Genomic DNA, 227467 nt, shown 5'->3' with positions numbered 1-227467 from the left:
CACATGCGCCGCAACCACTTCTTTCGACGGTGTTCGCACGTCTAGCCACCACTGCGCCGTCATCGACACCATTCCGACCAGCGCCTGGGCGTACATCGGCGCGAACTCGGGATCGAGTCCGCGGCGTGAGAAATCCCCGGCCAGCATGTGCCCGACGCGACCGATGGCCTCGTTGAGCAACGACGAGTACTTGCCGTCCTCGGCAGCCGCAGGGGAATCGCGCACGAGAATGCGGAAACCGTCGGTGCGGTCCTCGATGTAGGTGAGCAGTGCAAGTGCGACGCGTTCGACGCGAATCCGCGAGCGGTTGAGGTCGAGTGATTTGGTGATCATGCCGAGAAGCGTCGACATCTCCCGATCAACGATGACGGCGTAGAGACCTTCCTTACCGCCGAAGTGCTCGTAGACGACCGGCTTGGACACGTTCGCTCGTCCGGCGATCTCCTCGACCGACGCGGCCTCGTACCCGCGTTCGGCGAACAGCGTGCGCCCCACCTCGATCAACTGCTCGCGCCGCTGCGTCCCTGTCATTCGGACTCGAGGTGAGCGTTCCTGCTCCGAGGCTGCGCCTGTCATCGAAATCCGCTCCCGTTACCGACCCTGCATTTTTCGACGCCGGAATCGACGCCTCCCCCACACTAACGATGTCCGATCCATCCGTTTGTCCCTGCGGGAGTGGAGCCTGCAGGAACGACCCGGAGGGCGGGAGTGGAGCCTGCAGGAACGACCCGGAGGGCGGAATCTTCATCGCGGTTCGACTCACCACCACCTCGCGTGCGAGGATCGTTGCGCTCAGTGGGAGCGCAGCGGCAAACGAATGAGTCGTTCGATTCGTCGGCCACTGGCGAGACCGCTGGCCGTTTATCCGCCGTGGTGTAATGGCAGCACCTCTGATTTTGGTTCAGATAGTTCAGGTTCGAGTCCTGGCGGCGGAGCGAGCAACATCATTCGTGCATACCGTCTTCGCGTTACCGCCTGAGGAGCTCAATGCCTGTGCAGACCGCCGTGGTCGTTCTCGCTGCGGGTGCAGGTACCCGAATGCGGTCGAAGACTCCGAAAGTTCTGCATCCCCTCGCCGGCCGCACCATGCTCGCGCATGCCCTCCACGCGGCCGCCGACCTGGGTCCCGACCACCTGGTGACCGTCGTCGGACACGATCGCGAACGAGTGACCGAGGCCGTCCAGGACCTCGCGGCCACCTTCGGGCGCACGATTCACACCGCAGTCCAGGATCGCCAGCTCGGCACCGGACATGCCGTGCAGTGCGGCCTGGCCGCATTGCCCGACGATTTCGAGGGCACGATCCTCGTCACCGCCGCCGACGTGCCCCTGCTCGACGGTCACACTCTCAAAGCTCTGCTCGACGAGCACCTGAGTGCCCCCAGGCCCGCTGCCGCCACGGTGCTGACCTTCGTCCCCGACGATGCCAACGGCTACGGCCGTATCGTCCGCACCGACGACGGCGAGGTGGCCGAGATCGTCGAGCACGCCGACGCCACCCCGGCCCAGGTGCTGATCGGCGAGGTCAACTCCGGCGTCTACGCGTTCGACGCCGTGGCGCTGCGTACCGCCCTGGGCAAACTCAGCACCGCGAACGCCCAGCACGAGCTGTATCTGACCGATGTCGTCAAGATCAGCAAGGCCGACGGCAAAGCCGTCTACGGCACCCAGCTCGCCGATCCCGATCTGGTGGTGGGCGTCAACGACCGCGTCCAGCTGGCGCACGTCACCTCCGTGTTGAACCGTCACATCGTCGAACGACACATGCGGGCCGGCGTCACCGTCGTCGATCCGTCGACCACCTGGATCGACATCGACGTCACCCTCGGCGCGGACGTCCGCATCGAACCCGGCGTCCAGCTCCACGGCAAGACCCACATCGCCGACGACGCGGTCGTCGGACCGGACTCGACCCTGCGTGACGTCGAGATCGGCGAGCGCGCGTCGGTCGTGCGCACCCACGCCGAGCAGGCCGTGATCGGACCGGATGCCACCGTCGGACCGTTCACCTACCTGCGTCCCGGCACGGTCCTGGGCGAGGGCGGCAAACTCGGTGCCTACGTGGAGACCAAGAACGCGACGATCGGCCGCAACACCAAGGTCCCGCACCTCACCTACGTCGGCGATGCCACGATCGGCGACCACAGCAACATCGGTTGCTCCAACGTCTTCGCCAACTACGACGGTGTCAACAAGAGCCGCACGGAAATCGGATCCCATGTGCGGACCGGTTCCGACTCGACGTTCGTCGCTCCCGTTCATGTGGGCGACGGCGCTTACACCGGTGCAGGAACAGTGGTTCGGGACGATGTTCCTCCCGGCGCGCTGGCCGTCTCCGGTGGCAAGCAACGCAATATCGAAGGCTGGGTCATCGACAACAGGCCCGGAACCGAAGCTGCGAAAGCAGCGGCGCTCGCAGATCGTGATCGGCAAGAACAAAAGGACGGCGAAGAGCAGTGACCACCCCTAATTGGATCGACAACCAGAAGAACCTGATGTTGTTTTCTGGTCGAGCACATCCGGAGTTGGCCGAGCAGGTCGCCAAGGAACTCGGGATCGACGTCACCCCGCAGACCGCGCGTGACTTCGCCAACGGCGAGATCTTCGTTCGCTTCGAGGAGTCGGTCCGCGGATCGGACGCCTTCGTGCTGCAGTCGCATCCGTTCCCGCTCAACACGTGGCTGATGGAACAGCTCATCATGATCGACGCGCTCAAGCGCGGATCGGCCAAGCGCATCACCGCGATCCTGCCGTTCTACCCGTACGCGCGTCAGGACAAGAAGCACCGGGGACGCGAGCCCATCTCCGCTCGTCTGGTCGCGGATCTGCTCAAGACCGCCGGTGCCGACCGCATCATCACCGTCGACCTGCACACCGATCAGATCCAGGGCTTCTTCGACGGCCCCGTCGATCACATGCACGCACACAGCCAGCTCGCCGATCACATCCGGGCGACCTACAGCCTCGAGCACATCACCGTGGTCTCCCCCGACTCCGGCCGCGTGCGCGTCGCCGAGAAGTGGGCCGACTCGTTCGACGGTGCGCCGCTGGCGTTCATCCACAAGACACGTGACCCGTTGGTGCCCAACCAGGTCAAGTCCAACCGCGTCGTCGGTGACGTCGAAGGCCGCACCTGCATCCTCATCGACGACATGATCGACACCGGCGGCACCATCGCCGGTGCCGTGAAGGTGCTCAAGGAAGCCGGAGCCGGTGACGTCGTCATCGCCGCCACCCACGGAGTTCTGTCCCACCCGGCCGCCGAGCGGCTCGCGAACTGCGGTGCCAAGGAAGTCGTCGTCACCAACACCCTGCCGATCAGCGACGAGAAGCGCTTCGCAACGCTGACCGAGCTCTCGATCGCGCCGCTGCTGGCTCGCACCATCCGCGAGGTCTTCGAAAACGGCTCCGTCACAAGCTTGTTCAACGGCAGCGCATAGCCTTTTCGGGTCACTCCGCAGGCTCCACTGCCGACCTTCGGGTCTGTTTCACTCCGCCCCGCCCACTCTCCGTCCGCTCTGCATGAACTACGTCACGTCCGTGACCGGAACCTGCAGCTCGCGAGACGGGGGTGTGCGGGGCGGGTTTCGTTGTCACCTAAGATGACTCGTCGTGATCGACGCAGACTCTCCCCACGGCCCGGCTGGAACTACTACGGTCAGAATTGCCCGATGGACGCCGGGCGGGTGCGTCTGGTGCGGTAGCACCGACAGCGTCGAGGACTTCCGAAACGAGCCGCGCTGTGGTCTGTGCCGCGAGAAGGAAGCCGTCATCGACGAGGCCAAGCACTTCATCGGGATGTACGGCCTGCGGCCCCTGGGCGGCACGCTGGCGTCCGAGGACGAGGAGGAGCGCGAGTACCGCGTCACCGCTCGGGATGCGCGTGAGGTGCTCAACCGCATTCGGCTCGAGAAGCTGCCCGATCCTGCCGCCGTCCGCAAAGCCTTGCGCCCCAGGGCCGCTGCCGCGGGCAACGCACCGGCCTCCACGACGTCCGGAACGCCCGCGAAGGCACCGACGAAGAAGTCGCAGGCCGGCGTCACCGGGATCGATGCGATCGAACTGCAGTCCCGTGTGCAGAAGTTGCTCGGCCAGCTCACCTCCGTCGACGAGCAGATCAGCGCGCTCGACGGCGTTCAGGGCCTGCCGGCACGTGCGCGCATGAAGGATCTCGAACGGCAGCGCACCACTGTCCTGTCGACTCTGGCCGCGCTCGAGAAGGCTCGTCGCCGCACCAACTGATCCACGTAGTCTGATCGAGTGCTGCGCAAGCGTTCGATCTCACGGCAGGTGCTCGACGTCGCCTACGCCGTCGTCTTCGTTCTGCTCATGATGCCGTCCACGCTGGACGGCCCGTACGGTTCCGCAGGCTTCGGCGTCCTGGTCGGTTTCGGCGTCGCGCTGGCAGTTCGGCGACGGTCACCGCGACTGTCGTTAGCACTGGCCTGGGTGCTGGCCGTCGTGCAGATGATCAGCGGGGTACTCCCCCTCTCGGCGGACATCGCAATCTTCGCGATTCTGTACTGCTCGGCCGCGTACGGCGACAACGTGCTTCGACGCCTCGGGCTCGCTTCGGCCGTCGCCGGTGGCGTGATAGCGGCTCTGTACCTGGCGTTCGTGGACGGCAATCCGTTCGGCCCGGCCACGGAAGAGGGCTTCCAGGAACCCCGACTCCTGCAGTTCGCCTTCCTCCTCGTCGGCCTGTGGGCGATGCTCGGGTTGTCCTGGGCCCTGGGTCGCTTGGCCTATGCCCGGCGCACCGCCATCGAATCCGCACACGCACGTGAGCTCGCCGAAGTGCATCAGGCCCGCGCCGAACACGAAGTGGCAATCGAGCAGGAGCGCAACAGAATTGCCCGCGACATGCACGACATCGTGGCGCATTCGCTCGCCGTGGTGATCGCGCAGGCCGACGGTGCACGCTATGTGCGCGCCGTCGACCCCGCTGCCGTCGACACTGCCCTGACGACCATCTCCGACACCGCGCGCGAGGCGCTGTCCGACGTTCGGGTGTTGCTCGGACAGCTGCGCCACAGTCAGGGCGATCTCCCGAACCCCACCCCCGACGATCTCGAGCGTCTGTTCGATCAGATGCGAGCCACCGGCCTGACCATCGACTCCTCGATCGACCCCACCGAGGTGTCGTTGGGCGCCGGGACGCACTTGGCGCTGTATCGCATTGCCCAAGAATCGTTGACCAACGCCCTGCGGCACGGTGATCCGGACCGACCGGTGACCGTGACCATCGAATCCGATTCTGCCGGCATCGAACTGACGGTGCGCAACAGCGTTCTCCCCGGGCGTTCGAGCCCCGAATCCTCCGGTCACGGTGTCGCAGGAATGAAAGAACGCGCCAGCCTCGCCGGTGGCATGTGCACCGCGTCCGGCGACGGCTCGTCGTGGACCGTGACTGCCTGGCTTCCTGCCGCCGGATCGTCCACGAAGGGAATCGACTGATGGCCGATCGAATCAAGGTGGCACTGGTCGACGACCAGCAACTGTTCCGGGCGGGCATTCGCATGCTCATCTCCTCGCAGGCCGATCTGGAGTTCGTCGGTGAGGCGGGCAACGGGAAGGAAGCCGTCGAGCTCGGCGCGTCGGCACGTCCCGACGTGATGCTCATGGACGTCCGGATGCCTGTGCTCGACGGTATCGCCGCGACCGAGCAGATCGTGGCCGGATCCGATACTCCCCCGCGGATTCTGGTGCTGACGACGTTCGACCTCGACGAGAGTGCGGCGCGAGCGATTCGTTCGGGGGCAAGCGGATTCGTACTCAAGGATGCCGACCCGGAATTTCTGCTCGCGGCGATCCGGACGGTTCATGCAGGCAACTCGGTGATCGCCGCGTCGGCGACGACGGGTCTGCTGGCGCATTTCACGCCGACACCGGTGGTGCCGAAGGTGCCGGCCGAGTTCGCCACCCTCACCGCGCGGGAGAAGGAACTCTTCCGACTCACCGCCCGCGGGCTGAGCAACTCCGAGATCGCCGAGATGGAATTCCTCAGCGAGGCGACGGTGAAAACGCACATCAGTCGCATCTTCGCCAAGCTGCACCTGCGTGACAGAGTGCAGTTGGTGGTCTACGCATTCGAGCACGGACTCACCGGAGACTGACACCGAAGTCATCCTGTAGATGTACGACGCAGAGACTCGCGCCTGATTACTCCGGTCCTGCGAATTCATAGCGTTGTGGGCATGACGATCACAGCAGGCCCTGTTGCCCGGGCATTCCAAGTCAGCAAACATTTCGGTGACTCGACCAATCCGGTGAGCGCCCTCGACAACGTCTCTCTCGACATTCACGGTGGCCAGTTCACTGCCATCATGGGGCCGTCCGGTTCCGGCAAATCGACCCTGATGCATGTGATGGCGGGATTGGACAACGCCAGCTCGGGTCATCTGATGCTGGCCGGTGCAGACATCACCTCGGCCAACGACGACGCTCTGACCACGCTGCGACGCAAGCAGGTCGGCTTCATCTTCCAGTCCTTCAATCTCGTTCCCACCCTCGATGTTCGGGGCAACATCCTGCTGCCGTTCGAGCTCGACGGCCGTGCACCCACCGCCGAGGAGGCGGCCTGGATCGAGCAGCTCATCGACACCCTGGGGTTGCAGGCGCGGGTGAACCACCGGCCGCATCAGCTCTCGGGTGGGCAGCAGCAGCGCGTCGCGATCGCCCGCGCGCTGGGGACCCGTCCACATCTGATCTTCGCCGACGAACCCACCGGCAACCTCGATTCCCGCACCGGCCGTGAGGTTCTCGGCCTTCTCGCCGCGGCGGTGCGCGAGTACGGCCAGTCGATCGTGATGGTCACCCACGACCCCATCGCGGCAAGCTACGCCGATCGCATCGTCTTCCTCGCCGACGGTCACATCGTCAACGAACTGGGACGTTCGAGTGCAGAACAGATTTCGAGCTACATGCTGGGAATGGAGCACGCATCATGAAGGCAGGTGGGTTGACGTCGGCTCAGGCGTCGAAGGAGCACGGTGCCAGTCTGCTGGTGACCTCGCTCGCGTCGTTCTTCGGTGTGGTGTTGATTCAGGCCACGGCCTTTCTGGTCGACATCTTCGGGGATACCGACGGTGCTGCCGTCACTGCGCTGTACAGCGTGGCGCTGGTGTTCATCGGTCTCGCACTGTATGTCGCGGCGGTGGTCACCTCGAACACGTTCGCGACGATCGTCGCGGGCCGCACCCGCACCATCGCTCTTCTGCGCTTACTGGGTGCACGGGCGCGTGACCTGCGTCGATCGGTGGCCAGGGAAGGCTTTCTCGTCGGATTGTTCGGTGGTGCACTCGGTTTGGTTGTCGGTATCGGAGCGAGTCATCTGGCCCGGGCCGTTGCGGTCTCGGCGGGGCAGCTGCCGGATGTGCAGTACACGTCCGTCCAACCGTTGGTGAGTCTGCCGGTGGTCATCGTGGTGCTGACGACGACCCTCGCCTCTTACGTCGGGTCTCGAAAGGTGCTGGACGTGACTCCTGTTCAGGCAACCGGGGGTGCCGTGGACACGGGAGTGGAGGCTCCGCGGTCGCGTCGAATCAGGACGGGCATGTCGATCGTGCTGATCGCCGGCGGAGTGGCACTGCTCGGGCTCGGAATCCTGATCGGGATGGTGAACCCGACGGGTGTGCTGGTCGCGTTCCTCGGCGGCGTCGCCTCGTTCACCGGCATCATGGTCGGTGCCTATCGAATTCTGCCCGCAACGCTGAGGCTGGTCGGAAAACTGTTCGGACGCGGACCTGCAGCAAGACTGGCCTCGGCCAACGCAATTCGCTATCCGGATCGCAGCACCCGTACCGCGGTTGGATTGCTGATCGGGGTGACGCTGGTGACCACGTTCGCGGTCGCGATGTACAGCTACCGGTCGATGCTCGTCAACGAGTTCGACGAAGCCTCCGTCGACCAGGTCCTCACCGTGACAGTGGGAATCATGACCGGACTCATCGGCTTCTCGGCCGTGATCGCGGCGGTCGGGATGGTGAACAACCTGCTGCTGAGCATTCTGCAGCGCACCCGGGAGATCGGTCTATTGCGTGCACTCGGATTCACCCGCAAGCAGATTCGGTCGATGATCGTCTCGGAGAGCAGCCAGATGGTGGTCGCCTCGATGGGCTTCGGGCTGATCCTCGGCATCGGATACGGCTGGGCCGCAGCACAATCGCTGCTCGGCTCACTGGATTCACGCGGACTCACGGCCCCCACTCTGCCGTGGGCCGTCATCGCCGGAACCGTGCTGTGCGGTGGCCTCCTCGCACTCGGGGCATCACTGACTCCGGCACGACGGGCTAATCGAATTTCGCCGGTGGTCGCGTTGGCGGATGCCTAGCCTCGTGTTCGACAGTGCTGGGTGATGCCCGCCGGGCAGGGTTGCGCACTATCGCCGCCGATCGACGGGATTCCGTCGATCGGCGATCGTTGTGTGCACTGGTGCCCACTCTGCCGGGCACTGCCTGTGGATAACGTCATCGAGGTATCCACAATTGCGAGATTGCCACTGTTGCAGAGGCTCCCCAGACGCAACGGTGTAGCCATGGGGGTTTACACAGTGCAGCAATTGGTGGCGCAAGGGCTCAGTACGAGCGGCATTTCGAGACGATCGCGGTCGGGGGAGCTCGTGTGCCTGCTGCCGAAGGTCTACGCGACGGAGAAACCGGACTACCTCGGACTGTGCACCGGTGCGCTTCTGTGGAAACCGGACGCCGTGTTGAGCCACGAAAGTGCGGCCTGGTTGTGGGGACTGATCGACTACGAACCGCGACTCGTCTCTGTCACGGTGGCCCCGAACGTCCAGTCGAGATCGGTGCCGTGGGTTCGAGTTCATCGCCGACGCCTCGTCGAGGTCCAGCTCCACCGAGGCCTGCGAGTGATGTCGCTGGAGCAGACGTTCGTCGACGTCGCGACCTCGTTGTCGACGCCCGATCTCGAGAAATTCTTCGACGACGCCATCGACCATCATCTGCCGTGGCGACGGGTTGCCGCACTGTGTGACACGTCGAAGGGAATGCACGGGATGGCTTCCGTCCGGAAGCAGCTTCGAACGTGCTGCCCCAGAACACGATCAGAGCCGGAGCGCGTGGTAACGCGGGCGTTGACAGCCCGCAACTTCACGATGGAGATCAATGCGCGCGTCGGAAAGTTCTACGGCGACCTGGTCGACTTTTCCGCACGAGTGATCGTCGAAATCGATGGCCGAGAGTTCCACACGGATCCCGCCACGTTCAACAACGATCGTCGACGCCAGAACGAGTTGGTGCTCGATGGATGGTTGGTGCTGCGCTACTCGGCGGCCACAGCGCTTGCCGACCTCGATCGCGTCGTGGACGAAATCATCGCCGTGGTGCGGCGTCGTCGGAAGTCGATCGCAGCAACGGACCGTCGACTCCCGTGAATACGCGGCTGCAGCGGGCAGGGTTGCGCACTATCGCCGCCGATCGACGGGATTCCGTCGATCGGCGGTCGTTGCGTGCACTGGTGCCCACTCCGGTGGACCCGCTACCCGTCCTTGCGCGCAAGAATGAGTGCGAAGCGGGAATCGGCGTCGGACCAGAGATGTTCGACGCCGAATCCCGCCGCAGCGAGTTCTTCCGTGATTCCCTCCGGCCGGAATTTCGCCGAGATCTCGGTGCGCAGATCCTCACCGGCGTCGAAGTGCACGTGCAGATCGAGGTCGGCGAGGTACACCTCCTGCGGCGCGTTGGCCCGTAGCCGCATCTCGATCCACTCCTGCTCGGCATTCCAGAGCGCGACATGCTCGAAGGCATCGGGATCGAAGTTGCCATCCAGGCGAGAGTTGATCACCGACAACACGTTTCGATTGAACTTCGCGGTCACCCCTGCGGCGTCATCGTAGGCCGGAACGAGAACCTTCGGGTCGATCACCAGGCCGACACCGAGCAGCAGGTGCTCACCGGAATCGAGGGCGTCGGCGATGGCTCCGAGAAACTCCCGGCGTTCCTCGGGGATCAGGTTGCCGAGCGTTCCGCCCAGGAATGCAATCGTACGAGCCTGGCCGCTGGGCAGATTGTGCAGCGTGTCGGTGAAATCGCTGACGATGCCGCGCACCTCGAGCGCCGGGAATTCGTGCGAGATCTGCTCGATGGCACCTTCGAGGGCCGTGACGGATACATCCTGCGGTACATAGGTTTCGAGCGACCCATGCTTCACCCCGGCAGAGAGCAGGATTTTCGTCTTCTCCGACGAGCCGGAGCCCAGCTCGATCAACATCGTCGATCCGGTTGCTTCGGCGACGTCCAAAGCATGCTCCTCGAGGAGGGCGCGCTCGGTCCGCGTCGGGTAGTACTCCGGCAGCACCGTGATCTGCTCGAAGAGCTCGCTGCCCAGCGCGTCGTAGAAGTACTTGGGCGAGAGCCACTTCGGGTCGGCAGTGAGACCGTCCCGCACGTCCTTACGCAACTCGTCGAGCAATGCTGTGTCGGCCAGATGTACGTCCACCGTGCTCATGACGCTCCTTTATGATTCCAGGCTGGAAATGGTGAGATCGGTTGTCGTGGCGACGACCATGCGTCGGTCGTCGATGAAAATCCAGTCGGGTCGATCGTCGAGGGGTTCGGAGGCGATCGTCACCGAATCCTCGGTCCGCAGAACCGACAGCGAATGATGCACCGCCGTGGCGTACATGCTCTCGCCGTCCGACAGCAGAAAATTCAGGCGCGCCCTGGGCGAGGTTGCGAAAACCCTGCAGACCAACATGCGCAGTGCCGACTCGGGATCGTGGGTGCGCAGCAGGGTCTGCAGCACGACCCACAGAGCGGCGGCATCGGTCGGCGCAGGTAACGCAAGCGCGTCGACGGGCGGCACCTCCGACCACAGGTCGGCCATCGACTGCGGCCAACCGAACACCACACCGTTGTGGCTGAACGCCCAACGGCCGTCGGTGAAGGGTGCGCATGCGGTGCGCTCCACCGGCATTCCCACGGTCGCCGATCGCACCGCCGCGATCACCGACGTCGAATCGATCTGCGACAGAACATCGTCCACCGCCGGATCGGTCCAGATGGGCATGGGATTTCGGTAGCTGTGCGCGGCTGCGTCGCCGTCCCACCACGCGACACCGAACCCGTCGGCGTTGATGGTGCCGCCGCCGCGCATGTCGCTGGGGGCATACGCCTGCACACGGAGACTGTGTTCACCGTCGGTGAGCACTCCCCCGACGGACGTGCGGGGGCCGAGATACCCGAGATGACGGCACATTCAGCTGGACTCGACGTCGCGGGCCAACCGGAATCCACTGAAGATCTGGCGGCGGATCGGGTGGTCCCAGTTACGGAACGTGCCCCGGCACGCCACCTCGTCGGTGCCGAACGACCCGCCGCGCAACACCTTGTAGTCGCCGCGGAGAAACACCTCGGAGTACTCGGCGTACGGGAAGGCCTCGAAGCCGGGGTACGGCTCGAAATCGGAGGAGGTCCACTCCCACACGTCACCGATGAGTTGGTGCACGCCTGCTGCAGAGGCACCGTCGGGATACGCGCCGACGTCTGCCGGTTCCAGATGCCGTTGATTCAAATTGGCATGTGCCGCAGTGGGTTCGGCGTCGCCCCACGGGTAGGCGTTGCTGGAGCGGGTCTCGGCGTCGAATCGCGCAGCCTTCTCCCATTCCGCCTCCGTCGGCAGACGCTTGCCTGCCCACCGCGCGTAGGCGTCGGCCTCGAACCAACACACGTGCACGACGGGCTGATGCGGTCGCACCGGACGGCGCACTCCGAAACTCCGACGCCACCAGGTGCCGTCGGAGTCGGACTCCCAGAACTGCGGCGCGGTCAGGTTCGCGTCGACGCGATGCTGCCACCCCTTGTCGGTCCACAGCTCGCGGCGTTCGTAACCGCCGTCGGCAATGAACTCCATGAACTGCGCGTTGGTGATCGGGGCCCGATCGATGGCGAACGTCGGTACGTGCACCGTGTGAGCCGGTCGCTCGTTGTCGAGGGCCCACGGGTCGAGCGAGGTCCCCATCGAGAACGGGCCTCCGGCAATGACGGCCTCACCCGACACCGGGGTGGCCGAACTGGGAGGCGCAGGAGCGGTCAGAACCGCTGGTCCCGAACGTAGTTGATGGGTCGCGAGCATGGTCTCGTCGTGTTGCTGCTCGTGCTGGGCGATCATGCCGAACGCGAAGCCATGTTTCTCGACCGGTCTACCCTCGAAAGTGCTGTGGTCGAGCACATCCCAGGCCTTGTCACGGACGGTCTGGACATAGACGCGTGCCTCGTCCGGAGTGAGCAGCGGAAGCGACGTCCGCGAGGAACGAGAGTGTTTGAAGGCGTCGTACAGCTCGTCGATGTCGGGACGCACCGGATCGCGACCACCGACATCACGGACGAGCCAGAGCTCTTCCTGGCTACCGATGTGGGCGAGATCCCAGACCAGCGGGCTCATCAACGGCGAATGCTGCGACATCAGTTCGGTCTCGTCCACGCAATCGGTGAGCGCCGCACTGCGGGCTCGGCTGCGCGTGAGTACCGTTTCTATTCTGCTCCTGAGTTGTTCGGCGCTCACACCGATTCCTTTCGAGTCCGAAGTTCCCGTGCCGCCGTGTCGAGTTCGCTCGGCGTCTCGCCGGCACTGCATCGTCGAGACGCTGCCGACAGGTGGTCGGAGAACTCGCCACCGACCTCCGCTGCGAGGTCGAGCAATTCGGTTGCGGCTCTGCGGAGCTCGCGGTCTGCCAGCCCTACGCGGGCCGCGTCGAGCCACCGTCCCGCCGTCCCGCCGCCGATCTCGGTGGCTCGGGCCACCAGCTCGGGTGTGGACAGCAGCGCCTCGAACGCCGCCGCCGGAACCACCCACTGCCCGTCCGGCTGCGCGTCGAGATAGCGAATCTCGAAGTGCCCGCAGGCACGCACCTGAGGGAACAGGGTAGTCAGGTGGTAGTCGAGATCGCTGTAGGTCGGCGGGCGTCCGACGATGCCGGGATTGTCCACCCACTGCGCGAACGTGGTGCCCTGCGGCGCTTCCCAGTTCTGCGTGACGCCTTGGATGCAGAGCAACGGAACGTCGAGCGCCCACCGGGCGTAGTCGGTGATCGGGTCGCCGGTGTTGGGCACCGACGTTCTGCTGGAATCGGTTCTGCTGGAATCGAGTTCGAGCCAGGTCCGCATCCGCTGGGATGCCCAGCGTCCCGCGGGTGCGCCGGAAAGTTCGGGAGAGCGAGCGAACGCAGCCACGAAGGCAGGACCGATGACATGAAGCATGTGCCAGCGCGAGGCGACCTCGGCACGATCACGACCCGCGTCGACGCTCACTTGAGCCGCTGCGGTGTTGCACATCATCAGCTTTCCGAAGGGGCCGATGGTGGTGAACCGATTCTCCATCGCGCAGTACCGCGGTAGCACGAGGAGACGTTCGGGTGCCCGAGCAGTATCGGCCGGAACGGACGCGATGTCGATGCCGGCCTTACCGAGAATGTCCCGCAGCAGCCGCGCATCGGCGTCGAGCATCGGTGCGAGTTGGGAAACGGATAGATAAGGCGAACTGGACAATTCGACCTGACCGCCGGGTTCGACGGTGACGATACTGCCGCCCGGCAACGACAGGGCGGGTGACTCGGGATCGATACTGCGCGGGGAGTGAACACCGAGCGCAGCGGCCAGAGCTGGGAGGGTCGGACGCGTTCCGTCGTCGAGGGCGGTGAGCCACTCGAGTTCGGCACCGATGAGAGCCGGTGGCCCCAGCTTGAAACACACCTTCGATACATATGCCTCTGCTGCCGGGCGCGAGCTCAGCCCGAGAGACTTCTCGTTGGACGACACTCATTCCTTCTTTCCGCACTCAACACGTTCTCCGCTCGGAGTACGTACCCAGCCGCGGGGATCGAAAACGCCGCGATCCCTCGTCTGATCGAGGCTACCGATTGTGGAACTCTGGTGCCCGAGAGTTCGCTACCGAAAGGACGACCGATGCTCGATCACGACCGCATTCGACGCGACACCCCCGGTGCGTCGGGCCGGGTCTTTCTCGACAGCGCCGGATCGTCTCTACCTCCGAGCGTCGTCCTCGATACCGCGATCGCGCACCTGCGCCGGGAAGCGGAAATCGGTGGCTACCGGGCCGCGAACGAACGACTCGATGATCTCGCCGCGGTCAAGACCTCGATCGGAACCTTGATCGGAGCCCCGGCGTCGAGCATCGCATTGAGCGATTCTGCGACCCGGGCCTGGACAGACTTCTTCTACTCGGTGCCGCTGTCTCCCGGTGACCGAATACTGCTGTGCGAGGCCGAATACGCCAGCAACGCGATCTCCGCCCTCCACCGCGCCGAGGTCACCGGCGCAACGGTGGAGATCGTCCCGAGTGACGAATCGGGACGTATCGACGTACACGCACTGGAATCGATGCTCGACGACCGGGTGAAACTGATCTCGGTGGTGCACGCCCCCACCAACGGCGGACTGATCAATCCGGCCCGTGCCGTTGCCGATCTCGCGCACCGCCACGTCGCACTGGTCCTGCTCGACGCCTGCCAGTCCATCGGGCAGATGCGCATCGACGTCGAGGAATTGGGAGTCGATGCCCTCTCGGCCACCGGCCGCAAATGGCTGCGCGGCCCCCGCGGAACCGGCTTCCTCTATCTGCGACCGGGATTGGCGTCGACGCTGCATCCGCCGGCCCTCGACCTGCACAGCGCTCAATGGGTGGACCGACAGACGTATCGAATGGCCGACGATGCCACGCGATTCGAGTTCTGGGAATGCGACGTCGCGGCCAGACTCGCGCTCGGGGCGGCCGTCGACTATCTCCTCGAGCTCGGTGTCGACCAGGTCGAGGAAGCCGTTGTCGAACGTGCCGAATACCTGCGGGCCGGGCTCCGGAAGATCCCCGGAGTGACCGTGCACGACCTCGGCGACCGCAAGAACGGCATCGTCTCGTTCACCGTGGACGGCGAAGATCCCGTGGCCGTGCGCGACCGACTCGGGGAGCGCGGGGTGACCGTGACCGTCAGCCATCGCAGCTCGACGCGCCTGGACATGACCGGCCGGGGACTCGACGCGGTCGTTCGTGCATCTCCCCACTATTTCGTCACGTTCGCCGAACTGGACACGATGCTCGCTGCGCTCGCACGTGCATGAGACTTCGTCGCAGGGGTCGAAGTTTCGCTCACACGGGTTTTGCGGAGATACAGCCCGACGCCGACCGCTGAGACCGCGAGTCCACCGATTCCGAGCCAGGTGATCGCGTCGTCGAACATGAGCCAGGCCCACAGCATCGTCGTCGGCGGGGTCAGGTAGAGCAACACACTGGCGCGGGTGGGCCCGTTGCGACGCACCACGAACAGGTACGCGCCGTACGCACCGAAAGTCGAGAGCACGACCGTCCACGCGACAGCTGCCCAGAAGCCCGTCGTCATGGGCGGTGCGACATCACCGGCCAACGCGCTCCATGTCATGAAACCGGCTGCGCTGATAGAACATTGGATGGCCATCGCCAGCGCGATCGGCTCCTTCGGTGCCAGCACTCGTTGACCGATCGTGCCCATCGACAGAGCCAGCATCCCGGCCGCCGGTAGTAGGTAGACGGGCCAGGCGAGGTCGGCACCGGACATATCCCCCAGCACCACCAGCGAGACACCCGCGATGCCGACGACGAGCCCCAGACTCTGCCGCCCTCCGACTCGTTCGCCGAAGATCCGGCTCGATGCCGTCGCGACGACCAGCGGCTGCAGTGCGGCGATCAATGCGGCGACTCCCGGTGGCACTCCCATCCCGATCCCGGTGATCGTGGCACCGAGGTAGAGGAACTGACAGAAGAGGCCGAGGACCGCGTGGATTCGGATGGCATGCCAGGTGGGGGTCAGCCGCCGGTACCGGCACCAAGCGATCAGTAGCACCGCAGCCGCGACATAACGCCAGGCCAGCAGAGTGTGCGCGGGGGCTTCGGCTGTACCGAGTTCGGCTCCGATGAAGCCCGAACTCCACAGCACCACCAGGGCCGTACCTGCAACGGCGTCGACATTCGCTTTCATGCTGCGATGTAAACATACAGGTCTGTATACTTGCAGTGCACCTGCTTCTCACCAGCGCTTTCGGAAGGCAACCATGCTCGACAAGCCCCTCACCCCCGCCGGAGAACGCATCCTCGCCGTCGCCAGCGAGCTGTTCTACGCCCGCGGCATCCGAGCTGTCGGAGTCGACCTGATCGCGGAGGAGGCCGGCACCACTAAGAAGACCCTGTACGACCGATTCGGCTCCAAGGACGGCCTGGTGCAGCGATACCTCACCCGTCGATACGCTCTGTGGTGCGATCACGTGACGGAATTCGTCGATGCCCTCGAACCCGGCGACGCCCGCATCCTCGGGGTGTACGACGCCCTGGACGTCTGGATGCGCGACAACCATCGCGGCTGCGGATTCGTCAACGCCTTCGCCGAGTTCGGCGGCACCGACAGCCCGGTGCTCGCGATCATCGAGTCCGAGAAAGCCTGGACCAGATCGTTGTTCGCGCGACTGGCCAGCGAAGCCGGATATCCCGATGCCGAACAGCTGGGAACCCGGCTGTCGGTGCTGCACGAGGGCGCGGTGGTCATGGGGACGGCAGGAGCTCGCGATGACGCCATCGTGGTCGCGCGGGGCATCGCGTCGGATCTGCTCGCTGCGCTCGCAGGTGCACGACAGTAACTGCGGTCGTTACGCCGGCTCCACTCCGGGCTCGTAGCAGGGGTCGAGCTTCCACGCACGTGACGTGGTCGTGTATTGTTTCCCAGGTTGTCTCGGCGAGGGTAGATCCGAATAGTTCCGGATCCACCGTTATCGACGCGGCTCGGCCCCGTTGGCCGCGCTCGTTCGTGTCCGCCCCGACGAGCTTGACCGCCCGACGAAGTACGCCGCACGAACCACATTTATCAGGAGCATCCAGCACCATGGCATCGAAGGTAAACAATCTCACCGCGCTCGTCCGCACCGAATTCGGCAAGGGCGCTGCCCGCCGCACCCGTCGCGACGGCCTCGTTCCCGCCGTTCTGTACGGACACGCCACCGATCCCCAGCACCTCGCTCTGGACGCTCGCGCGTTCGCAGCCGTGCTGCGTAACGACGGCACCAACGCCGTGCTGACCCTCGACATCGACGGCAAGTCGCAGCTGGCGCTGACCAAGTCGATCGTCGTGCACCCGATCCGTCGCAGCATCGAGCACGCCGACCTCCTCGTCCTGAAGAAGGGCGAGCGCGTCACCGTCGAGGTCAACATCATCGTCGAAGGCGATGCAGCTCCGGGCACCCTGGTCGTCACCGACTCCACGTACATCGAGATCGAGGCCGACGCCCTGGAGATCCCGGAGAACTTCGTCATCTCCGTCGAGGACAACCAGATCGACACCCAGTACTACGCAAAGGACGTCGAGCTGCCCGAGGGCGTCACCCTGATGTCCGACCCCGAGCAGCTGCTCGTCAACGTCGTCGAGGCACCGTCCGAGGAAGAGCTCGAGGCAGACGGCGAAGGCACCGAGCCGATCACCGAAGAGGGCGAGGCCGAAACTCAGGAAGAGGCCGAGAGCCACGAGGATTCGGACGACGAGGAGAGCAAGGACAGCGACAGCTGATCTCTCTCCACCGACCGCGTACGACGCGCTGCTCCCACATCGGGAACAGCGCGTCGTTCGTTTCGAAGGCGTGATGCGACAATGACGAGCGTGAGTGTTGACCCCGTGAGTGCCGAAAGTACAGCGCCTGCCCTGATCGTCGGCCTCGGCAATCCCGGCCCGCAGTACGAAAAGACCCGCCACAACGTCGGTTTCATGGTCGCCGACGCCCTCGCCGGACGCATCGGCGGGGCGTTCTCCTCGCACAAGAAGTCCAACTCCGACGTCGTCCAGGCCCGCCTCGGTTCTCGCTCGGTGATCATCGCCAAGCCGCGGACGTTCATGAATCTCTCGGGCCAGCCGGTGGCTGCGTTGGCGCGATTCTTCTCGATCGAACCGGCGAACATCGTGGTGGTGCACGACGAGCTGGACATCGACTTCGGCGCTCTCCGACTCAAACTCGGCGGCGGCGAAGGCGGCCACAACGGGCTGCGCTCCATCTCCCAGCACCTGAGCACCAAGGACTACCTGAGGGTTCGCGTCGGCGTCGGACGGCCTCCGGGGCGAATGGATCCGGCGTCGTTCGTACTCAAGCCGTTCTCGGCTGCCGAGCGCAAGGATCTGGGCGTGGTCGTCGAAGAAGCAGCGGACGCCGCGGAACTCCTGCTCTCGGCCGGCTTGGAAGCAGCGCAGAACCGGGTGCACCCGCGCTGAAGCTCACACCCCTGTTGCACGGTGAGCGCCTGTTCTCACCTCCGAGCACACGCGCGCACCCCACAGAAAGGGTGTGAGGTCCCCGCCGTTCGTGTCAGTTCAACAGCGACGCCGAATTCGCCCGTCGCAGTTTGCCGCTCGACGTCTTCGGAATACTGCCCGGCCCCAACACCGCAACTGTTCGCGGTCGCACACCCACCTCCGAGTGCACCGCGTGGATCACCTCCCGTTCGATGCGTTTGACCTCGTCCGGCTTGTCGATGTCGTTGGTTTCCACTGCCACAGCGAAGCTTTCGCGCTTCTCACCGGCATCGAGCCGGATGGCGACGGCATTGCCCGGCCGCACACCGGCAACAGTGCCCGCGGCCCGTTCGATGTCGGTGGGATAGATGTTGCGACCACCCATGATGATGACGTCCTTGATACGTCCGCAGACGACCACCAGTTCGTCCTCGGTGATGTAGCCGACGTCGCCGGTATCGAGCCAGCCGTCCGCGTCGAGCGTCGACACCGGTCCTTCGACGGTGATGTAGCCGGGGGTGACGGCCTTGCCCCGCACCTCGATGATGCCCACGCCGCGGGCGGTGAGCACCTGTCCCTCTTTGTCGACGACGCGTCCCTCCAATCCGGGAACGAACTTGCCGAGCGTCGCGAGAGAACGGGTGTTGCCACGGGTCGACGGGACGGCGCGACCGAGGGTCTCGAGCAGGTCCGCGTCGACCACATCGATCACCTGCCCCTGGTCGGGATCCGGAATCGACACTGCGAGAGTCGTTTCCGCCATTCCGTAGACCGGAGCCAGAGCGAGTGGGTTGAGCTTGTACGGGGCCCCGGCCTCGGCGAGCGCGATCATGGTGTCCGGGTCGACCGGCTCGGCTCCGTTCCAGGCATAGCGCAGAGTGGACAGATCGAGATCCAGATCGTCCTCGGCCTGACGCAGCCGCCGCGCCAGCAGCGAGTACGCGAAGTTGGGTGCTGCGGTGACGGTTCCGCGGTACTTGTGAATAAGCTTGGCCCACAACAGCGGCGAGCGCAGGAAGTCCAGTGGAGTGATGCTGACGACCTCGGCACCGACCTGCATCGGCACCGACAGAAAGCCCACCATCCCCATGTCGTGGAACAGGGGCAGCCAACTGACCATAACATCGGAATCGACATCGAATTCGATGCGATCGATCATGGCGTAGGCATTGACGTAGAAGTTCTCGTGTGTGATCCGCACGGCCTTCGGCGAACCGGTCGAGCCGGACGTCAGTTGCTGCAGCGCGATGTCGGACTCGGCCGTCGGCACCGGATCGATATCGCGACCGGTCTTCATGTCCTCGATCTTCAGCACGGTGATGCCGCGCTCCTCGAGCACGGGTGCGGCGATATCGAACGGTGCCCCGAGAATCACGGCCTTGGCCTCGATCATCCGCACGACGGTCTCGGTGTCCTCGCCCCAGACGGCGAGGTCGGTCCGCGGAGTGGGCTGGTGCAGCATCGTCACCGATCCCCCGCGCATCCACGTCGCCTGGCACGCAGGCGCGATGTCCACCGGCTGACCGGCCAGAATCCCGATCGCGTCCCCGTGTTCGACGCCTGCGTCGGCCAGAGCCCCGGCCATTCGCCGCGCCTGCTCGTGGATCTCACCCCAGGACTGCCGAAGCGCCTCGTCGGGCTCGCCGGTGACCAGACCGTGCTTGCTGGTGCTCGCGGTCTCGAACGTCTCTTCGGTGAACTTGCTCAACGCACGTCTCCTCGTGAGGGATCTCCCGGCCTACCGTTCACAGTAGGCACTCCCGCCCCGACCGAGGGGAACAACGGGCCGCGTATCCTTTGATTTTGCCCCGGCCACTCTTTCGGTGCCGCCCTTGCTACGAGAATGAGGTCTTCGTGAGTACCCCGTCCAGCACCCCCGACGTCGACGCAACGCTCGAAGGGTCCGGACCGGCTGCGCTCGACGAGTCCGGGACCACCCGAGGCCAGGCCAAAGAGCTCGAGACCGAGGTCGCGAGGCGTCGAACATTCGCGGTGATCTCGCACCCCGACGCCGGTAAGTCGACGCTCACCGAGGCCCTCGCCCTGCATGCCCGTGTCATCTCCGAGGCCGGTGCCATCCACGGCAAGGCCGGCCGCCGCTCCACCGTCTCCGACTGGATGGAGATGGAGAAGGCTCGCGGGATCTCGGTGAGTTCGACTGCGCTGCAGTTCAATTACCAGACCTCACCCGACGCAGAGATCACCAACGTCATCAACCTCGTCGACACTCCCGGCCACGCCGACTTCTCCGAGGACACCTACCGCGTGCTGACCGCCGTCGACGCGGCCGTGATGCTGATCGACGCCGCCAAGGGACTCGAACCGCAGACGCTCAAGCTTTTCCAGGTGTGCCGGCAGTTCGGCATCCCGGTCATCACCGTCATCAACAAGTGGGACCGCCCGGGCCAGTCGCCGCTCGAGCTGCTCGACGAGATCGAGTCGCGAATCGGCCTGACGCCGACGCCTCTCTACTGGCCAGTCGGGATCGCCGGCGATTTCCGCGGCCTGCTCGACGTGCAGGACGGCAGCTACATCCGATTCACCCGCACCGCCGGTGGCGCGACCATCGCTCCCGAGGAATTCATGACGGCCGAGGCCGCCGCCGAACGTGAGGGCGTCGACTGGGACACCGCCGTCGAGGAGAGCGATCTGCTGATCTCGAGCGGTCAACAGCACGATCAGGAGATGTTCCTGGCCGGCCAGACGTCGCCGGTGATCTTCGGCTCCGCGATGCTCAACTTCGGCGTTCGACAGATTCTCGACACCCTCGTGGCCCTCGCGCCGTCACCCGGCCCGCGTGACGACGTCTCCGGCGGCGTACGCGAGGTCACCGACCCGTTCAGCGCCGTCGTGTTCAAGGTGCAGGCGGGCATGGACACCGCGCACCGCGACCGACTGGCATTCATGCGCGTGGTGTCCGGAGTGTTCGAGCGCGGCATGGTCGTCACCCACTCGCAAACCAAGAAGCCGTTCACCACCAAGTACGCGTTGACGGTGTTCGGTCGCGATCGTACGACCGTCGAGAACGCCTACCCGGGAGACATCGTCGGCCTGGTCAACGCGACCGCGCTCGCCCCGGGGCACACGCTCTACACCGACAAGAAGGTCGAGTTCCCGCCCATTCCGTCGTTCGCACCCGAGCACTTCTCGGCACTGCGCGTCGACAGCGCCGACAAGTACAAGAAGTTCCGCCGCGCCGTCGAGCAACTCGATTCCGAGGGCGTCGTTCAGGTGCTGCGCAACGACATTCGCGGCGACGCGTCCCCCGTGCTCGCCGCCGTCGGACCCATGCAGTTCGAGGTGGTCACCGCACGCATGAAGACCGAGTTCGGCGTCGACGCTCGAATGGAACCGCTCGGATACTCCCTTGCTCGACGCACCGATGCAGCCTCGGCCGTCGAACTGGGTCGCCAACGCGGTGTCGAGGTCTTCACTCGCACCGACGGCGCGCTGTTGGCACTGGTGAGCGACAAGTGGCGTCTGCAGTACATCCAGAAGGAAATGCCCGAGCTCACCCTCGAACCTCTCGTCGCCGCGGGTGATCAGTAGCAACCCGTGCTGATCGATCTGCTCGACGCAGAATTCTCCGTTCTGGGGCACCCGATTCTGTGGCGTGAGGTGGTCGGCAACGGTTTCGGCTTGCTCTCGGCGATCGGGGGGATGCGACGCGTCGTGTGGGCGTGGCCGGTGGGGATCATCGGAAATGCACTGCTGTTCACCGTTTTTCTCGGCGGCGTGTTCCATACTCCGCAGGCACTCGATCTGTACGGCCAGGCCGGGCGTCAGCTGATGTTCATCGCCGTGAGCGTCTACGGGTTGATGCGCTGGCTGCGCGATTCGAAGCGGTCCGGGGCCGCGGTTCTGCCGCGGTGGGGCACGGCGCGGGAGCGGACGGCGATGCTCGTCGTCGCGATCGTCGGCACGGTGGTGTTCGCGCAACTGTTCGGCTACCTCGGCTCGTTCGGCAAGTGGGCCGACGCGTGGATCTTCACCGGATCCATGCTGGCCGCCTTCGGAATGGCCCGTGGACTCACCGAGTTCTGGCTGATCTGGATAGCGGTGGACATCGTGGGTGTTCCGCTGCTGATCGTCGCCGGGTTCTATCCGTCCGCGGTTCTCTACCTCGTGTACGCCGCGTTCGTGGCCTGGGGATTCATTGTGTGGTTCAGGATCCAGAACAAGAACTTCGGTCAAAAAATGGCGTCGTAAACAATCGTGATGCTACTCTCAGCCTGTCCGAACAAACTTCGAGTACGTTTCTGCGTGCTCGACGCCGAGTAGCCCGTCCTGATCGATACCCGATCGTGACATCTCGGCGCGGAACCACCTGGGAATCACGATGAAGTGGAAAACGACATGACAAAGGGATCGAACTACCCATTGGCCGGGATCAAGGTCGGTGGCGCTCCCGCGCATCGTTTGGCGACGCCGCCGAAGTCCGACTCCGCTTCACCCGCCGGTGGCCGCACCGATTCTTCGGCGGCAGCGCCCGCCGAGAAGGCGGTCGAGACCCTGTCCACCGAGAAGTCGGAGGCAGTGGTCACGTCCACCGAGAAGGCGTCCGCAACAACGCCTGCACCAGCAACGTCGTCCGACACGGATTCAACGACCCCCCGCGCGGATCGACGTCGTCCAGAGAAGCCCGCCACGGAATCGAACGAGGTTGAAGTGACTACAAGCGATCAGATCTCAGAACACGGCCTGCCCACCAACGGCCGCTCCACGTCTCACGGCTCCACCGCCTCGCCGTCGCTCGGGCGTGGCCAGGGACCCGACCGTCGCACCGCCATGGGTGTCGCCTCGGTACGCATCGCGGGACGCTTGACCCAGAACGAGCTCGGCAGCCGCACCGGCGACATCCGCACCCCCGACACCTCCGTCGGCCCCGACGAGCTGCTCCAGCTCCTCGGCGAATACCTCGTCTCGGGTGGCCTGCAGAACCCCGAGATCCACGTGCGCTCCAACGGCCAGACCATCGTGCTGGACCTGCAGAACCCCGCCAAGGGCTACCGCTGACCCGTACCGGTCACAGCAGCTGCTGGAATGCCTCTGGTCGCACCATCTCGAGCACCAGAGGCTTCCATTGCGGCGCGCGGTCCTTGTCGACCAACACTGCACGAACACCCTCGGCGAAGTCCGGTTCGGCGATGATCCACGTCGCCATCCGCAACTCCCGATCGAGGCATTCACGCAACGTGCTGTCTGCTCCGCGTGCGATCAGCGCGTCGGTGGCCATCAGGGATGTGGGCGACAGCGTCGCCAACTGAGTCTTCGTCGTCCGAGACCACGGTGTGTCGCACACCAGTGCGTCGATGATGTCGACGAGCGATTCCTTCTCGAACACCGCTGCCACCGCCTCTGCGTCGAACGACAGCTCGGTCGTCGACGGCGCGGTGGTGTATCGATTCAACACCTCGTCGACGGCAATGCCGGCGAGGATGTCTGCCTTCAAACTCTCCACCGAGTCACTCGGGCAGAAGTGCGTCGCCAAATTCAGTGCGAGCGCATCGGATCCGGAGATACGAGTTCCCGTCAGCGCCAGGTACCGTCCGACATGGCCCGGCAGGCGCGAGAGAAAGTAGCTCGACCCGACGTCCGGCACGAACCCGATCGCCGTCTCCGGCATGGCCAACACGGCGTTCTCGGTGACGATGCGGATGCTGCCGTGAATCGAAATGCCCAGGCCACCGCCGAAAGCCGCGGCTTCGATCACGGCGATGTACGGCTTGGGGTAGTTCGCGATCAGTTCGTCGAGGTCGTACTCCGCCGCGAAATACGCCGGGCCGGCCTCGTGGTCACCGTCGACTACGGCCTGCCGAATCGCCTTGATGTCCCCGCCTGCACAGAATGCCCGGGGTGAACTGCTCGTCACCAGAACCGACGTGACCGCATCGTCGTCTCGCCACGCGTCGAGTGCGGTGCGGATGCCCTCGATCATCGCACCGTTCAACGAGTTCAGAGCCTCCGGCCGGTTCAGGACGATATGCCCTACGCCGCCCACGATCTCGGCTTCGACAACGGCCACTGTTGACTCCTTCACACGCAGATAGCTCGACGCGTAACAGTAGCGCTATTCGCGAGACTCGACCGACCGCGGACGCGCGTCATCGGGAATGTCGGCGGCGAGACAGGGCCGCTCTTCCGCAGTGAACCACCCTCGATAGAGAAACAGCTGTCCGATCACCGGACTCTTCACCTCGATCTCGATGCGATGCCGCTCCTCGGCCGCATCCCACCACTCCCGACCGATCGTCACTGCCGACGCCACCTTGGGCAACTTCGGCGCGAGAGGGCCGAGCAGGAATCGCGGCACCTCGCTCTCGAGGATCAGCCCGCCATCGGCATCGACCTCACACCTGGTGTGCACCACCATGTCCGAGGAGAAGCCCAAGTAATCGAGGGCATACGCGTCGGACTCGGCGGAGGACACCATCACCGAATTCATCCCCTGCGGCCGACCCGCGAAAGCGAAGCGACGCACGAAAGACATTGTCTCGCGGCCCAATTCGTCGACATACGCATAGTTGGCAATGGTGAACGGCACGTCCTTGCCGACACCGGCGGGAAAGAGACCGCGCTTGCGTCCGGCCCACAGCAACGGCGGCGGCACCAGTCGAGAATGCGTCATCTCCTCCATCACGCCCACTCCGAACTGAGCGAGATCGTCCGAGGACTGCAATCCGAAGCGCCACTGAACCTTGGGATGCAGACGGGCAAAATCCGAACCGAGTACTTCCGCGACGACCGATGTCATGACCCCAGTATGCGCTGCGTGCACGTGCACGAAACTTCGTAGCAGGCTACGAGCCAGGAGTGGAGCCTGCGGAACGACCCATCACTCAGCTAGTCACATGCGGCTCCGCCGCACTACTCCAACTCGGCGGCCAGTTCCATCCATCGTTCCTCGGCGACATCCTTGTCGGCGAGGACCTGCTTGAGTTCGGTGTCGAGGGCGACGAGCTTGCCCTGCTCGGTGGACGCGTCGACGAGTTCGGCGTGCAACTCGACCTCACGCTTGGAGAGCCGGAGGACGAGCTTCTCGAGCTTGCTGAGTTCCTTACGGGCCGCGCGCTCGGAGGCCGCATCACGGGTGGCCTTGCGCGGTGCACTTCCGGTGGTCAGCGAGTCCGGCGTCGCGTCGGCGGCGAGCACGGCCCGCCTGCGCAGGTACTCCTCGATGCCGCCCGGCAGGTTGGTGAGCTTGCCGTCGCCGAACAGTGCCCACGTCGAATCACAGATGCGCTCGATCAGGTACCGATCGTGACTGATGACGACGAGAGTGCCCGCCCAGCCGTCGAGGATGTCCTCGAGCTGTTGGAGGGTGTCGATGTCGAGATCGTTGGTGGGTTCGTCGAGCAGCAGCACGTTCGGCTCGGCCATCAACACGCGAGTGAGCTGCAGCCGACGACGCTCGCCACCGGAGAGATCTCCGACGGGGGTGCGTTGACGCGCCGGGGTGAAGCCGAGCCGCTCCGCGAGCTGCCCGGCAGAAATCTCTTTGTCGCCCAGGGTGATCCGCTCGGCCACTTCCTTGACCGCGTCGAGAACGCGCAGCTTCTTGGGTAGGTCGTCCAGTTCCTGCTTCAGCCAACCGATCTTGACGGTCTGGCCCTGGATGCGCTTGCCGGCAGCAGGCTGCAGTTCACCGGCGAGCGTCCGGAGCATGGTCGTCTTGCCCGAACCGTTGACGCCGACGAGACCGACGCGCTCACCGGGAGCCAGACGCCAGGTGAAGTCCTTCACCAGTTCGCGGCCGTCGGGGGTCTCGAGGCGCGCGTCCTCGAGTTCGATGACGACCTTGCCGAGACGGCGCTGAGCGAACGAGGACAACGCGACGGAGTCGCGTGGGGCGGGAACGTCGGCGATCAGAGCCTCGGCCGCCTCGATGCGGTACTTCGGCTTGGAGGTACGGGCCGGGGCACCGCGGCGCAGCCACGCCAACTCCTTGCGCGCGAGGTTGCGTCGACGCTCCTCGGACGCGTCGGCCTGACGGGACCGCTCGGCGCGCGCGAACACCCAGTCGTTGTAGCCACCCTCGTAGGCCTCGACGCCACCGCCGACCACTTCCCACGTGCGATTGGCGACGGTGTCGAGGAACCAGCGATCGTGGGTGACGACCACCAGCGCACTGCGACGGCTGACCAGGTGTGCGGCCAACCACTGCACGCCCTCGACGTCGAGGTGGTTGGTCGGCTCGTCGAGCACCAGCAGGTCCAGATCCTGAACCAGGGCCGCTGCCAACGCAACTCGTCGACGCTCACCGCCGGAGAGGTTGTCGATCGGCGCGTCGAGTCCCGAGCTACCTGCAGGCCCGAGGTCGGCAATACCGATGCCCGTCAGGATATTTCGCACCCGAGAGTCACCCGCCCACTCGTGCTCGGCCATTCCGAGCGGGTCGAGGACCACCTGGCCGACGGTCGAACCGGGAGGCAGCACGCCGCGCTGCGTGACCACTGCCATCCGCAAGCCGTTGACCCGGCTGACGCGTCCCGAATCTGGCGGCTCGATGCCGGCGAGAACCTCGAGGGTGGTGGTCTTACCGCCGCCGTTGAGGCCGACCATGCCGATGCGTTCGCCCTCCTGCACGCCGAGGGAGACACCGTCGAGCAGCGGCTTGACGCCGAAGGACTTACTGACGTTTTCGAGATTGACGAGATTGACCATCAGGAAAAACCAATCGATTCGCTAGTGACAACACGAGCACCGGGAACCGGTCCACTCGCAACACGGACGGTGCGGCACACGCCTGCACCGGACAGTTCAGCGCTCACCGACACCGCCGCGTCGGCGTCGGCGCACAGGAACGCGCAGGTGGGGCCCGAGCCTGACACGATGCCCGCCAACGCCCCGGCGGTGACTCCCGCACGCAGCGTGCGACGCAACTGCGGCATGAGCGACACCGCAGCGGCCTGCAGGTCGTTGCCGAGCAACGGCGCGAGTGCACGCGCATCGCCGGACGCCAACGCATGCATCAGATCCTCGGTGCCGCCGAGGCGAGGCGGATCACCCTTGGCCCGCAGTTCGTCGAGCTCGTTGTAGACGGCAGGCGTCTGCAGACCGCCCTTCGCCAACGCCAGTACCCAGTGAAAACTGTTGCGCGAGAGCACCGGAAGCAGCTTCTCCCCGCGACCGGTTCCGACCGCCGTTCCGCCGTGCAACGAGAACGGCACGTCGCTGCCGAGTTGAGCCGCCACCTCGTCGAGCTCGTCGCGCGAGAGATCGAGGTGCCACATCGCGTTCAGTGCCACCAGAGTCGCGGCTGCATCGGCACTTCCGCCTGCCATCCCACCGGCCACCGGAATTCCCTTGTCGATGGTGATCTCCACCGACGGCTCTCGCCCGACGCGATGCCCCAGCAACTCGGCGGCCTTCCACACCAGATTCCGTGAATCGGTGGGAACCACCCTCGCGTCGTCGCCGCGCACCCGAACCGAGAGCGTCTTGGCCGGAACCACCGACAGTTCGTCCGAGAGCGAGAGCGCCTGGAACACCGTCGTCAGCTCGTGAAAGCCATCGGGACGCAGGTCACCGACCGACAGATGCAAATTCACCTTCGACGGGGCCCGAACGACGACGGGTGTGGGAACGACAGACAGCACGAGTAACCACAGTAGTGGAGAAACAGCGACCGAGTTCACCACCAGGGTCGACACCTGTCGAGCCTCGCGCACCCCAGTTCGAGCAGCGGTCGACGATTCCATCCGGCTCTGCGGTCCGGCCACGGCACCTCCTTGCCGGTCCGCTCCGATTGCTATACGTTCGTACTATACAGTCGTACAGACGAGGAGGATTCATGAACAAGCACGACGGGGCACTTGTTGTCGGAATTGCCATGCTCATCGGGGGACTAGTTCTGTTCTTCGCCTTCAGAGACGTGGAGACACCCGTCATCGGCCTCCGCCAGGCCGGTGCCGTCATCGCGATTCTCGGTGTGATCGATATAGCGGCGACTGTCGTGTCGAAGATCGGGTCGACGCGACCGCAGGATCGATGACCGACAACCGGCTACTCGAGGGTGTACTGACAGTCCTGGCGGAGCAGGGCGTCGGTGCCCTGAGCGTTCGCAGTGTCGCCGCCGCAGCGGGGGTCTCACCCGCACAGGTGCAGTACTACTACCGCACGAAGACGGAGTTGGTGCGCGCCGGCTTCGAGTACGCGGGCACCCAGTTCCTGGAGGATGTAGCGGCCGCACAGCCCAACACGCTGATGGATGTCGTGCGGCAGTGGCTCCCACTCGACGACTCACGCGAACGACGCGCGCGCGTCTGGCTGGCCTACACAACTATCTCGGCAGTCGACCCGGAACTGGCTGCCGCCTCGGCACAGCTCGACGAAGAGCTTCGCCGATGGTTTGTCGACCGAGGCCTTTCCGCTACCGCCGCCTCGCAACTCTTCGCACTGATCGACGGCGTCACCGTCCAGTGCCTCATGATGCCTCGATCGGCACGACCATCGCTGGTCGAGCGAACAATAGTGCCGTTCATCTCCGGCCTCGAGGCAACTTCGTAAAGGTCACCCGATCGATGCGGACCGAATATGTCCGCAATGCGTGGCATCGTGACGTCATGAAGGAAACATCGGCTCGGCTGCTGCGGCTGTTGTCTCTGCTGCAGACGCGTCGTGATTGGGCGGGCGCGGAACTGGCGGAGCGACTCGACGTCACTCCTCGGACGCTGCGGCGCGATGTGGACAAGCTGCGCGACATCGGTTACCCGGTCAATGCGACGCCGGGAGTCGGTGGCGGCTATCAACTCGGTCCCGGTGCCGAGATGCCGCCGCTGTTGCTCGACGACGACGAGGCGTTGGCGGTGGCGTTCGGGTTGCAGTCGGCGGCCGGTGGCTCGGTGGCGGGCATCGGCGAGGCGTCGTTGCGGGCGTTGACGAAGTTGCGGCAGGTGATGCCGTCGCGCATCCAGCATCGGCTCGACGCGTTGCGGATCGACGTGGTGGAGCAGACCTCGCGTTCGGCGGTGGATGCGTCGGTGCTGTCCGCGGTGGCGGCGGTATGTCATGCCCACGAGCGGTTGCGGTTCGATTACCGCAAGCACGACGGTTCCGAGTCCAGGCGCGAGGTGGAGCCGTACAGCCTGGTACGGGCGGGGGCACGCTGGTATCTGCTGGGTTGGGATGTGCTGCGGGAGGATTGGCGGTCGTATCGAGTGGATCGCCTGATTCCGAAAATTCCGACGGGTCCGCGGTTCACTCCGCGGGAGCTGCCGCCGGGCGGTGCGGCCGCGTTCGTCTCGAAGGGAATCGATCGTGCGTTCACTCAGGTTCAGGCGCGGATCGCGTTGCACGCCCCGATCGAGCAGATCGCCCCGATGATCGACGAGCAATGGGGCACACTGGAATCCATCGACGAGGGCACCTGCGCGGTGGTGTTGGCCGGAGATTCGCTGCCCTCGATCGCGCGGTGGCTCGCAGCGTTCGACACCGATTTCACAGTGCTCGATCCACCGGAACTACGCGAGGAATGCCGCATCGTGGCCGAGCGGCACGCGAGACTGAACGAGCGATACCTGGCGGCGGTTCACCCTCCGGTAACCGGTACGTGAGTCAATGGGCAGATGACGACACCACTCGGTTTCGACCCGAAGTTCCTGGCCGACATCGACGTTCCCTTGCCCGATCGCGCCGATGTGGTGGTTCTTCCGTACACGCACTTCTCGGTGTCCATCGACCCTGCCCGACGCCTCGCCGCGGTCACCGGCGTCAACATCGACGGCGCGAGCCTGCAGGATGTCGGACGCGGAGACAACTGGCGACTCGACGATCGACTACCGCCAGCGCAGCAGGCCGGCAACGAGTTGTACCGGAACAACGACCTCGATCGCGGGCATCTGGTTCGCCGGCGAGATCCGGTGTGGGGTGAGCGTGCAGTGGCCGAGCGCGCCAACGAGGACACGTTCCACTACACCGTGTGCGCTCCGCAGACGGCCACGCTGAACCAGTCGAAGACACTGTGGCTGGGGCTCGAGGATTACGTGCTGGGAAACGCCGAGCAGTACGACCGAAAGCTCTCGGTCTTCAGCGGCTGCATCTTCGCCGACGACGATCCGATCTACCGGGGCGTCGCCATTCCGCGGCAGTTCTTCAAGATCGCGGCCTGGTCGCAGGATTCGGCTCCAGCATGCACCGGATACGTTCTCGACCAGTCGCCGTCTCTGGACCCGATCCTCGACAAACCGCTGCGGCTCGAGACCGATCCCCCGCCTCTCGGCCCGTACCGGACCTATCAGGTTCCGGTGGCCGACATCGCGTCGATGACAGGCCTGGACGTGGGCATTCTGATCGACGCCGACCGCTACGCGCCGGTGGCTGCTGCCCGCGAGGGCGCGTCGACGTGGACCGAGCTGACTGCCCTGACGGACATCCACCTGTAGAGAGAGGGCCTCAGGCTTGGGCCTCAGGCTTCGGTGGCGGCCAAACGGACGAAGGCTGCGGCGTCGATGGTCTCGCCGCGAGCAGTGGGGTCGATCCCGGCCTCACGCAACCGCCGTTCGGCGGCAACCGGGGAGCCTGCCCACCCGGCCAGGGCTGCTCGTAGGGTCTTGCGTCGCTGCGCGAAGGCGGCATCGATCACCGCGAACACGGCCTTGCGATGCGCGGTGTCGGTCGGCCACGGCGGCTCGGCGTACCGATCGATGCGGACCAGCCCCGACTCGACCTTGGGTACCGGCCAGAACACCGAACGGCCCACTGCGCCTGCCCTTTTGACGTCCCCGAAGAATCTGGCCTTGACGCTGGGGATGCCGTAGATCTTGCTTCCCGGTACCGCGGCGAGTCGATCGGCCACCTCGGCCTGGACCATCACCACGGCGACGCGAAGGCTCGGCAATTCCGAGAACAGATGGATCAGTACGGGAACGGCAACGTTGTAGGGCAGGTTGGCCACCAGAGCGGTCGGCTCCCCCGCAATGTCCGCGGCTCGTACGCGCAGCGCGTCGGCCTCGATCACCGTCAGCCGATCGGCCAGAGTGGGGGCCCGGTCGGCCACCGTCGTGGGCAATCGGTTCGCGAGCTTGGGGTCGATCTCGACGGCGATGACGGCCTCGGCGACATCGAGCAGCGCGAGTGTCAGCGATCCGAGGCCGGGGCCGACCTCGAGGACTGTGTCCTGCGGGCCCACACCCGCGGAGGCGACGATGCGTCGAACAGTATTGGCGTCGTGCACGAAGTTCTGCCCGAGCTGCTTGGTGGGGCGCACGTCGAGCTCGGCGGCGAGGGAGCGGACTTCGGCAGGACCGAGCAGAGCCGCAGATCCCCTCACATGTTCGGACACGGCGGAAACTCTACGGGGCCAGGAGTGGAGCCCGCGGAACGACCCAGAAACGCAGGAGTGGAGCCCGCGGAACGACCCAGAAACGCAGGAGTGGAGCCCGCGGAACGACCCGGGACAGTCAGCGGTAACCCAGGCGCGAGGTGCAGGCGGGCCATGCGCCCCAGCCCTGCGACTTCTGTGTCACCGACGCGATGGCGATCTGTTCCTCGCGGGTGGCGAGGTCGGCGCGCGGTGCGTACTTGAGTCCGCCCTGGCGTTCCCAGGTGTTCTGGTCGAACTGCACGCCGCCGTAGAAGCCGTTGCCCGTGTTGATCGCCCAGTTGCCGGTCGCCTCGCACTGCGCGAGCGCGTCCCAGATCGCACCGTTCTCCACCGGCGGCACTTCGGTACCCGGCTTCGCTCCGACGCGAACGGTCTTCGGCTGCGCGGGTACCTTGACCGTCTCGTCGACCTTCTCGCGACCGACCTCGACGCCGTTCACCATGTTGATCTTCCAGGTGATGTCGGAGACCCCCGGGGCACCCGGGTTCTCGACGACGGTGCGGCTCATGTTCATCGTCGGATCCTCGATGCGCTGCTCAGGAGCATCGGTGTCCGTGGTTTCGGTCTTGGTGACGGTGCGGTCACGCGTGACGACGATCTCGGCGCCGTCGGTGACGGCTGCGTCGGGATCGGGGCTGACGGTGTCGGCTTCCTCGAGCGGCGCACCCGCTGCTTCGAGGAATTCACGCACGGTCGGTGCGGCCAGGGTGACCGGCGCGGCAGGTGCTCCGCCGTCGACGAGCGAGACCTGCTTGGGCAGTGCCACATCGAGTTCGGTGCCGTCGAGCGGCAGCCGCTCGGAGCGCGAGGCGGAGACGTGCACGTCCTCGGCCAGACCGGTCTGCTGCAGAGCTTCCTCGACGGTCAGGGCGGTGGTCCAGATGTTCTCGGGCTGCCCGTCGACGTTCAGCGTGATCTCACGGGCGCGGCGCAGGACCACGGTGTCGCCGTCACTGAGATCGGAGTCCGGCGCAGGAACGACCAGATCCTTGTCCGACGGCGCGTAGCCGGCGTCGGCCAGAGCACTGTTGACGTCGGTCTTCATCGTGCTGAGCGAAATCATGTCGCCGTCGACATCGATGGTCACGGTCTTGTGACGGCTCACGGCCATGACGCCACCGGCGACGAGCGTCATCAACAGGGCCGCGACGACCAGGTAGAGCGTGGTCGAACGGGCGGAGTTGAGGCGTCTGATAGTCGACAAGTTTCGTATTCCTGGCGTTTGCGAGCTGACTTCGGCGTCGGAACGCCCGAGTTCGGTCACGGTACGGTAACGAATTAGTACCCACGCCGCAACTTCAGCAGCTACAGGCCGTACACGCGCTCCGCGTTGGCCGTGGCGTGTGCAGCGAGCTCCGCCGGATCCTGGCCACGAATCTCGGCTAGCGCCCGCGCGGTGTACGGCAGGCAGTACGACTCGTTGGGAGCACCGCGGAAGGGATGCGGAGTGAGGAACGGTGCGTCGGTCTCCACCAGCACCAGCTCGTCGGGCACCAGTACCGCGGCCTCCCGCAGCGCGTGCGCGTTCTTGAAGCTGACGGTCCCCGAAAAGCTGAGAACGTAGCCCGCGTCGACGCACGCCTTCGCGGTCTCGGGACCGCCGGAGAAGCAGTGGAAGATCACCGTCTTGGGAGCGCCTTCCGTCGTCAGCACGGCGAGCAGGTCCTCGTCGGCCTCGCGATTGTGGATCATCAGCGGCTTACCCAGTCGTTTCGCCAGATCGATGTGCCACCGAAATCCGTCGTGCTGCTCGGCCACCGTGGCGCACCCGTCGAGCTTGCCGGGCCAGTAGTAGTCCAGCCCGGTCTCCCCGACGGCAACCACGCGAGGGTCGGACGCCAATCGCTCGATCTCGGCCTTGGCCGCGTCGTCGAGCACGTTCGCGCGCGTGGGATGGATCGCAACCGCGGCCCACACCCGAGGATCCCAGGACGCCGCGTCGACCGCGAACCGCGCGGCATCGAGATCGTCGGCGATCGTGACCACGCGCGTGACACCGACGGACTCGGCCTTGTCCACGATCGCGGCCACACTCGCCGCGTCGGTCGCCCCACACGCATCGAGGTGGGTGTGCGCGTCGACGAGAGTGCCGACGGGCTCGGGCAACGGTGGTGCGGGACGGTCTCTGCTCACGCTAGTTAGAGTAGGCGCACCATGACTGCGCCAGCTGATGCCTCACGGCCACCCTTCTACGTCACCACGGCGATCGCGTACCCCAACGGCGCTCCGCACATCGGACACGCCTACGAGTACATCGCCACCGACACCATCGCGCGCTTCAAGCGCCTCGACGGCTACGACGTGCGATTCCTGACGGGCACCGACGAGCACGGCCTCAAGATGCAGCAGACCGCACAGACCGAGGGCGTGGACGTGCGCGAGCTCGCCGCGCGCAACTCCGACGCGTTCCAGGCTGCGCAGGACCTGCTGAAGATCTCGTACGGACGGTTCATCCGCACCACCGACGCCGATCACCACGCCGCCAGCCAGGAACTGTGGAAGCGGATGGAGGCGAACGGCGACATCTACCTCGATTCCTACTCCGGCTGGTACTCGGTGCGAGACGAGGCGTTCTACACCGAGGCCGAGACCACCCTCGCCGAGGACGGCTCGCGCGTCGCGACGGAGACGAACACTCCCGTCGAGTGGACCGAGGAGTCGTCGTACTTCTTCAAACTGTCGCAGTACCAGGACAAACTGCTCGAGCTGTACGACGCGTCGCCGGAGTTCATCGCGCCGAACACGCGCCGGAACGAGATCGTGAATTTCGTCAAGGGTGGCCTGCGGGATCTGTCGATCTCCCGAACCACGTTCGACTGGGGCGTTCCCGTCCCCGGCGATGAGAAGCACGTGATGTACGTGTGGGTCGACGCGCTCACCAACTACCTCACCGGTGCCGGCTATCCCGAGACCGAATCCGAGTCGTACCGGAAGTTCTGGCCTGCCGACCTGCACATCATTGGCAAGGACATCACGCGCTTCCACACCGTCTACTGGCCGGCATTCCTGATGTCTGCGGGCATCGAGCTACCCAAGCGGGTGTTCGTGCACGGGTTCCTGAACGTCAAGGGCGAGAAGATGTCCAAGTCCCTCGGCAACGTGCTGGACCCGAAGTCGTTGGTGGAGAACTACGGTCTCGATCCGGTGCGCTTCTTCTTCCTCCGCGAGGTCTCGTTCGGTCAGGACGGCAGCTACAGCCACGAGGCCATCGTTGCGCGCGTCAACGCCGACCTGTCCAACGAACTGGGCAACCTCGCGCAGCGTTCGCTGACGATGGTCGCCAAGAACCTCGAAGGAAAGCTCCCCACCCCGGGCGAGTTCACCGCCGAGGACGAGGCGATGTTGGCTCGCGCGGACGCGCTGCTGGAGATCTGCCGACGCGAATTCGACGTGCAGGCAATCCATTCCGCGCTCGAGGCGATCTGGTCGGTACTCGGCGAGACCAACCGCTACTTCTCGCTGCAGCAGCCGTGGGTGCTGCGCAAGACCGATCCCGATCGCATGGCCACCGTGCTGTACGTGACGATCGAGGTGCTGCGCATCGTCAGCATCCTGGCGCAACCCGTCATGCCCGATTCCGCGTCGCGCATCCTCGACCTGCTCGGGGCGTCGAACCGCGAATTCACCGACATCGCAACACGTTCGGTACCCGGCACTGCACTGCCGACCCCGACGCCGGTGTTCCCCAAGTACGAGTAGAGCGCTCCGCGCACGTGAGCGAAACCTCGACCCCCACTACGAGTTTCCGCTCACGTGCGGCGAAGCCGCACTCACAAGGTCTTCTCGAGCTCCTCCAACGTGTTCTCCAGATGCGTCAGCATGCGCTGCAGATGCGGCACACTGCGTCGGCATCCGATGAGACCGAAGTTCAACGAATCACCGTTGCTCGCGACGGTGATGTTGAGCGCCTGCCCGTCGGCCACGATCGACGCCGGGTAGATGCCGTCGAGTTTCGCGCCGTTCCAGTACAGGTCTTCCTTCGATCCGGGCACGTTGGAGATGATGACGTTGAACGGCGGCGGGGTGTAGTCGACGAATCCAGGCACCGGCCCGAACAGCAACGGGGCCATGGTGATCGCACCGACGGTGAGCGCTTCGAGGGTGTTCAACTCGCTCATCATCTGCTTGCCCTTGACGGTCGAATCCTTGATCCGCTCGAGCCGCAGGATCGGATCCGATTCGTCGGTTCCGAGATTGCACAGGATGGTCGTCACCGAGTTTCCGGCGTCCTTGTCGTCGCCCTCCTTGCGCAGCGAGACCGGCACCATGGCGATCAGCGGTTCCTCGGGCAGTTCGTTCTGGTCGATCAGATACGCACGGAGGGCCCCGGCGCACATCGCGAGCACCATGTCGTTGAGCGTGGCGTCGAGCGCAGTCCCGACCGTGCGGATGCGCTCGATCGACCAGCTTTCGGCGGCGAAACGGCGGGCTCCTCCGATGGGCACGTTGAACATCGTCCTCGGCGCTTGCAACGGCAGTTGTGCGCCCTCTTTCTTCAACGCGCGCAATCCGATTCGAGCCGACGCCGGCGCAAAATCCACCAGGTCCCCGACGATCTTGCGTCCCATCGAGAGCCCACTGCCCAGCTGCGCCAACCGCCCGGGCTGCTCGACGGCGACCTGCTTCTTGCGCCTACCGAACAGCGACGGATCCCACGTTGCGACGCCGTTTCGATCGTCGGGATCGGTGGTGAGCGTGCGCTGCATCAGCTTCAGTGCACTGACACCGTCGACCAACGAGTGATGCACCTTGGTGTACAACGCGATTCGGCCGTCTGCCAATCCCTCGATGATGTGTAGTTCCCACATCGGCCGGTAGCGGTCCAGCGGTGCGCTGTGGTTGAGCGAAAGGAACTGGAACAGCTCGCGAATGCGTCCCGGTTGAGGCAACACGGTTCGTCGAACGTGGTACTCGAAGTCGACGTCCTGATCGAATGCCCACGCCAGGTTGCCCATGATCTGCACCGGACGCGACGGCCGCTTGCGGAAGAGCTCGTGCACCTCACCGGTGGTGAACTTGCGGTGCACTTCCTCGGCGAAGTCGTGCGGATCGCCGGGCGGGACGAACAACTCCAGACCGCCCACGTGCATCGGGTGCTCCCGTGACTCGGCGATCAGAAACATCGATTCGGTGATGGGCATGAGTGCCATGAGCTGTCCCTTTTCCATTTGTTTTAGGTCACGGTACGGCACCGAATGTGACTCAGAACACGACCTTACGTCTGGTCACGAAAAGCTACCCGCTATTGTCCGTTACCAGGGGTTCCAAATAGAGCGGGGTTCCAACGCACGGTGCACACGCGCCGCGCAACGACAACGGGGATGGAGGCGACGGCTATGAATCCGGCGCTCACCGTAGTGAAATCGACCGACCCGACAGCCACCGCACGCAGGCGCGATATCCGTGGCGCGAGTGTGCAGTCACAGATTCTGTCCAAGTCCCTGCAGTTCACGGTGCGACCGTTCCTGACCGTCTGGGCACAGGCACCGTCGCTTCCGTGGCCGATGGGGCTGGTCGACTACGCAGGCCTGCTCGTTCCGCAGATCAGCGGTACCACCCGCAGCCGGGTCATGTTGGCCGAGTGCGAGGCCGAATGGATTCGCGCCGAGGGCACCGGAAGCGATCGCGTCGTCCTGTACATGCACGGCGGCGCATTCGTCTGCTGCGGCCTGCGCACTCATCGCCGGATGACCTCGCGCGTCTCCGAGAACATCGACGGCGCGGTGCTGTCGGTGAACTACCGCATGATGCCTCGCAATCCGATCAGCCACGCGGTCGAGGACGGCGTCGACGCGTACCGCTTCCTGCTCGACTCCGGTTACCGCCCGGAACAGATCGTCCTCGGCGGCGATTCGGCGGGCGGATATCTCGCGTTCATGGTCGCTCTGGCGCTGCGCACCGTCGATTTGCCCGCCCCCGCAGGGATCTTCACCATGTCTCCGCTGACCGACATGGACCCCTCCGGCAAACTCGACCACGAGAACGCGTCGAAGTGTTCGATCTTTCCGCCCAACGCCGTTCCCGCACTGACAGCATTGGCCGATCGCGTCGATGCGCGCATCGTCGTCGAGGGCCAACGGGGCCCGCGGGTCTCACCCGTCGACAGTGATCTGGCCGGCATGCCGCCGGTGCTGATCCAGGTCGGTTCCACCGAAATGGTCTATGCCGACGCCGAACTCATGGCTCAGCGTCTCGCTGTCGCCGGAGTCGAGTGCGAACTTCAGGTGTACGAGGATCAGGTCCACGTGTTCCAGGCAGCCGATTTCGTTCCCGAGGCCCGCCGCGCGCTCAGAGCGATCGGCGAGTTCGCGCGGAACGTCAGCCCCCGCAGAGAAAGCTGAGATACCTTCTCCCCATGGCAGTCACAGCGAACAAGTCCGTCGACATCGACGCAGACGCAGCGGCAATAATGGAAGTACTCGCAGACGTCGAGGGCATCCCGTCGTGGTCCCCGGTCCACAAGAAGTGCGAGGTCGTCGATCGGTTCGACGACGGCAAGCCACACCACGTCAAGATGAACGTCTCGATCATCGGCGTCAACGACGAGCAACTCGTCGAGTACACGTGGTCGGAGAACGAGGTGTCGTGGACACTCGTCGAGAGCACTCAGCAGAAGGCCCAGGACGGCCGATACACGTTGACGCCCAAGGGCAACGGCACCCATGTCGAGTTCGAGCTGACCGTGGACCCGAAGATCCCGCTCCCCGGCTTCCTGGTGAAGAAGGGAACCAAGACGATCCTCGAAGCGGCCACCGAGGGTCTGCGTCAGCAAGTGGCGGGCTGAGCCCCTACTGCTCCTTACGTGCGGCGAGAACGGCCTCGTAGACCTCACGTTTGGAGACGCCGTCGACCGCCACCTGAGCGCAGGCGTCCTTCAACCGCATGCCCGACGCCACCAGCGTTTCCACGTCGGCAACGAGATCCTCGGACTCTTCGGCGACGGCGACGGCTCCTTCGAGCACGACGGTGATTTCTCCGCGCACCCCGTCCCTCGCCCATTCGAGCAACTCCCCCAGGCCGCCGCGGCGCACCTCCTCGTAGGTCTTGGTGAGCTCCCGGCACACCGCGGCGCGGCGGTCGGGGCCGAGGACGTGGACGGCGTCCTCGAGGCACGCGACGAGACGGTGCGGTGCTTCGAAGAAGACGATGGCACGCGGTTCGGCGAGCACGGTTCGGAAGTAGGTGCGTCGCTGTCCTTGCTTGCGCGGCGCGAATCCGTCGAAGCAGAAGCGTTCGACGGGCAGACCGGACAGCGCGAGGGCCGTGGTGACCGCGCTCGGCCCGGGCAGACAGGTCACCGGCAGACCGGCCTCGACGCAGGCTGCCACGAGGCGGTAGCCGGGGTCGCTCACCGACGGCATCCCCGCGTCGGTCACCAGCAACACCGTCTTGCCCTCGCCCACTGCCTCGACGAGAGCCGGAAGGCGGGCGGTTTCGACCTGGTCGTAGAAGCTGACCACTCTTCCTGCGATCACCACGCCGAGCGAGGACGCGAGTTGTTTGGTGCGCCGGGTGTCCTCGGCGGCGACGATATCGGCAGTGCCGAGGGCATCACGCAGGCGCTGCGAGGCATCACCGACGTCGCCCATCGGGGTGGCGGCAAGGATGAGCATGCCTCCAGTGTCCCGCACGCTGTGCAGCGGCGTGCCGGGCACTGCCGATCAACGCCTACGATCGGTACGTGACCTTGCTGACCTCTGAGCGCTCCGGCGACCGGTCGATGGTCAGTCCCGGGCCCACCGTTGCCGCGCGCGACTGGTTCCACGACACCGATGCCCGCCGCGGGTGGATCGTCACCATCGTCATCACCGTGATCTGCGCGATCACGCGCTTCACGATGCTGCGATACCCCACCGACGCCGGAACCCCGGTGTTCGACGAGAAGCACTACGCCCCGCAGGGCTATCAGGTACTCACCGGCGGCGGGCTCGAGGACAATCCGGCCTACGGGCTGGTGGTGCATCCGCCGGTCGGCAAGCAACTGATCGCCATCGGTGAGGCGCTGTTCGGCTACAACGGCTGGGGTTGGCGCTTCTCTTCGGCCGTGGCCGGAACCCTGTTGGTGCTGTTGGTCATTCGAATCGTGCGACGCCTCGCCCGATCGACACCGGTCGGGGCTATCGCAGGCATTCTGCTCATCGTCGACGGCGTGACGTTCGTCAGCAGCCGCATCGGCATGCTGGACATCTTTCTCGCGCTGTTCGTCACCGCTGCGCTGGGTTGCTTGGTCGTCGACCGCGACGACATCCGACAGCGTCTGTCGAGGGTGCGCGCCGAAGGTCGAATGGACGTCAGCGTGCTCGGTCCGCGAATGGGTGTGCGGTGGTGGCGATTCGGAGCCGGCATCATGCTGGGACTCGCCTGCGGCACCAAGTGGTCGGGTCTGTACTTCATCGCATTCTTCGGATTGTTGAGCGTGGCATTCGATGTGGCGGCACGCCGCGCATACGGAGTTCGACGCCCGTGGCGGGGAACGGCGTTGCGCGACATCGGGCCTGCCCTGTACGCGCTGGTGGTCGTTCCGATTGCCGTGTATCTGATGACCTGGTGGGCGTGGTTCACCTCCGAGACCGGCGTGTATCGACACGAGGTCGGCAGTGGCGTCGGAGCGGGAGGTCCGTTCTCGTTCGTGCCCGACGCGTTGCGGTCCCTGTGGTTCTACAGCAGCAGCGTGCTGCAATTCCATGAGGGACTGACGAACTCGGCGGGCAACCGACACCCGTGGGAATCGAAGCCGTGGACCTGGCCGATGGGTCTGCGCCCGATGTTGTACTACTTCGCCGACGGCGAGAACGTGTCCGGTTGCTCGGCGTCCTCGTGTGTCAAAGCGATCATGCTGATCGGCACGCCCGCGATGTGGTGGCTGGCCCTACCGATGCTGGCCTGGGTGATCTGGTCGGTGTTCGTCCGACGCGACTGGCGTTACGCCACAGTGCTCGTCGCGTACTCCGCAGCACTGCTGCCGTGGTTCACCACACTCGACCGACAGATGTACTACTTCTACGCGGTGGCTCTGGCACCGTTCATGGTGATGGGCTTCGCGTTGGTGCTGGGCGACATCATCGGCAAAGCCACCGCATCGGCCGAACGGCGAGGTACGGGACTGCTACTGGTGTCCCTGTACCTCGCCGTGGTGATCGCAAACTTCGTGTGGCTGTGGCCGATTCTGACCGCAATGCCGATCACGCCGGAGATGTGGCAGCAACAGTTGTGGCTGCCGAGCTGGCGCTGAGCGTTTATGCAAGCAGCGCAGTCTTGCCCTTGGTGAGTCCGTCGATGCTGATGCGTCCGGCACCGAAAGCGGCGAGCAGCAGCGCGCCGACCCCGAGAGCGACGACCAGTTCGTAGCCGTTGTCCGCAGCGAACACGCCGTTCTCGAAGTGCACGAAGACGGCCGCACCGAGCATGTTCAGAAACAGCAGCAGGCCGGCGACCGGAGTGAAGATGCCCAGCACGAGCGCGCCGCCGCCGACGAGTTCGACGAATGTGGCGAAATAGGCGGACGCCGTCGGCAGCGGAATGTTCATCATCTCGAAGCTTGCTGCGGTGCCGTCGAGGCCGTAAGTGTTGAGCTTCTGCCAGCCATGGGCGATGAAAACGATACCCAGGCCGATTCGAGCTACGAGGGCAACGACGTCGCGTACGACGGTGGAGTTCATGAAACATCCTTCTGACAGGGCTACACGGGCAGCCCTACCCTGACAGAAGTAGGTTGAAGCGTCAACTTAACTGCCGTTCGCACCCTTGAGGGCAGATTCGAGGAACGATCGAGCCTGATCGTCGTCCAGCCCGATGGACCGGACCGTCCTGACGAACTCCGTCGCCGCCCGGGCCGCGATGTCGCGCGACGGATCGCCGCCCGACGCGACGAACGAACCGGACCGGCCCCTCGTCTCGATGATTCCCTGCTGCTCGAGCTCCCGGTAGGTCTTCGCCACCGTGTTCGGTGCGATCTTGAGTTCCTCGGCCAGACCCCTGACCGTCGGGATCTTGGTACCGGCGATGAGATCGCCCGATCGCACCAGCCCCAGAATCTGCATTCGTAGCTGCTCGAACACCGGGGTGGTGTTCGACGAATCGATGTGTACGCGCACGGTCGATGCCCTATCCGAGCGCGTCGACTGCGTCGACGATCGAAGTCGGCCCGGACGTCAACATCAGCGTCTTGCGCACGGCCGAGCCGGTATCGAGCAACTGCGCGATCACCGCGGCCACATCGGCGCGGGTCACCTCACCCGAGTCCAGCGGCGGCTCGGTCAGCGATACCGAGCCGGTGGGGTCCTCATCGGTCAACTTGCCCGGACGCAGAATCGTCCAGTCCAGTCCACTTCTTGCCGAAACATCCTCTTCCGCAGCAGTTTTGGCCTCGATGTACGCCTTCCAGCCGGCATCGAGATCCTCGGCGACCGGCTCCCCGGCACCGAACGAGCTGATCAGCACGTAGCGCCGAACGCCTGCCTTCTCTGCCGCATCGGCCAGCAGCACTGCGCCGGCACGATCGACCGTGTCCTTGCGCTCGGGACCGCTGTTCGGGCCCGCACCTGCAGCGAACACCACCGCGTCCGCGTCGGCGAGCAGGGCAGCAACCTCGTCGACGGAGGCCGATTCGAGATCGATCACCTGCGGCAGCGCGCCCAGCGCGGTGACGGCATCGACGTGGTCGCTGTTACGAATCAGCGATACCGCACGATCTCCGTGCGCCGTGAGCACCTGAGTCAGATGTTGCGCGATCTGGCCGTGGCCACCTGCAATGACAATGCGCTTGTCGGTCATAACCACTCCCGTTCCTGACGTGAATCTGTCGGGGTGGCTACCCGCGTGGCAGGATTGCAAACATGACTGGCTCGGCGACCATCTACCACAATCCCCGGTGCAACACCTCTCGTACGGTCCTCAAAGCAATCGAGGAAACCGGTGTGGTGCCGCGGGTGATTCGGTACCTCGACTCGCCTCCCACCGAGGAGGAACTGCGCGCTCTGCTTGCCGACGCCGGACTCGAACCGCGTCAGGCCATTCGAACTCGCGAGAGCATCTACAAGGAACTGGGGCTGGCAGGCGCGGACGCCGACACGCTGATCGCGGCGATGGTCCAGCACCCGATACTCATCGAGCGCCCGATCGTGGTGACCGACAAGGGCACCGTGCTCGCCCGCCCGGCCGACAAAGTACAGACCGTGCTGTAGAGCGCTACAACCTCTCGCGCGACACTGGGCACGACATGCATCGGGGGCCGCCTCGCCCCGAACCCAGTTCCGATCCGGAGATCCGCAGCACCTCGATGCCCGACGCCTCCAGCCGTGCGTTCGTTTCGACGTTGCGCTCGTACGCGACGACGACTCCCGGCGCAATGGCGAGCGTGTTGTTGCCGTCGTCCCATTGTTCGCGCTCGGCGGTGACGTGATCGAGTCCGGTATCGATCAACCGCAGCTTGCCGATGCCCATCGCATCGGCGGCCGCCTCGAGGAACGGGTCACCGCCGCGGATGGTGACCCCTGCATCTTCGCGGTGAATGGTGAACGCGGACAACGTGTCCTGAATCGCCGGGTACATCACCACCGCGTCGGTATCGACCATGGTGCACACCGTGTCCAGATGCATGGACGCGCGCTCCTGCGCGATCGGCACCACCAGCACACTGTGCGCCAAATCGTCCTCGAACAGGCTGCGCGCCAACGCTTCTGCGCCTGCGGGTGTGGTGCGCTCGCCGACTCCGACTGCCACCACACCCGGAGCGAGCAACAGCACGTCGCCGCCTTCGACCGGAGCGGTCCGCGACTCGTACGCGCGCCGCACGCCGCGAAACATCGGATGGAATGCATAGATCAGATCGGTCAGCGACGTCTCCCGCACACGGGCAGGCAGCGCCAGCGAGGTGATCGCCACTCGGTCGTCTATCCAGAACGACGAGTCGCGGGTGAACAACAGGTTCGGCAGCGGGTCGATGACGAAGTCCCCACCGTGATGCATTCGCCGAACCAGCGATGCCCCGCTCGGTTGCGGGTCCCCCGTCTCCGCCTCGAGCAACTCGTCGAAAGTCATTCCTGCCATGAGGATCTGCGCCAATTCGGCCGCGGGCACACCCCGCAGATGTTGGGCGAGGTCCTCGGCGAGCGACCGGCCGAGCCGTCGGGCATCGACGGCGGCGGAGATACCTTGCATTCGCGCTGCGCCGCTGACCGTCATGGCCTCGGTGAGAAGTTCGCCGAGGAGCAGCACCGTGACCCCTCGACCTCGCAGGAGATCGGCGAACGCGTCGTGCTCGTCCTGTGCGCGATCGACCCACGGCAGACCGTCGAACAGCAGCTGATCGTTGTTGCGCGGTGTGAGGCGTCGAAGCTCGTCTCCCGGCCGGTGCAGCATGACGGTGCGCAGCACCCCTACCTCGGAGTCGGCACCCAACGGGCCCGCAACCGCATCGACACTCATGAACGAACGGTAATCCCATTCGCCTGCCGCCGCTGGGATCAGGACCTGAAGTATTGTCGAGGTCGTGCCGATGCCCGAGTGGAACGTCCGAGAACTGACTCCCGGCCAGCTGTCCGAGCGCAGCGGAGTTGCGGTCTCGGCCTTGCACTTCTACGAGAAACAGGGGCTGATCAGCAGTCGCCGAACCTCGGGAAATCAGCGCCGATTTCATCGCGAAACTCTGCGCCGGGTTGCCTTCATCCGGATCTCGCAGAAGGTCGGGATCCCACTGGCGAACATCCGGCAGGCGTTGAGCGAACTACCGGACGAGCGGACTCCGACACGCGAGGACTGGGCCAGGCTCTCGACGCAGTGGCATCGCGAACTCGACTCTCGGATAGAGCAATTGATCCGGCTTCGGGACAACTTGACCGGGTGCATCGGGTGCGGTTGCCTGTCGCTGGCCGGCTGCGCATTGGTCAACCCACACGACGAACTGTCCTACTCGGGGCCCGGTGCGCGCACACTGGACGTCGATTTCGACGAACCCTCGACTCGACGCGGCTCGAGCAGCTTGGAGAACTGATCGTTCGCCTTCTGCAGTACGAATTCGTAGGGCGGGGCGAATTTTCTGGCGACCCAGTACCCGAACCGGATGTCGTTGGAGGAGTAGACGAGGTACTTGCGCTTGGCAATTCCGGCGAGAATGGCATCGGCGACAACCGAGGGTTCCACGGCACGCTTCTCGAACCGGTGTTGCAACTTCTGTACCCGCGGATCGTCACGATCGACGCCGGCGATCTGAAGCGTCTGCACCAGCCCGGTCTTGACGCCACCGGGCACCACCAGGCTGACGCCGATTCCGTGGCGCTTGAGGTCGTATTTGAGTACTTCGGAGACTCCGCGCAGGCCGTACTTGCTGGCGCTGTAGGCAGCGTGCCACGGAAGGGGAATCAATCCGGCGGCGGACGAGACGTTGACCAGATGGCCACCCCGTCCGGCGTCGATCATCGGAGGTAGGAACTTCTCGATGATGTGAATAGGCCCCATCAGATTGACGTCGACCATCGACTTCCAGTGCCGGTGTTCGAGATTCTCGACGGTTCCCCATGCGGAGATGCCGGCAACGTTCATCACGACGTCCAGGCTCCCGAACTCGGCGTGAATGTCGTCCGCGAACGCGGTGACGGCCTCGAAATCGGACACATCGAAGGGCAACGAGTGACTGACGGTACCGCCCGCGCGACCGACCAGGTCCACCGTCTCCGCCAAACCGGTGCCGTTGATATCGGTCAGGAAGAGTTCCGCTCCCACTCCTGCAGCAGCGATGGCCGTTGCCCGACCGATTCCGCTGCCTGCTCCAGTGATCAACGTCTTCTTACCGCGCAGATCGTATGTAGCCATCGAAGCTTGTAACCCCCACCGGTTGCCACGTGTCAGTTCGATTTCGACCCTACGCGGTGACGACCGGGAGGGTTGTCACAATCTTTGCGACATCTCGTCTCGGTAGTCGGCGATGGTGCGCTCGATTCGCGCAGCATCGTCGTCGGCACCCTGTTTGCGTGCGTCGTCTGCGCGCTGCTGCAGGGTTCCGATCGCTTTCCGGAGTTCGTTGTCCGACATCCGAGGCCGGTGCACAGTGTGTTCCATGTCACACAGTGTGCCCGGCAACCGGGTGTGCGGCAAGCACCCCGAGATCACGGAATTTCTCAGACTGTGACAGATGCCGACGTGATGCTCTCGCGCACGAAACTGGACAGACTCCGCGCCGCGAATTCGCGGAAGTAGGCAAGTTTGTCAGCGGGCACCAGCGACGGGAGGACCGTGTTCCAGACCTTCTCCATGCGCGAGGGGGCATCCTCCAGCCGGGACTGCGCCTCGGACACCATCAGAACTCCGGCGAGCATCTCGCACACCAGCAGCGCCGCGTTGCCCGCATCCAGATGGTCGGCGACGTCACCGTGCTCGATTGCCCGCTCGAAGAGGTGCTCGAAGATGTTTCCCCAGGTACCGAACACACTGCCGCGGGCGGTGTCGGATCCGTCGATCTCCATCTGCAACCGGTACATGACGCGCACCAGGGGATCCGATGCGGCGAGTTCGAGTACCGAATACGAGATTCCGATGACGGACTCGAGAGCCGGGCTGCGACTGTCGACCAAGCCGGCGCACGCAGTGGACACGCGATCGTGCCCCTCGTCGACGATCGCACGCGCCAGTTCTTCCTTGGACGCGAAATGGAAGTACAACGCACCCTTGGTCACACCGGACTGCGCTGACACCTGACTCAGCGTGGCATTCGCATGCCCCACCTCGAGGAAGAGATCTGCTGCAGCGCGCAGTGCGGCCGCTCGTGTTGCTTCTGCCCTGAGTTGTCGCACCATGTTGGAACACCCCTGCTCTGTCGACCTTGCAATGACATCGACGCTCTGTACGCGCTGGCCATCCGTCGGCCGATCGAGGTGAACTGGAATTCACTTCGCCATATCGGACTGTCAGCGCTCGCCTATAGTAACCGGTTCGGTGGCGACTTTGTGATTCGAAAGTGACAATTGCATGAAGAACGGCTCGTTTACAAAACGATTGAAATGAAAAGTTCCACTTCTCCAGCATTCGTAACGACTTCGACTTCCTCTTTGTAGGCGCGAAATATCGATCCGGACATAACGCACTCGTCGACCTGAGCCCACACGTCCTCGATCGGATCCGCCAGAGCGCCGCTGGGCACGAACACTGCGAACACGCCGGTCGGTACCGAGACGAACACATCCCCGACGGCGACGTCCCCGGGCGAGTCCACCGAGACGGCGACCACGGCATTGACGGTGCCGTGCGGATCCGGGACGTACACCGTGCTCACCTGGGTTGCGTCGATATGCTTCTCGCGCACCCGATCTCGTAGGAATCGCATCCACTCGCTGCCACTCGATTCCGCGCCGGGCTCCACGCGCGGAGCCACCAACCCACTGAACAGCTCTGCGCTGCGTGCCGTGACGCGGAAGGTCATCACGAACCGCCGGGCGTAGTGATCGCCAGATAGAGGTCGATCTTGTACGCGTGCGGATAGCACTCGTAATCGCCGGTGAACGATCGCACGATATCGCCCTGCTCTTCGGCATGATCGATCTGAGTCCACAATCGGGTGAGAACCTCGGGGAAATACCCCACCGCAGAAAAACGCGCATATTTCGCCGCGGGCACTTTCGCAACCAGATGTCCGCGCGCGACTTGACCGAGCGAAGAACACAGATAACCGACTACCTGCGTATTGTAAGAGCCGATACCGGGGGCGAAGTCGGTGTAAATGGAAGCGAGCGGACCGGAGGTCTCCTGATTGAGAACTGCGGACCACGCTTGATCGAGTGCCGGGTCGTTGAGGCGTCCCAGCGCCCGTTTGGGGCTGCGAACGGGAAGACCCGCGACCCACGTTTCAGCGAGGTCGACGATCTCGAACGACATTCACACTCCGTAGAGAAGTTGCAGGGGCAGATCCTGTGCTCGGAACCGGCCCGTTCACAATATCGCCCGTCAATCTACCGGCGCGACTGGTAGGTGGATCGTCAATCGATCAACCATACTTCGCACCCGTTTCGATCGCCGCAACAGCTGTCGCCGACGGTTCCTCCTCCCGAGATCACGAGGTGGCGTCGGAGCGCCCCGACTGCCCTACCTCGTCGTACGTCCTGTCGTGCACACTCGATTTCAGCACCGGTAACTCGACCCGTGCCTGCACCTGTCGAATACCCGAAACACGAAAACCGGTACGGACCGTCGATCCCTCGAAAGACCCGTTTCCGTGGCCTTGCATTCCCTTGCGACAAACGGATGAATTGTCTACGAATTCATTTTCCGCGCGCCGCGGCAGCATAACTCTCGTCGCGAATACCTGACAGATCGCGCATGGATGTATCGCCCGCTCAGGAATGCGAGACCGGGAGAATCCGAGATTCGCACGAGGACAGAATTCGTGTCAGTGGCCAATGCGCCGTGTGCAGAACCAGGTCCGAGATCAGCAATCTGCGCAACCAACCACCGGCCAGCCCATGATGGGCCCATGTGCGATACGAGCTCTGGACGTAGTGCCGGTATTCGAGCGGCGGAGTCAGTAGCCGACGCCCGGACACCTTCACGCGCATGGGCTCGATCTCCGCGATCCGCAGACCGACCTTGTTCAGACACAGCGACAGATCGATGTCCTCGTGCAGGTCGGTACGCAGGCTCGTGCGACCGCGAACGGCTTCCCACGCGGATCTGCGGACAGCGAAATTGTTGCCCGATGCGGCAGAAACCCACCGCTCGGAGGGCCTGTTTCGCACGGAACGGTCGACGAACGCCCGGTACGGTCGCGCCCACGGGGAGTCGTAGAGGTAGATCGGCCCGGTGACTGCGACATAGTCGAGTCGCCGATCGAAGAAGTCGAGTACCGAGTCGACCCAGCCGGCCTCGACTCGGGTATCGGCGTCGATGCGGCCGATGATCGATCCGCAGGCGTGATCGAAACCGGCGTTGCGTGCGTGCACGACGCCACGCTCGGACTCCCTCAGCAGAATCACCTGCGGAAATCGCCGCGCGTATTCTTCGACGATGACTGCGGTGTCGTCGGTCGAATTGTTGTCGACGACAATGATTTCGTGAATGCGTTCGCGCTGAACGAGCAATGCATCCAGGCATTCGCGCATGTGAGCCGACTCGTCGAACGCAGGCACAACAATGGAGAGAGTATTCACAACGCCAACCCCCGACACATTTTTGGCAATCGTGTAGCTCGACACCCTTACACGGTGAACGCATTCGATTTCGAGCCGCGGACGTTCACGATGCTACATCATTACTTCAAGAAAAGAACCCGTCGAATTATTCGGACTTTATGAATCAGAATTCAGAATTCGGAAGAAGTATCAATCTCTGCATTGCCTCCCGATCACGAAAATCGGCGTTGTCCCCGATCCACTGCTCCGCTGCGGGAAGGTCGTTCAACTCTCGGCGACGGCGCGCCGGAGACCCGACGTACACACCGTCCGGTTCACAATCTTGCGTCACCAGCGAGTTCGCCCCGATGATGCATCCGGCACCGATGTGCACGCCCGGCATGACGACCACGCCGGACCCGATCCACGCTCCTGGACCGATCACCACCGACTCTCCTCGCAATGCGCCTGCTCGATGATGCGACGGCCCGGTCTCGTGAGTACTGGTGAGGATGCGAACGTGATCCGCGATGAAGACGTGATCACCGATCACGATGTCGGCGACGGTGTCGAAGTAGCAGCCGAAGTTCACGAACACACCGGTGCCCATCCGAACCGATGCGCGTCCCTGAATCATGGAACCGCCGTACATCAGGCACGGACCGGTTGTCCGCAGCCCCGCAGGCCGCAGAACGGATGCGCGCAGCACCGCAGGTAGCAACGGCACGTTCGCCAACGAGACGATGGTTGCCTGACGCATCTGAAACAGTGCCCAGCGGACGTCCGACGGGTTGCGCATCCAACCGCGGATACGCGAGTCGGCCGTCACGCGGCGGCTCGCATCCGTTCGTCGGACTCGGCACGATCGTCGACCGGTAGAGCACGGCACGGCACTGCTGCGAACAGTCGCGAGATCGGCCACCGCAGTGTGTGCATCAGCCAATCCATGGTCACGATGCGACCGAGTTTGCGCGATGCGAGACCGTGCGCCTGGTACGAGCGATACCCCGCCAACGCGTAGTGGACGTATTTCACCGGCGATGTCGTCGCGCGCCTACCGGACACTGCGGCCTTCATCCACCCGTTCTGGGCGACAGGCAGATGCTCGGCGGCCAGGCACAGGCACAGGTCGATGTCTTCGTGGACGCAGGTTCGTTCACTGACCGCACCGCGAACCGTGCGCCAGGCGGATGCGCGGATCGCGAAGTTGTTGCCCGATACCGCCAGGGCCGAGCGCACCGACGGCTCACGCCGTTCGGCGCGCGAGTGCATCCACGCCAGAGGTCGAGCCCAGGGTGATTCGTACAGGAACGTCCGGCCACCCGTGGCAGCGACGGTGGCGTGCTCGTCGAAGAAATCGACGACCGAGCGCGCCCACCCGGGTCGAACACGGGTATCGGCGTCGATTCGACCGATGATCGACGAGTCGACCAGGTCGAATCCGGTATTGCGAGCATGGACAACGCCGCGATTGGGCTCGTGCACCAACACGACCTTGTTCGTCATCGCGCGAATGTCGTTCACCAGCTCGAGCGTGCCGTCGGTCGACCCGTTGTCCACGACGACGATGCGGTCGATATCGTCGCCCTGATCGAGTAGCAACGTCAAGCATTCGCCCAGATGATCGACCTCGTCGAGCACCGGAATTACCACGCTCAGAGTGTTCATTTCGATCCCCTGACAAATATCGACAATCCAATTCTGCACAGCAACGTCTTCGAACCTACCACATGTTCCGGTAATTGCCTAAAGCTGTCCGAATTGCATATCCGCAGCTCACCGCCCTGAAAGATTCCCGAAGTCGAGTCGCGCCGCCCCAAGCAATCGAATCGCAGGTTTCGCGTGGCAATTCTGCAATCGGGGTTTATCGGGTCGCGACTTCGAGAATCGAATCCCGAACCGACCACCTAGTTCGGTCGATCCAAATGCATTCAGAATTCACTTGGCGGTCACATTCGCTCCGCCGTTGCCGGACAACAAAAAACCGCCACTCGCAATGAGTGACGGTTTTCGTAACGGTGGAGCTGAGGGGAATCGAACCCCTGACCTTCTCGATGCGAACGAGACGCGCTACCAACTGCGCCACAGCCCCTTTGCCGTCATGCCGACCGGCTGGGTAACTCTAGCAAAGCCGCTCCGGGCGGTAGCTACGCGCCCTGGGCTCTGCGCATGTCCCGGTCCTCGTCACGACGTGCCTGGAACGGCTCCTCGTAGTGATCGAGATGCTCGAATTCGGGATCCTCGTCATCGATCTCGAGTACCACCGCGCCGGGGCGACGCAATCGTTGCGGGACGAGCTCGAGCTCGTCGTCGGTTTCCGATTCCACGCCCAGACGGGATCGGCCCATCCGGGTGAGCCGACGGCGGCGTACCTCTTCCTCGATCTGCACCTGACGACGCAAGTAGTACAGGTAACCGACGAGGACGGCGACGGACAGTCCACACAGCCACCAGACCGTCGGGGAGATGATGAAGGCCAGGGCGGCGGTGGTGATCGCCGCGAACACCAGCCCCAGCACTGCGCGCTGCCGAAATGCGTATCGCGCGGCCCGGGCGATCGCGTCGGCCTCGGGATCGAAGCCGCCGCGACCGCGTCGGCGAGGGACGAAATCGTCGTCGACGACACCGGGTTCGTGCGCGGGCGAGCTTCCACGCGGTGCATCCGTGTCCGGTGCCTCGCGATCGAGGTCGCTGTCTGCTGCGTGAGTGTCCATCGGGTCCTCCGCGGTACCGGGTAGATCGGGTGAGTCTGGACGAACAGTCGCAATCGTGGGACCGAAGATCTCGCGGGCCGGCGCGGAGACTCGCAGGTCGTCCTCCGGTCGCCAGTCGGGATCACTGCGGTGCCCGGTCGCGGGGCCGCGCTGCTTTCGCTTCGTGCCACCCCGATGCAGCACGCGCGTGGCGAGCGCAGCGTCCGTGGTCTGCATGATCTGCGGACGCTTGGTCATCAGCATGGGCAGAAGAACGAAGAGCCAGACGGCAACGAGACCGATCCAGATGATCGAGTTCGGCATCGGCGTTGTTCTCCTCCCTTGGGCGACGGCGACAGTGAAAGACGTCCTCAGGCTATGCGGAGGAGGTACGAGAACGATGCAGACGCGCCGACCCGAATTACACTCCTGTCACTTTGACAACACGAGTGCCCGTGCCGCAGCAGCGGGAATCAGGCCCACGCAGCCCGACCCGCGCGAACCAACCGATCGACGACGGTTCCCTGCACCTCACCCGAGGTGATCGCGACGAGCTTGTGATCGCGCCATTCGCCGTCGACGTCGAGGTACTTGTAGAGCAGTCCTTCTTCGCGGAAACCGACATTGCGCAGCACCGCCTGGCTGGCAAGGTTCTCCGGTCGCACCGTCGCTTCGACGCGATGGAGTCCGACGGGACCGAAGCAGTGATCGAGCCCGAGCGCCAGAGCCGCGGTCGCCACGCCCTTGCCGTTGACTTCCTTGGACACCCAGTACCCGATCCAGGCCGATCGAAGTGCGCCCCGCACGATGTTGCCGGTGGTGATCTGGCCACAGAATTCGCCGTCGACCTCGATGACCAGCGGCAGCATGTGTCCCTTGCGCGCTTCGGATTTGAGCCCCGAGCACAGGCTCGGCCACGAGGAGATGTGATGCCGTGAGTTCCAGCTGCCTTCCCCGCTGGGCTCCCAGGGTTCGAGGTGGGCGCGATCCGCGGTGCGAATCCGACTCCAGGCGGCCGCGTCGCGCATCCGCACCGGCCGCACCGTGACGGTTCCGCCGGCCACTCTCACTGGACCCAATTTCGCCGGCCAACCTGGGTGGCTCGACCACGTTCGCGGCATCCGTCGATCGTATGCGCTCCGCCCAGTGGTGCGCTTAAGTGCCCAGGCGGCACTCGACCGCACCACTGGCGTCAGCCTCGTTGAGCGAGGAACGAGACCTTCACTTCTTCGCCGGTTCGGATTTCGGTGACCTCGGGATCGATGACGACCAGGCAGTTCGCCTCGGCGAGTGTCGCGAGCAGGTGCGAGGACGATCCGGGTGCACCGCCGAGCGCCTGAACCAGGTATTCACCGGTTCCCTCGTCGCGCATGAGCTGGCCGCGGAGAAATCCCTTACGGTCCTCGATCGAGGTGATCGGCGCGACGGTTCGTGCGGTGACGGTCCGACGCATCGGCTGCCGTCGACCCAGAGCGATGCGAATCAGCGGACGCACCATGACCTCGAACACCACGAGCGCGCTGACGGGGTTGGCCGGCAACAGAAAGGTGGGTACCTCGTCGCGTCCGAGTTGACCGAAGCCCTGGACGGATCCGGGGTGCATGGCAACTCGCTCCACTTCCATGTCGCCGAGTTCGCCGAGCGCCTCACGCACACCGTCCGATGCACCGCCGCCCACCGCTCCGGCGATGACCACGATCTCGGATCGAATCAGCTGACCCTCGACCACCTCGCGCAGTCGCTTGGGATCGGTGCTGACGATCCCGACGCGGTTGACGTCGGCTCCGGCGTCGCGCGCCGCGGCGGCCAGAGCGTAGGAGTTGACGTCGTACACCTGACCGGGCCCCGGGGTCCGATCGGTGTCGACCAATTCGCCGCCCACGGAGATGACCGAGAGCCGCGGCCGCGGATGCACCAGCACCTTGTCGCGCCCGACGGCAGCGAGCAGACCGACCTGAGCTGCGCCGATGATCGTGCCTGCGCGAACCGCCACGTCACCGGGCTGCACGTCGTCGCCGATCTTTCGGACGTAGTCGCCCGAGCGCACCGGACGGAACACCTTGACGCGGGCCCGACCGCTATCGGTTCTGTCCAGGGGCAACACCGCGTCGGCCAGTGTCGGCAGCGGCGCGCCTGTGTCGACTCGCACTGCCTGACGCGGTTGCAACCGGATGGGTTGACGCGAACCGGCGGACACCTCGCCGACGACGGGAAGCGTCAGATCGATGCGTTCGTCGTCCTCGTTGCGCAGGTCGGTGCCCGCGGCGGCCACATCGACGCTCCGTACCGCGTAGCCGTCGATCGCTGCCTGGTCGAAACCGGGAAGGGGACGCTCGGTTACCACTTCTTCTGCACACAGCAGGCCCTGTGCTTCCGAGATGGCGACCCGAACAGGCCGTGGAGCCACCGCCGCGGCGGTCACCCGGGTCTGCTGATCTTCGACCGAGCGCATCTGGCCCTTCCTCTATGGCATCGACCCGCGATGCTATTCGTACGTGGTCAGTTCCGGTGCCCAGCTGTCGCTCAAGCGTTCGTTCAGCCATTCGCGCAGGGCTGGGCCGTAGTCGTCACGTTGTAGAGCAAAGTCAACCGCAGCGCGCAGGTATCCCCCGGGATTTCCGAGGTCGTGTCTCGATCCGCGGTGCACCACCACGTGCACGGGATGGCCTTCTTCGATGAGCAACGCGATGGCGTCGGTGAGCTGCAGCTCGCCGCCGGCACCGGGCTTTATCCGTCGCAGAGCGTCGAAGATCGCACGGTCGAGCAGGTAGCGGCCCGCCGCGGCCAGGTTGGACGGGGCGTCCTCCTGCTTGGGCTTTTCGACCATTCCGGTGACCTTGAGGACGTTCGGGTTGACCGCGTCGGGCACGATCTCGACGGAGAAGACGCCGTAGGAGGAGACCTTGTCGTCGGGAACTTCGATGGCGCACAACACCGAGCCACCGCGCTTGGCGCGCACGCGGGCCATGACGTCGAGCACACCGCGGGGCATCACCAGATCGTCGGGAAGCAGAACGGCGACGGAATCCTCGTCGTCGTCGAGGACTTCCTCGGCACAGGCGACGGCATGCCCGAGTCCGAGCGGCTCGTGCTGAATGACCGACTGGACGTCGAGCAGACCGGGGGCGACCCGCACCTTCTCGAGCATCTCGAGCTTGCCGCTGGCCTCGAGCTTGTTCTCGAGGACGAGATCCTCGACGAAGTGGGCGACGACGCCGTCCTTGCCGGGGGACGTGACGATCACGAGTCGCTGCGCGCCGGAATCTGCGGCCTCGCCTGCGACGAGCTCGATACCGGGAGTGTCGACCACCGGAAGCAGTTCCTTCGGAACGGTTTTCGTGGCCGGCAGGAACCGGGTACCCATGCCCGCTGCGGGAACGATGGCCGTGCGGAAATGCACGGGCGTGGCGGCGGTCGTCGCTGTAACGGCTTCTGTCATGGTGCTCACCCTATCCATGGTTTCTGGTGATCTGCTCGCCGTGTGCTGCGTTTTACCCCCGAGTGCATATCGTTGAACGACTGCACACGAAGGGAGGACGAATCGTTGTGACCGTTCCCGAATTCACGGAGAACACGCCCAAGGATCGATGGCGAAAGTATGTTCTCGCCGAACGCCGACTGCTCGACGGTGCGCAACGCGCAATGGAGTCCTCTGCACTCTGTCACGTCCTCGGCGAATTGGCTGCCGAACACCCCGTCGTCGCCGCGTACGTTCCGGTCGGCCGGGAGCCGGGTTCGATCGAGATGCTCGACGCGATGGCCGCGGCCGGGTCGGTCGTTCTGCTTCCGAGTGCGCACGAGCCGGGGCTGTTGCGCTGGGTTCGATACGCCGGGCGTGAGTCGTTGGTGACGGCACCGTTCGGGTTGTTGGAACCGTCGGGACCGACGCTCGATCCCGACGCGGTGTCGGAGTGCACTCTGGTTCTCGTTCCGGCGCTGGCCGTGGACCGGAACGGAAACAGGCTGGGCCGAGGCGCAGGCTTCTACGATCGAACTCTCGACCTGTGCAGACCCGACGCGATGCTGGTCGCGGTGGTGCGCGAGAGCGAAGTGGTCGATCGTCTACCTGCCGAATCGCACGACAGACCGGTGACACACGTGCTCACCGCCGGCGGGCTCGTACGCTTGAGTACGGAATAACGCTAGGATTCGATTCGTTGGCACTCCTGACTGTAGAGTGCTAATGCTCTCCCCAGTTTCGACAGTTTCGACGAACAGACAAGACACCGGCGGTGTTCGGCCTCGGCCAGCAGAGCGGCGAATTTCCTCGGTGACCAGCGCGGAGGAAACACGATGCCCACTTACTCATACGCATGCACCGAGTGCGACAACCGCTTCGACATCGTTCAGTCCTTCACCGACGACACACTGACGGTGTGCCCCGCGTGCTCGGGCAAGCTTCGCAAGCTGTTCAACTCCGTCGGCATCGTCTTCAAGGGCAGCGGCTTCTACCGCACCGACAGCCGCGGCGGCTCCAGCACCTCCAGCGAGGGCGCAGGCGAGAAGAAGTCCGATGCGGCAGCCACGAAATCGGACAGCAAGACCGACTCGAAGCCCGCCGAGAAGAAATCTTCGGATTCGTCGTCGTCGAGCAGTTCCTCTTCGTCTTCGACCACGAAAGCTGCTGCCAGCCAGTAGTTTTCCGCTTCATCCACAGGCCGGGCCGTTATCCACAGCCCGGCCTTTTCGGTGCCTGTTCCGGCTCGGGCAGCGATACCGTTTGCGCCATGGCTGCCGGCAAGAATCGACTCGACTCGACGCTGCTCGATCGCATCACCCTGCGTCCGGCATGGGTCGGATCCACGAAATTCAGGCGGATCGCGGCCGGGGTTCTGGTCGCGGTTGCACTGGTGCTGTTCCTCGACGACGCCGCCGGCGACGACCGAGTGCGGGTGATCACGGCCGGACGCGACCTGACACCCGGCACCGTACTGACGCAGGCCGATATCGCCGTCGCTGAGTGGGACGGGGCGAACGTCCCCGAGGGCGCACTCGTCGAATCCGAAGCCGTGGACGGCCAGACCCTCACCGGGCCGGTCCGAGCGGGCGAACTGCTCACCGACGTGCGACTGCTCGGATCTCGGACCGCCACGACGACGCTGGGGACCGAGGCACGCGTCGTACCGGTGCATCTCGCCGACGCTGCGGTGACCGACCTGCTACGTGAAGGTGATCGCGTCGACGTGTTGACGGTCGAGTCTCAGGACGACCCGAATGCGGTGCCCGCGGCACGGGTGCTGGCGTCGGGAGCGATGGTTGTGCTCGTCTCCGCCGACGCCGGTGGCAATCGGCAGCGAGACCGAGTCGTCTTGCTGGCCCTACCGACGAACGACGCGACGACGGTCGCGGCAGCCTCTTTGGTCAGCGCGCTCACGGTCACCCTGCACTAACGTCTTTCGAGACAGAACAAACCGAACGTTGGGAGAAGGGCTCATGCTGAAGGGCTTCAAGGACTTTCTACTCCGCGGCAACGTGGTGGACCTCGCAGTCGCCGTCGTCGTCGGCGCAGCATTCACCGCAATCGTCACCGCATTCACGACGAACGTCATCAACCCCCTTGTCGCTGCCCTCGGTGGCAGCAACGAATACGGGTTCGGGTTTCAGATCACGTCGTCGCCGGAATCGTTCGTCAACGTCGGTGCCGTCATCACCGCGATCATCAACTTCGTCATCATCGCGGCGGTCGTCTACTTCGTGCTGATCCTCCCGGTGAACACGGCGAAGAAGCGCTTCGTGAGCCAGCCGGAGAAGGAACTGAGCGACGTCGACGTGTTGGTGCAGATTCGCGACATCCTCGCGGGAGGAACCGCAGCGGGACAGAAACTGTCGACCGCGGCCGACACCACCGGCGGTAGCGGCGAGGCCATGGACGCAGCCCCGGACCTCGGCAAACATTCCAAGGACTGACGCCGGTCTGCTTCACGAATGAATGCGCCAGTGACGCAATCTGATTGCGTGAATGGCGCATTCATTCGTTGGTGGGGCGGTGATGGGACAGGCCAAGCGGGCCGGCACGCGATCAGTTGGTGAAGGTGGTAAGTGGCAACGCGTCGAGGGTGATCGTCGTGCCGTCGGCCTCGCACGCCGACTTCACGGCTGCGCCATTGTCGACGAACGCCTTGCCGGATGCGCTGTCGGTCTCCGACAGTTCGAGGGTGTCGTCGGGTAGGGCTTCCACGAACGTGGTGGATGCGGACGCAACATCACCGGAAGCCGTTCCGGGCACCGACTTCAACGCGTCGACGGCAGCCTGCTTGTCAGCCGTCCACTTCTCGATGTTGGCTGCCGATCCCGGTCCCGCGGTCACCAGGCCGACAAACGTATTGTGGTCGGCAGCGAAAGTGTTGCATGCATCGGTGTTCTGACCGGTGGCAGCCTCGTCACTGCTACTGCAGCCGGTGACCAATCCGAGAGCTGCAACGGCTCCTGCTGCGAACACTGTGAGCCGGGCTTTGCGATGCATCACTACTTCTGAGCCTTTCCGTAGCGTCGAAATATGCTTGTCTCGAACATAGTTCAGGCCCGCACGGAGTATCCGTGCGGGCCTGAACCGGAGGAACTAGCGAACCAGAATCAACCGAACGAGATCAGTTGAGGCGAGTTGCCGGGCCGTAGGTGGTGATCGAGTCACCCTTGGCGCTGAGCAGGGTGACGTACGGACGGACCGTGACGTTGCCCAGGATGCCCGTTGCGGTGCCGTGGACGCCAGCGAGCTGGATGGAGCCCTGTGCCCCTGCTGCGTCACCCTCGGTCTTGGAGATGTTCGCCTCTTCGTTGAAGGTGGCGATTGCACTCTCGGACTGAACGACGCCGCCGCCGGGAGCGAGATCGATGGTCGCAGTTGCCTGCGGGATCAGCTGGACGCCGACGTCGAGTCCGCTGCCCGAGGTGGCCTCGCTCGCGATGGGCAAAGAACCGAAGTCAGGAAGCTCGCCATCGGCACCCGGGAGCAAGTCTCCCAGCTCGCCCTCGAAGCCAACAGTGGACTCGTTGCCGCTGCTGATGCCGAGGTTCGCGGAAGGCGAAGCCCACTCGATGGACACGCCACCGTCGAGGCTCAGCGGGTAGCCGATCTGCAGGCCAGCGGTGAGGGTGCCCTCGAAGTCATCGGCTGTCGGTCCCTGAACATCGAAAGTCGCGCGGCCGTCGTAGAACCATTCGCGAGTCAGCGGGTTTCCATCGAGAGGCGCAACGCCGCTGACGAAGGAGTCGGACAGTGTCAACACCACGGTGTTTCCGTCGGCGTCAACGATCGACTTGGAGCTATCGACAGCGGCGGAAGCGGTTCCGGTACCGAGCACCAGGCCGACTACCGAAGCGCCGGCAGCAACTGCAACGCTCATGGACTTGAGTCCCCGGCTGCGCCGCGACTTCTGGATCTCCGTCATTTATTCCTCATCATGTTCAGTCCCAGTGCGGTGTCGCACGGGGAAGCTTGTGGCTTTCACCCTCGAACTAGATCGGACGCAACGATGCGTACGAGCCCGAGCCGGATGGAGCCGTGAAGGCCACATCCTCGATCCTGCAGTCCCGTGGTTGAGGGCGCGGTACCGGTCGGTCCCACGCCCTCGTTGTCGGAAGCTGAGGGGAACATTAGAGGAGATGCCTGATCGTGACAATCCCTACGGTTGCGAGCGGAATGTTGCTGTCGCGTGATGTGTTTCGGCGGCGTGAACAACTTTCACACCCGAATTGATGGTAACCCGCGTCACACCATCTCTCGATGACGCCAAACCGTTACACACGGGATCTCTGAGTAAAACTGCCCTGATATGGGCCGACGGTGATCTGAGCCTGACCGATACGGGCAAATCGTCGTACTTGCGAGCAATCGAAACGGGCGAAAATCATCCCCGCACACGGAGTCGACGCCCCGCTCGGCCGCTAACGACAGGTAAACGAGTGACTAACAAGTCTGTGATTCCGGACCGTAAAATGTGTTGTGGATCACATCAGAAGTAATGAGGTGGTCGCTGTTGCTTCAACCATTCGTCCGAGGACGGGCCGCCGGATTCGGCACCCGCACCGTCGCTTCGCTCGTCTCCGGTCGTCTCCGGCAGAACTTCACCGAAGATACGAGCGAGCCGGGCCCGTTCTGCTCGGGCCCGGCTCGCGTCGTCTTCGGCCGATCGATCGTCGTTCGGCTTTTCGCTCATCGCTATCGCTATGCGTCCAATCCGGACAGCTCGGCGATGACCTGACTCGCCAGCGGCGTCAGCGTCGCCATTCCGTCGCGAATCGCAGCCCGCGACGAGGCCAGATTGACCACCAGCGTGCTTCCGGACACACCGACCAGTCCACGGGACAGACCGGCGTCCAGCGAACCGGCTGCCAGTCCCGACGAGCGCAGTGCCTCGCTGATACCCGGAATCTCGCGGTCGAGCACCTCAGCGGTGACGTCGGGAGTGACATCGCGCGGCGAGACACCCGTGCCACCGATGGAGACCACCAGGTCGACACCGCCGATCACCGCGGTGTTGAGTGCATTCCGCACATCCACCTCGTCTGCCGTCACCGCGACGACACCGTCGACGAGGAATCCTGCCTCGGTCAGCAGTTCCGTGACGAGCGGGCCCTTCGAGTCCTTCTCGGTGCTGTGCGCTGTTCGGTCGTCCACGATGACGACCAACGCGCGCCCTGCCAGTGGTGCGTCGAGTTCCATACCGCTCACCGTAGTAGTAAGGCCTCCACCCGGCTCACGCTGTGCGTAAATCGTTGCAACCGTTCCGTGCCTGCCTGGTTCTCGTAACATCAGCGACCGCCCGGGAACGACGGAACCTGGAAGGGCAGTTGCTGTTCTTGCTGTTGCGTCTGAGTCTGGGCCGGGGCGGGCTCCGCGGTACCGAGCGTCACCGTCGCCGTCTTCTCGCTGCCGCCCTCGCTGTAGGTGACGGTGACGGAGTCTCCCGGAGCGTGCGAGCGCACCGCGGCGATCAACGCGTCACCGCTCGAGATGACGCGGTCGTCGAGCTTGGTGATCACGGCACCCGTCGGGATGCCTGCCGATGCGGCGGGGCCACCCTCGGTGACCTCGACGACGGTTGCGCCGTTGGCGTCGTCCTGCGACGGCACCTGCACCCCGATCATCGCCTGAGTGGCCTTACCTGTGGTGGTCAACTCGTCAGCGATGCGCTTGGCCTGATCCACCGGGATCGCGAACCCGAGCCCGATGGATCCGCTCTGGGCTCCGGATCCCTGGCTGCCGCCGATCGTGGCGATCGCAGTGTTGATGCCGATCAGCTGTCCGTCGGTGTTGACGAGCGCGCCGCCGGAATTACCCGGGTTGATCGCAGCGTCGGTCTGGATGGCGTCGATCACCGAGTTCTGGTTGCCGGACTCCCCCGAGGTGGACACCGGCCGATTCAGCGAGGACACGATGCCCGTGGTGACCGTTCCCGCGAGGCCGAGCGGAGAGCCGATCGCGACGACCTGCTGACCCACTTCGAGGTTCGACGACGAACCCAGCTCGATCGGCGTCAGGTTCGACTTGCCCTCGGCCTTGATGACGGCCATATCCGAGACCGAGTCGGCACCGACGATCGTCGCGTCGGCCACCGATCCGTCGGAGAACGCGACGGTGAGTTTGCCGTTGGCACCTGCACCCGTCGCGACATGGTTGTTGGTGAGGATCAAGCCGTCACTGCTGAGAATGACGCCCGACCCCTCGCCTTCCTCCTGCGAACCCGTCACCTGGATCTGCACCACACTCGGCAGGACCTTGTTCGCGACGGCCTGGACGGAACCGTCGGGGAAGTTGGCGGCCGGCTCTGCGGCGGTGACGGTGGAGTTCAACGAGTTGGTCACTCCCCCGCCGCCGTTGGCGTTGTTGGTCGCGATGGCACCGACTGCGCCGCCGATTCCGCCGCCGACCAGTACGAGGGCGATGGCACCGGCCACCAGCGCAGAACGACCCGAGCGAGTCTTCACCGCGGCAGGCGCAGAGTTGGATTGCGGTGCAACGTGTTGCGGCTGGGCGTGGGTGTGCTGGGCGGTCCGTGGGTCGCTCTGTTGACCGTACGGCCCGTAGCCGGGCTGGTAGGGGTTCTGTCCGTAGCCGGCGTACTGCTGCGGATAACCCTGCTGCGGGGGTTGTGTGCCGGCGTGCTGGGGGTTTACCTGCTGGGGGTTGGCATGCTGGGGGTTTACCTGCTGAGGCGGGTGCTGCTGGGTGGGGTAGCTCTGCTCGTCGCCGCGCGAAGCCCGGTCCGCCGGATGCTGCTCGCCACCGGCACCCTGTCCGGTCTGTTCGGATTCGTTACGGTCGTCGCTCATCGTTGTTGCTTCCTTCAGTAGAGACCTCGTCGTAGAGGTCCGCCCGCCTTCTTGCTACTCACTGTGCAGGGCGGTACTGAGAGGTCGCTGAGATCCGGCTATCAGTTTGCCGAGAGTGTCGTGGGATCGGGAGCACCCTCACCGGGCAACACGATTCGAATGAGGGCACCGCCGCGCTCGGACACCTCGACCCCGATGGTGCCGCCGTGCTTGACGACCACCTGTCGCACGATGGCAAGGCCCAGGCCACTTCCGGGCATGGAGCGTGATGCCGTGGAGCGGTAGAAGCGCTCGAACACCAACTCGCGATCTTCCTCGGGAATACCCGGTCCTGCGTCGTCCACCGTCAACTCGAGCAGACCATCGCCGATCTGCCGCATGGCGATTCGCACCTCACCGCCGCTCGGGCTCCACTTCGCCGCATTGTCGAGCACGTTCAGTACGGCCCTCGACAGTCCTGCTTGATCGCCGTAGACGAACCACGGCATCAGCGTCGCATCGAAGTCGATTTCGTTGCGACGGCGGCGTGCTCGCTCGAGACTGCGTTCGACGGCATCGGCCAGGTCGACTCGCTCGAACACCGTCTCCGGCGCATCCTCGCGCGCCAGATCGACCAGATCACCCACCAGGGTGGACAATTCCTGGATCTGCGCCACCACGTCGGTTCGGAGCTCGGCCATGTCCTCGTCCGGGATGGACGGGGCTCCGGGGCGTCCGGCCGCGATCAGCAACTCCATGTTGGTCCGCAGCGAGGTCAACGGCGTCCGCAGTTCGTGGCCGGCGTCGGCGACCAATCTGCTCTGCCTGCCTCGAGATTCGGCGAGCGCGCGGAGCATCGTGTTGAAACTCTCTGTCAGACGCGCCAACTCGTCGTCACCGGTCACCGGAATCGGTGTCAGGTCGTCGGTGCGCGCCACTCGTTCGGCGGCAGCCGTCAACCGGGCGATCGGGCGTAAACCGGTGCGTCCCACGGCCATACCAGCTCCAGCGGCCAGCACCACTCCGCACGCACCGACGATCAACAGCACCCATGCCAGACGGTCGAGTACTTGCCCGGTCGGCAGCAGTCTTTGTGCGACGACGAGAGTGCTGCCATCCTTGGTGCGTAGTGCGAGCACCCGTTGATCGTCGAGTGTGCGCAGAGACGATTCCTGTTGTCCGCTCACGACAGCGAGTTCGGCGTCGCCGATCGGCACCTTGGGCCCGGGCGGGTTGTAGCTGGACATGTCCGGGTAGATCAGCGCCACACTCACATCGGTGCTGTACAACGTGGCACCGGCAACGAAACGCGGGTCGTAGGACACCAGAGTCGACTCCGCCAAAGCCGATGCACGAGAACGCAATTGAGTGTCCACATCGCCGTACAGCGCCCGCGAGACAACCGTGTATGCGGCAATGGCCATGACAGCCACCGCAATTGCGACGACGGAGGCCGCGAGCAACGTCACCCGCCACCGCAGCGACACCGACCGTGTCAGGGGCATCGGTGGTCGCATCCCCGTCGGCGAGGAGCCGACACCGTCGGTCGACTTGCGCCCGAACGAAGCGACCATCACGGAGGCGTCTCGCGCAGGACGTAACCCACACCGCGAACGGTGTGGATCAGCCGCGACTCCCCCTCCGCCTCGGTCTTGCGCCGCAGGTAACCGACGTACACCTCGAGGGCGTTGCCCGACGTCGGGAAGTCGTAACCCCACACTTCCTCGAGGATGCGACTCCTGGTGAGCACCCGTCGCGGATTGGTCATCAGCATCTCGAGCAACGAGAACTCGGTCCGGGTGAGGCTGATCGAGCGTTCGGCGCGCGAGACCTCACGGGTGACCGGGTCCAACGACAGGTCCGCGAACGTCATGGTCTCCGAGTCGATGCCCGCTTCCATCGCGGTACGCCGAAGCAGTGCCCGCAGTCGAGCCAACAGCTCCTCGAGCGCGAACGGCTTGGGCAGGTAGTCGTCGGCACCGGCATCGAGGCCGGCGACGCGCTCGGACACCGAGTCCCGTGCCGTCAACACGAGAATCGGCAGGTCGTCGCCGACACTGCGCAATCGACGACACACCTCGAGACCGTCGAGCCGAGGCATCATCACGTCGAGCACCAGGGCATCGGGCCGCGCCGCCGCAACCTGCTCGAGCGCGTCGAGACCGTCGACCGCCAGGTCCACGGTGTACCCGTTGAACGTCAGCGACCTGCGCAGCGACTCACGCACCGCTCGATCGTCGTCGACCACCAATATCCGCATCCGTACAGTTTGTCCTGGTCGACTGAGATATGTCTGAGAGGGGTGCCCAATCCGACTACGGAGTGGGTAGGTGCTTGGCCAGCGGGAGGTTCCACTTTCGCCACAGCGCGAGCAGACGCAACCCCGTCGCGAGCAGTGTTCCCACGATCAGACCCACGTTCTCCGGCAGACCCGCAGCGTCGGCCAACACGACGGCCGACGCACCGAGCAGAGCCGGCAGCGCATAGAGGTCGCGGTGTAGCAGCAGCGGAACTTCGTTGACCAGAACGTCTCGGATCACGCCGCCCGCCACGGCCGTCGTCGTGCCGATGAGAGCTCCGGCCAACGCGCTACCTCCCGAAGCCAAGGCAATCGTCGCGCCGGTCGATGCGAACAGGCCCATGCCGAATGCGTCGAGCACCAGAACTCCGCGTCGCACCTTGCCCATCTGCCGATGCGCGACGAACACGACCAGCGAGGCCAGGAAGCCGACGGTGAGGTTCGGCCACGTGTCCAGGGACGTCGGCGGGTGGATGCCGAGCAGCAGATCGCGAATGATGCCACCGCCGATACCCGTCGTGATTCCGACGACGCACACCCCGAACAGATCCAACCGGCGATGCACTCCGATCAACGCACCGGAGGCCGCGAAGGCCGCGATACCGATCAATCCGAGCACGTCGAGAAGCATCGGACCAGCATGTCACGGCGCTGACAGGGATCTGACAGCAACATCCGAGGCCCGCCCCAGCATCGGCGAGCAGCTTTGAGACATAACCGATCACGACAACGAGGAGCACATCATGCGCAGTGGATTCAAGAAGTCGATCGCAGCCGTCGCAGCCGCCGCGGCACTCACGCTCAGTGGTGGAGCCGTCGCCAACGCGTCGACACCCGACAGCCGGATCGAGATCCCGGACGTCTACGACATGACCGCGACCGCAGCCGAACAGACCCTGGAGGATCTGGGCTTCACGACCGTCAACATCAAGGGATCCGACATCGACGGAACTGCGATCGGAACCAACTATCAGAAGGGCGTGGAGGTCGACAAGAACGCCGCCATTCTCGTGATCACAGGAAAGACCAGCTGACTCGACCGCGCGGTCCCGTCGTCGTCGGCGGCGGGACTGTCCGCGTTGTGGTTGCAGGCGATAGTCTCGGTGCGCAGCAGAATTTCGCAGAACCGAGGTGAACGAACAAGTGCCGATCATCGACAACGCCGTCTACGTGAACGGAAAACGCACTGCCAATCCCGAGAGCCTCGATATCACCTTCGAGGTCATGCGCGAGCGGCACGGAATGGCATGGATCGGGTTGTACCGACCCGAGGTCGCCGAAATCATGGCTGTGGCAGACGAGTTCGGCCTGCACCGGCTCGCCGTCGAGGACGCCATCGCAGCCCACCAGCGGCCGAAACTGGAACGGTACGCCGAGCAGCTGTTCGTCGTTCTCCGGCCCGCGCGATACGTCGACGAGACCGAAAAGGTCGAATTCGGCGAATTGCACATCTTTCTCGGTCCGGACTTCGTCGTCACCATTCGCCATGCCGAATCCCCCGACCTGGCGATGGTGCGAAAGCGCCTCGAAGGATCTCCCGAACTGATCGAACTCGGACCCGAAGCGATCCTCTACGGCATCCTCGATCAAGTGGTCGACGAGTACGTCCCGGTGGTCACCGGACTGCAGAACGACATCGACGAGATCGAGGATCAGCTGTTCACCGGCGATCCGTCGGTCTCGCGTCGAATCTATTCGCTGCTCCGTGAAGTGTCCGAATTCGACCGTGCTGCAAAGCCACTCGTCGAGATGATCGAATCGCTCAAGCGAGGGTCGGACAAGTACAACGTGGACGTGGAACTGCAGCGCTACCTGCGCGACGTTCACGATCACGCGATCCGAGTCTCCGACCGCATCGAGTCCTTCCGATCCAACCTGCAGAATGCGTTGACCGTGCACTCGACCATCGTCGCGCAGCAGCAGAACGAAGAGATGCGCAACATGACCGAAGCCAGCCTGGAGCAGAACGAACAGGTCAAGCGCATCTCGTCATGGGGTGCAATTCTTTTCGCGCCCTCCCTGATCGCCGCCATCTACGGCATGAACTTCGACGACATGCCGGAATTGAAATGGCAACTCGGCTACCCGATGGCACTGCTCGCCATGGCGATCTGCTCGACTGCACTGTTCGTGGTGTTCAAGCGTCAGAAGTGGTTGTAGTGCGGCTCCGCCGCAGTGGCGTGCTCGAGTGCCTCAGGGGGCACTCAACCGCACCACTGCCGCAGGCACTCAGGACGAACCGGACCTCGGGCCGATCGGGATGTCGCGGGTGAAGGTCAACCTGTCGAACTCGTTGCCGTATTCGTCGATGGCACCGATCGTCATTCTGCTGGCGGTGATGCCCGGAATGCCCGGCACCACATCGACTCTGACGAACGAGTAGTTCAGGAACCGCACCCTCGACCAGGTGATGGACTCGGCCGACTTCGTGCCGTCCGGCGCCCAGACGTAACTGTTGGGAACTGCGGTGTCGGGCAACTCGTTGCCGCGGTAGCTCACGCCTTCGCCGTCCTGGAACGTATAGCGGGGACGACCACCACCGCCGACGGTGTAATACACGGTGCCGTCGGTCTTTCCGTCGACCGTGGCGTTGTCACCGGCGACCCGCGTCGCACGGTTGCCGCGAATGGGATCGGTGCGTTCGAAGACGTGGTTGTGAGCCTGGAGCACCACATCCACCTCGTACCTGTCGAACAACGAAACCCATGCGTCGCGCACGCCGCCGTCGCTCGCATGCGTCGACGTGGTCGAGTACGCGCAGTGATGGAAGAAGCAGACGATGAAGTCGATGTTCGGATCGGCACGGTACTTCGCCAATGTCTGCTCCACCCAGGTGTTCTGGGCCCCACCGCTGTACCCGGTATTGGCTTTGATCTCGTAGCTGACGTCGTTCGCGTCGAGCGAGAGCACCGCGGTGTTGCCGTAGACGAACGAGTACGCCGACGGGCAGCCCTTCGGGCCGTTGCTCGGCTGATCCAGACGCGCCGCATGGCCGCCGTATCCGTTGGGGCTGTACAGCGCTTCCATGTCGTGGTTGCCAGTGGCGAACAACCACGGCGCGGTCGACGCACTGGCTTCGATCGCCTGGAAATAGCCGTCCCAGACGAAGGGGTTGAACTTGTCGAATCCCTTCGGCGGCGTCTGTCCGTGCTTCGCGAACTGCGGCGGCAGACCGGCACCCGACGGGTCCGCATACGCGATGTCACCGGCGAGGATGTGGAAGTCCGGGTGCGAGGCCTCGATCTGCCGATTGATGTTGCGCGCGTGCTTGACCGACGGTTCGTTGTCGGCCTTGTAGTACTGGTCGTCGTAGTCGCCGGCGACCAGGCCTTCTGGTTGCGAGGGTGTTTCGTCGACGCCCTGATCGCCCATCATCGTGAACCTGAACGGTGCGATTCGGCCCGACGGCAGCGCCGGAGATGCGCTGCGAATATCGCTCACGAAGCCGTCGGCGGTGCGCCAGCGGTAGTAGTGCGGCAACTTCGGCGTCAGATTGTCGACGGGAACATGCACGTAGTACTGCTCTGCCGACAGAATTCCGCCGTCGGTCTGCGGTACCTGGCTGATCAGGTTGCGCACCTCGGCAGAGGTCGTCGCGCCCAGCGCCGGCGTGGGGCCGTGGTCGAGAAAGACTCCGGTGAGCCCGGGGTTCCGAGAAAGCTGAGCGGAGAACCGCAACTGCGTCGCCGGGTCGTTTCCGAATCCCATGTGCCGACCGGCCACAGCCAGTGGAGCGTCCTGCGCATAGGCGGTGCGCGCGAACACCGAATTCCCGACGCCTATCGCGGCAGCCGTCGCGGCGGCTCCCACCAGGAAGTTTCGACGACTGACCGGGTGCCGCCGCAGGAATGACCGATGCCAATCGTGCTGCTCGGCCATGGTCATGTTCTCGGCGAGCGTGCCCGGGATACCGGTCGCGACGGTCTCGCCTGCGGGATTGAGCGTCATGACTCGATCGTGGCGGTGACGCCCGCTCTATCCGTTAACCAAGCGAAGCACTTGAGTGAACAGCACGAGAACACCGATGCACAACGGGACGAACGAGGACAATCCCGTCGTGCATGGAAGTTCGTGACCCACTACGAATTTCCACGCACGACGGGAGGTGAACTCAGGTCCCCTTGACGTTGAGGATCTGCCGCAACTCGTGCTGGATGGTCACCAGGTCCCGGGCATCCTCCATCACGACATCGATCGACTTGTAGGCGTCGGGAATCTCGTCGATGAAGTCGGCACCGGGGCATCCCAAGCACATGCCGTACTTTTCAACCGAGAAGTGCGCCGCGGCCGCAGTCCCCTCAAACATCGGTGCCGTCCGCATGCCGCAGTCTCCAGCGACGGATGACTACGGCGCTCTCCGTTCGGCCGAGCACTCTGGCTGCCTCCTTCACGGTCGAGGACAACGCAATAGCGTCCTCCTCCGCCGACCACGACCTTCTTCCTAGGAGTGGGCGAGCACGCATTCCCGGTGGCCTCATCCAAGCGGCGACTGACTCTGCCGCCAATCGCTTTCGATCCAGCGCGAAACAACCTGGAGGGTAGGCCCACTCAGCCAGACGCGCCGCTGGGTCGTTCGCGACAATCAACGAGAACACGTCGTCGCGAGTGTTGCGTTTCGCGGTGCGAAGAGCCCCGCTAACTGTGCGTACCGTCGAGCAGAAGAAGTCCGCCAAGCTGGACGAGGCCGTAACAAAACCTACGAAAGGCACACCCGTCCGAGTGAATCCGACACTGCCATCGCCATCGAGCAATCCTCGGAAGTATCCCCGATGATGAAACGGGCCGACAGGCGGAGCCACCTGGTTGGACTTGCGACCGGCCGGAACTCCGCACAATTCCAGTTCGCGTCGGAATGCGAGGTTGCAGACACGCCAGGTGGCACTTGTGTACTCAGAAGAAAAGTTCGTCGTGCGCGTTCTCGTGGATACGGAAGATCTGACACCATCGAAAAGTTGTGGAAGCCGCGTGAGCAAGTCGACGTCGACAGCCGATAGTTCGATGGTTGCTTTCCCTTTTTGCCCTTTCCCGCTTTCGAGATGACCGTCGGTTTGAAACAGTCCGATGAAGTAGGCGTGATCCTCGCGAGTCAAATCGATGATGGGCATATCGACATTGTCGGCCGACCCACCGACAAGGACAGGTTGTCGGGATCCTCGACCTTTAGCCAGAACCTACACTCCCCCACCGAATGCGAGTCCCAGTAGATACGTCGCCCCAGCCGCGCCGTAGCCGATGGCCAACTGTCGCAGAGCACGTTTGACCGGTGGCCCGCCGCTGAGCAGTCCCACCACCAAGCCGGTACAGATCAATGCGATTCCGACGAGGACGGCGGCAACGGCAAGTGCCACATAACCTTCGAGGCCGAACAGATACGGCAGCACCGGGATGACGGCACCGGAGGCGAAGAAGCAGAAACTGGCCCCGGCGGCACCGAGGCCGGTTCCGATGGACTCGTGCTGATCGACGTCGGGGGCCATCTCGTCGGCAGGTAGTACTCGCAGCACTTCGGCGGCTTTGGCGTCGGCTTCCTCGTGGGTCATGCCCCGCGCCCGGTAGACCAGCGCCAGTTCGTTGGCGTCGACGTCGAGGTGTTGGACGGCATCGCGCGCGGCACTGTCCGGCGACGACGCCTCGAGCAGTTCGCGTTGCGAGCGGACCGAGACGTACTCGCCCGCGCCCATCGACAGTGCGCCGGCGAGCAGTCCTGCCAGTCCGGTGACGAGAACGATCTGATTGGACACACCGGATCCGCTGATGCCCAGGACCAGAGCCAGGTTGCTCACCAAGCCGTCGTTGGCACCGAACACTGCGGCCCGGAACGTGCCGGACAGTCGATTGCGACCGCGGGCAGCGAGTGCCCTGATGACCTCGGCATGGATCTGCTCATCGGCCGTCATGGCGTCGGTGGCATCGGAGTCGGTGGCATACGGAGAGCGCGTTTCGGCGCGCTGCGCCAATGCGAGCACGAACACCGAGCCGAACCGACGCGCCAGCACACCGAGGATGCGGGTGCGGATGTCGCCCTTGAGCGGCATGCCGACCCGCTCGCCCAGTAGGTTTCGCCAATGCTGCTCGTGGCGGCCCTCCGCATCGGCGAGTGCGAGCAATATCTCGCGTTCCTCGCCGACGCGTCGGCCTGCCAGATCGCGATAGACGGCAGCCTCGGCCCGCTCGTCGGCGAGATACTGCCGCCACCGCTTCACATCTCGCGCATTGGGTCCGTCGTTCATGAAAGTGAAGATAGACCCGTCGAGGGTCAGCTCGGGTCGTACACCCCGGTCTGCACTGCTTTGACCAATCTCCGTGGCACTCGGAACTCGCGACCTTGGAACCGCACGGTCACCAGATCGGGAGCAACGGCTTTCCATTGCGCACGACGGCTCCTGGTGTTCGAGCGCGACATCTTTCTCTTCGGAACAGCCATGGTTCAGGCGTCCTTTCGGCTTCGTCGACCGTAACGCTTCTCGAATTTCTCGACGCGTCCCTGCGTGTCCATCACGCGGGCGGCTCCGGTCCAGAAGGGGTGCGATTCGGACGAGACGTCGACGACGATCAGCGGGTAGGTGTTGCCGTCTTCCCATTCGGTCTCGCGCGCGGACGTGACGGTGGACCTGGTGAGGAACTTGTTGCCGGTGCTCGAATCCTGGAACACGACCGGGTGGTAGTCGGGGTGGATGCCTGGTTTCATTCTGTAGCCTCTCGTGATTGTTCTGCGTACGGGGATTCGCTGCTGTCGCAGGGGTCTTCGTGCCACTGGCCGAACGGATCGGTCCAGCCGGACCACGCCGAGGGGTCCGTCATCTCGTCGTCGGATACCAACGCCCACTGCAGGGTTCGGTCGATCTCGGTGGGGTCGGCCTCGTGCACGAGGATCACCAGAGAGGTGTCACGGTCGCCGAACTTCTCGTCCCATCGCAGCGCCGCCATTGCCCGACGGGTGGCGTCGACGCGGTCCTGCTGCTCCGGTTCCATTGCGGCAAGCCACTTTCCGGCGCTCGCAACACGAAGACCGCCGCCTGCCGATTCGATCCACAGCGCTTCGTCGGGCTGAGTGGCGACCCACGCCCGCCCTCGTGCGGTCACGACGCCGTCGAGCAGCACGTCGATGGCCTCGTGCAATCGCTCGGGATGGAACGGCCGCGTTGCGGTGAACTCGACCAGGGTGACGCCGCAGTCGACGGCCAGCGGCGGCTGACCGCGCAGCAGTGGCGAATGCGCGTCGGTGATCGCGCCGCGACGGGCATCGGCGGGCACGGACGCGAGAAGCGCTGGGGCGTCGACCATTGCGTCCCGGGACACCCAGACGACGGGCGCATTCGGTGCCAGCCGCGCGAGGACGGCAGCAAGCCGGGCCCGTTCCCACGCGTCGACGTCCGGGCCCGCGGTGACGACGAGCGCATCGGCGTAGTCGACCTGCCCCACCACCAACTGCGCGACGGTTCGGTCGTCGTCCCCACTGGCGACGATCCCTCGGTCGGCCATGGCGTCGTCGCCGGTGGCGTCGGCCAGCCAGGTTGCGGCATCGAGGCAGTCGACTACTGCCTCGATGCGGACGTCACGCGAGGCCGGGCCGTCGATCTGCCCGACGACACCCGCCACGACGACGTTGTCCACGGCCCAGCACAGCGCCTCGGGCTCGAGCGCGGGGTCCATGGCGAGCACGATGCGATCGACGTTGCTGCGAGCGGACAGTGCGCGCAGCAGCGGCAGCAGATCCTCCCGAAGCGTGCACGAGACGCATCCGTGCGCCAGCTCCAGAATGGTCTCGCGCGGGTTCTCCCCCAGTACGGAGAGTGTGCGACGCACGACACCTTCGGCGACGCGGCTCAGATCGTGGCGGACCGCTACTGTCCCCGGCGCGAGCAGCGATGTCACGACTGCGTCCATGGCTCCGGTCCAGCCGGAGACGAGGACCATCGGGGTTCGATCGTCCGGTGAGTTGTTCACGAGCACCCTTCTTCTCGACAACGATTGTCATTCTCTGAGGATGCACGCTACATTCGAGATCACGCTTTGTCGAAAACGATTGTCATAACGGAAAGAAAGGAGTGCTCGTGTCCGCGCACTGCCAAGTCACCGGCCGCACCCCCGGCTTCGGAAAATCCGTCTCGCACTCCCACGTGCGAACCAGCCGTAGGTGGGACCCCAACATTCAACGCAAGACGTACTACGCACCCAGCCTCGGCCGACGCGTCACTCTCACGCTCTCGGCCAAGGGCATCAAGACCATCGACCGCGACGGCATCGATGCCGTCGTCGCCAAGATCCGCGCACGTGGGGAGAAGATCTGATGGGCAAGAGCACGGACGTCCGTCCGATCGTCAAGCTGAAGTCGACCGCGGGGACCGGCTACACCTACGTCACTCGCAAGAACCGTCGCAACGATCCCGATCGACTGGTGATGAAGAAGTACGACCCGGTCGTGCGCAAGCACGTCGATTTCCGAGAGGAGCGGTAGCCGTGGCGAAGAAGTCGAAGATCGCCAAGAACGAACAGCGCAAGGTCGTCGTCGCCCGGTGGGCAACCCGTCGCGCCGAGCTCAAGGAGACCATCCGCAGGCCCTCGAGCAGCGACTCCGAGCGCGCACAGGCCCAAGCAGCACTGCAGCGTCTGCCGCGCGATTCGAGTCCGGTACGATTACGCAATCGTGACGCTGCGGATGGACGTCCGCGCGGTTATCTACGGAAATTCGGTCTGTCCCGCGTGAAAATGCGCGAGATGGCTCACCGTGGGGAGCTGCCAGGCGTCCACAAGTCGAGCTGGTAAAGGGAAAAGGTTTCAGATGGCAGTCAAGAGAGCACCGTCGAAGAAGGTCCGCGCAGAGGCAGGCCGTCGACCGAAGAAGAACCCGTTGAACGCCGCCAAGGTCACCACGGTGGACTACAAGGACATCAACCTCCTTCGTCAGTTCATCTCGGACCGCGGCAAGATCCGCAGCCGTCGGGTCACCGGGCTCACCCCGCAGCAGCAGCGCCAGGTCGCTGTTGCAGTGAAGAACGCTCGTGAGATGGCATTGCTGCCGTTCACCAGCCGCTGATCCAGACTTTCGTTCAGAGAGGCCACGTAGCCATCGGCTACGTGGCCTCTCTGTCGTTCCCGATCCAGAGATGAGCAGTCCGTAGATGTCCGGCGTCCTCGAGGGCTTCACCGTCATCTTCGTCGTCATCGCACTGGGTTACCTGCTCGCCCACCTGAAAGTGCTCGGCGAACACGGCCAGTTCGTACTGAGCCGACTCGTGTTCTTCGTCGCGACGCCCGCGCTGCTGTTCGTCACGCTGGCGAACTCGGATCTGTCGGTCATTCTGTCGCCTGTACTGGCCGTAGCCGGCACCACGGCACTGCTCGTCGGCGCCGTCTATTTCGTCATAGCCAAGCTGGCTCTGAAACGAACCGTGCCCGACGCGACCGTCGGCGCACTTGCGAGTTCGTACGTCAACGCCGCCAACCTGGGTATCCCGATTGCCGTCTTCGTGCTCGGCGACGCGAACTTCGTCGCTCCCCTGCTGCTGTTCCAGATCATGGTCTACACCCCGATCGCGGTGACGATTCTCGACGTCTCGACGGAGATAGAGAAGGTCTCGGTGCTCAAGACCGTCACCACACCGTTCCGGAATCCGATCGTGCTGGCCGGCGCTGCAGGACTGGTTCTGTCCATCACCGGCTTCGAGCTGCCCGAGGCGTTGATGCAGCCGTTCCAGCTCGTCGGGAACGCGTCCGTCCCGGGCGCGTTGCTCGCCTTCGGCCTGTCTCTCTACGGTGCCCGAGTGCTCCAGAAGGGCATCAGTCCACGACGGGACGTAGCCCTGGCCACGGTGTTCAAGATGGCACTGCAACCCCTGCTCGGCTACCTCATGGCCCGGTTCGTGTTCGGTCTGGACGGACACGATCTGTTCGCCATCGTCGTCGTCTCGGCGCTGCCGACCGCACAGAACGTGTTCGTCTTCGCCAGCCGCTACCAGCGCGGGGTGGTACTCGCCCGAGACACTGCGTTCGTGACCACGCTCGTCTCGATCCCCGTCATCGCGCTCGTGACACTCTTCCTCGCATGAGCCGAACACAAAGGTTCTCCTCAGCTCACGCCGGTTTGGTTTCATGAGGTTTCTCGCTGCAGGAGTCATGTTGTGCCTGCTGCTGGTCGGCTGCAGCACCGCCTCCGGCAGCGACGACGAGACGACGCCGACGGTCGGATCCACCACGCCGGTCGGTCTCGCTCAGCAACCCAGCGCACCTCCGGTTCCTCACGAAGTGCCCGTCGGCGACGTGGGCACGATGTTCGAGCCCACCCCCGATCTGATCCGCGCCACCACCACTCCGTTCGAGTCGTGGAGCCAGGTCTCCCCCAACACCATCGCGGTCCACTTCGTCACCGGCACTCCCGAGTGCTACGGAGCCGACGCGTCGGTGACCGAGACCGACACCACCGTCACCATCGAACTGCGTACCGGGACCAAGCCCGACGCCGCCGACAAGTCCTGCATCATGGTGGCCGTCTACGCCACCATGCAGATGACTTTGGCCTCTCCCCTCGGGAGCCGCACCATCCTGAATGCGGCCTGACCCTCACGCAGGTAGGGTCCGGGCGGTGAGCGATCATCTGCCAGACCGAGGTCGAAGCCGGATTCGCGCGGCCGACGCGGACAGAAATCTGGTCGCGCAGCTGCTGAGCGACGCCTTCGCGAACGGCCAACTCACCGTCAGCGAGTACGACGAACGCACGGCAGCGGTGTACCGGGCGAAGACCTACGGCGAACTCGACGTACTGACCGGAGACCTGGTCCTGTCCCCGCCTCCCGCACGTGCACCATCAGGTGGCTCCGCGAACGACCGCGTGATCGCCATCATGAGTGGTGCCGTGCGCAAAGGAGAGTGGACCGCGGCGGCGCGCATCGACGCGTTCGCCTTCTGGGGTGGCATCGAACTCGACCTACGCCGTGCATCGTTCTCCGCCGAGGAAACCACCATCAACTGCGTGGCCATCATGGGCGGCATCGAGGTCACCGTGCCGCCCGGAGTGAGCGTCGAGGTCCGCGGCATGGGGATCATGGGCGGATTCGAGCACGTCAGCGCGGCCCACCCCGGCGCACCGCGCGTGGTCGTCACCGGCTTCGCGTTCTGGGGTGGGGTGTCGGTCGAGATCAAGGACCCCGACAAACCTAGGATCGCCGACGCTTGAGGTAGTCGGTCACCACCGCAGCACCGAGTCCGTCGAGATCCGGCGCGATGACGCGTCCGCCCACACGCTCGGCCATCTTGTCGACGACCCGAGCCAGGCCGGGATCGTCGCCGAGCCGAAAGATCGTCACCTGCGCCCCGAGTTTCGCGACGGTATCGAGCTCGCGGACGGTCAGTCCCAGGGTCTTCGACGACGGTGGGTAGTCGAAGTACGCGTGACCGTCCGGCTCGAGATGCGCCGTCGGCTCCCCGTCGGTCACGATCAGCACCACGGGCTGCGCATTGGGATGACGCCGCAGATGCCGCACCGCAAGCATCAGCGCGTGATGCAGATTGGTGCCCTGATCGTAGGCACCGTCCAACCCGGCCAACTCCGAGGCCGTCAATGTCTGTGCGTGCCTGCCGAATCCGATGAGTTGTAGGTCGTCACCGCGAAATCGGGTGCTGACCAGGTGATTGAGCGCCAGTGCCGTGCGCTTCATCGGCACCCAGCGGCCGTCCATCACCATCGAGAACGACGTGTCGACCAGCAGGGCGACCGCAGCCTGCGTTCGCGTCTCGGTCTCGCTGATCTCCACATCGGTCACCTGCAACTGCACCGGGAAGCCCGATCCTGTTGCCGCCGAGCGCAGTACCGCATTGTTGACCGTGCGGGTCACATCCCACGGCTCGGTGTCACCGAACTCCCACGCTCGCGACGCTCCAGTGGGCTCCCCCATCGCACCCGCCTTGCGGGTGTCTCGCTCGCCGCCGCGTCGGGACAGCTTGCCCGCGACGTCCTTGAGCGCGGACTGCCCCAGCTGACGCATCGCCTTGGGTGACAGACGCCATTGCCCGTCGGCACCCTTGTCCATGAAACCCTGCTGCTGCAGGGCCTTTTCGAGTTCGGCGAGCATTCTGGCATCGGCCGCCGCCTCGGGCCCGAGTTGCTTCAGCAACGCGTCGGCGTCGATGTCGTCCAGTGCGGCACCGTTGTACTGCTGCGAGAGCTGATTTCCCAGGTTCTCGAGATCGGCGATGTCCTGAAGCGCGCCGGTACCGTCGCCCAGGCCCATACCGTTCTCGCCGCGGAAGTTCTGCGAGCCGTCCCAATCCTCACCGGGCCGGGCCTGCTGCAGATTCTGATCGAGTTGATCCAGCTGATTCAGCAGATTCGAGTCGCCGAAGGCCTGCTGAGCCAACGCATCCAGCTCGGCCCGCTGCTCGGGCGTCAGAGAGTTGCGCAACCGCTGCGCCGCTGCCGCCCGCTGGGCGAGCGAGTCCAACAACTCGTCGACATTCTCGGGGTTCTCCGGGAAATGCTGACCGTGCTTGTCCATGAACTTCTCGAACTGCTCGTCGGTGTCCTCGCCCTTGTTGTGGGCGTCGAGCAGTTCGTTGAGGTCCTTCAGCATCTCGCTGATGGCCTGACGGTCCTCCTCGGTGGCACCTTCGAGAGCTTGCTTCATGCCCGCGAAACGCTGATCGAGCATTTCGCGTCCGAGCAGATCCTTGATCTTCTCGTAGTTCTCGCGCCCCTCGGACGAGCGCCAGTCGTAGTCCGAAAGTTCCTGCACTGCTTGGGCAGTGGACGGAGACAGATCGCCGATCTGCATCTCTTGGAAGCGAGCATCGTCGTCGAGGGCACGCGCCAACGCCTTGCGCTCCTCGAGTACTGCCTTGTCCAGCAGTTCACGTACTTCCTGCAGTGTGCCGTCGAGGTTGTTCTTCTTCAACAGATCTCGACGACGCTTCGCGGCCTGCGCGGCCAGGTCGTCGAGCCCGCGCATGTTCTTCGTCCCGCGACGCAGCATCTCCTGCAATGCCCGACGCGGTGACGCGCCCTCGAGCACGTCCTCGCCGATCGCGTCGAGCGCCTCGCGCAGATCCACCGGTGGCGCAAGGGGATCCGGACCGTCGTGATACCGCCCGTATCTGGAGCGACGCATCAGCTGTACACCGTCTGACCATCGTCGTCGGGGTCCTTGGAGATGCGACGCGCGAGGTAGAGGCCCTCGAGGGCAAGTTCCACGGCGGCCGCCTTCTCCCCGTCCGAGGTGGCGTTGAGCCGCTCGTGGATGTCGCCGATGACCTCGACGTCGGGCAGCTCGTCGAGCAGCGCTTTGGCGGTGATGCGGTCGCCGGTGACGATCGGTTCTCCGGTCTCCACTGCCGTCACCAGAGCGGCGAGGTTGATGCCGCCGAGGTGTGCTCGGACGGTGTCCGCAGTCGCGCGGCGCAGCATGTGTTCGAGCACCTCGATTTCGCGGCCTTCTTCGCCGGATTCGAATTCGACCTTGCCGCGCAGCACCTCGATGATGGTGCCGAGATCCACCGGCCGGGCCACGGGCTCGGCCTCCCCCAGGATTGCGGCTCGGTGAACGGCTGCGGCAGCGATGGTTTCAGCTGCGGCGATCGCGAATCGGGCGGAAACGCCGGAGCGCTGGTCCACCGACGGCGACTCGCGCAGCAGTCGGGTGAATCGGGCCAACACCTCGAGCAGGTAGGTCGGGACTGCGGCCTGCAGCTCCGCTTCCTGATCGATGACGGCCACCTCGGCGTCGAGTTCGAGGGGGTAGTGAGTCCTGATCTCGGCTCCGAAGCGGTCCTTGAGCGGGGTGATGATGCGTCCGCGATTGGTGTAGTCCTCGGGGTTCGCACTCGCGACCAACATGACGTCGAGCGGCAGACGAAGCGTGTAGCCGCGGACCTGGATGTCGCGCTCCTCCATGACGTTGAGCAACGACACCTGGATGCGCTCGGCAAGGTCGGGGAGCTCGTTGATCGCCACGATGCCGCGGTGGCTACGCGGGACCAGGCCGAAGTGAATGGTTTCCGGGTCGCCGAGGCTGCGGCCCTCGGCCACCTTCACCGGATCGACGTCGCCGACGAGGTCGGCCACCGAGGTATCCGGGGTCGCGAGCTTCTCGGCGTACCGCTCGCTGCGATGCCGCCACTCGACGGGAAGGTCGTCGCCGAGTTCCTTCACCTTCCTGATGCTGGCGGGAGTGATCGGCTCGTATGGATGCTCGCCCAGTTCGGCTCCGGCGATCACCGGCACCCACTCGTCGAGCAACAAATTCAGGGTGCGCAGCAGTCGCGTCTTGCCCTGACCGCGCTCGCCGAGCAGAACCACGTCGTGACCGGCCAGAATCGCGCGCTCGAACTGCGGCAACACCGTCGAGCCGAATCCGACGATCCCCGGCCACGGATCTGTGCCGTCGCGCAATGCCTTCAGAAGATTTTCTCGCAACTCTTCCTTGATCGACCGCTGCCGATGTCCGGATGCCTTGAGTTCGCCGAGAGTGGAGATGCCAGGTTTGGTAGAGGTCACTTCTCCACGCTACGAGCGTTTGCCGAAAGCTGCCATCGAGAGCGGGGTTCCCGTTCCGCCGAGCTCGAAGTTATGGACAGAAATCGGGCGGATTTCGTCCATAACTTCGAGTTCGGCGGTCGATGCACACTTCGGCCCAAGATCGATCACAGCGGCATAACTGTGGACAACTATTTAGTTCATCCACAGCCAGCGCTCGGCCACTTTTCGCGCGAATCCGATGCCACTCTGCGTACATGGACAGCGCACCTTTCGTCGGATCCGAGGCAGTGGCCAACGGGTTGGTCACGCGCCAACAGCTCCGGCAGCACTTTCGTCGCATCTATCGCGACATATACATCGACCCGAACAGCGATCTGGATGCGCCTACCAAGGCAAGAGCAGCGTGGTTGTACTCCCGAGGCAAGGCAGTGGTCTCAGGAATCAGCGCTGCGGCCGTGCACGGATCTGGCTGGATATCCGCCGACAGCGATGCCGAGCTCATCTGGGCGGAACACCGCCAGAAGATGGGCGGCCTTCGCATCGGCTTCGACGAGCTGCCAGCGGGAGAAATCGAGACGATCGACGGCTTGGTAGTCACCACAGCGGCGCGAACTGCATACGACCTCGGTCGACGCAGGCCGTTCGGAACCGCCGTGGCACGACTGGATGCACTCTGCCGAGCCACTGGAGTCGGCGTTCACGACATCGCCAGGCTTGCCGAGAACCATCGAGGTGCCCGTGGCATCGTTCAGCTCAGGGCCGTGCTCGCTGTGGTCGACGCGGGTTCGGAATCACCACAGGAGACACGCACCCGACTGGCCCTCATGGACGCAGGCCTACCCCGCCCACAAACTCAGATCGAGGTGGTGGGTCCGGATGGGAGAGTTTTCGCCCGCATCGACATCGGCTGGGCACGGTGGAAGGTCGCGGTCGAATACGACGGCGAACAACACTGGTCGGACGAGAAGCAGCGGGCCTGGGACATCGAGCGTCAACACCTGCTCGAAGCAATGGGCTGGACGGTGATCCGAGTCAGCGCGATGCAATTGCGCACCGATCCATGGGGCGTCGCGGCGAGAGTTCGAGACAAACTGCGTGCCGCCGGGGCAAAGGTCTAGCCGAACTCGAAGTTATGGACGGATTTCGCCGGAAATCCATCCATAACTTCGAGCTCGGCGTCAGGCACTAGTGCGCGAAGTGTCGCGATCCCGTCAGATACAGCGTCACGCCTGCATCCTGCGCCGCGGCGATCACTTCGTTGTCGCGTACCGAACCACCCGGCTGCACAACGGCTTTGACGCCTGCGGTCATCAGTACCTGCAAACCGTCGGGGAACGGGAAGAAGGCATCGGAGGACGCCACCGAGCCGACGACGCGATCCCCGGCTCGCTGAACGGCGAGGTGGGCGGCATCGACGCGGTTGACCTGGCCCATTCCGACGCCGACCGAGGCACCGTCGTGGGCGAGCAGGATCGCGTTGGACTTCACGGCCCTACCTGCGCGCCAGGCGAATTCGAGATCCTTCAGGGTCTGCTCGTCGGCAGGCTCGCCGGCAGCGAGGGTCCAGTTGGCAGGATTGTCGCCGTCTGCGTCGAGAACGTCGCGCTGCTGCAGCAGTGCGCCGCCGGAGATCGGCTTGAGTTCGACGCCCGAGGTGGACGGCGCCTCCGCCAGCAGCACACGAATGTTCTTCTTGCGCTGCAGCACTCCGAGAGCACCGTCGGCGTAGGACGGCGCGATGATGACCTCGGTGAAGATCTCGGCCACCTGCTCGGCCATCTCGACGGTGACCTCGCGGTTGGCTGCGATGACGCCGCCGTAAGCACTCACCGGATCGCACGCGTGGGCCTTGCGGTGCGCCTCGGCGATGTCGTTGCCGACAGCGATACCGCACGGGTTGGCATGCTTGATGATCGCGACGGTGGGGTCGGCATGATCGAACGCCGCCCGCCACGCTGCATCGGAATCGGTGAAGTTGTTGTACGACATCTCTTTACCGTGCAGCTGCTCCGCCCGCGCGATGCCGGAGCTTGCAGGATCGACGTAGAGCGCCGCAGCCTGGTGCGGGTTCTCGCCGTAGCGAAGCACGGCCGAGCGATCCCAGGTTCCGCCGATCCATTCCGGAAACGACGATTCGGTATCGGGGGTCAGCACATTGCTCATCCACGACGCCACCGCGACGTCGTAGGCGGCCGTGTGCTGAAAAGCCTGTGCCGCAAGGGAAGTCCGCTCGGCGAGGGTGAATCCGCCACCGGCCACGGCCGTGAGCACGTCCTCGTAGCGGGCCGGGTCGACCACCACGGCAACCGAGGGGTGATTCTTGGCTGCGGCGCGCACCATCGACGGTCCGCCGATGTCGATCTGTTCGACGCATTCGTCCGGCGTCGCCCCGCTGGCGACGGTCTCGGTGAACGGGTACAGGTTCACCACGACGAGCTCGAACGCCTCGATGCCCAGTTCCTCGAGCTGCGAAAGGTGTTCGGGCTTACGGGTATCGGCGAGCACGCCGGCATGCACCCGAGGATGCAGCGTCTTGACGCGACCTTCGAGGGTCTCGGGGAATCCGGTGAGATCCTCGACCTTGGTGACCGGGATTCCGGCGTCGGCGATCTTGCTCGCCGTCGATCCGGTGGACACGAGAGCGACGCCCGCACCGTGCAAGCCGGTCGCCAGTTCGATCAGTCCGGTCTTGTCGTAGACGCTGACCAGCGCGCGGCGCACTGCTTTACGTTCACTCATCGGATTATCTGAGCCTTTCGTCCATCGGAGGTGACACCTGTGGTGGCCACGGCTGCGATCACGTCGACCAGCAACCGTCGCTCGACAATCTTGATGCGTTCGTGCAGAGCAGCTTCGTCGTCGCCGTCGAGAACCGGTACGGCTTCCTGCGCCAGGATCGGCCCGGTATCGACGCCGGAATCGACCAGGTGAACCGTCGAACCGGTCAGTTTGACGCCGTGGTCGAGTGCGTCCCGCACGGCATGTGCGCCGGGGAACGACGGCAGGAGCGCGGGGTGAGTGTTGACGATGCGTCCGGTGAAGGCCCCGAGAAATCGCGGGCCGAGAATCTTCATGAAACCGGCGGTGACGACGAGATCGGGCTCGTGCGCCAGAACGGCGTCGGTGAGCGCGATGTCCCACTGCGCTCGATCGGCGTAGTCCTTCAATCCGACTCGAAAGTTCGGCATTCCGGCCTCGTCGGCACGGCGGGCTGCGTCGCACTCTCGATCGACTCCGACGGCGACGATGCGCGCGGGATAGCTCTCGGCAGCAGTCGCGGAGATGAGCGACTGCAGAAGCGAGCCGGTCCCCGATGCGAGGACGACGACCCGCGCGGGTGTCTCACGCAAGGCAGTCAGCGCACTACTCCTGAATTGTCGAGGCGGATCGTTCGAGCCAGCGGAAAGCCTAGTCGCTGCGCCGTCGAGCCCTACCGGGCAGGTCCGTCCCGGTCTCCTGGAGGTGCAACGACCTCGGCATCCAGCGGTTCGGCGGTAGCGGCCTCGACGATCGCGTCCGGTTCTTCGGCCGCTGGCATCTCGGCCGGGACGTCGTCGACGACCTCCGCCTCGACGACATCCTCGACCACCTCGGTCTGTTCGTCGTCCTCCGATTCGGACGGGGCGGTCTCGGACGGGTCAGGCTCGGATGGGTCAGGCTCGGATGGGGCCGGTTCGATCGCCAACTCGGCCACAGGTACCGGAGTCGGAGCGGGATCGTCGCGAGTCGGCTCGGGTTCTGCTCGACGCCACACGACGAAGGCTGCGGAGGCGGAACCGACGACGGCCAGCCAAGCGAACGTCAACAGCCCGAAGCTCCAGACGGTGACTTCGACGGTGCCGAACGTGCCGAGGTTTCCGCCCGCGGCGTAGCCGAGCAGTGCTGCGAGCGCTCCGGCCGCGGCCGCAACGACCCATACCGAGGACACTGCAACCTGGATGTCGGCGCTGCGGATGGCGCAGTCGCGGCCGAGCAGCAGTCCGGCGCCGATAGGGACGACGAGCATGACGACCCAGATCGTCTGGGCCGATCCTTCGGGGAGGACGGCCAGGATCGGCAGCGGAGGTAGCGGTCCTCCGGTGGTGGAGAACAGGCTGACCGACGCCTCGCCGAACCCGGCTGTGGAACCGGTGGCCATCGCGAGTGCACCGATGACGATGTTGGGGAGATAGAGCACGGACAGCACGGTCAGCCCGAGCATGCCGACAACATCGCCTCCGCTCTCGAGCAGTGCGCCGGCGGTCTCCCAGGAGACGAGCAGGGCGAGCAGTACGACCGCCGCCCCGCCTGCAGCGAGGATCGACAGCGCGCGCACGAAGGGCGCAACGAGCGCGCGAACCCAGTCCGGAAGTCCGCGGTGGATCACCACCGAGTCCCAGCACGCGAAGAGCAGACCGGTTCCGGATGCGGCCGCGTGCACGCCTGCGACCCAGGAGAAGGCCACGAGAGCATTGGGACTGGACAGTCCGATGACGGTGGACGCGTCCTTGGCGACGGCCAGAGCGATGGCGGTGACGGCGAGTGGGCCGGCCATCGACGCCGCGAATACCCACCGAAGCACGCGACGGTCGGTGTCGGAGTCCACCGCGTGGTGGACGGTACGAGCGACGGACCAGCCGATGATCAGGGTCGGCAGCAGCGGTGCGACACCCAGGGAGGTGCCGCCGATGCTCAGGGGCACCAGGTGCACGGCGAACCACGAACCGGCGATCGCTCCGAGCGTTCCGGTGAGGTCGCTGTTGGCCGCGACGAGGGTGACCAGAGCAAGGGTCGTCGCGATCACCACGACGAGTCCGGAGGTCTTGAAGGCCACTGCGGCGAGCATGCGCGACTGATCGGGCGTCGGGCCGGGGCGCGCGCGGGGCCCCCGGGCGCCCGCGCCCCGCGACACCGGGTCCAATCGAGCGCCCGCCGCCCCGAGTGGCCCAAATCCTGGGGCGCGCGCGGGTCCGGCGCGCCGCGAAGATGGGTTGTGATGCCTGAATCAGTCGTGCTTCTTCTCGTCGTCCACAGCAGGAGTGGCACCGAACGACTGCGTGGGCGCGCCGTACGGCGTCGACTGCTCGCCCGATTCGGGCTCGTCCGACTTCGCCGGAGGCTGGCCGTATCCCGAAGGCTGGCCGTACTGGTACTGGTTCGGCGGATAGGCCTGCCCGCTCGGACCGGTGTACGGCGGCGGTGCATAGCCGCCCTGAGGCGACGAGGGGTTGGGGGCGGACTGTCCGTACGGCGGCTGCCCACCCGGGTTGTAGGAATGCTGACCCGACGCCTGTCCGCTCGGTGCTTGACCGCTGAGACCTTGACCGCTGAGACCTTGACCGAAGTTCGACGAGGTTCCCTGAGGCTGACCGTACGACGGCGGGTTGCCGTAGGCCTGCGGTTGCGAGGGTCCACCGAACGACGTCGTCGGCGCGTTGTACGGGTTCTGCTGGCCGTATCCGGGCTGCTGATTCTGGTTGCCGTAGCCCGCAGGCTTGGGAGCCGGAGCCTTGACGATGCCCGCGTCGAGCAGCAGTGCCAGCACCGCGGCGGCTGCTTGGACGAAGCCGAGGACGAGCACCAGGATCGCACCGATACCGAGCGAGCTGGTGGTGCTGGCGAACTCGTTGCCCTCTGCGCTGGGCAGGCTGAACGACTGGAAGACCAGCACCAGCCAGCCGGCGATCGCCAGGGCGGCAACCACGGCCTGATTCCTGGCATCCTTCTGTATCAGCGAGGCACCGGCGATCAAGCCCGCTGCCAGCAGCAGAGCAACCGACACCGCGCTTCCGCCGGAGGCGAAGAAGGTGGTGCTGAACGACGTCTGGATACTGCTCGGCAGTTCCTGAGACGAGGTGACCTCCGCGGTGACGAGGTCCAGCAGGCCGAGCAGGAAAGTGACGACGCCGAGCCCGAGGATCACGAAGGTAAGAATCCTCGGCAGATTCGCCAGACCTGATCCGGGCGACTTACGTCCGGACGCGGCCGGCCCCGGTCCGGCCGGTGCCGAGGTGCCCGGCACCGGAGGGCCGAAGGGATTGGACACCGACGGCTGGTGAAAGGGCTGGTTCTGTCCCGGATGACCCTGCGGGTTGGACGACGGCTGATTCGGCGAGGACGACGGGCCGTAGGACGGGCCACCTCCGCCGTAGCCACCAGAGTTGGAGCCCCCTGTTTCAGGGCCGCCGGGCGAGTAGGTCATCGCGTCTCCTCATCTGAGATTGTCCGTACCCCAGGTCGGTCGGGTCCGAGAACTCACGCTACTGCACGGACCCGACCGATCACGGAACCGAAAGGTCAGCGGGCTGCCACCAACTCCTGGTCGTTCGCCTCGGCGGCCTCGAGTTCGCGAACCAGCGGCAGGACTTTCGCCCCGAAGTACTCGATCTCCTCCTGGAAGTGCAGGAAGCCGCCGAGAATCAGATCGACGCCGCGGCGACGGTAGGCCACGATGCGCTCGGCCACCTGCTCCGGGGTGCCGATCAACTGCGTCTTGAACCCGTCGTTGTACTGAACGAGGTCCTCGAACGTCGAGTCGGCCCACATTCCCTTCTTGTCGCCCGTCGAATTGCCGGCCTGTTGCACCGCTCCCTTGAAACCTTCGACGGCAGGCTTGTTGGCCTTCTCGATGATCTCGCGCAATGTGTCTCGCGCTTCCTTCTCGCTGTCTCGCGCGATGATGAAGCCGTTGAGCCCGAACTTGACCTCACGCTGATGATCACGCGCGACGCGTCGGAGATTGTCGAGTTGCTCGGTGACGCCGTCGAAACCTTTGCCGTTGCTGAAGTACCAGTCCGAGTACCGTCCGGCATTCTCCTGCGCTGCAGACGAATTGCCGCCCTGGAACAGTTCCGGGTTGGGGCGGTCGGGAGTGTTCAGCGGTTTGGGCTTGAGGGTGAAGTCGTGAATCCGATAGAAGTCGCCGCGGAAGTCGACGTCGTCCTCGGTCCAGATCTTGCGCAGCACCTGCAGGAATTCTGCACTGCGACGGTATCTTTCGTCGTGTTCGAGCCACGGCTCGCCGAGGTGGGTGAACTCGTCCTTGAACCAGCCACTGACGACGTTGACTGCGAAGCGGCCGTTGGACAAGTGATCCGCGGTTGCGCCGAGCTTGGCCAGTACCGCCGGCTGCCACAGCCCGGGATGCACTGCGGCAATGACTTTGAGCCGCTCGGTGGCCAACAGCAACGCAAGCGAGAAGCTGGTCGACTCGTGCTGGAACTCGGCCCCGTAGCTGGCTTCGTAGCGAACCTGACTCAGGGCGTACTCGAATCCGTTGTTCTCGGCCGTCTGCGCCAGCTTCTTGTTGTACTCGTAATCCCAGCTGGTGCGCTGTTCGATGGTGCTGGTGACCAGGCCTCCCGAGACATTGGGAACCCAGTATGCGAATTTGATCGCGTCGGTGATTTTTTCGGTGCTCATGTGTGCGTCATCCTTCGGCGGATCAATGTGCCATCCACGCGCTCAGATGGTGTGAATGGCACATTCATCCGGAAATCGGGGGTCGGATCGGGGCCAGAAAGGTGGGGACTACGAGTACCACGTGGGCTCGGGCAGCTCGCCCGTGAGAACCCAGCGCCCGACCTCGCGTCGCTTGTATGCGACCGGATCGTGCAGGGTGTGCGTACGTACGTTGCGCCAGAAGCGGTCGAAGCCGTACTTGCTGGCCGTCGCACGCGCGCCGAGCGCCTCGAACACCGTCGAGGTGATCTCCAGCGAGACCTCGGTGGCGCGAGCCTTGACGGCGGCGACGCGCACCTCGTGATCACCGCGCTCCTCGGCGGTGACGTTCCAGGCGTTGTCGTGAATCTTCTGTCCCTCCAATGCAACTGCGTCGGCGAGAGCTTCGACGGCCCAGAGCTTGGACGTCAGATCGCCGTAGATGTCGATGATGTACGGCTCGTCGACGGCCTTGTCCACGGCGCTGTGCAGCCAGGCACGGGTTTTGTCCTTGGTGTACGACGCGGCCTCCTCGAGTGCGCCCCTCGCGATACCGAGGTAGAAGTTGACGAACACCAGCTGGATGGTCGGAACGTTGAGGGTGTTGTAGACGCGGGGCTGAAAAGCTTTGTCCACGAATCCTGCTGCGCTGGCCCAGTCGACGCGAACCTTGTCGATGGTGACACTGCCGCTCTCGGTCTGACGCTGGCCTATGTTGTCCCAGTCGTCGTGGAAGGACAGACCCTCGATGTTCGACGGCACGATCGCGAACACATGATCGGTGCTGCCCTCGAGAGCACCTTCGAGCACGGTGACGTCGGAGACGCGGCTGCCGGTGGAGAAGGTCTTGGAACCGTCGAACACGATGGTGTCGCCCTCGTCGGTGACGGCGACGTCGTTGTCACGAGGGTTGACGGCACCGCCGAAGAACCACTTGTTCTTCGTCGCGTCTGCCTCGACGGCCTCGATCTGTTCGGGGGTGCCGACGAGTCGTGCGGCCCAGAACCACAGCAGGTGGTAGCCCAGCAGCTGACCGATCGAGCCGTCGGCCTTCGACACGGTGCGAATCACTTGATATGCCGTCGGCCAATCCTGTCCTGCGCCACCGTGTTCGACGGGGCCGAGCAGGGTGACGAGGCCCGCGTCCTTGAGCAGCTGCACCTCGGCGGTGGGGATCTCGCGGCCCTTGTCGCGAGCGACGGCATCGACAGCGAGGAGTTGAGCTACCTCACCGGCGCGGGAAATCCATCCGGCAGCAGTGGTGGGGGCGTCGGGCCAGGACTTGGTGAGGGCACGGTTCTCGGTGGTTGTCATGACGATCAGTGAAGTCCGGCTCCGAGCCCGGGACCACACTTCGAATCAGCGTGATTTCAACAGCACCCTCAGCTCCGCAGAATTTTCTCCATCTTCTTGCCCTTGGCGAGTTCGTCGATCAGCTTGTCCAGGTAGCGGATTTTCTGCATCAGAGGGTCCTCGACATTCTCGACGCGAATGCCGCAGACGACTCCGGTGATCAGGGTCGCGTTCGAGTTGAGGTCCGCTGCCGCGAAGAACTCGTCGAACGTCTTGTCGTCCTTCAGGTGGCGCTCGAGAGTTGGCTGATCGAAGCCGGTGAGCCAGCGGATGATCTTGTCGACCTCGGCTTTCGTCCGACCTTTGCGCTCGGCCTTGTTCACGTAGTGCGGATAGACCGAGCTGAAGGCGGTGGTGAAGATCCTGTGCACGCGCATCAATCTAGACCCCGCCGCGTGAATGTGACTTTGCCGCGCCCAGACGTGTGCAGTGGTCCATTGACGCGAACCGGGGCGCGCGCACGAAAAAGCCCGCCACCGAAGTCGGTGGCGGGCTTTTCACAGAAGCGAGTCCTACTTGACGGACAGCGATTCCAGGATTTCGCGCGCGAGGGCAGCGGTCTCGGACGGCGTCTTGCCGACCTTGACGCCTGCGGCCTCGAGTGCGTCCTTCTTCGCCTGCGCCGTTCCCAGCGAGCCGGAGACGATGGCGCCTGCGTGGCCCATGGTCTTGCCCTCGGGAGCGGTGAAGCCTGCGACGTAGCCGACGACCGGCTTGGTCACGTTGGCCTTGATGTAATCGGCTGCGCGCTCTTCGGCGTCGCCGCCGATCTCACCGATCATGACGATGATCTTGGTGTCGGGGTCCGCTTCGAATGCCTCGATGGCGTCGATGTGGGTGGTTCCGATGACGGGGTCGCCGCCGATGCCGATGGCGGTCGAGAAGCCGAAGTCACGCAGCTCGAACATCATCTGGTAGGTCAGCGTGCCGCTCTTGGAGACCAGGCCGATGGGGCCGGTTCCCGAGATGTTGGCGGGCGTGATGCCGACGAGAGCCTCACCGGGAGTGATGATTCCGGGGCAGTTGGGCCCGATGATGCGGGTCTTCTTGCCCTTCTCCACGTTGTAGGCCCACGCGTACGCGGAGTCCTGCACGGGGATGCCCTCGGTGATGACGACGAGCAGCGGGATCTCGGCGTCGATGGCCTCGACGATGGCGTCCTTGGAGAATGCCGGCGGGACGAACGCGATGGAGACGTCCGCTCCGGTCTTCTCCATGGCCTCGGCGACGGAGCCGAAGACCGGGAGTTCGATGTCGTTGCCGTCGGCGTCGACGTGCTTGACCGTGGTTCCGGCCTTACGTGCGTTGACGCCACCGACGACCTGGGTTCCGGCCTTGAGCATCAGGGCGGTGTGCTTGGTGCCTTCGCCGCCGGTGATGCCCTGGACGATGACCTTGTTGTCCTTGTTCAGAAAGATAGACATTGTTTCCTCTACTTCGCTGCCAGCTCGGCGGCCTTGTCGGCGCCCTCGTCCATGGTTCCGGCGAGCGTCACCAGCGGGTGCGCGGCGTCGGCGAGAATCTTGCGGCCCTCTTCGACCTTGTTGCCGTCGAGACGGACGACCAGCGGCTTGTTGGCGTCGTCGCCCAGCTTCTTCAGTGCGCCGACGATGCCGTTGGCTACTGCGTCGCACGCGGTGATTCCGCCGAAGACGTTGACGAACACGCTCTTGACCTGCTCGTCACCGAGGATGACGTCGAGGCCTGCGGCCATGACCTCGGCCGAGGCGCCGCCGCCGATGTCGAGGAAGTTGGCGGGCTTGACGCCGCCGTGTGCCTCGCCCGCGTATGCGACGACGTCGAGGGTCGACATGACCAGTCCGGCACCGTTTCCGATGATGCCGACCTGTCCGTCGAGCTTGACGTAGTTGAGGTCGTTCTCCTTGGCCTTGGCCTCGAGGGGATCGGCTGCGTCCTTGTCCTCGAACTCGGCGTGGCCGGCCTGACGGAAGTCTGCGTTGGCGTCGAGCGTCACCTTGCCGTCGAGGGCCAGGATCTGATCGTCCGGGGTGCGAACCAGCGGGTTGACCTCGACCAGGAGAGCGTCTTCGTTGATGAAGACCTCCCACAGCTTCTGGATGGTCACCGCAGCGGCGTCGAGCACCTCGGCGGGAAGCTTGCCCTTTTCAGCGATTTCACGAGCAAAAGCAAGGTCGACACCCTTGACGGCGTCGACCGGAATACGTGCGAGTGCGTCGGGGTTCTCCTCCGCCGTCACCTCGATTTCGACGCCACCCTCGACCGAACACATTGCGAGGTAGGTGCGGTTGGTGCGATCGAGCAGGAAGGAGATGTAGTACTCCTCGGCGATGTCGGAGGCTTCTGCAACGAGAAGCTTCTTGACGACATGGCCCTTGATGTCGAGTCCGAGAATCGCTTCTGCGTTCTCGGTGGCTGCTGCGACGTCCTTGGAGTACTTGACGCCACCGGCCTTGCCGCGGCCGCCGACCTTGACCTGTGCCTTGACCATTACTGGCTTGCCGATTTCTTCGGCAATCTGTGTTGCTCCGGCGACCGTGTCGGTGACACGACCGGCGGAGGTGGGTACGCCATGCTTGGCGAACAATTCCTTCGCCTGGTATTCGAAGAGATCCATCAGCTCACCGTCTCGTCTACGTTGACGCCCGCTCCAGGGGTGTGAGCGGGTCTGAGCATGGACTTTATCCAGGTGTCCCGACAGCGCATCGGGCGCATGCATGCTATGTGGCCTATCTCACCGCCACCGGCTCGATGAAGCGGCCGTCACCGATCGTCGCGGCGGGCCGAAAGTGCCGCGGCGACACCGAGAACGACGATTCCCGCCACCAACGGGAGCACCGCAGGCCCCATTTCCGGATCGGTGGCGCGTGCAGATGTCAGCGGCCACGACGCCAGATGGACGATCCCGGCGACGGCCGCTCCGCCGAGCAGGACGCTGCCGCGTGCGGCCCGAGCTCGCGCCGCGACGACGGCGGCCACGACCACTCCGACGGCGAGCAGCATCTGCCCCCAGGTGTCCCAGCCCCACGGAAATTCGGTGACGGTGGCGGCAGTGAAATCGCTGCCCCGATACAGCGGCAGAGCCAGGCCCACAGCGAGAAGCACTGCACCGAACAAGCCGGTGCCGAGCACCACGCCGTCGGTTGATGCGTCCGCGGACGTGTCGACGTCGTCGCGTTCGGCCGAGCCGGCGAACAGGGCCAGTAGTCCGGTGGCTGCCGCTGCGACGACACCCGCGATGATCGCCAGAGCGCCGATTCCGGCACCGACGCCGTCCACGTCCTCGGCGAGCACCACCGACTGCAGCACCGAGGCCGCAGCCGCCATCGCGCCGAGCCAGAAGATCGACACGAACGGCCGCGCAGCCGAGGCGAATTCGGAGAACAGCAGCGGCACCGAACCCAGAATCATCACGAACCCCGCGACCATCACCACACGAGTGGCCAATATCTGCGGCACGGCGATCCCCGAGTCGGTCTCCAGAATCGGCAACAACGATCCGACGACGAACAGCACACCTGCAAGAACGCCGATGCTGCCTGCCGCGGCATGCCACCTCGTCGATCCGAGGCCGGCGACACCGCGGACACCTCGCGCACCCGACTCACGCTGCTGCGCTCTCTCCAGCGCCCGACGGTCACGCGCTGCAGCGACGGGTGCAAGCACTGCGCCGCAGATCAGCAGTCCGAGCCCCGCAAGCGTTCCCAGATAGGCACCGAGCCCGGCGTCGACCCGAGCTCCGGTGCTCAGCCCAGCGAGCAGCCCGACCCCGGCGAAACCGAGTACGCCGAGCCCGGCACCGACGGACGCACCCGACGCCACCTGCGGCGACAGAGAGGCCAGGGCCGACGCAGCCACCACGAGCGCCGCGATACCGACGACCCCGGAGCCCACCGCGACGAACACCGGCGACTCCACCACCGCCGTCACGATCACCACCGGATCGGACGAGCGGTACAGCGAGGCAAAAGCCGCAACGGCCGCCAGCACACCGAACGCGCCGAGCAGCGCCGCGAGCAACGGCCCGACACGCCCCGCCGCCGCGCGCCCCACGTGTTCCGAATACACCGAGTGGCCGTACCCGTCACCGAGCCCGGCGCGGTGCACCGCAGACCACCCCGCAATACCCGCCAGCACCGACACAGCGTGACCGACGAGCAGAACATAGGCACCGGCGGTCGCGTCGAGCATCGCGGCGCTCAGTGGGCGGAAGAGCTCTAGCCGATTCGCGTCGATGGGATCGGACAGCAAGGCAACGTCGAGCAACGTGAGGCCGAGTGCCACTGCGCCGTATCCGGCCAGCAGGGCTGCGGCGAACTCGACGCGTTTGCCGACCACACCCGCCGCGGCTCCGAGGACAACGACGACGGGGACGGCACCGGCCAGGATCGCAGCCACCATTGCCCCGGTACCCACCGGCGAACCGTCGGCGCTGCGGACGACGCCGATCAGCTGGGCCACGACTGCGGCAACCGCAGCGATCAGAGCGAGTGTGACGGCAAGCGCGATGCGCGGAGTGGGCGACGGATCGTCGGCTCGGCCGAACTCTCCGTCCTGGGGTCGGATCCGCTGCGGTTCCGCTCGCTCGGAGCCGGGGGCGGACGAGTCGTCGAAGGAGGGAGTCGGCACTCGGATCACGGTATCGGCTCGATCGGTGCGAGAACCGTTACTGTCACCGTGTGCCGTCCACGTGTTCTCGTGTCCGATTACGAATGTGGCCCGTCACGCATAACCGCTGGTCGACTTGTGAGCCATCTCACATATGCCGCCGGTTTGGGCTGTTAACTTGCGCGCCCCGCAATCATTTCGTTACCGTCTGCCGAGTCTTTCAGTAACGGCCAGGTCACGGATAACGGAGGTTGTAGGTCTTGCAGCAACACCGTGCGTCCTTCACATCGAGCAGATTCTCTCGACCCTCGGCCGAAGACGCGACCACGGTCTACAGCTACGAGCCCGCCGCCGCGCCTGCCGACAACGGTGCATACGACGCGTATGCCTACCCCGCGTACCAGTACGCCGAGGCCGAGTACGTCGATACCGCCTACGTCGCAGCCGACGAGTCGCCGACCGTCGTCACCACATTCGTCACCACCGCAGACGCCACCCCCGTGGCCCGTCGCGGCGGCGCACACCGCATCCCCCTTCCCCCCACCGCACTCAAGGGCCGAGCTGCAGTTCTCGCAGTGGCCGCAGGTGCGGTAGTCGCGGCCGGCCAGGCCGTCGTCAACGACGACGCACCCACCGCGGTCGCCACCTCCGAGTACGCACTCGCCGCAGGTGAAGCACCCGCTGCGGCAGCAGTCGCGGCCACCACCGCTCCGCAGACCACCGAGGTCGAAGCCGACTCGACCAGCGCGACGCCGTCGGAGGCTCCGCAGATCCTCAGCATCGCTGCGCCGGTGGATCTGAGCCAGTTCAACGACCTGCTCGCCAAGGGCCAGCGCTTCAGCGAAGAGCGTGCCGCCCGCGAAGCTGCTGCGCGCAGGCCGCTGTTCGCACTGCCGGCGCAGGGCACCTACACCTCCAACTTCGGCACCCGCTGGGGCGTTCTCCACGCCGGCGTCGATGTCGCCAACGCCATCGGAACCCCGATCTACGCCGTCGCCGACGGCAAGGTGATCGACTCAGGTCCGGCCGCAGGCTTCGGCATGTGGGTTCGCGTCCAGCACGCCGACGGCACGATCACCGTCTACGGCCACATCGACACCTCGACCGTCACGGTCGGTCAGGACGTCATGGCAGGCGATCAGATCGCGACGATGGGCAACCGCGGCTTCTCCACCGGCCCGCACCTGCACTTCGAGGTCCACCTTCCGGGCGAGGTCAAGATCGATCCGCTTCCGTGGCTCGCTTCCCGAGGAATCTCCCTCGGCCCAGAGATGGACTGAGTACACCAGCTTTCGACTCGAAGCCGGACCCCGCTTTCGCAGGGTCCGGCTTTCGCGTTCTCGGCTCTGTTACAGCTTGGTCATCGGGACGCCGCCGATGAGCATCATCTTCACGCGACCAGCCGAACCGAAGTCGACCAATACCATCGCCTTGACTCCGGCACCGGTCGATTCCAGCACCGTACCCAGGCCGTACTTGTCGTGGCTGACTCGATCGCCCACGGCGAGAACGAGATTGGAGTTGCGCCCCTTGGCGGCACCGAAACTCGGCGTCGAACTCTGACCGCGATTCGAGGATCCGCCGTAGCTGCCGGAGCCGTAATTGCTCGAACCGTAATTGTTCGAGCCGTATCCGCCACCCGATCCGTAGCTGCCCGATCTGCCCCCGCCGATGGCTCGGCCTCCCCCGGTGCCCGGATCCTCGCGTCGCCAGTCGATCAGGTGCTGCGGAACTTCCTGCAGGAAGCGTGATTCCGGGTTAGCGATGGGCTGCCCCCATGCCGAGCGCATGATCGCGCGCGTGAGGTAGAGCCGCTGCCGCGCACGGGTGATCCCCACGTACGCCAGGCGTCGCTCCTCGGACAGTTCATTGGGGTCGCCGAGCGCCCGCATGTGCGGGAATTGGCCGTCCTCCCAACCCGTCACGAAGACGACCGGGAATTCCAGACCCTTGGCGGTGTGCAGCGTCATCAAGGTGACGACGCCGGTACCCGAATCGGGGATCTGATCGGTGTCGGCCACCAGGGAGACCCGTTCGAGGAACGCCGCGAGCGACCCCGGCTCGGCCAACCCGTCGACGCCACCGTCCGCGTCGCCGTTCTCGTCGTCCCCGGTTTCGAGAGCCTCTGCCGCCACTGCGGCCTGATTACGCGCTTCCGAGGTGAATTCCCGTGCGACGCTGACGAGTTCGTTGAGGTTGTCGAGGCGCGCGCCGTCCTGCGGATCACTGCTGGCTTCGAGCTCGGCGCGGTAGCCGGTGCGGTCGAGAACGGCTTCGACGACATCACCGATGTCGGCAATGTCGTTGCCGTCTCCGTCGGTGGCGGTGAGCACTGCACGTAGTTCGTCGAGCAACTCCATGAACTGCGCGATCAACTTCTGCTGCCGCGAGTTGAGCAACGCCACCTTGCCCGCGGCCGCGTCGTGCAATGCGCGCGAGAAGCTGATGTCGCGTTGCTCGGCGTGCACGGCGACGCAGGCCTCGGCACGATCGCCGATCCCCCGGCGCGGAGTGTTGAGGATGCGTCGCATGCTGACGGTGTCGTCCTCGTTGGACAGCACGCGCAGGTACGCGACGAGGTCTCGTACTTCCTTGCGTTCGTAGAATCGGACGCCGCCGACGACCTTGTACGGCAGTCCGAGTCGGATGAAGATCTCTTCGAGCGCACGCGAGGAGTTGTTGGTTCGATAGAAGACGGCCACCTCGTCGAAGCGCACGTCTCCACCGTCGACGAGCCGATCGATCTCGGAGGCCACGAACGACGCCTCGTCGTGCTCGTTGTCGGCGACATAACCGACGATCAACTCGCCCTCGCCGGTGTCGGTCCACAGTTTCTTCTCACGCCGGCCGATGTTGCGCGAGATCACCGCGTTGGCGGCCGAGAGAATGTTCTGCGTCGATCGGTAGTTCTGCTCGAGCAGGATGGTGCGAGCGTCGGGATAGTCGCGCTCGAATTCCTCGATGTTGCGGATCGTGGCACCACGGAATGCGTAGATGGACTGATCCGCGTCGCCCACCACACACAGCTCGCCCGGAGCGACAGTGCCCTCGAGTGCGCCGTCGGCGTCGGGGGTGCCGACCAATTCACGGACCAACATGTACTGGGCATGGTTGGTGTCCTGGTACTCGTCGACCAGAACGTGCCGAAACCGGCGTCGGTAGTACTGAGCCACCTGGGGGAACGCCTGCAGAATGCCCACCGTTTCGCCGATGAGGTCGTCGAAATCCATCGCGTTGGCGGCGCGCAGCCGCTGCTGATAGATGCCGTAGACCTTGGCCACCAACCGCGGGAGCTCGGCGGGATCGCCGTCGGCGTCCTCCGCTGCCTTGTCGGGGCCGATCAGCTCGTTCTTCAGGTTCGAGATGGCCGTCGACAGCAGCCGCGCCGAGAACTTCTTGGTGTCGATCTGCAGATCCTTGGAGATCATCGTCAGCAGTCGCCGCGAGTCGTCCGCGTCGTAAATGGAGAAGTTCGAGTTCAGACCGGGCAGCAGCGCAGCCTGCGCGCGCAGGATCCGCACGCAACTCGAGTGGAACGTCGACACCCACATGGCGTTCGCCCGCGGCCCCACGAGTCCGGCGACTCGCTCGCGCATCTCGGCAGCGGCCTTGTTGGTGAACGTGATGGCCAGAACCTGGCCGGGTGACACTCCTCGCTCGGCCAGCAGATACGCGATACGACGCGTCAGCACCGCCGTCTTGCCCGACCCGGCTCCGGCCACGATGAGCAGCGGAGATCCGGTGTGCACGACGGCCTCACGCTGCTGCGGATTGAGACCTTCCAGCAGTGTGTCGGACGAGGTGTTCTGTCGGGATTGGAGGCCCTGGAGGAATGTGTTCATCGTGTGGTCAGGTTACCGGCGCGTACCGACAAACCCACATCGCGTGGTCGTCGGCCGAACCGACGACTTTTCAGGAGGGTTGACCCGTGGCACACTGGATCGGTGATCGAAAAAACCGTACGTCATCGCCTGCATCGGGTCGGCCGTTGTTCGGCCACGCGTGCAGGAGCCTGTCGATAGACGCAACGCCCCTGGTTCCGGACGGGACCGAACCGACCGGCGATGCAGTTCCGAATACGAAAGGCGTAACGGTGACGGACGAGGCAGCGATCCAAGATGTGACCCGAGGAGAGACGATGGCCATGACGACGAAGATCGACTCAGAGACCGCAGTGCCCACGAGCGAAGCCGAGATCAACGACCTGCGCCAGGAAATCGATCGCCTCGATGCCGAGATCCTGACGGCCATCAAGCGTCGCTCCGAGGTGTCGCAGATCATCGGACGCACCCGCATGGCCTCCGGCGGACCGCGCCTGGTGCACAGCCGTGAGATGAAGGTTCTCGAGCGTTTCAGCAGCCTGGGCCAGGAAGGCCACACGCTGGCCATGCTCCTGCTCCGCCTCGGTCGCGGTCGCCTCGGCCACTGATCCACCCCGGTTGGGCGCGCGGTGCGCACGCCCAACCGTCAGTAGCTCACTTCAGAGCGATGTACTTGGTGTCGAGATACTCCTCGATTCCCTCGGATCCGCCTTCGCGGCCGAATCCGGATTCTTTGACTCCACCGAACGGCGCTGCCGCGTCCGAGATCACGCCGCGGTTGACGCCCACCATGCCACTGTCGATTGCGTCGGCCACCCGTAGCGCACGATCGAGACTCTCGGTGTAGATGTACGACGCCAGGCCGTACTCGGTGGCGTTGGCCGCGTCGATACCTTCCTGCTCGGTATCGAAGCCGACGATCGGAGCCACCGGCCCGAACACCTCCTCCTTCAGAATGCGTGCATCGGCAGGCACCTCGGTGAGCACGGTCGCCGGGTAGAAGTAGCCGTCCCCGCCCGGCGCGGTGCCCCCGAGCGCCACCGTCGCGCCCTTGGCCACCGCGTCGTCGACGAGTTCCTGCACGGTCTCGAGCTGATCGGCATTGATCAACGGTCCGAGCTTGGTATCGGGGTCGACGCCGGGGCCGAGCTTCATCTCGGCCATCTTTTCCACGAGTTTGGTGGTGAACTCCTCGCGCACGCTGTTGTGCACGTGCAAGCGGTTCGCGGCGGTGCAGGCCTCGCCGCCGTTGCGCATCTTGGCGAGCATCGCACCGTCCACCGCGTCGTCGATGTTCGCGTCGTCGAACACCACGAACGGTGCGTTGCCGCCCAGTTCCATCGACGTGCGCAGCAAGCGAGTCGCGGACTTCTGAACGAGAGATTTGCCGACACCCGTCGAGCCGGTGAAGGTGAGCTTGCGCATCCGCGGATCCTCGATAAGGGGGCCTGTGACATCACCGGACTTGGACGTCGTCAGCACCGACAGCACGCCTTCGGGCAAGCCGACCTCGTCGAAGATCTGCGCGAGCAGCAACATCGTCAGCGGGGTCTCACGAGCAGGCTTGACGACGATGGTGCAGCCGGCGGCCAGAGCGGGACCGATCTTTCTGGTGCCCATCGCCAACGGGAAGTTCCACGGGGTGATCGCCAGGACGGGCCCGACCGGGGCCTTGGTGACGAGGATTCGACCGTTGCCCGCCGGGGCCGGGGTGTAGCGACCGCCGATGCGTACCGCTTCCTCGGCGAACCAGCGGAAGAACTCGGCACCGTATTTCACCTCGGCCTTGGATTCGGCGAGGGCCTTACCCATCTCGAGGGTCATCAGCAGCGCGATGTCGTCGGCGCGTTCGGTGACCTTCTCGAATGCCGCTCGAAGAATCTCACTGCGCTCGCGGGCGGGCGTTGCCGCCCAACCCTTCTGCGCCGCCGCGGCGGCGTCGAGCGCCTTCATCGCGTCGGCGGGCGATGCGTCGGCCACCTCTGTCAGGGGCTTGCCGGTCGCCGGATCGTTCACCGGGAACGTCTTGCCTCCCTCGGCGTCGACGGCCTTGCCGCCGATCCACAGTTTTGCCGGAATCGAATCGATCAATGCACGTTGGTCCATACCTCCATGATGCCTCCGCAGCGCCCGATGCAAACGACAAACGACGCGCGCATGACTCGGCACCGGATTAGTGTTGGTTCGTATGAGCGTCGATATCACCGGCACGGATGCCTGGCAGAAGCTGACCGATCACTACTCCTCGATCGCCGATACTCATCTTCGGACGCTGTTCGCCGAGGACGCCGACCGAGCGCACACGTTCACGCTCGATGCCGCCGATCTTCATATCGACTACAGCAAGCACCGGATCACCCGCGAAACCCTCGAACTGCTCGTCGAACTCGCGCGCACCGCCGACGTCGAGGGCAAGCGCGACGCCATGTTCGCCGGTGAGCACATCAACACCTCCGAGGACCGCGCCGTACTGCACACCGCGCTGCGCCTACCGGCCGACGCGTCGTTGACCGTCGACGGCCAGGACGTCGTCGCCGACGTACACGAAGTACTCACTGCGATGGGCGAATTCACCGACCGAGTGCGTTCGGGCGAATGGGTCGGTGCCACCGGCGAGAAGATCGCCACCGTCGTCAACATCGGCATCGGCGGTAGTGACCTGGGACCGGTCATGGTCTACAACGCGCTCCGTCATTACGCCGACGCGGGGATTTCCGCGAAGTTCGTTTCCAACGTCGACCCAGCCGATCTCGTCGGTGCGCTCGACGGACTCGACCCAGCGTCGACGCTGTTCATCATCGCGTCCAAGACGTTCTCCACCCTCGAGACACTCACGAACGCCACCGCGGCCCGCCTCTGGCTCGTCGACGCGCTCGGTGAAGATGCCGTCGCCAAGCACTTCGTCGCCGTGTCCACCAACGCCGAACGCGTCGCGGACTTCGGGATCGACACCGCCAACATGTTCGGCTTCTGGGACTGGGTGGGCGGACGCTACTCCGTCGATTCGGCAATCGGGTTGTCGGTCATGGCCGTTGTGGGCAAGGAAGCGTTCGGCGAGTTCCTGGACGGCTTTCATCGCATCGACGAGCATTTCCGGTTGACGCCGCTCGCCGAGAACGCGCCGGTACTGCTCGGCCTCATCGGCCTGTGGTACAGCTCCTTCTTCGGCGCGGAAACCCGTGCGGTGCTCCCGTATTCGAATGACCTCTCCCGTTTCGCCGCGTACCTGCAGCAGCTGACGATGGAGTCCAACGGCAAGTCCGTCAAGGCCGACGGCTCACCCGTCACCACGCCGACCGGCGAGATCTTCTGGGGCGAACCGGGCACCAACGGCCAGCACGCTTTCTACCAATTGCTCCACCAGGGAACACGTTTGGTGCCGGCGGACTTCATCGGATTCGCCGAGCCCACCGACGATCTGCCGACCCGCGACGGCAGCGGATCGATGCACGATCTGCTGATGAGCAACTTCTTCGCCCAGACCAAGGTCCTCGCCTTCGGCAAGACCGCCGAGGAGATCGCCGCCGAGGACACTCCGGCAGATGTGGTGCCGCACAAGGTGATGCCCGGCAATCGGCCCACCACCTCCATCCTCGCCCCCAAACTCACGCCGTCGGTCGTCGGTCAGTTGATCGCCCTGTACGAGCACCAGGTCTTCGTCGAAGGCGTCATCTGGGGAGTGGACTCCTACGACCAGTGGGGCGTCGAACTCGGCAAGACCCAGGCCCTCGAACTGACGCCGGTTCTCACCGACGCCGAAGCTCCTGCTGCACAATCGGATTCATCCACCGACGCCCTGGTGCGCTGGTACCGGGCGCAGCGGGGTCGTTCGGCCTGAGTTGTGGCGCATCTACGGCCCTGGTAGGAATTTTCGCACCCTGCAGGCGGTGCGGATTCCTGGACGGGCCGTAGATTGCGCTCAGCGGATCCAAACAGGTCAACCGTGCGTCCAATTGAGCATGGACTTCGACCAACGTGGGCTATTCACCCGTGCCGATGCACTCGCGTCGGGCTTCACCGACGACGACCTTCGACGGGCACGCGCACACAAGTCCATCGTTGCAATCCGCAGAGGCTGGTTCGTTCGAGGGGATGTATTCGCAACACTGGACTCTGCGCAGCAGCATGCCCTCCTGGCGCAGGCGACCTATGCCGATTCCGGCGACGACGTCGTCCTCAGCCATGTGTCCGCAGCGGTGGTTCTCGGACTCGACGTGTGGAACTTGCCGCTCGACACGGTGACGATGACCACTCTTCGGGGCCACTCGGGCAAGCGCAGTCGACGCCGATTCCTTCACGGCACCGATCTACTGGACGACGAGTGGCTTCATCTCGACGGTATGCGGGTCACACGCCCAGCGCGCACCGTCGTCGACGTCGCCAGGACTCATCCACTCGAGGTAGCGGTGTGTCTCGGTGATCGGGCATTGCGGCATGGCCTCACCACAATCGACGAACTCGAGAAATGCTGCGATGCGGCGCACCACCGAAGCGGTGCCGGACGCGCTCGACGTGCGATCGGCGCGATGAGTGCACGCAGCGACAGTGTCGGCGAAAGTCGATCGCGACTGATCCTGCAGACAGTGTCGACTCCGCTGTCCAATCAGACGGTCTTCGACGAAGACGGTCGACGCATCGCCCGTACCGACTTCCTGTTTCCCGACCTGGCCGAGGTGATCGCCGAGTTCGACGGGGAAGACAAGTACGGTCCGCAGCCACGGCAAGCAATCATCGCAGAGAAGAATCGCCACAACCGACTCGCCGAGCAGGGCAGGACCGTCTTCAGATTCGACTGGCGGGACTTGTCGACTCCGCAGGTCATCATCGACCGGCTTCATGCTGCCTATCGGCGTGCATTGCTCCTCGGCACGCCGAGTGGACGGTACGCCGAGCTACCCCTCCCCGCAGCTACGGCGCTCGTAGGAATATGCGCACCCTACAGGCGGTGCGAATTCCCACGAGGGGCGTAGATCCGATACCCCTACACCCGCGCCAACACCGCCTCCGTATCGACGCCGACGGGCAGGGTGCCGAAGGCAATGCCCCAGTCACGGTCGAGTCGAGTGGCGCAGAAGGCATCGGCCACAGCGGAATTGCCGTGCATCACCAGCTGCGCGCCTTGGAAGGTCAGGGCCATCAGTTCGACGACTCGCCTGGCCCGGTATTCCATGTCGGAAGTATCGGAGAGTTCCTTGCCGACGCGGGCGATGGCGTCGTCCAGGCGAGAATCCACGCCCGACGCCTGGCCGATCTCACCGAAGAAGGCCTCGACACTGTCGGGTTGACGGGCCAGTGCGCGTAGGGAATCGAGTGCGGCGACGTTGCCGGAGCCTTCCCAGATCGACATCAGCGGCGATTCGCGGAACAACCGAGGCATACCCGATTCCTCGACATAGCCGTTGCCACCGAGACATTCGAGTGCTTCGGCGGCGTGGGCCGGTGCCCTCTTGCATACCCAGTACTTGGTGACGGCCAACGCGATTCGGCGCAGCGCACTCTCCTGCTCGTCGCCGCGGGCGGAGCCGTCGGTGGCCTGTGCCAGACGGATCATGGCAGCGGTGGCGGCCTCGGATTCGATGGTCAAGTCTGCCAGTACGTTTCGCATCAGAGACTGGTCGACGAGTGCAGCCCCGAACGCAGCTCGATGACGCGCGTGATGGACTGCGCGCACTGTGGCGTTGCGGATTCCGGCCGCGGACCCGATGACGCAGTCCAACCGAGTCATGTTGACCATCTCGATGATGGTGCGCACGCCGCGCCCCTCTTCGCCGACGAGCCAGCCGGTGGCCCCGTGATACTCGAGCTCACCGGATGCGTTCGACTTGTTACCGAGCTTGTCCTTCAAGCGCTGCAGCATCATTCGATTGCGAGTGCCGTCGGGCAGCACGCGCGGCAGCATGAAACACGAAAGCCCACCGGGAGCCTGCGCCAGGGTGAGGAACATGTCCGACATCGGCGCGGACGTGAACCACTTGTGGCCGGTGATCGAGTACGTGCCGTCCGACGACGGAGTGGCCGTGGTGGTGTTGGCGCGGACATCGGATCCGCCCTGCTTCTCGGTCATCGACATTCCGGCGATCAGTCCGCGCTTCTCGGACGGAACACGCAGCCCGAAGTCGTATTCTCGCGAGGCCAGCAGCGGCTCGTACTGCGCGGCCAGAGAAGGATTGTGCCGCAACGCCGGAACGACGGCATAGGTCATCGAAATAGGGCACATGTGCCCGGCCTCGGCCTGCCCCCAGACGTAGAATTTCGCGGCGCGGGCAACGTGAGCACCGACGCGATCGTCGGCCCACGGACTGGCGTGCAGCCCGTGCTCGACGGCAACGGTCATCAGATCGTGCCAGTGCGGGTGGAATTCGACTTCGTCGATCCGATTGCCGTATCGATCGTGAGTCTTCAGCACCGGCGGGTTCTCGTTGGCGATCCGGCCCCAGTCCTGTGCCGCCACTCCACCTGCGAGGACTCCCAGCTGCCGAATCTCGTCGAGCGCCCAGCCGCCACCGGTACGCGCCACGCCGTCGAGCAACGACGGGTCCGCGGACGTGTCGAACGGACTCAGGTCGACTGCCTGGTTGAATACCTCATGCGTGTCCATCTCGAACTCCTAACGTGCGCAACGACAATGCGACCAGACCCGGTATCACGTCCACCGAGTTCTGCGATGACAACGGACCTACCAGCACTTCGCCGACGGCACCGACCAGCCCTGCTGCCGAGATGCGCACGTCCTGCTCGGGGATCTCTCCCGCTGCGATGCCGGCCACGATGGCGTCGGCGAAGGCATCGGTGAATTTCTGCCGGAACACCAACCGCTCGGCGTCGACGGCCGGGTCCACCGGTTCGGCCAACAACGCGTACGCCATCGTTCGGTTCTTCAAAGCCCGTCCGGCGAAGGTCTGCACCACTGCCGTGACCCGCTCGGCGGTGCTGCCGTGCCCGGAAACGGCCACCACTGCAGCGACCTCGCGGCTGCAGACCTCGCGAAAGATGGCGACGACCAGATCCGACTTGCCCTCGAAATGCGTGTAGACGCTGCCTGCGGACACCCCTGCTGCCGCGGCGACCGAGGCGATCGACAGGCCTGCGTAGCCCTGGGTCGAGAGCACCTCGATGGCAGCGTCGAACAGTTTTTCACGACCGGCGTCGAGTCTGGCCTGCACCGCGGGCGTCCGTCGATAGGGCATGCAAGGATTGAAGCACTGATTCACTGCTTCACGCAAGAGAACTCGAGTAGGGTTCACAGACATGTCGGTACGGATCGAACGATCAGGCCCCGTCACCACAATCGTCCTGTCGCGCCCTGAGGTGCGGAACGCTGTCGACGGCCCGACCGCCCAGGAGCTGACCCAGGCGTTCGAGGAGTTCGACGCCGACGAGTCCGCGTCGGTGGCCGTGCTGTGGGGCGAAGGCGGCACGTTCTGCTCGGGAGCCGATCTCGAGGCACTCGGGACATCACGCTCCAACCACGCCACCGAACACGGCGACGGCCCGATGGGTCCGACGAGAATGCGGTTGTCCAAGCCCGTCATCGCGGCTGTCTCCGGGTACGCCGTGGCGGGCGGACTGGAACTCGCACTGTGGTGCGACCTTCGCATCGCCGAGGACGACGCGACGTTCGGCGTGTTCTGCCGACGCTGGGGTGTTCCCTTGATCGACGGCGGCACAGTGCGTTTGCCGCGCATCGTCGGAACCGGCCGGGCGATGGACATGGTCCTCACCGGTCGCGCAGTCGATGCGCAGGAAGCTCTGAACATCGGACTGATCACCCGAGTCGTTCCGGTGGGGCGAGCTCGCTCGGAGGCGGAGGCCCTGGCTGCCGAACTCGCCCTGCTACCTCAGACCTGCATGCGCGAGGATCGCCTGTCCGTCCTCGAACAGGACGGCCTCGACGAGGAGGCAGCGCTGAAGAACGAGTTTCGGCACGGAGCCATCTCGATCACCGCCGACGCACTCACCGGCGCGAGCAAGTTCGTCTCGGGCGCGGGACGTCACGGCACCCCGAGTCCGTGAAGTCCACGCGCCTGTCGGTGATCGACGAGATATTTCTCCGGACCCACCGCGGCTACGGAATTCCTATTGCACTGCAAGGTATCTGGCGCACGACCGAGAGGGTGAGCAGGGAAGAACTCGACAGGATCCACGACGAACTGGCCGTCGGGCAGCTCGGCCGTCGAGTCGGCAGGCCCCGCATCCCCGGGGCGCGACTTCGATGGGACATCTCGTCCGAATCGCTTCCCCTCGAGTACGGCACCGACGCGGTCGACGACATCATCGGCTGGGCCGACGCGCAGGCAGACGTTCGACTCGATCCGCAGTACGGACCCGGCTGGCGGTTGACGGCCGCGCCCGTTGCACACGGGGGAACCGTACTGTCCCTGGTGTGTTCGCACGCGATGGCCGATGCCCGTGAACTCATCGACGCGGCGGCACAGGCATTCTCAGGATCGGCACCGGTGCATGTGCTGCACCCGGGCTCGGACGTGAAGGATGCGCTCGCGATGATCGTCACCGTTCTCCTACGCTCCATCGCGGCGACGGCAAGATTGTGGGTCAGCAAGAAAGCCAGAGCCGAATTGCGAGCGTTCACCACCGCCGACAGCGGCGGTATCGCACCGCACCACGCGAACAGAATGACGTCGGTGATCGTGGATGTCGATGCTGCGGAGTGGGATTCGGCTGCCCGACGCGTCGGCGGATCGGCCAATTCGCTGTTCGTCTCCGTCGTCGCCGCCACGATGAACGAACTCGGTTCTCACGCAGTGACCGTCGACATTCCTTTCCGCACCGGGTCCGGTGATGCCAATGCGATCGGCATGGCCACCGTCGCCGTCCGCGGAGACGACTCGCCCGCCGTCATCCGAGCAGCCTGCAAGGAGGCGTTCGGCAAGCCGGTCGGAGCTCCGGCAGGCTATCCACCCGAGATCGTCCAGTTGCTCCCCCACCGCGTCGCCGCGAAGCTGACGTCGACCCCGGGGCGCGGAGAAGTGTTGTGCTCCAACATCGGCGACATTCCCGACGGCATCACTGCGCTCGGCTCGCACCGATCGTGCGGACTCGCGACCCGGGCGATCCATCCGAACCCGTCGGGCGCACTGTCGACGATCCGAATGTCCACCTATCTCTCCCGACTGGACGGCAACTACACGCTCTCGCTGGTGTGCACCGATGACGCCCTGGCCGGATCGCCGGCCGAGCTCACCGCGGCCCTGCAGCGAGCACTTGCGACGCGGAACCTGGCCGCCAAACCCTGGTAGGTCTAGCGTTGTCGCCATGAACGAGCACGATATCCACACAAAGATCCAGCAGCTCATCGCCACCGAGCACAAGCTCCGCACCGAAGCCCAATCCGGGGACGTCGACCCGGACACCGAGAAGGCCCAACTGGCCTCCCTCGAGCACGCCCTGGACCAGTGCTGGGACCTGCTCCGCCAGCGTAGGGCGCGTATCGATGCAGGCAAGAACCCCGACGCGGCAACCGCCAACAGCGTCGACCGGGTCGAGGGGTACCTGCAGTGAACCCCGGAACCTAGACCATTCGATCCGTCAGCACATTCGGTAGGAACCGAAGCGCCGCGTCGATGCCCCGCCACTTGAGTCCCGGTAGCGCGGCGCGGCGGGTTTCGCTCTCGATCGCGTCGACCATTGCCGACACTCCCTCGTCCAGAGTGGCTGTGAGAGCGGCACTGTCACCCGCGTTGGCCGACATGTCGGTGGCGATGAAGCCGGGCAGCAGTGTGGTGACGGCGATGTCGGTTCGCGACAGTTCCGTCGCCAACGATTCACCCAGCGAGGCCACTGCGGCTTTGCTCGCCGAGTAGGTCGCCTTGGCCCCCGGCAGTCCCCGGTCGGCGCTGACGGACGAGACGAACACCAGGTGCCCGTGTTTCTGTGCTCGGAAGATCGACAGCGCCGCCTCGGCCTGCGACAGCGCCCCGATGAAGTTCGTGTGGGCGGTCTGCAGGTTGGCCTCGGCTCGCCCGGTCCCGATCTTCGCACCCTTGCCGAGCCCGGCATTGACGATCACTCGATCGAGTCCACCCAATTCGTCTCGTAATTTTCCGAACACCTCACCGACCGCATCGTGATCGGTGACGTCGAGGGCCCGGACCGCCACGGTGATGTTCGGATTGTGGTGCATCAAGTCGGCACGAAGGTCGTCCAACCGCTCGACCCGACGCGCACAGAGCGCCAGATCCCGGCCCATGCCTGCGAACCGTCGCGCCATTTCCTCACCCAGCCCCGAGCTCGCTCCGGTGATCAGAATCTTGTTCCGAGTGGTCGCCATAAGCGGCGAGCCTATGTCACTGTGGAGCAATGGCCTCAGAAAGCTCGGAATTCGATGTCATCGTCATCGGCGGTGGACCGGTCGGCGAGAATGCCGCCCAGTACGCCATCGCAGGCAGCGACCGCACCGCGGCGATCGTCGAGCACGAACTTCTCGGTGGTGAATGCTCCTATTGGGCATGCATGCCGAGCAAGGCACTGCTGCGCCCCAGCGAGGTTCTCGACACCGCACGAAACATGCCGGGCGTCAAGGAACTGGTGGGCGATCAACCCCTCGACGCCGACGCCGTCCTGGCCCGACGCGAATCCTTCACCCACGGTCTCGACGACTCCTCGCAGGTGGCGTGGGCCGAGTCGGCCGGCATCTCGGTGATCCGTGGCCACGGTCGCCTCACCGGGGAGAGAACCGTCGAGGTCGACGGCCGCACACTCACAGCCCGTCACGCTGTTGTTCTCGCCACCGGAACCACCGCATCCGTACCGAACACACCCGGCCTGCGCGATGCCCTGCCGTGGATCTCCCGCGATGCCACCAACATTCACGAGACCCCCGGTCACATCGCCGTCATCGGCGGTGGCGTCGTCGCCACGGAGGCGGCCACCTGGTTGCTCTCGCTCGGCGCGAAGGTCACAATGATCGTGCGCGGATCGTCGCTGCTGGCCGGTTCCGAACCGTTCGCCGGTGAACTCGTCGCCGAGGCTCTGACGAAGCGAGGCGCGAAAATCATGCTCGACGCCTCCCTCGAGACGGTGTCACGAGAGAACCCGGCCGACACCGGCATCGGCCGAATCCACGGGGGCACTGTCCGTCTCGTCGTCGACGGTACCGAGATCGTCGCCGATGAAGTGCTCGTTGCTGCGGGACGTACTCCGGCGAGTTCCGACCTAGGACTGTCGAGCCTCGGACTCGAGGACGGGCGCTACATCGACGTCGACGATCATCTGACCGTTCCCGGCCACGACTGGCTCTACGCGGTGGGCGATGTCAACGGCCGAGCGCCGCTGACACACATGGGCAAGTATCAGGGCCGAGTGGCCGGTGACGTCATTGCCGCCAGGGCCGACGGCAAGCCGCTGGACAGCAAGCGATTCCGCGCATCAGCGGATCACGGCCAGATCCCCCAGGTGGTGTTCACGCCGGTCGAGGTGGCATCCGTCGGACTGACCGAGGCCAAGGCCCGAGAAGAAGGCATCGACGTCGAGATCGTGGCCCAGGACATCGCAGTCGCGGGTTCGTCTCTGCAACAGGACGATTACTCGGGGCGAGCGCAGCTGGTGATCGACCGCGCCACCGACACGATCGTGGGCGCAACCTTCGTCGGGCCGGGTGTGGCCGAGCTGGTGCATGCAGCCACGGTGGCTGTGGTCGGCAAGGTTTCGCTCGACGACCTGTGGCATGCGGTGCCGTCGTACCCGACGGTCAGCGAGATCTGGCTGCGGCTGCTCGAATCTCGACGCTGAGTACGCGCTCGGGCACAATCGCCTCGCGGATCGCGTGGCCGAGTAGATTGGACGGGTGAACACCGAGAGTGCGTCGAAGCAGCAACCGCTTCTGGTGCTGGGCAAGATCACCGAGATTCTCGACGCCTTCTCGTTCGACCGTCCGTCCATGACCCTCGGTGAGATCCAACAGACCACCGGCCTGCCGACCTCGACGGTGCAGCGTCTCGTGACCAACCTTGTGCAGCAGGGATTTCTGGATCGGAGCGGCGACCGCATTCGCATCGGGGTCCGCATGGCCTATTGGGCCGCAACGGCCACCAAGGACCTCGACGTGCTGTCGGTCGTCAACCCCGTGCTCAAGGACATGCGAGACCTGACGACCGAGACCGCATGCTTCTTTCGGCCCGAACAGAACTACCGCGTGTGCGTCGCCATCGCCGAGACGCGGCATGCCCTGCGCCGAGACATGTACGTCGGCAAGGTCATCCCGCTCAGCGCAGAATCGGCCAGCCGCGTCCTGCTGGCCTGGGACGACGAGCTCGCCGAGCGCGTCCTGTCTCGCGAACTCGAATCGTTGACCGAGCAGACGGTGACCGAGGCAGAGACGATGCGAACGCTGTTGGCGCAGACCAGAGCCGACGGGTACGCGATCACCACCGGCGAGCGCGAAACCGGTGCCTCGGGACTGTCTGCGCCGGTGTTCGATTCGGCCGCGGACATCGTCGGTGCCGTCACCATCAGCGGTCCGACGCTGCGGATGCCGCAGTCGCAGTGCGAGGACTGGGTGGATCTGCTGATCTCCCATGCCGAACAGATCACGAGAACCCTGGGCGGCCGCTACCCCGCGTGAGACCAGGCGTCGGGATTCACCGGATGCGGCGGCATCGAACCACCGAACATCGCCGCTGCATTGGTTGCGCACAGCCGCGCCATCTCCGAACGCACCGACACCGTCGCGCTCCCCACATGCGGAAGCAACACCGTGTTGGGCAGCTCCGCGAGGCCCGGCTCGAGGGCCGGCTCACGCTCGTAGACGTCCAATCCCGCTGCGGCAACGGCGCCCTCGCGAAGTGCGGTCACCAGAGCTGCCTCGTCGACCACCGGTCCGCGCGCGGTGTTGATCACGATCGCCGACGGCTTCATCGCCCCGAGTACGGCGGTGTCCACCAGATGGTGCGTGGAATCCGACAGCGGAACATGGAGGGACAGAAAGTCGCTGGAGGTGACGATCTCGTCCCACGACGCATGCTCGACGCGACCGGCGAACTCGCCGAGCTCGTTCTCGGAGACCTCGCGATCGCCGGGCGGGCGGGGGCAGAACTTGACCGTCATCCCGAAACCCAATGCCCGACGCGCAGTGGCGCGGGCGATCCGACCGAAGCCGGCCAGTCCCAGCACCCGGCCCGAGACATCGCTGCCGAGAAGCAGTTCGGGCTCCCAGCCGGTGAACGCGCCGGAACGGACGAACGCATCGGCCTCGACGGCGCGGCGGGCAGTCGACAGGATCAGCAACATCGCGATGTCCGCGGTCGAATCGGTCAACACCCCGGGGGTGTTGGCGACAGTGACGCCCCGCTGGGTTGCCGCCGCGATGTCGATGTTGTCGAATCCGACTGCGTAGTTGGATATTCCGACGAGAGACGCCGACTCCAGCAACTCCGCGTCGAACCGATCACGCAATTGAGAGACGACCACGGAGTACCCACCCGAGGCGCAGGCCTCGACCAACTGCTGGTGATCGACTTCCCGCAGGTCCACTTCTCCTGCGGCGCGCAGGATATCCATGCCCGGCGCGGGGATCTCGGTGGTGACGAGGATTCGACTCATGCGACCCACTCGAAGGCGGCAGGAGTGGAGCCTGCGGAACGACCGGTTCTGGATGAGCCCTTGGAACGTGCACCCTGAACGGTTTTCGAGCGCATGGGCTCGTTCAACTCGGTGAGCAGTTCCTCCGACAGAGTTGCCATGGCCGCCAGGGTTTTCGGCTCGAACCAGTCCGGCCGTGTCGCGAACAGAATGTCCTCCGACGAGGTGTTGCCGCTGGCCCCTGGCGCGAAGGGACACCCGCCGAGCCCGCCGAGGGAACCGTCGACCATCGTGGCTCCGGCCGAGATCGCGGCGAGTGTGTTCGCGACGCCCAGGCCCCAGGTGTCGTGTCCGTGGAAGACCACTCTGCGATCGGGAGTTTCGGCGCGCACACGCTCGATCAGCGACTGCACCTGCACCGGTACCGCCTGCCCCAGGGTGTCGCAGATGACGATATCGGTTGCGCCGGTTGCACGTTCGTCGTTGGCGATCTCGATGACGCGATCCGGCGGCACCTGTCCCTCGAACGGGCAGGTGAAGGAGGTCGCGATACACAGCTCGATCTCACCGTCCACCGATCGAGTGATGTCCACGGCGTCGGGCATCGCGGCCAGGGACACCTCGGTGGTCCGACCGATGTTGGCCTGATTGTGCGAGTCCGACGCGGAGAAGCAGTACTGAAAGTTGCGAGCCCCAGCGGCAGCGGCCTTCTCCACATGCCGTGGAGTGGCGACCCACACCCAGCATCGGGCGAGTTCGGCGGCGGTGAGCTCACCGATCACCTCGAGAGTGTTGGCCATCGGGGGCACCTTGTCGCCCCGCGCCATCGACCCGATCTCGAGCGACGGTACGCCGAGTTCGATGAGGGCCCTGATGATCTCGAGCTTGCGATCGGTGGGGAGCATCTTGCCGGTCAGCTGCAGACCGTCGCGCATCGTGACGTCGCGCAACTCTGCGGCGGGAGCGAAGCGATACATTTACAGGCCCATCTCTTCGTCGGTGCGGCCGAGCAGAGTCGAGAGTACTTCCCTGGTGTGTTCGCCCAGATCCGGTCCGACGGAACGAATCGGCAGGGACGCGTCGCCGATCACCGGGACGACGCCGACGAATCCGACGTCGGTCGGCTTGTCGCCTCCGGTGTCGACCGAGAAGTGCTGAATCATGTTGCGGGCGGCGTACTGCTCGTCGGCGACGATGTCCGCAGCGGTGTAGATCGGGCCCGACGGCACTCCGGCGTCGTCGAGAATCTTCAAAGCCTGCTCGCGCGAATGCAATCCGGTCCAGGCCGAGATGGCTGCGTCCAGCTCGTCGCGTCGACGCCATCGGCCGGCGTTGGAAGCCAGGTCCGGATCGGCTCCGAGGTCGGGGCGATCGATGGTCTCCATGTAGCGCTGGAAGATCGCGTCACCGTTGCCGGCGATGATGATCGAGTGACCGTCGTTGCACGGGTACGCGTTCGACGGGGCGATGCCCTCCATGCGGCCGCCCGTGCGCTCACGTTCGACTCCGTAGGCGAGGTAATCCGGAATCAGCGATTCCATCATCGACAGGATCGATTCGTTCAGCGCCACATCGATGGAACGCTGCGCCAACGTCAGCGGCGACTGCTCGTCGGGTGCCTGCGCCGCACGCTGTGTCTGCCGCTGGAACAGTGCCATGACGCAACCGAACGCGGCGTACAGTCCGGCGATCGAGTCGCCGATCGAGACTCCCACTCGGACCGGTGGCCGGTCCGGATCACCCACGAGATTGCGAAAGCCGCCGTATGCCTCTGCGACAGCGGCGAATCCGGGTCGCTGCGACATGGGGCCGGTCTGCCCGAAGGCCGAGATGCGCGTGATGATCAATTCGGGATTGGCTGCGCTGAGCACTTCCGGCGAGATACCCCATTTCTCCAGCGTGCCGGGACGGAAATTCTCCAACACGATGTCGCACTTGGCAGCGAGGTCGACGACGTCCTTGCGTCCTTGTTCGGTACGCAGGTCCAGCACGATCGACTTCTTGTTTCGATTGATCGTGCGATACAGCATCGATGTGGTGCCGGAGTAGAGCCGCCAGTTACGCAGTTCGTCTCCGGTTCCCGGCCGTTCGACCTTGATCACCTCGGCACCGAAATCGGCGAGCATGCGCGCCGCGGTAGGGGCGGCGATGTAGTTGCCGAGCTCGAGAACTCGAACTCCGCTGAGCGGCAATGCCATCGTGTTCCTTTCGATACTCACAAAATCAGGGCTCACAGGATCCAGCTCATCGGCACGATCAACGCGATGGCGATGACCGATGCCACCGAGACGCCCACCGAGCACGTCTTGAGTGTGCCCCTGGTCGACTGTCCCATCAAGGACTGCAGCAGCCAGAAGGTGTTGCTGGTGACGTGCACGGCGAACAGCGATCCGGCACCGGCGGCGAGCGCGATGAACACCGGATCGAGCCCGATCAACGGAGCGACCGGGGCGAGGATGCCCGCGGACGTGATGGCCGAGATCGTCACCGAGCCCACGGCGATGTGCAACGCGGCAGCGATGACCCACACCATCAACAACGGAGCCGCGGTGCTGGCGGTGAAGTACTGGCCGAGGATGTCGCCGAGACCCGCCTCGTTGATGACGGCCGCGAGCGAACCACCGACACCGGTGAGGATGAGAATCTGACCGCTCTCGGCGAAACCACGGGCGAGAGCCTTCTCCACCCGGGCCTGACCGACGTGATAGCGGCCGATGAGGCAGGTCCCCACCAAGCCGATGAGCAGCGCGATGACCGGGCTGGCGATGAATTCGACCACCGGAACCGATATTTCGGCGACTTCGAGAACCGCTCCGACTGCGATGAGAACGAGCGCGAGCAGCAACGGCGAGAGCAACACCAGCAGCGACGTCTGCTTCTCGGTGCGCACCTTCTGCGCCACGCCACCTCCGGTTTCGAGGGGCTCGTCGTCGGAATCGGCAGGCTCGGGAACCACAGGCTGCTCGACTACGGTGATCTGTTGCTCGTCCTTCTCCTCGTTCCACCAGCCGTGTCGGAAGACGAACGACATGATGGCCACCGACAGCACGACGACGGGAACGATCAGGATCAATCCGTAGATCATCATCTTGCCCAGGGGCACTCCGAGCAGTCCGGCCAGCGCGAGCGTCGCGACACCGGGGACCATGAACACGATGCCGCATTCGAGCGAGATGGCCAGTGCTGTAGCCATTCTCGCCGTACCGTACTTGCCGATCTTGGGGGCGAGGTTGCGGGCGAGCGGAGCGGAGATCACCAGCAAGACGTCGAGGAAGATGGACTGCAGCACGGTCGCGATGGTCAGCGACAACGCGTACGGGAGTCGTTTGGGCCCGAACGTTTTCAGCAACGTGCCGACGAGTCGTTGGATGGCGCTCATCTCCTGCAGCACCGAGCCCATCAGGACTCCGAAGGCGATGAGCAGCCCCACCTCGGCCATGATCTCGCCGAATCCGCCCGTGATGGTGTCGACGGTGGTCGACACTCCGAGCTTTGTCGCCAGACCCAGATACGCGGCCCCGAGAACCAGCGAGATCACCGGATTGAAGTGAAAACGAACGATGAAGACCACCACCGCCAGCACAGCGACGACGGTGTTGATCACGATCCACATGTCGGACATCGGCAGTTCTTCCCACCAGAGAGAGTGACCGTCGCCATCGAAGACGGACCGGTGTGATGCGTCGCACCATTGCTCACATTATGGGCACAGATTTACTTCGTGAGCAAGAGTGACCCCGACTTGGCGTCAGATGGGCTGTGCGCGCCGAACCGACAGCGCAGCTCGCGAGGCGTCGAGTTCGACCGGCGAGCGCACCGCCACCTCGCCGACCCGCAAGATCCCGTCGGACAACGGTTCCACGCGAAGCCCGCCGCGACCGATCAACGCTTTGCGGGCACCGTCGACGACCATCCGGTCCATCCACGCGCAGGGGTGGGCCGGTCGCCCACCGCGAAAGCGGATCCAGCCGTCACCGGAGTCGAGCTCGAATTCCAGACCTCGCAACGGGTCGAGCTCGAGCCCACGCACTACGACGTTTCTCCTGGCCACGGCCGGGTCGGGGACCTCGACGCCGAGCACATCCCCCACTGCCTCCCAGGCCTCGACGGCCAGAAAGCTCACCGCCGCCTCGGTATGCGCCCGCACGCCGAAGAACCGATCGCCCCGGATGCCCTTGTGGGCCACGATCTGGACACTCTCCGGCAGGTCCGTCGGTACGTCGGCCGGGCCGTCCTTGGATCTGCCGAAATAGGCGTGTGTGGGCGCTCGCAGCAGCTGCACGATCTCGGCGCGGTACTCGAAGGACATGCCTTCGAGTCTGCCGTGTGCCCGTCCCCCGCTGTTCTTACCCGCGGGTAAGGAGAGATCAGTACACTCGCGACATGGCTGTGACGACCCGCGTGACCACATCGGACGGCATCATCGAGGGAAAGCCGGTGGGTGATCTGACCACCTGGCGAGGCATTCCCTACGCCGCCCCGCCCGTCGGACCGCTTCGTTTCAGAGCGCCCCAACCCACCGAGCCCTGGTCGGGTGTGCGCGACGCCACCGAGTGGGGCAATGCCTCCGTTCAGCACAAGCGCGGCACGATGCTCGCAGTGGGCAAGTACCAACCGTCGAGCGAGAACTGCCTGACGCTCAACGTGTTGGCCCCGAGCACACCCAGCGCGAGCCCGCGGCCGGTCATGGTGTTCATCCACGGTGGTGCCTACACGCTCGGCACATCGGCGACCCCGCTGTACGGCGGCGGCTCTCTGGTACGCCGCTCGCTGAAGGACGGCGACGGCATCATCTACGTGTCGGTCAACTACCGACTCGGCGCACTGGGGTACCTCGACATGTCCCAGTTCTCCACTCCCGAGCGGCCGTTCGACTCCAACCTGGGCTTGCGGGATCAGGTTGCGGCGCTGGAATGGGTGCAGCGCAACATCGCGAACTTCGGCGGCGATCCGAACAACGTCACCATCTTCGGCGAGTCCGCAGGCGGCAATGCCGTCACCACTCTCATGACCGTTCCCGCCGCGAAAGGCCTGTTCGCGCAAGCCATTTCCGAAAGCTCTGCCCCGGGAATGACGGCCACCAAGGAGCGCGCCGATCAGTGGGCGCGCGAGTACGTCGGCTACCTCGGCGGCACGGTCGAGACCGCCACCGAGACCCTCGACAACGCCGAGGTGCTCCGGCTCGGCCGGGCGGGCACCAAACTCGGCCTCACCACCCTGCACCGCACCCCGGGGCTGCTCCCGTTCGGCCCGGTGATCGACGGCGACTTCCTCCCGGTCAGCCCGGTCGAGGCATACGCGAACGGAACGGCGCACCGCGTCCCGCTGATCATCGGCACCAATGCCCGTGAGGGAACACTGTTTCCGAAGTTCCTCGACGCTTTGCCCACCAACCCCGAGCGCATCACCAAGCTGTTCTCGCTCACCGATCCCGACGCCGAGGCCGTGGTCACTTCAGGCTACCGGGGCTATCCCAACGAGCGGGCAGCCATCGACTTCGGCGGCGACTTCACCTTCTGGAAGCCCTCGCTCGAAGTGGCCGAGGGACATTCGCGTCATGCACCCACGTACTTCTACCGGTTCGACTTCGCCCCGCGGTCGATGAAGCTGCTCGGATTCGACGCCACCCACGGCTTCGAGTTGTTCGCCGTGTTCGGCATCAGCGAAACACTGTTCGGCAAGGCGCTGACGCTGGCAGGCGGGCGGAAGGCCTTCGCCGAAGTCACCGAGCAGGTCCAGTCGAACTGGATTGCGTTCGCCACCAACGGAAAACCCCTCGAATCGTGGCCGGAGTACAACGAGACCGACCGCAAGACGTTGATCTTCGACACCCGCACGCGGGTACAGAAGGACCCACGGAGCGACCGTCGCAAGGCGTGGGAAGGCTACCGGGGCTACGACAGCCAGAAGCTCGAGCCCGTCACTTGAGCAGTCGCGACATGCGACGGTCGGCAAGAATCTTGCCGGCCGTCTGACACGTCGCGCAATACTGAAAAGAGCGATCGACGTAGGCGACTTCGCGGACCGGGTCGCCGCACACCGGGCACGGAAGTCCGGTCCTGGCGTGCACGCGCATCCCCGATCTCTTCTCCCCCTTCAGACGCGCCGCATCCTGCCCGGCCGAGCGGGCCACCGCGTCGGACAGCACCGAGCGCATCGCCGCGTACAGCGCCCCGACGGCCTCGGAATCGAGCTTGCTCGAGGATGCGAAAGGCGAGAGCTTCGCCACGTGCAGTATCTCGTCCGAGTAGGCATTGCCGATGCCCGCCAACAGCGACTGATCCACCAACGAAGTCTTCAGTCGCGCGGTGGTGCTGCTGAGGATCTCGGCGAATTCGAGTTCGGTGACGGTCATCGCGTCGGGTCCGAGCCGGGCGACACCGGGGACCTGTTGCGGATCGCGTACCACCCACACCGCCAGCCGTTTCTTGGTCCCCGCTTCGGTGAGATCGATCGCGGGCGTCGCTCCCTCGGGGGTGAAGAAGTGGATCCGCAGCGCGAGGGGCCCTTTGCCCGGCTTCGGCGGCGCGGCGCTGGGGTTGTCCACCCACCGCAGCCATCCTCCACGCGAGAGATGGGTGATCAGCCAGAGGTCACCGGCTCGGAGCGCCAGGTGCTTTCCGAAGCGGGCGGCATCGGTGACGTCCTTGCCCTGCAGCTCGGTGATCGGCGGATCGAATGTCTTGAGAACGCTCAGCGCAGCGATGTCGATTCGGCCGATCACGGCTCCGACGGCATGCTCGCGCAGAAAGCCGGCAAGGGCTTCCACCTCGGGTAATTCCGGCATGCGTCCAGTATGCAGCTACGATGACCGTCGTGATGGTTCCGACTCCGTACGAAGATCTGCTGCGCCGCATCCTCGATACCGGGACGGCGAAATCCGACCGCACGGGAACCGGCACCACCAGCGTGTTCGGGCATCAGATGCGCTTCGATCTGGCAGCGGGCTTCCCGTTGATCACCACCAAGAAGGTCCACCTGAAGTCGATCGTCTACGAGCTGTTGTGGTTCCTGCGCGGAGACTCGAACGCCACGTGGCTCCAGGAGCGCGGCGTCAGCATCTGGGACGAGTGGGCAGCTCCGGACGGCGAGCTCGGCCCCGTCTACGGAGTGCAGTGGCGGTCGTGGCCCACCCCGTCGGGCGAGCACATCGACCAGATCAGCCAGGTCATCGAGACCCTGAAGACCGATCCGGATTCGCGGCGAATGATCGTCTCGGCGTGGAACGTCGGCGAGATCCCGCGGATGGCGCTCCCGCCGTGCCACGCGTTCTTCCAGTTCTACGTGGCCGACGGAAAACTCTCCTGCCAGCTCTACCAGCGCAGCGCAGACATGTTTCTCGGCGTGCCGTTCAACATCGCCAGCTACGCACTGCTCACGCACATGGTGGCGGCGCAGACCGGCCTCGAGGTCGGCGAGTTCGTCTGGACCGGCGGCGACTGCCACATCTACGACAACCACCGCGAGCAGGTCACCGAGCAGCTCTCACGCGAGGCGTATCCATACCCCACTCTGAAACTGGCGCAACGGGATTCGATCTTCGATTACACCTACGAGGACATCGAGATAGTGGACTACCAGCATCACCCGGCGATCAAGGCCCCGGTAGCGGTGTGAGTGCACCGCACTTCGTCGGCCTGATCTGGGCTCAGACCACCGCGGGCGTCATCGGAGACGCGGGATCGATCCCCTGGCACGTCCCCGAGGACATGGCGCACTTCAAATCGAAGACGGCCGAGCATCCGGTGATCATGGGCCGTAAGACCTGGGACTCACTTCCTGCGAAGTTCCGTCCGCTGCCGGGCCGTCGCAACATCGTGGTCACTCGCAACTCCTCGTGGACCGCCGACGGTGCCGAGAACGCACCGAGTGTCGCCGACGCCGTGGCCCTGGTGGGCGAGAGCCCGGTCTGGATCATGGGGGGCGGCGAAATCTATCGCAGTGCAATGGATATCGCGACCCACCTGGAAGTGACCGAGGTCGATCTCGACGTGGAGGGCGATACGAAGGCCCCCGAGATTCCCGACGGCTGGGTCGCGACGGCAGGTGAGTGGCAGAGCAGCCGGGTCGACGGAACCCGATTCCGCTGGGTCGAGTACGGAAAGCCTACCCAACCTTCTTGAGCGCGTTCAGGATTCCCCCGTCGCGACTGCGAGCGGTGCGTCATACTGACGATCATGGACAAGAAGTCACTCACCGCCCTTGCCCGCCAACAGCTCAAACTTGCAGTCGGCGCGTCGAGTGGCCGCAGTTCACAGACGGTGTACGGCGGCCACCGACGCCACCTGCGGCAGACCGTGGTGGCACTGGCCGCCGGCAACAAGCTGGCCGAGCACGACCTCTCGGGCGAGTCCACCGTCCTGGTGCTCAGCGGCAAGCTCGAACTGATCTCCGGTGAGCGCTCCTGGAAGGGCTCGACCGGCGACCTTCTCGTCATCCCCGACGCCCGCCACAGCGTCGAGGCCCTCGAAGACGTGAGCTTTTTGCTGACCGTCGCTATGTGAGTGCTTTCCGCACGACCAGTACCGGACAGTCCGCGGTGTTGACGAGCGCGAAACTGGTGGAGCCCAACAGCATTCCACCGAATCCGCCGCGCCCCCGGTTGCCCACCACGATCAACGCCGCGGTTTCGGACAGTCCGCTCAGAACCCGCACCGGACGGTCCTGAGCGACGACGCGCTGCACCTCGACGTCGGGGAACCTCTCCTGCCAGCCGGCGAGGCTCTCTGCCAGCAGAACCTCCTCGCCGTCGGCGATGGCCTGCCAGTCCTTGGGCGCACGGCCGAACGACTGGGTGAGATCGACGTCGGACCACACGTGAACCGCGATCAGCACGGCGTCGCGAGCGGATGCTTCGACGAAAGCCCACTCGACCGCAGCCTGGTTGACGTCCGAGCCGTCGATACCGACGATCACCGGCCCCTCGGCAACCGGGCGGCCATCGATGTCGCGGCCTCGCACCACCGCGACCGGGGACACGCTGTGCGCGGCCAACGAGAGTGTGACAGCGCCGGTTTCGCTGGCCCCGATCACCAGCATCTCGGCCTGCGCCGAGACGCCGATGAGAACATCCATCACGCCGCCCTCGACGGCACTGGAGGTCACCTCGAAGGCAGGATCGTCGACGACCAGTGCGGCCAGCGTTTCTGCCGCCACCAACCTCGACTTGGCCGTGGCAACGAATTCGGTTGCTTCTCCTGCGAATTCGCTCAGGTCGACCACCCCCGGCATGTCGACGGCAGTGACGATGTGCAATCGCCGATCGCGTCGGTGAGCGCAGAGAGCCGCCCAGATCACGGCCTTGTCCGCTGCGGCGGATCCGTCGATACCGACGATGATCGGTCGAGAGCCTGTCACGTTTCGGGCCTCCGGTCTTGCGCGAGAACCAATCCTCGCGCGTATGACGAATAGGCGTTCAGGCTAGTCGATGGGGTCCGCCCGAGCGCCTCTTCGATTCGAATCGAATCGAAGAGGCACCGGTCCCACGGACCCCCCGGGGTATGTGGTGTCAGCTGGCGCGCAATGCGTTCGAGTATTCCCGGACTCGTGTGCGGCCGAGCTGGGTTGCGGCGTCCTGGGCGTCGAGATGATCGAGATAGTCGGCCAGTTGGTCGCGACTGCGGGCTCCGGCACCGAGATCGGTGCGCTCGAAGATGCGCCACTGCGCCAACAGGGGTCGTAGGACATCGTCGAGATGGCGGCGCAGATCGTAGATTCCGTCCCGCGAGATGAGCATCGCGCTGCGCGCGAACCCCGGCAGGTTGGTGCCCGGCAGCTGAAAGTTCATGACGACCTCGGTGATCGCCGTGACGGTGAGCGACGGTGCCACCTCGAGCGCCGCAGAAACAAGGTCCGAAAAGAAGCGGACATGCAGGTCCTGATCGGCGACGATGCGTCCGAGCAGGCGATCGGCCACCGGATCGTGGCACTGAACGGCAGTGTTGCGATGGCAGACGCTCGACACCGACTCGTCGAGGGCGACCTGGGCCAGAGACCGGAGCAGATGCGCTCCGTTCATCGGGGCGTCGAAACCCACCGTCATGCACTGCGCTCGGGCTCGACCGAGGGCGACCGGGTCGACGCTGCGGGTGACGACCAGGTAATCGGTGACGGCCACTGCATGCCGGGTTCGTTCGTCGCTCCACTCGGTCAGCCACGACGGCCAGACCCCGTTCTCGGAGGCTGCAGTATCCCGCCGATACAGCGGAATGTTCTGTTCGACGAGCAGGGTGGTCACCAGTGCCGCTTTGGCAGCTTCGGTCAGTGTCGAGGGACGCGAACCCCAGTACATCTCGGCTCGGACGTAGTCGGCCGGTTCCCACAGAACGGCCTCGGCGCGATGCCGAGCCAGGTTGGCCTCGATGGTCGGCAACAGTTCTCGCAGTACCGCGAATTGCCCGATATCTCTGCGCATACCCGCCCCTTCGTCGCCCGCCTACCCACTCCGACGGAGACAAAGGTAGATCCGCCGAACTCGCACCGTGGAGCGCTTGCAGATTGTTTAGGGCAAGTCGCAAGCGCCTGGGGCGCGCGCTCGAGACAGGTCACAACGAGTTTTGCCGAAATGGTGGATCACGCGTTGATAACAACCTATGATCGACCCTGTTAGAGGCCAGGAAACAAACTTGAAGTACGAAAACGCCGCGGTTTCGTCGGGAATTGCATACATTGAGCCGCGGAAGCGCATCGATACGCGCAAGTAAGTTTGCTCTCCGATGACCTGAAGATCCCAACACGAAGGGTTGATCTGTGACCGTTCACAACTCGACTAGCCTCGGAATCATGGTCGCGGGTCAGCCTGCGTCGGCTCCTCTTCGCGACTTCCGTGCGGTGGCGCGGCTCCTCGTGGGGCACTTCGCCGCCAACACCCCCTGCGGGTCGTTGCCGGGCGAACAGCTCCACGGCGACGTCACCGAATTCACCGTCAAGTGCATCAGTATCGCCGTGCAGATGCTCGACGAACGGCGCGCTCCGGCCGAGTCCGACCTGGCCGAACTTCGCGTCAAAGCCAGCCAGTGGGCACGCGAGGGCGTGCCCCTCGAGTCCGTGCTCAGCGTCTACCACGAGGGCATCCAGATCGGCTGGAATCTGGTGTCCAAGAGGGCAGGTGAGGGCGACGCCGCTCAACTGATCGAGGCCGCGCGGATGTTCGTGCTGCTGTCGGAGAAGGTGTCCATCGCCGCCAGCAAGAGCTACGTCGAGGAGCTCCAAGCGGTGGCAAGTGAGCACCACACGGCAGCGCACACCCTGGTGACCTCGCTGCTCAGCGGCCACAACGCGGTCTCGATGGCCCGTCAGTCCGGCATCGAACTCGCCGACAGCTACCTCGTGCTCGCCATCTCTGTTCCGCCGCACCCCGACGAGAACGATCCCAACATTCAGAAGACCGTCGCCGCCCGTAGAAAGCTGCGCCGCGTCCAGGCCGAGCTGGCCACGATCTGCGGCCGCACTCCCCTGTCTCTGCTCAGCACCGAGGGTGGCACCGTGCTCATCCCCGGTACCCACGACGACGAGTGGGTCGAGGCCTTGGTGCATCGCATCGGTACCGCCGCCGAGGTTCCCGTCACAGTCACCGCCGAACAGGCCGCAACCGCCGACATCCCCACCGCAGCCGATCAGGTACACGAACTGCTGTCGTTGGCACACCAGCTGCACCGACCGTCCGGCCTGTACCGCATGGACGACCTGGTGCTGGAGTACCAGCTCACGCGGCCTGGCCCCGGCCGTCGCCACCTGACCCAGATCCTCGAGCCCCTCGATTCGTCCCCCGAGCTGCTCGAAACCCTCGAGATCCACATCTCCCACGATCTGAACCGTCAGCGGTCCGCTCGCCAGCTCCATCTGCACACCAACACCGTCGATTACCGCCTCAAGCGGATCGCCCAACTCACCGGGTTCGATCCCACCCGCCCCTCGGGAATTCGGCACCTGCAGGCCGCACTGGTGGCCCGGCGGCTCGAATCCTCGCGCGGCGCAGCGTGATCTGAGAACTCCGACCGGTTTCTCGACCCGACGGCAGGTAGCGTCGGAAGTATTCGAGGAGCAGGGGATCGTTGCATGACCAATTTGAAGCTCGAGCTGTCCGGTGTGGTCAAGGAGTACCCCACCGGCGAGCAACCGGTACGCGCGTTGGACGGTATCGATCTCACGATCGAGGGTGGCCAGTTCGTCTCGCTCGTCGCGCCGTCCGGTGCCGGAAAGTCGACGCTGCTGCACATGCTCGGCGCTCTCGACACGCCGACGTCGGGTTCCATCCGGTTCGACGACGTCGAGGTCACCACCCTCGACGACAACGCCCAATCCGATTTCCGACGCCACCAGGTGGGGTTCGTCTTCCAGTTCTTCAACCTGCTGCCGACGATGTCCGCGTGGGAGAACGTCGCCGTGCCCAAGCTGCTCGACGGCACACCCATCAAGAAGGCCAAGACCGACGCGATGCGTCTGCTCGAGATGGTCGGACTCTCGAACCGATCCGAGCACCGACCGGCACAGTTGTCCGGTGGTCAGATCCAGCGCATTGCGATCGCCCGGGCGTTGATGATGGATCCGGCGCTGCTGATCGCCGACGAACCGACCGGCAATCTCGATTCGAAGACCTCCCACAACGTCCTCGAGATCCTCGCCGACGTGGCGCACGCCAGCAACGGTCGTCGAGCAGTGGTGATGGCGACCCATGACCTCGAGGCGGCACGGTCCACCGATCGCATCGTCAGCATGATCGACGGTCGCGTCGACACCGACACTCTGACGGCCGGCCTCGATCGGTGATAGGCACCGCGCTCAGCAGATTCAGAGTCATCAGCCTTCGCGATCTCCGCATGCACTGGGTGCGTTCGCTGGTCTCGGCCGGTGTCGTCGCCGTCGCGGCCGGGCTGCTCATCGCCGTCCTCGGCACGTACGGCTCCTTGACCGGCTCCGTCGAGCGGCTCGCCGTGTCGATCGCCGGTAACGCGAACTACGAGATCGTCGGTGTCACCGACTCCGGTTTCGATCAGAGCGAACTCGACGCCGTACGTGCTGTTCCCGGCGTCGAGACAGCGGTTCCACTGTTGCGCAGCACCGTTCGGTCCGATGTCGGAGACCTGACGATTCTCGGTGTCGACTCATCCATCACGGCACTGCAATCCGATCTGGAAGGTGCCGTCGGAAACGCGTCAGGATTGCTCACCGATCCGGACGGGGTGTTGGTCGGAGCCGCAACGGGTCTGACGCAGGGCGACACCGTCACCATCGACGATGTTCCGACCGCGGTGGTCGGCGTGGTCGACGGCCCCGGGACGCAGCGCATCGGCGGGGGCATGTTCGCGGTCGCGCTCGTCCCGACGGCTCAGGCGCTCACCGACCGCACCGATCAGCTCGATTCGATCTTCGTCCTCGGCAGTGGCGACTCTCTGCGCACCGACCTCGATGCCGCATTGGCCGGCCGGGTGTCGGTGATGAATCCGGACTTCCGGGCCGACCGCGCGAACCAGGCGATGAGCCTGACTCGCAATGCGACACTGATGGTCTCGCTCATCGCGTTCGTCGTCGCGGCGTTCCTCGTCTTCAACGTCATGAACATGGCCATCGCGAAGCGTCGACCCACCATCTCTCTGCTCCGGGCAGTCGGTGGCCGCCGCGGCGATATCGTCCGCGACCTGTTGTTCGAGTCCGTTCTGGTCGGTCTCGTCGGCGGTGCCGTCGGAGTTCCGCTGGGAATCGTGATGGGCCGCATTGCAATCGAAAGTCTGCCGCCGTTCCTCTCCCAAGCCTTCGATGCGCGAATCGAATACGTGCTGCCCGGCTTCGCGATACCGGTGGCGATCGTCGCATGCGTGCTGGCCTGCCTCGGGGCCTCTGCCGTCGCCGCCGTGCAGGTGTATCGCATCTCGCCGATCGAAGCGCTCGCAGTCGGCGGCGGAGAGACCTCGGGTGGCCCCGGTCTGCGATTCACCCTGGCCGCGACCGTGTTCGGCGTGTTCGCCGTCGCCGGATCCTTCCTCTTCGCCGTCAACGTCGACGGGCAGTTGACCCTCGGAGCCGGTGCGTTGTTCATGTTCGGCGTCGTCGCGCTGTGCGTCGGCGCGACCGGTCCGATCGTGTCCGTCACCGCAGCGGTCCCCCGCCGCTGGGGTGGTGCCGGACGCCTCGCGACCGCCACCATCGAACGCGCCCCGCGGCGTATCTGGGCAACCGTGATGACGATCGTGATCGCCGTGGGAGTCAGTGTGGGAGTGTCGGGTTCGCTGACCAACATGACCGACTCGGCAGCCGAATCGTTGTCGTCCTTGGCGAACACCGACCTGTACGTGTCGATGACCTCACCCGACGCCATACCGTCGGGCCCGATCGTTCCCGCCGAGGTGGAAGACGCTGTCCGGGCGACGCCGGGGGTCTCTCGCATCGTCGAGGGACAGTGGGCATACGCGACCATCGACGGCGAGACGGTATCCATCCAGGGGGTCGCCGACGGTAGCAACGCAGTGACGCTCGCATCGCTCTCCGACGACGTCCGCGCGGCGGTGCTCGCCGGCAAGGGTGTGGTGCTCTCTCAGGGGTTCGGCAGGACACTCGGTGTCTCGGTGGGCGACTCCATCGATCTGCCGACGCCGACCGGGGTGCAGACCGTGCGGGTGCTCGACCTGGTCGAGTACATCAACGCCGCCGGCGGCACGATGGCGATCTCGCTGGATTCGATGCAGCGTTGGTACGACCGACCCGGGGCTACCTACCTCGAGATCAGCGTCGACGGAGACGTTGCGGCAGTCCAGGATTCGCTGCGCGCGGCGGTGCCACCCGAGGCTTTCGTCTACACCGGCGACGCCGCGCTCGAGGGAACAAGCGCCGCTATCCGACAGTCCGGTGCACTGGCCATCGCGTTGCAGTGGATCGTCGCGCTCGTCGCTGCGGTCGCGTTGCTCAACACGTTGACACTGTCGGTACTCGAGCGTCGCCGCGAACTGGGGGTGCTGCGCGCCATGGGCGGTGGCCGCGGAACCCTGGCGCGAATGGTGCTCGCCGAGGCGCTCTCGGTCGGCGTCGTCGGTGGTGTGCTCGGCCTGATCATCGGTGCGGGTCTGCAATACCTGAGCACCCTGATCCTCGGAGCCAGCATCGGAATTCCGGTTGCCTACACCGCGAGCTGGTCGGTGCTGCTGTACGGACTCGTTGCCCTCGGCCTGTCGCTGCTGGGTTCGGCTCCGCCTGCCGTGCATGCCTCTCGACTGAGCATCGTGGACGCTATCGCGGCGGATTAGATGGTGGGCGGGGCTACAGGCCGCTGGTCTCGGGATCCGCAAATGCGCTCCGGCCTCGGGATCCGCAAATGCGCTCGCGTTTGTCAGGTGCGAGCGGAATAGACAGCCAGTGGCCGGCGACTCTGCGCGCGTTTGGCGAATGCGCGCGCGTTTGTCCAAGGATGACCGATGCCTTCGCCCGCGACATTCGGTGCTTCGTCGGCATCGAATCGGCTGCCGATCACACCGCTGACCAGCACCGCACTGCCCTTAACCTGATCGCATCGCCGACCGGGACGGCGAGGAGCAGCGGCAACCTGCTTCACGATCGGCACGGTGGGCCGCTAGACTAGCGAGCGCGATGTGGGCCAGCTGTACACCGTGGCAGCGAACCCATCCGCAACCGATTGTTCGATGGATCGAAAGCCGTTGCTGGACAATGACTTCGGATCAGCAGAACGGTCACCAGCCTTCGTAGCTCAGGGGATAGAGCAACCCTCTCCTAAAGGGTAGGTCGCAGGTTCGAATCCTGCCGAGGGCACCACGAGTCGACTTCGCGCTCCACCCTCCCCAATTGCTGGCAACTATTGCGCAGCCACAAAACTCCCCGTACTATCGAACATGTATTCGAGTACTGGGGAGGAACTCGTGGTCACAGCTGTACAAGATTCACCACTCACGCCCGATGAAGTGCTGCGCTTCGTTGCGCGTCTTCAGGCGTCCGATCTCGATGTCGACGCAGCAGCCGGCATCGATTTGATCTCCGCTCTCGAGACTGTCAAGTGCGCCAGCGTGGCAACGCAAGCCGTGGTGACCGATGCCGTTGCGACAGCCATCAGCAACGAACGCAGAGAGCGCGGCAAGCCGAAAGCCCAGTGGCACAATGGTATTGCGTCACAGATCGGACTGGCTCGGCGCGAATCACCGAACCGTGGGGGCACTCACCTGGGACTCGCTCGCGCGCTGGTGCACGAAATGCCGCACACCCTCGCGCGGCTGAAAGCTGGGGAACTCAACGAGTGGCGCGCCATGATCCTCGCTCGCGAAACCGCATGCCTCACCGTCGACGATCGCCGCACCATCGACGCACGACTGTGCGCAGACCCCGCCACCCTGGCCGGTGCCGGCGACCGCACCATCGAAGGCCGCGCCCGCGCACTCGCCAACGAGCTCGACGCCGCCTCCCAGGTGAAACGACGCGCCAAGGCCTACGCCGCCCGCCGCACCAGCACCCGTCCAGCACCCGAATCGATGGGCTTCTTCACGGTCCTCACGTCGATGGAAAAGATGGTCTGCATGTGGGCGACGCTGAGACGAGACGCCGACACAATCATCAACTCCGGCGGTGACACACGCACCCGCGATCAGATCATGGCCGACCTCGTGTTCGAGCGCATCACCGGCGCATCTGCAGCTCAGGGCCCGCCGGTGACCGTCGACATCGTGATCTCGGATTCCACCCTCCTCGCCGGCGGTGACACGTCCGCATACATGCACGGCTACGGCGACATTCCGTCCGATGTCGCACGGCAACTGATCCGAGACACACTCGACAGTGAGACGCACGTCGCATTGCGCCGCCTCTACGCGCACCCGAAGTCCGGTGCGCTGACGGCAGTGGAGTCCACTTCGCGCGCATTTCCCACCGCGCTGGGACGCCTGATCGATCTCCGCGATCGCACCTGCCGAACCCCGTGGTGCGACGCACCGATCCGTCACCACGATCACATCAGACCGCACTCCGCGGGTGGCAGAACGAGTGCCGAGAACGGCGCAGGCCTTTGTGCCGCATGCAATTACGCGAAAGAAGGTGAGGGCTGGACAGCCGAAGCATGGCGAGACAAACGCAACGCGCGACACCGCTACCGGCTCATCTCACCCACCGGGCACAGCTATGACTCGAGTGCGCCGCCGATGCCGGTGGTCGAGCTGTACAGCTCGACGATCGAGAACGTGATGATCACCGGCCTCTTCGACGACGACGCCGCATGACGGGTTGCGGCGGGAAGATACCGAGCACCGACTCGGTTACACTCGTCAACGGCGCGCGTAGCTGCACGCCAGACGTCGTGGAATGCTCCCGAACCTCCATGTGCACCCTGCACAGGCTTCTCTTACGGCGATCGAAACTGCCCACCGGCAGTCTCGCCACCTTGCATCTCGGCCCGAAGGCCCGCAGGTGCAACACCCTGCCCGAAAGGCACTTTTCATCACTATGACGACCCCACAGACTTTTTCTGCACTCGGCGTACCCCAGGCCATCGCGGATGTACTCGCGAGCCAGGGCAAGACCGAGGCATTCCCCATCCAGGCCGACACACTCCCCGACACACTGCAGGGACGCGACGTGCTCGGACGCGGAAAGACCGGCAGCGGTAAGACACTCGCATTCGCCATCCCGATGGTCGCTCGCCTCGCAGGCCAGCTTCCCGGCAACCGCAAGCCCGGCCGCCCCCGTGGCCTGATCCTTGCGCCGACGCGTGAGCTCGCCACCCAGATCGCCGTCGCGATCGAACCCCTCGCGTCCGCGTACTCGCTGAAGGTCACCACGATCTTCGGTGGTGTCTCGCAGGTCCGCCAGGTCTCCGCACTCAAGGGTGGAGTAGACATCGTCGTCGCGTGCCCCGGTCGCCTCGAAGACCTGATGAAGCAGCGCCACCTCACCCTCGACGGCGTTCAGATCACCGTCCTGGACGAGGCGGACCACATGGCCGATCTCGGGTTCCTGCCCGTCGTCACCCGCGTCCTCGCCGCCACCCCGGACAAGGGCCAGCGCATGCTGTTCTCCGCGACCCTGGACAACGGCGTCGACAAGCTGGTCAAGCGATTCCTGCACAACCAGATCACGCACTCCGTCGACGAGGCCACCTCACACGTCGAGGCCATGACGCACAGCGTGTTCGAGGTCGACGGCGTCGAAGCCAAGAAGAAGCTGGTCCACCAGCTCGCCTCCGGAACCGGACGCCGCATCCTGTTCATGCGCACCAAGCACCAGGCCCGCAAGCTCGCCAAGCAGCTCACCGACGCCGGAATCCCGTCCGTCGACCTGCACGGCAACCTCTCGCAGGCCGCCCGTGACCGCAACCTTGCCGCGTTCTCCTCCGGCCAGGCCCGTGTTCTAGTCGCCACCGACGTCGCAGCCCGCGGCGTTCACGTCGACGACGTCCAGCTGGTCGTCCACGTCGATCCCCCGGCCGAGCACAAGGCGTACCTGCACCGTTCCGGCCGCACCGCTCGCGCGGGAAGCGCCGGAGACGTCGTGACCGTCGTCCTGCCCGAGCAGCGCAAGGACACCGCCGTTCTGCTGCGCAAGGCCGATATCAAGGTCACGCCCGTCCGCGTCACCGCCGACTCGCCCGCAGTGGCGAACCTCGTCGGTGAGCAGGCTCGCTACGTCCAGCCGATGCCGAAGGCCGAGCCGGAAGTTCGCGCCGCGAACCCTCGCAACAGCAACAACGCCCGACGCGGCGGCCCGGCCCGATCCGGTGGGCAGCCGCGCTCCGGTGGACAGCCCCGCAGCGGTGGTCAGCCGCGTAGCGGTGGCGGCGGCCACAGCCGTCGTGCAGCAGGCCCCGCCACGAGCCAGCGCAGCCGCTGATCTCAGGCTGGCACACTGGAGCGGTGACCGTCAGCTCTTCCCACACGCCGAAGTCAGGGCCCCTCGGTCCGCAGGAAATGGCGACCGCTGCCGTCATGAGCAGCTTCACCGTCGCGTTGACGGTGATCGGTGTGCTGGTACCGATGGCGGCGATCCTTCAGGTCGTCGCGGCGATTCCCATGTCGGTGGTCGCACTCCGGTATCGGACCCGCGCACTGGTCACCTCCGCAGTGGCCGGCACCCTCGTCGGTTTCGTTGCGGCCGGAACCCAGACGGCCATCACCGTCGCCAGCGCCGCCCTACTGGGCGGCCTGGTCGGGCGGGCGAAACGCAGGAAGCAAGGACTGTTCGGCGTTCTCGTCACCTCGATGGTCGTCGGGCCGGTGCTCGGGGCGTTGACCGTGCTGATGCTGCTCATCCTCGTTCCGTTGCGCGAGCTGTTCCTCGAAACGCTTCGCAACACGATGGAGGGCATTTCTCGGTTGCTCGAGCGAACGTCGGCGCTGCAGGGTGCCGCGGACGTGCTCCGCAGCAGCAGCACGGCCGTGCTCGACAACTGGTGGTGGTGGGTCGGCGGATCGATCGCCTTCGGCATCGTCACCGGAACGTTGTTCGCGTGGCTCATCCTCACCGCGATTCTGGACCGTCTCTCCACCATCCCCACCCCCGAGCCTCTGGCCTCGAGCACCGACGACGAGATCGGGCCGCTGCCGGTCACGCTCACCGCGGTCGGGTTCCGGTACCCGGGAAGCACGACGTCCGCGTTGACCGGCGTCGACCTCCGCATCGACACCGGCGAATTCGTGGCGATCGTCGGCCACAACGGTTCCGGCAAATCGACGCTGACGCGGATCCTCGCCGGCCTCGAACCGTCGGAGGGCACCGTGGACAGGCCCGGCTCGACCGGACTCGGACGTTACGGCGGCACCGCGGTGGTGCTGCAGCGCCCCGAAAGCCAGATCCTCGGCACCCGCGTCGCCGACGACGTGGTGTGGGGACTGCCGCCCGGCGATTCACGCCCCGACGTGGAGGCCTTGCTCGACGAGGTCGGGCTCGGCGGTATGGGAGCGCGCGACACGGCCTCCCTCTCCGGCGGCGAAATGCAGCGACTCGCTGTCGCCGCAGCACTTGCTCGCCGTCCCGCACTGCTCATCGCCGACGAGGCAACCGCCATGATCGACGCCTCCGGGCGCGAACATCTGGTCTCGCTCCTCGCCGAATTGCCCCGCAGGCACGCGATGTCGGTCGTGCTCGTCACCCACCATGTCTCGGAGACCGTCGCCGCGGATCGCGTCGTACATCTGCACGAGGGTTATCAGGTGCAGCACGACTCGACGTGGATGCACGCTCGGACGGAGAACCCCGCTGCGCTGCACGACAATTCGAGCGAACGTCTTCTGGAACTGAGCAGCGTGGCGCACACGTACAACCGGCGCACACCGTGGGCGCAGGTAGCACTGAACGGCATCGACATCACTGTCAAACGCGGTGAGGGTGTGCTCGTTCTCGGTGGGAACGGTTCGGGCAAGTCCACTCTCGCTTGGATCATGGCCGGCCTCACCGGCCCGACCAGAGGCACCGCCCAGCTCGGCGGCAAGGCGATGACCGCACGTGTTGGCGACGTCGGACTCGCATTTCAGCACTCTCGCCTGCAGCTGCAGCGGCGCACCGTCTCCGAGGACATCGCTGCCGCTGCCGGTCCCGAAACAGGTTCTGCCACAGTGTCGGCCGCGATGGATGCCGTCGGCCTGGACAGGTCGCTGGCCGCTCGCGACATCGATTCGCTCAGTGGTGGTCAGATGCGACGCGTGGTGCTGGCCGGGCTGATCGCGCGTCGGCCTCGACTGCTGGTTCTCGACGAACCGCTGGCCGGGCTCGACCCTCCCGGCCGCGACGACATCATCGGCGTTCTCGCCGGACTGCGCGATCGCGGCGTCGCCATCGTCGTCATCTCGCACGACGTGGACGGTATGGACACCGTCTGCAGCCGCACCATCACGATGGCCGACGGCCACATCGTCTCCGATTCGATCCTGGGGAGCGTGCACTCGTGACCACCGTCGTACTGCGTCAGGTCCCGCGATTCTCACCGATCCACCGCCTGTGGGCCGGCACCAAACTCGTCGCCGTGCTGCTGCTGAGCATCACTCTCGTGGTGGCACCGACGTGGCCTGCCCTCGGAATCGTGTTCGCGCTGTTGGTCATCGCCGCGATCATCGCGCATGTCCCGATCACCGCAATTCCGCGTCCACCGTGGTGGATCTGGGCACTGTTCGGCGTCGGAGCTCTCATCAATCTGCCGATCGGCGGCGCGGCAGTGCTGGTGTATCTGCGCGCGACGCTGTTCATCTTCGTCCTGCTCGGCGCATCGATGATGATCGGCTGGACCACGTCGATGAGCGACATCGCGCCTGCGGTCTCCAAACTGGGCGCACCGCTGAAGAAGCTGAAGTTGCCGGTCGACGAGTGGGCCATCGCCGTGGCCCTGAGCCTGCGGTCGCTTCCGCTGCTGATCGAAGAGATGCGCACCCTCAATGCTGCCCGACGCCTGCGCCCCAAGCCGGTCGTCAACAGCGCGTCGGACAATTCTCTGGTCGACATCGTCACGACGGTGATGTCGGTGGCGATCAGGCGGGCCGACGAAATGGGTGGGGCCATCACCGCTCGCGGAGGTACCGGAATGATCACCGCCACCGACGCGCGGTTCAAGGCCTCGGACGCGGTGACACTGATCGTGGTGACTCTGGCGTGCGCCGCGGCGATCGCGATCAGCTTCCTGTTGGGCTGACCTACTCCCCCGCGAGACGTTCGGTGCGCGAGTTCAAGGCCTTGACGAACACCTCCGGGATGTCGCGTGGATCCTCGGCGACATAGCTCGTTCCGCCGGTCGCAGCCGAGATCTGCTGCAGCGCAACCGGATCTGCGTCACTGGTGACGCCGACGGTGATGATCACGATGGGGCGCACCGGATCCTGTTCCTTCTGCAGCGACGCCAGCAGCTCGTCGAGGGAGATACTGCCCTCGTCTTCGTTGGCACCGTCGGTCAGGATGATGACGCTGTTGACGTAGTCGGGGTCGTATCCCTCCTTGACCCGCCGGAATGCAGCCAACGTGGTGTCGTAGAGCCCCGTTCCGCCGCCGACGAGAGCCGGAAGCCCCCGGATCGAATCGAGAATGGCGTCGCGCTGCGATTTTCCGTTGAACGTTCCGTCGGCCTTACCCATGGGCACCAGTTCACGGTGGTCCTGCTTGCCACCACCGAGACCGATCGAGAACGCCCACAACCCCATCTGCGTCTGATCGCTGAAGAGCGAGTTGGCACCTACCGACGCGTCCACGGTCAGCGCGATGCGGGTGGAGTCGCCCGATTTCGCGGCCATCGAACCCGACACGTCCTCGACGACAAGGGTGCGCAACGGCAGTGCCAGCACGGCCCAGTCCCGCAGCGTCGTCTCGATGGACAGCGGGTTCTTGATCTCGAGCGACGCGACGGACCCGACGCCTCGACCGTCGGGAAGCGGTGTGCCACTCGATGTTCGGAAGCCGGCTGCGACCAGGGTCTCAGCGGCAGACGCGGTGGCGAGAACCGAGCCCAGAGCGGCTCCGGCCTGCTTGACGCGGTCGTATTCGGGGCCGGCAGGCGCGGTCACGGCCAGCGGGTAGTTGAGGAAATAGCTGCCGGTCGGCGGAACCGACTCGGTCAGTCCCGATCCCGGATTGTCGGCCTCGTACGCAAGCAGTGCCTGCTCGGTCGCCACGCTGGTGCCACCCTCGGCGGCCACCTGGGCCACCAGATCCGGGGTGTCGTGTGGAGTGTCCGCGATTCGTCCGAAGTCCTGAGCCATCGGGACCAGTGCCGCCGACACGGCCTTGGCGTCGGAGATCGCCACCTCGGATTCGGCCAGCGCACCGAGGATCGCGGCATTCGAGGCGCTGCTGGTCAGGGGATCACCGATGCGTTGCCCGGGAAGCTGGAGCACGCTGAGCCAGGTATCGGTCACCGGCGCGGCATCGGACTTCGAGACCAGGACCGGCAGCGTGTTCGCGACGGAGGCCTTGGCCAGCTCGGGAAGCGCACCGGTCGAGCGAAGAGTCTTGAGCAGCCACAGTGTCGAATCCGGTATCCACAGGTCCGGGCGATTTTCGGTTCCGGCGATCTCGGTGGCGGTGTCGGCGGGTCGTTCGGGGCGAACCTCGAAGTTCACGCAACCACGATCGAACTCGGTGGCCTGCGCGAGAATCTGCTCGACGGGCTCGGCGATGGAGGTGTCCACGGCGAGCGAGACGGTGTCGACGGAATCGCAGGAATCGGCACCGGACGCGCGGACGGCCTGAACGCCGAACCAGCCACCGACCACGACGACGACTGCCACCAGCGCAAGCACCGACCAGATCGCGGCCGAACCGAACCGCCGAGCACTACCGCTGTGACGTCCCGACATCGATGCAACCCCCTGCTCGGCCCCCCGCTGCACTCACAGGACGAGTGCAAGCGCACGCGCCCTCAGAAGTGACGCGACGCACAGCATAGTAGCCCTCTCAGCGACCGGAGCGACTTCTCAGCGCATTGACGAAAACGTTCGGGATCTCCGCGGGATTTCGTGCAACGAAGCTCGTACCGCCCGTTGCCGCCGAGATCTGTTGCAGCACACCGGCATCGGCGTCATCGGTGATGCCGATCGTGACGATGACGACCGGCCTGGACGGGTCCTGCTCCGCACGCAGAGTGGACAGCAGCTCGTCGAGCGCGATGCTGTCGGGGTCCTCGTTGGTGCCGTCGGTGAGGATGATGACGCTGTTGACCGCGTCGGGATCGTAGCCCTGCTGCACCGTGCGGAACGCTGCCAACGTGGTGTCGTAGAGACCAGTACCACCTCCGACCAGGGCCGGAAGCGTTCGAGTCTGCTGCAGCAGCACCTCACGCTGCGTGGTGTTGCCGACTTTTTCGTCCATTCGCCGGATCGGTGCGAGCTCACGGTAGTCCTGCGATTCGCCGCCGAGTCCGATCGAGAATGCCCACAACCCCATCGACGCGTTGTCGGGGAACAGTCGATTTCCGGTTTCGCTGGCCTGCACCGTCAGTGCGATACGTGAATCGGCCCCGGCGCTGTAGTTCATCGATCCGGAGACGTCCTCCATCACCAGCGTCCGCGACGGCAGCGCCAACACCTGGTACTGACGCAACGTCGACTCGGCGGCCTGCTGGTCGGCGATCGTCAGAAGCGTCACGTCACCGATCCCGCGATCGGAATCGAGGGGTGCGTTGTCCGCGGAGCGGAACCCGGCTTCGGACAGAGCCCGCTGCCCCTGTTCGGATTCGATGGCCGTGGCCAGTGCCGTCCCGACGGATTTCGCGGTCTCGTGTCGATCCCCTGTGGGCTCGGTCACGGCCAGCGGAAAGTTGAGGAAGATGCTGCCCGTCGGTGGCACCGTCGCGCCCAGTTCGACGCTGTTGTCCTGCTGGTAGGCCAGGAAGGCCTGCTCGGAGACCACTGCGACACCGCCATCGGCAACCAGATCGTCCAGCCGTACCGTCGGATCGGCCTCACCGCGAGTGGCGGCCTGGGCCTGAGCGATGGGGACGAGCGCCGCTCCGACCGAGTCCAGGGCGCTCTCGTCCGATCCGGCCTCGGCCACCGCCCCCAGGATGGCCGCATCGGACGTGGTGTTGGTCAGCGGGTTACCGATGCGCAGACCTTCGAGCTTCAACGCGGTGAGCCAGGTGTCGAAGAACGGCACCTCGTCCTTGCGGGCCGCGAGCACAGCCGGGGTGCCGGCCACCGACTGACTCGCCAGGTCGATCAGCGACGCGGTGGACCGCACGGTCTTGCCGATCCAGAGCGAGGAATCCGGAATCCAGAGAGAGGGAACATCGTCGCCCTTGGCGACCGCAGCCGAAACCTGACCGGATTCGGTTGCGGTGACCTCGATCCGAGCGCAACCGAGACTTTCCGTGGACGTCTCGTCGACGATCTTCTGCAGCACCGGCGCGATGGCAGGGTCCGCGGCCAGAGAGTAGGACGCGGGATCGCCGCACTCGGAACCGAAAGCCTTCTGCGCGACGACCACGCCGCCGCCCACCACGAGAAACAGGGCCACGGCCACGACGCCGTACTTGGCGAACCCTCTGTTGCTCGTCGCGGACGACGGGGCACTGTGTCTACCGGGCATCGCGGGCTCCTACTTCACTGGTCGTTCCACAGGCTCCACCCCTGCCGCGTCAGGCGTAGATCTTGACGAACGTCTTCAGCGAGTTCTCGATGTCGCCCTTGAGAGCGCGTGCGACGCCGGACCCGATCGGACCGAACAGCGGCGCGCCGCCGAGGTTGACGTCGATGGTGATCTCGGAGCCGTCACCCTTGGATTTCACGGACAGGTTCAGGCCGATCTTGACCCCGCCCTTACCTTTGCCCTCGAGCTCGAGCTTCTTCGGCGGGTCGTAGGACTCGATCTTCCAGGACACCCGGTTGCGCATGCCCTTCACGCTGGCGACGGAGTCCAAGGTGGTGCCCACGGCCAGCTGCTCGGGCAGCTCACCGCGCCACGCTTCGTGGATGGAGAGCCACTGCTCGTATCCGGACAGATCGGACGCGTGCGCCCACGTCTGCTCGGGGGTGAGTGGGACGTCGAGGGAAACCTTCAGCTTGGCCACAGCAGGGATGGTAACCGCTACACGAAAAATGTCCGTGTGAGGCCTTGCTCACACGGACATTTTCGGTGGAACCTGCTATCGACTAGTGAGCGCTGGCCTTCTCCGCACCGATACCGGTGAGGGAGCGAACCTCCATCTCGGCCTGCTTGTCGGTGTTCTCGGTGTCCTTCGAGATCAGTGTTCCGACGATGCCGAGGATGAATGCCAACGGGATCGAGACGATGCCGGGGTTGGAGAGCGGGAACCAGGCGAAGTCCGAGCCGGGGACCATCGACGTCGGCGATCCGGAGACGGCCGGGGAGAAGATGATCAGCACGATCGTCGAGATCAGGCCGCCGTACATGCTGAACAGTGCGCCGGTGGTGGTGAAGCGACGCCAGAACAGCGAGTACAGGATGGTCGGCAGGTTCGCGGCCGCAGCAACGGCGAACGCGAGTGCCACCAGGAAGGCGATGTTCTGCCCGTTGGCGAGGATGCCGAGGCCGATGGCCAGGACGCCGATGACGACGGCGGTGATCCGCGAGACCTTGACCTGCTTCTTGTCGTCGACCTTGCCCTTCTTGATGACGCTCGCATAGATGTCGTGAGCGAACGACGCCGAGGCGGTGATCGTCAAGCCGGCGACCACGGCGAGGATGGTCGCGAAGGCAACCGCCGAGATGACGCCGAGCAGGATCACGCCGCCGAGCTCGAAGGCCAACAGCGGAGCCGCGGAGTTCTGACCGCCGGCCGAGGCCAGGATGCGGTCGGGTCCGACGATCGCTGCGGCACCGTAGCCGAGCACCAGGGTGAACAGGTAGAACGCACCGATGAGCGCGATGGCCCACACGACGCTGCGACGAGCTTCCTTGGCGGTGGGCACCGTGTAGAAGCGCATCAGCACGTGCGGCAGACCCGCGGTGCCGAGCACGAGTGCGATACCGAGCGAGAGGAAGTTGATCTTCGAGGTGGCACTGCCGCCGTACTGGGCACCTGGCTCGATGACGTCACGGGCTGCGACAGCCTCGTTGGCCGATCCGGCCACCATGGTCTGGGCGCTGCCGAGCAGTTCGGAGAAGTTAAGGCCGAACTTGGCGAGAACGAGCACCGTCATGAACGCCGCACCCGCGATGAGCAGAACGGCCTTGATGATCTGGACCCAGGTGGTGCCCTTCATGCCGCCGATGAGCACGTAGGCGATCATCAGCACACCGACGATCGCGATGACGATGGACTGTCCGGTGCGGTCGGAGATGTCGAGCAGCAGTGCGACGAGTCCGCCGGCACCGGCCATCTGAGCGAGCAGGTAGAACAGCGAGACGGTCAGGGTCGACAGCGCGGCCGCGGTGCGAACCGGGCCCTGCTTGAGCCGGAAGCTCAGTACGTCCGCCATCGTGAATTTGCCGGTGTTCCTGAGCAATTCGGCGACGAGGAGCAGCGCGACGAGCCAGGCGACGAGGAAGCCGATGGAGTACAGAAAGCCGTCGTAGCCGTAGACGGCGATGGCACCGGCGATACCGAGAAAGCTTGCTGCCGAGAGGTAGTCACCGGCGATCGCGACGCCGTTCTGCGGTCCGGAGAATCCGCCGCCTGCGGTGAAGAACTCCGCGGAGGTCGCGTTCTTCTTCGATGCTCGAATGACGACGGCCATCGTGATGATGACGAACGCACCGAAGATCGCGATGTTGACGAGCGGTTCACCGACTGTTGTATCGGCGGCCTGGGCTAGTAGATGAGTGGAGCCTGCGGAATGAATCAGCGATGTGGTCACGACTTGGCTCCCTGGGAGGCTTCCATCTCGGCGCGCAGGGCTGCGGCGCGAGGATCGAGTTCACGGTTGGCGAACTTCACGTAGATGCCCGTGATGGCGAACGTCGTGACGAACTGGCCGAGGCCGAGCAGCAGCCCGACGTTGATGTTGCCCCACACCTTGGTCGACATGAAGTCGACCGCGTAGGTGCTCAGCAGCACGTAGATGACGTACCAGACCAGGAAGAACCCGGCCATCGGGAACACGAAGCTACGCAGACGACGCCGAAGTTCCTGGAACTCTGGACTGGCCTGCATGTCGACGAACGCTTGCGCGTCCGGTGGCGAATTGGTTTCCGGTGCGGTCACCTTGGACTCCTGAAGTAGATGTGAGCTGTAGCTGAATCGGAACAGTAATGAGAGTCAGGTCACAAAATCAGGAGGTGGTGTCGATCACACGATGGGAAGCGGGAGTGTGCGACGAGCGGTCGAGAATGGCAGTTGAGCGGCGGCGGGAGTGGAGCCTGCGGAATGACCCAGTGAGGGAGTGGAGCCTGCGGAATGACCCAGTGAGGGAGTGGAGCCTGCGGAATGACCCAGCGGTCTCAGAGTTCGCGCTCGCGATCTTTGCCCATGTCGAGGCCTTCGGGCAGGTGCAGTCGCGCGAAGATGCGGGAGATGTCGGACGGTACGGTTTTTCGGGTGGCGAGGCTGACGGCGATCATCGCGGCGAAGGCGACGGGCACGCTGACGGCGGCGGGGTAGCCGAGAATCGCTGCCGCCCAGCCGCCGAGGACGCCGTCGGAGATGGGGGTGACGACGGAGATCGACGCGGCGACGAGGGAAATGCCGCCGCCGAGGAACAGTCCGGCTGCCGCTCCAGCCGCGGTGAGTCCGCGCCACCAGATGCCCAGTACCAGCAGGGGGCACAGGGTGGACGCGGCGACGGCGAAGACGAGCCCGACGGTGCGCGAGAGGTCCAGGGAGACAACGCCGATCGACAGCGCCAACGGCACGGCACCGGCGAGAATCGCGGCGACGCGGAAGTCTCGGACCTTGCCCGAGAGAACGTCGGTACTGAGCACCCCGGCGATGCTGACCAGCAGACCGGATGAGGTCGACAGGAAGGCCGCGATGGCACCGGCGGCCACGAGCGCGGCCAGCAGTTGGCCCGGTATTCCGGACAGCACCGAGCCGGGCAGCAGCAGCACTGCGGCGTCGGATGCTCCGGTGATCAGCAATTGCGGCACGTACAGCCGGGCGAAGACGCCGAGCACCGTCGGGAACAGGTAGAACATGCCGAGCAACGCCAGGACGGTGAGCGAGGTCAACCGCGCCGCTCGGCCGTCCGGGTTGGTGTAGAACCGCACCAGCACGTGCGGCAGGCCGAGGGTTCCGAGGAACGTGGCCAGAATCAGCGAGTAAACCTGATAGAGCGGATGCGCTCCGCCCAGTCCCCCGCCGGGCATCGCCCACGCTCGGTCGGTGGTCGGCGCGCCTGCGACGACGGGAACGGGCGATCCGGCGTCGAGCGTCAGCAACGTGCCCGAGCCCAACCGATGTTCGCCTGCGTCCAGTAGGACTCGCCCGTCGACGCTCTCGTCGTCGAGGGTTCCCGCCACCGACACGACGATCGGCGAATCGACCTGCACGAGAACGTCGGTGGTGATGTCGACGACGGTCTGCTCGGACACGGTCGGTGGGGCGGGGCTGCCGACGCTACGGTCGTCGGCGAAGAAGTGCACGGCCAGCACCAGTGCCGGGATGGCGATCGCGGTCAGTTTGAGCCAGTACTGGAAGGCCTGGACGAAGGTGATCGAGCGCATGCCACCGCCGACGACGTTCGCGATGACGATGAGCCCCACCGCCAGGGCCCCGACCCACCCCGGCACCCCCAACAGAATGTTCAGCGTCAGGCCTGCGCCTTGGAACTGCGGCACCAGGTACAGCGCGCAGATGACCACGACCACCAGCATCGCCACGGTGCGCAACCATGGTGCGCCGAGCCGGAATTCGACGAAATCGGGCACCGTGTACGCGCCGCTTCGACGCAGCGGAGCCGCAACGAACAGCAGCAGACCCAGGTAGCCGGCGGTGAACCCTACCGGGTACCACAGCGCATCGGCTCCGTATTTCGCGATGAGCCCGGCAACCCCGAGGAACGATGCAGCGGAAAGGTATTCACCACTGATGGCGGCGGCGTTCCAGCGTGGACCGACGCTTCGCGAGGCCACCAGGAAGTCGGAGGTGGTGCGTGCCAACCGAACTCCGTAGATACCGATGCCCACGGTGGCCAGCGCGGCCGCGAGCAATGCGATCACCGTCGCGATCGGAATGGACCCGTTCACCGAATCCGCCCCTGCTCGCCATGCCCTGCACGGGAACGGCGCACTTCGCGGACGGTAGCGAAATCGACGACATCTCGGGTGGTGCAGTGGGACGATCTACCGATGCAGTGGACGAGCGCCACCTGATGTCCGTGACGGCAGCCGTCTCTGCGTGTCTTCCGTTGGCGGCCGGGGCGCTGATCGCACACCTGCCCACCACGGCAATGGCTGCCGCCCTGGCCACACTCAACACCGGTTCCGTGCTCGCTCGGTTCACCGCCGGATGGCTGGTCGGCGTCACGGTCGTCGCGACGGCGGGCTTGGTGGTCGTGGACACCGCGGTGGTGGCCTCGGACTCGTCCGCCTGGGTGCGGTGGTTGAGAATCGCGCTCGGCGTCGCTCTGCTGATCCTGGGTGCCCGCAAGCTGATCGAGCGCGTACGACACGGCCCGGCCCGCGAGGAACCGGGATGGGTGGACAGAGCACGTCGCCTCGACGGTGGCAGGGCATTCGCGACCGCGTTCCTCCTCGGATCGGTCAATCCGAAGAGTGTGGTCATCGCACTGTCGGCCGTGGCGGTGATCGTGGACGCATCCTCGGCCGTGGCCGTCCAAGCGGCGGCTCTCGTGGTGTTCGTGGTGGTGTCCAGCGTCGGTGTCGCGGCACCCGCACTCGCGTTGCTCGTCTTCCGCGACCGTGCCCGCCGGCCACTGAACGCGATCGTCGACGGATTCATTGCGCACAGTGGCCTCGTTCTGGCCGTGATCCTGTTGGGCCTCGGCACGTACATGACACTGAACGCCCTCTGATCCCTCGGCGACGTCAATCATCGGTCAAGGCGGTGAAGTCCTGCTCGTTGCGTTCGGCTCGACGCGTGTACACCCAGCCGACACCGAACAGCAATGGATAGATCGCCACCCCCAGCACCAACCACGGCAGACCGATACCGAACGGCGCGACGTCGGTGAAGCGGGCGAGGAGCATGCCCAGCAACGGAATTGCGAACAGAATCGACAGCGTCATCACCGCCAGGCGCACCGACAGCAACAGCTGCGCGCGAACCAGGCTGCGAACCAGGGCGTCGCCGACCTCGGTCTGCTCCTGCACTTCGACGCGGGTGCGCACCATCCGTGCGCCGCGACGTTGCGAGAGCACCACCCGTTGTCGGTGCGGCTGGCTCACTGCCGATCCCTCGTCACCGAGACGACCACGATTGCAACGGACCGCGGACCAGTCTGTCCTTGAGTTCTCTGGCGTGCCGTCGGCTCACCGGCAGTTCGCAGGCAGCAAGGTTCCCGCTGGCCCGCAGGCACACCACCAGACCAGAACCGACGCTGCGGATCCCCGTGACCAACCGCAGCGAGACCAGGTAGGAGCGGTGCACACGCAGGAATCCGGCATCGGCCCAACGACTTTCGAGAGCCGAGATGGGTATGCGCACCAGGTGTGAGCCGTTGGAGGTGTGCAGTCTCGCGTAGTCGCCGTCGGCTTCGACCCACGCGACCGACGACCGGTGCACCAGGGTGGTGGTTCCGCCGAGTTCGACGGGAATGACCTCGTCGGCCGAGGTGTCCGCGGACTCAGCGGGTCGACGCCGCGCGAGCAGCACCCGGCGCAGCGCCTCGGTGAGCCGATCCTCCCGCAACGGCTTGAGCAGATAGTCGACGGCACCGAGGTCGAAGGCAGCCAGTGCTCGGTCGTCGTGGGCGGTGACGAACACGACCGCGGGGGGCCGCGCGAATGCCGACAGGATGCCGGCCAGTTCGAGACCGTCGAGCCCGGGCATGTTGATGTCGAGGAAGACCGCGTCCACCACTGGTTGCCCCGGGGCGGCGGTGTTCTGGATCTGCCGTAGGGCAGTGGTGGCGTCCTGCGCTGTGAATACCTCGGCGACGGTCTCCTGCTGGCGCAGCAGAAACGCGAGTTCGTCCAGCGCCGGGCGCTCGTCGTCGACGGCGAGGACGACCAATCCGCGGCCGGGGTTGTCTTTGGCAGCCTGAGTCATGCCCGCACTCCCGGCCTGAATTTGGGCACCCGCATGCTCACTTTGGTGCCTGCGCCCGGTGCGGTGTCCACTACGAGACCGTAGTCGTTTCCGAAGGCTGCCCGCAGCCGATCGTCCACGTTGGCCAATCCGACATGGGCCGCGTCCTCGGTGTGCAGGCTTCCCGAGCGCAACACCTCGGGGTCCATCCCCACACCGTCGTCCTCGATACTGATCACCGCGTCGGTGCCCTCGTCGGCGGCGATGATCGTCACGCGGCCGCCGTCGGCCTTACCGGACAGGCCGTGCCGGACGGCGTTCTCGACGAGCGGCTGCAGCGCGAGAAACGGCAGGGCGACGCCCAACACCTCGGGCGCGACCTGCAACGTGACCTGCAGGGAGTCGCCGAAGCGGGCACGTTCGAGCGTCAGGTACCGATCGATGTTGCGCAGCTCGTCCGCGAGCACTGTGAACTCTCCTGCGTTGCGGAACGAGTATCGGGTGAAGTCGGCGAACTCGAGCACCAGCTCCCGCGCCCGATCCGGGTCGGTCCGCACGAACGACGCGATCGTGCCCAATGCGTTGTAGATGAAGTGCGGACTGATTTGTGCGCGCAGGGCCCGCACCTCGGCTCGGTCCAACCGCGCCCTCGACGCATCGAGTTCGGCGAGCTCGATCTGCCCGCACGCATAGCGCGCGACCTCGGCGATGGCACCGAGCATGCCGGGCCCGGGCTCGGCCACGACAGCGGCCCCCAACACCCCGACCACCGGAGACTCGTCGACGACCAACGGCTGCACCACCAGCGCTCTGACCTCGTGGATCGACCCGAGCGGCAGACGTACCAGGACGCGCCGCTGCCCGTCCACCGCCCGCTTCGCCGCCTCGACGAATGCCGGTGTCAGCTCGTCCCACGGCCCGTCCCAGGCCAGCAGCGAACCGTCGGGATCGCAGATGCCCAGTGCGTCCGCACCCGTCAGCACCCGCAGATGCGGCGCGGCGGCGGCGGCCGAACGAGCGTCGAGACCGTCGCGCAACGGCTTGGCCGCCAGCGAGGCGGTGTGCAGGGTGGCGTGGACGGCCCGCTCGGCAGGTGTGGTGAGGTCACGTCGACCGCGCAGGCTGATCACGGCGATCACCGAGACGATCACGGCCACGATCACCGCCAGTGCCGCCAGTGCCGCGGTCATCGCGCGCACGTGGTCGAGGTGGGCACGTTCAGGAAGCGTTCGACGAGCCAGTCGACTCCGATGCCGTTGGCGGCCAGTTCGGCATGGCCCTGCTCCGGTTCGGAGCGAAGCTCGACATCGTCGCCGAGTGCGCAGGCCCGCGCTACCGCGTCGCGGGTCCACCGGGGATCGATGAGGTCGTCGCGTTCGCCGACCAGGACCATCAGCGGTACCCCGGTGCGAGTGGTCGGTAGCGCCACCGATTCGAGCCACCGCGTCATCCGATCCGACGCCTCCTCGGAGTCCGGGAGAGCATCGGCCGGATCGAGGACGGCTCCGGCGTCGGCCTTGGAGAAGCCGAGCAGGTCACTGCAGGCGGTCAGTGCGGTCACGTTGTCGGCGAACGTGCCGCGGATGTAGTCGGAGCGTTCGGCACTCGGATCCGCGGTGCGCAGACCCTCGTAGAGATACGGCACCAGCAGCTGACGCGGCACGCTCTGCTCGGTCTCGGGCGCGAAGAATCGCGTCAGATCAGCCGTGGGCGAGAGCGCCGCGGCTCCGACCAGTTGCAGACCGCCGCCGTAGTTCTCGTTGCGCTCGGCTGCCGCCCAGACTGCTTGTCCGCCTTGGGAGGTGCCCACTGCACCCCACCTGGTGCCGACGTCGGGGACCACGTTGCGGGCCGCGCGGACCGCGTCGATGACGTCGTACGCTGCGGCGTCCCGGTCGAGGTAGGCGGGATCACCCGCCGTTCCGAGGCCCTGGTAGTCCGTCACCACCACCACTGTGCCGCGTTCGAGGAACGGCGTCACCAGGCCGATGGTGCCCAACAGATTCGGGTACAGCGAGGGCGCACACTCGTCGGTGACGCCGGTGGTTCCGTGCCCGACGGAGACGATCGGCCAGCCTCCAGGCGGCGCAGACCCTTTGGGCACGAACACCGTTCCCGAGGTTTCCGTTCCGCCTCCGGTGACCCCGTCGGTGGTGCGGTAGACGATTTTCGTGGCGGTCGCGCCGAGGTAGGCGACCCCGATGTCGACCTGACCGAGCAGCATCGACGACACGATCTCACCGCGTTCCGAGCCCTCGGGTGCCGGAGCGGAGCCCGCGGACTGCACGGGGGCCGGGTCGACCGATTCGGCGGCGGGAGTGCTGCACGCGGCAAGGGCGAACACCAGTGCCGCGGCGACCACCGGTCCGGTCGACCTCACTGTCTCTGCGCTCCTACATTGCGTTCGTCTACGTCGTGCGTCGTGCGATGCGGGCTTCCGCCGCAATTTCTTCCACGTCCAAGCCATTCAACACTGCCCGCAGAGCTTCGTCCTCCAACTCCCCCGAGTCGCGGGCCGCGATGAGCGCCGCCCGCTGCGCGACCAGGACGTTGTGCCGCAGCGAATCGAACAACGCCCCTGCCGCCGCGATCCGCTTCTCGCGATCCTCGGTCTCGTCTGCATCCAATCGAGCGCGCACCGAGCGTCGGACGCGCTCGATCACCTCCGCGACACGTTCGCTGTCCACTCCTGGAATTCCGTCCTTCGCCGCGCGCTGGAGATAGTCCTCCGCCGCGGTACGGGCGATGGCCTGCGAAAGCAGCCGCTGATTGTCGTTGCGCTGTTGCTCGAGTGGATCTGCGACGTCGAGTCGACGGATCAGCAGCGGAAGCGTCAGCCCCTGCAGCAGCAACGTCCCGACCGCGACGACGAAGGCCACGGCCTGAATCACTGCGCGACCGGGGAATTCGTCGCCTAGCACGGTGGTCAGCGGCACACCGGCCGCCGCAGCGAGCGTGACCACCCCACGCATGCCCGCCCACGAGAGCACGAGGTTCTGCTGCCACGTCAATCCGGCTTCACCGGTCGCAGATCGTCGAAACAGCTTACGAAGCAATATGTCTCGACCGGAGTTTGCGAAGATCCACGCTGGACGCACCGCTATGACCGCGACGAGCACCAGCACCGCAAAGGCGAACACGTGGTGGACCGGCAACCCCTCACGCTGAACCTCTTCGATGACGAACTTCAGCTGTAAACCCATGTAGGCGAACACGAATGCTTCGAGCAGAAGATCCAGAGTTGGCCACACCTGCCGTTCCTGAACCCTCGTGGACACCGAGACGTCGGCAGTGACGCGGCCCAGAACGAAGCCTGCCGTGACGACGGCGAGCACACCGGAGGCATGAATTTCCTCGGCCGCCAGATAGGCCGCGAACGGTAGGACGAGTCCGAGCACAGTCTCGAGCGCCGAGTCCGCGATGCGATTGCGGACGAAACGAACGAGGCGCGAGAGGACGAATCCGACCAGCACACCGCCGACGATCTCGTACAGGAAGAACAGCACCGGTGAGCCCAGTTCGATTCGACTGCCCGTCACCGACGCGACGGCCAGGGTGAACAGAGTCAACGCGGCCGCGTCGTTCACCAGGGACTCGCCGGTGAGGATCGCCATCATCCGCGCGGGCAGACCGAGCTTGCGGCCGACGGCGACAGCGGACACTGCGTCGGGCGGGGCGACGACGGCACCGAGGACCAGAGCCGCACCCAAGGTCAGCTCCGGGATCAGCAGATTGGCGAACCAGCCGACGGCCACCGTCGTCACGATCACCATGACCAGTCCGAGCCGAAGGATCTGACCGAGGTTTCGCCTGAACGTGACGAACGAGAAATCCAGCGCGGCGGAGTACAGCAGCGGCGGAAGCACCACGCCGAGGATCAGCTGAGGCGACAGGCTGACGTGCGGCACCCCGGGAACGAACGAGGCGATGGAGCCGACGGTGACCAGGACGAGCGGGACCTGCAGATCGATGCGCCTGGCGAAACCGGCGACTGCGATCGCGAAGATGACTACGAGAAGAAGAATCGGTCCGTCCACCCCGACGATTGTGCCGTCAGCCGCACCCCGGGGTACGACCGACGGCCACGATCACCGATGCGGGAGACCGAAAGGTCCTACTTGTCCGGAATCGCCTTCTTGACTGCGTCCTGAACCTTGTCGACCTTGTCGGAGTACTTGCCGCCGGTCTTGTTGTCGATGAAGTCCCCCGCCTTCTCCACGACGTCGTCGATCTTGTCCGAGTTCTCGGCCGCAAGGTCCTTGCCCTTGTCGACCATGCCCTTCAAATTGTCTGCGAAGCCCATGAAACTCTCCTGCCGGTCGGGTGCAACGGAACACCCGGAAGCCTACGTTTCGTTCTGCCGATTGCGTAGTACCGATCCGAATCGATGAGCCACCTCGACGAGCGCGATACCGATGCCGCCGATGATCAAGGCACTGGTGGTGGCTCCGACGTTCGACGGATCGAGCTTGAAGAAGGTGCGGCAGAACGGGATTGCGAACAGCAGCAGATAGCCACCGACCGACCCACCGAGCAGCAGGATCTTCCACCAGTTGTAGGGCCGCGCGACGACGGCCAGCACCCACAGCGCGATCATGATCAACGTGATCAGCGCGGTGGTACTGGCCTGCGTCACCTGGGTCTCGCTGGCGTTGGGGCCTGCGTAGACCAGCAGGTAGGAGACGAACGTGCACGAGCCGACGATCAGACCGGACGGGACGGCCAGCCGCATCACCCGCGAAACGAATCCGCTGCGCGCCCGCTCGTTGTTGGGCGCGAGCGAGAGAACGAACGCCGGGATTCCGATGGTGAACCATGCCGCGATCGTCACGTGCCGGGGCAGGAACGGATACGGAATCGGCTCGAAGTGGAAGATCTGGGAGAGCACACCCGAGAGCCCGATCAGAAACGCCAGCAACACCGAGTACACGGTCTTGGTGAGGAACAGATTGGACACACGCTCGATGTTGCCGATGACGCGTCGCCCCTCCCCTACGACGTAGGGCAACGTGGCGAACTTGTTGTCCAACAACACGATCTGCGCGACGGCTCGGGTGGCCGCACTCCCCGAACCCATCGAGACGCCGATATCGGCGTCCTTGAGTGCGAGCACGTCGTTGACGCCGTCGCCGGTCATCGCCACCGTGTGGCCGCGAGATTGCAACGCGCCCACCATCGCCCGTTTCTGATCGGGCCGGACCCGACCGAACGTGGTGGAGGACGCCACGGCGTCGGCCAGCTTCTCGGAGTCCTCGGGCAGATCACGCGCATCGATCGGGGCGTCGCCGCCAGGCAGCCCGAGCGAACCCGCGACCGCACCGACCGAGACGGCATTGTCGCCGGAGATGACCTTGACCTCGACGTGCTGGCTTGCGAAGTACTCCAACGTGTCTCGGGCATCCTCGCGCACCTTCTGCTCGAGAATCACCAGCGCACGCGGTGTCACCACACCGGGTGCCTCGTCGTCGTCGACCGAGCGGTCCGAGCTGGCGAGCAACAACACCCGTAGGCCACGCGAGCCTGTTTCCTCGGCGCGACGAGCGATGTCGGAGGAGGCGTCGAGCAACACGTCCGGTGCACCGAGCAGCCAGTTCCCGTGGTCGCCGTAGGACAGTCCGCTCCACTTCTTGGCCGAGGAGAACGGGGCCACGGCACTCTGCGTCCACCCGGGCGCGTCCGGATACGCTTCGCCGACGGCCTGCACGCTCGCATTCGGCCGCGGATCGTCGTGCGCCAGAGATGCGAGAGCCGCTGTGACGGAGTCGGAATCGTGCTCGTCCATCAGCATCAACTCGGACAGCCGCATACCGTTCTCGGTGAGGGTTCCGGTCTTGTCCGCACACACCACGTCGACGCGGGCGAGGCCTTCGATCGCAGGCAGCTCCTGGACCAGGCACTGCCGCTGACCGAGTCGGATCACGCCCACCGCGAACGCGATGGACGTCATCAACACCAGGCCCTCGGGCACCATCGGAACGAGCGCGGCGACCATACCGTTGAGGGCCGGCTTCAAAGCCTGACCGCTGGAGAACAATTGGTTGTAGATGATCAGCGCGCCCGCCGGAATCATCAGGTACGTGATGAACTTCAGGATCTTGTCGATACCGCTGCGCAGCTCGGACTTGACCAGCGTGAACTTGCTGGCCTCCTCGGCGAGCTTGGCCGCGTACGCATCTCGGCCCACCTTCGTCGCACGGTACGCCCCACTGCCTGCGACCACGAAGCTTCCCGACAGCACCTGCGTTGCTTCGAGTTTGTGCACCGTGTCGGCCTCGCCGGTGAGCAACGACTCGTCGACCTCGAGGCTGGCGCTCTCGATCACCTCACCGTCGACGACGATCTGATCACCGGGACCGAGTTCGACGATGTCGCCGAGCACGACCTCGTCGGGGGGAATCTGCTTCGAGACGCCGTCGCGTCGAACCTGAGGCTTGTTCTGTCCGACGATGGCCAGCCGATCCAGCGTGCGCTTCGCGCGAATCTCCTGCACGATGCCGATGCCGCTGTTCGCGACGATCAACAGCCCGAACATGCCGTCGATCACCGAGCCCGTCGAGAGCACGATGATCAACAGCACACCGAGGATCGCGTTGATTCGGGTGAACACGTTGCCGCGGACGATGTCGCGAACCGACCGAGAAGCACGGGCCGGAACGTCGTTGGATTTTCCCTCGGCCCTGAGCCTGGCGACCTCCGCCTCGGTCAGCCCGGTGTCCCGCTGAGCATCGGCCTCGATAGACATGCGTGCAGCTTAAACCCGCTCAGCCGAGCCGAGACCACCAGCGATCGTCGTGCAGGGTTCGGGTGCCGTCGATGCGCTGGCCCGGCATCGGCACTGCCACCTGCACACCGACGTCCTGCGCAGCGGCATGCAGCCGCACGATCGGCTCGGACCACGGATGGAAGGCGAGGTTGAACGTGGCCCAGTGAATCGGAACGAAGATGCCCGACGCCGTCAGGTCGATGTGCGCCGTGACTGCTTCCTCGGGATTCATGTGGATGTCCGGCCACCGGGCGTCGTAGGCCCCGACGGGCAGCAGCGTCAGGTCGAAGGGGCCGTAGTTGCTGCCGATCTCGGCGAACTTCGGTGTGTAGCCGGTGTCGCCGCCGAAGAAGACGCGTCGAATCGGACCGGCGAAGGCCCAGGACGCCCACTGCGTCGAGTCCCGGGTCAGACCGCGGCCGGAAAAATGCCGAGCCTCGGTGCACGTGACGGTGAGGCCGCCGATGTTCGTCTGCTCGTCCCAGTCCAGCTCGATGATGCGCTCGTCGGGCACCCGCCACTTACGCAGGTGAGCGCCGATGCCGAGCGGCACGACGAACGGAGCCGACTGTGTACTCGCCAGCTTCTGCACCGTCGCCTTGTCGAGATGGTCGTAATGATCGTGGGAGATCACGATGGCGTCGACCGTCGGTAGGTCGACCAACTCGACCGGCGTCGGATGCAGCCGTGCCGGGCCCACCACCGAGGACGGGGACACCCGGTTGCTCCACACGGGATCGGCGAGGACGCGATAGCCGTCGACCTCGACGAGCACACTCGAGTGGCCGTACCAGGTGACGGCCAGCTCGCCCGCGTCCACCGGCGCGATCGGCGGTGCCAACGGAATCGGGCGTTGCGGCCTGCCCTTGCCGCGTTCGGTGATCAGCGAGACGAACATGTTCTGCTGTCCCTTCTCGCCGCGCCCCGGTACGTAGCTCGAGCTCGGGTCGGAGTTGTGGAACCGGCGATCGCGGTATCGCGGAGACCCGGCGGCATACGGAGTGATGTGCACGCGTCGGGCACCGATGGCCGACGGCAGACCCCACAGCGCACGCGCCAACCAGGCCCCGCTCAGTGCTGCCGTTGCTCCCAGAACGAACTTCGTCTTCGTCACGGCCACCACAGTAGGCGGCGCCGACGTCTTCGCAGCTCACCCGTAGTCTTGCCGTAGAATATTCGCGTCGGTTTTGCTGCTAGAAGGGGAGACATTGAGTACCGAACAGCTCGAATTCCAGGCGGAGACGCGTCAGCTCCTGGATCTGATGGTGCACTCCATCTACTCCAACAAGGACAGCTTTCTCCGTGAACTGATCTCGAACTCCTCGGACGCGCTGGACAAGCTGCGCCTGGAGTCGTACCGCAACAAGGACCTGGACGTCGACGTCTCGGATCTGCACATCGAGATCGACATCGACGCTGCGGCCCGCACGCTGACCATCCGCGACAACGGCATCGGCATGTCGCGCGCCGAGGTCATCGACCTCATCGGCACGCTGGCCAAGTCCGGCACCGCCGAGGTTCGCAAGAAGCTCAAGGAAGCCAAGGACGCGGCCGCCTCCGAAGAACTGATCGGCCAGTTCGGCATCGGCTTCTACTCCACGTTCATGGTGGCCGAGAAGGTCACGCTGCTCACCCGCAAGGCGGGCGAGAGCACGGCCACCCAGTGGGAGTCCACCGGCGAGGGCACCTACGAGATCACCGACGTCGACGACGCCCCGCAGGGTTCGTCGGTGACGCTGGCCCTCAAGCCCGCCGACGAGGAGGACCACCTCCACGACTACTCGTCCGAGCGCAAGATCAAGGAACTGGTCAAGAAGTACTCCGACTTCATCGCCTGGCCCATTCGCATCGACGTCGAGAAGCGCGTCAAGAGTGAAGAAGAGGGCGGCGAGGACACCGTCACGATCGAGACGGAGACGATCAACTCTCAGAAGGCTCTGTGGACCCGCTCCAAGGACGAGGTGTCCGAGGAAGAGTACAAGGAGTTCTACAAGCACGTCAGCCACGCCTGGGACGAGCCGCTCGAGGTCATCCCGTTCAAGGCCGAGGGCACGTTCGAATACCAAGCGCTGCTGTTCATTCCGTCGCAGGCACCGTTCGACCTGTTCATGCGCGAGAGCCAGGCCGGCGTGCACCTGTACGTCAAGCGCGTGTTCATCATGGACGACTCGCAGGAACTGCTGCCCGAGTACCTGCGCTTCGTCAAGGGTGTTGTGGACGCGGCGGACCTCTCGCTCAACGTCTCTCGCGAAATCCTGCAGCAGGACCGGCAGATCCGCGCGATCCGTCGACGCCTGACCAAGAAGGTCCTCTCGACGGTCAAGGAACTGCAGAGCGAGCAGCCCGACAAGTACAAGACGCTGTGGTCGCAGTTCGGCACGGTCCTCAAGGAGGGCCTGATCTCGGATTCGGACAACCGCGAAACCCTCTTGGGCATCTCCTCGTTCGCGTCCACCAACTCCGAGGAGGGGCTCACCACCCTCGCCGAGTACGTGGACCGGATGAAGGACGGCCAGCAGCAGATCTACTACATGACGGGCGAATCCCGTCAGCAGATCGAGAGCTCTCCGCACATGGAGGCCTTCAAGGCTCGCGGGCTCGAGGTGCTGCTGCTCACCGATTCGGTCGACGAGGTGTGGGTCGGCAACGTCACCGACTTCGACGGAAAGTCGTTCCAGTCCATCGCCAAGGGCGAGGTGGACCTCGACACCGAAGAGGAGAAGAAGGAGTCAGAGGCCAAGCGCGAGGAGCAGGACAAGGAGTTCGCCGACCTGCTCACCTGGCTGACCGAGACCCTCGGCGAGGACGTCAAGGAGGTGCGCCTGTCCACCAGGCTCACCACGTCCCCGGCCTGCGTCGTCGGCGACGAGTTCAGCTTCTCCCCGCAGCTCGAGAAGATGTACAAGGCGTCGGGACAATTCGTGCCGACCTCCAAGCGGATCCTCGAACTCAACCCGACCCACGACCTGGTGACGGGACTGAAGAAGGCCCGCGAGGATCGCAGTGACGATCCGCACCTCGCCGAGACCGCCGAATTGCTCTATGCGACGGCCTTGTTGGCCGAAGGCACCGAGCTCAAGGACCCGGCGAAGTTCTCCCGTCTGCTGGCCGAGAGGCTGACGCGGACCATCTGAGTGCCTGCGGCAGTGGTGTGGTTATGTGCCCCAGGCGGCACTTAACCGCGCCACTGCGGCCAAGCAACGAAAGGCCCGACCGTGAGAGAACCTGTTCTTACCGAACGACAAGGCGACGTGGTCGTCTGGACGTTGAACAACCCCCAGGCCCGTAATCCCATCTCCGAGGCGGAGACCATCGACGCCCTCGAGGCCGCGATCGCCGACGCGAACGGGGATCCATCGATCAGGGTTGCCGTCCTGACCGGTGCCGGTTCGGCATTCTCGTCGGGCGGGAACGTCAAGCACATGCGGGACAAGCAGGGAATGTTCGGTGGTAGCCCGGCCGAGTTGCGGCAGGGCTACCGCCACGGCATCCAACGAATCCCGAAGGCGTTGTATCACTGCGAGATTCCCACGATCGCCGCGGTCAACGGCCCTGCCATCGGAGCAGGCTGCGATCTGGCCTTGATGTGCGATCTCCGAATCGCCTCGACCACTGCGACATTCGCCGAGAGTTTCGCCAAGGTGGGCATCATTCCCGGAGACGGTGGGGCGTGGCTGCTCCCCCGGGCCATCGGCATGGCACGGGCGAGCGAAATGGCGTTCACCGGCGAGGCCATCGACGCCGCTACGGCATTGGAATGGGGCCTGGTCTCTCGGGTCGTCGAGCCCGAGGATCTGCTCGACGCTGCCCACACACTGGCTCGGCGTGTGGCGGCCAACCCACCGCAGGTACTGCGTATGACGAAGAAATTGTTGCGCGAGGGCCAGCAGCAGAGTCTGGAATCCTTGCTCGAACTCTCCGCCGCCTATCAGGCCATCGCACACCACACCGAGGATCATTCCGAGGCTGTCGACGCGATGCTCGAGCGTCGCGATCCCGAGTTCCGAGGACGCTGACTCGCCAGGTGAGTGGAAACTCGGGCCCCACTACGAGTTTCCGCTCACCTGCGACGAAGTCGCTACTGCGGGGGCAGGATGTGCTCCCCCGTCTTGTCGGTGCTCAGCGACAGTGAACTGATGTACTGCTTCTCCCCGTTGGGCCCGGGCACGTTGGACGCGATCATGTCGGGTCGCTCGAATTCCATACCGCTGACGTGGCACATCACGAGTGCGTCGGACGGGTTGCCGTGCTCGTCGAACATCGGCAGATCGATGCCGTCGTCGGTACGACGCAGGTAGTACTTGCCCTTGGTTGCCACCGCCAGGATGGGCGGAAGTATCAGTGCCAGAACGAGGGCCACGATCGGCGAGTACGGTTTGATCGCCGGTCCGAATGCCCCGAAGAACACCAGAATCGACAGGATGGCCGACGCCGCCATCGATCCGAAGCCGACCGGATTGATGTTGTAGAGCATGCCACGTCGAAACTCGGGGACCTTGGGTGAGAGCTTCAGGATGTACTTGTTGAAGACGATGTCCGACGCCACCACGGCGATCCACGCGATACCGCAGTTGGCGTAGAAGCCGAGGATGTCGTTGAGGAAGCTGAACATGTTGGCTTCCATCAGGATCAGCGCGATCGCGAGATTGAAGAGCACGAAGACCATGCGCCCCGGGTAGGTCTTGGTGATGCGGGTGTAGGAGTTGGTCCACGCCAGCGACCCGGAATACGCGTTGGTGACGTTGATCTTGATCTGACTGATGACGACCAGGATCACCGCGAGGGTCATGGCGAGCCAGCCCGGCATGAAGTTCTCGTAGATCTCCAGGAACTGGTGCACCGGCTCGTTGGCTATGGTGGATCCGTCGACCACGTTGGCGATCAGGTACACGGCGAGGAACAGTCCGACGACCTGCTTGAGCGCACCGAAGATGACCCAGCCCGGTCCGGCGAGAAGTACTGCGGTCCACCAGCGTCGGGAATTCTCGGGAGTCTTGGGCGGCATGAAACGCAGGTAGTCGATCTGCTCGGCGATCTGCGCGATGAGCGACAGACACACGCCGGCCGCGAGCATCACCGATCCGATGTTGACCCCCTTGCCGTCGGCACCGTCCTGACCGCCGTAGGCGAGGAATTGGCCGACCGAATCGGGATTGCTGAACACGAGGTAGACGAACGGCAGCACCATCAGCACCAGCCACAGCGGAGTGGTCCAGACCTGAAGCTTGGCAAGGGCTTTCATGCCGTAGATGACCAGCGGGATGACCATGATCGTGGACACCGCGTAGCCGATGGGTAACGGGATGCCCAGGCCGAGTTCGAGTCCCTGCGCCATGATCGAGCCTTCGAGCGCGAAGAAGATGAACGTGAACGTCGCGAAGATGACGTTGGTGACGACCGATCCGTAGTATCCGAAACCGCTTCCCCGCGTGATCAGATCGAGGTCGATGTTGTAGCGGGCGGCATAGTAGGCGAGCGGAAGTCCCGTCAGGAAGATCACGACGGCGAACACCAGGATGCCCCAGAGCGCGTTGCCGGTTCCGTAGGAGATTCCGATGTTGGCACCGATGGCGAAGTCCGCGAGATACGCGATGCCGCCGAGCGCTGACGTCGCGACGACACCGGTACCCCACTTGCGGTAGCTACGCGGCGCGAAGCGCAGCGTGTAGTCCTCGAGCGTCTCTTTCAGCGCGGTGTCTGTCGGCGCAGGCTGTACGGCGGTCATGGTTCAACAACGTAGAACCGCCACGTTGCCGCTATGTCTTGGAAAGATGTAGCTACGGTTACTCAGTCCGGCGATTCGGACATTCGACCCCGGAGTCCCGCCGGCGAGGTTTGTCAGGCGACTGCGCGCGCCGCCAGCAGCGAGAAGTTCGACAGCTCGGCGCGCAGCATGTTCATCGCGCGATGCTGGGCCACTCGCACGGCTCCGGCCGTCATTCCGAGTGCTTCGCCGGTCTGCGGTGCCGTCATTCCCCACACGACTCGCATCAGGATGATCTTGCGGTACTTCGTCGGCAGGGTGTCCATCAATGCCTGGGTGTGGCTACGCAGTTCGTCGCCGAGCGCCAGCTGCTCCGGCCCGGCATCGGTGGACTGCTCCTCCGGCATCTCGTCGATCGAGAACGACTGTCGCAGAACCGATTTACGACCTGCGTCGGCCAGCTTGTGCGCGGCGATCCCGTACACGAACGCCATGAAGGGCTTCCCCATGTCGCGGTACTTGGGAATGGCGGTGACCAGTGCGAGGCAGACCTCCTGCACCACATCGTCCGCGGCGACGTCGAGATTCCCGATGCGAGCTGCGCAGTATCGGCGAACCGGTGGCTGGATCAACACCAGCACCTGTTCGAGAGCGAGTCGATCTCCCGCAACGGCGCGGGGCACAACGTCCTCGAGCCTGTCCATGCCGAAACTCATGGCCGATCTCCTCACTGGCAACGCGCGTCCTCTCCTGAACGCTCACCAGTACTTCGGTGCCGATTCCCACCCGGCTTGGTCCGAACGGGTACCACACCGAACAAAAATTGTGATTCAGGTAACACGGTGTGTCGACGAAGCGAAGTACCGGACAACACCGTCGTCGCAGCACGTGACACTCACACCCGCGGAGCGCCCATGATCACCAGCGAGCAGAGCCATCAGGTCGGTCGCCGCAGCACCGTCGCTGCCGGCGACGGCACCGCTCTGGCGGTTCGCGAGTTCGGGCATCCGAATGCACCGCTGACCGCGGTGTTCGTGCACGGACACTGCCTGCGGATGCAGTCGTGGACCGACCTGCGTGAGCAGGTGGAGCACGCCTGGGGAGACGACGTGCGGATCGTGATGTACGACCACCGCGGGCACGGGGAATCGAGTGCGGCCGCGCCGGAGAGTTGCACCATCGACCGACTCGGCGAGGATCTGGCCGACGTCATCCGTGCTGTGGTCCCGTCGGGACCGTTCGTCGTCGTCGGCCATTCGATGGGGGGAATGACGGCGCTCTCCTACGCCCGTCAGAACCCGGAGGCCATCGGCACGCGCCTGGTCGGAGTCGGTTTGATCGCGACGTCGGCGGGTGGAATCACCGACGACGGACTCGGCAGTGCCCTCGCGCATCCCGCGGTGTCGGTGTTCCAGGCCGCTGTTCGACGCGCCCCTCGACTGATGTCGGGTGCCAAGAGACTCAGTCGCGGCGTATGGGCACCCATCGTCAGGACTGCGGGATGCGGATCCCGAAGAGTCGGTCCGAGGGTGGTGACGCTGGCGACGGCAATGCTGGGCGAGACGTCCATCGTGACGCTGGCCGGCTTCCTCGGGGCATTCCGAGGTCTGGACGAGGTGGCCGGCCTGGCTGCTCTCGCCTCGATCCCCACCCTGGTGTTGTGCGGCTCGGACGACCTGATGACACCGATGCGTCACTCGGAAACCATTGCCGAACATCTGCCCGACGCTCGCCTGGTGTGCGTCGCGGAGGCCGGGCACATGGTGATCCTGGAACGGGCCCGCGAAGTGGCCGATGCCGTCGTCGAACTCGTGACGGCGGCTCGCCGTGCACACGTGCGAGATCTCGCGCTGGCTCGCTAGCGACAAGAACCTGCCGACGACTGTGGCCCGCAACGGAGGATCCGATGCGGGCCACAGCACTGCTGTACGAGAGTTACTTCTTGACGGCGGGAGGAGCGTTGAGGAGCTGGATGAACTGCCCTGCGTTGCCGGCGATGGCACCGAGACCACCGATGGCGGTTCCGGCGAGCGAAGCACCCGAGCCGAGAAGCAGTGCGCCGCCGACGCATCCGGCTACCGGTGCTGCACCGAAGAGCAGCAGGGCAGGCGCGGAGACGGTGCCGGCGGCGATGGCTCCGAGGAAGCAACCGGTGACCAGACCGGTTGCGGCTCCGAGGAATCCACCGACCGAAGCGGACAGGCTGATGTTGTCCTTGACGCCGGAGACTGCGGCGGGCAGGTCGACCTGCTGCAGACCCGGGAGAGAGGCGGAGACCGGGGTTGCCGCGGCAGGTGAGGCGTCGGCGGTCAGGGTGGCGTGGTTTCCGTCGATGACGGCTGCGACGGGGTGCGAGAAGCCGTCTGCGGCAATGGCCAACGGCACCGAGTCGACCAGCACACCGTTGGCGTCGCGGACGACGAGGTGGTTGTCCTCGTTGCTCAGGGTGCCGGCCGTCGTGTCGACGAGGACCTGGTTGCCGGCCTGGGTGACGTTCCACCCGACGGCAGCGGCGGGAGCCGGTGCCGGATCCGCGTAGGCGGTGCCCATGGCGGTCGTCATCGCTGCAATGACCAATGCGGACGTTGCCGCGAATCGAGTCAGCTTCATGTTCCTCAGTCTTTCGTCGTGTCCATCACTCGATGCGAGCAGCGAAAAACTATGGGTGGAACACGCGGGTCAGGAGAACCGAAGATGAACGATCGGGGTCGAACCGAACAACGATTGCGCGCATCGACTCATAAGGGACAGAACGGCTTTCGAAGTCCAAACCGTTCGTAAACGACACGCGCGGGTTGTCTCTACTTACCGAAAAGACCCGGCTTGTTGCTGCCTCCGTGGCTCACCCCGAAGTCGTAGGCGGACTCGGCGTGCTCGTGCTCGTCGAGACCGTCGGCTTCGTGTTGCGCGTCGGCGCGCACTCCCATGACAGCCTTGATCGCGAACGCGATGCCGGTGGTGACGACGGCGCAGTAGGCGAACACCGCAGCCACCGCGACCGCCTGTACGCACAGCTGGTGCAGCCCGCCGCCGTACAACAGACCGTCCACGCCTGCCGGCATCTGCGCACTGGCCACGAGTCCGATCATCAGCGTGCCGACGATGCCGCCGACGAGATGCACACCGACGACATCGAGCGAATCGTCGTAGCCGAAGCGGTATTTGAGGCCGATGGCCAGGGCACACAGCGCACCCGACGCGATGCCGATCGCCGCGGCGCCGATGGGGGTGACCGCCGTGCACGAGGGTGTGATGGCCACCAACCCGGCCACGACGCCCGAGGCCGCACCGAACGACGTCGCATGGCCGTCCCGCAGCTTCTCGACCACGAGCCACGCCGCCATGGACATCGCTCCGGTACCCATCGTGTTCACCAGAGCCACCGCGGCGACGCCGTCCGCGGCCAACGACGATCCCGCGTTGAACCCGAACCAACCGAACCACAGCAACCCGGCTCCGAGCATGACGGCCGGAAGGTTGTGCGGGCGCATGGGATCTCGCGGCCAACCACGCCGCTTGCCGACCACGAGCGCGAGAACGAGGCCGGCGACACCGGCGTTGATCTCCACCGCAGTTCCGCCGGCGAAGTCGATGGCACCGAGCTTGTTGGTGATCCACCCACCGAATTCACTGGTGAGCCCGTCGAGCGAGAACACCCAGTGCGCCACCGGAAAGTAGGCGAGTGTGGACCACAGCGCCGCGAACAGTACCCAGGGTACGAATCGCATTCGGTCTGCGACGGCACCGGAGATCAGCGCCACCGTCACCATCGCGAATCCCGCCTGGAACGCCGCGAACACCAGTGCTGGAACGGTTCCCACCAACGGAATCGACACCGTCCCTGCGGCCGAGGTGTACACACCACCCAGCAGACCCTCGAAACCGGCGAACTGCAACGGGTTTCCGATCCACCCGCCGATCACGTTGTCGCCGAACACCATCGAGAATCCGAACGCCAACCACAGCAGCCACACCACTGCGATCGCCGACAAACTCATCATCATCATGTTCAGCACACTCTTCGAGCGCACCATGCCGCCGTAGAAGAAGGCCAGGCCGGGAGTCATCAACAGCACCAGCGCGGTACTGGTCAGCAGCCACGCCGTATCGCCCGCATCGGGCGCGCCGACGATCACCTGCCCACGAACTTCGGCTTGCGCTTCTCGGATCGTGCGCGGCGCGCTTCTTTCATGTCCTCGCTGCTCCACGCGGCCTCGAACGCAGCGACCTGCTCCGGCGTCGGAACATCCTGTGCTCCATCGTCGTTGAAGACGAGCTTGAGGTGACGCAACGCCAAAGGAGCGAGTTCGGTGATCGACTGCGCCCACTGTATCGCGACGTCCAGGTCGCCGAGCTTGTTCGCCAGCCCGCAGGTGAACGCCTGCTCGGTGTACACCCGCTCACCGCCGAGCAGGATGGTGCGCGCAACACCTCCGCCCGCGAGCGAGGCCAACCGCCGGATGGTCCAGTTGCTCACCGCGATGCCGAGCCGGGTCGACGGTATTTCGAAGAAGCTGCCCGGCGCAACGACTCGCAGATCGCACGCGACAGCCAACTGTGTGCCGGCACCGACGGCCGGTCCGTTCACCGCGGCCACGACCGGAATCGAGGTCCGCTGGATTGCCGTCAGCATCTCTTCGAGGATCTGCCCGAAGTGCTCGGGAAACGCGTCCCCCGTCAGGTCTGCACCCGCACAGAAGCTGGTGCCCTGGCCGGTGACGACCACGACCCGCGCGCCGTCACGCTCGGCTTGTTCGACTCCGCGATGCACCGCCAGGCACAACTCGGAGTTCAACGCGTTCCGTCGATCCGGCCGCTGCAGTTCGAGGGTGACGACGTCGCCGTCACGAGAGAGTCCGATCACGAGAGCAGAGGTTACCCACCAGTACAGAAAATGACAGTGCGGGGCCTGATCTACTGGTCTCCATGATCGACACTCGGGTCGCCGTCATCGGCGCCGGCCAAGCCGGACTCTCGGCCGGTTATCACCTGCACCGCACCGGACTCACCGCAGGCGAGGGCTTCGTGATGTTGGATCGCTCCCCCGGGCCGGGCGGCGCATGGCAGTTCCGCTGGCCCTCGTTGACGCTGAGCACCGTCAACGGCGTCCACGACCTGCCCGGTATGGCCTTCGCGGACACGCTCGGAGACGAGCCGGCCGAGACCATCGCCGCCGCCGACGCCGTCCCCCGGTATTACCGCGAGTACGAGGAACGCTTCGAACTGCATGTTCGACGCCCCGTCACGGTGACCGTCGTGTGCGATCGGGAACCCCGATTCCGTGTCGAAGCCGGCGAGACCGTCGTCATGGCCGAGGGGCTGATCAATGCGACCGGCACGTGGGAGAAGCCGTTCGTTCCGCACTACGACGGAGCCGAGACCTTTGCAGGCAGGCAACTGCACACCAAGGACTATCGGACGGCCGACGAGTTCGCAGGCAAGCACGTCGTCGTCGTGGGCGGCGGCATCTCGGCCGTCCAACTGCTCGACGAGATCTCGCAGGTCACGTCCACGACATGGGTGACGCGTCGACCACCGGTGTTCCGGGACAGCGAATTCGATCACGATGCCGGCCGCAAGGCCGTCGCCATGGTCGAGGAACGTGTGCGGGCGGGCCTGCCACCCGGCTCGGTCGTCTCGGTGACCGGACTGCTGCTGACGCCGTCGTTGGCTGCCGCCCAGAAACGCGGGGCTCTGGAACGCAAGCCGATGTTCTCGTCCATCACGGAAGATTCCGTTGTGTGGGAGGACGGGTCGACTCAGCACGCCGATGTGATTCTGTGGGCCACCGGATTTCGGAGCGCCCTCGACCACCTCGCTCCGCTGCGTCTGCGCGGACACGGCGGCGGAATCGTCATGGACGGCAGGCTCACCACCCGCGTGGCCGCGAACCATCGCGTACACCTGCTCGGCTACGGGCCGTCCGCCAGCACGATCGGGGCGAACCGAGCCGGGCGAGCCGCGGTGACCGAACTGCTCGAGACCCTGGACTAACCCAGCCGCTCGGTCACGAATTTCGCCAGCGCGCCCAGTCGCGCCCGGCTCGGCATGGAGGTCGGAACACCCAACGCGTCCAACGGTGCCGACGTCACCGGCCCCACGCAGATCGCGGCGACGGGGCCTCGAAGCGCGTCGAGGAAGGCGTCGAGCATGCCGTTGTCCTTGGCGGTCGAGAGCAGGGACGCGACCGCGGGGGCGCTGGTGAACGTCACCGCGTCCACCCGATTCTCGATGATCTGTTCCAACAGGTCGACCAGTGGAGCCTGATCCGCGGGGCGAATCCAGCGGTACACCGGGATCGGTCGGACATGCGCGCCGAGTTCGGTCAGCGCATCACTGAGGTGAATGGTCGGCTCCCACTCGGTGATCACCCCGTGCAGCTGAACTGCGATGTCCACCCCGGCAACACCCTCGGCCTCGAGATGATCGGAGACTTCCTGCGAGGCCTCGGTGGCCGGCGACCACTCCTCGCGGAGCCCCGTGCCACGAATTGCCCCGCGCGCCTTGGGACCTCGGGCAAGGATTCGCGTGTGACCAAGCGCTGTCACGAGTTCTTCGCGCATACCCCAGTCGGCGGCCGCGTCGAGCCAGCCCCGGAAACCGATGCCGGTACTGATCACGACGATCTGCGGTGGGCGTTCGACGATGCCCTCGGTGGCGGACCTCAGATCGGAGTCGTCGATCAGGGGCAGAACGTGAATCGCCGCGGCGTGAACGATGTTCGCGCCGCGGCGTTCGAGCATGGTGGCCAGTTCGTCTGCACGTCGCTCGGCAGTGAGGGCAACGGTCTTGCCTGCGAGCGAATCGGACATGGGTACAGACTAGGCCCCCGGTGTCAGCTGCTGAACTTGTCCGGGTCCGGGCCGGTGCGGCCGTCTGCGGAGTCCAGCGCGTTGATCTGCTGAATCTCGTCGTTGCTGAGCTCGAAGCCGAACACGTCGAAGTTGCTGGCGATGCGCTTCGGGGTCACCGACTTGGGGATCACCACGTTGCCGAGCTGAATGTGCCAGCGCAGGATGACCTGGGCCGGGGTCACGCCGTGCGCGTCACCGATCTTCGCGAACACCGGCTCGTCGAGAATGGTGCCCGAGCCGAGCGGGCTCCAGGCCTCGGTGGCAATGCCCTTCGAGGTGTGGAAGGCGCGCAACTCCTCCTGGACGAACCGCGGGTGCAGCTCGACCTGGTTGATCGACGGCACCTCGTGGACGGCATCCATCAGCTTCTCCAGGGTGGGGATGGTGAAGTTGGAGACGCCGATGGAGCCGATGCGGCCGTCCGCCTTGAGCTTCTGGAAAGCCTTGAAGGTATCGATGTACTTGTCGCGATCGAGCTGCTGCCAGTGAATGAGGTACAGGTCGAGGTACTCGAGTCCGAGGCGATCCATGCTCGCGTCGAATGCCTTCAGAGTGGAGTCGTAGCCCTGATCGTCGTTCCACAGCTTGGTGGTGATGAACAGCTCGTCACGGGCGATGCCGGACTCTGCGATTGCGCGGCCGGTGCCGGTCTCGTTCTCGTACACCTTGGCGGTGTCGATGCTGCGGTAGCCGACCTTCAGCGCCTCGGTCACTGCGGCCTGCGCACCGTCGTCGGGCACCTGCCACACACCGAACCCCAGCTGGGGAATGGACGTGCCGTCGTTGAGCACGATGGTCGGGACAGTACTGGTCTCGGCTGAATACGTCATACGAATGGCAACGGTGGGTGGGGTGGTGTTGTTCCCGCCCCTTAGTGTTTCGGTGTGACCGCAACGCTTCGTATCGATGATCTCGCCGCTTTTCACGGCGATCGAACCCTGTTCTCCGGACTCGATCTGACGGTTGCCGAGGGTGATGTGATCGGGCTCGTCGGAGCGAACGGTGCAGGCAAGTCGACGTTGTTGACCCTGCTCGCGGGGGTGGGGACGGCCGATCACGAGGGCGAGATCTACACCAGCCCGCCCGACGCGACCGTCGGATATCTGGCGCAGGAGCCCGAGCGGATCGCCGGGGAGACGGTGCTGGACTTCCTCGGTCGACGTACCGGGGTCACGGCGGCCGAAGCCTCCATGAACGCAGCCGCCGAGGCGTTGGGCTCGAGTGACGAGGACCTCTACACCCCCGCGTTGGAGAAGTGGCTGGCACTCGGCGGCGCGGATCTGGCGGAGCGCACGGCGAAGGTTCTCGCGGATCTCGGTCTGGATGTCGACGGGTCTGCGCTGATGACGGCGCTGTCGGGTGGGCAGGCTGCCCGCGCGGGGCTCGCCGCGATTCTGCTCGCTCGCTACGACATCCTGCTGCTCGACGAGCCCACCAACGACCTCGATCTGGCGGGACTCGAGCAACTGGAGCAGTTCGTCGTCGCGACGCGGGCGGCGATCGTCGTCGTCAGTCACGATCGTGAATTCCTGGCGCGGACGGTGACGGGAATAGTGGAACTCGATCGGGCGCAGCGGCGCATCGATGTGTACGACGGCAGCTACCAGTCCTATCTGGCGGAACGGGAGATTGCGCGCCAGCACGCCAGGGAAAAGTACGACGAGTTCGCAGACACCAAGTCCGCGTTGGAGTCTCGGGCGCAGATGCAGCGGAACTGGATGGAGTCGGGGGTGCGCAATGCACGCCGGAAGGCCACCGACAACGACAAGATCGCCCGCAAGACCCGCGCCGAGTCGACCGAGAAGCAAGCCGCGAAAGCCCGTCAGACCCAGCGGCGCATCGAGCGACTCGAGGTGGTCGAGGAGCCGCGCAAGGAGTGGGAGCTGCGGATGGAGATTGCGGCGGCTCCACGCAGTGGCACTGTCGTCGCAGTTCTGGGCGGTGCCATTGTCCGGCGATCCGGGCTCACCTTCGGCCCGGTGACGACGCAGATCGAGTGGGGCGATCGAATTCTGATCACGGGGCCCAACGGCTCCGGCAAGACGACGTTGCTGTCGGTACTACTGGGCCGGTTGGACCCGGACGAGGGCTCGGCATCGTTGGGTTCGGGTGTGGCGGTCGGTGAAATCGATCAGGCACGAGCATATTTCGTCGGCGAGGGAACAGTGTCCGACGCCTTGAGCGCGGCCGTTCCCGAGTGGCCCGACGCCGAGGTCCGCACACTGTTGGCCAAATTCGGGCTACGCGGCGACGATGCACTGCGGCCGGCGTCGTCTCTCTCGCCCGGTGAGCGAACCCGCGCGGCACTCGCGCTGCTGCAGGCCCGCGGCGTCAACCTGCTGGTACTCGACGAGCCGACCAACCACCTCGATCTACCTGCCATCGAACAACTCGAACGTGCGATGGAGAACTTCGAGGGAACACTGCTGCTGGTCACCCACGACCGCAGAATGCTCGACACGGTCCGCAGCACAAGACACTGGACGATGAACGACGGGCAGCTGTCGGAACTGTAGACGCGGGGAGTCGAAATCGGGTGCAGCTGACCGCGGTGAGCGCGGTCAGCTGCACCCGATTTTCATCAACTGAGCAGAATTTCGTTGACCTCGAGTGCCGGATGCATCGGCAGCCCGTGGTGGGTGGCGTTCTCGAGCAGCACCGTCCTCGCCGTCGGCAGGACAGCATGCACAGCCGATTCGACACGAGCCGCGTTGTGCACCTTCGCCTTCCCCGCCAGGACCACAGTGGTGCGCACATCGAAGTTCTCGAATTCAGCAGGCTTCGGCCGCTTCGGAACGATGGTCTTTGCCGTCGGGAAATGTGCGGCCCCGAGCGCGAGGACGTCGAGCCAGTCGGAATCCATTTCCAGGCCATCGGTCTCCCACGCGACGAAGCGGCGCTGCCGGTTTTCGTTGGGCCGCAGCAGTATCGGTAGCGCATGCAGCAGGTACCGCGGGCTCATGGAGCCGAAGCAGGAATTGGGATCGAGGAGTGTGAGTGCGTCGACGCGGCTTTCGCTGCGCAGAGAGAACGCCAGGGCGATCATCGCGCCGTATGAATGTCCGCAGAGTGCCGCAGTTCGAAGGTCCAGTGCATCGAGAACCGCCGTCACCCAGTTCAGCAGCTCGTCCACGGAGTCGATGGACTGTTTTCCGGGAACGCTGCGCCCGACGTCGCCCATGAGGTCGACCCCGTACACCCGATAGTGCTGCGAGAGTGACTCGACGTTGGCGAACCACACGGTGGACGTCGCACCCGCCCCCGGTAGCAGGACCAGCGCCGGGCCGTCGGCGGGTCCGCAGGCGTTGATTCGCGTGGTGCCGTGCACCGTCTTCACGTCGATGGCGTGGGTATCTGCGGGCCACTTCAGCAGCACCCGGTCGTAGGCGGAGAAGAATTCGTCCAGCGACATTACAACCCTCTACTCTCTCGATGATCGAGATAGTAGACAATAGAGAGACCGCTCGTCCAGCATCTCCCGAGGGATCAGCACATGACCGAACCTGTCGCCGCCGTGCATCAGCTGCGAGCACTCACCGTCGAGCTCGATCTCCTCGGCGCAGGCTTCGCCCAGAAGCACTCACTTCACCCGACCGACATCCGCGCGCTGATCTGCCTGCTGGATGCAGACCGAGCCGGAACGCGTGCCACACCCGGCTGGCTCGGCGCGCAACTGGGTTTGGAATCCGCGTCCGTTACCGCCCTGATCGATCGAATGGCCAAGCACGAGTTGGTATCGCGTGAACCCGACCCAGCTGATCGGCGGCGCGTACTCCTGCACGTCACCGCACACGCAGCCGAACTCGGCACGACGTTCTTCGGCCCCGTCATCGGTCGGGCGGTCGACGAGCTCGCACGCTTCACTCCCGATCAGCGGGCAACGATCGACGAGTTTCTGACGACGATGCGCGCCATCGTCGCCGACGCCCGGGACCAACAGGCAACGTAGTCAACGGAAGCAATCTGTTATTAACCGTTGACAGATCGTTGGGTTTATACAACACTTCATTGTCATGAGCCCCGTCAAGCGCGGTACCGCGCTCCCGATCTTCAACAGGGTGGGTGTTCTGCGGGCAGAACGGAAGATGAGCCGCGCGCAACTGGCCGAACTCGTCGAAGTCAACCCCCAGACAGTGGGTGCCCTCGAACGAGGCGACCACTACCCGAGCCTCGACCTTGCGATGCGCATCTGCGACGTCTTCGATCTGCCGATCGAAGCAGTGTTCTCACGCACCGAACTCGGACCACTCTCCGCCGAACTCTTCCGAAGGGAGAAGGATCGATGAACACGCACAGTCCCAGCATCTTCAGTAGATATCAGGAAGCCCGGACGAAAGTGTTTCTGGAGAACGAAAAGACCTATGCGAACTGGCTGCCGGGATTGCGAGTCCAGAAACGCCGCCGAGCCTTCGTCACCATCCTCCTGGTGCTGCTCGCAGCTTCCGCGGGCTTCGCACTGTCGGACCCGCTGTTCGAGTGGGCGATCGGATTCTGGGGAATCTGCTACATCGTGTTCGCGTTCGCGACCATCGTCCTCGGCATCGTGTCCAATCGGCGCGCCGAAGCACCGGTGGAAGCGCTCGACGAGCTCGAAGTCCAGCTCCGCAACCAGGCCCGATCCATCGGCCTGACGGTTACTCAGGTGTTGGGCACCGCTGCCGCGGCGTACCTGTTCCTCGGATCGATTTTCGGGGCAACGAATCTCGGGATCTCCGGCGGCGCACTGATGCTGACCGCTTTGAGCACTGGAGGTGCTACTCCCGCAATGCTTCTCGCATGGACCACTCCCGACCCCGACCCCGAGGACGGCTGACAATGAGCGAACGACCCGACATCCTCACCCGCTATCAGGCCTATCGCACGCGGCGATTTCTCGAGAACGACGCCAAGACAAGGCACTGGCTGCCCGCCTGGCGGACACAGCATCGACGTCGAATCCTCGTTGTCGCGCTGTCCGTCGTTCTCTTCTCCTTCTTCGTCATCAGCATTACCAGCCTCTTCGTCGAGTGGGCAGCAATCGCATGGATACCGGCCGTTCTGCTGTTCCTTCCGATCTGGACGGCGCTGCAGACGGTCTCCGGAAGGCACGGCGACGCTCCGGTCGGAGCACTGGACGAGTGGGAAGTACAGCAACGCAACGAGGCTCGCTCCATCGGCCTCACCATCACGCAGACCCTTGTGATGGCGGCAGCGTTCGCGTCCATCTTCCTGTCGACGGCCAACGACGAAATGCCTCGCCTCGCCTACGCGGGTGGCGGCTGGACTCTCGCGGCATTGTTGGCCGGCATCTGCTCCCCCGCAATGATTCTCGCCTGGATCACCCCCGACCCCGAACTCGAAGACCCCGAAGATTTCGACCCGAAGTAACGACCGAAAGGGCACCATGAGCACCCTCACGATCGACTCCGTTTCCAAGAAGTACGGCGACAAGATCGCCCTGGACAACCTCAGCTTCGACGTCCGGCCCGGCGAGCTGTTCGGCTTCGTCGGCAGCAACGGTGCTGGCAAGACCACCACGATGCGCATCGCGCTCGGAGTCTTGTCGGCGGATTCCGGCCAGGTTCTGTTGGGCGGCAAGCCCGTCGACCTCGATGTTCGTCGCACCATCGGCTACATGCCCGAGGAGCGCGGCCTGTATCCCAAGATGAAGGTCGGCCCGCAGTTGGCGTACATGGCCGAACTGCACGGCCTGTCGTCCAAGGACGCGAAGGCTGCGGTGATCCGCTGGACCGAACGCCTCGGCATCGATCAGCGCGTCAACGACACAGTCGACGCGCTGAGCCTGGGCAACCAGCAGCGGGTGCAGTTGGCGGCCGCGCTGGTGCACGACCCCGCGGTTCTCGTGTTGGACGAGCCATTCTCCGGTCTCGACCCCATCGCCGTCGACGTGATGAGCGAGGTGCTGCGCGAAAAGGCCGCTGCCGGAGTACCGGTGGTGTTCTCGAGTCACCAGCTCGACCTGGTGCAACGTCTGTGCGATCGCGTCGGCATCATCGCCGCCGGCTCGATGAAGGCCGTCGGTACCGTCGACGAGCTACGCGGATCGGGAGATGCGCAACTGCGCGTCCATGCACCGCACGCGGCACCCGGATGGGCGTCGGGCATCGCCGGGGTGAGCACCCTCGGCCACAGCGACGGCGTCACAGTCCTGGGCTTGGCACCCGGGGCCGACGATCAAGAAGTCCTCCGAGCCGCACTGGTGACCGGTCCGGTACACGACTTCTCCATCCAGAAACCTTCCCTGAGCGACCTGTTCCGAGAGGCGGTAGTGGCATGAGCTCCCAACTGAACTCATTCAGCGCAGTGTCTTTGATAGCCAAGCGCGAGTTCACCGTTCAGGTGATGAAGAAGAGCTTCGTCATCAGCAACGTGATCATTCTCGCCGTCATCGTCGGCGGCATCATCGCGTTCTCGATCTTCTCCGGCAGCGGCGACGAAGAGCGCGACGTCGTCGGCATTGCCGGAGACCAATCCATCGCGGCCGTGGTGGAAGCAACCGGGGACGCCGTCGGATCTCCGGTCGAGGTGCGCGAAGTCGCCGACGCGGCAGCCGCACGCAGCGGCGTCGAATCCGGGGATCTCGACGTGGCGCTGGTTCCGGACGGAACCGCGGGTGCGTACACCGCCGTCACCGAGTCCGATCTGACCGGAACGTTGAGGGCCGTCGTCGAAGGTAGTGTCGCGACGCAGGCAACGAATACTGCACTGGCGCAACAAGGTGTCGATCAGAACGAACTCGGGGCAGCGACGAGTGCCGCGACGGTCACCGTCGACGCGATCGATCCGCCGGATCCCGAGGCCGGGCAGCGGACCGCTCTGGCGCTGTCCGCAGTGTTCCTGCTGTATGCCCAGATCATCGGCTTCGGCATGTACGTCGCGATGGGCGTCGTCGAGGAAAAGTCCTCACGCGTGGTCGAACTGTTGCTCTCCACCGTCCGCCCCCTGCAGTTGCTGTGGGGAAAGATTCTCGGTATCGGTGCGGTCGGCATTCTGCAGCTCGCCCTGTACGGAATAGCCGGTGTAGGAGCAGGATTGGGCACAGGCGTCCTGACGGTCACCGGTGCCGCGGTGAGCGTCTTCGCGGCAACGCTGGCGTGGTTCATCTTGGGATTCGCCTTCTTCGCGGTGCTCTACGCCGCCGGCGGGTCGATGGTCTCGCGGCAGGAGGACGTCAATTCGACGACCATGCCGCTACTCATCCTGATCATGGCGATGTTCTTCGCGGCCTTCTATTCCGTCAGCGATCCGGAGAGCACCCTGGCCAACACATTGAGCTGGATTCCCCCGTTCTCCGCGATCATGATGCCACTGCGTATCGCAGCCGGGGTGACCTCGCCGGTTCAGATCGTCGGATCGGCAGTCCTGATGATCGTCACCACCGCGATCCTGGCGATGGGTGCAGCGAAGATCTACCAGCGATCCATTCTCCGGATCGGCAAGACCGTCTCGTGGAAGGAAGCGTTTGCTCGCTAGGGTTCGCTGCGTAGGCTCCCCGACATGAGCCCACGGACATCCGCCGCCGAGATTCTCGATTCCGTTCTCGACGGCGGATCGTTCGTGTCCTGGGACTCCGAGCCGGTCGATGTGCACCCCAACGACTCCTATCAGCGCGACCTGGCGAAGGCGCGGGAGAAGAGCGGGGTCGACGAGTCGGTGCTGACGGGCGAGGGCACCATCGACGGCCGGCGGGTGGTGATGATCGCGTGCGAGTTCGCGTTTCTCGCCGGTTCGATCGGCGTTGCTGCGGCCGAGCGCATCACCTCGGCCATCGAGCGCGCCACCGCGGAGGGCCTGCCGCTCATCGCCTCCCCCACCTCCGGCGGCACGCGCATGCAGGAGGGAACGTTGGCTTTTGTGCAGATGGTCAAGATCGCCTCCGCCGTCACCGCACACAAGGCGGCGCACCTGCCGTACCTGGTGTATCTGCGCAACCCCACGACCGGCGGGGTGTTCGCGTCCTGGGGATCGTTGGCGCACGTCACCGTCGCCGAACCCGGTGCGCTCATCGGATTTCTCGGTCCGCGGGTCTATCAGGCGTTGTACGACAAGCCCTTTCCGGACGGGGTGCAGACTGCCGAGAATCTCTACCAGCACGGCGTCATCGATGGCGTAGTGCCGTTGGATCACCTGCGTCACCTACTGATTCGCACACTTCGAGTGATCCTCGACGCCACCGTGTGGCCCGATCTCACCGGCGATGAGCCGGCCGAGATACCGGAGCAGTCTGCCTGGCATTCGGTGCAGTCGTCGCGTCGCGCGGATCGCCCCGGCATTCGGCAGCTCATCGAACACGCTGCCAGCGAACATGTTCCGCTCAGCGGCACCGGTCAGGGCGAGGCCGACACGTCGATTCTGTTGTCGCTGTGCCGAATCCAAGGAGTCTCCTGCGTCCTGTTCGGTAACGACCGAAGCAGCAGCACCGCCACCGCCACCATGGGCCCGGCGGCATTGCGAGAAGCGCGACGCGGCATGCGCCTCGCCGAGGAACTGCGCCTACCGCTGGTGCTGGTGATCGATACCTTCGGCGCGGCACTGTCCAAGGAAGCCGAAGAAGGCGGCCTGGCACCCGAGATCGCCCGCTCGATCTCCGATCTGGTCACCGTCGACACCCCGACCGTCTCGGTGCTGCTCGGTCAAGGAACCGGCGGTGGAGCGCTCGCACTGCTGCCGGCCGATCGCGTACTGTGCGCCCAGAATGCCTGGCTCGCACCACTTCCGCCCGAGGGTGCCAGTGCCATCGTGCACCGCGACACCGCTCACGCTCCGGATATGGCCGAGGCCCAAGGCATCAGGTCGGTCGATCTTCTGCGCGATGGCATCGTCGACGCCATCGTTCCCGAACTCCCCGATGCGGCCGACGAACCCGCATCCTTCTCCGGCCGCATCGCCGACGCCATCGTCCGGGAACTGCATGCGCTGTCCACCGTCGATCCCGCCACCCGGACTCGAAACAGACTCGGTCGTTACCGCAATCTCGGATAGAGCGGCTCCGCCGCATGTGCGCGAGGTGCCTTCGGGTCGTTCCGCAGGCTCCACTCCCGCCTCGACCCCTGCTACGAGACCGGAGTGGAGCCTGCGGAACGACCGCAGGCTCCGCCGTGCACCTGCGAGGTCACGAGCGCCAGCACGTCGCCGGCACGCAGGTCGGCGGGCAACTCCACCGGACTGACGCAGCGTCGACCCGGGCCGTGCACGTCGACCTTGACCACCGCGCCCACCGAATGCCGGTTGACCACCACGGCCTGGCGCAGATCCCCGAACTCGGCATCGACGCCCACCTCCCCGGCGATCACCGAACGCACCCGCGTCACCAGAATCGAGCCCCACTGCACCGGAGTGCCCTGCGCATCGGCCAGATCCTCCAACGCAACGCCGTCGACGGTGATGCGGCCGCACACACAGTGCGTATCGGCAGGCCAGAGCGCTGGATCGCACCGCGCAACGTAGGCGGCACCGAGAGACGGAAGCATGTCGAGAAGTGTCATGAGAAGCAGTCTTGCTCCGCGCGGTGGCGTCGAACAGAGGTGTTGACGCAATCTTGACGGCACCGGCAGGAAATTTGACGACTTCGGCTCGCGATGCCCCCTACTGTACCCACTGGTACATTCAGTCGGGTGATTGCAGACGACGTCTACCGCCGCGGCCGAGCCGGCCTGCCCTCGTGGATCACCGATCACGACGGCCGCCGCACCGAACTTCCGATCGCGCGCTGGATGGGCGGAACCCATTCGACGATCGAAGACATCAGGGCGGACGAAGCCTCGATCGCTTTCTGCACCGGCCCTACCCTCGACCTCGGCTGTGGACCAGGGCGTTTGACCGAAGCTCTCACCCGAGCCGGCGTTCCCGCGTTGGGAGTCGATACGTCCTCGGTCGCTGTGGAGATGACGAACCATCGCGGCGGTCTCGCGTTGCAGCAGGACATCTTCTGCGCGATACCGGGGGCGGGCCAGTGGTCACACGTGCTGCTCGCGGACGGCAACATCGGCATCGGCGGTGACCCGGCTGCACTTCTGCGGACGGTTCGCTCGCTGCTGCACGAGACCGGCACGGCCGTCGTCGAAGTGGATTCCGCGTCGGGTGTCGACGATCGCAATCGAACGGTCCGATGGGAAACCGACGACTGCGTGGGCGAATGGTTCACTTGGGCCAGCGTGGGCGCGAGCGCGCTGTACGCGCTGGCGGTCACGGCGGGCCTGCGGGTCCGTCGGACTGTCGAATCGAACGGACGAGTGTTCATCGAACTCGCCGTTCACAGCATCGACCGAGGAGTCGGAGACCCGTGAGCAAGGAACTGCCGAGAACAGCCAAGGGCAGACGAACCAGAGCAGCGATCGTCGATGCGGCCGCGTCGATGATGTACACCCACGGCGTCGCCGGAACGACTATCGACGACGTACTCGCCGCGTCCGAAACCGGAAAATCGCAGCTCTACCACTATTTTTCCGACAAGTCGGACCTGGTGGAAGCCGTCATTGCACGTCAGCTCGAACGCGTCCTCGCCGCCCAGCCGCGCCTGGCCCACATCGACAGCCTCGAGGACATCGACGCATGGGCCGCCGAGATCGTCCGCAATCACGAACAGCCAGGGGGCCCGTTCTCGTGCCCCCTCGGTTCGCTCGCTGCAGAACTGAAGAACGACGCGGCGTTCGTCCCCAGCCTTCATGCCGCGTTCCGACGCTGGGAACAGCCGCTCGAACAGGGGCTACGCCGCATGGTCGACCGCGGGGAACTCGATGTGTCGACCGATCCGGCCGCAACTGCCACCACGCTGATCGCGTCGCTTCAAGGCGGAATGTTGATCGCCCGCATCGCGGGCGATGTGCAACCGCTGCGCGACACACTCGACGCCGCCGTAGCCGCAGTACGTCGCCGTCGGACTCGACGCTGACACCGACCCTGGCGAACGGGCCCGAAGTGCGCTAATCTCGACCTCACAGTTTGTACTAATGGGTACAAAATTGGAGACGGGAACCAGAATGCAGCGACTTCCCACGTTCCGTAGCCCGATCCGCGGCGTCTGGTTCACGTCGGTCCTGGCGTCCGTCCTGCTCGTCGCCCTGCCGATCGTGACGATCACCGGCTTCATCTCCTGGGCCGCATACGGCCCACAGTTCGGCCAGGCCATGCCAGGCGACGTCGGGTGGTTACGAATTCCGTCGTTCGACTGGCCGACCGAGCCTGCCTGGCTCTATCGGCTGACCCAGGGCCTGCATGTGGGACTGGGACTGGTCATGGTGCCGATCGTGCTGGCCAAGCTGTGGTCGGTGATCCCGAAACTGATCGAGATGCCCCCGGTTCGCAGTGTCGCGCACCTTCTCGAGCGAATCTCGTTGCTGGCGTTGGTCGGTGGCATCCTCTTCGAGATCATCACCGGTGTGCTGAACATCCAGTACGACTACATCTTCGGCTTCAGCTTCTACACCGCCCACTACTGGGGTGCCTGGGTGTTCGTCGCCGGCTTCGTCGCCCACGTGGCGCTCAAGCTTCCGACCATGGTGACGGCGTTGAGAACGCGGCCGTTCCTGGAATTGATGCGCATTCGAGTCGCCGATACGGTGCCCGACGCCGACGACGAATCAGGTCTTGCTGCAACCGATCCCGCTCCGGCGACGATCAGCAGACGCGGAGCCCTCACACTCGTGGGCGGTAGCGCACTGTTCGTCGCGGTACTCAGCGTTGGGCAGACGACGGGCGGACCACTGCGATCGGCGGCGATCCTGCTGCCTCGCGGACGCTCGTACGGCGACGGCCCCAACGACTTCCAGATCAACCGCACCGCGCAGTCCGCAGGCGTCACCGATGCGCAGACCGGCGATGCGTGGCGGTTGACCGTACTGGCGGGCGGTACCGAGGTAGTACTCACCCGAGCTCAACTCGAGCAGATGGACCTGCACACCGTCGAACTCCCGATTTCCTGCGTCGAGGGCTGGTCGACGGTGCAGACGTGGACCGGAGTTCCGCTCCGAGATCTGGCGGCACTCGTGGGTGTCGATGCCGTCGACACCGGTGAGGTGCGGTCGCTCGAACCCGTCGGGTCGTTCAACCGCGTCACCTTCGGAGGACACCAGATGATGCATCCGGATTCACTTCTCGCACTGAAAGTGAACGGGGCCGACCTCTCCCTCGATCACGGCTATCCCGCTCGCATCATGATGCCGGCGATACCCGGAGTGCACGCCACCAAGTGGATCGAATCCGTCGAATTCTTCGAGGAGCGAGCATGACAACGTTTCGAGCCAGGTACGGCGCAGGACCGATGCATCTCGCGGTCACGGCCGGCTGCCTCGCCCTGGCCGGCGCGGTCGTCCTGACGATCGGCTTCCCTGCACTGTGGAACACCGATACGTGGTGGCAGTCCATCGGACTCTGGTTCGTCGGGGCAGCGGTGGTGCACGATGCGATCCTGTTTCCGCTGTACGCCGTGCTGGACCGGACGCTGGTCGCTCGTCTGGGCAGGTTCGTCAACGCGGTCCGCATCCCCGCGCTCGGGGCGGGTTTGAGCCTGCTGCTGTTCGCACCGGGGATCTTCGCCCACGGGAGCGAAACGTACGAGGCCGCGACGGGTCAGACACAGGAGCCGTACTTGATGCGATGGCTGCTGTTGGTAGCGGGGATGTTCGCGGCCAGCGCCGCGTTCTACGGCGGCCGCGAAATACTCAGGCAGAGGCGTTGACGCGATCTTGACGTGCACCGGGCACGGTTGCACGCAACGACCGCCGGTCGACGGGATTCCGTCGGTCGTCGCCGGTAGTGCGCAACCCGGCCCGCACCACGCAGCCCCGAACTACGCTCCACAACATGAGTGGCGAGTATCGGCAGGCCTTCGACGACAGTATCGACAACCGTGAGCAATTCTGGCTCGACGCCGCGGCGGGAGTCGACTGGGACACCCCTCCCACCAGTGCGTTCGACGGCACTCACTGGTTTCCCGGGGCCCGCCTGAACACCTGCTTCAACGCGCTCGATCGGCACGTCGACGCCGGACACGGCGACCGGACCGCGTTGATCTACGACTCGGCGATGCTCGGACTCACCCGCAGCTACACCTACGCCGAACTTCTCGACCACGTCGCTCGATTCGCCGGTGTGCTGCGCGAGCAGGGCGTCGGACCGGGCGACCGCGTGGTGATCTACCTCCCGATGATCCCTGAGGCCGTAATCGCGATGCTCGCGTGCGCTCGACTCGGCGCGGTGCATTCGGTGGTGTTCGGCGGCTTCGCAGCCAAGGAGCTGGCAGCGCGAATCGACGACGCCGAGCCGGTCCTGCTGATCACCGCCAGCGGTGGGTTCGAGCCGGGTCGCGTCATCGAATATCTGCCGCTGGTGCAGCGCGCCCTGACGCTGACGACCGCGAAGGTACCGGCGGTGATCGTCAAGAGCCGCGAGGGAATCCCCGGCAGTCACGACTGGCTGGACTGGGACTCCCTCATCGCCGACGCCACCGCCGCACAACCGGTTTCGGTGTTGGCAACCGATCCGCTCTACATCCTCTACACCTCGGGCACGACCGGTAAGCCCAAGGGTGTGGTGCGCGACAACGGCGGTCATGCCGTCGCGCTGACGTGGTCGATGCGCAACATCTACGACGTGGGAGCCGGTCAGGTGATGTGGACCGCGTCCGACGTCGGCTGGGTGGTCGGGCACTCGTACATCGTCTATGCGCCGCTGTTCGCCGGTGCCACAACGGTTCTGTACGAGGGCAAACCCGTCGGGACTCCCGATGCCGGCGCGTTCTGGCGGGTGATCCAGGATCACGGTGTCCGTGCCCTGTTCACGGCGCCGACTGCACTGCGCGCCATCCGCAAGGTCGATCCCCATGCGGCCGAGCTCGAGAAGTACGACGTCTCGTCGCTCGAGACCCTGTTCGTCGCAGGTGAGCGTCTCGATCCCGATACGTACGAATGGATTTCGCGAACCCTGGACCGGCCCGTGGTCGACCACTGGTGGCAGACCGAAACCGGGTGGGCCATCTGCGCCAATCTTCGCGGTCTGGAACAACTTCCGATCAAATCGGGCTCGCCGACGGTGCCGGTGCCGGGGTTCCAGGTCGGTATCCTCGACGCCTCGGGCAATCCGGTGGACGCAGGCACCGAGGGCAACATCGTCGTGAAGCTGCCGCTGCCACCGGGCGCGTTGGTGGGGCTGTGGAACGACGAATCACGTTTCCAGCGTTCGTATCTGGATACGTTCCCCGGGTACTACCTCACCGGCGATTCGGGCTACATCGACGCCGACGGCTACGTCTACGTCCTCGGCCGTAGCGACGACGTCATCAACGTCGCCGGCCACCGTCTGTCGACCGGGTCGATGGAAGCCGTGCTCGCCGGTCACCCCGCCGTGGCCGAATGCGCGGTGATCGGCATCCACGACGACCTCAAAGGCCAACGCCCCAGCGGGTACGTGGTACTCAAGGCCGGCGAGCAGATCACCGAGGAACAACTGCGCACCGAACTGGTGGCCATGGTCCGCGATCAGATCGGTGCCCTCGCCACGTTCCGCGACGTGACGATCGTCGGAGCCCTGCCCAAGACCCGCTCGGGCAAGATCCTGCGGAAAACGATGCGGCAGATCGTCGCCGGTGAGGAATACGGCGTGCCGTCGACCATCGAGGATCCGGCAGTCCTCGACGCACTGGAGAAGCTGCTCGGCAGATAGGCGGCGGTAATACGAGCAACCATGGCCGAAACCCGCGCGCCACAGAAGGCTCCCGCGCGATAGCGTCGTCGACATGACAGATCTCGACACCCGTCCCGCGGTGGATTGGCTTGCGCTCGGAGCCGTCACCGTCACGGTGATTTCGTGGGCCTCGGCCTTCGTGGCGATTCGCGGCGTCGGCGAATCCTTCGGAGCCGGTCCGCTCGCATTGGGCCGGTTGCTGATCGGATCCGTCGCGCTCGGTGCGATCGTTCTGGTCAGAAGGCAGTGGGTCAAGCCGAACCGCACACAGTGGCTGCAGATCATCAGCATCGGCGTCTTCTGGTTCGGTATCTACAACGTCGCCCTCAATGCCGCCGAGCAACGCGTCGACGCCGGCACGACGTCGATGATCATTCAGATCGGTCCGATTCTGGTCGCCCTGTTCGCGGGTCTGCTTCTGGGCGAGGGCTTTCCGAAGTGGTTGGTGATCGGAGCGGGCATCGCGTTCGCCGGGGCAGTGATGGTCGGTGTCGTCACTGCCGTCACCACCACGTCCACGACCAAGACAGACGCTGACTTCCTGGGCATCGCACTGTGTCTGGTGTCCGCGGTGACCTACGCCATCGGAGTGCTCAGCCAGAAACCGGTGCTGCGCACGATCCCCGGACTTCAGGTCACGTGGATGGCCTGCACCATCGGCGCAGTGTGCACGCTGCCGTTCGCACCGGCGCTGCTCGACGACCTCGGGTCCGCTTCTGCCGGTGCCACAGGCGGATTGATCTACCTCGGCCTGGTACCGACAGCCCTGGCGTTCAGCACCTGGGCCTACGCGTTGACGCGAATGAACGCAGGCAAGCTCGGCATCACCACCTATGCCGTTCCGCCGATCACCATCACACTGGCCTGGTTGCTACTGGGCGAGGTTCCGCATTACCTCGCTGTGGTGGGCGGAGTGATCTGTCTCGTGGGAGTCGGATTGTCCCGCAGAAGATAGGGGTCACTCCGCAGGCTCCGCTCGAGCGCTGAACTCTTACAGCGCCTTGAAGCGGGCGATCGCCACTTCCCGCTCGTGCTTGTGGTCGACGATCGGCTCCGGATACTCCTTGGGCCGGCCGAACTTCAACGTGTGCACGGCTTTTCCTTCTTCGCCGCGCAGCTCCGGCACCCAGCGCCGCACGTAATCGCCGGTGGGGTCGAATTTCTCGCCCTGTGTGATGGGGTTGAACACGCGGAAGTACGGCGAGGCGTCGGTGCCCGTTCCTGCAGTCCACTGCCAGCCGTGCTGGTTGTTGGCCAGATCGCCGTCCACGAGATGCTGCATGAAGTAGCGCGCACCTCGCCACCACGGCAGGTGCAGATCCTTGACCAGGAACGATGCGACGATCATGCGGACCCGGTTGTGCATCCACTTCTCCGAGTTCAACTGCCGCATACCGGCATCGACGATCGGGAAGCCGGTCTCGCCCTTGCACCAGGCCTCGAACAACTCGTCGGCGTGCTTGCCCGAGTCGATCTCGATCTTGTCGAACTTCTTGACGTAGTTCTCTCGGGCGCTGTCGGGGCGCTGGAACAGGATGTCGGCGTAGAAGTCTCGCCAACAAATCTGCCTGCGATACGACGCTGCCCCTTCGCTGCGCAGCTTCCCGAGGTCGGCCAGCATCGTTCGTGGATGAATGGTTCCGTACTTGAGATGCACCGACATCCGGCTCGTCGAGTCGAGGTCGGGACGATTGCGCTCGTCGTCGTACGCCGAGACCTCCTCGAGGAATTCCTTCCACTGCTTCGACGCAGCCTTCTCACCCGCTGCCGCGTCGGACGCCTCTTTCTCGGTGGGAATCTTCGCCCGCCGAACGCCTTTCACCTCGTCCGGGTCGATCCATTCCACGGTCTTCGCGGACGTGTCGGCCGGTCCGCGCCACCCGTGCTCCAGCCATTGCCGGGAGTACGGCGTGAACACCTTGTACGGTTCGCCGTCACTCTTGGCGATCCGCCCGGGTGCGATCGCGTACGGAGATCCGGTCTCGACCAGGGTCACCTTCTCGCCGACGCGCTTGTCGCGGTCGCGTCCGTACGGGCCGTAATCGGCGCTGATGTGTACGTCCTCGGTGCCGATCGCCTTCGCGACCTTGGGGACCACGGTCTCGGGGTCGCCGTGCACCACCATCAACCGGCCGTCGAGCTGCTCGTTCAATGCTTCGAGCGAACGGAACAGGAAATCCTTGCGCGGCCCGCCCGAGGGCTTCAGTAGACGGTCGTCCAGTACGAACAGCCCGAGCACCGGATCTCCGGACTCGGCAGCGGCGGTGAGTGTGGGCAGATCCCCCAGACGGAGATCACGGCGAAACCATACGAGCGACATGGTTCCAGTCTTACCCACCGCCGCGGTCGGCAATCACAGCCCGCTCTCGGCCGAACTCTCAGAGAACCGCCAACGATGGCTCACCATCGCCGCAACATGGGGCTCTACCTTGGGAAACACAGAAGAGAAAAGGAGAACACCATGACGAACACACGCCCCTTCCCCGGCGCTCTTTCCCTGGTGGACAGCACCTGCACCTTCGAGAAGTACTACGAGCAGCTCTACGCCAAGGCACCTGCACTCGCCTGGTCACTCGATGCCGACACCGGCCGCCGCAGTGCTCTCGAGGAGTTCTTCGCCAAGACGCCTGCAGAACGCCGAAGCACCGTCGACAGCTGGGTTGCATAGCATTGGAACGGTGACCGAATCGTCGAGTGCCCCCGCCACCGTCCTCGTCGTCGACGACGATGTCGACGTGCTGTCGTCGTTGCAACGCGGACTGCGCCTGTCCGGGTTCACCGTCATCACCGCATCCGACGGCGCGGAGGCGCTCGGCGTGGTGTCGCGATCGATGCCCGACGCCATCGTGCTCGACATCAACATGCCGGTACTCGACGGCGCGAGCGTGGTGACCGCGTTGCGCGCCATGGGGAACGACATCCCGATCTGCGTGCTCAGTGCCCGCAGCTCGGTGGACGATCGCATCGCCGGGCTCGAATCCGGTGCCGACGACTACCTCACCAAACCGTTCGTGCTGGCCGAGCTGGTCGCACGGATTCGCGCCATGCTGCGTCGTCGCGGCACCGGTCCGGTTGTGCCGGTTGCAGATTCGGGCGCGCCGAACTCGGCCGTCGCCATCGGAACCCTGGTGGTCGACATCCCGGGCTACCGCGTTCATCGCGGTGGAACCGACATCGACCTGACCAAACGCGAGTTCGAGTTGCTCGCGATTCTGGCGCGCAACAAGGGCGTCGTCCTCACTCGTGAACGACTGCTCGAGCTGGTGTGGGGCTACGACTTCGTCGCCGACACCAACGTCGTCGACGTGTTCGTCGGATATCTGCGACGCAAACTCGAGGCCGACGGGTCGCCGCGCATCCTCCACACGGTTCGCGGAGTCGGCTTCGTCGTCCGGGACTCCGCATGAGCTTCTCTCTGCGCGCCCGCGTGGCCGCCGCCACGACCCTCGGTGCCACCCTCGTCGTCGCTGCCCTCTCGGTGGTCACCTCGGTCGCTATTTCGCGCAACAACGTCAACCAGCTCGACGAGCGGCTGACGACGGCATCTCAGGTGCTGATCCCGACCTCGACGACGCTTGAGGCGTTCCTCGATCAGCTCTCCGGCGCGTTCGCCGTCACCATTCGCAGTGGCGACATCGTCGTCGCGTCCACTCCGACACGGCTGCCCGCGCTCGAGACCGGGTCGCAGACCGTCGACGTCGACGGGCAACGCTTCCGGGTCTACACCGCCGTTTCGACCGCGGTGTCGTCCATCTCGATTTCCATCGGCGTGCCTGCCATCGAAGCGCAACAGGTCACCGACGAACAGCAGCGGCAAGTGATTCTGCTGGGACTCGCTGCGATCGCAGTGTCCACCGGCCTGGGCTGGCTCTTCGGTGGCAGAGCCGTCAAACCGTTGGTGACGTTGACCCGGCAGGTCAGCGCGCAACCACCGACCGCGCCCGAAACCCGCACCGGTGTCACCGAAGCCGATGCGCTCGCGGTCGCCATCGGCGGCATGTTGACCAGACTGAACGAAGCACAGGACCGCACCAATGCCGCGCTCGACACCGCACGCGACTTCGCGGCCGTCTCCGCACACGAGCTGCGGACCCCACTGACTGCGATGCGCACCGACATCGAGGTGCTCAGAACTCTCGACCTCGAGCCGTCGCAGCAGCAGGAGATTCTGGGAGATCTCGAGCGGACGCAGGGTCGAGTGGAGACGACCCTGACCGCCCTGGAACGACTCGCGTCGGGCGAATTGTCCAGTGAGGGCGACAGAGTCGAGACCGACATCATCGACGTCTGCGACGTCGCAGCCCAGGATGCGCAACGACTGCATCCGGGACTCGACATACGCGTGGAGTACGCCGCCGACTCCGAGATCACGATGCGCGCACTGCCGACCGGTCTTCGGCTGGCCGTCGACAACGTGATCGGCAACGCCGTTCGACACGGCAACGCGACGTCGATCGTCATCACCGCCGAGCGCGAGGGCAAGACGGTACGTGTCCTGATCGACGACAACGGATCCGGCGTTCCCCTCGACGAACGCGAGACGGTGTTCGGCCGGTTCGAGCGCGGCACCCGAGCCGCCAAGGGCGGCTCCGGGCTCGGCCTGGCATTGGTGGCGCAGCAGGCCGAATTACACGGTGGGCGTGTCTACTTCACCGACAGCCCGCTCGGCGGTGCCCGATTGGTGCTGGAGCTGCAGGACAGCTGAAGTTCGGCAGTCTTTACGCGGGAGAAACCTGCGGGCCCATCCGAGCCGTGGATCATGTACCCATGCACACGTTGTCGGATTTCTTCGTCCCCACCATCGACATCTCGCCGTACGTTCTGGGTGACGCCACCGCGGCAGGCGACGGAACTGCCCGACGCAGCGTCGCGGCGGACGTCGACTACGCCTGCAGCACAGTCGGTTTCATGCAGATTCTCGGGCACGGCATTCCCGAGGACACCGTGGCCGGACTCGCGTCGGCGATGGATTCGTTCTTCGGACTCGACCTGGCGAAGAAGCGAACCTACATCTGCCCACCCGAAGTGAATCGGGGATACACCGCTCCGAAGAGCGAATCGCTGAGCCTGAGCCTGGGAGTCGAATCGGCGTCGGGCATGAACGATTACTTCGAGGCCTTCAACGTCGGCACCGGAGAACCGAACACCTGGCCCGACTCCACGGAGTTCCAGCGCGCCGTCGACGAGTACTTCGCCGAGGCAGCACGCGTGGCCCGGACGCTGACCACAGTGTTCGCCGACGCACTCGGCGTGTCACCGAATACGTTCTCCGACATCACCGGTCGATCGCTCGATACCCTGCGGATGAACAACTACGCGCTCGAACCCGGCATGCATGTGCAGGACGCCGAGCTCACCGGGATGAGCGAACACACCGACTACGGATTGGTGACGGTGCTGTGGGCCGATCGAGTGCCCGGCCTGCAGGTTCTCGGAACCGACCGACGGTGGCACGACGTGCAACCCGCCGACGGAGCCATGTTGGTGAACCTGGGAGATCTGACGGCCCGACTGACCAACGATCGCTGGATGTCAACGCTGCATCGGGTGCGTCCACCGATCACCGATGGGACGATCCAGCGCAGGCGATCTGCGGCGTTCTTCCACGACGGCAACCTCGACGCGGTGATCGCGCCACTGCCGTCGTGCATCGAGCCCGGTGACGTGGCCCGGTACGAACCGGTGACGGTAGCCGGGCACATTCACGCCAAGCTCGCGGGTTCCCGAGAGGGAACTGCCAATCCCGCGGCAACCCGCGAAGCCGAGCGGGTACGCAACGCCGTCGGCGGCCCTGCAGTTATTTGACGTCGAGCAGATCGATGACGAACACGAGGGTCTTGCCGGAAAGACGGTGTCCTGCACCGGCGGGACCGTAGGCGAGCTCCGGCGGAATGGTGAGCTGACGACGTCCGCCGACCTTCATTCCGGGAATGCCGTCCTGCCAGCCCTGGATCAGTCCGCGCAGCGGGAACTGGATGGACTCGCCGCGGTTCCAGGAGGAGTCGAACTCTTCTCCCGAATCGAACTCGACGCCGACGTAGTGCACCTCGACGGTGCCACCGGCCACTGCCTCTGCGCCGTCACCCTCGACGAGGTCGACCGTCACCAGGTCCAAGGGCGCCGGTCCGGCCTGAAATTCGATCACTGGCTTCGTCACTGAAGTCTCCTGCGGTTGATGCCGGCCCGCCGACGCCGGCTGTCTATCTCTGGGCATATACCGCTTCGACCATACGTCGTGACGCTCAGCCGATCGGAGCTGGCATCAAATTCGTCTTGTATTCGCAGGTCAGAGTATTGCCGGTGGCGGGGTCGGTCATCTCGACCTTCCAGGCGTCGGAGAACTGATTCACCCCGTGGTGCATCGAGATGGTGCCCGAGATCAAAACCGTTCCACGCGAGAACAAGCCACGTTCGGTGAGCACATCGAGCCAGTACTGCGGCGCGAGAAGATCACCGAGCGTTCCGGTCTGGATGAGCGTGCCGTCGGCCCAGGCGGTCAACGTGATCTCGTCGAGTCGATCGGCCACCTCGGACAACCGCCACGCGCCGGTGCCCAGCACGTCGGGAGCGGCGTTCTTGCTCCACGCGACGCTGTGAACTTCCAGGTCACGGTCGGTGTGATCGCACGCCACGGTGAGCAGCACGTCGTCGATCGTGTCACCGAGGATCACCAGAGCCCACTCCGCCTCGCCCGACGTGCGACCGTGTTGGACGGCGACGGAATCGGTCTGCTGCGCCAGATACGGCGAGATGGGGTAAAGCGCCGGGGTCACCGTCGGAGCGGGGACACCCAGTTCGGCCAACTCCGCGATGTGCGACGCCACCTCGTCCTGGTTGCGCCCGGCATATCCAGCATTGAGCAGGGCGGTCACCTCGAGCGATTCGGTCGAGCCGTCGGGCAGCGTGAACGTGAGCATCAGTAAGGACCCTCTCCTCGTAAATTTTCTGTTTCCGATGCGCCGAAAGCCTTGCGCATACGTCTTGTATACAGCAAGTATGGAGCACGTACAACGGATAGAGTGATCCCAGGCACACGAAGGAGTCGTCATGACCGAACCTGTTTCGGTGGATAGAAAGGGCCTGGCCAAGGCCTTCGCGGCCAGCCTGACCGGAACGGCATTGGAGTGGTACGACTTCGCCGTCTACTCGGCCGCCGCAGCGCTGGTGTTCCCCCTGGTCTTCTTTCCGGACAGCGATCCGCTGACCGGGACACTGCTGGCCTTCTCCACCTACGCCGTCGGGTACGTCGCCCGGCCGGTCGGTGGATTCGTCTTCGGGCGCCTCGGCGATGTCATCGGCCGCAAGCAACTACTCGTCATCACGCTGATGCTGATCGGCGTCACCACGTTCGCCATCGGCCTGATCCCCGGATACGACACGATCGGCATCGCAGCGCCGATCATCCTCGTCACCATGAGGTTCTGTCAGGGTGTTGCCGTCGGCGGAGAATGGGGCGGCGCGGTTCTGCTCTCCAGCGAATACGGCGATCCACGCAAGCGCGGCTTCTGGTCGTCCGCCGCGCAGATCGGACCACCGGCAGGCAACCTGCTCGCCAACGGCGCACTCGCGATACTGACTCTGTCACTGACCGACCAGCAGTTCGAGTCCTGGGGATGGCGAGTGGCGTTCCTCTTCTCGGCCGTACTCGTCGGATTCGGTCTGTGGATCCGTTTGAAGCTCGAGGACACCCCGGTGTTCAAAGCGCTGCAGGAGAGCGGCGATCGCTCCGAAGCCCCGATCAGCGAGGTGTTCAAGACCGAACTGCGACCACTGGTGGCAGGCATCATGTCCCGCGTCGCACCGGACGTCATCTACGCACTGTTCACCGTTTTCTCGATCACCTACGGCACGCAGAAACTGGGCTTCGAGCGCAGCGAGGTGCTGACCGCCATTCTGATCGGATCGGCGTGTCAGCTCGGCCTGATCCCGCTCGCCGGGGCAGTGTCCGACCGCATCAATCGACGCCTCGTGTACGGAATCGCAGCGGTGGGCGGCGTTGCGTGGAGCGCGATCTTCTTCCTCGTCATCGGCGGCGGATCCCTGCCGCTGCTGATCCTGGGTGTCGTTGTGGGACTGGCGTTCCACTCGTTCATGTACGGACCGCAGGCTGCGTTCGTCACCGAACAGTTCAGCGTGCGACTGCGATCCACCGGCAGCTCGTTGGCCTACACGATCGCCGGTGTGTTCGGTGGCGCAATGGCACCGCTGATCTTCGTCTACCTGCTGGACAGAACGGACAGCTGGGTGCCGATCGCGGGATACATCGTGATCGTCGGTGCCGTGACACTCGTCGGTCTCGCACTCGGTCGCAACCCCGACCCCACCGAGGACGAGCACTACGTGCTGCTGGGCCAGGAGCGCGAAAAGGCTACGCGCGCAGCAGAGTCTGAAGTGTGACCTCGAGGTGAGCGTCGATCTTCGCGTGCACCAGGTCCTCGTCGCCCGCACCGAGTGCGTCGATGATGGCCTGGTGCTCGGCGCACACCCGGTGCTGACGGTTCGCCGCGGTGAACAACGCGCTCAACCCGACCCGAAGCTGGCGAGCCCGCAGTCCGGCGTACGTGCGCGAGAGCAGATCGCTTCCCGCCGAATCGATCAAACTCTGATGGAACGTGCCGTCCCAGTCGATGAACTGCTTGGGGGCATCTGCGTCGTCGGAGTTCATCAGCAGTTCCTGCTGCGTCAACGCGTGCCGCATCTGCGTGATCGGCGCGTCACCGGCTCGCAGCGCACGGGTGGCCGCGTGCCGCTCGAGAACTCCGCGCAGATCCATCAGTTCGGCGATCTGGCGTCCGGACATCGCCGGCACGTGCGCGCCCCGCTTGGGCACCATCTCGACCAGACCCTCGGACTGCAACATCAGCAACGCTTCACGAACCGGGGTACGGGATACTCCGATCTGCGTCGCGAGTTCCTGCTCGTTCAGAAAAGTGCCGGTGGCGGCCGGTGAGGACAACACCTGATCGCGCACGTACTGGTACGCCTTCTCCCTCCCCGACAGCGGCTGCATACGATATGTATACCTGTCTTCCTCCGACGAAACCAGGAGTCACACCGTGAGCTCGTCCATCCGCATCAGCCTCGCCCAGATCACCAGCGGCCAACTGCCCGCCGAGAACCTCGACCTCATCGCCACCCACACCCGTGCCGCAGCGCATGCGGGATCGGATCTCGTCGTGTTTCCGGAAGCGACGATGCGGTGCTTCGGCGGACCCATCCGAAAGTTCGCGCAGCCCCTGGACGGCGAGTGGGCGAACGCGGTGCGCACCATAGCGTCCGACGCGGGCATCACCGTCGTCGCCGGAATGTTCACCCCTGCCGCGGACGACAGGGTCACGAACACATTGCTCGTCACCGGGCCCGGTATCGACGCGAGCTACGACAAGATCCACCTGTTCGATGCGTTCGGATTTGCCGAATCCGACACCGTCGCACCGGGTTCGAACCCTCTCGTGGTGGACATCGCCGGCGTTCGGGTCGGCTTCGCCACCTGTTACGACATTCGATTCCCGGCACTGTTCCAGAAACTCGGTGATCTCGGCGCGGAAGTCGTCGTCGTCCCGGCGTCGTGGGGATCGGGCGACGGCAAAGTGGAGCAGTGGACCCTGCTCGCGCGGGCACGTGCCCTGGACTCGACGACGTTCGTCGCGGCCTGCGACCAAGCCGAACCCGCTGCCGCCGAGGGCAATGCACCGTTGGGCGTGGGACACAGCATCGTCTGCTCCCCCACCGGCGAGATCCTCGGGCAACTCGACGCGACGCCCGGCATGCTGACGATCGACATCCACACCGAACTCGTCGACGCCGTGCGTGCAAACCTGCCGGTATTGAAAAATCGCGTCGCCTTCGTGTGACCGATCCTGCTCGGTGCAGGTTCGGCCTTTCGTGAGACCTGGCGCGGGAACGCGGTTTCGAGTCACCTCCGCCGTGAAAACGTGGTGTGATGTCGCTTGTCGAATCGGAGAAGTGACGGGGCACTTCCATCGTTTCAGAAGGAGACGACGATGGTGCAGGTCAACCGACGGGATGCGTTACGACTCGGGTCGATCGCGGCGATGCTGGGTGGGTTGACGTCAGCGACGGCATGCTCGAGCAACGACGCCGCGAACAGCGACACCGTTACCGATCGATCGTCTTCACCCAAACGCGTACTCGTTCTCGGTGCAGGCATGTCGGGTCTGACTGCCGCACTTGCCTTGCACCGGCGCGGTCACGAGGTGACGGTTCTCGAGGCTCAGGACCGAATCGGTGGTCGCCTCATCTCCGTCGAATTCGAGAACGGCCAGTTCACCGAGGGCGGTGGAGGGCATTTCCGACTGAATATGCCGTTGGTCACCGGCTACGTGAGCACCCTGAAGCTCCCCATCGTCGCGATGAACGACGGCGCTCCCGAATATCTGATAGATGGCCTGCGCGGCAACAACACTCAGCTCGATCGTCGACCCTGGGACCTACTGGAGTCCGAACGTACCGTCGAACTGAGTTCCATGCTCACGAGCTACTTCGTGCCGCTCGGCGCAGATTTCACCACCGTCATCGACCCGGAGTGGCCCGATGCGGCCGCCGCCGACAAGTTCGACGGATTCACCGTTCGTGAATTGCTCGCCGACGCCGGTGCATCGGACGATTTCGCCAAACTCGTCGCAGCCCAGGCCGGCGGTTTCACACTGGAAGTCAGCGTTCTCGGTTTGCTTCCCGACTTCGCCTACCATTTCGGCGACCGCAACTTGTACCGCGTGCAGGGTGGAAACGAGCGGATACCGCGCGCCCTCGCCGAAAGGCTCCCCCAGGACCGCATCCACATGGGCTCTCGGGTGGTGGTCATCGACCAGAGCGGTTCGGACGTCAAGGTGACCACAGCGGACGGTCGCGAATGGACTGGGGACGAGGTCATTTCGACGATCCCCTTCACCGTCCTGAAGGACGTCGACATCCGACCGGCGTTGCCCGATCGAGCCCGTCAGGTGGTCGACGGCATGGTGTGGAGCGACATCGTCAAGGTGTATCTGCAGACTTCGAAACCGACGTGGCTCGATTCCGGTGTGCGGGGTTGGCCCGTGGCAGCTTCCGACCGGCCGTGGGAACGACTCATCGACATCACCGGCAACGAGCCGGGCGGGCGCGGGAACGCGTTCTTCTACCTTTCCGGTGCCAACGCAACTGCCTATCTCGCGCAGCCGAAAGAAACCCGCGCACGAGATCTCGTGAACACCTTCAACGCCGACATGTCCGGAATGATCGAGGACGTCGTGGAAATCGGCGAATTCTCCTGGCCCGATCAACCCTGGATCAAGGCCGCCTTCGGCGACACGCCTCTGGACGGCGGCTGGATGCTGGACGAGATGAAGAAGCCCGTGGACCGGCTGCACTGGGCCGGCGACTTCACCACGTTCAAGTCGGGCTGGGTCGAGGGTGCGATCGAGGCGGGCTACGCGCCGCACGCCACGTCGACCCCATGGCACCGGCCGAACACGAGGTCGTCTGAACGAGACCACGAGCCCCCATCCGCGATGACATACCCACTCTTTCTCTCGAACAAGGACTTTCGACGAGGAATCGACCACCACTTCCGGCGCGCCACGATGGAGCCACGCCGAAGTACGCCGCCTGCGGCGAGCAGTCATGACCGGAAGCACGCTTCCCGATACCGGTCACAATTCCTGGAGGCGAGGCCGACCGACGTGGGCGGCGTTGGACGCAGAGCCGTTGATCTACGGCACCGTGATCATCATGACCGTCATGGTGGTCGGGGCCGACGATACCGACGTCGATTTCGGTGACGCGACAGGAATGGTCCTCGGGCCGATGGTCGCGACCGCCGTCGCGCACCTGTTCTCGTCGTGGTTGGGGTACGTGAACAGCCACCACCGCATGCCCGACGGTGCCGACAGACGTCATCTGCTCTGGCACTCAGCGCATTTCCTACTGCTGACGGTGGTGCCGCTCATCATCATCGGGCTCGGACGTGTGAGCGGTCTGTGGTCGGCCTACGGCGCACTCGACACCATTTCCGATCTCGCATTCCTGTTCCTGCTCGTCCTCGGAGCCGCCAGCGGCTGGCATGCGAGCAAGAGACGATGGCGTGGGGCAATCCTCGGAGGTCTGGTTGCCATCGTCGTCGGTTTGATCGTCACAGTTCTCAAGGTCGTACTCGAGCATTGACAACCGAGGAAGAGGATCCGATCATGGTTCTCCGCTCCGCCACTGCGCCCCGCCGGCGCTGGGCCACAATGGCTTTCGCAGTCGCATTCGTGCTGACGGCGTGTTCTTCACCTCAGGAAGGGTTCACCGAGATGGACCCAGGCTCGGGCACGCTCGTGGCCTCGTCCGGCTTCGACGTCCGGCGGGACGGCTTCTCCTTCCCCAACTGGGGACCGCCGACAGCGGAGCATGGCCAAGGGCTCACACCGGCCTCGATGCAATCGCTGTTCGGGGATGCGGTGTGCACTCCGGGAACCGAGAGCGACCGATGCGTTCTCTCGCCGATGGGACGGGTGACCTCGGAGGTGTTCGAGAACGGAATGAACGGTGGTCATTGCTTCGGAATGGCCGCAGTCGCAGGGTTGGCCTACCGCAACTCGATCGACACCTCGTCCTTCGTCGCCCCCGGAGCAACACTGTTCGATGCACGTCCCTCCCCCGCGACCGATGCCGTGATCGCGCGCTACTTCAACACCCGGGAGGTCGAACCGACGGCCGACTCCGAGATGTCCGCACCTGTGGACGAGGTGATCGATCGACTCACGACCGCGTGGGCCGAAGGGCTGGACTATCTGCTCGCCTTCTACACCGAGGACGGAACGTCCGGCCATGCCGTGACACCGATCGCGATACGCGATCTGGGCGACAGCACACGCGGAATTGTCATCTACGACAACAACTATCCCGGCGTCGAGAAGATGATCGTCACCGATACGGCCGCCGATACGTGGTACTACACCACCTCGGCAGACCCCGCCGACGACAGCTACCTGTTCTCCGGTACCCCGGACAATCAGCTGAAGTTGTTTCCGCTGGCCGAGATGACCGGCGTTCATCAGTGCCCCTCGTGCACGGAGGTCGGTGCGCAGGACCAGGACTACCTGGTGCTGGTCACCGACAACACCAACGATCCGGTCGATCTGACCGATGTCGAATGGAGCTTGTCGGTGTCCGACAGTGACCGGGTGCGACGGTCCGCGTTCATCAACAACGACAACACAGCGTTGCTGGAGGCCTCGATCGATACACCGATGCGGCTGACGCTCTCCGACGTCGCGGACAACGAGCGCGATGCCTCGATCGACATCTCCATCCTGTCCGACGGTTGGGTGGTTCGATCGACCTCCCTTCGCCTGCCTGCGGGCGCGTCGATCGTCGCCGAGATCAGCCCTACCGAGCGATCGATGACGCTCACGACCGACACCCCCACCACGAGTGATTACACCGCCGCCACCGAGGATGCTCGGGGATCGCGGTCTGCATTCGTCAGCACCATCGACCTACCCGTCGACGGCGAGCTCGTGGTCGGCCCGACGGATACCGATACGTTGCGCCTCACCGACGGTGCAGGACAGGTGCTGCGGGAGGTAGCGATGACCTGACCACGAACTCGAAGTTGTGGAGTCCATAACTTCGAGTTCGCAGTTGTGCAGACGAAAACGCCCATTTCACCTACGTAACCGCGAACACGGCGCAGACACGACAACGCCGCCGGCTCCCCAGGGGAGCCGGCGGCGGCGTGCAGCGAGATCTAGCGGGAGCTGACGTCCTGGTAGTCGCGCTCGGTGTAGCCGGTGTAGATCTGGCGCGGACGGCCGATCTTGCCGGTCGTGTCCTCGTTCTGCTCGCGCCAGTGCGCGATCCAGCCCGGGAGACGGCCCATCGCGAACAGCACCGTGAACATGCGCGGCGGGAAGCCCATCGCGCGGTAGATCAAGCCGGTGTAGAAATCGACGTTGGGGTACAGCTTGCGCTCGACGAAGTAATCGTCGGTCAGCGCGGTCTCCTCGAGCTTGAGCGCAATTTCGAGGAGTTCGTCGCCGTTGCCGAGCTTGCCGAGGATCGTGTGCGCGGTCTCCTTGACCAGCGTCGCGCGCGGGTCGAAGTTCTTGTACACACGGTGTCCGAAGCCCATGAGCTTGACGCCGTCTTCCTTGTTCTTGACGCGACGCAGGAAGTCCGTTGCGTCGCCGCCCTCGGCCTTGATCTTGTCCAGCATCTCGAGCACGGCCTGGTTGGCTCCGCCGTGCAGCGGGCCCCACAGCGCGTTGATGCCGCCGGAGATCGAGGTGAACAGGTTTGCCTGCGAGGATCCGACGAGACGCACCGTCGACGTCGAGCAGTTCTGCTCGTGATCGGCATGCAGGATGAGCAGCATGTCGAGAGCCTTGACGATCTCGGGATCGACCTCGTACGGCTCGGCCGGGAAGCCGAACGTCAGGCGCAGGAAGTTCTCGACCAGGCTCTTGGAGTTGTCCGGATACAGGAACGGCTGACCGACGGACTTCTTGTAGGCGTACGCCGCGATGGTCGGCAGCTTGGCCAGCAAGCGGATGGTCGAGAGCTCGACCTGCTCCGGGTCGTTGGGGTCGAGCGAATCCTGGTAGTACGCCGACAGCGCGTTGACGGCACTCGACAGCACCGGCATCGGGTGCGCGTTACGCGGGAAGCCGTCGAAGAACCGCTTGAGGTCCTCGTGCAGCAGAGTGTGCCGACGGATCTTGTCGGTGAACTTCTCGAGCTGATCCTCGGACGGCAGCTCACCGTAGATCAGCAGGTAGCTGACCTCGATGAACGAAGACTTGCCCGCGAGCTGTTCGATCGGGTAACCGCGGTAGCGCAGGATGCCTGCGTCACCGTCGATGTAGGTGATGGCCGACTTGGTCGACGCGGTGTTGACGAACCCGCCGTCCAACGTCGTGTAGCCGGTGGTGGCCAGCAACTTCCCCAGCTCGATGCCGTTGTTGCCCTCGGAGGCCTCGGCAATCGACATGGAGTATTCGCCACCGGGATAGGTGAGGGTGGCTTTGGCATCATTCTCAGCGGGCACGAATGGTCCCTCTCGAACTCGTGTAACGGACACGTACTTGAAGCGGACAGTTCTAACGTCGATAGTGAAACTAGTCTCTCGACGCCTCGGACGCCCAGGGAGGGTCGGCACCGGGTCGAGAAACCGTGATCGCCGCTGCTTTCGCGGCGAACTCGAGCGCTTCTCGCCAATCTTCCTTGCTCATCTCTTTCACCGCGTTCGATGTGATAATGGTCTCCTCCTGCAGAAAGCTGAGCAGAGCTCCGTGCACGGTGTCACCAGCGCCGATCGTGTCCACGACGTCGACCGCGACACCAGGGACCGTAATTTCCTCGGATGCGGTGAAGACCGAGATGCCGTCGCCGCCGCGGGTCATGACCACCGCGGTGACCCCTGCCGCGAGCCAGTCGTCGACGGTGGTCCCCTGCGTTCCGAGGCCCAACCAGAACGAGTCGTCCTCGGACACCTTGAGAATGTCGATGCTGGGCAGCCAGGAACGGAAGCGGTCGCGAAACCCGTCGGCCGTGATGTCTCCGCTCGTGCTGTCGATGGCAGCGGGCCGAATGTTCGGGTCGAGCATCGTGAGCTTGCCCGCCGCCCGGGCCCGGTGCAGCAGGCCCGCGTACATCGACGCGCCGGGCTCGTACAGCAGCGACAGTGTGCCGAACGAGAGCACGCTGATCTCGTCGGGCAGATCGCCGGGATCGGCGACGAGGCGGTCGGCTGTGCCGTCGGCGTAGAACGAGTACTCGGCGCTGCCGTCCTCGGCGAGCGTGGTCATCGCCAACGTCGTCGGTTCGTCGCCGCGCTGCACCCACGTGGTGTCCACTCCCGCATCGCGCAGGCTCGCCAGGATCTGCTCACCGAACGGGTCGCGGGAGATCCTCGAAAGATACGCGACGGGCGAACCCAGTCGACCGATCGCGACGGCGACATTGAACGGCCCACCGCCGAGTTTGGGCGAGAGCAGCGGGCCCTCGTGCACCGGAACCAGGTCGACCAACGCCTCGCCGCACACCAGAATGGTCACTTCTCGTACCTCATTCCCCAGGTGCCCGACCAGGATTGCCCCGGATCCAGCACGATCAGATCGATCTCGGAATTCAACGCATCGGGTGGACAGGTCATCGGCTCGATCGCCAGTGCCCGCCCTCGATCGGGATAGGCCTGATCGTTGGCGGGATCGGCGGTGAACACCTGCACCCAACCGAAGCTGCTGTCGGTCCACAGCACCGTCGCGGTGCCGTCGGGACCACGCAGAACATGGCTCGCTCGGCCGTCGGCCTCGGGGAGCGACGCGCTGAACGGGGTGTCGAGCTGCACGCCCTGCAGCGTTCGCGGCTGCCGGAAGTCGTACTCGGTATCGGCAGTCGGCACCGAATTGCCCACGGGCAGATTGCGCACCGAGTCGAGCGGCAGCCGCGTCCCGGCCGAGAGCTCGAGCGTGCACTCGTCGAGCGGCGCGTCTCCCACCCTGACGAACGTGTGAAAACCCATCCCGTACGGCGCGGGTGAATCACCGGTGTTCTTCGCCGACGCGGTGACGGTGAGACCGTCCGCCGACAGCTCGTGCGCCACGGTCACCGTCAGCGAGAACGGCCAGCCCTGATGTGTCCCGACGTCCACGCTCTGCTCGACGCGAGAGTCGGTGTGCTCGTTCAGGGTCCACGCCACCCGCCGGACGAAACCGTGACTGGCGTTGTTGCGCGAAGGCTCGCTGATCTCCATCCGATGCTCGACGCCTTCGAACGTGAACGTGCCGTCGGCCGTTCGATTGGGCCACGGGGCCAACACCAGTCCCGCCGACAGCGGCGGCTTCGAACCCGCCTCCCAGGTCTCGGTGAGCGGTGCGCCGTCGTATTCGAGAACCCTCAGGCCCGCTCCGACGGCAGCGATGTCTGCCCGATACTTACCGCTCGTCAACGAGTAGGTCTGTGCGTCAGCCATGAGTGCCATTCTTTACCACCACACCCACTCGGTATCGGATGAATGCCGGAAGAGCCAACGCGGCGATCGAGACACCGATGACGACCAGCACGCCGCCGCCCGCCGCAGCGGCCGCCGTCCCCACCGACGCCGCTGCGGCACCGTGCAGCACGTCGCCGACGCGCGGACCTCCGGCGACCACCACGATGAAGACACCCTGTAGCCGACCACGCATCTCGTCGGTGGCGACCTGCTGCAGCATCGTGCTGCGGAAGGCCGCCGAGATCATGTCGGCTCCGCCGCCGAGGGCCAAGAACGCCAATGCGAACCACAGGGCGACGGTGGTGGCCCCGTCGGTGGCCGCGCCGACGGCCAGACCGAAGCCGATCATCGCCACGCCCCACACGACGATGCAGATCAGCACCGCCAGGCCCTGCCTGCGCACTCGTGGCAGCCAGCCGGAGAAGACTCCACCCACCACCGCGCCCGCGGACATCGCTGCGAACAGCATGCCCAGCACAGGACCGCCCGACGCCGGGTCGCCGAAGCTCTCGTGTGCGATCTGCGGGAAGAGCGCACGGGGCATACCGAACACCATCGAGATGATGTCGACGACGAACGAGGCCAGCAGCACCTTCTGCGTCGCGAGGTAGGCGAAACCGTCGAACACCGAACGCAATCTGGCGCGCTGACCCGACTTCGCCGGTGGAATCCCCGGCAGCCGGATCACTGCCCACAGTGTGGCGAACAGTGCGATGGTGTCGATCAGGTAGAGGGTCTCGAGCCCGATGTAGTAGATGAGGATGCCTGCGCTGAGCGGTCCGGCGATAGCGCCGAAGTTCATCACCGTCATGTTCAGTGAATTCGCGGCGGGCAGCTGCTCGGCGGGCAGGATTCGCGGGAGGATCGCGCTACGCGTCGGTTGATTCACCGCGAAGAAGGCCTGCTGAACGGCCAACAGCACCAAGATGATCCACACGTTGTTCAGGTCGAGGAACGCCTGCAACCAGAACAGGGCGGAGGTACCGATCAGACCGCAGGTGGTGATCATCAACAGCGTGCGGCGGTCCATCACATCGGCCAGCGCTCCGCCCCACAGACCGAACACGATCAGCGGCACCAGCGCGAAGACACCGGTGAGACCCACATAGGCCGAACTCAGCGTGATCTGGAAAACCTGTTGCGGCACAGCGACGATGGACAGCTGCGCCCCGATGACGGTGACGATGTTCGCCAACCACAGCCGCTTGTAGGCGGGGGTCCTCAGCGGAGTCGTATCGGCAAGAATGCCGCGCAATCCGCTCACGGCTGCAGACGCTCGATCACACCGCTTGCCACTCTCAGGCGAATTCGGTTGTGCATGCGGCTCGTTCGGCCCTGCCAGAACTCGACCGTCTCCGGTTCGACGCGAAAACCGCCCCAGTTCGGCGGAACCGGCACCTCGATGCCGTCGAACGTCGCGGTGACCTCGGCCAGTCGCGCAGCCAGATCCTCCCGCGAGCCGATGGGCCGCGACTGCTCGGACGCCCATGCCCCCAGCTGGGAGCCGCGGGGCCGCGTGCGCCAATAGGTTTCGGTCGTCTCGGCGTCGACCCTCGCCACCGGGCCTCGGACGGTGAGCTGGCGGGCAATTCCGATCCACGGGAACGTGATCGACGCATACGGCGTCGCGGTGAGCGCACGGCCCTTGTCGGAGTCGTAGTTGGTGTAGAACACCACCCCGTCCGCGTCGAAGTCCTTGCACAACACGGTGCGGGTGGCGGGTCTACCCGCCTCGTCGACCGTCCCCAACACGATGGCGTTGGGCTCGGGCAGATTCGCGGCTATCGCGTCGGACAACCACTGCTGCGCCAGCGAACACCACCCGTCCGCCAGAGCATCGACGTCGAGGTCCTCGGGCTCTCCGTAGTCCACCCGCATGTTCGCCAGGCGCTGTTCATCTGCAGACACAAGCCCAGACGCTACTCCCGCGTAGATCCCGGCTATGGTTCTGACGAAGTACGCCCGGATGCGGCGCAGAGCCGGGTGCAGTTGCGACGAGGGAGTCCACAGGCCATGGCTGTTCAACGAGTTCCCGAGGATTTCGTCTCCGGCCTCGAAGGTGTCGTCGCGTTCACCTCCGACATCGCCGAGCCCGACAAGGACGGTGGCGCACTGCGGTATCGCGGCGTCGACATCGAAGAACTCGTCGCACAGAACGTGACCTTCGGTGATGTCTGGGCACTGCTCGTCGACGGCGAGTTCGGTCGAGGACTTCCACCGGCCGAACCGTTCCCCCTGCCGATCCACACCGGCGACGTCCGAGTCGACGTCCAAGCCGGACTGGCGATGCTCGCGCCCATCTGGGGCTACCAGCCACTGCTCGACATCGACGACTCGACCGCCCGCGACAACCTCGCCCGCGCCTCGGTGATGGCTCTGTCCTACGTCGCTCAGTCCGCTCGCGGCATCTACCAGCCCGCTGTACCGCAGAGCCGCATCGACCAGGCCGCCACCGTGACCGAACGCTTCATGGTCCGGTGGAAGGGCGAACCGGATCCCGCCCATGTCGCTGCCATCGACGCGTACTGGGTCTCGGCCGCCGAGCACGGGATGAACGCCTCGACGTTCACCGCACGTGTCATCGCCTCCACCGGAGCCGACGTCGCCGCCTGCCTCTCGGGTGCCATCGGTGCAATGTCCGGTCCCCTGCACGGCGGCGCGCCCGCTCGCGTCCTGCCGATGATCGAGGAGGTCGAGAGAACCGGTGACGCACGCGCTCTCATCACCGGCATCCTGGACCGCAAAGAGAAGCTCATGGGCTTCGGACACCGCGTCTACCGCGCCGAGGACCCCCGCGCCCGCGTGCTGCGCGCCACCGCCAAGAGACTGAACGCACCGCGCTACGAGGTTGCCGCCGCGCTCGAGCAGGCAGCGTTGACCGAACTGCGCGAGCGCCGCCCCGACCGCGCCATCGAAACCAACGTCGAGTTCTGGGCCGCGGTGATCCTCGACTTCGCCGAGGTGCCGGCGCACATGATGCCCGCCATGTTCACCTGTGGCCGTACCGCGGGCTGGTGCGCGCACATCCTGGAGCAGAAGCGCCTGGGCAAGCTCGTCCGGCCGGCTGCCCTCTACACCGGCCCCGAACCCCGCAGCCCCGAGTCCGTCGACGGCTGGGACCTGATCCGGTAGTCGACGGTGTCATGGCACCCGACTAGCCTGTGAGTGCCATATTCCATCGACGCTAGGACGCGCTACTCCATGGCCGATTTGCCGATCATTCCCGCCGATCTCCTGCCCGCCGACGGACGCTTCGGGTGTGGCCCGTCCAAGGTTCGCCCCGAGCAGCTGCAGTCCCTGGTCGACGTCGGCGCTTCCGTGTTCGGCACCAGCCACCGTCAGAAGCCCGTCAAGGACGTCGTGGGACGCGTGCGCAGTGGCCTGAAGGATCTGTTCTCGCTGCCCGAGGGCTACGAGGTCGTCCTCGGCAACGGTGGCACCACCGCGTTCTGGGACGCTGCTGCCTTCGGCCTCATTCGCGAGAAGTCGCTGCACCTGACCAACGGCGAGTTCAGCTCGAAGTTCGCGTCGGTGGCCAAGAACAATCCGTTCATCGGTGATCCCATCGTCGTCAAGGCCGAGCCGGGCAGCGCGCCCGAGCCCACCTCCGACCCGTCCGTCGACCTCATCGGTTGGGCGCACAACGAGACCTCGACGGGCGTGGCCATCCCGGTCAGCCGTCCGGCCGGCTCCGAGAACGCCCTCATCGCGATCGACGCCACCTCCGGTGCGGGCGGTCTGCCGGTGAACGTCGCCGACTCGGACGTCTACTACTTCGCGCCGCAGAAGTGCTTCGCCGCCGACGGTGGCCTGTGGGTGGCGCTGATGAGCCCGGCCGCACTCGAGCGCGTCAGCGAGATCGCTGCCACGGATCGATGGGTCCCGGACTTCCTGTCGCTGCCGATCGCCGTCGACAACAGCAGCAAGAACCAGACGTACAACACCCCGGCCGTGGCGACCCTGCTGATGTTCGCGGACCAGATCGAGTGGCTCAATGCGCAGGGCGGCCTCGATTGGGCCACCAAGCGCACCGCCGATTCGTCCTCACGTCTGTACGACTGGGCCGAGAAGAGCGAATTCGCAACGCCGTTCGTGACGAACCCGGATCACCGCAGCCAGGTCGTCGGCACCATCGACTTCGACGAGAAGGTCGACGCAGCCCAGGTTGCGAAGATCCTGCGCGCCAACGGCGTCGTCGACACCGAGCCGTACCGCAAGCTCGGCCGCAACCAGCTGCGCGTCGGCATGTTCCCGGCCATCGAGCCGGACGACATCACCGCACTGACCAAGAGCATCGACTGGGTCGTGTCGACTCTGAGCTGATCAGCAGGGCAGGAGTGGAGCCTGCGGAACGACCATTCCCAGCAAGCTCACAGCTACGGCGCTCCCTTCGCGGCCTACACTTGCTATCAAGTAAGCAAGCGTAACGACCTCGGAGGGAGCGCTCGTATGTACAGGCTCCTGACATTTGCGCTGCGCATTCGCGTGACCCTGCTGTACATCGCTCTTGCGGTGGCGGGCACCGTCGCACTGGGCCGGATCGGCCCGCACGATCGCTGGCACGTGCTGCATGCTGCGAGCACCAATCTGCACAATCTGGGCGACGGCCACCTCGCGACCCTCGTCACGAGCGTCTTTCTCACCGAAGGACGGGTGAACTGGTTGTGGTTGGCGGCGGTCGCACTGCTGTTCGCCGTCGCCGAATGGATCTCCGGTTGGCGACGCTTTCTCGTCACCTTCAGCGCGGGACACATCGGTGCGACGGCACTGGTGGCCGTCGGCCTGCTCATCGGCATTCACAACGACTGGCTCGCGGACTCACTGGCGATGGCCGTCGACGTCGGTGTCAGTTACGCAGCAGCAGCGGTAGCGGGGTCGATGATCAGATACCTGCCGATGCCGTGGTGTGCGGGCTGGGCCGCACTGTGGATCGGCGTCGTCACGATCAGTGGGGTATCGGACCCGACCTTCACTGCCGTCGGGCACGCGATTGCCCTGAGCATCGGCTTCGGCCTGGGCGCACTGTACCGTCGCTTCGATGCATCGACGTTGTCCCACAGGACAATTGACGCAACATCGACCGAATGGGTGCAGCCGAGCCCGCAGCTGTCTACCCTCTGATAGGGAAACGATCGTCGGCAGAAGCGATGCGTGTCGGACACCCGCCGAATACGGCAGGTGAACTAGGCTCGAATTCGACGGTATCGCGAGCCGGCGCGATGAGGAGGTCAAGGTGCGGGACTTACGTGTGGTGGGTCTCGAGGCCGACGGAAAGTTCGTCGTGTGCGCAGATCCCAAGACCGGCGACAGATTCCGGCTTCCAGCCGACGACAAGCTCCGCGCGGCCTCACGCGGCGACATCGCTCGACTAGGACAGATTGAGATCGAAATGGACAGCTTGCTTCGGCCCAAGGAAATTCAGGCCCGTATCCGCAGCGGAGCGACCATCGAACAGGTTGCCGCCGACTCCGGAATGGCCATCAGTCGCGTCGAGGTGTTCGCTCACCCGGTGTTGCTCGAACGCTCGCAGGCCGCGTCGATGGCTCAGGCCGGTCATCCGCTGCGCCACGACGGCCCGGCCGTGCAGACCCTGCTCGAGATCGTCACCCTCGCTTTCCGCGCTCGCGGCCACAATCTCGACGACGCGGCGTGGGACGCCTGGCGCGACGAGGACAACAAGTGGGTCGCGCAGCTCAAGTGGCAGGCGGGCCGCACCACCAACAAGGCGCACTGGCAGTTCCTGCCCGACGGCCACGGCGGCACCATCAGCCCGCTCGACGACACTGCTCACGAGCTGATCGATCCGGACTTCGGACGCCAACTGCGCGGCCTGGCACCGGTGCGCGCACTGACGTCCGCCGAGGACTCCGACGACGACGAGACCTCGCAGCAGAGCTTCGACGAGTACTACGGCACCACCGCCGACAGCGAGATCGACGCCGAGACCATCGAGGTCGAGGTGGACGATGCGCCCACTCCCGAGCCCGAACAGCCGCGCGAGACGGCGACCAGGGAGCCCAGGCCCGCACCCAAGCCTGCAGCCGGTCACACCAGCGGCAAGGACAAGCGCGGCAAGCCGGCCATGCCGTCGTGGGAGGACGTCCTGCTCGGCGTTCGCAGCAGCGGTCACAACTGAGTTCTACTGTGACCGATGTGCCGCGCGGTGCAGAACCGCCGACGCTCACACCGTAGGCTTCCCAGGAAGTAACGGAGAGAGAGGTGCCGGTAGTGGGGGCCAAAGCATCAACCATCTGGTACGTGGACGCACCGGATCCCATTTCTGTACTCCGAGAGGCCACCACCTCGGATTGGAACGCTGCGACCGCACTCGTCGGACGTCTGTACCCCCACCTGACGGCAGTGCCCCTCGGACAGGGCCCGATATCGACCTCGGCAGGCGTGGACGACGATCACGTCTTCATCGGTTGCTACCCCGGCGTCACCGTGGTCTGCGGATCCAATCTCGCGGTGCCCACACCGTCGACGCTTCCCGAATCCTTCACTCGCCCGCTGGCGTCCGAGCACACCTACCTCGTCGCCTCGGATCCCCAACACGCCTGGGGTGCGTTCGCGTACTGGGAACGCGGCGAATTCCGCCGATCCTTCAGTGCCACTCCGGTGTACATCTACGAGGACGCAGGCCTGCCACTGGTGTGGGAGCGATCGTTCTGGGCCGGTGAGCATCCGCTGATCTATCCGCCCGGAGTGATGCCGGATCCGCAGTCGCTGCCGTTCCACCCTCAGGAATTCGCCGAGGCAGCCAACGCCGAGTGGCTCGGATTCCGCTACACCGGCGCACCACACGCGGACGAATTCGATCCGAACACCCTGCCGGTCTGCGGCTTCACGATGTACGTCCCGGGGCAGGAACCACCGCCACCGAACCAGCAGAACCGAAGCTCGAACGGCCGTGGCGCACAGGAACCGATGCCCGACGCCCCCGACGAGCAGGCACCGCGACCGAAGAAGCGTTGGTTCTCGCGCAAATAGAGGCTCGGGTGGGCACCGTTGCACGCAACCACCGCTGATCGACGGGATTCCGCCGAATGTCGCCGGTAGTGCGCAACTGTGCCCGGTGTCGGAGACCGACTGCTAGAACGCCAGCGCCGCCAGTGCCACGAAGCTCAACATGGAACCGATACCGGCTCCGTACACGGCCCAGCGCCACACCGGTATCGCGAGCCATCGCATGACCGTCGGTGCCGCACCCGCGACGACGATGATGTTCAGACCGATCGCGAGCAGCGGGTGAATTCTGGCCAGTTCCAGACCGAAGGTCGTCAGTGCCACACCGACGAGCGCCGCCGAGATCACGGCGATCGGGATTCCGGTCCAGCGGACGTCCGGGTCGTGGTCGGTCACGTGAGGCGCACGCGTTCGTAGAACCCCATCGCGGCGGCGGTCGCAACATTGAGTGAGTCGGTGCCGGGAGCCATCGGAATGCGCGCGCGAATGTCCGTGGCGCGCATGGCATGTTCGGTCAGACCCGGCCCCTCCGCGCCGAGCAACAACGCCACCTTCTCCCCCGTCATCGCCGCCGCCAGCGACACCGCCGTGGGATTGGGCGTGAGCGAGATCAGCTGAAAGCCGTGTGCGCGAACGCGATCGAGGCCGCGCGGCCACTCGGGCACCTTGGCGAACGGCACCCGCAGCACATGCCCCATCGATACCCGCACCGACCGTCGATAGAGCGGATCCGCGCACGCGGCCCCGAACAGCACGGCATCCACGCCCAAGCCGGCCGCGTTTCGGAACATCGACCCGAGATTCTCGTGATCGTTGACGCCCTCGAGAATCGCCACCGTCTTCGCGTCGGCCAACACCTCGTCGAGATCGAGGGCAGGCGGCCTGTTCGCCGCCGCCAGCACACCACGATTGAGATGGAACCCGACGACCTCGGCCATCACCTCCGCGGACGTCCGGTAGAACGGGACGTCCGAATCCGCCAGATCGTCGCGCAACGCGTCGAGCCGTCGATCCACGCCCAGCAGGCTGATCATCGGGAAGCGCGAGGTCAGCAGTCGCTGCGCAACCAACACACCCTCGGCGATCACCAATCCCTTGCCCTCGGGCAGGTCGGGCCGCCGATCCGACGAGTTGAGATCGCGAAAATCGTCCAGCCGGGGGTCGGAGGGGTCGTCGACATCGATTACATGAACCACCCGCTCATCTTGTCACCCGGCATTTCTGACGGTCCGTCGGCGAAGGCCTCCCTCTGTATGGAAAAGTAAAGAGTGATGACTACCGACGAATCGATCACCATCCGCACCGCCACCGACGACGACTGGGATGCCGTCGCGCTGCTCGACGCCCACGCATTCGGCGAGCACCAGAACGCCGAGGATCTGGCCGAGACGCAGATCCTGACCCAGTCCGAGCACGTGTACCTGGCGTGGGACGGCGAGACCCCGGTGGGTGTGGCCATGCATTTCCCGATGTCGGTCACCGTTCCCGGTGGTGCGCAGGTCGAGGCGTCCGGAGTCTCCTGGGTATCGGTTGCGCCGACGCATCGTCGACGCGGCATCCTGCGATCAATGTTCACCCAGCAGCACCGCGCTCTGAACGACGCAGGCGCACCGCTGTCCCTGCTCACGGCCAGCGAGGCGACGATCTACGGACGCTTCGGCTACGGGCCGATAACCGAGGAGATCAGCGTCTCGATCGACCGTCGATTCGCGCAGTTCCGCAAGGATGCTCCCCCGGCGACCGGTGTGCGGCTGATCGAATCGGCCGAGGCCGCCGAACTGCTCCCCGACATCTACCACCGCTGGCAGCAGCAGACGGCAGGCGCGCAGCCCAAGCCGCCGATCCGCTGGGAGCGGTTCTTCGCCGACCGAGAGAACCGACGCGGCGGACTGACGGCTCTGTTCTTCATCGTCCATCCCGACGGTTACGTCGCCTACCGACGCGGACGCAACCCCAGCCGGGTGGTGGTACAGGAATTCATCGCGGTGACCGATGCCGCCTACGCCGCGCTGTGGCAGATCCTCGTCGGGGTAGACCTGGTCGACACCATCGAGGTGCAACAGTCACGAGACGAAGCCCTGCCGTTCCTGCTGACCAACAACCGACTGCCGAAGGTCACCGGACACCACGACGCACTGTGGGGCCGCATCATGCACGTCGAGGCAGCGCTCGAGGCACGCACCTACGCTCTCGACACCTCGTTGATCATCGCTGTGCGAGATCCCTTCCTCGATGCGGGCGGTACCTATTCGCTCACCGTGACCGACGGCCGAGCCACCTGCACCCGGGTGGAATCCGAACCGGACATCGAACTCGACATCGACGTGCTCGCGAGCATCTACTTCGGCACCCATCGCGCCCGCTTGTTCGCCGCGGCCAACCGCCTCACCGCACGCAACGACGCGTCACTGCACGCATTGGACCTGACGTTCGGAACCGCGCGCCCGGCCGTCATGGGTTGGGGTTTCTAGACCTACCTGTTCGGCGCATCGAGTGCGGTGGCCGAGCCGCCGTGCATCCAGAGCGCCGCGCCCAGGGTCACCGAAAGCAGCACCGTCACGTAGGCGATGAACTCGACACTGCCGCCACCGCTGGTGGCGTGATAGATCAGCGGTGCCGTACCTCCGAAGAGGGAGTTCGCCACGGCGTAACCGAAGCCGACGCCCAGCGCACGAATGTGCGCTGGGAACACTTCGGCCTTGGCGATGCCGTTCACCGACAGGTAGCACGTGAGGACGAAAAACGCGCACACCAGGATGACGAAGACCGCCGGCGGTGACGTCACTTTCGTGGTGGCCAGCACCAGCACTCCGGTCGCCGGTATCCCCAGTGCCCCGAATACGACGAGGAGCGGCTTTCTTCCGATGCGGTCGCTCAGTGCGCCGCCGACCGGCTGCAGCACCATCAACACCACGAAAGCGGCGAACACGAGACCGGTCGCAACGAGCTCTCCTCTGGCACCGTCCGCAGCGAAGAACGTCTCGCGAACGACAGAGGGCACCGTGACGGTGTAGGTGTAGAACGCGGCACTCCCGCCTGCGGTCAACAAGAACACCCAGACGAGCGGACGCCAGTGATCGCGGAACAGCGCCCTCATCGTGGCGTCTCGGTCCGCGCTCGGTGCTCCCGGTTCACGAGGCGCACGATCGAGTCCGCGAGCCCACCACAACGAGGCGAGGCCCGCCGCGCCTCCCGCGGCGAAGGCGAGGCGAAAGCCCCATTCGGAGATCGCCGCGCGGTCCGTGCTCGCGAGGAGTACGAGCAGACATGCCTGCGCGAGCACGAGGCCGCCGACGATGGTCGCGGCCTGGAAGGAGGCGAAGAACCCCCGATGCCCTCGCGTGCCCGATTCGGAAAGCAGCACCGTCGCCGCCGCGTACTCGCCGCCGGTTGCGATGCCCTGGACGATGCTCACGACGGCGAGGATCACCGCGGCCCAGGCCCCGATCGCGTGGACGGTGGGAGTCAGTGCCAGAGCGACCGATCCGGCCGACATCAGCGTGACCGCAGCGACGAGCGCGAACTGTCGGCCTCGCACGTCCGCGAGCCTGCCGAACAGCCACGACCCGAGCGGCCGCACGACGAAGGTCAACGCGAAGAGTCCGTAGACGTACACGAGTGAATTGGTCGAAGCCGGATCGAAGAACTCGGTCCGAAAGTACGGCGCGAACGTCGCGTAGAGGTACAGGTTGAACCACTGCACCAGGTTCGGTACCGAACCCGCCAGAATGACGCGTACCTGCGTACGACGGTCGGGGCTCACCGGCTCGGTGCGATTCACGTGCTGAAAATACCCGAACTCCCGGCATACCGGGCGCTGTCGAGAGCACATGACTTTTGTCATGGCCGGACCGTGACGGTGTCACTGCAGATGATGATGCGCTGCACTGTTTTCGGTGATCCCGGCCCAGCAGACTTCTAGTCATGAAGCAACCAGACGAAGGAAACCTGTTCACCGATCTGATGGAGCTCGGGCCGGCTCCGACGATGGCACGTGAGATCGTCGTCATCGTCATCAGCATCGCGATCGTCGCGGTGCTGTTCGCAATCGTCGGTACGTCGCTCCCGGCGTTCGTCGCTCTCGGCGTCATCGTCGCCTTCATGGGCGTGCGGTTCGTCATCGGACTCCGCCACTGGGAGAAGCAATCATGACCATCATCGAAGTCGATGGCATGACTCGCCGCTACGGTTCGGGCAAGAACGCTTTCGAGGCCGTGAAGGCGCTCGATCTGAAGGTCGCAGAGGGCGAACTGTTCGGCCTACTGGGTACCAACGGTGCCGGCAAGACGTCCACTCTCGAAGTGATTCAGGGACTTTCACGGCCGAGCGAGGGCACTGTGCGGATTCTGGGAATGGATCCGGTGTCCGACCGCCGTAAGGTCCGACCGTCTCTGGGCATCATGCTGCAGAAGGGCGGCCTGCCCCAGGATCTGACCACCGCGGAGAGCCTGCGCATGTGGGCGGGCACGTGCAGCAATCCGCTGCCGACGGACGAGGTGCTGGGGCGCGTCGACCTGGCCGACCGCGCCGATACCCGGGTCAAGTTTCTCTCCGGCGGCGAGCAGCGCAGGCTGGATCTGGCGTGCGCCATCATCAGCCGCCCACGAGTGCTGTTCCTGGACGAACCGACCACCGGACTCGATCCCGAAAGTCGCCGCAACACATGGCATCTGATCCAGGAGCTGAAGAACTCCGGCGTGACGATCATGCTGACGACGCACTACCTGGACGAGGCCGAGTCGCTGTGTGACCGGCTGGCGATCATGCACCGCGGCGCAGTCGTTCGCAGCGGAACGGTCGACGAGGTGGTCGCCGACCATCCGGCGAAGATCGAACTGAAGGCCCCGGGCACGGCGTTGCCGTCACTGCCGGGTACCGACATGGACGTCTCGGGAGACACCGTCTCGATCCGGACGTCCTCGGTACAGGACACGCTCACCGACTTGCTGGTGTGGGCCCGCACCAACGGGGTGACCCTGCACGGACTCGACGCCCGAGCGGCATCACTCGAGACCGTATTCCTCTCCATCGCAGACGAATTCGACAATCCAGACTTCACAGACCAGAAGGTGATGAGCGCATGAGCACGATGACCGCACTGTCACGAGCAGAGTTCACCCTGCTGGGACGCAACCGAGTACTGCTGTTCAACGCGATCGTCATGCCGTTGATCTTCCCCATCGCCCTGCTGATCGTGGGAAGCCGCAGCGACGACGGATTGACCGACGCAGGCGTCGGAGCCGCACTCGAGATCTTCGCGCTGTTCCTGCTGGTGTTCATGGTCTACTACAACATGCTCTCGGTCTACGCCACTCGCCGAGACGAGTTGGTACTCAAACGACTTCGCACCGGAGAGAGTTCGGATGTGCAGATCCTGCTCGGACCGGCCATCCCCTCGCTGATACTCACCGTCGTCCTCGGCCTGATCGTCGGAGCAGTGGTGCTGGCCTTCGGCGGACCCGTTCCCACCAACGCGCTACTGGTCGCGGCCGCCCTGTTCGGCGGTGCTGCGCTGTTCGCCGCACTGGCGTTGATCACGTCGGCGTTCACCCGCAATGCAGAGGCGGCGCAGATCACCAGCTTGCCGGTGATCCTGGTCGCCATGGCCGGCTCCTCACTGCTTCGTGATGCCCTCCCCGACTCGTTCGGCAGGGTGATAGAGCTGACCCCGATGGCCGCGGTCTCGGATCTGCTGAACCTGGGCTGGTTCGGCACCACCACGCCGGGCGACGCGTCCATCGGCTTCGCCGCCACGTTCACCGAAGCCGGCATGCCGCTGCTGGTGATGCTCGCCTGGATCGTCGGCAGTCTCCTGATCGCCCGCACGCACTTCCGTTGGGAACCGCGGTCCTAGATCGCGTCATTCGTCGACCGTCTGCAAGGCTGGAGATCATGAAGTTGCACCAGTACCTCAATCCACTGCACGGCTGGAACGACAGCAGTGCAGTGGACAAGGTGCGCGTCTACACCCGCCAGTCGTTCCTGCTCATCTCCGTCGGTGTCGCCGTCGGTGCGATGCTGACATCTCTGCAGTACGACGACTATCGGTCGATGGCGGCAGCAGCAGTGTGTGCCGCCGCCACTTTCGTGGTTGTGCAGCGCACCCCCGCACTCGGCGGCGAGTCGACGGCCGACCCACGAATCCCGTTGGCAATCGTGGCGGTCGCCGCCGTGGTGCTGGTAGCCGGAGGGACCACGAGCAACGCAATCTGGGCCGCCGTACTCGTCACCACTGCGGTCGCGACCCTGATTCCGTTGCGTTGGTCCCTCGCGGCGGCTGTGGCCGCTGCTCTGCTCGCGGCGGCTCTGGGAACCCCGGCGGTGGACACCGTGATCCTCGGCATCTTCATCGCCTTCATGGCCTTCACGGTGCAACTGTCGGCGTGGCTGCTGCGCATCGTCACCGAACTCGACGCCACCCGCGCCGCCGCTGCCGCACTCTCGGTTGCCGAGGAGCGTCTGCGATTCTCGCGAGATCTGCACGACGTCGTCGGACGCGCACTCTCCGCGATAGCGGTCAAGAGCGAACTCGCCGCAACGCTGGCTCGCCGCGGTGACGATCGAGCGGCGGGCCAGATGGACGAGGTTCGCATCCTGGCCCAGGAATCCATGGCCGACGCTCGAAAGCTGGTTCGCGGCTACCGATCGGTCGATGTGGCGTCGGAACTCGACGGGGCTCGATCCCTGCTGTCGGCTGCAGGTATTTCCACCGAACTGGTCGGTGAGACCTCGGTTCTGTCCGAGCGCGCGGCCGAGGCGGCCGCCTGGGTGGTCCGTGAGGGAGTGACGAACATCCTGCGCCACTCCACCGCCACCTATTGCCGAATCGAGCTGACCGACAACAGCATTCGCCTGACCAATGACCACCCCAGTCCATCGTCCGGCCGCGACGACGGCACCGGCCTGAGCGGGTTGCGCGAACGATTGGTCGCAGTCGGAGGATTGCTGAACACGGAGAAGACGAGCGAGGAATTCACCCTCACTGCGACGTTACCGACATCGCCCCAGAAGCCGAGGACCACGCCATGATTCGAGTTCTACTGGCCGACGACGAGAATCTCATTCGTTCGGCGCTTGCGACCATGCTCGACCTGGAGGACGACATCGAGATCGTCGGGCAGGCCGACTCCGGCGAGAAGGCGTTGACCGTCGCGGCCTCTCTCGCCCCCGATGTGGCCGTGCTCGACCTGCAGATGGGCGGGATCGACGGCATCGAGACGGCCCAGAAGATCGCCGAGACGCTGCCCGCGTGCGCGTCGATCATCGTCACCAGCCACGGTCGGCCGGGCTACCTCAAGAAGGCGCTCGAAGCGGGCGTGCGCGGGTTCCTCCCCAAGACCACCTCGGCTGCCACCCTGGCCGAGGTGGTGCGCACCGTGCACGGCGGCGGGCGCTACGTCGACCCCACTCTGGCCGCGGAAGCCATAGGAGCCGGAGACTCTCCCCTCACCCCGCGCGAGGCCGATGTGCTCGAGTTCGCCGCCGACGGCGCGTCGATCGCGGAGATCGCACGGCGGGCCCATCTTTCACCTGGCACCACCCGCAACTACCTGTCCGCTGCCGCTGCGAAACTGGGGGCAGCGAACCGGCACGAGGCATGCGCTCTCGCTCGACGCCACGGCTGGATCTGACTCACCCTCACACCTTCGTGCTCACGGCGACGGTATCGAGGGTGGGGAGCCGATGACCGTCAGCGGGCCGTACCACGGTGATCCGCAAATTGTTGTGCCGCAGTAGATACACGGCCGCGAAGAGGCCGGTCGCCAGAGAGATGGCCCCGCCGAACAGCAACGGTGCCCGCGGATCCAAGGCGTCGGCGAGCCAACCGAGAACCGGACTGCCCAGCGGAGTGCCGCCGAGGAAGCACAGCATGTAGATGCCCATCACGCGTCCGCGCATGTCGGACGGCACCGACATCTGCAGAATGTTCATCGCCGACGTCGTGAACGTCAAAGTCAGGGCACCGGTGGGTATCAGCAGCAGCGCGACGAGCAGGTAGTTGGGCATCAACCCGACGATCAACTCGAAGGCACCGAATGCGATGACGGCACCGATGAAGAGCCGCAGTCGCGGCGCGCTCGCCCGCCGGGCAGCCAGAGTCGCTCCGGCCAAGGTACCGACCGCCAGCGTCGTCGAAAGCAGTCCGTAGGCGTCCGCTCCGCTACCGAACGTGTTGCGCGCCAACACCGACAGGCTCAGCGGAAAGTTGAGGCCGAACGTCGAGACCATGAAGACCGTGGCCAGCAGTACTCGTAGATCACCGCGCCCCCAGACGTACCGAAACCCCTCGCGCACCTGCCCTTTGGCGCGTGGGGTCGGTTCGACGCGGAAGAGCTGACCGACGTTCATCGCCACGAGGGCACCGAACACCGCCGCGAACGACACGGCATTGATGAGGAACACCCAGCCGGTGCCGACGAGGGTGATGAGCACTCCGGACACGGCAGGCCCGACGATGCGCGCCATGTTGAAGGTCATCGAGTTCAACGCGATCGCATTGGCGAGGGTCTCTTTGCCGACCATCTCGATGGTGAACGACTGCCGCACCGGAGCGTCGATCGCGGACGAGCAGCCGAGGATGAACGCGATGACGTAGACGTGCCACAGCTCGACCATCCCCCCGACGTCGAGCACGCCGAGCACCAGACCGCATACCGCGGCGAAGACCTGGGTGATCATGAGCAGCTTGCGCTTGTCGTATCGGTCTGCCAGGACCCCACCCCAGACCGAGAGGAACAGTGTCGGCCCGAACTGCAGGGCCATGACGATACCGACGGCGAAGCCGTTGCCGCCGGACAGCGTCAGAACGAGCCAGTCCTGAGCAACCCGCTGCATCCACGTGCCGACCAGCGAGACGATCTGCCCCGACGCCCACAATCGGTAGTTGTGAGTCTTCAGGGCGGCGAACATCGTCGAGCCGGAGGTACGGGAAACAGGGGCCACCGTTCAGATAATAAACCTAGGTAACTACTCGGAGTCGCTCACGAGGGCCCCGATGATCGTCACCGCGTCACGGAGTGTGTCGAGCTGCTCGGGTCCGAGGCCTGCGAGCTGCGCGGTCATCCACGCTTCACGGGCGCTGGCCTCGTCGGCGATCAGTTCTCGACCGGCCGGTGACAGCGAGACGATCACCTGCCGCCCGTCGGTGGGATGTGGGGTGCGCGCCACCAGGCCGAGTTCGGCCAACGATGCGATCACCCGCGTCATCGACGGCGGTTGTACCTTCTCTCGCGCGGCCAAAGCACCCGGCGTCATGTCACCCTCCCGACTCAGCGTGGCCAGAGCCGACAGCTGAGTGAGCGAGACTTGCGAGTCCACTCGCCTACCCCGAAGGTGGCGAGTCAGCCTCACCACCGCAAGCGACAGGTCGCTTGCCAATTCCCGATTGTCCTTCATTACATTTCCCGACGTCACAGCGCAGAGAATACGCCCTGGAACCGACCCTGCATCATGTAACCGCCTCGGTGATGGGTCCGACGGCGAAATATGCGACGAACAGCAACGCCACGATCCACAACAGGGGATGGACCGACTTAGCCCGACCGGAGCCGACGGCGAGTATCACCCAGGTGATGAAACCGACGCCGATCCCGTTGGCGATGGAGTAGGTGAAGGGCATCACCACGATGGTCAGGAAGGCAGGCAACGCGTAATCGAAGCGCCGGAAGTCGATGTCGAGAACCTGCCCGATCATCAGCGCACCCACCACGACCAGTGCCGGAGCGGCCGCTTCGATCGGAACGACGGCCGTGAGAGGGGTGAAGAACATGGCCAACAGGAAGAGCAATCCGGTGACGACGTTGGCCAGTCCGGTACGCGCACCCTCGGCGATTCCGGAAGCCGATTCGACGAACACGGTGTTCGACGACGCCGACGCACCACCACCCACGATGGCTCCGGCCCCTTCGACGACCAGGGCCTTGCCGATGTTCGGCAGTTTCCCGTCCTTGTCCAGTTTCGCTTCCTTGCCCAGACCGGTCATCGTGCCCATCGCGTCGAAGAAGTTCGCGAGCACGAGCGTGAACACCAGCAGGCTGGCGGCGAGCACGCCGATGCGCGTGAACGCTCCGAACAGATCGACGTTGCCCACCAACGACAGATCGGGAGACTGAATCAACTCGGTGGGCAGCTGCGGAACCGACAGGTTCCAGCCCTTGGGGTCGACGCCGTTCGACGGACCCACGTCGGTGACGGCCTCGACGATCGCCGCCAGCACCGTCGTCACCACGATGCCGATCAGCAGACCTCCGCGCACCTTGCGCACCACCAGCACACCCATCAGCAACAACCCGAACACGAAGATCACCGTCGGCCACGACGCGATGGACCCGTCGATGCCGAGCCCGACGGGAACCGTCGTGCCCGCGGCGTCGGGGATGCGGCGAACGAACCCGGAGTCGACCAGTCCGATGAAGGCGATGAACGCGCCGATGCCGGCGGCGATCGCAGCCTTGAGCTCGGCCGGGATCGCGTTGAACACCGCGGTGCGGAATCCGGTCACCGCCAGAAGAACGATGATGATGCCGTCGATCACGACCAGCCCCATCGCCTCGGGCCACGTCACCTGCGGTGCGATCGTCACGGCGAGCAGTGTGTTGATACCCAGGCCTGCTGCGATGCCGAAGGGATAGTTGGCGATGATGCCGAACGCGATGCTCATGAATCCGGCCACCAGCGCTGTCACGGCGGCGACCTGGGCGACCGGCAGGATGTTGCCGAGCACGTCGGTCTTGGCGGCCGCGTCGTCGGCGGAGAAGCTGCCCAGGATCAGCGGATTGAGGACGACGATGTAGGCCATGGCCACGAAGGTGACCACTCCTCCTCGGACCTCGGATCCGACCGTCGAGCCTCGTTCGGTGATCTTGAAGTAGTTGTCGAGTAGCCGCGACGACAATTGCATGAGCGAACGATAAAGCACACCGAAGCACTTGGGTAACCGCAACGGCGCAGCCGAGACACGCAGCAGTGGCGTAACTTGAGTTTCGTGGCCGACCTCCCCCAGATTCCGCGCAGCCTCACCGATCCGGTGCCGGTGTTGGCGATCGGCATCCTCGGCTGGATCCTCGCGCTGGTGGTGTTCACCGCCACCGGAGGTGGGGGCGGCGACGCACTGGCCACGTGTTGGTGCGGCATCGCAGTCGGTGCCGTAGGGTTCGGAATCTTCCTGATGCAGAGAGCGGCGTCACGTCGCGGGAGCAAAACCGCCCAACGCGGCCTCGATTGAGATCAGAATCACGTTAGCCCGGTCACCACAGGTCTCTGACGTGGGCAAACTAACCCCTCAACCGGTTGAGTAACACAAAGTTAACGTGGACCATGGGTTATGTCAGATAAAACAACCTCTTGATCCACGAAAGCCAGGCCATGAAGCTCGTCTCTCAGTACCGCACTCGCCGCAACCACGTCCGCTCGCTCCGCGCCCTCTACGCACGCGCCAACGCTGTCTCCAGCCCGGCCATGCGCGACGAGCTGCTCGTCATCGCACAGCGCTCGGATTTCTCGCGCTGATCAGCCTGACGGCATAGATCCAACCCAGCCCCCACAGGGCACCGAACACCCAGCCGGCCAGCACATCCGTGGTCCAGTGCGCACCCAGGTAGATCCGAGAGAATCCGATCAGCAGGGACGCGACCACAGGTAACACGAGCAGTACCGGCCGATGCAGCCACGGAGTGGACGATCGCAGCATCACCGCGATCGCCACCGTGGCAAGCACCATCGACATCGTCGCGTGGCCCGACGGAAACGAATGGCTCGCAATGTCCACCAGCCGCTCCGGAAGCGGTGGACGCTCCCGCGCGAACGCGAACTTCAGCGCATTCATCAGACCCCATCCGGTCAGCATCGCGCCCGCGATCACGACGGCATCCGATCTGCGTCCGACGCGAAGCAACGCAACGACGCCCACCGCGGACAGCAGAAACATCGACACCGTGTTGCCGAGCGTGGTGATGATCCAGAACATCGTCGTGACCCACCCGACTCGATGCTCGACCATCCAGTCCAGGATCACACCGTCAAACCCCACGAGGTCGCTCCCAACTTTCCGTGCAATGGACCGTTCCATCAGCGGTCACCCACCACGGGACTGTCCGCTCGCCGCTCACGTCACCGGACAGCCGCACCACGAGTTCGCGATGCACCACCACCCCGCCGGACGGCAGCGGTAATCCCATGACCGCACAGGCCGATACGGCTCCGGGTTCACGATCCCAGGAGCTGACCCGTCCCACTCCCAGCACTTCTCCGCTGATCGCCTCCGACGCAGACCTGATGTCGAGAACGTCGGCCAGGGCCGCAGCGGTGTCCATGTCCGAGAGCACGGCGACCTCCGGTGGTACAACGCTCGCCAGCCACGGGGCGTCGATCACCAGCGCATCCGATGCGTCCACGACTGCGCCGCCGAGCGTGCGGACACGATCCGGGGGATCGATGTCCGAGACCTCGATGCGCCGCTCCACCACAGCGGTGGCGATGAGCGTGTGGGTTCGCGCGATCACCGCAGGGGTCGGACTCCGCTGTGGATCCGACAGCGCTGCCAGCAGCACGCGAGCAGTATCGGCGCTGTCGCAGATCGACGCGCTGAGCACCGCCTGTAGTTCGTCGGCACGCGGATGATCCAGTGGATCGAGCAACCCGGCGAACGTCTCGTCCGACGGTGCCCGAAAGCTCATCGGACGCGAACCATGCACTCGCGCATGGCGTCCGATCCACCACGCGGTGTAGCCGTCCCGATCGGCCAGTGCCGCACGGGTGCTCGGGTCGTCCAACAGTACGGTCAGCGCATCGAACCAGCCGTCCGATCGAACGAGGTCGAGATCGCGAACCGCGAGGAGTGTTTCCGGCTCCTCGGACAGACTCGACCACCATGCGGACTCGTCGTCGAGATCGTGATCCGGCCCGGTCGGCAGTTCGTCACGCACCACCGAGAACCCCCACCCGACGCCCACTGCTCGCAGCGCCCGCTCACCGAACCTGGCCACCACCGCAGGCGCGAGCACACCGAACGGCGAATCCTGTATCAGCAGATCCGCCAACGGCGCTCCGGGAAGCAACAATTCGTCGGCGCTGCGCAATTCACCCTCGTCGTCTTCGAGGGGCAGACCGCCGAGCCAACCGGGTAGTTCGCCCGCCTCTGCCGCCAGCGCGAGCACGGCCGAGACCAGACCGTCGACCTCCTCGCTCTCGTCCCAGTCGAGATCGTCCAGCGCAGCCTCGAGCGCCGGGTCGGTGAGCAGCTCGGTCGCAGTCGCGTCGCGGGCACCCAGACGCGACAGCAGCGGACTCACCGACTCCGGGTGCACCAACCTGACCCAGGTGACCGCAGCCGAGGCGTCGGAGCCGATCGCCGTCGTCCGCGGACCGGTCACCGTGCGACCGTCCGCGAGTGGAACAGGCAGCGCAGCAAGCTCTTCCGCAGCCACACCGTCGACCACGAGTGGGGCCAACGCGTCGAACAGTCGCCGCCACCAACTCGGCTCGCGATCGAGCCCACCGACCATCTCCGCCAGCCTCGCCAACCCGATTCGGTGCACACCCACTGCCGCGAGCGCCGACGCATGTCGTGCACCCGACAGTGATGCGTCGACCAGATCGGGTACGACACCTGTCAGCACCTCGGTGAGTTCCTCGGTGGCGTCGGCGACGACGTTCGCCCGCTCGGGCACCAGATCGCGGGCGTCGACACCGGGAAGCCATGGTGCGCAGGACAGTCGACGAAACACGAGTTCACGCAGTGCGCCGTCGACCTCACTGCGGGCGAATCCGACCTCGGGCACGAACGACACCCTGGATGCGGCAGGTAGCGAGGCCACGAAGTCCACGTACCCGTGCGCTACCGCGTCGAACGAGACACCTGGCAACACGCGTCGCCGATCGGGCTGCATCGGCACATCGGCAATGACCAACGCGGGCAACGACAGTAGCTCGTCCGAACGAGTCGGAGCGCGTAACACATCGGGCGCCGCGGGAACGGGCAGACCGTCGACGACCGGAGCGAGCCAACGGGCGGCCGGGGTGGTGAACTGCCGCCAGGTTCGCGCACCGATCGTGATCTCGGACGAATGGTCGTCCAATTCGGTTCTGCTGCAGTCGATCACGACGCCGTCGATCTCGATGGAGTTCAACGCCTCCAGTTCGAGCAGCAGGTCGACGGCCTCGTCCACAAATCCTGCCGCGAACGAATCCGCCGCCACATCGGCTCGCAATGTCAACACGATCTCGGTGTCGAAGCCGTCGGCCGGCGAATCCACGACCGGCCATGCGAGCCGCAGCACCGGCGCGCCGGTGTCAGGCAAGGGCATGCCTCGCTCGGTCATCGCCTCGAGCGTGCGCCGTGCGCTGAACGCCACGCCGCCGCCACGGGAACGCAGCTCGATCTCGTCGGACACCGAACGCACTGCGGTGAACCCGACCCCGAACTGCCCGACGCCCGGGTCCGTCGAGCCCTTGGCCGAGGCCCGCAGCGCCGTGAGGGCGTGCACGCCCGAGACATCGAGCGCTGCACCGGTATTGGCGACATGCAGAGCACCGAACTCATCGGTCCACACGGCCAGCCGACCCGGGACGCCGGCGCGCTGCGCGGCGTCCGCCGCGTTCTGCGCCAGCTCGGTCAACAGACGATCGCGGTAACCCCCGCGCACCAGATCGGACTCGGACGCCGAGTCCTCCCGAAGCCGGGTGGGAGAAGAACCCCACGCCGCGAGAATCGACTCCCGCAGCGACCCGGTGTCGAACGGATCGATCAGCTCGGAGATGCCGAAGCTTCTTCCTGCGCAGCACGATCGGTCGTGCTCGACGCATCATCGGCGACGGGTTCGGCCTCGTCGACCGCAACGACCTCGTCAGCCGGCTCTTCGGAGGCAGTCTCTTGTGGAGTCACCGACGCCTCCGGGGCAGCCTCGTCCGTGTCGGCCGTCTCGACGCCGTCGGTTGTCTCGGCAACAGCAGCAGGCTCGACCGGAGCGACCGGCGACGCGATGACGTCGAGTGCCGCGTCGTCGTACGGCTCGAATTGCGGCGATCCGGCTCCGGTGGGGAGTTCGGTGTCCGAATGAGCTCCGCAGCCGTACTCGGCGTGCACCACGTGTCCGTCGGCCGCGAATTCGTTGCCGCACACCCCGAATGCGGCGGACATCGACCCGGCGATGGGGAGGTAGAAGCCACACAGCCCGCAGGTCGACGGCGCAGCCTTGGCCATCTCGGTATCGGGCCCGAAGTCGCCGTCGTGCCAACGCTGCGCGGCGTCGAGGCGTCCTTCGAGGCTGATGACCTTGCTTCGGCCGAGGCCGATCTCGCCCGCCACCTCGTCGATGGCGGGGTCACCGGATTCGACGTACCCGGGAACGAGCCGGGGATCGTCCTGGCGCGGAGACAGCAGATCGCCGGGGCCCAGGTCGCCGGGACGGATGCGCTCGTCCCAGGGCACCCAGGTCGGTGCCACGAGAGCGTCGGGGCCCGGCAGCAGAACCAGCTCACTGACCGTGGCGTGATCCGCGTCCTCCGGGGCGGCGACCACGACGGCCCACTGCCATCCGCGGTACCCCTCGAGATCGCTGGCGAACCGGTGCGTGGCCGCGCTGGCGTCTTCGGCGGTGACCCCGAGGTACTCGCCGATACCGCCCTCTCCCAGGTCGAGCAGAGCCTGCCGCGCGAGGTCCACGGCATCGGCCAAGACGGGGCGGATGGAATCGAGCTCTGGAGAAGATACGAAACTCACACATTCAGTTTGCCGCATCGGCTCGGTGACGCCCAGTTCGGGCTGCCATCATGGGTGCAATGACCGTCCGTGCTCGCACCTACGCTGCCCTCGTGGCCTCGCTGCTGGCCGTGTCCGCCTGTTCGTCGACGACGCAGCCGACCCCGGTGACGTCCGACTCGGTTCCGACACTGACCACCGAGATCCTGCGCGAATACGACCGTGGCAACGACGCATTCACTCAGGGCTTCGAGATCGACGGCGACGTGCTCTACGAGGGCACCGGATTGGAAGGCTCCTCGTTCGTCAGGCGGACGTCGCTCGAGACCATGACCGAACTCGATCGCGTGGATCTGCCGTCCGACCTGTTCGGCGAAGGCATCACCGTCGACGGCGACACGCTGTGGCAGATCACCTGGCAGGACGGTGTCGCGATCGCCCGAGACCGGGACACTCTGACAGAACGACGCCGAGTGAACTACGAGGGCGAAGGCTGGGGGCTGTGCACGCAGACGCCGGACAACCGCCTCGTCATGAGCGACGGCTCGTCGACCCTCACCTTCCGCGACCCCACGTCGTTCGAGGCCGAGGGCACCGTGAACGTCACACTCGACGGCAATCCGGTGGAGCGCCTCAACGAACTCGAATGCGCCGACGACGGATCGGTGTACGCCAACGTGTGGCAGACGTTCGACATCATGCGCATCGACTCCGAGACCGGCGCGGTGACGGCCGTCATCGACGGCACCCCACTGTGGGATTCGATGTCGGACTCCCAACGAGGGGGTGCCGACGTGTTCAACGGCATCGCGCAGATCCCCGGCACCGACCGGTTTCTCGTGACCGGCAAATACTGGCCCACGATCTTCGAGGTGCGATTCACCGATACCGCGCCGGTAGGACAGAATTGACACCGTGACCGATCCACGTCTCCCCCACACCCCACCGGGTGCGGACGACCCACACCAGGATCACTCCGCGGGCTCCGCTCACGACCCCGAGCAGAACGATGCTCCTGACCGACCCGGTCACTCCGCAGGCTCCACTCCTGACCGACCCGGTCACTCCGCAGGCTCCGCTCCTGACCCACTCGAGCACCCCGGTCTGGCCAACTACCCGGCCGCAACTCCTGTGACTGCCCATGTTCCGAGCCGCCGCGAGCCGTTGCCGCCGTTGCACCCGCCGCGTACCGAGCAGATCACCGCGGCACGCGGCAAGGCCGGCGCACGCAAGCCGCCGCCGATGCCCAAGAAGCTGACCGTCACCCGCGTCGCCGCCATGCGTGGACGCGAGCTGACCGGCAAGGGAATCGCATCGTTTCAGCGAGCCGCGAAGGCCGACGGTGCCGACAAGTCCGGTCTGACAGCACTCACGTACGCGACCATGGCGAACTTCGCATCGGATGCCGCGTTGGCGATCGCATTGGCCAACACGCTCTTCTTCTCCGCCGCCACCGGTGAGGACAAGACCAAGGTCGCGCTGTATCTCGTCATCACCATCGCGCCGTTCGCGTTGATCGCCCCGCTCATCGGTCCGCTGCTGGACCGATTGCAGCAGGGCCGACGCATCGCGCTCGCCACGTCCTTCGGGTTGCGCACCGTGTTGGCGGTGGTGCTGGTGTTCAACTTCGACAGCTGGGTGTTGTATCCGGCCGCGCTCGGCATGCTCGTCCTGAGCAAGTCTTTTGCGGTGCTCAAGAGCGCGGTGACTCCACGGGTACTGCCGCCGGAGATCGACCTGGTCCGCGTCAACTCACGTCTGACGGTGTTCGGTCTGCTCGGCGGCACCATCGCGGCCGGGGCGGTCGCCGGCGGCATCGCATTCGTCGCGGGTTCGCCGGGAGCCCTGTGGTTCGTCGCCGCGATCACCGTGCTCGGTGCCTACCTGAGCATGCGCATTCCGTCCTGGGTGGAGATCACCGAGGGTGAAGTGCCCGCAACCTTGAGTTACCACGCCGATCAGCACGGTGATCGCGATTACGCCGGAAGCGGGGCTCCCACCGAGAACCTCCGCCGCACGCCCCCGTCGCCCCCGGCGTCGAGCAGCGCCAAGAACCGCAGACAGCCCTTGGGCCGGGCGGTCATCGTCGGGCTCTGGGGCAACGGCACCATCCGGATTCTCACCGGCTTCCTGACGCTCTACATCGCGTTCGTCGCCAAATCCCGTACCGAACACGAGCCGCTTCAGCAGGCCGCGATGCTCGGACTCGTCGGAGCCGCCGCCGGTCTCGGCAACTTCTCGGGCAACGCGCTCGGAGCCAGGATCAAGCTCGGCCGGCCGTCCCTGGTGGTTCTTCGCTGCACCCTCGCAGTCACGGTCGTGGCCGTCGTCGCCGCGGTCACCGACAGCCTGCTCACCGCAGCGGTGGCAGCGCTCGTCGCGTCGAGCGCCAGTGCACTCGCCAAGGTCTCCCTCGACGCGTCCCTGCAGGCCGATCTGCCGCCGGAATCGATCGCGTCGGGATTCGGCCGATCGGAAACCGTCATGCAGCTGTGCTGGGTCCTGGGCGGCACGCTCGGCGTGCTGCTCCCCACCGAGTACTGGCTCGGTTTCACCGTGGTCTCGGTGTTGCTTACGATCGGGCTCGTGCAGACATTCCTCACCTACCGCGGCAGATCACTTCTGCCCGGCTTCGGCGGCAACCGCCCCGACCACGTCGAACAAGAAGTGTCCGACGGTTCCTTCGGCGAAAACGTGACCAAGTGAATCTCGCTCCCCGCACCAAGAAGATCGCGGCCCTGGTCGCCGCAGGTCTGCTCGTCGTCGCCGTTGCGTTCGTCGCGGTACTCGCGCTGCTGATCGGGAACGCGCCGGACAAGGAACCGACCGTCTCCGCCTACGCCAACGGGCGAGCCGTCGACGTGGAGCCGTACCTGTACTGCGCCGTCAGCGACCCGCTGTGTACCAACGTCGGAGAAACAACCGAGATCCAGGTCGGCAAGGCCCCGACGGTGCAGCTCTCGCTTCCCGAGGCCGTCTACTCGGCACCGTGGGTGCTCGCCCTGGTCTACGGCGACGACAGCGGAAACGTCGTGGAGGACAGCGCGTTCAACGAACCGGGAACCAGGCTCAGCGTCACGGTGCCCACCACGGACGACAGCGGCCGAACCCTGCTCGGGATCGAAGTGCGTCTGCCCACCGGCATCATCGACACCGACACCAATCAGGAGGGCTTCGTCAGCCACGCCATCTGGTCGATCGGCACGCTGCCGTAGGTCGTTCCCGAGATCAGCTGTCGAGCTCGCGGGCGACGGCCCGGACCACCTCGGAGATGCGTTGCGCGATCTTGCGGTCCGGGTACTTGCCCTTGCGGAGCTCGGGCTGCACCGTCGCTTCGAGCAGCGTGATCATGTCCTCGACCATCCCGTGCAGCTCGTCGGGAGTGTGCTTGCGCTCGACGGGTTCGCGGCGGGTGCTGCCGGTGTTCTGACGCACCGACGGCGCCGGCTCGAGCACCTTCAGGCTCAACGCCTGCGGTCCGCGACGGCCTGCGGCCATCCCGAACTCGACTCGCTGACCGGCTTTGAGGCCCTCGACGCCCTCGGGCAGCGCCGAGGAACGCACGTAGACGTCCTCGCCTTCCTCCTGCGAGAGGAATCCGAATCCCTTGTCGACGTCGTACCACTTCACCTTGCCGGTCGGCACTGAGCTCACCCGTTCATCTGTTGCTGTGACAGTTGCGTTGTCCGTGGGACCGATGTTCGGCCCGCACAAGTTTCGCGCCCCACGAGGACGTAGGACGCGAATACACCAGTCTAGCGCGGTGAGCCCGGATAGAGCATTCGAGTTGTTCACCGCACCGCGCTCTTCACAGCGTCGCGATTCGCACTACCGTGGTCGATGTGGACACAACGACCCGTAAGAGCAGCACCGCTCTGCTGCGCATCGCGCTGGCCCTGTTCGCGATCGGCCTCGTCGCCATCGTCGCGATCCTGATGTTTCCGATCTTCTCCGACGCGAAGCCCCCACTCGGGCTCTACCTGACGGCCATGTTCTCCGCGCCGACCGGCTTCGTGCTGGCGCTGGGGTACGCGCTGGCATCCGGACGACGGGCGCGCTGACCATGCGGTTGATACTGAACGTCATCTGGCTGGTCTTCGGCGGCCTGTGGCTGGCACTGGGCTACTTCCTCGCCGGGCTGCTGCTGTGCATCCTGATCGTGACCATTCCGTTCGGCATCGCGTCGTTCCGCATCGGCGTCTACGCGCTGTGGCCGTTCGGGTCGACGATCGTCGACAAGCCGGGGTCCGGATCCGGTGCGCTCGTCGGAAACGTGCTGTGGCTGATTCTGGCCGGTTGGTGGCTGGCCCTGACCCACGTGGTCACCGCCGTCGCGATGGCGATCACCATCATCGGCATCCCGTTGGCGATCGCGAACCTGAAGATGATCCCCGTGTCCCTGATGCCCCTCGGCAAGGACATCGTTGCCGTTCGGTGACCTCCGGAACCGGTTCCCGTCGATGTGACTTCCATCACATCACGCTCCGGTAACGGACAGGCAACGGACAGAGGTTCAATGCCCGGCACGTCCACTAGCTGGGCCGACTCGAGCGACCCGAAAGAGGTACAAAATGTGCTCTCGGCGACGCCCCGAAATCGACAGTTACCAAATAGTGACGTAAGGCGGGAATTTCAGTACGGTCAGCAGCGGCCGGAAAGTTCGGCCGAATTCCGGCCCGCAGCGCCAAACCTCGTCCCGCGGGAACCGGAACACCCTCGACGATCACCCAGGGGACGAGGACGGGGGACCCACGTCCTCCACGGACAACCGGGAAGTTGTAGCGACTCACGAAGCCGCACCGACTTCCCTTGGGGTGAAGCCCAATTGCCCACTCGCAGGAGTGTGTGAGACGGCCGGGCTACCTCTCAGCCCGAACCCGACAGCTGACCTCGCAGGCGCGTGTGGAGAGGATTTCAACTCGTATGAGCGGACGTCATCGCAAGCCGAGCACCACTGGCAAGACCGTCGCAAAGGTCGCAGTCACCGGAGCCATCATGGGCACCGCGAGCATCGCCTTCACCGGTACCGCGAACGCGGCACCGGATTCCGACTGGGACCGCCTGGCACAGTGTGAAGCCGGCGGCAACTGGGGCATCAACACCGGCAACGGCTACCAGGGTGGGTTGCAGTTCTCCCCCAGCACCTGGAACGCGCACGGCGGCCAGCAGTACGCGGCCACGGCCAACCAGGCCAGCCGTGAAGAGCAGATCGCAGTCGCAGAGAAGGTCCTCGACTCGCAGGGCTGGGGCGCATGGCCGTCCTGCTCCTCGAGCCTCGGCCTGAGCAGCGCGCCCACCGAGCGCAGTGTTCCGGTCACCCCCAAGGCACCGGAAGTTCCCGCGTTGCCCGACCTGACGTCCATCCCGGCAGTCGACAACTCGGCCGAGGTCGTCGAGGGCATCGTCACCGCCGTACAGAACCTCACCAACGATCCGCAGATCGCCTCGTTCGTGCAGAACGCGGCTCAGGGCATCCAGCTCGATCCTCAGATCGTGAACTTCTACCAGGCCAACAAGGCGTTCCTGCCCCAGTAAGCGCCCGGAGACGGTTCAGCTCGTACGAAAGAAGCCCCCGACGGATTGTCGGGGGCTTCTTCGTGCTCGAGGGCCGCGGCTAGCGATTGACCACGGTCACAGGATGGGCGTAGGGAAGGTCTTCGACGGGCAGCGGGAACTCGGTGTCCTCGCCGAAGGGCGACAAGCCACCCGAGCGAGCGGACGAGAGTTCGGTCACCGCGTGGTCACCGCGAGCGGTTTCCGGCCAGCCTGGATCGACATAGGGCTTCTTCGACTTGTTCACCATGCGCCTATTTTGACACCTGCCCTGCGGCAAGCACCAGCCCAGGTCTCTAATCTGATAGACGATGACCGACACGACTGCGCACCGACACACCGATACGCCCCCGGATCTGCCTCGATGGATCGCAGCTCGCAGCGACGCCGAGCTGATCAGGGCCATGTCGCTGCGTCCGGATCTGACCGCGCCGCCGCCCGCATCCCTTGCCGTACTGGCCGGACGGGCCGAGCAGCGCCGATCGATCCTGCACACCGCGGACACCCTCGACACCCTCGCTCTGACGGTTCTCGAGATCCTCGCCATCGAAGAGGCGTACGAGCGCCCCGTCACCCGCGCCGCGCTGCTGGCCGTGGTCGCCAAACGCGCACCGGCCAAGAGCGTGGACAAGGCACTGTCCCAGCTGCGCGAACGCCTGCTGGTGTGGGGCGATGCAGCAGGCTTCCGCATCAGCGCCGCAGCGGCGGACGCGGTGCCGTGGCGCATCGGTCGCGCACTCGACCCGGTGGACAACCTCACCGAGGCCCACATCACCGCGGCCCTGGCCGAACTCGGTGACGGCGAACGCGGCCTTCTCGACACCCTCGCCAGATCGTCCCCCACCGGCCGCACCCGCGACGCAGCACCGGGCACGCCGCCGGATCGCCCCGTCCAGAAGCTGCTCGCCGCAGGTCTGCTGATCTGGTTGGACGAACAAACCGTCGAGCTGCCCGTCCAAGTGGGCCAGATCCTGCGCGGCGAACCGATGTCGGACCCGCGCTCGCTCGCCGAACCCAAACTCGACACCAACACGTATTCGCTCGCCGACGTCGACGCCGCTGCCGCAGGAGAGGCGCTGGAGCTGGGTCGGCACTGCGTCGCGGTGATCGAGGCACTGTCCGCTTCGCCTGCACCCGCTCTGAAGGCCGGCGGACTGGGAGTACGCGAGCTCCGCAAGATCACCAAGGCCACCGGCCTCGACGACGATCGAGTGAGCGTTCTCGTCGAGTTGCTGGCCGCCGCTCACCTCATCTCGAGCGGAACACCGGACCCGGTTCCTGCGTCCGACAACGGCGACGACTACTGGGCCCCGACACCGGCGGTCGAGGCCTGGCTCACCGCCGCCCCGGCAGCGCGCTGGCACACCCTGGCCTCGGCCTGGCTCGAAGTGCCGCGGGCACCCTGGGTCATCGGAATGCGTGACCCCAACGACAAACCCATCGCCGCCCTGTCCGAGGAAGTCCGCTCTCCGGCCGCACCGCGGGATCGACGCATGATCCTGGAGTTGCTCGCAGAACTCGGCAGTGGACACGCAGCGCAGCCCGCCGACCTCGCCCGCACCCTGGCCTGGCGTCGACCCCGGTGGTCCGGACGCTTCGGCGTCACACCCGTCGGACATGTTCTCGCCGAAGCCACCGCTCTCGGCATCGTCGCCCGCGGGGCGATCTCGACCCCGGGCCGCTCCCTGCTGCACGACGGCAATGCCGAGGCAGACATGCGCGCTGCCCTGCCCGAGCCCATCGACTACGTCCTGGTGCAAGCCGACCTCACGTTGGTGGCACCCGGCCCGCTCGAGCCGGACCTGCAGGATCGAATCGAACTGGTCGCCGACGTGGAATCCGCGGGCGCGGCCACTATGTACCGGATCAGCGACACCAGCCTGCGCCGCGCTCTCGATGTGGGACTGACCGCCTCCGAGCTGCACACGTTGTTCGCCACCCACTCGAGAACGCCGGTTCCGCAGGCCCTGACCTACCTGATCGACGACGTGGCTCGTCGGCACGGCCGCCTACGCGCAGGCGTCGCCGCGTCGTTCGTCAGGTGCGAGGACCCGGCACTGCTGGCCGAGGTGATGGCGTCCCCGGCAGCCGAATCGCTGGCCCTGCGAGCGCTGGCTCCGACCGTCGCGATCTCACAGGCCCCGCTCGCCGAAGTACTGACGGTCCTGAGCGGAGCAGGATTCGCGCCTGCGGGCGAGGACTCGTCCGGCACCATCGTCGATCTGCGTGCCCGCGGGTCGAGGGTGTCGGCGCGGCGGCCACGCCAGGCGTTCCGCACTCCGGCCGTCCCCACCGAGGAACAGCTGGGTTCGTTGGTGCGCGGGATGCGCGCTGCCGACAGAGCGGCAGGCAACGGCGGCGCCGTGGTGCGCGCCGACGGGTCTCGGGCCAGCAGCACCGCGACGATGACGCTGCTGCAGACCGCGGCGAAGGTCAAACGGAGCGTGAGCATCGGCTACGTCGACGCCCAGGGCGTGGCAACCCATCGCATCGTCGATCCGATCAGCATCGGAGGTGGCCAACTCGACGCGTTCGACCCCGCCACCGGTGGGGTTCGGCGCTTCACCCTGCATCGGATCACCTCGGTCGCATTGGTCGAGTAGACCGGGCTCACGTGCACGCACGCCCCTACCTGTGGACAATGGAGAAGTTGCGCTCTTTCGGGCGCAGCAGATGTCTCTAGGAGGAACCGTGACCGACGGCCCGCTGATCGTCCAGTCCGACAAAACGCTGTTGCTCGAGGTCGATCACGAACTCGCGGGTGCAGCGCGGGCGGCCATCGCACCGTTCGCGGAGCTCGAACGTGCCCCCGAGCACGTGCACACCTATCGCATCACCCCGCTGGCACTGTGGAACGCACGCGCCGCGGGCCACGACGCCGAACAGGTGGTCGACGCGCTGGTGAATTTCTCGCGTTACGCGGTGCCGCAGCCGTTGCTGGTCGACATCGTCGACACGATGGCGCGCTACGGCCGGTTGCAGTTGGTCAAGAGCCCGGTGCACGGCCTGGTGCTGATCAGCCTGGACCGCGCGGTGCTCACAGAGGTGATGCGCCACAAGAAGATTGCGCCCATGCTCGGCGCGATGGTCGACGAGGACACGGTGATCGTGCATCCGAGCGAGCGCGGCCACGTGAAGCAGATGTTGCTCAAGATCGGCTGGCCTGCCGAGGACCTCGCCGGCTACGTCGACGGCGAAGCTCACCCCATCGAGCTCGACACCGAGGGCGGCAACTGGACGCTGCGCGACTACCAGGAGATGGCAGCAGATTCGTTCTGGGCCGGCGGCTCGGGAGTCGTCGTACTGCCCTGTGGCGCAGGCAAGACGATGGTCGGCGCGGCCGCTATGGCCAGAGCCAAGGCCACCACGCTGATTCTGGTCACCAACACCGTCGCCGGTCGCCAGTGGAAGCGCGAACTCATTGCACGCACCTCGCTCACCGAGGAGGAGATCGGCGAGTATTCGGGAGAGCGCAAGGAGATTCGCCCTGTGACAATCGCCACGTACCAGGTGATCACGCGTCGTACCAAGGGTGAGTACAAGCACCTCGAGCTCTTCGATTCCCGCGACTGGGGATTGGTGATCTACGACGAGGTGCATCTGCTCCCCGCGCCGGTGTTCCGCATGACAGCCGATCTGCAGTCGCGTCGACGCCTCGGCCTCACCGCGACGCTCGTCCGCGAGGATGGCCGCGAGGGCGACGTCTTCTCGCTGATCGGGCCCAAGCGCTACGACGCACCGTGGAAGGACATCGAGGCGCAGGGCTGGATCGCGCCGGCCGAGTGCATCGAGGTTCGCGTCACCCTCACCGATGCCGAGCGCATGTCGTACGCCGTGGCCGAGCCCGAGGAGCGCTACAAGCTGTGCTCGACGGCGCACACGAAGATCGCCGTCGTGAAATCGATCCTCGCCAAACACCAGGATGCTCCGACGCTGGTCATCGGTGCCTACCTCGACCAGTTGAACGAGCTCGGTGAAGCGCTGAACGCTCCGGTCATTCAGGGCTCGACCAAGAACAAGGAACGTGAAGTGCTGTTCGACGCGTTCCGCAAGGGCGAGATCCAGACGCTCGTGGTGAGCAAGGTGGCGAACTTCTCGATCGACCTTCCGGAAGCCTCTGTGGCAGTCCAGGTTTCGGGAACGTTCGGCTCCAGGCAGGAAGAGGCTCAGCGCCTGGGCCGACTGCTCCGGCCGAAGCACGACGGTGGTCAGGCCCACTTCTACTCGGTGGTCTCCCGCGACACCCTCGACGCCGAGTACGCAGCCCACCGTCAGCGCTTCCTCGCCGAACAGGGCTACGCGTACCGCATCACCGACGCGGACGATCTGCTCGGTCCGGCGATCTGAGACTTCGGGTCGGCTCGGTGCCGTGCTAGGAATACCTGTGTGCGCAAGTTCGAGTTCCCTGTAGACGTAGCCCACGCGAAGTCGGTCAACGAGACGTTCACCGAGCTTCGCCGGTTGCGGGCCTCCGCAGCGCTCACCGCCGTGTTCCTCATCGCACTGGGAGCGTGGTTCGTCTGGATCGCCGCCCCGTGGTCGTACATCCTCGGCGCGGTGTTCCTGATCGGCGCAGCCACCTCGGTCTGGGTGATGCTGTGGGCACCCCGAAAGATGGGTTCCATCGAATCGCAATATGCCGCAGGCGATCTGGTGCCGGCGGTGGTGGCCGAGAAGTTACCGGGTGGAGCGATACTGCTGGCCCTGGTCGACATCGCGAAGCCCGAGGTGGACGAGCCGCATTACGTGCTGATCACCCGCGTCGTCCGGGCCCTGCCCGGACACGCCGTCGAGCGGGGCGCACAGGTCCCTGCCGTGTCGGTTCTCGCGGACCGTGGCCGAAACACCGGAGGGCGAGCGTGGCAGTTGGCCTCGGTGATGCCCATCGCCTGGGGAACCACCGATCCGGCGGTCATCACGCGCGCCGTCGAGAAGATCACCGAGGGCGAGTGGGCGTTGCTGCACGCCAACATCGGCCTGTCGGAGAAGGTCCGCACGGCCAAGAACCAGCAGCTGCTCATCGACCCGGCGGATCTTCCCGACGACCTGCGCTAGAGCCTGCAGCGACCCACTAGGCCAGTGCAGCGATCACGTCCCGCTCGAAGAGTTCGATACCGGAGCGTTCGTAGGCCGCTTCGGGGAAGTAGAAGATGCCGTACGTCATCCCTTGTTCCTGCAGCGCCGTCAGGTTCTCCACGATCTGCTCAGGAGTTCCCACTGCGGGCATGCCGCGGTACGCGTCGAGTGCGCTGTGGGCCTTGTCCGCACCCACGTACTCGGTCAGACGAGCCTCGAGGGCGCGCAGCTTGTCTTCCACCTCGGCCTCGGTCTCCGCGACGACGACGTTGTAGTTCGCCGACCGGACGATGGCATCGAAGTCGGTACCCACCGCTGCGCAATGCTCGCGCAGCAGAGCGGATTTGGCGGCGAAACCGGTGGGGGTTCCGTCGAAGTTGGTGTAGTTCGCGTACTTCGCGGCGATCTTCAGAGTCACCTTCTCTCCGCCGCCCGCGATCCACAGCGGGATGCCTCCCTCCTGCAACGGCAGGGGCCGCACCACGGCACCGTCGATCTCGTAGTACTTACCGTCCAGGAAGACCTCTCCGGCCGTCCATGCCTGTTTGAAGATCTGCACGCCCTCGTCGAGCCTGCCCAATCGCTCTCCGGCAGAGGGGAACCCATAGCCGTAGGCGCGGAACTCGTGCTCGTGCCAGCCGCCTCCGATGCCCATCTCGACGCGGCCTCCGGAGATGATGTCGACTGTGGCAGCAACTTTGGCGAGGTATGCCGGGTTGCGGTACGACATCGCGGTGCACATCTGGCCGAGCCGGATTCGCGAGGTGGTCGCGGCCAGAGCGGACATCAGCGACCAGGCCTCGTGCGTCGCCTCGTCGGTCGCGGTGGGAACGGTGTGGAAGTGGTCGTAGACCCACAGGGATTCCCACAAACCGGCCTCGGCAGCGAGCGCGTGATCGCGCATCGCACTCCAGTGCTGGGCAGGGTCGATGCCGACGAGATCGAGACGCCACCCCTGTGGCACGAACAATCCGAATCGCATGACAGGCACAGTACAGACGCAGGGCGAAAGACCGGTTCCCGTCTGTGAACTACGCTGCAGGAATGTCCGAGTTGTTCCCCTCGCGCACAGTGGCACGGTTGCGCCCGTTCGCGTCGACGATCTTCGCCGAGATGACCGCACTCGCCGTCGAGAAGAAGGCCGTCAACCTCGGGCAGGGCTTCCCCGACACCGACGGCCCACCAGCCATGCTCGAGACCGCGCGTGAGGCCATCGCGAGCGGCCTCAACCAGTACTCCCCCGGCCCTGGCATGCCGGTGCTGCGGGCAGCCATCGCCGACGACAGGGCGGCCCGATTCGGTCTGCGCTACGACCCCGATTCGCAGATACTCGTCACCGTCGGTGCCACCGAGGCGATCTCGGCGACACTTCTCGGCCTGATCGAGTCAGGTGACGACGTCCTGCTGATCGAACCGTTCTACGACTCCTACGCGGCCGCCATCGCACTAGCCGGTGCCACTCGAACCGCGGTGCCACTGGTGTCCGACGGCAACGGATGGACCGTCGACACCGACGCCCTCGAACGCGCCATCGGGCCCCGCACGCGCATGCTGATCGTCAATTCCCCGCACAACCCCACCGGCACGGTCTTCGACCGGGACACCACGATCCGCATCGCCGACATCGCCGTCACCCACGATCTGCTGGTCCTCACCGACGAGGTCTACGAGCACCTCACCTTCGACGGCACGGTGCACACGCCGATCGCGACACTGCCCGGGATGTTCGAGCGCACCGTCACGGTGTCGAGTGCCGCCAAAACCTTCAACGCCACCGGATGGAAGACGGGCTGGGCGCTGGGGCCTGCCGAATTGATCGACGCCGTCCGCGCGGCCAAACAGTTCATGACCTTCGTCGGCGGCACTCCCTTCCAACCGGCCGTCGCCTACGCGCTCGAGCACGAGCAGGCGTGGATAGCGCAGATGCGCGACGGCCTGCAACGCAAGCGAGACACACTCTCGGCCGCTCTCGCAGCGACAGGTGCCGATGTGAAGTACAGCGCAGGAACGTATTTCGTCTGTGCCGACATCGCACCGATCGGACGCGGTGACGCCTACGAGTTCTGCCGCTCCCTGCCGGATCTGGTGGGCGTCGCGGCGGTTCCGGTCACGGCGTTCGTCGACGAGCCGGCTCCATGGAAGTCGTTGGTGCGCTTCGCTTTCTGCAAGCAGGACGAGGTTCTCGCCGACGCGGCCGAGAGGCTACGAAAGTTGTGACTGCGCAACCGACGATCCCGGCCTACTTCGTCAGGCAGGCCGTCGACCTCGCGACGAGGAGCGGAGTCGACCTGACCTACCCGCTGTCGATGGCCGGCATCGGATCCACCATCCTCGACAATCCGGCCGAGCGTCTGACCACCCGGCAGGTCACCGCATTCACCCAGGCGGTCTGGACGATGACCGGCGACGAACTGTTCGGTCTCGCTGCAGTACCGGTGCGGCGCGGGAGCTTTCGCGTGGTGTGCCAGACCCTGATACACACCGAGAACCTGCAGGCTGCACTGATTCGAATGTCCGAGACCATGCGGGTACTGATACCGGTACGCCCCATGACGATCGATCGAACCGAAGAATCCACG

General features: G+C 65.1%; 225 protein-coding genes, 3 tRNA genes, 1 pseudogene and 1 riboswitch (2 of these 230 cut by a window edge). Of the genes and pseudogenes, 113 read left to right on the top strand and 116 right to left on the bottom strand.

The window, feature by feature from the left end; all coding sequences use genetic code 11:
* Nucleotides 1-576: the 5' portion of a TetR/AcrR family transcriptional regulator gene (locus R3P93_RS06510; protein WP_094613864.1), read on the bottom strand. Its footprint begins 63 nt before the window's first position; only the first 576 of its 639 coding nucleotides appear in the window; the start codon lies at nucleotides 574-576; its stop codon lies beyond the left edge, outside the window.
* 288 nt (nucleotides 577-864) lie between these two features.
* On the opposite strand from R3P93_RS06510, the gene R3P93_RS06505 reads away from it, so the two are divergent.
* The 9 genes from R3P93_RS06505 (at nucleotide 865) to R3P93_RS06465 (ending at nucleotide 9394) form a co-directional block, all read left to right on the top strand.
* Nucleotides 865-935: transfer RNA gene (locus R3P93_RS06505), tRNA-Gln, on the top strand.
* A gap of 52 nt (nucleotides 936-987) precedes the next feature.
* A complete protein-coding gene (gene glmU / locus R3P93_RS06500; protein WP_094670508.1) occupies nucleotides 988-2460 on the top strand; it encodes a bifunctional UDP-N-acetylglucosamine diphosphorylase/glucosamine-1-phosphate N-acetyltransferase GlmU in 1473 nt (490 codons plus the stop codon).
* A complete protein-coding gene (locus tag R3P93_RS06495; protein ID WP_121870612.1) occupies nucleotides 2457-3440 on the top strand; it encodes a ribose-phosphate diphosphokinase in 984 nt (327 codons plus the stop codon). The genes glmU and R3P93_RS06495 overlap by 4 nt, the downstream gene beginning before the upstream one ends.
* A 172-nt stretch (nucleotides 3441-3612) precedes the next feature.
* Nucleotides 3613-4242, top strand: a complete 630-nt coding sequence (locus R3P93_RS06490) for a hypothetical protein (RefSeq protein ID WP_231893907.1) — start codon at nucleotides 3613-3615, stop codon at nucleotides 4240-4242.
* An 18-nt stretch (nucleotides 4243-4260) separates the two neighbouring features.
* A complete protein-coding gene (locus R3P93_RS06485) occupies nucleotides 4261-5457 on the top strand; it encodes a sensor histidine kinase (RefSeq protein ID WP_317532653.1) in 1197 nt (398 codons plus the stop codon).
* Nucleotides 5457-6116: a response regulator transcription factor gene (locus R3P93_RS06480; protein WP_317532652.1), complete on the top strand. Its 660-nt coding sequence runs from the start codon at nucleotides 5457-5459 to the stop codon at nucleotides 6114-6116. Before R3P93_RS06485 ends, R3P93_RS06480 begins: the two co-directional genes overlap by 1 nt.
* Nucleotides 6117-6197: 81 nt before the next feature.
* Nucleotides 6198-6950 (top strand): ABC transporter ATP-binding protein, encoded by a 753-nt coding sequence (locus tag R3P93_RS06475; protein WP_317532651.1) that lies wholly within the window; start codon nucleotides 6198-6200, stop codon nucleotides 6948-6950.
* The gene (locus R3P93_RS06470; RefSeq protein WP_317532650.1) at nucleotides 6947-8332 is read left to right on the top strand and encodes an ABC transporter permease; all 1386 of its coding nucleotides are present in this window, start codon (nucleotides 6947-6949) and stop codon (nucleotides 8330-8332) included. The genes R3P93_RS06475 and R3P93_RS06470 overlap by 4 nt, the downstream gene beginning before the upstream one ends.
* 204 nt (nucleotides 8333-8536) lie before the next feature.
* Nucleotides 8537-9394: a DUF559 domain-containing protein gene (locus R3P93_RS06465; protein ID WP_317532649.1), complete on the top strand. Its 858-nt coding sequence runs from the start codon at nucleotides 8537-8539 to the stop codon at nucleotides 9392-9394.
* 104 nt (nucleotides 9395-9498) lie between these two features.
* On the opposite strand, the gene egtD is transcribed toward R3P93_RS06465, so the two are convergent.
* Genes egtD through egtA form a run of 4 tightly spaced genes read right to left on the bottom strand, consistent with a single transcriptional unit; the run spans nucleotide 9499 to nucleotide 13775 of the window.
* Entirely contained in the window at nucleotides 9499-10467 is a 969-nt protein-coding gene (egtD, locus tag R3P93_RS06460) for an L-histidine N(alpha)-methyltransferase (protein WP_317532648.1), read from the bottom strand.
* Nucleotides 10468-10476: 9 nt separating this feature from the next.
* A complete protein-coding gene (gene egtC / locus R3P93_RS06455; RefSeq protein ID WP_317532647.1) occupies nucleotides 10477-11217 on the bottom strand; it encodes an ergothioneine biosynthesis protein EgtC in 741 nt (246 codons plus the stop codon).
* A complete protein-coding gene (gene egtB / locus R3P93_RS06450) occupies nucleotides 11218-12522 on the bottom strand; it encodes an ergothioneine biosynthesis protein EgtB (protein WP_317532646.1) in 1305 nt (434 codons plus the stop codon).
* Nucleotides 12519-13775, bottom strand: a complete 1257-nt coding sequence (egtA, locus tag R3P93_RS06445; RefSeq protein ID WP_317532645.1) for an ergothioneine biosynthesis glutamate--cysteine ligase EgtA — start codon at nucleotides 13773-13775, stop codon at nucleotides 12519-12521. Before egtA ends, egtB begins: the two co-directional genes overlap by 4 nt.
* Nucleotides 13776-13922: 147 nt before the next feature.
* Between egtA and R3P93_RS06440 the strand changes: the two genes are divergently transcribed.
* On the top strand, nucleotides 13923-15092 hold the full coding sequence (locus R3P93_RS06440) for an aminotransferase class V-fold PLP-dependent enzyme (protein ID WP_317532644.1): 1170 nt from the start codon (nucleotides 13923-13925) through the stop codon (nucleotides 15090-15092).
* Here R3P93_RS06440 and R3P93_RS06435 read toward each other — a convergent pair.
* Nucleotides 15035-15985, bottom strand: a complete 951-nt coding sequence (locus R3P93_RS06435; RefSeq protein WP_317532643.1) for a DMT family transporter — start codon at nucleotides 15983-15985, stop codon at nucleotides 15035-15037. The two genes, R3P93_RS06440 and R3P93_RS06435, sit on opposite strands and share 58 nt — an antisense overlap.
* A 73-nt stretch (nucleotides 15986-16058) precedes the next feature.
* Between R3P93_RS06435 and R3P93_RS06430 the strand changes: the two genes are divergently transcribed.
* The 3 genes from R3P93_RS06430 to pth all read left to right on the top strand — a co-directional run bounded on the left by R3P93_RS06430 (nucleotide 16059) and on the right by pth (nucleotide 18250).
* Nucleotides 16059-16637: a TetR/AcrR family transcriptional regulator gene (locus R3P93_RS06430; protein WP_317532642.1), complete on the top strand. Its 579-nt coding sequence runs from the start codon at nucleotides 16059-16061 to the stop codon at nucleotides 16635-16637.
* 242 nt (nucleotides 16638-16879) lie between these two features.
* A complete protein-coding gene (locus R3P93_RS06425) occupies nucleotides 16880-17557 on the top strand; it encodes a 50S ribosomal protein L25/general stress protein Ctc (protein WP_317532641.1) in 678 nt (225 codons plus the stop codon).
* A gap of 90 nt (nucleotides 17558-17647) precedes the next feature.
* Nucleotides 17648-18250 carry an aminoacyl-tRNA hydrolase gene (pth, locus tag R3P93_RS06420; protein WP_317532640.1) on the top strand — a complete coding sequence of 201 codons (603 nt, stop codon included), beginning with the start codon at nucleotides 17648-17650 and terminating at the stop codon, nucleotides 18248-18250.
* 94 nt (nucleotides 18251-18344) lie between these two features.
* Here the strand turns inward: pth and R3P93_RS06415 are convergent, their stop codons facing one another.
* Nucleotides 18345-19979 (bottom strand): fatty acyl-AMP ligase, encoded by a 1635-nt coding sequence (locus R3P93_RS06415; protein WP_317532639.1) that lies wholly within the window; start codon nucleotides 19977-19979, stop codon nucleotides 18345-18347.
* Nucleotides 19980-20125: 146 nt separating this feature from the next.
* Between R3P93_RS06415 and R3P93_RS06410 the strand changes: the two genes are divergently transcribed.
* The 3 genes from R3P93_RS06410 (at nucleotide 20126) to R3P93_RS06400 (ending at nucleotide 23287) form a co-directional block, all read left to right on the top strand.
* Nucleotides 20126-21820 (top strand): peptide chain release factor 3, encoded by a 1695-nt coding sequence (locus R3P93_RS06410; protein ID WP_037192020.1) that lies wholly within the window; start codon nucleotides 20126-20128, stop codon nucleotides 21818-21820.
* Between the two features lie 6 nt (nucleotides 21821-21826).
* A complete protein-coding gene (gene pnuC / locus R3P93_RS06405; protein ID WP_317532638.1) occupies nucleotides 21827-22480 on the top strand; it encodes a nicotinamide riboside transporter PnuC in 654 nt (217 codons plus the stop codon).
* Between the two features lie 147 nt (nucleotides 22481-22627).
* A complete protein-coding gene (locus R3P93_RS06400) occupies nucleotides 22628-23287 on the top strand; it encodes a hypothetical protein (protein WP_269594658.1) in 660 nt (219 codons plus the stop codon).
* Nucleotides 23288-23297: 10 nt separating this feature from the next.
* Here R3P93_RS06400 and R3P93_RS06395 read toward each other — a convergent pair whose 3' ends face one another.
* The 4 genes from R3P93_RS06395 to R3P93_RS06380 all read right to left on the bottom strand — a co-directional run bounded on the left by R3P93_RS06395 (nucleotide 23298) and on the right by R3P93_RS06380 (nucleotide 27870).
* Nucleotides 23298-24296 (bottom strand): enoyl-CoA hydratase/isomerase family protein, encoded by a 999-nt coding sequence (locus tag R3P93_RS06395; RefSeq protein ID WP_317532637.1) that lies wholly within the window; start codon nucleotides 24294-24296, stop codon nucleotides 23298-23300.
* Nucleotides 24297-24341: 45 nt separating this feature from the next.
* The gene (locus R3P93_RS06390) at nucleotides 24342-25025 is read right to left on the bottom strand and encodes a DUF4166 domain-containing protein (protein WP_317532636.1); all 684 of its coding nucleotides are present in this window, start codon (nucleotides 25023-25025) and stop codon (nucleotides 24342-24344) included.
* Between the two features lie 113 nt (nucleotides 25026-25138).
* Nucleotides 25139-26935 (bottom strand): ABC-F family ATP-binding cassette domain-containing protein, encoded by a 1797-nt coding sequence (locus R3P93_RS06385; RefSeq protein ID WP_317532635.1) that lies wholly within the window; start codon nucleotides 26933-26935, stop codon nucleotides 25139-25141.
* Nucleotides 26935-27870: a 4-(cytidine 5'-diphospho)-2-C-methyl-D-erythritol kinase gene (locus tag R3P93_RS06380; protein ID WP_094633226.1), complete on the bottom strand. Its 936-nt coding sequence runs from the start codon at nucleotides 27868-27870 to the stop codon at nucleotides 26935-26937. Before R3P93_RS06380 ends, R3P93_RS06385 begins: the two co-directional genes overlap by 1 nt.
* Nucleotides 27871-28064: 194 nt before the next feature.
* On the opposite strand from R3P93_RS06380, the gene R3P93_RS06375 reads away from it, so the two are divergent.
* The 4 genes from R3P93_RS06375 to R3P93_RS06360 are packed head-to-tail and all read left to right on the top strand — an operon-like array spanning nucleotide 28065 to nucleotide 30654.
* Nucleotides 28065-28265 carry a DUF5708 family protein gene (locus R3P93_RS06375; protein WP_149405161.1) on the top strand — a complete coding sequence of 67 codons (201 nt, stop codon included), beginning with the start codon at nucleotides 28065-28067 and terminating at the stop codon, nucleotides 28263-28265.
* The gene (locus R3P93_RS06370; protein ID WP_149405160.1) at nucleotides 28262-28780 is read left to right on the top strand and encodes a TetR/AcrR family transcriptional regulator; all 519 of its coding nucleotides are present in this window, start codon (nucleotides 28262-28264) and stop codon (nucleotides 28778-28780) included. Before R3P93_RS06375 ends, R3P93_RS06370 begins: the two co-directional genes overlap by 4 nt.
* 56 nt (nucleotides 28781-28836) lie before the next feature.
* Entirely contained in the window at nucleotides 28837-29826 is a 990-nt protein-coding gene (locus R3P93_RS06365; protein WP_149405159.1) for a helix-turn-helix transcriptional regulator, read from the top strand.
* A gap of 12 nt (nucleotides 29827-29838) precedes the next feature.
* On the top strand, nucleotides 29839-30654 hold the full coding sequence (locus tag R3P93_RS06360) for a DNA/RNA non-specific endonuclease (protein ID WP_149405158.1): 816 nt from the start codon (nucleotides 29839-29841) through the stop codon (nucleotides 30652-30654).
* Between the two features lie 23 nt (nucleotides 30655-30677).
* Here R3P93_RS06360 and rsmA read toward each other — a convergent pair whose 3' ends face one another.
* The 3 genes from rsmA to R3P93_RS06345 form a co-directional block, all read right to left on the bottom strand.
* A complete protein-coding gene (gene rsmA, locus R3P93_RS06355) occupies nucleotides 30678-31553 on the bottom strand; it encodes a 16S rRNA (adenine(1518)-N(6)/adenine(1519)-N(6))-dimethyltransferase RsmA (protein WP_149405157.1) in 876 nt (291 codons plus the stop codon).
* Between the two features lie 118 nt (nucleotides 31554-31671).
* Nucleotides 31672-32799 carry a resuscitation-promoting factor gene (locus R3P93_RS06350; protein ID WP_094670528.1) on the bottom strand — a complete coding sequence of 376 codons (1128 nt, stop codon included), beginning with the start codon at nucleotides 32797-32799 and terminating at the stop codon, nucleotides 31672-31674.
* Nucleotides 32800-32900: 101 nt separating this feature from the next.
* The gene (locus R3P93_RS06345; protein WP_149405156.1) at nucleotides 32901-33728 is read right to left on the bottom strand and encodes a TatD family hydrolase; all 828 of its coding nucleotides are present in this window, start codon (nucleotides 33726-33728) and stop codon (nucleotides 32901-32903) included.
* Between the two features lie 21 nt (nucleotides 33729-33749).
* Between R3P93_RS06345 and metG the strand changes: the two genes are divergently transcribed.
* Nucleotides 33750-35294: a methionine--tRNA ligase gene (metG, locus tag R3P93_RS06340; protein ID WP_068049793.1), complete on the top strand. Its 1545-nt coding sequence runs from the start codon at nucleotides 33750-33752 to the stop codon at nucleotides 35292-35294.
* Between the two features lie 71 nt (nucleotides 35295-35365).
* On the opposite strand, the gene R3P93_RS06335 is transcribed toward metG, so the two are convergent.
* Nucleotides 35366-36745 carry a WS/DGAT/MGAT family O-acyltransferase gene (locus R3P93_RS06335; protein WP_068049828.1) on the bottom strand — a complete coding sequence of 460 codons (1380 nt, stop codon included), beginning with the start codon at nucleotides 36743-36745 and terminating at the stop codon, nucleotides 35366-35368.
* A gap of 171 nt (nucleotides 36746-36916) precedes the next feature.
* Here R3P93_RS06335 and R3P93_RS06330 point away from each other — a divergent pair, with 171 nt between their 5' ends.
* Both R3P93_RS06330 and R3P93_RS06325 read left to right on the top strand, forming a co-directional pair.
* Nucleotides 36917-37936 carry an alpha/beta hydrolase gene (locus R3P93_RS06330; protein ID WP_068049791.1) on the top strand — a complete coding sequence of 340 codons (1020 nt, stop codon included), beginning with the start codon at nucleotides 36917-36919 and terminating at the stop codon, nucleotides 37934-37936.
* A gap of 14 nt (nucleotides 37937-37950) precedes the next feature.
* Entirely contained in the window at nucleotides 37951-38379 is a 429-nt protein-coding gene (locus R3P93_RS06325; RefSeq protein ID WP_317532634.1) for an SRPBCC family protein, read from the top strand.
* A 4-nt stretch (nucleotides 38380-38383) separates the two neighbouring features.
* On the opposite strand, the gene rsmI is transcribed toward R3P93_RS06325, so the two are convergent.
* A complete protein-coding gene (gene rsmI / locus R3P93_RS06320) occupies nucleotides 38384-39208 on the bottom strand; it encodes a 16S rRNA (cytidine(1402)-2'-O)-methyltransferase (protein WP_317532633.1) in 825 nt (274 codons plus the stop codon).
* Nucleotides 39209-39315: 107 nt separating this feature from the next.
* Between rsmI and R3P93_RS06315 the strand changes: the two genes are divergently transcribed.
* Nucleotides 39316-40827, top strand: a complete 1512-nt coding sequence (locus R3P93_RS06315; protein WP_317532693.1) for a dolichyl-phosphate-mannose--protein mannosyltransferase — start codon at nucleotides 39316-39318, stop codon at nucleotides 40825-40827.
* Between the two features lie 4 nt (nucleotides 40828-40831).
* Here R3P93_RS06315 and R3P93_RS06310 read toward each other — a convergent pair whose 3' ends face one another.
* The 3 genes from R3P93_RS06310 to R3P93_RS06300 all read right to left on the bottom strand — a co-directional run bounded on the left by R3P93_RS06310 (nucleotide 40832) and on the right by R3P93_RS06300 (nucleotide 42368).
* Entirely contained in the window at nucleotides 40832-41254 is a 423-nt protein-coding gene (locus R3P93_RS06310) for a DoxX family protein (protein WP_068049787.1), read from the bottom strand.
* Nucleotides 41255-41320: 66 nt separating this feature from the next.
* Nucleotides 41321-41689, bottom strand: coding sequence for a GntR family transcriptional regulator (locus tag R3P93_RS06305; RefSeq protein WP_068049785.1), 369 nt, complete (start codon nucleotides 41687-41689; stop codon nucleotides 41321-41323).
* A gap of 10 nt (nucleotides 41690-41699) precedes the next feature.
* A complete protein-coding gene (locus R3P93_RS06300; protein WP_068049783.1) occupies nucleotides 41700-42368 on the bottom strand; it encodes an NAD(P)H-binding protein in 669 nt (222 codons plus the stop codon).
* A 62-nt stretch (nucleotides 42369-42430) separates the two neighbouring features.
* On the opposite strand from R3P93_RS06300, the gene arsC reads away from it, so the two are divergent.
* The gene (gene arsC, locus R3P93_RS06295; protein WP_068049781.1) at nucleotides 42431-42778 is read left to right on the top strand and encodes an arsenate reductase (glutaredoxin); all 348 of its coding nucleotides are present in this window, start codon (nucleotides 42431-42433) and stop codon (nucleotides 42776-42778) included.
* A gap of 4 nt (nucleotides 42779-42782) precedes the next feature.
* Here the strand turns inward: arsC and R3P93_RS06290 are convergent, their stop codons facing one another.
* Entirely contained in the window at nucleotides 42783-44021 is a 1239-nt protein-coding gene (locus tag R3P93_RS06290; protein WP_068049779.1) for an arginine deiminase, read from the bottom strand.
* 64 nt (nucleotides 44022-44085) lie between these two features.
* Here R3P93_RS06290 and soxR point away from each other — a divergent pair, with 64 nt between their 5' ends.
* The gene (gene soxR / locus R3P93_RS06285; protein ID WP_094639555.1) at nucleotides 44086-44586 is read left to right on the top strand and encodes a redox-sensitive transcriptional activator SoxR; all 501 of its coding nucleotides are present in this window, start codon (nucleotides 44086-44088) and stop codon (nucleotides 44584-44586) included.
* Here soxR and R3P93_RS06280 read toward each other — a convergent pair.
* The 13 genes from R3P93_RS06280 to R3P93_RS06220 all read right to left on the bottom strand — a co-directional run bounded on the left by R3P93_RS06280 (nucleotide 44502) and on the right by R3P93_RS06220 (nucleotide 54820).
* A complete protein-coding gene (locus R3P93_RS06280; protein ID WP_094639554.1) occupies nucleotides 44502-45404 on the bottom strand; it encodes an SDR family oxidoreductase in 903 nt (300 codons plus the stop codon). The two genes, soxR and R3P93_RS06280, sit on opposite strands and share 85 nt — an antisense overlap.
* A gap of 75 nt (nucleotides 45405-45479) precedes the next feature.
* Nucleotides 45480-45650: a hypothetical protein gene (locus R3P93_RS06275; RefSeq protein ID WP_176460553.1), complete on the bottom strand. Its 171-nt coding sequence runs from the start codon at nucleotides 45648-45650 to the stop codon at nucleotides 45480-45482.
* 59 nt (nucleotides 45651-45709) lie between these two features.
* Nucleotides 45710-46384: a ScbR family autoregulator-binding transcription factor gene (locus tag R3P93_RS06270; RefSeq protein ID WP_068049771.1), complete on the bottom strand. Its 675-nt coding sequence runs from the start codon at nucleotides 46382-46384 to the stop codon at nucleotides 45710-45712.
* 188 nt (nucleotides 46385-46572) lie between these two features.
* Nucleotides 46573-47007: an effector binding domain-containing protein gene (locus R3P93_RS06265; RefSeq protein WP_269594642.1), complete on the bottom strand. Its 435-nt coding sequence runs from the start codon at nucleotides 47005-47007 to the stop codon at nucleotides 46573-46575.
* Nucleotides 47007-47459 (bottom strand): GyrI-like domain-containing protein, encoded by a 453-nt coding sequence (locus R3P93_RS06260; RefSeq protein ID WP_269594641.1) that lies wholly within the window; start codon nucleotides 47457-47459, stop codon nucleotides 47007-47009. The genes R3P93_RS06265 and R3P93_RS06260 overlap by 1 nt, the downstream gene beginning before the upstream one ends.
* Before the next feature lie 458 nt (nucleotides 47460-47917).
* Nucleotides 47918-48727, bottom strand: a complete 810-nt coding sequence (locus tag R3P93_RS06255) for a glycosyltransferase family 2 protein (RefSeq protein WP_269594640.1) — start codon at nucleotides 48725-48727, stop codon at nucleotides 47918-47920.
* A 145-nt stretch (nucleotides 48728-48872) separates the two neighbouring features.
* Nucleotides 48873-49517: an acyltransferase gene (locus R3P93_RS06250; RefSeq protein WP_269594639.1), complete on the bottom strand. Its 645-nt coding sequence runs from the start codon at nucleotides 49515-49517 to the stop codon at nucleotides 48873-48875.
* A complete protein-coding gene (locus tag R3P93_RS06245; protein WP_269594638.1) occupies nucleotides 49514-50356 on the bottom strand; it encodes a glycosyltransferase family 2 protein in 843 nt (280 codons plus the stop codon). Before R3P93_RS06245 ends, R3P93_RS06250 begins: the two co-directional genes overlap by 4 nt.
* Before the next feature lie 351 nt (nucleotides 50357-50707).
* A tRNA-Ala gene (locus R3P93_RS06240) sits at nucleotides 50708-50780 on the bottom strand.
* Nucleotides 50781-50835: 55 nt separating this feature from the next.
* On the bottom strand, nucleotides 50836-51705 hold the full coding sequence (sepX, locus tag R3P93_RS06235; protein WP_269594637.1) for a divisome protein SepX/GlpR: 870 nt from the start codon (nucleotides 51703-51705) through the stop codon (nucleotides 50836-50838).
* Nucleotides 51706-51854: 149 nt separating this feature from the next.
* A complete protein-coding gene (locus R3P93_RS06230) occupies nucleotides 51855-52502 on the bottom strand; it encodes a GNAT family N-acetyltransferase (protein WP_037191969.1) in 648 nt (215 codons plus the stop codon).
* A gap of 71 nt (nucleotides 52503-52573) precedes the next feature.
* A complete protein-coding gene (glp, locus tag R3P93_RS06225) occupies nucleotides 52574-53833 on the bottom strand; it encodes a molybdotransferase-like divisome protein Glp (protein WP_032395737.1) in 1260 nt (419 codons plus the stop codon).
* Between the two features lie 33 nt (nucleotides 53834-53866).
* Complete coding sequence (locus R3P93_RS06220; protein ID WP_037192236.1) at nucleotides 53867-54820, bottom strand: UTP--glucose-1-phosphate uridylyltransferase; 954 nt, start codon at nucleotides 54818-54820, stop codon at nucleotides 53867-53869.
* 107 nt (nucleotides 54821-54927) lie between these two features.
* Here R3P93_RS06220 and R3P93_RS06215 point away from each other — a divergent pair, with 107 nt between their 5' ends.
* From R3P93_RS06215 to mscL, 4 genes are all read left to right on the top strand, one after another.
* A complete protein-coding gene (locus tag R3P93_RS06215) occupies nucleotides 54928-55521 on the top strand; it encodes a 5-formyltetrahydrofolate cyclo-ligase (RefSeq protein ID WP_317532632.1) in 594 nt (197 codons plus the stop codon).
* A gap of 153 nt (nucleotides 55522-55674) precedes the next feature.
* Nucleotides 55675-56019, top strand: coding sequence for an FmdB family zinc ribbon protein (locus R3P93_RS06210; RefSeq protein WP_094639550.1), 345 nt, complete (start codon nucleotides 55675-55677; stop codon nucleotides 56017-56019).
* Nucleotides 56020-56108: 89 nt separating this feature from the next.
* The gene (locus R3P93_RS06205) at nucleotides 56109-56771 is read left to right on the top strand and encodes an SAF domain-containing protein (protein ID WP_269594635.1); all 663 of its coding nucleotides are present in this window, start codon (nucleotides 56109-56111) and stop codon (nucleotides 56769-56771) included.
* Between the two features lie 43 nt (nucleotides 56772-56814).
* Nucleotides 56815-57288 (top strand): large conductance mechanosensitive channel protein MscL, encoded by a 474-nt coding sequence (gene mscL / locus R3P93_RS06200; RefSeq protein WP_037191966.1) that lies wholly within the window; start codon nucleotides 56815-56817, stop codon nucleotides 57286-57288.
* Between the two features lie 112 nt (nucleotides 57289-57400).
* Here mscL and R3P93_RS06195 read toward each other — a convergent pair whose 3' ends face one another.
* From R3P93_RS06195 to R3P93_RS06160, 8 genes are all read right to left on the bottom strand, one after another.
* Nucleotides 57401-57844, bottom strand: coding sequence for a hypothetical protein (locus tag R3P93_RS06195; protein WP_269594634.1), 444 nt, complete (start codon nucleotides 57842-57844; stop codon nucleotides 57401-57403).
* Nucleotides 57845-57968: 124 nt separating this feature from the next.
* On the bottom strand, nucleotides 57969-58769 hold the full coding sequence (locus R3P93_RS06190; protein WP_283347124.1) for an MspA family porin: 801 nt from the start codon (nucleotides 58767-58769) through the stop codon (nucleotides 57969-57971).
* Between the two features lie 564 nt (nucleotides 58770-59333).
* The gene (locus tag R3P93_RS06185) at nucleotides 59334-59537 is read right to left on the bottom strand and encodes a hypothetical protein (RefSeq protein ID WP_283347125.1); all 204 of its coding nucleotides are present in this window, start codon (nucleotides 59535-59537) and stop codon (nucleotides 59334-59336) included.
* A gap of 8 nt (nucleotides 59538-59545) precedes the next feature.
* The gene (locus tag R3P93_RS06180) at nucleotides 59546-60043 is read right to left on the bottom strand and encodes a MogA/MoaB family molybdenum cofactor biosynthesis protein (RefSeq protein ID WP_037191958.1); all 498 of its coding nucleotides are present in this window, start codon (nucleotides 60041-60043) and stop codon (nucleotides 59546-59548) included.
* Nucleotides 60044-60132: 89 nt separating this feature from the next.
* Nucleotides 60133-61653, bottom strand: coding sequence for a S1C family serine protease (locus R3P93_RS06175; RefSeq protein WP_283347126.1), 1521 nt, complete (start codon nucleotides 61651-61653; stop codon nucleotides 60133-60135).
* A 101-nt stretch (nucleotides 61654-61754) separates the two neighbouring features.
* Nucleotides 61755-63206, bottom strand: a complete 1452-nt coding sequence (locus R3P93_RS06170) for a HAMP domain-containing sensor histidine kinase (protein ID WP_149405599.1) — start codon at nucleotides 63204-63206, stop codon at nucleotides 61755-61757.
* Complete coding sequence (locus R3P93_RS06165; RefSeq protein ID WP_032395747.1) at nucleotides 63206-63892, bottom strand: response regulator transcription factor; 687 nt, start codon at nucleotides 63890-63892, stop codon at nucleotides 63206-63208. The genes R3P93_RS06170 and R3P93_RS06165 overlap by 1 nt, the downstream gene beginning before the upstream one ends.
* A gap of 55 nt (nucleotides 63893-63947) precedes the next feature.
* Nucleotides 63948-64562, bottom strand: a complete 615-nt coding sequence (locus tag R3P93_RS06160) for a trimeric intracellular cation channel family protein (protein ID WP_283347127.1) — start codon at nucleotides 64560-64562, stop codon at nucleotides 63948-63950.
* A 112-nt stretch (nucleotides 64563-64674) separates the two neighbouring features.
* On the opposite strand from R3P93_RS06160, the gene R3P93_RS06155 reads away from it, so the two are divergent.
* Both R3P93_RS06155 and R3P93_RS06150 read left to right on the top strand, forming a co-directional pair.
* Nucleotides 64675-64965, top strand: coding sequence for a PASTA domain-containing protein (locus R3P93_RS06155; protein ID WP_283347128.1), 291 nt, complete (start codon nucleotides 64675-64677; stop codon nucleotides 64963-64965).
* 109 nt (nucleotides 64966-65074) lie between these two features.
* On the top strand, nucleotides 65075-66091 hold the full coding sequence (locus R3P93_RS06150) for a magnesium and cobalt transport protein CorA (RefSeq protein WP_094686688.1): 1017 nt from the start codon (nucleotides 65075-65077) through the stop codon (nucleotides 66089-66091).
* Nucleotides 66092-66160: 69 nt separating this feature from the next.
* Here the strand turns inward: R3P93_RS06150 and R3P93_RS06145 are convergent, their stop codons facing one another.
* The 6 genes and pseudogenes from R3P93_RS06145 to mrf all read right to left on the bottom strand — a co-directional run bounded on the left by R3P93_RS06145 (nucleotide 66161) and on the right by mrf (nucleotide 71848).
* Nucleotides 66161-67879 carry a metallophosphoesterase gene (locus R3P93_RS06145; protein ID WP_283347129.1) on the bottom strand — a complete coding sequence of 573 codons (1719 nt, stop codon included), beginning with the start codon at nucleotides 67877-67879 and terminating at the stop codon, nucleotides 66161-66163.
* Nucleotides 67880-68042: 163 nt separating this feature from the next.
* Nucleotides 68043-68171, bottom strand: a pseudogene (locus tag R3P93_RS06140) (RtcB family protein); the annotation flags it as partial.
* 931 nt (nucleotides 68172-69102) lie between these two features.
* Nucleotides 69103-70161, bottom strand: coding sequence for a VIT1/CCC1 transporter family protein (locus tag R3P93_RS06135; protein WP_283347130.1), 1059 nt, complete (start codon nucleotides 70159-70161; stop codon nucleotides 69103-69105).
* A gap of 26 nt (nucleotides 70162-70187) precedes the next feature.
* Complete coding sequence (gene rpmF / locus R3P93_RS06130; RefSeq protein WP_032388658.1) at nucleotides 70188-70355, bottom strand: 50S ribosomal protein L32; 168 nt, start codon at nucleotides 70353-70355, stop codon at nucleotides 70188-70190.
* A 3-nt stretch (nucleotides 70356-70358) separates the two neighbouring features.
* Entirely contained in the window at nucleotides 70359-70619 is a 261-nt protein-coding gene (locus R3P93_RS06125; RefSeq protein ID WP_121870664.1) for a type B 50S ribosomal protein L31, read from the bottom strand.
* On the bottom strand, nucleotides 70616-71848 hold the full coding sequence (gene mrf / locus R3P93_RS06120) for a ribosome hibernation factor-recruiting GTPase MRF (RefSeq protein ID WP_317532692.1): 1233 nt from the start codon (nucleotides 71846-71848) through the stop codon (nucleotides 70616-70618). Before mrf ends, R3P93_RS06125 begins: the two co-directional genes overlap by 4 nt.
* 137 nt (nucleotides 71849-71985) lie before the next feature.
* Between mrf and rpmB the strand changes: the two genes are divergently transcribed.
* The 7 genes from rpmB to R3P93_RS06085 all read left to right on the top strand — a co-directional run bounded on the left by rpmB (nucleotide 71986) and on the right by R3P93_RS06085 (nucleotide 75104).
* Entirely contained in the window at nucleotides 71986-72222 is a 237-nt protein-coding gene (gene rpmB, locus R3P93_RS06115) for a 50S ribosomal protein L28 (RefSeq protein ID WP_032404320.1), read from the top strand.
* Nucleotides 72219-72389 (top strand): 50S ribosomal protein L33, encoded by a 171-nt coding sequence (rpmG, locus tag R3P93_RS06110; RefSeq protein ID WP_170944568.1) that lies wholly within the window; start codon nucleotides 72219-72221, stop codon nucleotides 72387-72389. The genes rpmB and rpmG overlap by 4 nt, the downstream gene beginning before the upstream one ends.
* A gap of 2 nt (nucleotides 72390-72391) precedes the next feature.
* On the top strand, nucleotides 72392-72697 hold the full coding sequence (gene rpsN / locus R3P93_RS06105) for a 30S ribosomal protein S14 (RefSeq protein WP_068050178.1): 306 nt from the start codon (nucleotides 72392-72394) through the stop codon (nucleotides 72695-72697).
* A 16-nt stretch (nucleotides 72698-72713) separates the two neighbouring features.
* Nucleotides 72714-72968 (top strand): 30S ribosomal protein S18, encoded by a 255-nt coding sequence (rpsR, locus tag R3P93_RS06100; RefSeq protein ID WP_008719028.1) that lies wholly within the window; start codon nucleotides 72714-72716, stop codon nucleotides 72966-72968.
* Nucleotides 72969-73053: 85 nt separating this feature from the next.
* Complete coding sequence (locus R3P93_RS06095) at nucleotides 73054-73980, top strand: AEC family transporter (protein ID WP_094639540.1); 927 nt, start codon at nucleotides 73054-73056, stop codon at nucleotides 73978-73980.
* A gap of 43 nt (nucleotides 73981-74023) precedes the next feature.
* Nucleotides 74024-74488 carry a hypothetical protein gene (locus R3P93_RS06090; protein ID WP_068050174.1) on the top strand — a complete coding sequence of 155 codons (465 nt, stop codon included), beginning with the start codon at nucleotides 74024-74026 and terminating at the stop codon, nucleotides 74486-74488.
* A gap of 25 nt (nucleotides 74489-74513) precedes the next feature.
* Nucleotides 74514-75104, top strand: a complete 591-nt coding sequence (locus R3P93_RS06085) for a DUF1707 SHOCT-like domain-containing protein (protein WP_317532631.1) — start codon at nucleotides 74514-74516, stop codon at nucleotides 75102-75104.
* On the opposite strand, the gene R3P93_RS06080 is transcribed toward R3P93_RS06085, so the two are convergent.
* Both R3P93_RS06080 and R3P93_RS06075 read right to left on the bottom strand, forming a co-directional pair.
* Nucleotides 75085-77031: a vWA domain-containing protein gene (locus R3P93_RS06080; RefSeq protein ID WP_149405131.1), complete on the bottom strand. Its 1947-nt coding sequence runs from the start codon at nucleotides 77029-77031 to the stop codon at nucleotides 75085-75087. The two genes, R3P93_RS06085 and R3P93_RS06080, sit on opposite strands and share 20 nt — an antisense overlap.
* Complete coding sequence (locus R3P93_RS06075) at nucleotides 77031-78416, bottom strand: ATP-binding protein (protein WP_068050166.1); 1386 nt, start codon at nucleotides 78414-78416, stop codon at nucleotides 77031-77033. Before R3P93_RS06075 ends, R3P93_RS06080 begins: the two co-directional genes overlap by 1 nt.
* A gap of 236 nt (nucleotides 78417-78652) precedes the next feature.
* Between R3P93_RS06075 and R3P93_RS06070 the strand changes: the two genes are divergently transcribed.
* The gene (locus tag R3P93_RS06070; protein WP_317532630.1) at nucleotides 78653-79516 is read left to right on the top strand and encodes a DUF559 domain-containing protein; all 864 of its coding nucleotides are present in this window, start codon (nucleotides 78653-78655) and stop codon (nucleotides 79514-79516) included.
* A gap of 67 nt (nucleotides 79517-79583) precedes the next feature.
* Here R3P93_RS06070 and purH read toward each other — a convergent pair whose 3' ends face one another.
* The 10 genes from purH to R3P93_RS06020 all read right to left on the bottom strand — a co-directional run bounded on the left by purH (nucleotide 79584) and on the right by R3P93_RS06020 (nucleotide 91778).
* Nucleotides 79584-81137 carry a bifunctional phosphoribosylaminoimidazolecarboxamide formyltransferase/IMP cyclohydrolase gene (gene purH / locus R3P93_RS06065; protein ID WP_094639535.1) on the bottom strand — a complete coding sequence of 518 codons (1554 nt, stop codon included), beginning with the start codon at nucleotides 81135-81137 and terminating at the stop codon, nucleotides 79584-79586.
* Nucleotides 81134-81757 (bottom strand): phosphoribosylglycinamide formyltransferase, encoded by a 624-nt coding sequence (gene purN, locus R3P93_RS06060; RefSeq protein ID WP_317532691.1) that lies wholly within the window; start codon nucleotides 81755-81757, stop codon nucleotides 81134-81136. Before purN ends, purH begins: the two co-directional genes overlap by 4 nt.
* A 71-nt stretch (nucleotides 81758-81828) precedes the next feature.
* Nucleotides 81829-83211, bottom strand: coding sequence for a cell division protein PerM (locus tag R3P93_RS06055; protein ID WP_317532629.1), 1383 nt, complete (start codon nucleotides 83209-83211; stop codon nucleotides 81829-81831).
* Nucleotides 83212-83382: 171 nt separating this feature from the next.
* Complete coding sequence (locus R3P93_RS06050; protein ID WP_317532628.1) at nucleotides 83383-84579, bottom strand: DUF5336 domain-containing protein; 1197 nt, start codon at nucleotides 84577-84579, stop codon at nucleotides 83383-83385.
* A 95-nt stretch (nucleotides 84580-84674) separates the two neighbouring features.
* Nucleotides 84675-85799: a dimethylsulfone monooxygenase SfnG gene (gene sfnG / locus R3P93_RS06045; RefSeq protein WP_317532627.1), complete on the bottom strand. Its 1125-nt coding sequence runs from the start codon at nucleotides 85797-85799 to the stop codon at nucleotides 84675-84677.
* A 108-nt stretch (nucleotides 85800-85907) separates the two neighbouring features.
* A complete protein-coding gene (locus tag R3P93_RS06040) occupies nucleotides 85908-87131 on the bottom strand; it encodes an acyl-CoA dehydrogenase family protein (RefSeq protein ID WP_317532626.1) in 1224 nt (407 codons plus the stop codon).
* Nucleotides 87132-87199: 68 nt separating this feature from the next.
* Complete coding sequence (locus R3P93_RS06035; RefSeq protein WP_317532625.1) at nucleotides 87200-87547, bottom strand: DUF2200 domain-containing protein; 348 nt, start codon at nucleotides 87545-87547, stop codon at nucleotides 87200-87202.
* Between the two features lie 135 nt (nucleotides 87548-87682).
* Entirely contained in the window at nucleotides 87683-88594 is a 912-nt protein-coding gene (sucD, locus tag R3P93_RS06030; RefSeq protein WP_068050146.1) for a succinate--CoA ligase subunit alpha, read from the bottom strand.
* An 8-nt stretch (nucleotides 88595-88602) separates the two neighbouring features.
* Complete coding sequence (gene sucC, locus R3P93_RS06025) at nucleotides 88603-89766, bottom strand: ADP-forming succinate--CoA ligase subunit beta (protein ID WP_032377331.1); 1164 nt, start codon at nucleotides 89764-89766, stop codon at nucleotides 88603-88605.
* Nucleotides 89767-89912: 146 nt separating this feature from the next.
* Nucleotides 89913-91778 carry a hypothetical protein gene (locus R3P93_RS06020; protein WP_317532624.1) on the bottom strand — a complete coding sequence of 622 codons (1866 nt, stop codon included), beginning with the start codon at nucleotides 91776-91778 and terminating at the stop codon, nucleotides 89913-89915.
* Between the two features lie 239 nt (nucleotides 91779-92017).
* Between R3P93_RS06020 and R3P93_RS06015 the strand changes: the two genes are divergently transcribed.
* Nucleotides 92018-93037 carry a M23 family metallopeptidase gene (locus R3P93_RS06015; protein ID WP_149405118.1) on the top strand — a complete coding sequence of 340 codons (1020 nt, stop codon included), beginning with the start codon at nucleotides 92018-92020 and terminating at the stop codon, nucleotides 93035-93037.
* A gap of 69 nt (nucleotides 93038-93106) precedes the next feature.
* Here the strand turns inward: R3P93_RS06015 and R3P93_RS06010 are convergent, their stop codons facing one another.
* Nucleotides 93107-95599, bottom strand: coding sequence for a UvrD-helicase domain-containing protein (locus R3P93_RS06010; protein ID WP_317532623.1), 2493 nt, complete (start codon nucleotides 95597-95599; stop codon nucleotides 93107-93109).
* A gap of 296 nt (nucleotides 95600-95895) precedes the next feature.
* Here R3P93_RS06010 and R3P93_RS06005 point away from each other — a divergent pair, with 296 nt between their 5' ends.
* A complete protein-coding gene (locus R3P93_RS06005) occupies nucleotides 95896-96186 on the top strand; it encodes a chorismate mutase (protein ID WP_068050144.1) in 291 nt (96 codons plus the stop codon).
* Between the two features lie 46 nt (nucleotides 96187-96232).
* On the opposite strand, the gene R3P93_RS06000 is transcribed toward R3P93_RS06005, so the two are convergent.
* Nucleotides 96233-97684 carry an NAD-dependent succinate-semialdehyde dehydrogenase gene (locus R3P93_RS06000; protein WP_317532622.1) on the bottom strand — a complete coding sequence of 484 codons (1452 nt, stop codon included), beginning with the start codon at nucleotides 97682-97684 and terminating at the stop codon, nucleotides 96233-96235.
* An 82-nt stretch (nucleotides 97685-97766) separates the two neighbouring features.
* On the opposite strand from R3P93_RS06000, the gene pgi reads away from it, so the two are divergent.
* Complete coding sequence (gene pgi, locus R3P93_RS05995; RefSeq protein WP_317532621.1) at nucleotides 97767-99416, top strand: glucose-6-phosphate isomerase; 1650 nt, start codon at nucleotides 97767-97769, stop codon at nucleotides 99414-99416.
* A 115-nt stretch (nucleotides 99417-99531) separates the two neighbouring features.
* On the top strand, nucleotides 99532-100548 hold the full coding sequence (locus tag R3P93_RS05990) for a type IV toxin-antitoxin system AbiEi family antitoxin domain-containing protein (protein WP_149405114.1): 1017 nt from the start codon (nucleotides 99532-99534) through the stop codon (nucleotides 100546-100548).
* A gap of 11 nt (nucleotides 100549-100559) precedes the next feature.
* Here the strand turns inward: R3P93_RS05990 and R3P93_RS05985 are convergent, their stop codons facing one another.
* Nucleotides 100560-102176 carry an acyl-CoA dehydrogenase family protein gene (locus R3P93_RS05985; protein WP_149405113.1) on the bottom strand — a complete coding sequence of 539 codons (1617 nt, stop codon included), beginning with the start codon at nucleotides 102174-102176 and terminating at the stop codon, nucleotides 100560-100562.
* Nucleotides 102163-102765, bottom strand: coding sequence for a TetR/AcrR family transcriptional regulator (locus R3P93_RS05980; RefSeq protein ID WP_094639804.1), 603 nt, complete (start codon nucleotides 102763-102765; stop codon nucleotides 102163-102165). The genes R3P93_RS05985 and R3P93_RS05980 overlap by 14 nt, the downstream gene beginning before the upstream one ends.
* 61 nt (nucleotides 102766-102826) lie before the next feature.
* Between R3P93_RS05980 and R3P93_RS05975 the strand changes: the two genes are divergently transcribed.
* The 3 genes from R3P93_RS05975 to R3P93_RS05965 are packed head-to-tail and all read left to right on the top strand — an operon-like array spanning nucleotide 102827 to nucleotide 105097.
* Nucleotides 102827-103591: a crotonase/enoyl-CoA hydratase family protein gene (locus R3P93_RS05975; protein ID WP_149405111.1), complete on the top strand. Its 765-nt coding sequence runs from the start codon at nucleotides 102827-102829 to the stop codon at nucleotides 103589-103591.
* Complete coding sequence (locus tag R3P93_RS05970) at nucleotides 103588-104835, top strand: hypothetical protein (protein WP_317532620.1); 1248 nt, start codon at nucleotides 103588-103590, stop codon at nucleotides 104833-104835. Before R3P93_RS05975 ends, R3P93_RS05970 begins: the two co-directional genes overlap by 4 nt.
* A gap of 16 nt (nucleotides 104836-104851) precedes the next feature.
* Entirely contained in the window at nucleotides 104852-105097 is a 246-nt protein-coding gene (locus R3P93_RS05965; protein WP_068050123.1) for a DUF2630 family protein, read from the top strand.
* 10 nt (nucleotides 105098-105107) lie between these two features.
* Here R3P93_RS05965 and R3P93_RS05960 read toward each other — a convergent pair whose 3' ends face one another.
* Entirely contained in the window at nucleotides 105108-105866 is a 759-nt protein-coding gene (locus R3P93_RS05960; protein ID WP_317532619.1) for an SDR family oxidoreductase, read from the bottom strand.
* 29 nt (nucleotides 105867-105895) lie between these two features.
* Here R3P93_RS05960 and R3P93_RS05955 point away from each other — a divergent pair, with 29 nt between their 5' ends.
* On the top strand, nucleotides 105896-107326 hold the full coding sequence (locus R3P93_RS05955; RefSeq protein WP_149405108.1) for a dihydrolipoyl dehydrogenase family protein: 1431 nt from the start codon (nucleotides 105896-105898) through the stop codon (nucleotides 107324-107326).
* Between the two features lie 55 nt (nucleotides 107327-107381).
* Nucleotides 107382-108158 (top strand): IclR family transcriptional regulator, encoded by a 777-nt coding sequence (locus tag R3P93_RS05950; RefSeq protein ID WP_394855259.1) that lies wholly within the window; start codon nucleotides 107382-107384, stop codon nucleotides 108156-108158.
* Here the strand turns inward: R3P93_RS05950 and R3P93_RS05945 are convergent.
* From R3P93_RS05945 to R3P93_RS05925, 5 genes are all read right to left on the bottom strand, one after another.
* Nucleotides 108146-109135 carry a 2-hydroxyacid dehydrogenase gene (locus R3P93_RS05945; protein WP_283347140.1) on the bottom strand — a complete coding sequence of 330 codons (990 nt, stop codon included), beginning with the start codon at nucleotides 109133-109135 and terminating at the stop codon, nucleotides 108146-108148. The two genes, R3P93_RS05950 and R3P93_RS05945, sit on opposite strands and share 13 nt — an antisense overlap.
* Nucleotides 109132-110091 carry a hydroxymethylglutaryl-CoA lyase gene (locus tag R3P93_RS05940; RefSeq protein WP_317532618.1) on the bottom strand — a complete coding sequence of 320 codons (960 nt, stop codon included), beginning with the start codon at nucleotides 110089-110091 and terminating at the stop codon, nucleotides 109132-109134. The genes R3P93_RS05945 and R3P93_RS05940 overlap by 4 nt, the downstream gene beginning before the upstream one ends.
* Nucleotides 110092-111312 carry a CaiB/BaiF CoA transferase family protein gene (locus R3P93_RS05935; RefSeq protein ID WP_068050101.1) on the bottom strand — a complete coding sequence of 407 codons (1221 nt, stop codon included), beginning with the start codon at nucleotides 111310-111312 and terminating at the stop codon, nucleotides 110092-110094.
* Between the two features lie 32 nt (nucleotides 111313-111344).
* Entirely contained in the window at nucleotides 111345-112736 is a 1392-nt protein-coding gene (locus R3P93_RS05930; RefSeq protein WP_269594603.1) for a GntP family permease, read from the bottom strand.
* A 126-nt stretch (nucleotides 112737-112862) separates the two neighbouring features.
* Nucleotides 112863-113423 (bottom strand): molybdenum cofactor biosysynthesis protein, encoded by a 561-nt coding sequence (locus R3P93_RS05925; protein ID WP_149405103.1) that lies wholly within the window; start codon nucleotides 113421-113423, stop codon nucleotides 112863-112865.
* A 74-nt stretch (nucleotides 113424-113497) separates the two neighbouring features.
* Here R3P93_RS05925 and R3P93_RS05920 point away from each other — a divergent pair, with 74 nt between their 5' ends.
* Entirely contained in the window at nucleotides 113498-115042 is a 1545-nt protein-coding gene (locus tag R3P93_RS05920) for a carboxylesterase/lipase family protein (RefSeq protein WP_317532617.1), read from the top strand.
* On the opposite strand, the gene R3P93_RS05915 is transcribed toward R3P93_RS05920, so the two are convergent.
* The gene (locus tag R3P93_RS05915; protein WP_317532616.1) at nucleotides 115035-115901 is read right to left on the bottom strand and encodes a DNA-formamidopyrimidine glycosylase family protein; all 867 of its coding nucleotides are present in this window, start codon (nucleotides 115899-115901) and stop codon (nucleotides 115035-115037) included. The two genes, R3P93_RS05920 and R3P93_RS05915, sit on opposite strands and share 8 nt — an antisense overlap.
* Before the next feature lie 29 nt (nucleotides 115902-115930).
* On the opposite strand from R3P93_RS05915, the gene R3P93_RS05910 reads away from it, so the two are divergent.
* From R3P93_RS05910 to R3P93_RS05900, 3 genes are read left to right on the top strand one after another with little or no spacing between them, the layout of a single operon-like run.
* Nucleotides 115931-116731 (top strand): thymidylate synthase, encoded by an 801-nt coding sequence (locus R3P93_RS05910; protein ID WP_149405596.1) that lies wholly within the window; start codon nucleotides 115931-115933, stop codon nucleotides 116729-116731.
* Entirely contained in the window at nucleotides 116728-117237 is a 510-nt protein-coding gene (locus tag R3P93_RS05905; RefSeq protein ID WP_149405100.1) for a dihydrofolate reductase, read from the top strand. Before R3P93_RS05910 ends, R3P93_RS05905 begins: the two co-directional genes overlap by 4 nt.
* A 54-nt stretch (nucleotides 117238-117291) precedes the next feature.
* Entirely contained in the window at nucleotides 117292-117618 is a 327-nt protein-coding gene (locus R3P93_RS05900; protein ID WP_032395790.1) for a cupin domain-containing protein, read from the top strand.
* On the opposite strand, the gene R3P93_RS05895 is transcribed toward R3P93_RS05900, so the two are convergent.
* Complete coding sequence (locus tag R3P93_RS05895; RefSeq protein ID WP_149405099.1) at nucleotides 117611-118471, bottom strand: universal stress protein; 861 nt, start codon at nucleotides 118469-118471, stop codon at nucleotides 117611-117613. The genes R3P93_RS05900 and R3P93_RS05895 overlap by 8 nt on opposite strands.
* A gap of 151 nt (nucleotides 118472-118622) precedes the next feature.
* Nucleotides 118623-119528 (bottom strand): acyl-ACP desaturase, encoded by a 906-nt coding sequence (locus R3P93_RS05890; protein ID WP_317532614.1) that lies wholly within the window; start codon nucleotides 119526-119528, stop codon nucleotides 118623-118625.
* Between the two features lie 335 nt (nucleotides 119529-119863).
* Between R3P93_RS05890 and R3P93_RS05885 the strand changes: the two genes are divergently transcribed.
* The 8 genes from R3P93_RS05885 to R3P93_RS05850 all read left to right on the top strand — a co-directional run bounded on the left by R3P93_RS05885 (nucleotide 119864) and on the right by R3P93_RS05850 (nucleotide 130715).
* Nucleotides 119864-121096, top strand: a complete 1233-nt coding sequence (locus R3P93_RS05885; RefSeq protein WP_094633082.1) for a PucR family transcriptional regulator — start codon at nucleotides 119864-119866, stop codon at nucleotides 121094-121096.
* Between the two features lie 84 nt (nucleotides 121097-121180).
* Nucleotides 121181-121882, top strand: a complete 702-nt coding sequence (locus tag R3P93_RS05880; protein ID WP_317532689.1) for an ABC transporter ATP-binding protein — start codon at nucleotides 121181-121183, stop codon at nucleotides 121880-121882.
* Between the two features lie 50 nt (nucleotides 121883-121932).
* Nucleotides 121933-124350 carry an FtsX-like permease family protein gene (locus R3P93_RS05875; protein ID WP_317532613.1) on the top strand — a complete coding sequence of 806 codons (2418 nt, stop codon included), beginning with the start codon at nucleotides 121933-121935 and terminating at the stop codon, nucleotides 124348-124350.
* Between the two features lie 447 nt (nucleotides 124351-124797).
* Nucleotides 124798-124873, top strand: a tRNA-Arg gene (locus tag R3P93_RS05870).
* A 104-nt stretch (nucleotides 124874-124977) separates the two neighbouring features.
* Nucleotides 124978-126321, top strand: coding sequence for an HNH endonuclease (locus tag R3P93_RS05865; RefSeq protein WP_317532612.1), 1344 nt, complete (start codon nucleotides 124978-124980; stop codon nucleotides 126319-126321).
* A 223-nt stretch (nucleotides 126322-126544) separates the two neighbouring features.
* Nucleotides 126545-127927, top strand: a complete 1383-nt coding sequence (locus tag R3P93_RS05860; RefSeq protein WP_317532611.1) for a DEAD/DEAH box helicase — start codon at nucleotides 126545-126547, stop codon at nucleotides 127925-127927.
* A 23-nt stretch (nucleotides 127928-127950) separates the two neighbouring features.
* A complete protein-coding gene (locus R3P93_RS05855) occupies nucleotides 127951-129981 on the top strand; it encodes a DUF2232 domain-containing protein (RefSeq protein WP_317532610.1) in 2031 nt (676 codons plus the stop codon).
* Nucleotides 129978-130715: an energy-coupling factor transporter transmembrane component T family protein gene (locus R3P93_RS05850; RefSeq protein ID WP_269594595.1), complete on the top strand. Its 738-nt coding sequence runs from the start codon at nucleotides 129978-129980 to the stop codon at nucleotides 130713-130715. The genes R3P93_RS05855 and R3P93_RS05850 overlap by 4 nt, the downstream gene beginning before the upstream one ends.
* Nucleotide 130716: 1 nt before the next feature.
* Here the strand turns inward: R3P93_RS05850 and R3P93_RS05845 are convergent, their stop codons facing one another.
* The 6 genes from R3P93_RS05845 to R3P93_RS05820 all read right to left on the bottom strand — a co-directional run bounded on the left by R3P93_RS05845 (nucleotide 130717) and on the right by R3P93_RS05820 (nucleotide 138655).
* The gene (locus R3P93_RS05845) at nucleotides 130717-132369 is read right to left on the bottom strand and encodes a VWA domain-containing protein (protein ID WP_317532609.1); all 1653 of its coding nucleotides are present in this window, start codon (nucleotides 132367-132369) and stop codon (nucleotides 130717-130719) included.
* A gap of 97 nt (nucleotides 132370-132466) precedes the next feature.
* Nucleotides 132467-134098, bottom strand: coding sequence for a substrate-binding and VWA domain-containing protein (locus tag R3P93_RS05840; RefSeq protein ID WP_317532608.1), 1632 nt, complete (start codon nucleotides 134096-134098; stop codon nucleotides 132467-132469).
* A gap of 49 nt (nucleotides 134099-134147) precedes the next feature.
* Entirely contained in the window at nucleotides 134148-134579 is a 432-nt protein-coding gene (locus tag R3P93_RS05835) for a type II toxin-antitoxin system Rv0910 family toxin (protein WP_317532607.1), read from the bottom strand.
* Between the two features lie 82 nt (nucleotides 134580-134661).
* On the bottom strand, nucleotides 134662-136329 hold the full coding sequence (locus R3P93_RS05830; protein ID WP_262498252.1) for a solute symporter family protein: 1668 nt from the start codon (nucleotides 136327-136329) through the stop codon (nucleotides 134662-134664).
* Nucleotides 136326-136625 carry a DUF485 domain-containing protein gene (locus R3P93_RS05825; RefSeq protein WP_032378306.1) on the bottom strand — a complete coding sequence of 100 codons (300 nt, stop codon included), beginning with the start codon at nucleotides 136623-136625 and terminating at the stop codon, nucleotides 136326-136328. Before R3P93_RS05825 ends, R3P93_RS05830 begins: the two co-directional genes overlap by 4 nt.
* A 287-nt stretch (nucleotides 136626-136912) precedes the next feature.
* On the bottom strand, nucleotides 136913-138655 hold the full coding sequence (locus R3P93_RS05820; protein ID WP_317532606.1) for a sodium/solute symporter: 1743 nt from the start codon (nucleotides 138653-138655) through the stop codon (nucleotides 136913-136915).
* Nucleotides 138656-138675: 20 nt separating this feature from the next.
* Between R3P93_RS05820 and R3P93_RS05815 the strand changes: the two genes are divergently transcribed.
* Entirely contained in the window at nucleotides 138676-139443 is a 768-nt protein-coding gene (locus R3P93_RS05815) for a GAP family protein (RefSeq protein ID WP_317532605.1), read from the top strand.
* Nucleotides 139444-139456: 13 nt separating this feature from the next.
* Here the strand turns inward: R3P93_RS05815 and R3P93_RS05810 are convergent, their stop codons facing one another.
* The 8 genes from R3P93_RS05810 to R3P93_RS05775 form a co-directional block, all read right to left on the bottom strand.
* Nucleotides 139457-139762 carry a hypothetical protein gene (locus tag R3P93_RS05810; RefSeq protein ID WP_231893895.1) on the bottom strand — a complete coding sequence of 102 codons (306 nt, stop codon included), beginning with the start codon at nucleotides 139760-139762 and terminating at the stop codon, nucleotides 139457-139459.
* Between the two features lie 67 nt (nucleotides 139763-139829).
* Entirely contained in the window at nucleotides 139830-140639 is an 810-nt protein-coding gene (locus R3P93_RS05805; protein ID WP_094639503.1) for a LytR/AlgR family response regulator transcription factor, read from the bottom strand.
* Nucleotides 140636-141808, bottom strand: coding sequence for a sensor histidine kinase (locus R3P93_RS05800; RefSeq protein ID WP_094639800.1), 1173 nt, complete (start codon nucleotides 141806-141808; stop codon nucleotides 140636-140638). The genes R3P93_RS05805 and R3P93_RS05800 overlap by 4 nt, the downstream gene beginning before the upstream one ends.
* Nucleotides 141805-142998: an alpha/beta hydrolase gene (locus tag R3P93_RS05795; protein WP_317532604.1), complete on the bottom strand. Its 1194-nt coding sequence runs from the start codon at nucleotides 142996-142998 to the stop codon at nucleotides 141805-141807. The genes R3P93_RS05800 and R3P93_RS05795 overlap by 4 nt, the downstream gene beginning before the upstream one ends.
* 28 nt (nucleotides 142999-143026) lie before the next feature.
* Nucleotides 143027-144655 carry a Na+/H+ antiporter gene (locus tag R3P93_RS05790; RefSeq protein WP_317532603.1) on the bottom strand — a complete coding sequence of 543 codons (1629 nt, stop codon included), beginning with the start codon at nucleotides 144653-144655 and terminating at the stop codon, nucleotides 143027-143029.
* Between the two features lie 77 nt (nucleotides 144656-144732).
* Entirely contained in the window at nucleotides 144733-144921 is a 189-nt protein-coding gene (locus R3P93_RS05785; protein ID WP_068051116.1) for an antitoxin, read from the bottom strand.
* A 42-nt stretch (nucleotides 144922-144963) separates the two neighbouring features.
* Nucleotides 144964-147360: a cation-translocating P-type ATPase gene (locus tag R3P93_RS05780; RefSeq protein WP_283347148.1), complete on the bottom strand. Its 2397-nt coding sequence runs from the start codon at nucleotides 147358-147360 to the stop codon at nucleotides 144964-144966.
* Nucleotides 147361-147379: 19 nt separating this feature from the next.
* Complete coding sequence (locus R3P93_RS05775) at nucleotides 147380-148495, bottom strand: MBL fold metallo-hydrolase (RefSeq protein WP_094686777.1); 1116 nt, start codon at nucleotides 148493-148495, stop codon at nucleotides 147380-147382.
* Nucleotides 148496-148589: 94 nt separating this feature from the next.
* On the opposite strand from R3P93_RS05775, the gene htpG reads away from it, so the two are divergent.
* On the top strand, nucleotides 148590-150515 hold the full coding sequence (htpG, locus tag R3P93_RS05770) for a molecular chaperone HtpG (RefSeq protein WP_317532602.1): 1926 nt from the start codon (nucleotides 148590-148592) through the stop codon (nucleotides 150513-150515).
* Between the two features lie 81 nt (nucleotides 150516-150596).
* Nucleotides 150597-151397, top strand: coding sequence for a crotonase/enoyl-CoA hydratase family protein (locus R3P93_RS05765; RefSeq protein WP_317532601.1), 801 nt, complete (start codon nucleotides 150597-150599; stop codon nucleotides 151395-151397).
* Nucleotides 151398-151459: 62 nt separating this feature from the next.
* Here the strand turns inward: R3P93_RS05765 and R3P93_RS05760 are convergent, their stop codons facing one another.
* A complete protein-coding gene (locus R3P93_RS05760) occupies nucleotides 151460-153106 on the bottom strand; it encodes a purine-cytosine permease family protein (RefSeq protein WP_149405081.1) in 1647 nt (548 codons plus the stop codon).
* Between the two features lie 113 nt (nucleotides 153107-153219).
* Complete coding sequence (shbA, locus tag R3P93_RS05755) at nucleotides 153220-153801, bottom strand: RNA polymerase sigma factor ShbA (RefSeq protein ID WP_068051103.1); 582 nt, start codon at nucleotides 153799-153801, stop codon at nucleotides 153220-153222.
* Nucleotides 153802-153999: 198 nt separating this feature from the next.
* On the opposite strand from shbA, the gene R3P93_RS05750 reads away from it, so the two are divergent.
* Nucleotides 154000-154947 carry an alpha/beta fold hydrolase gene (locus R3P93_RS05750; protein WP_149405079.1) on the top strand — a complete coding sequence of 316 codons (948 nt, stop codon included), beginning with the start codon at nucleotides 154000-154002 and terminating at the stop codon, nucleotides 154945-154947.
* A 73-nt stretch (nucleotides 154948-155020) separates the two neighbouring features.
* Here R3P93_RS05750 and R3P93_RS05745 read toward each other — a convergent pair whose 3' ends face one another.
* The 3 genes from R3P93_RS05745 to R3P93_RS05735 form a co-directional block, all read right to left on the bottom strand.
* Nucleotides 155021-155695 (bottom strand): hypothetical protein, encoded by a 675-nt coding sequence (locus R3P93_RS05745; protein WP_149405078.1) that lies wholly within the window; start codon nucleotides 155693-155695, stop codon nucleotides 155021-155023.
* A gap of 191 nt (nucleotides 155696-155886) precedes the next feature.
* Nucleotides 155887-157221 carry an ammonium transporter gene (locus tag R3P93_RS05740; RefSeq protein WP_317532600.1) on the bottom strand — a complete coding sequence of 445 codons (1335 nt, stop codon included), beginning with the start codon at nucleotides 157219-157221 and terminating at the stop codon, nucleotides 155887-155889.
* On the bottom strand, nucleotides 157218-157949 hold the full coding sequence (locus R3P93_RS05735) for an enoyl-CoA hydratase (protein ID WP_317532599.1): 732 nt from the start codon (nucleotides 157947-157949) through the stop codon (nucleotides 157218-157220). Before R3P93_RS05735 ends, R3P93_RS05740 begins: the two co-directional genes overlap by 4 nt.
* Before the next feature lie 62 nt (nucleotides 157950-158011).
* Between R3P93_RS05735 and R3P93_RS05730 the strand changes: the two genes are divergently transcribed.
* On the top strand, nucleotides 158012-159079 hold the full coding sequence (locus R3P93_RS05730; protein WP_317532598.1) for an NAD(P)-binding domain-containing protein: 1068 nt from the start codon (nucleotides 158012-158014) through the stop codon (nucleotides 159077-159079).
* Here the strand turns inward: R3P93_RS05730 and R3P93_RS05725 are convergent.
* Complete coding sequence (locus tag R3P93_RS05725) at nucleotides 159076-159897, bottom strand: uroporphyrinogen-III synthase (protein ID WP_269594855.1); 822 nt, start codon at nucleotides 159895-159897, stop codon at nucleotides 159076-159078. The genes R3P93_RS05730 and R3P93_RS05725 overlap by 4 nt on opposite strands.
* Nucleotides 159898-159920: 23 nt before the next feature.
* Nucleotides 159921-160769 (bottom strand): aldo/keto reductase, encoded by an 849-nt coding sequence (locus tag R3P93_RS05720; protein WP_283347745.1) that lies wholly within the window; start codon nucleotides 160767-160769, stop codon nucleotides 159921-159923.
* A gap of 54 nt (nucleotides 160770-160823) precedes the next feature.
* Between R3P93_RS05720 and R3P93_RS05715 the strand changes: the two genes are divergently transcribed.
* On the top strand, nucleotides 160824-162455 hold the full coding sequence (locus R3P93_RS05715; RefSeq protein ID WP_317532597.1) for an ABC-F family ATP-binding cassette domain-containing protein: 1632 nt from the start codon (nucleotides 160824-160826) through the stop codon (nucleotides 162453-162455).
* A 65-nt stretch (nucleotides 162456-162520) separates the two neighbouring features.
* Here the strand turns inward: R3P93_RS05715 and R3P93_RS05710 are convergent, their stop codons facing one another.
* The gene (locus R3P93_RS05710) at nucleotides 162521-163351 is read right to left on the bottom strand and encodes an alpha/beta fold hydrolase (protein ID WP_317532596.1); all 831 of its coding nucleotides are present in this window, start codon (nucleotides 163349-163351) and stop codon (nucleotides 162521-162523) included.
* A gap of 81 nt (nucleotides 163352-163432) precedes the next feature.
* On the opposite strand from R3P93_RS05710, the gene R3P93_RS05705 reads away from it, so the two are divergent.
* The 7 genes from R3P93_RS05705 to R3P93_RS05675 all read left to right on the top strand — a co-directional run bounded on the left by R3P93_RS05705 (nucleotide 163433) and on the right by R3P93_RS05675 (nucleotide 168921).
* The gene (locus R3P93_RS05705) at nucleotides 163433-163888 is read left to right on the top strand and encodes a MarR family winged helix-turn-helix transcriptional regulator (RefSeq protein WP_317532595.1); all 456 of its coding nucleotides are present in this window, start codon (nucleotides 163433-163435) and stop codon (nucleotides 163886-163888) included.
* A 64-nt stretch (nucleotides 163889-163952) separates the two neighbouring features.
* Nucleotides 163953-164225 (top strand): helix-turn-helix transcriptional regulator, encoded by a 273-nt coding sequence (locus R3P93_RS05700; protein WP_032372936.1) that lies wholly within the window; start codon nucleotides 163953-163955, stop codon nucleotides 164223-164225.
* Nucleotides 164222-164752 (top strand): hypothetical protein, encoded by a 531-nt coding sequence (locus R3P93_RS05695; protein WP_149405069.1) that lies wholly within the window; start codon nucleotides 164222-164224, stop codon nucleotides 164750-164752. The genes R3P93_RS05700 and R3P93_RS05695 overlap by 4 nt, the downstream gene beginning before the upstream one ends.
* 2 nt (nucleotides 164753-164754) lie before the next feature.
* Nucleotides 164755-165306 carry a hypothetical protein gene (locus R3P93_RS05690; protein WP_317532594.1) on the top strand — a complete coding sequence of 184 codons (552 nt, stop codon included), beginning with the start codon at nucleotides 164755-164757 and terminating at the stop codon, nucleotides 165304-165306.
* A gap of 16 nt (nucleotides 165307-165322) precedes the next feature.
* Nucleotides 165323-166216, top strand: a complete 894-nt coding sequence (locus R3P93_RS05685; protein WP_317532593.1) for an ABC transporter ATP-binding protein — start codon at nucleotides 165323-165325, stop codon at nucleotides 166214-166216.
* The gene (locus R3P93_RS05680) at nucleotides 166213-167412 is read left to right on the top strand and encodes an ABC transporter permease (protein WP_149405067.1); all 1200 of its coding nucleotides are present in this window, start codon (nucleotides 166213-166215) and stop codon (nucleotides 167410-167412) included. The genes R3P93_RS05685 and R3P93_RS05680 overlap by 4 nt, the downstream gene beginning before the upstream one ends.
* Nucleotides 167413-167436: 24 nt before the next feature.
* Nucleotides 167437-168921 (top strand): carboxyl transferase domain-containing protein, encoded by a 1485-nt coding sequence (locus R3P93_RS05675; protein WP_317532592.1) that lies wholly within the window; start codon nucleotides 167437-167439, stop codon nucleotides 168919-168921.
* A 71-nt stretch (nucleotides 168922-168992) separates the two neighbouring features.
* On the opposite strand, the gene R3P93_RS05670 is transcribed toward R3P93_RS05675, so the two are convergent.
* The gene (locus tag R3P93_RS05670) at nucleotides 168993-169424 is read right to left on the bottom strand and encodes a type III PLP-dependent enzyme domain-containing protein (protein WP_188078536.1); all 432 of its coding nucleotides are present in this window, start codon (nucleotides 169422-169424) and stop codon (nucleotides 168993-168995) included.
* Between the two features lie 129 nt (nucleotides 169425-169553).
* On the opposite strand from R3P93_RS05670, the gene R3P93_RS05665 reads away from it, so the two are divergent.
* The 6 genes from R3P93_RS05665 to R3P93_RS05640 all read left to right on the top strand — a co-directional run bounded on the left by R3P93_RS05665 (nucleotide 169554) and on the right by R3P93_RS05640 (nucleotide 175573).
* The gene (locus tag R3P93_RS05665) at nucleotides 169554-170225 is read left to right on the top strand and encodes a class I SAM-dependent methyltransferase (protein WP_269594846.1); all 672 of its coding nucleotides are present in this window, start codon (nucleotides 169554-169556) and stop codon (nucleotides 170223-170225) included.
* Complete coding sequence (locus tag R3P93_RS05660; protein ID WP_394855258.1) at nucleotides 170222-170830, top strand: TetR/AcrR family transcriptional regulator; 609 nt, start codon at nucleotides 170222-170224, stop codon at nucleotides 170828-170830. The genes R3P93_RS05665 and R3P93_RS05660 overlap by 4 nt, the downstream gene beginning before the upstream one ends.
* An 88-nt stretch (nucleotides 170831-170918) precedes the next feature.
* Nucleotides 170919-172166 (top strand): molybdopterin-dependent oxidoreductase, encoded by a 1248-nt coding sequence (locus tag R3P93_RS05655; protein WP_317532591.1) that lies wholly within the window; start codon nucleotides 170919-170921, stop codon nucleotides 172164-172166.
* Nucleotides 172163-172615 carry a hypothetical protein gene (locus R3P93_RS05650; protein ID WP_317532590.1) on the top strand — a complete coding sequence of 151 codons (453 nt, stop codon included), beginning with the start codon at nucleotides 172163-172165 and terminating at the stop codon, nucleotides 172613-172615. The genes R3P93_RS05655 and R3P93_RS05650 overlap by 4 nt, the downstream gene beginning before the upstream one ends.
* 125 nt (nucleotides 172616-172740) lie before the next feature.
* Complete coding sequence (locus R3P93_RS05645) at nucleotides 172741-174597, top strand: propionyl-CoA synthetase (RefSeq protein ID WP_317532589.1); 1857 nt, start codon at nucleotides 172741-172743, stop codon at nucleotides 174595-174597.
* Nucleotides 174598-174670: 73 nt separating this feature from the next.
* The gene (locus R3P93_RS05640) at nucleotides 174671-175573 is read left to right on the top strand and encodes a DMT family transporter (protein WP_149405062.1); all 903 of its coding nucleotides are present in this window, start codon (nucleotides 174671-174673) and stop codon (nucleotides 175571-175573) included.
* Between the two features lie 36 nt (nucleotides 175574-175609).
* Here R3P93_RS05640 and R3P93_RS05635 read toward each other — a convergent pair whose 3' ends face one another.
* On the bottom strand, nucleotides 175610-176938 hold the full coding sequence (locus R3P93_RS05635) for a cryptochrome/photolyase family protein (RefSeq protein WP_317532588.1): 1329 nt from the start codon (nucleotides 176936-176938) through the stop codon (nucleotides 175610-175612).
* 141 nt (nucleotides 176939-177079) lie between these two features.
* On the opposite strand from R3P93_RS05635, the gene R3P93_RS05630 reads away from it, so the two are divergent.
* From R3P93_RS05630 to R3P93_RS05615, 4 genes are all read left to right on the top strand, one after another.
* Complete coding sequence (locus R3P93_RS05630) at nucleotides 177080-177286, top strand: hypothetical protein (protein ID WP_068047758.1); 207 nt, start codon at nucleotides 177080-177082, stop codon at nucleotides 177284-177286.
* A gap of 10 nt (nucleotides 177287-177296) precedes the next feature.
* On the top strand, nucleotides 177297-178025 hold the full coding sequence (locus tag R3P93_RS05625) for a response regulator transcription factor (protein ID WP_317532587.1): 729 nt from the start codon (nucleotides 177297-177299) through the stop codon (nucleotides 178023-178025).
* On the top strand, nucleotides 178022-179323 hold the full coding sequence (locus R3P93_RS05620) for a sensor histidine kinase (protein ID WP_188078534.1): 1302 nt from the start codon (nucleotides 178022-178024) through the stop codon (nucleotides 179321-179323). The genes R3P93_RS05625 and R3P93_RS05620 overlap by 4 nt, the downstream gene beginning before the upstream one ends.
* Before the next feature lie 62 nt (nucleotides 179324-179385).
* On the top strand, nucleotides 179386-180423 hold the full coding sequence (locus R3P93_RS05615) for an isopenicillin N synthase family dioxygenase (RefSeq protein ID WP_317532586.1): 1038 nt from the start codon (nucleotides 179386-179388) through the stop codon (nucleotides 180421-180423).
* Here the strand turns inward: R3P93_RS05615 and R3P93_RS05610 are convergent.
* Both R3P93_RS05610 and R3P93_RS05605 read right to left on the bottom strand, forming a co-directional pair.
* Complete coding sequence (locus R3P93_RS05610) at nucleotides 180416-180775, bottom strand: FKBP-type peptidyl-prolyl cis-trans isomerase (protein WP_032377394.1); 360 nt, start codon at nucleotides 180773-180775, stop codon at nucleotides 180416-180418. The genes R3P93_RS05615 and R3P93_RS05610 overlap by 8 nt on opposite strands.
* 85 nt (nucleotides 180776-180860) lie before the next feature.
* Nucleotides 180861-181535 carry a DUF2848 domain-containing protein gene (locus R3P93_RS05605; RefSeq protein WP_317532585.1) on the bottom strand — a complete coding sequence of 225 codons (675 nt, stop codon included), beginning with the start codon at nucleotides 181533-181535 and terminating at the stop codon, nucleotides 180861-180863.
* 130 nt (nucleotides 181536-181665) lie between these two features.
* Between R3P93_RS05605 and R3P93_RS05600 the strand changes: the two genes are divergently transcribed.
* The gene (locus R3P93_RS05600; RefSeq protein WP_300522907.1) at nucleotides 181666-183015 is read left to right on the top strand and encodes an MFS transporter; all 1350 of its coding nucleotides are present in this window, start codon (nucleotides 181666-181668) and stop codon (nucleotides 183013-183015) included.
* On the opposite strand, the gene R3P93_RS05595 is transcribed toward R3P93_RS05600, so the two are convergent.
* Nucleotides 182987-183628 carry a GntR family transcriptional regulator gene (locus R3P93_RS05595; protein ID WP_068047784.1) on the bottom strand — a complete coding sequence of 214 codons (642 nt, stop codon included), beginning with the start codon at nucleotides 183626-183628 and terminating at the stop codon, nucleotides 182987-182989. The genes R3P93_RS05600 and R3P93_RS05595 overlap by 29 nt on opposite strands.
* 58 nt (nucleotides 183629-183686) lie before the next feature.
* On the opposite strand from R3P93_RS05595, the gene R3P93_RS05590 reads away from it, so the two are divergent.
* From R3P93_RS05590 to R3P93_RS05575, 4 genes are all read left to right on the top strand, one after another.
* The gene (locus R3P93_RS05590) at nucleotides 183687-184472 is read left to right on the top strand and encodes a carbon-nitrogen hydrolase family protein (protein ID WP_317532687.1); all 786 of its coding nucleotides are present in this window, start codon (nucleotides 183687-183689) and stop codon (nucleotides 184470-184472) included.
* 150 nt (nucleotides 184473-184622) lie between these two features.
* The gene (locus R3P93_RS05585; protein ID WP_317532584.1) at nucleotides 184623-186398 is read left to right on the top strand and encodes a flavin monoamine oxidase family protein; all 1776 of its coding nucleotides are present in this window, start codon (nucleotides 184623-184625) and stop codon (nucleotides 186396-186398) included.
* Entirely contained in the window at nucleotides 186349-186780 is a 432-nt protein-coding gene (locus R3P93_RS05580) for a hypothetical protein (protein WP_317532583.1), read from the top strand. Before R3P93_RS05585 ends, R3P93_RS05580 begins: the two co-directional genes overlap by 50 nt.
* A gap of 23 nt (nucleotides 186781-186803) precedes the next feature.
* Entirely contained in the window at nucleotides 186804-188201 is a 1398-nt protein-coding gene (locus tag R3P93_RS05575; RefSeq protein WP_317532582.1) for a hypothetical protein, read from the top strand.
* A gap of 149 nt (nucleotides 188202-188350) precedes the next feature.
* Here R3P93_RS05575 and R3P93_RS05570 read toward each other — a convergent pair whose 3' ends face one another.
* The 5 genes from R3P93_RS05570 to pdxH form a co-directional block, all read right to left on the bottom strand.
* The gene (locus tag R3P93_RS05570; RefSeq protein WP_094633051.1) at nucleotides 188351-189649 is read right to left on the bottom strand and encodes a citrate synthase; all 1299 of its coding nucleotides are present in this window, start codon (nucleotides 189647-189649) and stop codon (nucleotides 188351-188353) included.
* A gap of 70 nt (nucleotides 189650-189719) precedes the next feature.
* Nucleotides 189720-190658: a carbohydrate kinase family protein gene (locus tag R3P93_RS05565; RefSeq protein WP_317532581.1), complete on the bottom strand. Its 939-nt coding sequence runs from the start codon at nucleotides 190656-190658 to the stop codon at nucleotides 189720-189722.
* Nucleotides 190655-191584 carry an aldose 1-epimerase family protein gene (locus R3P93_RS05560; protein WP_317532580.1) on the bottom strand — a complete coding sequence of 310 codons (930 nt, stop codon included), beginning with the start codon at nucleotides 191582-191584 and terminating at the stop codon, nucleotides 190655-190657. The genes R3P93_RS05565 and R3P93_RS05560 overlap by 4 nt, the downstream gene beginning before the upstream one ends.
* Complete coding sequence (locus R3P93_RS05555; protein WP_317532579.1) at nucleotides 191568-192860, bottom strand: MFS transporter; 1293 nt, start codon at nucleotides 192858-192860, stop codon at nucleotides 191568-191570. Before R3P93_RS05555 ends, R3P93_RS05560 begins: the two co-directional genes overlap by 17 nt.
* On the bottom strand, nucleotides 192857-193474 hold the full coding sequence (gene pdxH / locus R3P93_RS05550) for a pyridoxamine 5'-phosphate oxidase (RefSeq protein WP_317532686.1): 618 nt from the start codon (nucleotides 193472-193474) through the stop codon (nucleotides 192857-192859). Before pdxH ends, R3P93_RS05555 begins: the two co-directional genes overlap by 4 nt.
* A 135-nt stretch (nucleotides 193475-193609) precedes the next feature.
* Between pdxH and R3P93_RS05545 the strand changes: the two genes are divergently transcribed.
* From R3P93_RS05545 to R3P93_RS05525, 5 genes are all read left to right on the top strand, one after another.
* Nucleotides 193610-194728: a citrate synthase 2 gene (locus tag R3P93_RS05545; RefSeq protein WP_094639391.1), complete on the top strand. Its 1119-nt coding sequence runs from the start codon at nucleotides 193610-193612 to the stop codon at nucleotides 194726-194728.
* A 69-nt stretch (nucleotides 194729-194797) separates the two neighbouring features.
* Nucleotides 194798-195919: a phosphoserine transaminase gene (gene serC, locus R3P93_RS05540; RefSeq protein WP_149405047.1), complete on the top strand. Its 1122-nt coding sequence runs from the start codon at nucleotides 194798-194800 to the stop codon at nucleotides 195917-195919.
* A 126-nt stretch (nucleotides 195920-196045) separates the two neighbouring features.
* Nucleotides 196046-196717 (top strand): rhomboid-like protein, encoded by a 672-nt coding sequence (locus R3P93_RS05535; protein ID WP_317532578.1) that lies wholly within the window; start codon nucleotides 196046-196048, stop codon nucleotides 196715-196717.
* Nucleotides 196718-196829: 112 nt separating this feature from the next.
* Nucleotides 196830-197732 (top strand): septation protein SepH, encoded by a 903-nt coding sequence (gene sepH, locus R3P93_RS05530; RefSeq protein ID WP_317532577.1) that lies wholly within the window; start codon nucleotides 196830-196832, stop codon nucleotides 197730-197732.
* A 92-nt stretch (nucleotides 197733-197824) separates the two neighbouring features.
* Nucleotides 197825-198586, top strand: a complete 762-nt coding sequence (locus R3P93_RS05525; RefSeq protein WP_094639387.1) for a DUF6928 family protein — start codon at nucleotides 197825-197827, stop codon at nucleotides 198584-198586.
* Nucleotides 198587-198688: 102 nt separating this feature from the next.
* Here R3P93_RS05525 and R3P93_RS05520 read toward each other — a convergent pair whose 3' ends face one another.
* The gene (locus R3P93_RS05520; protein ID WP_068047820.1) at nucleotides 198689-198958 is read right to left on the bottom strand and encodes a DUF2537 domain-containing protein; all 270 of its coding nucleotides are present in this window, start codon (nucleotides 198956-198958) and stop codon (nucleotides 198689-198691) included.
* Entirely contained in the window at nucleotides 198955-199758 is an 804-nt protein-coding gene (locus tag R3P93_RS05515; RefSeq protein WP_094639386.1) for a TrmH family RNA methyltransferase, read from the bottom strand. The genes R3P93_RS05520 and R3P93_RS05515 overlap by 4 nt, the downstream gene beginning before the upstream one ends.
* Before the next feature lie 75 nt (nucleotides 199759-199833).
* Between R3P93_RS05515 and R3P93_RS05510 the strand changes: the two genes are divergently transcribed.
* Nucleotides 199834-201033: a GNAT family N-acetyltransferase gene (locus R3P93_RS05510; RefSeq protein ID WP_300516945.1), complete on the top strand. Its 1200-nt coding sequence runs from the start codon at nucleotides 199834-199836 to the stop codon at nucleotides 201031-201033.
* A gap of 2 nt (nucleotides 201034-201035) precedes the next feature.
* Here the strand turns inward: R3P93_RS05510 and R3P93_RS05505 are convergent, their stop codons facing one another.
* Nucleotides 201036-202343 (bottom strand): MFS transporter, encoded by a 1308-nt coding sequence (locus R3P93_RS05505; RefSeq protein WP_317532576.1) that lies wholly within the window; start codon nucleotides 202341-202343, stop codon nucleotides 201036-201038.
* A 143-nt stretch (nucleotides 202344-202486) separates the two neighbouring features.
* Between R3P93_RS05505 and R3P93_RS05500 the strand changes: the two genes are divergently transcribed.
* The 5 genes from R3P93_RS05500 to R3P93_RS05480 are packed head-to-tail and all read left to right on the top strand — an operon-like array spanning nucleotide 202487 to nucleotide 206193.
* Nucleotides 202487-202714, top strand: a complete 228-nt coding sequence (locus R3P93_RS05500) for a hypothetical protein (RefSeq protein WP_176460371.1) — start codon at nucleotides 202487-202489, stop codon at nucleotides 202712-202714.
* A complete protein-coding gene (locus R3P93_RS05495) occupies nucleotides 202711-203646 on the top strand; it encodes an ABC transporter ATP-binding protein (RefSeq protein WP_300516953.1) in 936 nt (311 codons plus the stop codon). Before R3P93_RS05500 ends, R3P93_RS05495 begins: the two co-directional genes overlap by 4 nt.
* Nucleotides 203643-204416 (top strand): ABC transporter permease, encoded by a 774-nt coding sequence (locus R3P93_RS05490; protein WP_149405040.1) that lies wholly within the window; start codon nucleotides 203643-203645, stop codon nucleotides 204414-204416. Before R3P93_RS05495 ends, R3P93_RS05490 begins: the two co-directional genes overlap by 4 nt.
* Nucleotides 204417-204454: 38 nt before the next feature.
* Nucleotides 204455-205591 (top strand): sensor histidine kinase, encoded by a 1137-nt coding sequence (locus R3P93_RS05485; RefSeq protein ID WP_317532575.1) that lies wholly within the window; start codon nucleotides 204455-204457, stop codon nucleotides 205589-205591.
* Nucleotides 205588-206193: a response regulator transcription factor gene (locus R3P93_RS05480; protein ID WP_269594822.1), complete on the top strand. Its 606-nt coding sequence runs from the start codon at nucleotides 205588-205590 to the stop codon at nucleotides 206191-206193. Before R3P93_RS05485 ends, R3P93_RS05480 begins: the two co-directional genes overlap by 4 nt.
* A gap of 7 nt (nucleotides 206194-206200) precedes the next feature.
* On the opposite strand, the gene R3P93_RS05475 is transcribed toward R3P93_RS05480, so the two are convergent.
* Genes R3P93_RS05475 through R3P93_RS05465 form a run of 3 tightly spaced genes read right to left on the bottom strand, consistent with a single transcriptional unit; the run spans nucleotide 206201 to nucleotide 209462 of the window.
* Nucleotides 206201-207472: an MFS transporter gene (locus R3P93_RS05475; protein ID WP_317532685.1), complete on the bottom strand. Its 1272-nt coding sequence runs from the start codon at nucleotides 207470-207472 to the stop codon at nucleotides 206201-206203.
* 57 nt (nucleotides 207473-207529) lie between these two features.
* The gene (locus R3P93_RS05470) at nucleotides 207530-207958 is read right to left on the bottom strand and encodes an Rv0880 family HTH-type transcriptional regulator (RefSeq protein ID WP_037188786.1); all 429 of its coding nucleotides are present in this window, start codon (nucleotides 207956-207958) and stop codon (nucleotides 207530-207532) included.
* 52 nt (nucleotides 207959-208010) lie between these two features.
* On the bottom strand, nucleotides 208011-209462 hold the full coding sequence (locus R3P93_RS05465) for an NCS2 family permease (RefSeq protein ID WP_068047858.1): 1452 nt from the start codon (nucleotides 209460-209462) through the stop codon (nucleotides 208011-208013).
* Nucleotides 209463-209546: 84 nt separating this feature from the next.
* Between R3P93_RS05465 and R3P93_RS05460 the strand changes: the two genes are divergently transcribed.
* Together R3P93_RS05460 and R3P93_RS05455 are read left to right on the top strand one after the other, a co-directional pair.
* Nucleotides 209547-209786, top strand: a complete 240-nt coding sequence (locus R3P93_RS05460; protein ID WP_082898832.1) for a DUF2530 domain-containing protein — start codon at nucleotides 209547-209549, stop codon at nucleotides 209784-209786.
* A gap of 140 nt (nucleotides 209787-209926) precedes the next feature.
* A complete protein-coding gene (locus R3P93_RS05455) occupies nucleotides 209927-210070 on the top strand; it encodes a hypothetical protein (protein ID WP_156516107.1) in 144 nt (47 codons plus the stop codon).
* Here R3P93_RS05455 and R3P93_RS05450 read toward each other — a convergent pair.
* The 3 genes from R3P93_RS05450 to R3P93_RS05440 are packed head-to-tail and all read right to left on the bottom strand — an operon-like array spanning nucleotide 210039 to nucleotide 214298.
* Nucleotides 210039-210590, bottom strand: coding sequence for a phosphatase PAP2 family protein (locus R3P93_RS05450; RefSeq protein WP_317532574.1), 552 nt, complete (start codon nucleotides 210588-210590; stop codon nucleotides 210039-210041). The two genes, R3P93_RS05455 and R3P93_RS05450, sit on opposite strands and share 32 nt — an antisense overlap.
* On the bottom strand, nucleotides 210580-213309 hold the full coding sequence (locus R3P93_RS05445; protein ID WP_317532684.1) for a sacsin N-terminal ATP-binding-like domain-containing protein: 2730 nt from the start codon (nucleotides 213307-213309) through the stop codon (nucleotides 210580-210582). Before R3P93_RS05445 ends, R3P93_RS05450 begins: the two co-directional genes overlap by 11 nt.
* Nucleotides 213306-214298, bottom strand: coding sequence for a DUF3027 domain-containing protein (locus tag R3P93_RS05440; protein ID WP_317532573.1), 993 nt, complete (start codon nucleotides 214296-214298; stop codon nucleotides 213306-213308). Before R3P93_RS05440 ends, R3P93_RS05445 begins: the two co-directional genes overlap by 4 nt.
* Nucleotides 214299-214339: 41 nt before the next feature.
* Here R3P93_RS05440 and R3P93_RS05435 point away from each other — a divergent pair, with 41 nt between their 5' ends.
* The 3 genes from R3P93_RS05435 to R3P93_RS05425 are packed head-to-tail and all read left to right on the top strand — an operon-like array spanning nucleotide 214340 to nucleotide 217474.
* Entirely contained in the window at nucleotides 214340-215170 is an 831-nt protein-coding gene (locus R3P93_RS05435; RefSeq protein WP_394855257.1) for a glutaminyl-peptide cyclotransferase, read from the top strand.
* 4 nt (nucleotides 215171-215174) lie between these two features.
* The gene (locus R3P93_RS05430) at nucleotides 215175-216965 is read left to right on the top strand and encodes an MFS transporter (RefSeq protein ID WP_317532571.1); all 1791 of its coding nucleotides are present in this window, start codon (nucleotides 215175-215177) and stop codon (nucleotides 216963-216965) included.
* Nucleotides 216962-217474 (top strand): DUF2771 domain-containing protein, encoded by a 513-nt coding sequence (locus R3P93_RS05425; RefSeq protein ID WP_094639375.1) that lies wholly within the window; start codon nucleotides 216962-216964, stop codon nucleotides 217472-217474. Before R3P93_RS05430 ends, R3P93_RS05425 begins: the two co-directional genes overlap by 4 nt.
* A gap of 13 nt (nucleotides 217475-217487) precedes the next feature.
* Here the strand turns inward: R3P93_RS05425 and R3P93_RS05420 are convergent, their stop codons facing one another.
* Nucleotides 217488-217904, bottom strand: coding sequence for a cold-shock protein (locus R3P93_RS05420; protein WP_008719325.1), 417 nt, complete (start codon nucleotides 217902-217904; stop codon nucleotides 217488-217490).
* Between the two features lie 197 nt (nucleotides 217905-218101).
* On the opposite strand from R3P93_RS05420, the gene R3P93_RS05415 reads away from it, so the two are divergent.
* The 3 genes from R3P93_RS05415 (at nucleotide 218102) to R3P93_RS05405 (ending at nucleotide 219794) form a co-directional block, all read left to right on the top strand.
* Nucleotides 218102-218320, top strand: coding sequence for a hypothetical protein (locus tag R3P93_RS05415; RefSeq protein WP_082898830.1), 219 nt, complete (start codon nucleotides 218102-218104; stop codon nucleotides 218318-218320).
* 2 nt (nucleotides 218321-218322) lie between these two features.
* Nucleotides 218323-218697, top strand: coding sequence for a YccF domain-containing protein (locus R3P93_RS05410; protein WP_037187421.1), 375 nt, complete (start codon nucleotides 218323-218325; stop codon nucleotides 218695-218697).
* Between the two features lie 276 nt (nucleotides 218698-218973).
* Nucleotides 218974-219174, top strand: a riboswitch (cyclic di-AMP (ydaO/yuaA leader).
* Nucleotides 219175-219182: 8 nt separating this feature from the next.
* The gene (locus R3P93_RS05405; RefSeq protein ID WP_317532570.1) at nucleotides 219183-219794 is read left to right on the top strand and encodes a transglycosylase family protein; all 612 of its coding nucleotides are present in this window, start codon (nucleotides 219183-219185) and stop codon (nucleotides 219792-219794) included.
* A 79-nt stretch (nucleotides 219795-219873) separates the two neighbouring features.
* Here R3P93_RS05405 and R3P93_RS05400 read toward each other — a convergent pair whose 3' ends face one another.
* On the bottom strand, nucleotides 219874-220062 hold the full coding sequence (locus R3P93_RS05400) for a hypothetical protein (protein ID WP_008719333.1): 189 nt from the start codon (nucleotides 220060-220062) through the stop codon (nucleotides 219874-219876).
* 61 nt (nucleotides 220063-220123) lie between these two features.
* Here R3P93_RS05400 and R3P93_RS05395 point away from each other — a divergent pair, with 61 nt between their 5' ends.
* The 3 genes from R3P93_RS05395 to R3P93_RS05385 all read left to right on the top strand — a co-directional run bounded on the left by R3P93_RS05395 (nucleotide 220124) and on the right by R3P93_RS05385 (nucleotide 224867).
* A complete protein-coding gene (locus tag R3P93_RS05395; protein WP_149405029.1) occupies nucleotides 220124-222415 on the top strand; it encodes a helicase-associated domain-containing protein in 2292 nt (763 codons plus the stop codon).
* Between the two features lie 88 nt (nucleotides 222416-222503).
* Nucleotides 222504-224159: a DNA repair helicase XPB gene (locus R3P93_RS05390; protein ID WP_094639782.1), complete on the top strand. Its 1656-nt coding sequence runs from the start codon at nucleotides 222504-222506 to the stop codon at nucleotides 224157-224159.
* Between the two features lie 39 nt (nucleotides 224160-224198).
* The gene (locus R3P93_RS05385) at nucleotides 224199-224867 is read left to right on the top strand and encodes a DUF3239 domain-containing protein (protein ID WP_317532569.1); all 669 of its coding nucleotides are present in this window, start codon (nucleotides 224199-224201) and stop codon (nucleotides 224865-224867) included.
* Between the two features lie 16 nt (nucleotides 224868-224883).
* Here the strand turns inward: R3P93_RS05385 and R3P93_RS05380 are convergent, their stop codons facing one another.
* Nucleotides 224884-225870, bottom strand: coding sequence for an LLM class F420-dependent oxidoreductase (locus R3P93_RS05380; protein ID WP_317532568.1), 987 nt, complete (start codon nucleotides 225868-225870; stop codon nucleotides 224884-224886).
* A 62-nt stretch (nucleotides 225871-225932) separates the two neighbouring features.
* On the opposite strand from R3P93_RS05380, the gene R3P93_RS05375 reads away from it, so the two are divergent.
* The gene (locus R3P93_RS05375) at nucleotides 225933-227105 is read left to right on the top strand and encodes a pyridoxal phosphate-dependent aminotransferase (protein WP_317532567.1); all 1173 of its coding nucleotides are present in this window, start codon (nucleotides 225933-225935) and stop codon (nucleotides 227103-227105) included.
* Nucleotides 227102-227467, top strand: partial view of an AraC family transcriptional regulator gene (locus R3P93_RS05370; protein WP_317532566.1) — the 5' portion only. 660 nt of this gene lie beyond the right edge of the window; 366 of the gene's 1026 nt are visible here — the first part of the coding sequence; the start codon lies at nucleotides 227102-227104; the stop codon falls past the right edge of the window. Before R3P93_RS05375 ends, R3P93_RS05370 begins: the two co-directional genes overlap by 4 nt.

Source organism: Rhodococcus cerastii (genome assembly GCF_033042195.1).
Lineage (GTDB): Bacteria > Actinomycetota > Actinomycetes > Mycobacteriales > Mycobacteriaceae > Rhodococcoides.
Note: the sequence above shows the minus strand (reverse complement) of the source record. Positions and strands in the feature narration are given on the sequence as shown.

Bases quoted from the DNA above. Each gene is read 5' to 3' on its own strand.
- pgi (WP_317532621.1), top strand. From the start codon at position 97,767: ATGAGCGTCGATATCACCGGCACGGATGCCTGGCAGAAGCTGACCGAT.
- R3P93_RS06125 (WP_121870664.1), bottom strand. From the start codon at position 70,619: ATGAAACCAGGCATCCACCCCGACTACCACCCGGTCGTGTTCCAGGAT.
- R3P93_RS06400 (WP_269594658.1), top strand. From the start codon at position 22,628: ATGACAAAGGGATCGAACTACCCATTGGCCGGGATCAAGGTCGGTGGC.
- R3P93_RS05700 (WP_032372936.1), top strand. From the start codon at position 163,953: ATGAGCCCCGTCAAGCGCGGTACCGCGCTCCCGATCTTCAACAGGGTG.
- R3P93_RS05920 (WP_317532617.1), top strand. From the start codon at position 113,498: ATGGCTGTGACGACCCGCGTGACCACATCGGACGGCATCATCGAGGGA.
- R3P93_RS06145 (WP_283347129.1), bottom strand. From the start codon at position 67,879: ATGACGCTCAATCCCGCAGGCGAGACCGTCGCGACCGGTATCCCGGGC.
- R3P93_RS05635 (WP_317532588.1), bottom strand. From the start codon at position 176,938: ATGTCGCTCGTATGGTTTCGCCGTGATCTCCGTCTGGGGGATCTGCCC.
- R3P93_RS06135 (WP_283347130.1), bottom strand. From the start codon at position 70,161: ATGAACGACGGACCCAATGCGCGAGATGTGAAGCGGTGGCGGCAGTAT.
- R3P93_RS06160 (WP_283347127.1), bottom strand. From the start codon at position 64,562: ATGCTTCTCGACGTGCTCGGATTGATCGGTATCGCGGCCTTCGCGGCC.
- R3P93_RS06435 (WP_317532643.1), bottom strand. From the start codon at position 15,985: ATGAAAGCGAATGTCGACGCCGTTGCAGGTACGGCCCTGGTGGTGCTG.
- R3P93_RS05685 (WP_317532593.1), top strand. From the start codon at position 165,323: ATGAGCACCCTCACGATCGACTCCGTTTCCAAGAAGTACGGCGACAAG.
- metG (WP_068049793.1), top strand. From the start codon at position 33,750: ATGACTGCGCCAGCTGATGCCTCACGGCCACCCTTCTACGTCACCACG.
- R3P93_RS06325 (WP_317532634.1), top strand. From the start codon at position 37,951: ATGGCAGTCACAGCGAACAAGTCCGTCGACATCGACGCAGACGCAGCG.
- R3P93_RS05965 (WP_068050123.1), top strand. From the start codon at position 104,852: ATGAACGAGCACGATATCCACACAAAGATCCAGCAGCTCATCGCCACC.
- R3P93_RS06335 (WP_068049828.1), bottom strand. From the start codon at position 36,745: ATGGCACTCATGCCCATCACCGAATCGATGTTTCTGATCGCCGAGTCA.
- R3P93_RS05940 (WP_317532618.1), bottom strand. From the start codon at position 110,091: ATGTATCGCTTCGCTCCCGCCGCAGAGTTGCGCGACGTCACGATGCGC.
- R3P93_RS05535 (WP_317532578.1), top strand. From the start codon at position 196,046: ATGTACAGGCTCCTGACATTTGCGCTGCGCATTCGCGTGACCCTGCTG.
- sepX (WP_269594637.1), bottom strand. From the start codon at position 51,705: ATGCCGAACTCGATCATCTGGATCGGTCTCGTTGCCGTCTGGCTCTTC.
- glp (WP_032395737.1), bottom strand. From the start codon at position 53,833: ATGCGCTCGGTCGAAGATCAGCAGACCCGGGTGACCGCCGCGGCGGTG.
- R3P93_RS06270 (WP_068049771.1), bottom strand. From the start codon at position 46,384: ATGGTGCGACAACTCAGGGCAGAAGCAACACGAGCGGCCGCACTGCGC.
- R3P93_RS05860 (WP_317532611.1), top strand. From the start codon at position 126,545: ATGACGACCCCACAGACTTTTTCTGCACTCGGCGTACCCCAGGCCATC.
- R3P93_RS06390 (WP_317532636.1), bottom strand. From the start codon at position 25,025: ATGACATCGGTCGTCGCGGAAGTACTCGGTTCGGATTTTGCCCGTCTG.
- R3P93_RS05605 (WP_317532585.1), bottom strand. From the start codon at position 181,535: ATGCTCACGTTCACGCTGCCCGACGGCTCGACCGAATCGCTCGAGGTG.
- R3P93_RS05615 (WP_317532586.1), top strand. From the start codon at position 179,386: ATGCACACGTTGTCGGATTTCTTCGTCCCCACCATCGACATCTCGCCG.
- shbA (WP_068051103.1), bottom strand. From the start codon at position 153,801: ATGAGTTTCGGCATGGACAGGCTCGAGGACGTTGTGCCCCGCGCCGTT.
- R3P93_RS05435 (WP_394855257.1), top strand. From the start codon at position 214,340: ATGACCGTCCGTGCTCGCACCTACGCTGCCCTCGTGGCCTCGCTGCTG.
- R3P93_RS05490 (WP_149405040.1), top strand. From the start codon at position 203,643: ATGAGCACGATGACCGCACTGTCACGAGCAGAGTTCACCCTGCTGGGA.
- rpmF (WP_032388658.1), bottom strand. From the start codon at position 70,355: ATGGCTGTTCCGAAGAGAAAGATGTCGCGCTCGAACACCAGGAGCCGT.
- R3P93_RS05480 (WP_269594822.1), top strand. From the start codon at position 205,588: ATGATTCGAGTTCTACTGGCCGACGACGAGAATCTCATTCGTTCGGCG.
- R3P93_RS05455 (WP_156516107.1), top strand. From the start codon at position 209,927: ATGAAGCTCGTCTCTCAGTACCGCACTCGCCGCAACCACGTCCGCTCG.
- R3P93_RS06080 (WP_149405131.1), bottom strand. From the start codon at position 77,031: ATGCGTCGCTCCAGATACGGGCGGTATCACGACGGTCCGGATCCCCTT.
- R3P93_RS06035 (WP_317532625.1), bottom strand. From the start codon at position 87,547: ATGCGCGTGCACAGGATCTTCACCACCGCCTTCAGCTCGGTCTATCCG.
- R3P93_RS06185 (WP_283347125.1), bottom strand. From the start codon at position 59,537: ATGAGCGAAAAGCCGAACGACGATCGATCGGCCGAAGACGACGCGAGC.
- R3P93_RS05945 (WP_283347140.1), bottom strand. From the start codon at position 109,135: ATGAGTCGAATCCTCGTCACCACCGAGATCCCCGCGCCGGGCATGGAT.
- R3P93_RS05620 (WP_188078534.1), top strand. From the start codon at position 178,022: ATGAGCTTCTCTCTGCGCGCCCGCGTGGCCGCCGCCACGACCCTCGGT.
- R3P93_RS05875 (WP_317532613.1), top strand. From the start codon at position 121,933: ATGCACTGGGTGCGTTCGCTGGTCTCGGCCGGTGTCGTCGCCGTCGCG.
- R3P93_RS05595 (WP_068047784.1), bottom strand. From the start codon at position 183,628: ATGCAGCCGCTGTCGGGGAGGGAGAAGGCGTACCAGTACGTGCGCGAT.
- rsmI (WP_317532633.1), bottom strand. From the start codon at position 39,208: ATGCTCATCCTTGCCGCCACCCCGATGGGCGACGTCGGTGATGCCTCG.
- R3P93_RS05600 (WP_300522907.1), top strand. From the start codon at position 181,666: ATGACCGAACCTGTTTCGGTGGATAGAAAGGGCCTGGCCAAGGCCTTC.
- R3P93_RS06430 (WP_317532642.1), top strand. From the start codon at position 16,059: ATGCTCGACAAGCCCCTCACCCCCGCCGGAGAACGCATCCTCGCCGTC.
- R3P93_RS05745 (WP_149405078.1), bottom strand. From the start codon at position 155,695: ATGAAGCTGACTCGATTCGCGGCAACGTCCGCATTGGTCATTGCAGCG.
- R3P93_RS06480 (WP_317532652.1), top strand. From the start codon at position 5,457: ATGGCCGATCGAATCAAGGTGGCACTGGTCGACGACCAGCAACTGTTC.
- R3P93_RS05890 (WP_317532614.1), bottom strand. From the start codon at position 119,528: ATGCGCAGAGATATCGGGCAATTCGCGGTACTGCGAGAACTGTTGCCG.
- R3P93_RS05900 (WP_032395790.1), top strand. From the start codon at position 117,292: ATGGACAAGAAGTCACTCACCGCCCTTGCCCGCCAACAGCTCAAACTT.
- pdxH (WP_317532686.1), bottom strand. From the start codon at position 193,474: ATGCGGGTGGACTACGGAGAGCCCGAGGACCTCGACGTCGATGCTCTG.
- R3P93_RS06210 (WP_094639550.1), top strand. From the start codon at position 55,675: ATGCCCACTTACTCATACGCATGCACCGAGTGCGACAACCGCTTCGAC.
- R3P93_RS05930 (WP_269594603.1), bottom strand. From the start codon at position 112,736: ATGTCCGACATGTGGATCGTGATCAACACCGTCGTCGCTGTGCTGGCG.
- R3P93_RS05840 (WP_317532608.1), bottom strand. From the start codon at position 134,098: ATGCCCGGTAGACACAGTGCCCCGTCGTCCGCGACGAGCAACAGAGGG.
- R3P93_RS06190 (WP_283347124.1), bottom strand. From the start codon at position 58,769: ATGACGGAGATCCAGAAGTCGCGGCGCAGCCGGGGACTCAAGTCCATG.
- R3P93_RS05585 (WP_317532584.1), top strand. From the start codon at position 184,623: ATGGTGCAGGTCAACCGACGGGATGCGTTACGACTCGGGTCGATCGCG.
- R3P93_RS05985 (WP_149405113.1), bottom strand. From the start codon at position 102,176: ATGGACACGCATGAGGTATTCAACCAGGCAGTCGACCTGAGTCCGTTC.
- R3P93_RS06180 (WP_037191958.1), bottom strand. From the start codon at position 60,043: ATGGAACTCGACGCACCACTGGCAGGGCGCGCGTTGGTCGTCATCGTG.
- R3P93_RS06010 (WP_317532623.1), bottom strand. From the start codon at position 95,599: ATGAACACATTCCTCCAGGGCCTCCAATCCCGACAGAACACCTCGTCC.
- R3P93_RS05400 (WP_008719333.1), bottom strand. From the start codon at position 220,062: ATGGTGAACAAGTCGAAGAAGCCCTATGTCGATCCAGGCTGGCCGGAA.
- glmU (WP_094670508.1), top strand. From the start codon at position 988: ATGCCTGTGCAGACCGCCGTGGTCGTTCTCGCTGCGGGTGCAGGTACC.
- R3P93_RS06365 (WP_149405159.1), top strand. From the start codon at position 28,837: ATGAAGGAAACATCGGCTCGGCTGCTGCGGCTGTTGTCTCTGCTGCAG.
- R3P93_RS05780 (WP_283347148.1), bottom strand. From the start codon at position 147,360: ATGTCTATCGAGGCCGATGCTCAGCGGGACACCGGGCTGACCGAGGCG.
- R3P93_RS06195 (WP_269594634.1), bottom strand. From the start codon at position 57,844: ATGCATCGCAAAGCCCGGCTCACAGTGTTCGCAGCAGGAGCCGTTGCA.
- R3P93_RS05805 (WP_094639503.1), bottom strand. From the start codon at position 140,639: ATGACTCAGGCTGCCAAAGACAACCCCGGCCGCGGATTGGTCGTCCTC.
- R3P93_RS06310 (WP_068049787.1), bottom strand. From the start codon at position 41,254: ATGAACTCCACCGTCGTACGCGACGTCGTTGCCCTCGTAGCTCGAATC.
- arsC (WP_068049781.1), top strand. From the start codon at position 42,431: ATGACTGGCTCGGCGACCATCTACCACAATCCCCGGTGCAACACCTCT.
- R3P93_RS06000 (WP_317532622.1), bottom strand. From the start codon at position 97,684: ATGGACCAACGTGCATTGATCGATTCGATTCCGGCAAAACTGTGGATC.
- R3P93_RS05645 (WP_317532589.1), top strand. From the start codon at position 172,741: ATGAGTGGCGAGTATCGGCAGGCCTTCGACGACAGTATCGACAACCGT.
- R3P93_RS06175 (WP_283347126.1), bottom strand. From the start codon at position 61,653: ATGAGCGACGACCGTAACGAATCCGAACAGACCGGACAGGGTGCCGGT.
- R3P93_RS05495 (WP_300516953.1), top strand. From the start codon at position 202,711: ATGACCATCATCGAAGTCGATGGCATGACTCGCCGCTACGGTTCGGGC.
- purH (WP_094639535.1), bottom strand. From the start codon at position 81,137: ATGAGTGAACGTAAAGCAGTGCGCCGCGCGCTGGTCAGCGTCTACGAC.
- R3P93_RS05405 (WP_317532570.1), top strand. From the start codon at position 219,183: ATGAGCGGACGTCATCGCAAGCCGAGCACCACTGGCAAGACCGTCGCA.
- R3P93_RS06070 (WP_317532630.1), top strand. From the start codon at position 78,653: ATGGACAGCGCACCTTTCGTCGGATCCGAGGCAGTGGCCAACGGGTTG.
- R3P93_RS06230 (WP_037191969.1), bottom strand. From the start codon at position 52,502: ATGCCGCGAACGTGGTCGAGCCACCCAGGTTGGCCGGCGAAATTGGGT.
- mrf (WP_317532692.1), bottom strand. From the start codon at position 71,848: ATGGTCCTCGTCTCCGGCTGGACCGGAGCCATGGACGCAGTCGTGACA.
- R3P93_RS05955 (WP_149405108.1), top strand. From the start codon at position 105,896: ATGGCCTCAGAAAGCTCGGAATTCGATGTCATCGTCATCGGCGGTGGA.
- R3P93_RS05375 (WP_317532567.1), top strand. From the start codon at position 225,933: ATGTCCGAGTTGTTCCCCTCGCGCACAGTGGCACGGTTGCGCCCGTTC.
- R3P93_RS05810 (WP_231893895.1), bottom strand. From the start codon at position 139,762: ATGGTGCGCACCCGCGTCGAAGTGCAGGAGCAGACCGAGGTCGGCGAC.
- R3P93_RS05815 (WP_317532605.1), top strand. From the start codon at position 138,676: ATGCCCTGCACGGGAACGGCGCACTTCGCGGACGGTAGCGAAATCGAC.
- R3P93_RS05545 (WP_094639391.1), top strand. From the start codon at position 193,610: ATGGCTGTTCAACGAGTTCCCGAGGATTTCGTCTCCGGCCTCGAAGGT.
- R3P93_RS05915 (WP_317532616.1), bottom strand. From the start codon at position 115,901: ATGCCGGAATTACCCGAGGTGGAAGCCCTTGCCGGCTTTCTGCGCGAG.
- R3P93_RS05975 (WP_149405111.1), top strand. From the start codon at position 102,827: ATGTCGGTACGGATCGAACGATCAGGCCCCGTCACCACAATCGTCCTG.
- R3P93_RS05785 (WP_068051116.1), bottom strand. From the start codon at position 144,921: ATGGGCTTCGCAGACAATTTGAAGGGCATGGTCGACAAGGGCAAGGAC.
- R3P93_RS06375 (WP_149405161.1), top strand. From the start codon at position 28,065: ATGAACAAGCACGACGGGGCACTTGTTGTCGGAATTGCCATGCTCATC.
- R3P93_RS05380 (WP_317532568.1), bottom strand. From the start codon at position 225,870: ATGCGATTCGGATTGTTCGTGCCACAGGGGTGGCGTCTCGATCTCGTC.
- R3P93_RS06370 (WP_149405160.1), top strand. From the start codon at position 28,262: ATGACCGACAACCGGCTACTCGAGGGTGTACTGACAGTCCTGGCGGAG.
- R3P93_RS06360 (WP_149405158.1), top strand. From the start codon at position 29,839: ATGACGACACCACTCGGTTTCGACCCGAAGTTCCTGGCCGACATCGAC.
- R3P93_RS05655 (WP_317532591.1), top strand. From the start codon at position 170,919: ATGCAGCGACTTCCCACGTTCCGTAGCCCGATCCGCGGCGTCTGGTTC.
- R3P93_RS05675 (WP_317532592.1), top strand. From the start codon at position 167,437: ATGAGCCCACGGACATCCGCCGCCGAGATTCTCGATTCCGTTCTCGAC.
- R3P93_RS05395 (WP_149405029.1), top strand. From the start codon at position 220,124: ATGACCGACACGACTGCGCACCGACACACCGATACGCCCCCGGATCTG.
- R3P93_RS06385 (WP_317532635.1), bottom strand. From the start codon at position 26,935: ATGGTCAATCTCGTCAATCTCGAAAACGTCAGTAAGTCCTTCGGCGTC.
- egtC (WP_317532647.1), bottom strand. From the start codon at position 11,217: ATGTGCCGTCATCTCGGGTATCTCGGCCCCCGCACGTCCGTCGGGGGA.
- R3P93_RS05725 (WP_269594855.1), bottom strand. From the start codon at position 159,897: ATGTCCGATTCGCTCGCAGGCAAGACCGTTGCCCTCACTGCCGAGCGA.
- R3P93_RS05630 (WP_068047758.1), top strand. From the start codon at position 177,080: ATGACGAACACACGCCCCTTCCCCGGCGCTCTTTCCCTGGTGGACAGC.
- R3P93_RS06470 (WP_317532650.1), top strand. From the start codon at position 6,947: ATGAAGGCAGGTGGGTTGACGTCGGCTCAGGCGTCGAAGGAGCACGGT.
- R3P93_RS06205 (WP_269594635.1), top strand. From the start codon at position 56,109: ATGGCTGCCGGCAAGAATCGACTCGACTCGACGCTGCTCGATCGCATC.
- R3P93_RS05650 (WP_317532590.1), top strand. From the start codon at position 172,163: ATGACAACGTTTCGAGCCAGGTACGGCGCAGGACCGATGCATCTCGCG.
- R3P93_RS05750 (WP_149405079.1), top strand. From the start codon at position 154,000: ATGATCACCAGCGAGCAGAGCCATCAGGTCGGTCGCCGCAGCACCGTC.
- R3P93_RS05720 (WP_283347745.1), bottom strand. From the start codon at position 160,769: ATGACGTATTCAGCCGAGACCAGTACTGTCCCGACCATCGTGCTCAAC.
- R3P93_RS06300 (WP_068049783.1), bottom strand. From the start codon at position 42,368: ATGACCGACAAGCGCATTGTCATTGCAGGTGGCCACGGCCAGATCGCG.
- R3P93_RS06465 (WP_317532649.1), top strand. From the start codon at position 8,537: ATGGGGGTTTACACAGTGCAGCAATTGGTGGCGCAAGGGCTCAGTACG.
- R3P93_RS05825 (WP_032378306.1), bottom strand. From the start codon at position 136,625: ATGCAGGCCAGTCCAGAGTTCCAGGAACTTCGGCGTCGTCTGCGTAGC.
- R3P93_RS06220 (WP_037192236.1), bottom strand. From the start codon at position 54,820: ATGACAGAAGCCGTTACAGCGACGACCGCCGCCACGCCCGTGCATTTC.
- R3P93_RS06165 (WP_032395747.1), bottom strand. From the start codon at position 63,892: ATGCGGATATTGGTGGTCGACGACGATCGAGCGGTGCGTGAGTCGCTG.
- sucC (WP_032377331.1), bottom strand. From the start codon at position 89,766: ATGGATCTCTTCGAATACCAGGCGAAGGAATTGTTCGCCAAGCATGGC.
- R3P93_RS06090 (WP_068050174.1), top strand. From the start codon at position 74,024: ATGAGGTTTCTCGCTGCAGGAGTCATGTTGTGCCTGCTGCTGGTCGGC.
- R3P93_RS05500 (WP_176460371.1), top strand. From the start codon at position 202,487: ATGAAGCAACCAGACGAAGGAAACCTGTTCACCGATCTGATGGAGCTC.
- R3P93_RS06275 (WP_176460553.1), bottom strand. From the start codon at position 45,650: ATGGAACACACTGTGCACCGGCCTCGGATGTCGGACAACGAACTCCGG.
- R3P93_RS06475 (WP_317532651.1), top strand. From the start codon at position 6,198: ATGACGATCACAGCAGGCCCTGTTGCCCGGGCATTCCAAGTCAGCAAA.
- R3P93_RS06280 (WP_094639554.1), bottom strand. From the start codon at position 45,404: ATGGCTACATACGATCTGCGCGGTAAGAAGACGTTGATCACTGGAGCA.
- R3P93_RS06170 (WP_149405599.1), bottom strand. From the start codon at position 63,206: ATGGTCGCTTCGTTCGGGCGCAAGTCGACCGACGGTGTCGGCTCCTCG.
- R3P93_RS06245 (WP_269594638.1), bottom strand. From the start codon at position 50,356: ATGAACACTCTGAGCGTGGTAATTCCGGTGCTCGACGAGGTCGATCAT.
- R3P93_RS06265 (WP_269594642.1), bottom strand. From the start codon at position 47,007: ATGACCTTCCGCGTCACGGCACGCAGCGCAGAGCTGTTCAGTGGGTTG.
- sfnG (WP_317532627.1), bottom strand. From the start codon at position 85,799: ATGAGCACCGAAAAAATCACCGACGCGATCAAATTCGCATACTGGGTT.
- R3P93_RS06315 (WP_317532693.1), top strand. From the start codon at position 39,316: ATGGTCAGTCCCGGGCCCACCGTTGCCGCGCGCGACTGGTTCCACGAC.
- R3P93_RS06155 (WP_283347128.1), top strand. From the start codon at position 64,675: ATGCGCAGTGGATTCAAGAAGTCGATCGCAGCCGTCGCAGCCGCCGCG.
- R3P93_RS05575 (WP_317532582.1), top strand. From the start codon at position 186,804: ATGGTTCTCCGCTCCGCCACTGCGCCCCGCCGGCGCTGGGCCACAATG.
- R3P93_RS06050 (WP_317532628.1), bottom strand. From the start codon at position 84,579: ATGACCTACTCGCCCGGCGGCCCTGAAACAGGGGGCTCCAACTCTGGT.
- R3P93_RS05800 (WP_094639800.1), bottom strand. From the start codon at position 141,808: ATGACCGCGGCACTGGCGGCACTGGCGGTGATCGTGGCCGTGATCGTC.
- R3P93_RS05935 (WP_068050101.1), bottom strand. From the start codon at position 111,312: ATGGCATTGCCGCTCAGCGGAGTTCGAGTTCTCGAGCTCGGCAACTAC.
- R3P93_RS06425 (WP_317532641.1), top strand. From the start codon at position 16,880: ATGGCATCGAAGGTAAACAATCTCACCGCGCTCGTCCGCACCGAATTC.
- R3P93_RS06260 (WP_269594641.1), bottom strand. From the start codon at position 47,459: ATGTCGTTCGAGATCGTCGACCTCGCTGAAACGTGGGTCGCGGGTCTT.
- R3P93_RS05475 (WP_317532685.1), bottom strand. From the start codon at position 207,472: ATGTTCGCCGCCCTGAAGACTCACAACTACCGATTGTGGGCGTCGGGG.
- R3P93_RS05960 (WP_317532619.1), bottom strand. From the start codon at position 105,866: ATGGCGACCACTCGGAACAAGATTCTGATCACCGGAGCGAGCTCGGGG.
- R3P93_RS05710 (WP_317532596.1), bottom strand. From the start codon at position 163,351: ATGTCGCTGGACGAATTCTTCTCCGCCTACGACCGGGTGCTGCTGAAG.
- R3P93_RS05680 (WP_149405067.1), top strand. From the start codon at position 166,213: ATGAGCTCCCAACTGAACTCATTCAGCGCAGTGTCTTTGATAGCCAAG.
- R3P93_RS05705 (WP_317532595.1), top strand. From the start codon at position 163,433: ATGACCGAACCTGTCGCCGCCGTGCATCAGCTGCGAGCACTCACCGTC.
- R3P93_RS06330 (WP_068049791.1), top strand. From the start codon at position 36,917: ATGGAGGCGACGGCTATGAATCCGGCGCTCACCGTAGTGAAATCGACC.
- R3P93_RS05695 (WP_149405069.1), top strand. From the start codon at position 164,222: ATGAACACGCACAGTCCCAGCATCTTCAGTAGATATCAGGAAGCCCGG.
- R3P93_RS05580 (WP_317532583.1), top strand. From the start codon at position 186,349: ATGACCGTCATGGTGGTCGGGGCCGACGATACCGACGTCGATTTCGGT.
- serC (WP_149405047.1), top strand. From the start codon at position 194,798: ATGGCCGATTTGCCGATCATTCCCGCCGATCTCCTGCCCGCCGACGGA.
- R3P93_RS05670 (WP_188078536.1), bottom strand. From the start codon at position 169,424: ATGACACTTCTCGACATGCTTCCGTCTCTCGGTGCCGCCTACGTTGCG.
- R3P93_RS05730 (WP_317532598.1), top strand. From the start codon at position 158,012: ATGATCGACACTCGGGTCGCCGTCATCGGCGCCGGCCAAGCCGGACTC.
- R3P93_RS06040 (WP_317532626.1), bottom strand. From the start codon at position 87,131: ATGACAACCACCGAGAACCGTGCCCTCACCAAGTCCTGGCCCGACGCC.
- R3P93_RS05560 (WP_317532580.1), bottom strand. From the start codon at position 191,584: ATGGCACTCATGGCTGACGCACAGACCTACTCGTTGACGAGCGGTAAG.
- R3P93_RS05925 (WP_149405103.1), bottom strand. From the start codon at position 113,423: ATGTCCTTCGAGTACCGCGCCGAGATCGTGCAGCTGCTGCGAGCGCCC.
- R3P93_RS05845 (WP_317532609.1), bottom strand. From the start codon at position 132,369: ATGTCGGGACGTCACAGCGGTAGTGCTCGGCGGTTCGGTTCGGCCGCG.
- R3P93_RS06095 (WP_094639540.1), top strand. From the start codon at position 73,054: ATGTCCGGCGTCCTCGAGGGCTTCACCGTCATCTTCGTCGTCATCGCA.
- R3P93_RS05510 (WP_300516945.1), top strand. From the start codon at position 199,834: ATGACTACCGACGAATCGATCACCATCCGCACCGCCACCGACGACGAC.
- R3P93_RS05440 (WP_317532573.1), bottom strand. From the start codon at position 214,298: ATGCGGCAAACTGAATGTGTGAGTTTCGTATCTTCTCCAGAGCTCGAT.
- sucD (WP_068050146.1), bottom strand. From the start codon at position 88,594: ATGTCTATCTTTCTGAACAAGGACAACAAGGTCATCGTCCAGGGCATC.
- R3P93_RS06005 (WP_068050144.1), top strand. From the start codon at position 95,896: ATGGCCATGACGACGAAGATCGACTCAGAGACCGCAGTGCCCACGAGC.
- R3P93_RS05640 (WP_149405062.1), top strand. From the start codon at position 174,671: ATGACAGATCTCGACACCCGTCCCGCGGTGGATTGGCTTGCGCTCGGA.
- R3P93_RS05410 (WP_037187421.1), top strand. From the start codon at position 218,323: ATGCGGTTGATACTGAACGTCATCTGGCTGGTCTTCGGCGGCCTGTGG.
- R3P93_RS05980 (WP_094639804.1), bottom strand. From the start codon at position 102,765: ATGCCCTATCGACGGACGCCCGCGGTGCAGGCCAGACTCGACGCCGGT.
- R3P93_RS05465 (WP_068047858.1), bottom strand. From the start codon at position 209,462: ATGCAATTGTCGTCGCGGCTACTCGACAACTACTTCAAGATCACCGAA.
- R3P93_RS05760 (WP_149405081.1), bottom strand. From the start codon at position 153,106: ATGACCGCCGTACAGCCTGCGCCGACAGACACCGCGCTGAAAGAGACG.
- R3P93_RS05485 (WP_317532575.1), top strand. From the start codon at position 204,455: ATGAAGTTGCACCAGTACCTCAATCCACTGCACGGCTGGAACGACAGC.
- R3P93_RS06440 (WP_317532644.1), top strand. From the start codon at position 13,923: ATGCTCGATCACGACCGCATTCGACGCGACACCCCCGGTGCGTCGGGC.
- R3P93_RS05470 (WP_037188786.1), bottom strand. From the start codon at position 207,958: ATGAAGGACAATCGGGAATTGGCAAGCGACCTGTCGCTTGCGGTGGTG.
- rpsR (WP_008719028.1), top strand. From the start codon at position 72,714: ATGGCAGTCAAGAGAGCACCGTCGAAGAAGGTCCGCGCAGAGGCAGGC.
- R3P93_RS05690 (WP_317532594.1), top strand. From the start codon at position 164,755: ATGAGCGAACGACCCGACATCCTCACCCGCTATCAGGCCTATCGCACG.
- R3P93_RS06290 (WP_068049779.1), bottom strand. From the start codon at position 44,021: ATGAGTGTCGATGCGGTTGCGGGCCCGTTGGGTGCCGACTCCGAGGTA.
- mscL (WP_037191966.1), top strand. From the start codon at position 56,815: ATGCTGAAGGGCTTCAAGGACTTTCTACTCCGCGGCAACGTGGTGGAC.
- egtD (WP_317532648.1), bottom strand. From the start codon at position 10,467: ATGAGCACGGTGGACGTACATCTGGCCGACACAGCATTGCTCGACGAG.